Consider the following 228,385-nt stretch of genomic DNA (forward strand, 5'->3'; position numbering starts at 1 on the left):
CGCGACATGGACCGCCTTCGACGGACGCAAGGTCGACGTGGACGAAGGGACCTGGATGACCTCGGTCAGCCCGATCGGGGCAGATCACATCCTCACCGATGTGGCTGAAATCTTCGACGTCGACGGTGAGTGACTTTCCTCGGGATCACTCCCCGTATCAGTCCCGGATGAAACCGTCATACTCGCTGACTCGGGTGACCGCTTCACCGTTACGCAACACGATCTGAAGGCCGTGCTCCGGTTCCCAGTCACACTCGTTCTCGGTGATGATGAACCATTCGTCAGTCTCGTCGTCCAACTCGACGGTCGCCGAGGCCCCGAGGGTCACGAAGTTCCAGACGTCAGCCGGCTCGGTGATCTCCGGAATACCGTAGTCCTCGCGCTCCTCGGCAGAGAACTCTTCCGTTGCCTCCCGGTAGTAGGCGAAGACCTGGGAGGTGGCGGCCTTGAGTGCCGACTCTGGCAGAGACCGGTAGTTCGACAGACACGTCGCGACCTCGTCAATGTCGACGTCCTCGTCGTCGTGGATGACGGTGAACTCCACGTCATCGCCCACCACGTCAACGCTCAGCGTCGCCGTCCACTCGTCGTCACTGTCACTGAACTGGCCGTGTCCCGGAATCTCGATCGTCATGCCGCAACCCTAACGTGCCTCAGCGCCCCGCCTGACACACCGGGCACCAGTAGATCTTGCGTGCGGCCATCTCCCCCAGCTCAACGGGAGTCCCACACACCAGGCAGGGAAGTCCGGCACGTCGGTACACGTACACTTCACCGCCGTGGTCATCCTTACGTGGATCGCGTCCCATCGCTTCGGGAGTGTGCTCGTCACGGACCGTATCAATCCGACCGTGTTCCAGGCCGTAGTCCATGAGCACGACCATGTCGTCCCAGATGTCCCCCAGCTCTCCCTCCGTCAGCGACGTTCCCGGAAGGTTCGGGGTGATACCGGCGCGGAACAGTGCCTCGGTGCGGTAGATGCTGCCGACGCCGGCGTACATCGACTGGTCCATCAACAACGCGCCGATCGGCTTCGATGACCGGCGGGTCCGGGTGAATGCCCGCTCCCGTTTCTCCTCGTTGAGAATCCCGTCCTCCGACGGTCCGCCGACGGGACGCAGGGGGTCGACGCCCAGCTTCCCCAACGCCGTGTCCTCCTCGGACGGGCCGATGACGACACACCGCTGCGGTCCGCGTAGATCGGCTGCGACGTCTCCGTTGTCGATCCGGAGACGCACCTGACCACGGGGTTCCGCGAACGGCTCCAGCGTGAACGTACCGATGAGACCGAGATGGATGTGGATGATCCGTGCGTCCGGCGCGGTTGCGTCACCGAAGTGCAGGAAGAGGTGCTTTCCCCAGGCTTCGGCGCCGGCGAAGTCCCGGCCGTCCAGCGACGCGGCCTCGGTTGCGAAGCGTCCCTGCGGCGACGAAACCTTGACCGGTGCCCCGGCGAACTGTGTGTTCAGCTCACGGGCGAGGCGATGGATCACATGACCTTCAGGCATCAGCGCTCATCCGGGTCAGTACCACGAATCCTGTCGACCTGTCGGTCCACGAGATCCAGGAGAAGCTGCGGTTCTTCGACACCACTGGCGTTGATCCTGAACACCACATCATCGACTCGACCCACGACGACTGACGCCGGGTTGTCGCCGCTCGGGGAATCGGAATCGTTGACCACGGTGATCACATGGACATCCTCCGCCCCGAGAACGTCAGCATCAGAGACTTCGGTCTGGTAGTTCACCGCAGGACTGTCCGGGTCCATCTCGGAACTCTGTGTGAAAGACGCACATTCAGAAAGGTCATCCGGCAGCGCCATACCGGTGTTCTCCGGGTCGGTGGAGATCATCGCATTGATCACGCCGGGATCGTTCTCATCCTGTGGCAAGAACTCGACTGCAGCGGCGGTGTCAGGATTGTCCTGAAGTGTCGCGAGAATACTCACTGCGCGAGGAGCCAGTGAACCACACTGTTCCGGCTCAGTTCTGGTCGACCCTGCAATGTTCCGGAGCTCATCGGCGGTAGCCTCTTCCCCGTCTTCGAGGACATCGGCGACATTGTTCCACTCGTAGCCGGCGGGGGTGTCAGAGTCCGTCAGGATCATGTCGGCCGGATCATCCGACACCGCACTACCGGACGTGTCACCACTGCTTTCACTGCTCGTGGCACCTTCCGAGTCTGCATCGTCCGAGGAGCAGGCTGCCACTCCAAGAAGAAGCCCTGCAGCAGTGAGCGCGGCACATGTACGGCGGAGAGTCTTGTCAGTCATTCATCCAGCCTATCCGGTTCAGCGTCCCGGAATCGCGATGCGCCCCTCGACCGCTGCCAGGCCAATGTCCGTACGGAAGTGGCCACCCGGCAACGAGATCTTGTCCAGCTCGTCGTAGGCGGCGGCGCGGGCGTCGTCCAGCGTCGCACCCTTACCGATCACATTGAGCACGCGTCCGCCGGCAGACACCAGCACCCCGTCCTTCTCCGCGACGCCTGCAGCACGGATTCCGCGGGCTTCATCCCCGGCGGCAACACCGGAGATCTCCACCCCGGTGACCGGAGACGCCGGGTAGTTCTCTGCGGCGAGCACAACCGTGACCGCATACCCGTCCTGCCATTCGAGCGGCGGGAGCTCATCCAACGTCCCGGTGGCCACCGCGTTGAGCACCCCACCCAGCGGGGTGGTCAGGAGATCCAGGACGGCCTGCGTCTCCGGGTCTCCGAAACGACAGTTGAACTCCACGACGGCAGGACCGTCCGCACCCCAGGCCAGCCCCGCGTACAACAGACCGGAGAACGGGCAGCCTTCCTTCACCATCTGGGCAGCAACCGGGGCAACCACGTCATCGACGATGGTCTGCACACCGTTTTCCGGCAACCACGGCAACGGGGTGTAAGCACCCATGCCTCCGGTGTTCGGGCCCTCGTCATTGTCGCCGACACGCTTGTGGTCCTGGGCGGGGAGCAACGGAACCACGGTTTCGCCATCCACCAGGCAGAACAGTGAGACTTCGGGGCCGTCAAGGAAGCTCTCCAGCAGGACCGGATTCCCGGCGGCATGGACGTAGTGGACGTGCTCGAGAGCTGCGTCGCGCTCCGGAGTGACGACAACCCCTTTGCCGCCGGCCAGACCGTCGTCCTTGACGACCCAGGTAGGACCGAACCGGTCGATGGCCGCAGCAATGTCGTCCTCCGTGGCACCAGGAAGAATCGACTCGGCATGGGCGGTCTTCACCCCCGCAGACGCCATGATCTCCTTGGCGAAGGCCTTGGACCCCTCGATCCGCGCCGCGGAGGCCGACGGCCCGAATACGGCCACACCTGCGTCACGGAGCGCATCCGCCACCCCGGCAACCAGGGGGATCTCTGGCCCGATGACGACCAGATCGGCCGACAGATCCCGGGCGAGGGCGACGACAGCGTCTGCGTCGTCCCCCTTGATCCCGGGGTGAAGGGTGGCGACCCCGGCGAGACCGGGGTTACCGGGTGCGACGTGCACCTCACTGACCTCGGGATCAGTGGACAGTGAGTAGGCCAGGGCGTGTTCGCGGGCTCCATTGCCGATGACGAGTGTGCGCATGGCTGACCAGTTTAGCCGCTACCATCGACAGCATGGCTTCCGTATTCAGCAGCATCATCTCCGGCGATCTCCCGGGCCGTTTCGTCTACCGGGACGACACCGTCGCCGCCTTCCTCACCATCGAACCTGTGGCCTACGGCCACACGCTGGTCGTGCCGGTGGAGGAGGTCGACAAATGGACCGACCTGGACCCCTCTCTGTGGGCACACCTCAATGAGATCGCCCAGCATGTCGGCGCAGCGATCGTGGAGGAGTTCGACGTTCCCCGCGCCGGTTATCTGATCGCCGGTTTCGAGGTTCCGCACGCCCACATCCATGTCTTCCCTGCCTCGGACATGTCGGGGTACGACCTGTCGAACGCACTCGGCATGAACGACACCGACCCGGAGAAGATGGACGAGGCCGCCGAAAAGATCCGTTCGGGCCTGCGGTCCCGGGGAGTCGACGTTAGCAGCAGCTGATGGAGCAAGAGATCGAATCCATCGCCAAGGCGATCGCCGAGGCAGAGTCTGAGGCACAGCAGGTGCAGCAGGAACAGTTCCAGGAAGCCCCCGGAAAGATGATCCTCAACCAGCTGTCGCAGTTCACCGACGGTGTGCGCAACACCCTGGAGTTTCCGTCGCGCCTGCTTCCTCGGACGCCGCAGCTGCCGGGTGGAACGACCACGCTGCCGATCGGCGCCCGTCAGTACACCGTCGGCTTCGTCGACGATCTGTGGCACGCACGCCCCACCGAGGAACGGCCGTACCCGGTGGTGCTGTTGCATGGAACGATCTCCTCGAAGAATGCGTGGCAGAACCTCGTCGTCTCCCTCCGGGACAAAGGGTGGGTGGTGTTCGCCCCGGACTACGGCATCCACGGCACGCAGGACGTCCTGACTTCGGCGCGGGACATTGCCGCCTACCTTGACCAGGTGCTCGCTGCCACCGGGGCAGAGAAAATCGACATCGTGGGGCACTCCCAGGGCGGACTGCTCGCGCGGTACTGGATCAATGAGATGGGTGGCGCGGACAAGGTCCATCACCTGGTCTCACTGTCCGCCCCGCACCATGGGACGACGGTCCGGGGGCTGCTCGCGTCAGTGATCACGGCCAGCGAGACGACAGTGCGCGTGGCGGAGGCGGTCGTCAGCAAGATGATGGGTCCGGCCGGCATGCAGCAGGTCGTGGGGTCCCCCCTGATCGAGACGATGACGACCGGGCCTGAGACCCGACCAGGCATCCGGTATTCCTGCCTGGCGACGCGCAATGACACTACCGTCGTCCCGTTCGAGACCACGTTCCTGGAGCCGGATTCGGGGGACGGCCCCGGTGGCCCGGCACGGGTGTGGAACGCCTTTCTGCAGGATCACGGGGTGAGCCGGGTGCGTCACGATGAGATGCCTGCTCATCCGGAAGTGCAGGATCTTGTGGTGAAGATCCTCGAGGAAGGGTTGCGGGATTGAGCGTCACTTCGCGGTAGCGCTCCCGCACCCCCGGCTTATGTTGGTCTGACACCCCTCTGACCGACGCAAGTGTGGGGTCTCAGGACGCGAAGCACTCCTCGGCGGTCCGCAACGTCGCAAAGCTTCCTCACCCACCCTTGCTTACTCGGTAAGTTACCGAGTAACGTTCTAAATACTTACCGAGTAAGCAACACCTTCTCAGCCGAGGAAGACACCATGTCCATCAAGTTCGCCCTGCTCAGCCTTTTAGCCGAGCAACCCAGGAGTGTCGGGAAGTTGAAGTCCGACTTCGAGACCCGCACGCGGGACACCTGGCCCGTCAACGTCGGACAGGTCTATCAGACGATCCAACGCCTCGCGCGGGACGGACTCATCGAAGTGACTGGCTCCGACACCGGCGCATCAGGACGGCACACCGAGATCTACGCCGTCACCGACGCCGGCCGCTCCGAACTCACCACCTGGTGGCATTCCCCCGTCCTGCCACCCCCCAACGACCGGGATGACCTGGTGATCAAGACTGCCATGGCAGCGTCTACGACTGGAGGACTACCGGACGGCATGGACTTCGCGTCGGTGCTGCACAACCAGCGGCTGGCTGTCCTTGACGAACTGCGGGCACTCACCAGGAAGAAATCAGAAGTCCCTCCGTCCACTGCGGCCGACAGGCTGCAGCTCGAGCGCCGGATCTTCGATCTCGAATCCCAGGTCCGCTGGCTCGACCAGATAGAAGCTCTGCCACCTGCCACAGAAACCGAGGAGAACTGAGACCATGACACGCCCCAACAACACCTCGCCCCTGTCTCCCCGGCGCCTGTCCGGCAACGAGTCCGAGGATGCGACAACGTCCGCCGCAGCTCTGCACCTCGACCAAGTCAGCAGGATCCACCAGGACGGCCCGACCACAGTGACCGCACTCGACCGCGTTACGCTGACCATCGAGCCTGGTGAGCTGGTTGCGGTGATGGGCCCGTCGGGGTCCGGAAAATCGACGTTGCTCAACGTTGCCGGCACGCTGGACACCGCCAGCGATGGCCGCGTCCTCGTCGCCGGGGTGGATGTCTCGCACCTCTCCGCGCAGGCCCGCGCGGAGGTACGCCGCATCCATGTGGGCTACGTCTTCCAGGATTACAACCTGATCCCGACGCTTACGGTGGCGGAGAACGTCTCACTGCCGATGGAGCTCAACGGTACGAGGAGGAAAGACGCCCGCACCGCAGCACTCAACGCCCTGGAAGAGATTAGTCTCAGCGACCTTGCCGACCGATTCCCGTCGGAGGTCTCGGGCGGCCAACAGCAGCGCGTCGCCGTGGCACGGGCCCTTATCGGCGACAGGCACCTTTTCCTCGCCGATGAGCCCACCGGCGCCCTGGACTCGGTGACTGCCGAATCCGTGATGTCGCTGCTACGAAACCGGGTTACTGACGGCGCCGCCGGGCTGTTGGTCACCCATGAGCCCCGCTTCGCCGCGTGGGCTGACCGCACCGTGCACCTGCGCGACGGCCGGATCGTGGAGTGATCATCATGTCGAACATCTTTTCCCGACTCCGGGTCGCTCTACGTCTCGCCCGGCGCGACCTGGCCGCCCACAAGATCCGCACCGTCGTCGCCCTGCTGCTCTTCGCTCTGCCGGTGTCGCTGGTGGTAGGTTTCGCGTCAATGGTCGAGGGGTACGACAGAAGCCACGTGAACTCCTTGATCGGGCAAACGGGCCATGTCGTCCTCGAACGTGACCCCGCCACTCCATTGAACGACGAGGCCATCTCCGATCAGTTCAACGAGCTATCCGCCGCGATCGGTGATCTGGCGGACCAACTGTCGCCTGGGGTACGACAGCTCTCGGAATTCCGCCACGGCGACCGCGACGCCCAGATCGTGGTGACCAGTGCTGCAGACCCGGATACCGGGGACAGCACATTGGCCCCGGCTGGAACGGTGACACTCAACGACAGTGCCGCTTTCCTCATGGACGCCACCGAGGGAGACACGGTCAATGTCGACGGCGCCGAGCTTACTGTTCGCCTGGGCGCTGACTACCGAGGCCCGGTAGTGAATGCAGCCGACGTCCCGGTGAACTCCGGGGCTCAGGAGCTGAGCTGGTACTTCCCCGACGACTCCGCACTGGCCCAGGAGATAGTGAGCGCGCTGCACAATTCGCCCGAACGTCTCAGCACGGTGAGCATCTCCGGTCCAACCGGGTCAGGAGACTTTTCCTGGTCCCTGGCGGGTGCGGGAAGCACCGAGGTCAGTGCAGTGCTGACCGCACTCAGCGTGATTGTCCTCGGAGTACTCCTGGTCTCCGCCGTCATATCCCCTGTGTTCGCCGTGGCGGCGCGCCGTCAGCGTCGTGCAATGGGTCTGATGAGTGCCGTCGGCTCCGCACCCCGCGACCTGCGACTGGTGATGCTGGCCGAGGGACTTGCCGTGGGCCTTCTCGGGGCTGTCGCCGGACTTATCCTCTCCACCGGTGTCGCCGCGACGCTGATCTCCCTCACCTATGAGCGAGGATTCCACTGGTCATGGTCCGCCGCGATCATCACTACCTTCGTCGCCCTGGCCTGCGGGGTGACGTCTGCCCTCGTGCCCGCGGTCCGGGCCGGCAGGGAAGATCCGGTCCAGGCACTCACCGACGGTGGAAGCATGCGGATGACCGGATTCCACGCCCGCATGCTGGCCGGCCCCGTAATCCTCAGCGTCGGGGTGTCGCTCATCATCCTCGGTGGCGCCGACTGGCAGATCTTCGGCATCGCGCTGTGCGGCACCGGCCTGATCCTCAGCAGTAGCCTGACAGTCTGGTTGATGTCGCAGGCAGGACGTTACCTCCCGACCTCAGGGCGTCTCGCCGTCCGGGACAGTCTCCGCAACCACCACCGCACGGTTCCGGCCGTCGCGGCGATAGCGGGAGTGACCTTCCTCGCCACTCTCGTGCTGAGCATCCCCAGCCACTTCTCACTCTCCACTCCCTACCGCGATGACGTCGCTGTCATGTCCACCTACGAGGGTGGGAATGAGTCGCTCTACTCGGATGAGATCGACGCCGTTGCTGAGCGGATGAACGCCCGGTCACACCACACCCTTGCTGAGGTGACCGGAAGAACTCAGGACGGGGTGACCTACCAGGCAAGCCCACGGACATTCACGGACACCGCAGGGGAAAACTACTATCAGGAGTGGGTGGACATCCGTGCCACCGACGGTGGAATGTTCGCCGCATTCGACGGTGCCGAACCTGCTGCTGTCCGCGAGGCCACGGAGGCACTCTCAGATGGCAAGGCCGTCGTGTCCGACCCCTCCCTAATAGAGGACGGGAGAACCGACATCGAGCTGCGCTCTTACGACCCCTACTACGGCCCCGTGGGAGACTACGTCGAGGAGGACGACACCGCGGAGCCCCAACCGGCCGACGAGACCTTATCGGTCCCTGCCGTCGTCGTGCCGGCGCTCGCCGGCACAGGGGCGCTGGACACCGTCGCCATCAGTCCGGAGACTGCCGCGTCACTGGACCTCGACGTTCGCTACCAGGGCACCGTGTTTCTCCTCGACGCCCCGGTATCCATGGTCGAGGCGGCCCTGGCGACGACGGGGCTTTGGCCAGTGAACTCACAGTTCGTCACCATCGACACTCCTGCCGTCGACGGTGAGCGGGCCCTGATGATCATCATTCCCGTCGCACTGAGCTGGATCCTCACCCTGGGCACTGTGTTGCTCGTTATCGTGCTGGCCGCCGCTGAGTCCCGACGTGACATCGCCACCATCACAGCTGTCGGCGCCGCTCCGGGACTGTTGCGCCGGTTCTCCGCCGCACAGGCGGTCTTCATCGCCCTGCCCGGTACGGTGATCGGTGTGGTAGTCGGCCTTCTCCCGAAGGTCAGTCAGACAGCACGTGACCTGTTGCAGAACTCACTGTTCTACACCGGCTTCCTCACGCCCTCCCAGTGGCTCGCACTCGGCCTGACCGCTGTGGTCGGTCCGGTTCTGGCCTGGATTGCCGGATCTGTCATCGGTGCGGTCACTTCCCGCGACCGCTCACCGGTCCGTCGGCGCTGACACGTGCACTCCAGGTTGGTCCTGGAGCTCAGAACCAACCAGGAGTGCACGTCCCAGCAGACCAGTGCGAAAATGGGACCATGCGACAGACACGTCCACCACTCGTCGGCCGTCTCCTGGACCGGCTCCCGCAGCCAGCCTCTCCCTGGAGAGACACCGAGGACACCAGTACGACGGACGGGCACACCGGGATGCGGCCGATCGTCCTGGTGCACGGAACCGCCGGAAGCCGGGACAACTTCGAGAAGATCGTGCCCGTGCTCCGTGAAACCGGGCGCCCGGTCCTGTCCGTCTCCTACGGATACCGCGGTACCCGCGGGCTGCGCGGCTCACTCGACGAGGTCGTCGACCACCTTGCCGACATCACCGGACGTGTCGGTGCCGTCGATCTGGTCGGACATTCCCAGGGCGGACTCCTCGCGCTCGCCGCCACCGGGATCCTCGAGGACCGTACCGGTGGCAGCACCAACGACAACAACAACGCCGCCGTGGGCCACGTCATCGGCCTCGCAGCGGATTTCCGCGGGGTGGGACGACCGTGGTTCCGACCACCGGAGTCGCGAATACTTCACCGCGTCGACCAGGTTTTTCTACCCGCGCTCGCAGACCAGCTCGTCGGCTCTCCTGCGCTACGCGACGTCCTCGGGCATACTCTGCGGACGAATGTGCCGGTCACCCAGATCATCACCCGGGGAGACCGTATCGTTCCGGAGGCCCGTGCCCGCGCGCACGTTGCCCCGGACCCGTTGACCGGCCTCCCTGCCCATGCTGGCCCGGTGAAAGTGGTCACGATCCAGGACCGTCACCCGCACGCCCGGATCAGCCACGCGGTGATCCCCCATCACCGTGTCGTCGGCATACTCATCGCCGAAGCCCTGACCGCGAATGTCACCCGCCCCAGGAATCGCGACCAGAGTCACGACCGGACGTCCGTCCGTCGTCCTCAGAATCCGTAGCGTCATCAGGGGTGTCGGCCGCATCCGTCTCTGACTCAGCGGCGTCGGTGGACTCGGATTCCTCGTCCGGTTCCTCATCCTGCTCCTCGTCATCCCGCCACACCGGCAGCAGGATCCGGAAGGTCGTACCCTCGCCCAGTTCGCTCTCCACGGTGATCGTGCCGTTGTGTCGTTCGACCAGTCGCTTGACGATGGACAGGCCCAGGCCCGATCCGCCCGAGGCCCGGGACCGTGACACATCCGCCCGGTAGAACCGTTCAAAAAGGTGCGGGACATCATCGGCGGAGATGCCGTCGCCGTCATCGATGATCTCGACGGCGACCATGTCCTCGTCCGGGCGGCTCAGGCGGATCGTCACCGAGGCCTCCTCCCCGGCGTGCCGCATCGCGTTGGTCACGAGGTTGCCGACGACCTGGTGCAGGTGGGCACTGTCACCGATGGTCACCGGCACTGACCGGGTCTCATTACGCACGCTCACCGAGCGGCCCGGGAAACCGACCCGCGCGTTCTCCGCAGCGGAGAGGCACAGCTCCAACATGTCCACCGGATCCTCGCGCATCGGCCGTCCTTCGTCCATACGCACAAGAGTGAGCAGGTCCTCCACCAGCAGGCTCATTCGTCCTGCCTCGGCGGAGATCCTGTCGATGACCATGTCCGGGTTATCGGTGGCACCGGAACGGTACAGGTCGGCGTATCCGCGCACACTGGTCAGCGGAGTCCGTAGTTCGTGGGAGGCGTCGCCGATGAATCGGCGCATCGATGCCTCCGCCTCCCGTGCCTGGCGCTCCGAATCATTGACTGCGATGAACGCTCCCTGAATCTGCGCGAGCATCCGGTTCAGCGCGACCGACAGTCGTCCGACCTCTGTCTTCGGCGACCAGTTCGGGACACGCTGGTCCAGATGACCACGGGCGATCCGCCCTGCGGTCTGTTCCACCTGGTAGAGCGGCTGCAGTGCGCGCCGGACGAGGAACAGGCTGGCCGCGGTGACAGAGGCGAGGATCAACAGGCTGATGACGATGAGCATCGTCGTCATGCCGCTCATGATCTTCGACTCACCGTCCATCGGCAGGGCGAAGACCGTGACGCCCCCGTCCTCGTTGGACACTGCTGCGGCACGCCAGGGAGCAGGCGACGCCGAGTAAGCCGACGCCGGGACGGTGACCGGGCGCGTCGGCTCGGTGATCGACGAGACGTCCGGCAGGGAATCGTTGACGCTGTTGGGGCCGGTGGTCTGGCATGCGTCGCCCGGCAGGCCCCAGTACATCTTGGACGGCGGACGCTGCAGGCGCAGCTGGTCGTGGGACTGGTAGGTGTCACGGCACGGCGACTCGGTGATGCTCGTCGCCCAGGTCGCACTGTCCTGGAGCTGTTCATCGACCCGCTCGGTGAGGAACCGCTGCATCATGCCGGTCACCACGGTGCCTGACACGGCGAGCCCCAGTGCCGTGAGCACCGCGATGACCAGCACCAGAGACACCCGGAGCGGGTAGTGGGACAGAAAGACCCCCGGGTACTGTCGGCTCGCCCGGCGGGCGCCGGCTGTCATCCTGCCCGGACCTGCCATCAGCTACGCGGCAGCCTCAGGACGTACCCCACACCGCGCACGGTGTGGATCAGCCGCGGTTCCTGGGTGTCGATCTTGCGACGCAGGTATGAGACATATGATTCGACGACATTACCGTCGCCGCCGAAGTCGTACTCCCACACGGCGTCGAGGATCCGGGACTTCGGCACCACGACCTCGGAGTTGACCAGCAGGTAACGCAGCAGCTTGAACTCGGTCGGAGACAGATCCACCACCTTGCCCGCTTTGGTGACCTCGTGCATGTCGTCGTTGAGGGTGATGTCGGCGTAGGTGATCAGTGAGGAGTCGTCATCCTCGGCGGGCTGCACGCGGCGCAGGATCACCCGCAACCGGGTGATGACCTCTTCCAGGGCAAAGGGCTTGGTGACGTAGTCGTCCGCGCCGATCGTCAGACCGTGGATCCGGTCGTCCACCCCGTCCTTGGCGGTGAGGAACAGTACGGGCGCTTCATGCCCGTCCTCCCGCAGCTTGTTGAGCAGGGTGAAGCCGTCCATCCCGGGCATCATCACGTCAAGAATGAACGCGTCGGGACGGAAGGTCTTGGCGATCTCGCGGGCCGTCGCTCCGTCCGCGGCGGTCTTGACCTCGAAGTCCTGGAACTCCAGACGCGCCTTGATCAGGTCGGCGATGTTGGCCTCGTCGTCGACGACGAGGACTTTCACCGGCTGAGCAGCGTGGACACCATGCGCACTGTGTGCACCGTGACCGGAGTTACTGGAATTGTTCGACAGAGGCACGTTCATATCTCCCTAGTCTGCCCCGGGAATCCGGGTTTTTCATGCTGGGCACATCCAGAGTACCTGTGACTTCAGTAGGCTTTCGATGATCACCACCCGACACACGCCCGCATACACGCCCGGGTAAAAGTGGCTCGACATCGTTGCCAGAGGATAGGATAGCTCCCGTGAACATTCGGAGAACACCTGCACACCACAGCGGCCCCACCCGTACCATCCGTCGTCGGGCCGCCGCCCTCGGCATCGCAGCGGTCGCAGCCATCGGCATCGGTGGGGCGGGCATCGCCCCGGCCACCGCTGCGCCGAGCATCCCCTCCCTGCCTGCGGCAGGCGACATCGCCCTGCCTGGGCCGGACGAGATCAACGACATGGTCCGCGACGGTGTCCTTGACGCGCACGACGCAGCACTGCTGCAGGCCGGCAAGGTGCCCGAGCAGTTCCGCGACGCCTACGAACAGGGCGTCCGGGACCTGGCCGACCTCGTCGCCCCCGGCGCCGTCCAGGAACGTCAGGACCAGCGGGACGCCGCCGAGCGTGCTGCCGCTGCCGCCCGCGCCGAGCGCGAGGCACGCACCGCCGCCGAACAGCGTCGCGCCAGCACCAACAACACCCCGTGCCCGGCGTCCGCCCGCGTCTGTGTCGACATCGACGGAAAGCGCACCTGGCTGCAGCAGAACGGCAACACCTCCTACGGTCCGGTGAGCATGTCTCCGGGCAAGCCGGGCCAGGACACCCCGCGCGGCAACTTCACCGTGCAGTACAAGGTGAAGGACGAGATCAGCCGCGAGTTCAACAACGCGCCGATGCCCTACGCCGTCTACTTCACCAACAACGGCCACGCTTTCCACCAGGGCACCCTGGACACCCAGTCCGCCGGTTGCGTCCGGATGAACAACCAGGACGCGATCACCTACTTCAACGCCCTCAACCCGGGCGACCAGGTGTTCATCTACTGATGACCGACTCCGTGTCCCCGGAACTGCGGTACCGGGCCGCGGTCGAGAGCGACCGCGAGTTCCTACGGGCCCTCTACATCCTCACCGACCAGTGGGGCGACGAGGACCAGCCCGTCAGTGACGGTATCGACGAGGAGCTCGAGGCGTATGTGGGACAATGGACACCGGACCAGCCCGCCGTCATCCTCGAAGATCTCAGCAGCGGAACGCCGACACCGGTCGGCGGCGCGTGGCTGCGTACGTTCACCGCAGAGGCACCGGGAGCGGGTTTCGTCTCCGACGATATCCCGGAGGTGGCCATCGCCCTCCGTCCGGAATTCTCCGGCCACGGACGTGGCACGGCGCTGATGTCCGAGTTGTTGACGACCGCGCGCTCCGCCGGGTTCCCTGGCGTCTCCCTCGCTGTGGACCTCGGCAACGACCGCGCCCGCCACGTCTACGCCAAGCTAGGATTCGTCGACAGCACCGTCAACGGCGGTCTCGACCCGAGCGGGCACTGTCACGTGATGGTCCACCACTTCGACTGATCCTGGTCACTGCGTTCTCCGCACTGATCAGGCACATCGGCACCCCTACTCCGGGTGTCGTCGTCGATCCTGCGTAGTAGAGGTTCGACACCGCCCGCGACCGGTTCGTCCCGCGCATGAACGCCGACTGTGTCAGCGTGTGCGCCAGGCCCAGCGCCCACCCGCGCCAGGAGTTGTAGCGTTCGGCGAAGTCCGCGGGGCCCAGCGTCCTGCGGACAACCACGCGGTCCACCAGGTCCGGCACCCCCGCACGCTGCGCGATCATGTCCAGCGTCGCATCGGCGATTGCGTCCACCGCGCTGGTGTCCATGGACGGGTCACAGGTCACAGGCACGAGGACGAAGAGGTTTTCATGCCCGTCCGGCGCGACGTCCGGGTCTGTCGCCGACGTCCGGGAGACGTACACCGACCGCGACGCCTTCTGCCCGGCTCCCCCCGGTAGGGTGTCGAACACCGCAGCGAAGTCGGGCGTCCAGTCCTCACTGAAGATCAGGGTGTGGTGTGCGAGCTCGGGAAGTTCACCCTTCACCCCGAGCATCACCACCACCGCACCGACGCCGGGATCCGCACGCCGCCAGCGACGTTCCGGATACGTCTGCAGCCCTGCCGGGAGCAGTCCGGTCTCGGTGTGATGCAGGTCTGCGGCACTGACGACCACATCCGCAGGAATGAACTCCTCCCCTGTGCCGGACACTGTGCCGTCAGAGGTCCGGACCGTCACGCCCTGAGCCCGGGCGGCGGACAAGTGCGCGGTGGCACGGCCTACCCCCGGTATCTGCCGGAAGGGGTTCGCGCGGGCACGGTCGGTGACGATCGCGGTGACCTCCGTCCCGGTCCGGATGCTCACCCCGTGGCCAACGGCCAACCGGCGCAGTGACTCCACCACCGCAGCAAAACCACCCGAGGGGTACTTGACCCCCTGCACCAGGTCGGTGAAGCTCATCAGCTGGTACAGGGCGGGAGTCTGTGACGGGCGCGACGAGAGGAAGACCGCCGGGTAGCTCAGGATCTGGCGGAGACGCCGGTCCTGGAACCTCCGGTTGACCAGGCTTTCCAATGATCCCGCGAGGAGACGGATCAGCCGGACCGCGCGCCGCGCGACCCCGAGCCCGAGAAACGGAGCCGGTGAGGTGAAGTCGGTGTAGAGAAAACGGTCAACGGCGATCCGGTAGGTGTCGCCGGCTTCCGCGAGATAGCGCCGGACCTCCTCACCTGCCCCGGGTTCCAGTGTCTCGAAGAGTTCGGCGACGGCATCCGCCCCCACCGGAACGTCCACCGGGTCGAGTCCCTCGGGAAGCAGCCGGTAGCCCGGCGACAGTTCCGAGAGATCCAGCTGTTCCTCGGTGGAGGTACCCATCAGTGAGAAGAAGCGGTCGAAGGCCTCGGGCATCAGGTACCAGCTGGGCCCGGTGTCCCACCGGAATCCCGGCGCGTCGGCGATGGTGAGGGAACCCGCACGCCCGCCCACCGCGGTCCCGCGCTCGAGCAGAGTGACCTCATAGCCACGTCTCGCCAGCAGTCCAGCGGTCGACAGTCCCGCGACGCCGGCACCGATGACAACCGCCCGGCGGCCGCCGGTCACCGTCGGCTCCTGGCGATTTCCCGGACAGTCAGCGCGGCTTTGACCGGGCCGGGCACCCGGACGCGGGTGTACTGGAGCTGGTGTGGTGGCGTGCGACGCAACCGTGCGGAGAGTTCCTCGTACAGTCCAGCCGCCGATGCGACGCCGGCCCGGCACCCTGCCGGCAGTGACGGGATACGGAGACGCCCGGTGGCGATGCCGGCGTCCACGTCGTCCAGAATGCGGTCACGGATCTCCACCGTCAGTGGTCCGTCCTGCAGGTCGGGCAGGTAGGACCGGCCCAGCACGTCCCGGTCGTCACCCAGGTCCCTCAGGAAGTTGACCTTCTGGAACGCCGCACCCAACGCCGCTGCCCCTTCCGCCAGCCAGGCATGCTGCGCGGCAGGAACCGGATCCGCGTGCGCGAGAAAGATGTCGAGGCACATCAGGCCGATGACCTCGGCGGAACCGTGGATGTAGCGGGCCAGGCTCTCCTCGTCGTGCACGTCCCGGACGATGTCGCTGCGCATGGAGGCGAAGAAGTCCCTCATGTGCGCGGGGTCGATCCGAGACCGCACCGCCGTCGCGGCCCACGCATGCAGCACCAGGTCGGTGTGGAACCCTGTGTCCGGGGCCGCGAGCACCTGGGCCTCGTACACGTCCAGGACCTCCTGGGGGTCGGCGTGCCCGGCGGCCGCTCCGTCGACGATTTCATCGGCGATGCGCACCACGGCGTAGAGGTTACGGACATCCTCCCGGACCCCGTCCGGCAGCAGACGCGTGGCCAGGGAAAAAGACGTGGAGTAACGGCCGATCACGGTGGCGGAGACGCGTTCGGCGAGGGCTGCGTACATCCCGGCGGCGGTGCTGCGGCGACGAGGACTGCGAGTGTTCATCGACAGACAGCGTACCCGTACCCACCCGTGTGCCCGGTATGTTCAGCCAGGCAATAGTCTGAGGGGTATGGCCACCACGACACGGGACGACACCGCCCGACTCACCGGCATCTACCGCGGCCCGACCCTCGCCTGGGCGTTCTGGGACTGGGGGTCCGCCGCTTTCAACGCGGTGCTGGTCACCTTCATCTTCTCCGTCTACCTCACCGACTCGGTGGGCGGCTCCATTGACGGCGGTTTCGGCGACGGTATCAGTCCCGCCACCTGGTACGGCTGGGCGATGGCCCTCGGCGGGGTGACGATCGCGCTGATCGCACCGGTGATGGGACGCCGCGCCGACGCGCGCGGGACGCGCCGCAGGTCGGTGACCCTGTGGACTCTGGTCACCGTGGGGCTGATGTTCAGCCTGGTCGGCATCGGCGACGACGCCCCCGGATACTTCTGGGCAGGCATCGTCATCATGGGTGTGGCCTCGGTGACCTTCGAGTTTGCCGAGGTCAGCTACTTTGCCATGCTCTCGCAGGTCTCCACCCGGGAGAACGTCGGGCGGGTGTCCGGCTTCGGCTGGTCGATGGGGTACTTCGGCGGCATCGTCCTGTTGCTGGTCTGCTACCTCGGTTTCATCGCAGGGGACGGTGACACCCGCGGACTGCTCGGCGTCCCGGTGGAAGACGGGTGGAACGTGCGCATCGTCGCTGTCATCGCGGCGATCTGGTTCCTGGTTTCGGCGATCCCGGTGATGCGCAAGGTCCCGGAAAACACCCCGGACCCCAGTGCCGCGACATCCTCGGTGAAGGAGTCCTATCTCGGCCTGTTCCGCGACATCGGTTCCCTGTGGCGTACCGACCGCTCGGCGGTGTGGTTCCTCATCGCCTCGGCGGTATTCCGCGACGGGCTGGCCGGGGTGTTCACCTTCGGCGCGGTGCTGGCGGTCTCGGTGTACGGACTGAGCCCGGCAGATGTGCTTCTCTTCGGCGTGGCCGCCAATGTCGTCTCCGCGATCGGTGCGCTGGTCTGTGGTTATCTCGATGACAGGATCGGCCCGAAACCGGTGATCATGGTGTCGCTGATCCTGCTGGTGGTCGATGCTTTCGTCCTGTTCTTCGTGGACGGTCCGGCCATGTTCTGGATCTTCGGCCTGCTGCTGTGCATGTTCGTCGGTCCCGCGCAGAGCGCCTCGCGGTCGTACCTGACGCGCATCTGCCCGGAGGGTCGCGAAGGCCAGATGTTCGGCCTGTACGCAACCACCGGACGCAGCGTGAGCTGGATGGCCCCCGCGGCGTTCGCGGTGTTCACCGGCCTGACCGGCGATGACCGCTTCGGGATTATCGGGATCGCCGTGGTGTTGCTGGCAGGTCTGCTGCTGCTCACCAAAGCTCGGGGTGCCGGTACCCCCACCCGGTAAGGTACGGTAAGCCTCAACTTACTTCTAGGAGGCTTACCGTGAGCAAGGGGTTCCAAGGCGCCGTCCTGCACGGCCTCGGCGCAAAAGACCATGCCCTGACCGTGACGGAGACACAATGGCGCACCAGCAACATGCTGCGCGTCACCTTCCACTCCGACACAATCCTCTCCACCGACGGGGAGGCACCCGCGGCGTGGATGCGGGCCTGGTTCCCCGACCCGGACGGCGGCTCAAAACAGTTCCAGCGCGGATACACCTTCGCCGAGACCGACCCGTCCACCGGGACCCTGGCGGTGGACTTCGTGATCCATCATCCGATGGGGCCTGCATCCTGGTGGGCGCAGAACTGTCAGCCCGGTGACACCATCGAAGCGACCCGCTACGGGGAGACGGACTTCACCCTGCTCGATCCCGCGCCAGCCGGATACCTGTTGCTCGGCGACCTCGCGTCCTACCCGGCGATCACCCAGCTGGCCGCAGCCGTCCCTGCCGAGGTGCCGGTGGTGGTCTACCTCGAGAAGCACGCCGACGCCGACGAGGAGTCACCCCTGCCGGAAGGCCCGAACATCACCGCGGCGTGGGTGGAGTCCTTCCCGGACGGCCAGGGCCTCGCCCAGGCCATCAGCGGCGGAGACTGGGAAGGTTGGTACGCGTGGGTCACCGGCGAGGTGACCGCCACCCGGCACGCCAAGACCGTGCTGCAGCGCGACGCCCACCTGAACCGTGGCACCCTGCACGCCCAGGGGTACTGGGTGGCCGGACGGGCCATGGGCAAGTCCCGTGCACTCCAGGAGGCGGCCGAAACAGCTGCCCCGGCGGCCGCTGACGCTCCGGAGACACCGGTGACCCCGACGCCCGAACCCGCGCCACAGAAGAAGCCCTCCGCCGGTGTCCTCGCCCCGGCGAAAGTGCCGATGATCATCGCCGGGGTGTTCCAGACTCTGCTCTCAGTCCTGGGCATCGTCCCCTTCGTCCTCTTCGCCGAGCTGTGCCGACAGCTTCTCAACGGTGCCGACCGCGATACCGTGCTGGGAACCGGGGTGGCTGCGCTCCTGGTCATGGCGGCCTCCGCGCTCGGCACCACGCTGCTGATGCTGGCAATGCACCTCTACGACGCCAGCTACTCCGCCACGCTCCGCCGACGACTGATGGACAAACTCGCCCGGCTGCCGCTGGGGTGGTTCACCAGCAGACGCAGCTCCGACGTCCGCACACTCGTCGCCGACGACGTCGCCGGGATGCACTACATCGTCACCCACGCCGTCCCCGACCTCGTTGCCGCCGTCGTCACCCCACTGGCGGCGCTGATCTACCTCTTCACGGTCGACTGGCGTCTGGCACTGGTCCTGCTCCTGCCTATCGCCGCCTTCATCGGGGTGATGGTGACGATCCAGAGCCGGGAGCGCGACCGGGTGGTCATCTCCCAGCGCAACATCTCCACAGTCACCGGCCAGTCGCAGTCCTTCCTCGCCAACCGTGAGGTCTCCCAGGTGTTCGGAGAGAAGAGCATCGTCGACCTGCCGGGCACATTGCGGGAGGTCGGTGCCTTCGTCGACACACTGCAGAAGGACACCGGTGCCGCGAAGATCATCGCTGTGATGATCAACCGACCCACCACTGTCCTCGGGCTCCTGGTCGTCGCCACCTGGGTACTGATGCTCCCCGGCTGGGTCAGCGTGTCTGATGCGATCCCTTTCCTGGTGCTCGGCCCGTCCTTCGGCGCCCAGCTGGTGGCGATCAGTGGTGGGATCGGAAATCTCCTGGTGTCCTTGGACGGACGCGCGGGCCTGGACCTGGCCCTGACAACACCCGAACTGCCGGGACCGGCGAACCGGCCCGCCCCGGCCGGTCATGTCGTCTTCGACCGCGTCCGCTTCGGCTACTCCCCTGACCGTGAGGTCCTGGCGTCCTTCTCCCTCACCCTCGCCCGGGGGACGGTCACCGCCGTTGTTGGCCCGTCCGGCGCCGGGAAATCGACGGTCGGCGCACTCCTCGCCAGACTCTGGGACCCCCAGGGCGGGTCCGTCAGCATCGACGGCACCGACATCCGCGACATGACCCAGGACGAGCTCTACGCCACCGTCACCATCCTGCTGCAGGACGTGCAGCTGATCCATACGACGATCCGCGACAACATCGCACTCACCGCGCCCGACGCCACCGACGAGCAGGTGGTCGCCGCGGCACGTGCGGCGAACATCCACGACACGATCATGAACCTGCCCGAGGGCTACGACACCGTCGTCACCGGCGACAGGCTCTCCGGCGGAGAGCGCCAGCGCATCGGCATCGCCCGGGCGCTGCTCGCCGACACCCCTGTCGTCGTCCTTGACGAGGCCACCGCCTCCGCCGACCCCGACAGCGAATGGGCCATCCTGACCGCGCTGGACACCCTGTTGAAGGGACGTACCGTCCTGATGATCGCGCACCGGCTGCACACCGTCGCCGACGCCGACCGCATCATCGTCATGGACCACGGTCGCATCACCGAGAGCGGGCGCCACGACGAACTCATCGCCGCCGAGGGCACCTACGCCTCGCTGTGGGACCGCCACCAGACCAGCACACACTCGACACCGGAGGCCCACTGATGCTCACCAGGATCCGAACCATCAGCGGCGGCGGCCGTGACTTCCGACTGTTCGTCCTGCTCACCGTACTGTCCGCCATCATCCAGGCAGCCGCGGTACTTGTCCTGTTCCCCCTGCTCGACGACCTGTTCGGTGGCACACCGGTCGACGCGTGGCCGTGGGTACTGGCCATGGTCGCACTGATCGGCGCGGCTTGGGCGCTCGACATCCTCGCCGCGCACAAGGGGCTCGCCGTCGGCCTGTCCCTGATGCACGCCATCCAACGCCACACCCCTGCAGCGATCCTGTCCTGGCCCACGCCGGTGATTCCCCGGTCGAAAGCCGCACGTCTACGCACTCTGCTGTCCACCGGCGCCGTCGAGGTGACCTCAGCGCCGGTCCTCATGGTCGGCCCTGTGGTCACCGCTGTGGTGTTCACCGCGGCCCTCGGTATCGGCCTGCTGTTCTTCACCGTTCCCGCTGCCCTGGTGACCCTGGCCGGCGGGGTGCTGATGATGCTCGCCCTGATGCTGTCGAGCAGACTCATCACCCGTGCCGACGAAGAATTCGCCGCCGCCACTGAGAACCTCGACGACCGACTCATCGACTACGTCCGGGCCCAGCCGTCACTACGGACCGCGCGCCGGGTCTCCGCGGGGGCACGCCTGGTTGACGAGGCCCTGGTGTCCGCACGTCGGCGGACGCTACGCCTGCTGTTCTGGCAGGTGCCCGGCGAGATCCTGTTCAGTGTGGTGCTCCAGGCCGTTCTCATCGGCTACGGGCTCACCGTGTGGCTGGCCGTCGACAACGGCACCCTCGGTGCGGTGTCGGCTGCTGTGACCGTGATCGTGATGCTGCGTGTCGTCGAACAGGTCACCGGGCTCTCCCGCCTGTCGGTGGGAATCCAGTCGCTGAACCGGACGCTCACCGAGGCCGCAGAGGTGGTGACCACCCCGGTGACCACCCCGACTGCCGCGTCCCCCACCCCGCCGCAGATCATCGTCACCGACGTGGACGTGGACTTCCCCGACGGTACCCGCAGTTTGGACGGCGTGAGCCTCGATCTGCGACCGGGGACCGTGACCGTCGTTGTCGGACGATCCGGCTCAGGCAAGTCCACACTGCTACGCACCCTCGCGGGGCTGGCGATCCCCACATCCGGCTCCGTGTCACTGGACGGGGTCGCTGCAGAGAGCCCCGACCTGCGCGGCAATGCGACGGTCGTGTTCCAGCAGACCGCGCTCGGGGCGGGGACGGTGAAAGACAACCTGCTGGCCGTCAACCCCGACCTGACTCAGACGGACCTGGAGCGGCTGGCCGACGCATCCGGCCTGCGCGGCGTGCTCGAGGAGATCCCCACCGGCTGGGACACGCCCGTCGGCGAGCTGGGAGACCACCTCTCCGGTGGGGAACGCCAGCGTGTCGGCATCGCCCGCGCCCTGGCCAAACCATCCCACCTGCTGTTGGTGGACGAGGCGACCTCCGCGCTCGACGCCCACAACGAGGCCGCCGTGGTCGAATCCATCCGCACGATCCGGGCGGACTACACCACCGTCATCGTGACGCACCGCCCGTCGACGCTGTCCGTCGCCGACACCGTCGTCGTGCTCGACGACGGTCGGATCATCGAGCAGGGAACACCCGCCGAGCTCGAGGCTGCGGGAGGCAGCTTCGCCCACCTCGTCCAGGAGTGGCGGAACTCTGCGTCCTGGCGGGTTGGACGAGGGAACTAGAGCATCAGCTGCATCAGCGTCATGTCGAGCCAGCGGTCGAACTTGGTTCCGACCTGACGGACTGTCCCGCACTCCTCGAACCCGACCTTCGCGTGCAGGCGGATCGACGCGGTGTTCCCACCCTCGATCGCGGCAACCATCACGTGTTTGCCACCCTCGCGCGCGTGGTCGACGAGCGCGGACATCAACGCCGTCCCCACTCCCCCCGCCCGCTTGCTGCCGTCGACGTAGATCGAGTTCTCCACCGTGTGTCGGAAACCGTCGTAGTGGCGGAACTCGCCGTAGGTCGCGTAGCCCAGCACCTCCCCGTCGGCGCCCTCGGCGACGAGGGCACAAGTCCCAGGAACCTGGTACCCCTGCAACCAGGAACGACGGTTCTCCTCGTCAACGGTCTCGTCATTCCATACCGCGACGGTGTTCTCCACAGCGTCATTGTAGATCGCGGTGATCGCGGGGATATCGGCGTTGGACGCCGCACGGATGTTGATCTCAGTCACACAGGAGAGACTACTTCTTCGACGCCTTCGGCGCGGCAATCAGCGCGGCAGCGATCGCGGCAATGAAGAGGTCCTTCGACAGACCGGTCCCGGCCTCGGACGGGCGGATTCCGTCCTTCCTGGTCATCTGGTCATTGCGGAAGTAGATGGACAGGAATCCCGCGTTGATCGCACCCAGCGCCAGACCCGCCAGTCGGTTGGAGACGACAGGGGCCAGCAGTGATGCGCCGACACCGATCTCCGAGTAGGAGACGACCTTGCCGAAGGTGTCCGGATCCAGCTTGGTCACCTGGGGCACGCCGGTGGCGGCAAACTGCTGCAGGCCGGTGGCCGCCTCGGTGGGCATCTTGAGCTTGCCGATGCCGGACTGCAGGAAGTAGGCGCCGCTGATGCCGCGGAGGAGAGTGGTCGAGAGGCTCATGGTGGTCCTTACGTGGCCGATAGGAATGTAGTTGATATGACAACTTTGCCGTCGTTGACTGTACTCCTCCGTCCGATGTGGTGCACGGCCACACAATCCCCGCCACGCCCCGGCACATCCGCCACGTCGCCGACACCTGTCGTCCACGTTCTGTCTGTGTCTCATCCTCCTCCCGTTCACCTCCCGGCCACCGGAACCCGCGAAACCGCCACCGCGTACCCCCGGTATGGTGGACCGGTCACAAAAATGCGTCCTGAGCAGACCATTACGATGGAAAAGCGGCTATCTTCATAGTGAAGCAGCGGGATCAACCCCTGTACTGACACCACTACGGAGAAAACCATGTCGTTCATTCTTGAAATCCAAGAAATCGTGTGGGGCCCGATCAAGGACCTGTACCTCGAGTTCACCGCCGGCCTGCCTGTCTTCAACATCCCGCCGCTGGGCTCGTCGTTCGGCGACATCAGCGTCGACCTCGGATCCTCCGGACTCGGTTCCTCTTTCGGTGACGCGAACCTGGGTTCTTCCTTCGGTGACGCCAACCTGGGTTCCACCGACTTCGGTTCCACGTTCGGTTCCACCAACGGCGACCAGAACTTCGGTTCCTCCGGCCTGCAGCTGCCGCCCCTCGGTTCCTGAGAGACGGTCTGAGACTGGCCCCGGGGGGGGTCAGTCGCCAGTGGCGACACCGGTGAAATCACTGACCTTGCCTGATCCACCGAAGATCCAGGAGACAAGGATGGCCCCCGGGTCCACCACTCCCTGGGACGCTGCGCCGAGATAGCTGGCGCGGCCTTTCTTCGCAACCATCTCGCGGGTTCCCTCCGCCCCCTCTGCTGCTGCCGAGTAGCAGGCCTGCAGGACGTCGGAGAAGTTGGCAGCAGAGTCCCTGACGTCTGCCGCCGCCTCCGCTGCCGGGATCAGGGCGTCGATCAGCGTATTGTCGCCCTGCCGCGCCCCACCGAGTTCGGTGATGGCGCGGTGTGCCGCTTCCAGCCCGGAGGCGAGTCCGGCGGCCGGCGAGTCGGCCTCGCCCATCGCGGTGCCCAGCTCCCGGAACAACGTACCGAGCACCGCGCCCGAGGTTCCTCCCGCCCTGATCAGCAGGCGGTGTCCGAGGGCCCCCAGCACGTCAGCGTCCGATCCCTGCAGCGGCAGGGAGACTCCACCGAAAGCGGCGTCCATGTTCTGGCCGAAATCGCCATCCCCGGCGAGCCGGTCGAGTTCGGTGAGGTCATCGGTAGCCCCCTGTACACGTCCGACGAAATCACTGAGCCAGCGGTTCTCCTTGCCGGAGGCCGGCAGATCATCATCGAAACTCGTCGCCGCCGGGGCATACACCAGAGGAGCACCGTGTCCGCCGAGAACGCGAGGCCATCCCGGCGCGTCCGTGGGAGCGTCCAGGAGTTCCACCAGCTCGTCCATGGCGTCCCCCACTGACGTCAGCGTGAGAGACACACCCGCCATGTTCACCGAGGTGGTGTACGTCCCGACCATCGCCCGACGGACGCTCACGCCCCTGTCGGCGAGCTGTCGCAGCACGGAGCCGAAGAGCAGAGACAGCTCCAGCGGTGTCGTCCCACCGAGGCCGTTGACGAGGCAGACCACTTCGGATCCGTCGTCAAGGGACAAGGCACTGCTGATCCCCTCCAACAGCCGGGCGACGACCTTGTCGGCGGTCTCCACATCGACACGGTCGACACCACGCTCGCCGTGGATCCCCACCCCGACCTCCATCTTCCCTTCCGGCAGGTCGAAGGTGTCGCGCCCGCTCGTCGGAAGATGCCCGGGCGCCAGGGCCACTGCCATGCTGCGTGAGCTGTCCGCCACCCATTGTCCGATGTCCGCAACCCGGTCAATGCTGTCGCCGCGCTGTGCGGCGGCCCCCGTCACTTTCTCCACGAGGATCGTCGCCCCGGTTCCCCGTCGTCCCGGGCCGTCCGAAGTGTCAGTGCTGTCAGTGCTGTCAGTGCTGTCAGTGCTGTCAGTGCTGTCAGTGCCAGCGAGGTCAGTGGCAACATCGTCGTCAACGAGGACTGCCCGGGTTTCGGTGTCACCGAGGGCCTGCCGCGCAACGGTGAAGTTCATCACATCCCCGGTGTAGTTCTTCACCACGTGCACCACGCCGGCGCCCTGGTCAGCCCACCGGGTCGCCTCGGCGATCTGCACGGCATTCGGGGACGTGAACAACAGGCCAGGGCAGACTGCGGCGAGCATACCGGCACCGATGAATCCGGCGTGCATGGGTTCGTGACCGGAACCTCCACCGGAGATGACGGAGACTGCCGGGTCCCCGCCCTCGGTGCTCACCGCGGAAGCACGGCCGATGAACCCGCTGTCGTGCCATTCTGCGTCCGGGTGAGAGGCGATGAAGCCGCCGAGTGCCTCCGAGAGGAAGTCCGAGGGGTTGTTGCGGAAGGAGCGAAGAGGAATCTGCTGGGAGTCAGAGTCAGACATGTCCGCCGAGTGTAGCCAAACCTCCCGGCTGCCACCGAGCTACCACCGGGCCACCACCGGGCCCGTCACGATCGCCGGAAGACGCCTAGGGTGGAGGCCGCTCGTGGCCGCTCGTGCCCGAACATGTGCAGAATTTCATCAACCCTCACACAAGGAATGACGTATGACTGACAAACTGTTCACCAGCCCGGCACGCTACGTCCAGGGCATCGACCTCATCGACCGGGCTTCCGGGTACCTGCGCCCGCTGGGCACCTCACCGCTGATCATCGCCGATGACGTCGTGTGGGGCATCGCCGGGGAGAAGCTGCAGGAATCGCTCAGCTCGGACGGGCTCGACCCTGCACACGAAATCTTCGGTGGCGAGGCCTCCATGACCGAGATTGACCGGATCACGGAGAAGGCACGATCCGGCGGGAACGACGTCATCATCGGCCTGGGCGGTGGAAAGACCATCGACACTGCACGCGCCGTGGCAGACCATGCGTCCCTGCCCGTCGCTGTCTTCCCGACGGCCGTTTCTGCGGACGCCCCCACCGCCCGGGTCTCGGTGATCTACACCGACGAGGGTGTCTTCGACTCCTACCTGTTCTACGACCGCAACCCGGACCTCATCGCCATCGACACCCGCGTGATCGCGAACGCGCCGGTCCGTACCCTGCGGTCCGGCATCGGCGACGCGCTCGCCACGTCGATCGAGGCCCGCGCGGTCAACCGGGCGAACTCCCGCCGGATGGACGACACCGCGCGTCCTACCCTTGCCGGACTGGCGCTGGCAGAGAAGTGCGAGGAGACCTTGTTCGCCTATGCACATCAGGCGCTCCGGGACAATGAAGCGCACGTGGTCAGCCGAGCGCTGGAGAACATCTGCGAAGCCAACACTCTGCTGTCAGGCCTGGGCTTCGAAAACGGTGGCCTGGCTGCGGTACACGCCATCCACAATGGTTTCACCGCGCTGGACGGCGACATCCACCACATGACCCACGGGGAGAAGGTCGCGTTCGGCATCGGGGTTCAGCTCATGCTGGAAGGGGCGACCGAAGTGGAGGCCGACCGTTACATCGGATTCCTGCAGTCCGTCGGTCTGCCGACCACCTTGGACGAGATCCACCTCGAGAATGCCGATGATGATGACCTGCGCCGAATCGCCGAGCTGGCCTGCTCTGACGGCGAGACCCTGAAGCAGATGCCCGGTGAGTACACCACCACCGATGTGGTCGAGGCGATCAAGGCCGCCGATCTCTACGCACGCGGGCTGAAGGAACGCACGGGACGGTCCTGACGGGCCGACTCCTTCTACTTCCGGATGGGGACGATTTCCCACCGGGTCGCACACCGCCAGGCCCACTCGACGGGCCCGTACCGGAAGTACCGCAGCCACACCGCACTGGCGAGAATCTGCACAATCAGGATCCCGACAGTCGCGACCGGCAGCCACCAGAGGTTGGTCAGCTGTGTGTCTGGGAACACGTGGAGAAGGATCTGCACGACTGCGGAGGCGGCAAGGTAGTTGGTCAGTGCCGTGCGCCCGAGAATGGAGAACGGGGCGCTGGTCACAGTCCCGCGACCGCCGCAGGCCCGCCAGAGCAGTGACAGTCCGGTGACGATGGCCACCGCGGTGAACAACCCGGCGAAGCCACCCACACGGTCAAGGACATCCGGGGCAGGAAGGGCGCCAGCATTCATCATGGAGTTCTGGAGGATGGTGAGCCCGACCCCTGCGGCAGCCGATGCCGCGACAACGACAGCGGCGATGACGGCGTCCCGTCGGCGCGTCGATTCAAGCCACTGCGGGAGCCCGAACTGGGCGGCCCCGAAACCCGCGACCATCAGTGTCGCGGCGATCAGCGGGCTGTTGCCCCACATCCAGTAGGCCACGAGCGTGCCAACAATACCGAGCACCAGCACCGGGCCTCTGGGAAGGAACAGGGCGGGGACGACCAGGACCAGCGCGATAACGGCGTACATCGTGAGAATATCCCCGCTGTACAGCAGAAACAGGTTCAGCAGACCGATGGGAAGCAGGGTCGCGAAACGACGGACCATCAACCAGCGCGCCGAACGGACCGGCATCCTGCGCTGCGTGGAACTGTAGAGAAGCCACGCACTGACCCCGAAGAGGAAGGCGAAGATCGGCACGAAACGTCCCTGGATCACCACGCCGTAGAAGCGCAGGACGGGATGGTGCAGGTCAGCGTTCTCCGTCCAGCGGTAGAGCAGGTCACGCAGGTTGACGAAGAGGATGCCGCATAGCGCAACCCCGCGTAGGACATCGAGGAAGCCGTAGCGTCCGATGGTGGGGGCGGGGCCGACGTTCTGGCCTGTTCGTAGGCCTGACCAGGTTACGGTTGCTGCCGTGGTCACAGGGGGTTCTCCTGAGGGGATGAAGTGGATGAATCATCCAGAAGACTAGTGTTGCCGGGTTCCTCCGACATCGGTCTACGGACTGATCCTCTCCGGGATTCGACCTCCACCCGGGGTATGACATGCGCTCCCCATGACTACCCTGATGTATATGGACACGTTACGCAGACACCACGTTGCCGCAGTCGCAGCTCTCGGTTGTACTGCCGTGCTGTTGACCGGATGCACACAGCAGGACGAGACCCCGACCGCGACCGAGACGGTGATGAACACCGTGACAGACACTGTCGAGCAAACCCAGGCCCCAGACAACGGCGCTCCGTCGGAGACAACCGCCGAGCCCTCCGGCGACGCCACGGCCGATGCCTGTGAGGAGGCGGCAGTGGATAATCCGCTCACCGGGGAGGAACCGATTCCGGTGCGTGTGGCAGAGGAGGAGACCCCCGACATCTTCTTCCACTACACCGCGACTGATGACCAGACCGACCCCTGTGCTCCCCTGTCGTGGGTGGTGTTGAACGGCGGCAACGGTACAGCCGAGAACTCGAACGGTACCGCCGGGAGCAGCCGTCAGACCGTGGCGCTGTTCGCAGAGGGCGAGCTCGTCACCGAGCCTGCCCCGATTCTCGCCCGGCGTATCGAGTCAGTCGACCGTATCGATGACAGCACAGTGCGGGTGAATTACGCCTTCTTCGGTGACGCGCCGGCGGCGGCCGACCAGAACGTCCCCGGTTCGGCGACGTTCCATTGGGACGATAGCCGAATAGAGGTTAGTGACAATACGATCCCCGTTGAACTCAATGAATCTACAGAGACGCTGGACCTCGATTCTGTGACATAGGAGCCTGTAAACGGGGTATCATCGGTCCATCTAGACTGGCGACAAAGATGCGTAAGGTTTGAAGGAAAGTATGCCTAGAATTCTGATTGTCGTCACTGAGCTCGTCATCGCCGTAGCGCTCATTGTGTTGCTGAATATCAGGGAGGCGTCGAGCGCTACTGATGACATAACAAGCTGGCTGAATCGCGGCGCAACCTGGTCCGTCTACGCGTTCCTCTTCTCGCTGGGGCTGATCTTTATACGGAGAAGGCACCTCTGGATCGAGGCGATAATCGTCGTTATCACTGTGCCTGTCACTATGTGGGCACTAACGCCCACACCAGGCCCCGACTTCGGCAGGGGGCTCGTGGTGATGCTCGTCCCCGGGATCCTGATCGGATCGGCAGTCTCGTTCCTCTACGAGATCGGTTCATTGTCACTGTCCTGGGCGAGTAAGCGAACAGCCACTTAACCCACGTTGAAGCGCACAGACCCCGACTGTGTTTCGCCTTGAACTCTGTAGGGTGGGATGGAATCAACCGATTGGATCGGAGACCCCCAATGACCGCTACATCACGTTCACTGACCACGACCACCAAGCCATAGGCTGGCCCCACCCTTCTGGTTGTTTCGCTGGCATGTTTGGTGTGGTCACTGTTTAATCCGTTTGGTCTGGTGCTTTCTGTGATAGTGCTGTACCTGGCTATTCGCACGGCACGGCGGTGACAAAATCAGCATCTACTCTGCGTATGCCGCAGCGGCCATAGCCATGCCCGATAAACAGGGCGACAATGCTGACGATGAGCGGCCACAGAACCACAGCGAATTCCTCGACTGCCATTCCCGGCGTACTGCCTGAACCGCCGGTCATTTCTCAGGCTCACCGCGCCGTACCTCCGCAAGGAGCCTAACCTGGCCGCTGGCCTAAAGGTCAGGCCATCCGTCCCCGCTCTTTCACCTCGTGCGTGACCTGCCTGGCGCCACTAGACCGGAACGGTCTGCTCTATCGTCCGAGTGCCCATACTTACCGCGCCGAACAGCAGCATCCAGCAGATGATCACCTCGATAACATCGAGCATCCTGTATGTCGGCGATGAGGACGTTGTCTGCTTCGACGTCCAGCTCTGTCCGCTAGTCGACGATGGCGATCCCGAGGTGTTTCGCGAACAAACTAGCCAGGTTTATAGCTTGGCTCGTCGAGATGGTCGTGCCCTTCATCGCATCGATACCACCGATCGCTTGGAGATCCACGCCACGAAGGTCCACATCCCACAGCACGGCGTGATCGAGTCGCAACGTCTGCACCGTACAGTCCTCAAAAGCCATGCGTTCAACCTTGGCATCTGTCAGATCGAGTTCATCGATTGCACAACCAGTGAATTTCACGTCACGCATCTGTGCCGAGCGGAGATTGATGAACATGAGCTTGCTGTCCACGATGTGCACGGCACGAAGGTCGGCGTCGAAGAGCTCGACAGCGCCCAGGCGGGAGTTAGCGATGTGGACATCGCTCCAACCACTCCTCGCCGCGGCCAACGTCGGCGCGTTCAGGCGGTCCAACCGGCTCTCGCTGAACCGTGCCGCCTGGAGTTGTGCCTCACCGGCCTGCACGCCGATCAGCTCGCATTCAACGAAGCTGGCCCCGGCCAGGTTGCTGTCACCAAAGTCGACATCGGTGAACCGCCGAGCTTCGTAGTGCTCCCCGCCGTGGACGTCCCCACCCTCGGCCGGGACGAGAGAAGGGAGATTCAACGGACCGATCTTCGGTGACCTGACCTTCGGGCCTCTGGTAGGCAAAATATCCTCCTCCGGGGCTGACCCCCTGTATGGATGCTGATGATGTCTGCGCCACGGAAAACGCGTCATCGGGTGGAGACATTCTCACACCCTGATGCCAGAATCTGCCATATTTGGCTACATGATCGTCTCCCAGGGGACACGGCGTACGCATGTCCCTTGCTAAAGTGCCGAGATGCCACCCACCCCCACGACGACCGACCGGCACGCACGCCGGGCCGTGGCCGCACTCTTCCTGACCAACGGCGCGGTGTTCTCCAACCTCATTCCCCGCTTCCCGGAGATTAAGGCCGACCTCGGGATGAGCAACGCCATCTACGGTCTCGCTGTCATCGCCTTTCCCGTCGGGGCGATTATTGCAGGATTGGCCGCAGCTCCTCTGGTCCGTCGGTTCGGCTCAGCCAACGTCGCGGTCGCGGGCACGATCGGCACGAGCCTTGGCGTGCTCGGTGCCGGAGCGGCACCGACCCTCTGGTTGTTCGTCACCGCCCTCTTCATCGGCGGTGCCATGGATGCCGTCACCGATGTCGCCCAGAACGACCACGGGCTGCGCGTCCAACGTCGATACGGTCGCACGATCATCAACTCCTTCCACGCGGTCTGGTCTCTCGGGGCGGTCCTCGGCGGAGCGATGGCGGCAGCGGCCATCGCCGTTGATCTGCCCCGTCAGGTACACCTCGCTCTGTCCGCCGCGGTGTTCTCCCTGGTAGCGGTCATAGCACTGCGCTACTGCCTTCCGCCCTCCGACGGCGGGTCCGACACGGCACCCGCCGCCGTCGGTGACGTCACGCCGGCTCCCGCGACGTCCGACGTCGGCCGCCGTGCACCGCTCTCCGGCCGCTTGGTTGCGGTGCTGACTGCGCTGGTCCTCATCGCCGTCGCCGGTGCACTCGTTGAGGACGCCGGCATGTCCTGGGCGTCGCTGTACATCACCTCGCTCGGCGCCCCTGGTTCCGTCGCCGCGACTGGATTCGTGGCGCTGGTCGCCGCACAGTTCGTCGGACGCCTCATCGGGGACGGCATGGTCGACCGCCTGGGACAACGCACTGTGGCTCGCCTCGGCGGCACGGTAGCAGCCGTAGGAATGGGCCTTGCGCTGGCATTCCCCACTGTCCCTGGCACCATCGTCGGCTTCGCCGCCGCCGGTTTCGGTGTCGCCACGTTGATCCCGGCCGCGATGCAGGTCGCTAGTGAGCTGCCCGGACTCCGCCCCGGAACCGGGCTCACCGTCGTCTCATGGCTGATGCGGGTGGGCTTCGTCGGCTCCCCGCCGCTCGTCGGTCTGATTGCTGACGCCGCGGGCCTGCGCGTGGGGCTTCTCGTCATTCCCCTCGCCGGGGTCACCGTCATCGTCCTCGCCGGGGTCCTCCGCGGACGACAGACAGAGCGGAGCGGATGAAGCCACACGACATCTGTTAGCCTTCATGAACTACCCGGCCCCCGCTGTACCCTGGCCGGACGACGCCGGCCACCACCGTTGAGGAGCATGACATGGAATATGAACAGGTGATGACCCCCATCCCGGGTACGGTCATCAGGATGACGGATGTCCCGGACCCGGTCTTCGCCAGAGAGGCGATGGGTGGTGGCTTCGGCATCACCGACACGGCGGGCGGCGATGTCTGCGCCCCCGTCAGCGGAAAAGTGATCATGGTGGCCAAGACGGGCCATGCTGTGGGGATCACGACGGACGCCGGTCTCCAGTACCTGGTGCACCTGGGCCTGGACACCGTTGAGCTGGAGGGCCGTCCCTTCACCGTCGACGTCGCCAAGGGCGACCGGGTCGAGGCCGGGCAGAAGATCGCGACGATGGATGTCGACGAGATTGTGTCGGCGGGAAAGTCCACCACGACCGTGGTGGTCGTGACCAACTCGAAGAAGTTGGTCGACCACGTCGACGTTACCGTCGGGGACGCCGCACTCGGCGACACCGTGGCCGAGGTGTACCTGACAGCGTCGCAACCGTCGGAAGTGACGGCGGCGGAGGAAACTGCGGAGCCAGCAGAGGCGGCTGATACAGAGGCAGCACCGTCGCCGCAGCGTCCTGCCGACCTCACCGGTTTCGACGCCACCGCCTGGGACATCATCAACGGTATCGGCGGCGCGGAGAACGTCCGTAGCGTCACGCACTGCATCACCAGGGTGCGTTTTTACCTGAAGGACGGCAACCTCGCCGATGATGAAGCCGTCGCCGATCTGGACGGTGTCATCGACGTGGTCCGCGCCGGTGGGCAGTACCAGGTGGTGATCGGTGCCGACGTCGAGGACGTCTACGAGGCGGTCAGCGACCAGCTCGGCACCGAGGGCGACGACACCGCAGCCAGTGATGCACCAGAGAAGGAACGCCCCACCACCGTGCTGGGCTGGGCGAAGTACGGGTTCTCCGAGCTGATCGGCGTGATCACCGGTTCCATGATTCCGGTGATCGGACTGCTGGCCGCCTCCGGCATCATCAAGGGGATCCTGTCACTGCTGCTGACATTCGACGTCATCGTCGAAGAATCCAACACGTACCAGATCATCAACGCGATGAGCGACGCGGTGTTCTTCTTCCTGCCGATCTTCGTCGGTTTCACCGCGGCCAAACGCCTGGGGGCGGACCCGATCATCGTGTCGATCATCGGCGGCGTGCTGTGCTACCCGAGCCTGGTGGAGATGTCGGAGACCGAGGGCGACAGCGCGCTGCTGGGCATGTCGCTGAACTCCGACTTCTTCGGCATCCCCTTCCATGTCGCCGGCTACTCCTACTCCATCTTCCCGATCATCGTGGCCGCATGGCTGGCCTCGGTGATCGAACCGTGGCTGAAACGGGTTATCCCGAACACGGTGCGCATGATCTTCGTGCCGCTGTTCGAGGTCGTCATCGTGTCGCTGGCCATCCTTCTGATTCTGGGCCCTGTGGTGATGTTCATCTCCACCGGTATCGCCAATGCGATCCAGGGACTGTACGACCTCTCCCCCACGGCTTCCGGCATGGTCATCGGCGCGCTCTACCAGTCGCTGGTGATCTTCGGTCTCCACTGGGCGGTGATCCCGCTGGTCGCGCAGGATATCGCGGCGAACGGCAACTCCTACCTCAACGCCATCATCTCCGCGACGATGGTCGCCCAGGGTGGCGCAGTGCTGGCGGTGTTCATCAAGACGAAGATCGAGAAGATCAAGACACTGTCGGGCCCGGCGGCGATCTCCGCGTTCTGCGGCATCACCGAGCCGGCGATGTACGGCGTGAACCTGAAGTATGGACGCGTGTTCATCATGGCGTCGATCGGTGGTGCGGTCGGCGGTCTGCTCACCGGGATGTTCAACGTGAACATGTGGGGCTTCACCGGCGCGTTGATCGGCTTCACGTCTTTCGTGAATCCGGCGGACGGCGTGGACAGCAGCTTCTGGGGTTATCTCATCGCCTCTGCGGCTGGCCTGTCCGTTGCCTTCGTGCTGACCTGGTTCTTCGGGTTCAAGGACTCCGACGTAGACAAGGGCCGCGAGGTGAAGAAGGTCCGGCTGGGCCGACGCGAACCGAACTGACGGTTCTGCGGGGACGGTGGACTGACGGACCCGCCGCTTGTGGCTGGGTTCTTACTGGCCTGCCTCAACACCGAACTCCGCACCAGACGTCGTCAGGAAGATGATCGCGCAGTCCGCCGTCCGTTTGAGCGATATCTCAGGGAGCACCACAGCGGATTCTTCGTCTATCACTGGTTGACGGGGACGCGACGGCTGTTTCGCCACAGTACCGGATCGTATTTAGCACAGTGGTTGGAGTGAAGTATGAAGGAAAATATCGCCAAAGCCCTGATCCTCGCTATCGAGTTCGTCGTCGCTGTTGTGTTTGTCGTTCTGACCAGCCGCAGAGAAGGCTCAATTACCACCGACGACGTAGCTTACTGGCTGAACATGGGAGCGTTCTGGTCAGTGTGCGCCTTCCTTGTCTCACTGGCTCTTATCCTCATCCCGAGGCAATTCCTGTGGATCGATGCGATCGTCGTTGTCATCATGCTCGCCCTCTCGGTGTGGGGGCAGATCCCTGACTCCGGGCCGAACTTCGGGAAAGGCTTCGCGTGGACGCTGGCCCCTGGGATACTCATCGGGTCGGCAATCACGTTGATCTACAAGGTTGGTTCGCTGGTGTTGTCACGCTCCCCGCGCCGGAACACCGCGTAGCTGATACCCAGCATCGCAGCGACACCCACCGCCGTCACAGCAACGGCCAACAACATAATGGCGAGAACCTGCCCATCGACCAGGCGCGCAACCGCCACGCCGCCGGTCGCCACAATCAGGCCCGCCAAGGATGCATTCACTCGTGCGAACTTTGCGCGGCGGGGGCGGGGGTCGGGGCCGTCGATGCCGGTGGCAAGAAACTTGCGACACGTCGTCCTGTTTTCGACGGAACGGACCGCACCCCTGTCGCCCCTCGAGCGAGGGGTATCAGCGGCGCGATAAATCGCGCTGTACCTCGTCAATACGAATAGGAAGCAGAAAATGCGCAACTCCAATGACCAGGATCGAGATCCGTACGAAGTCAGATGGCCAAACCACAGCGGCGATCGAAACGAAGCCATAGAAAAGGTTCGTTCGTACGACCCCGACAAATGTTGCGGGAGCGTTGATCGCCGTATGCAACGCCATGACCAGACAGACGACGTAGAGAGCACCATAGGCATACGGGTACCAGTTGTGCTGGAGGAAGCTGTCCCAACCACCCTGCGACTGAATCGTGGCAGATGCACCGATCGCCAGTCCTGAAAAGAGCAAATCGACGACCGGCCGGTAGCCCCTCTGGCTACTGCCACCAAACGTGCGAAGCATCATGCTTTCGACGGTACAGAACGCGCCCGAACCAAAACTCGAGTGGAGGAGCGGACTGAAAACCTACAGGTGGACCTGTGACATCAGCGTCACCGAGATCAGTGCACTCCTGGTGTACGTGGCCAAGGAGCGCGCCATTTATCGGGCGGCTAGCGGCAGCTGTGCACAGCAGACGCTGTAATCCCGGAGATTAACTCTCCGGAATCGCAGCATTCCCCCTGCTCACAGAGCTGGAGACGAGACTTGAACTCGCAACCTACGGTTTACAAGACCGTTGCGCTACCGATTGCGCCACTCCAGCGGAAACCGACGGTGCGTCAACACCGCCCACGGTGTCGCCACCGGGTTTCAGCCGACGACTCTATCAGCAGCGCAGCCCCCTGATCGAATCAGGATCATCTACCGTAGAGTGTGGCCGGAAAGAACGGCAGACAGCACCAGGCTGGTGAGAGGACGGGGAGTCGAGTGAGCGGTGAGAACAGCGGTGATGACCGTGGTGAAAGCAAGCGCCTCACATCGCTGAGGAACAAGGTGTCCGCGATGCTGTTCAGCGGCAACAGGTCAACCATTGACACCATCCGTACCGCACCACCACCGTCGCCGTTGGCCCCTGTCGATTTGACCGACACCGCCCAGGTCCACCTGGTGATGGACACCGCCGCACGCATCGGAGATCTCCTTCTGTCCGCCGGAACTGGCAACACGGACGCCAAGGCTCAGGTGAAGGCGGTGACCTCGGCGTACGGCCTCTACGGCTGCCACGTCGACATCACCCTGAACACGATCACCATCTACTCGCCGTCCACGGATTCGACGACCCCGATCAGCACGTTCCGGGTGGTGCACGCCCTCAACAGCGACTTCTCCCGCCTCACCGAAGTCGACCGCCTCATCCGGTCCATCGTCAACGGCGCCACCGAACTCGAACTCACCCGCAAGATTCTCACCGACATCGAGACCAGTCCCCCGCCCTACCGCATCCGGTGGGCGACGCTGGCCTGGGGCGGGTTCGCCGGCGCGGTGGCGCTGATGCTCGGCGGCGAGCCGCTCGTCGCCCTCATCGCCACGATCACGTCGATCATCATCATGGCCACGAACGTGTGGTTGGCGTCGAAGTCTCTGCCACTGTTCTTCCAGAATCTCACCGGCGGCATCATCGCCACGATCCCCGCCGCGCTGACCTTCAGCTTCGCCCGGGCGCTGGATCACTATCTATCGCCGTCACTGGTGATCGCCTCCTGTATCGTCGCCATGCTCGCCGGGCTGACCCTGGTCCAGGCACTTCAGGACGGTGTCACCGGTGCACCGGTCACGTCCTCGGCACGGTTCTTCGAGACGGTGCTGATGACCGGCGGCATCATCTCCGGCATCGCGATGGGACTGATGCTCACCAGCCGGTTGGGGATCACTCTGCCACCGATCGACACGTCCAGTACCCAGGGGACCTTCGGTGGTGCAGCCGTGCAGATCCTCGGTGGCGTCGGTGCCGCGATGTTCTTCGCGATCGCGTCGTTCTGTGAACGTCGGGCATTGGTAGTCGCCACGTTCACCGCGCTGGTGGCCTACTCGTTGTACCGGTTCCTGCAGGTCCAGCTCGGCACCGGCGACGTGACCGCCGCCGGCATCACCGCCACCTTCGTCGGCCTCGCCGGTGGTCTGCTGTCCCGCCGCTACCTCATCCCACCGCAGATCACCGCGATCGTGGGCATCACTCCTCTCCTGCCCGGTCTGGCCCTGTACCGGGGCATGTACTCGATGCTGACCGACCAGTTCGTCGTCGGTATCTCGAATCTCGGTATCGCGTTGGCTACTGCCACTGCCCTGGCGGCCGGGGTGGTCCTCGGTGAGTGGGTCGCACGCCGGCTGCGCCGCCCCCGGATCCTGTACCGGTACAACGACCTGCGACGTCCTCCGGCGCGTCGGTCGCGTGGACGCCGCCCCGGCGGGTCTGTCACACCACCGATGCACTGGAGTGTCCTCCGCCAACGACGTGGTGGCACCCCGTGGCTCCCTGATCCCCGTCGCTCCCACCAGAGGCAGCGGGACCGGGAAAGTGCGCAGGACGGTTCGGGGAGTTAGACTGAAGTCTTACGCCGTATCGTCTTGTAAGGGAGCAATCAGTGCCGCCGAAGGTCAGCGACAACCACACCACCAGCGCAGAATCCCTGCACACCGTGGAGGAGGAGACCGCGAAGGCCGCGCAGCGGATCGTCGCCACCTACGCCGATGATTTCCTCGACGCCGCCACTCTGATGTGCATGCTCGGCGTCGAGCCGGAAGGTCTCATCCACCGCAAGGTCGCTGCGGACGCCGCCGCAGAGGAAGAGGCGAAGAACCCCAAGTCCGCAAAGAAGACCACGAAGAAGGCGACCAAGAAGACCGCCAAGAAGGCACCCGCGAAGAAGACCGCGGCCAAGAAGACCACGGCGAACAGCACGAAGTCTGCAGCCGCGAAGAAGACCACCGGCGAGTAGTCTGGCGACCATACACCCGAGAACACCGACCCTCGAGCACCCTAAGGGGAGACGACGCCGTGACTGCCGGAGATGACCGAACCTACGACGCTGACGGAGAGTCGTCGCCCGGGACCGTTCCCACGAGCGACATGGTCGTGGTCGCCAACCGGTTGCCCGTCGACCGGTCCGTCGCCAAGGACGGCACGGTGACCTGGTCGCCGAGCCCCGGCGGGCTGGTCACCGCGTTGCGTCCTGTACTGGAAAGCAGCCAGGGCAGCTGGGTCGGCTGGCCGGGTGCCACCGCGGACGCTCCGGAGGAGGAGGTGCACGTCTCCGATCTTCCGGAGATGGACGGCGGTGTCACGCTGGTACCGGTCAACATCACGACCTCGGAGTTCCAGACCTACTACGAGGGTTTCTCCAACGACACCCTGTGGCCGCTCTACCATGACCTGATCGTCCACCCGGAGTTCCACCGGTCGTGGTGGCGTGCCTACCGGACCGTCAACGAGCGTTTCGCCCGGGCCGCTGCCGAAGCCGCCGCCCCTGGTGCCACGGTCTGGGTGCAGGACTACCAGCTTCATCTGGTGCCGGGCATGCTGCGCGAGTTGCGGCCCGACCTGAAGATCGGGTTCTTCCTGCACATCCCCTTCCCCGCCCCGGAGCTGTTCCGTCAGCTTCCATGGCGGTGGGATGTTCTGCAGGGCACGTTGGGGGCGGATCTCATCGGGCTGCACACCCCCGACTCGGCGTGGAACTTCCTCTACACTCTGCGTGCGCTCGGCGGGGACGTGACTTTCGCCAAGGTCGGCGAGGGCGATGCCTGCGGGGCGGACGGCGAAGGGACGTTCAACGACGACGGTGCCGCGGGCACCGATGAGTCCGGTGTGTCCTACATCCGTGGTGCCCGGCTGCCGCGTCGGGACGCTGTGGCCGGCACGGTGCGCACCGAGGACGGCCGCGAGGTCAAGGTCGGTGTGTTCCCGATCTCCATCGACACCGAGGGCGTCCAGGCGAAGGCCACGGCCCCGGAGACGGTCTCCGCCGCAAGTGCCCTGCGCCGTCGGGTGGGATCGCCGAAGATCCTCCTCGCCGGTGTGGACCGTCTGGATTACACCAAGGGCATCCACCAGCGTCTCAAGGCTCTGGAGCAGCTGCTCAGCCAGGGACTGTTGAACCCGGACGAAGTCTGTCTCATCCAGGTCGCCACCCCGTCGCGGGAACGTCTCGACTCCTACGCCCGGACACGCGAAGACGTGGAGCGCACGGTGTCACGCATCAACGGCGCCTACGGCAGCCTGGGGCACACGGTGGTGCACTACTCGCACGCGAGTATGCCCTTCGCCCAACTGGTCTCCCTGTACGCCGCGGCGGATGTGATGCTGGTGACGGCACTGAAGGACGGGATGAACCTGGTCGCCAAGGAGTATGTGGCCAGCCATTCCGACGGGTCCGGGGCGCTGGTGCTCAGTGAGTTCACCGGTGCAGCGACACAGCTGCCCAACGCCTACCTGTGCAACCCCTACGACGTGGAGTCGACGGCGGCTGCGATCATGAAGGCCATCGATTCGCCGGACGACGACAAGCAGGCCCGTATGCAGGAGATGTGGGAGGAGGTCCGGTCCCACGACGTCCATGGGTGGGCCCGGCGTTTCCTCGCCGTGCTGGACCCTGAGGTGATCGACAACTCAGGCACGGTGGACGAGTGAACCAGCGCCTGTCACGCGCGGTGCTGCGGACGGCCCTCGGGGGAATCGTCCTGACCGGTAGCGTCCTGCTCGCCTCCTGCGGATCAGACATTCCCGGCGAGTTGGCCGACGTCCGCTGGCAGGTCGGCCGCATCGAGGACGCCGACCTCGCGGACTCCGGCACCGCCGTCGCATCCTCCCTGTCCCAGACCGATCAGGCCCGTACCTGGCTCGCCCTGGGTGGCAGCACGGTCACCGGGGCTGCGGGCTGCATGTCGCTGAGCGGCGATGTCGAGTGGCTCGACAACGACCGGGTCCGCTTCCCTGGGTTCAGCGCCCGCGACATCAGTGGTGAGTCCGGCACGGAATGCCTGCCGAACGACTCTTCACTGGCAGACCGTCTCGTGGCCGTCCTGGGAGAAAGCAGCGACGACACCGAGGATGACGGAGAAGCCCCCACGTTGCGGTGGAGTACTCCCACCGAGGACGAACTCCGGTTGACCCGCACCGATGATGATCCCTCGAACTGGCAGACCGGACGCTTCGTCGAGTTCCTCGCGACGCCGTGACGTGACGCCGCTACGCTGGACGGCATGACCGACGACCGCGTCTCCGCCGCTCCCCTGCCCACCGTCTCCACCGACGACATCCAGTACCTCGCCGAGGTCCCGCACCTGCTCGTCGCCCTCGACTTCGACGGCACCCTCGCCGGGTTCTCCACCGACCCACTGTCGGTACGCATGGTTCCTGGTGCGCGTGACGCCATCGACCGTCTCACCACCTGCTCCGGTACCACGGTGATGCTACTGTCCGGGCGTAACCTCGAGATCCTCGAACCCGTCGCTGAGGCCACCGCCGTCAGTTCCCCCTCTCCCGGCGACATCCTGTTAGTCGGGAGCCACGGCGCCGAGCCAGCCGATGCCACCAGTTCCGGTCTCGACGACGAGCAGCGTGCCTTACTCGCCACGCTGAGCGGGATGGCCGACGAGTTCGCCGGTCGGGATTCCGGTATGTGGGTGGAGCGCAAACCGTTTGCGGTGGGTCTGCATATCCGCGGGGCATCTGACCGACGGACCGGCCTGACCGCCTACGAAGAGTTCCGTCTCGCGGCCCAGAAGCTGGACGGGGTCACCGTGACCCCGGGCAAGGACATCGTTGAGGTGTCCGTGTCGCCGGTGACCAAGGGCAGCTACCTCGAGGCGTTCATCGACCGGACGCAGCCGGACGCTGTCGTCTTCGCCGGCGATGACGTCACAGATGAAACTGCCCTACGTGTCCTCGATCAGCAGGGCCTGACGTCGTCAGAGGATGCGGGGTTCCCGGGCCGTCCCGACGTAGGCATCCGGGTGGGCGATGGCGCCACCGCCGCCCACCGTCGACTGAGCGGCCCCGAGGCGGTGGCCGAGACGCTCGCGCGTCTCGCTGAAGCCAGGTTGCTGCGCCAGGGTGACCGCGACGGCGGAGTCGTCGACGCTGCGTCGGTCGCCGCCCTCAGCGAGTTGCGGGAGGACCGACAGTCCGCCCCGGGAGGAAACGCGTCGGGAGAATAATCCGCGACTCCGGCTCCGCCCATTCGGTCGCAGGCTCCCGTCTGGTGGCTTCAGTGTTCCGACCGATGAGCGCCGCGAGGACATTCCCACTGGTGAAACCCTTCTCACGGTTCGGTTGCTCCACGGTGGCGAGGCCGCGGAAGCGAGCGCGTGCGATCCCGTCGAAGCCGACCACGGACAGGTCCCCGGGCACGTCGACGCCCGTATCGTCGGCGTAGTCGAGGACACCGAGTGCCTGGCTGTCGGTGGTGCAGATCACCGCCGTGAGATCGGGATGAGTCTCCAACAACTCGGCGGCCGCACTGCGGGCGGTGTCCGGATTGTTGATGTGGCGTTCGATGACCGGGACCTCATCCCGGTCGATTCCTGCGTCGTCGAGTACTGCCAGTGCCCCGAGCACGCGGCCTTTCTGGACGTGCATCTGTGCCTTGTCCAGCCGCTCCGCGCTGACCGGCCCGTTGTTGGGACGTCGGTCGAGACGGATGCACAGGATGCCGACGCGGCGGTGACCGGCGTCCACCAGGGCCTGCGCGGCCGGACGGATCGCCTCCCGGTCGTCGATGCCGACGAAGTTGACGCCGTGATCGCCGGCCGGTTGGTCGCAGATCACGGTGGGGACGTTACGGCTGGTCACCGAGGTGAGGAAGGGATCATCCGCGGCCACCGAATAGACGATGAAACCGTCCACGACCGCTTGGTTCACCAGGGATGCCGGGCGGTCCTCCTCCGCGGTCTCCGCCCCCGCCGGGATGAGCAGCATCGAGGTGTCCATACCCACGCAGGCCTCGGAGACCCCCGACATGAACTCCAGTGATGCCTGGTCCTCGAAGGCGTAGGTCATGTCGTCGGTGAGCAGCACACCGATGGCACCTGCACGACGAGTCCGCAGGGAGCGTGCCGTCGGATCAGGCCCGGAGTACCCCATCCGCTCGGCGGTGCGCATGATGCGTTCGCGCAGTTCGACAGAGAGCTGCTCCGGACGGTTGTACGCGTTGGAGACCGTTGTCCTGGAGACACCCAGTTCCGCGGCGATGGAGGCCAGGGTGCCCCTCCGGCCCTGTCTGCCTTGCCGACCCTGGTTACTGGAGCGATTCACGACGACCATGGTAGTCGACAGTTCCGACCGTGACTGACGTAACCCTAATTGGCAAGCGTTACCAACAAGGACTACTGTCGTCTCCATGTCACGACGTCGATCCGCCTCCCGCACCGCTGCTGCCCTGTCCCTGGCAGGAGCCACCGCCCTGACCTTCGGCCTCACCGCCTGCGCAGGCGGTGCAGACAGTGCGTCCGCCGACAACGGCGGCATCCGTATCGTCGCGTCCACCTCCACCTGGGGTGACATCGCCCAGCAGGTCATCGACGATGCTGACGCTGACGACATCACTGTGGACACCATCCTCTCAGGCACCGACGACGACCCCCACGAGTACGAAGCCACGGCACAGGACATCTCCACCATCCGGGACGCCGACATCGTCGTCGGCAACGGGGCCGGCTACGACAACTGGCTCACCGACAACGCCGGGGACGACGCCGAGGTCATCACCGCCGCCCCTGTCACTGAGGGACACGATCACAGTGACCACGGTGCTGACAGCGACCATGCCCAGGACACCGACCATGCTGACCATGCTGACCATGCTGACCATGCTGACCATGCTGACCACGATCACGGCAGCGGTATCCTCGAAGGCGACGACAACCCGCATGTCTGGTTCGACATGGACCGTGTCACCGAGTTCGCCGACAGTCTCGCCGCCCACCTCAACAGCCTCGACGACCACTTCCCCTCCGAAGCCACCGGTGTCCATGAGATGACCGACGGGTTCCGCCAGCGGGTCGCCGACCTTCCCCACTCCCACGTCGTGCTCACCGAACCCGTGGCAGGTCTCCTGCTCCGCGGCTCCGAGGTCCACGACGTCACACCGGAAGGATTCGCCCGGGCCGTCCTGAACGAAGGCGAGCCGTCCGTGGCCGACCTCTCGGCGACCCGCGATCTGATCACCGACGGCGAAGCGGACGCATTGATCACCAACACCCAGTCCGAGAGCCAGGCGTCCCGCCAGCTCACGGACGCCGCCGAGGACAAGGACGTGTCGGTCGTCAACGTCACCGAAACCCCGGACAATGACGAGGACTTCGCCGACTACGTTGACGGCGTGATCACCGATCTCGAGGATGCGCTCGGCTAGATGTCCCTCCTGACCTTCACCGGCGCCAGCGTCGACCCCCTGTGGCACGATCTCACTTTGAGTGTCGAACCCGGGGAGTTCCTCACCGTCCTCGGCCCCAACGGGGTGGGAAAGTCCACCCTGCTCAACGCCGTCCTGGGGACGCGTTCACTTACCTCCGGCAGCGTCAGCGCACCTCACCGCATCGGCTTCATCCCCCAGCAACGCATGTTCGATACTGACCTGCCGATCCGGGTCCGTGACCTTGTGGGACTGTCCATCGAACACGGGACGATGTCACGGCGACGTCCCCGCCGCTCCACCATCGACGCGGCACTCGCCGAGGTCGGCGCGTCAGGTCTGGCGGACCGTCGGGTGGGTACGCTGTCCGGTGGCCAACAACAGCTCGTCAGGCAGGCCCAGGCCATGGCCACCGACCCTGAACTCCTGCTCTGTGACGAGCCGTTGCTCAGTCTCGACCTGTCCGCTCAACGGGCGGCGGTCGAGCTACTCGACCGGCGTCGGCGGGAACAGGACACCGCTGTCATCTTCGTCACCCACAGCATCAACCCTGTCCTTGCGGTGACCGACCGGGTACTCTACCTCGGCCCGGACGACCACGTCACCGGTGCCGTGGACGAGGTCATGACCGGCCCGGTGCTGTCCCGGCTCTACGGCACGGACGTGGACGTCGCCGAAGTCAACGGGCGGATGGTGGTCGTGTGAGCACCTGGGACCTGCTGCAGGTCGACTTCGTCCAGAACGCCCTGATGGCCTCGCTGCTCCTCGGTCTCGTCTCCGGGGCACTCGCGCCGTTGATCGTGATGCGCAAGATGAGTTTCGCCGCCCACGCCACCGGAGAGCTGGCCCTGATGGGTGCAGCAGCCGCACTGTTGTTCGGGATCAGCGTGACCACGGGCGCAGTTCTCGGCGCTGTGCTGGCGGCCGTCGTGCTCGCCCTGCTGGGATTGAAGGAACAGGACGCCACCGTCGGTGTCGTCCTCGCCTTCGGCATGGGTCTGTCTGTTCTGTTCATCTACCTGTACCCGGGCCGGACATCAGAGGCCTACGCTCTGCTCACCGGCCAAATCGTGGGCGTCTCCGGCGCATCACTGGGCATCCTGGCGCTGATGGCGGCCCTGGTCGTCGGAGCCGTCGCCGTGCTGTGGCGTCCTCTGTTGTTCGCCACCGTCGACCCGGTCATGGCGGCAGCGTCGGGCGTGCCGGTGAAACTGCTGGCCGCCGCGTTCGCTGTGCTCATCGGTATCGTCGCTTCCCAGGGTGTCCAGATCGTCGGGGCCCTGCTGTTGCTCGCCCTGTTGATCACCCCGGGCGCCGCCGCCGTGCGAGTGACCTCGAATCCGCTGCTGGCAGTCACGCTGTCCGCACTGTTCGCGATCACCTCCGCCGCCGGCGGACTGATACTCTCCCTGGAACCGGGACTGCCGGTCAGCCCCTTCGTCACCTCGATCAGCTTCGCCATCTACCTGGTGTGCCGCGCCATCGGCTGGGCCCGTGGCCGCCGGGTGCAGCGCGATGAATCACGCCAGCGGCGCAGCCAGCACGAGCTCCCCGCAGACCCGCATCACTCACAGAGCGTGAGTTGATCCCGTAGCGCCGGAGGGACACCATCCTGCTCCAGGCGTCCGGCGTCGTAGCAGGGGTAGCCGGTACCTGGGGTCGTGTCGTCCGGCAGGTACTCCACCCACATGTCACCTGTCCAGACGAGGTTCCGGAGGTGGTCGGTCTGCCACTGCCCGGCGCGCATCCAGGCGCCGTCGCAGTAGATGAGCACGTCGAGTGCCTCCATACCCTCCGTGCGGTGCAGAGACTCGAGGCTGCAGGGCTCTGGCACAGGGTCGGGTTCGGGGTCGGGGACAGCGGAGTGGTCCGGGACCGTCGTCTCGGTGACGGTGGACGTCACGGTGACTGTGGCGGTCGTGGTGCCGTCCACCGCAGAGTACGTCCCCTCTCCCCCGTCCCCCGAGCAGGCCACGATCCCCAGGCAGAGCGTAGCCACGGTTGCTGACGCGGACGCCGACCGGACTATCCGGCGTGTGCGTCCCTGTACCTGTGCGGTCGTATGTCGTGTCGTGGATGTGGTCGACATGGCGCCCCTCCTCCGGGCTCGTACCTGTCCCATCGTCGACCCCACGCCCCACGTCACACATACATATACCCGCATGACAGCCTGAGCCCTCAGGTCACCATCCGCCCCCGATTCCGACCTGAGTCCTCAACCTTCCCCTCCGGGGAGCGTCACCCCACGCGACGCTGGCGAGCGAACTCGCTGAGCACCACACCCGCCGCAACAGAGGCATTGAGGGACTCGACCCGCCCTGCCATCGGGATCGACAGGATGTCGTCGCAGGTCTCGCCCACCAGACGTGAGAGCCCCTTCCCCTCGGACCCCACCACGACGACCACCGGGGTGGTCCCGTCATAGGTGTCGAGAGTGTGCTGGCCACCGGCGTCCAGCCCCACAACCTGGTATCCGGACTGCTGGAACTGCTTCAGAGAGCGCACCAGATTCGTCGCCCGGGCGACCGGCAGCCGTGCTGCCGTGCCAGCGGAGGTCCGCCATGCCACAGCGGTCACCGAGGCCGACCGACGCTCCGGGATGACCACGCCGTGCCCGCCGAATGCCGCGACCGAACGAATCACCGCACCCAGGTTGCGTGGATCGGTGATGTTGTCCAGCACCACGATCATCCCCGGCCGACCCGAGGTCTGCACCGCATCGATCAGGTCCTCGACCTCGGCGTACTTGTACGGCGGCACCTGCAGGCCGATCCCCTGGTGCATGCCGTTACCCGTCATCCGGTCCAGTTCGTCCCGACTGACCTCGAGCACGGCGATACCGCGTTCGGCGCAGGTGTGGACCGCTTCCGAGAGCCGGTCGTCATTGCCGGTGCCGACCGCGACATACAGCGCGGTGGCCGGGGCGTCTGCCCGCAGGCATTCGATCACCGGGTTCCGTCCCACAACGAGTTCTGGCTGGTTGTCGGTGTCCTTCGGATTCTGGCGACCGGAGTCGCGACGCTCCTTGGTCTTCTTCGCCTTGTACTTCGCGTGGTAGACGCGGTCCTCGGCCTTCGGTGTCGGCCCCTTGCCGGCGAGTCCCCTGCGCCGGGTGCCACCGGATCCCTTGTCCGAGCCTTTGCGCGCTGTCTTCCGTACCGCGCCACGGCGCTTGTCGTTTCCTGCCATGCGGACCACCCTACCCTCTACACCCCTGATTCCCCCTGTTCACAACCACCGTGCGGCACGGTATCCTCTGCTGGTTATGACGCCTCAGGAATCGTCCTCTCCCCTGCACGACGGCATGTCTGTCGGCAGTTCCCTGACCCGGACCGAACGGCTCGACCGCCTGCCCGTGACCCGACGGCACGTGAAACTGCTGGGTGGTTCCGGCATCGGTTGGGCGTTGGACGCGATGGACGTCGGCCTCATCGGCTTCATCATGGCCGCACTTACGACCCACTGGGGGCTCACCCACACCGAGACCTCGTGGCTGGCCTCCGCAGGGTTCATCGGCATGGCCCTGGGCGCCACGTTCGGCGGTCTGCTGGCGGACCGTTTCGGACGGAGGAACGTCTTCGCCGCCACCCTTCTGGTGTACGGCTTGGCGACCGGGGCGTCCGCCCTGGCCGGCGGACTCGCCGTGCTGATCGCCCTGCGTTTCCTCGTCGGACTGGGACTCGGGGCGGAGCTTCCGGTGGCGTCCACGCTGATCTCCGAGTTCGCGCCGCGTAAGGTCCGGGGGCGCATGGTGGTGATCCTCGAGGCGTTCTGGGCCGTGGGCTGGCTGGCGGCCGCGGTGATCGGCGCGTTCATCATCCCGCTGAACGACAACGGGTGGCGCTGGGCACTGGCCCTGGGCATGGTGCCCGCCTTCTACACCCTCTACGTCCGGATGAAGCTGCCAGAGTCCGTCCGTTTCCTGGAGGCCAAGGGCCGCCACTCCGAGGCGGAGGGCATCGTCACAAGTTTCGAGGCGTCGGAGCCGACGCGCCTGCGGTTCCAGGGCGAACCACATTCCTCTGACGCCTCCCGAGTCCTCGACGAAACGCAGCAGGACGCAGCGATTGTCGGCGGGAGCTCAGGGTCAACCGGCTCAGCATCGGGTATCTGGTCGCCGACACTGCGACGCCGCACCACCGCACTCTGGACGGTCTGGTTCTGCATCAACCTGAGCTACTACGGCGCCTTCACCTGGATCCCGTCCATCCTTGTCGATCAGGGTTACACGCTGGTGAAGTCCTTCACGTTCACCCTGATCATCACGCTGGCCCAGTTGCCGGGTTATGCGGTGGCCGCGTTCCTCATCGAGAGGTGGGGGCGTCGGAGCACGCTGGCCACCTTCCTCGCCGGGTCGGCGGTGGCCGCCGCGCTCTACGGTTTCGCCGGTGTGGAGTGGCAGATCATTGCCGCCGGATGCCTGCTGTCCTTCTTCAACCTCGGGGCGTGGGGCGCGCTGTACGCCATCGGCCCGGAGCTCTACCCGACGACAATGCGTGCCCGAGGCACGGGAGCGGCGACCGGGTTCGGACGGATCGCGTCGATCCTTGCGCCGCTGATCGTGCCGCCTCTGCTGGTGTTCGGCGGTCTGCCGGTACTGTTCACCCTGTTCGGAACAGCCTTCGCCGTCGCAGCGGTGGCCGCGTTGGCGCTTCCTGAGCTGAAGGGGACCCGCCTGACGGAGCGGTAGGCTGGCAGCCGTCCTGACCGTTCATCAGCCCCCGGAAGTGATACGTATCTTCGGCTACCTGCCTGAACCGTATGATGACCTTGATACGGAGGTCTACGGGAACCGCCAACTCCAGCGGACGAAGTCCCGGACATACAAGATCGCGGTCTGGAGCGCGATCGTCGGCGGACATGATTTCTTCCTCGGCCGCTATGCCAGAGGAACGGGAAAACCTTCTGTCTCTTCGCCGCCTTGTTGTGTTTCTCGCTTCCGTACAACAATGGATTGGCCGTCGTACTGACATCCGGGGCCGTCGCCGGGCACTTCTTATCGGTCCGGTCCATCGCCCACATGAGTGAAGACGCCCCGGTGTTTCAGTCGGTAACACCGGCCTCCGTTCTCAACGTCATCTATTTCCTGTTCGTTAGTCCCTTCTGGGGTGTCGACTACTGGTCCTCTAAAGAGAACCGAAAGAAGCAGCGACGAGGACTTTTCCGCTAGAAGAACCGTGCCTGACGCTCCGGGAGGCACCACGCCCTTTGCTTGCACCGTCGCCAGGGGCCGGTGGCTGAGCTCCGACCGTCCGCAACGTTCCCGACGACGTCCACCTCGCACTTCGCGTGCAATCCAAGGCTCACGGTCGCACCGCAGAATCGACCGAACTTCCGCGATCGTCCTCGATACCAATGACGTCTCCGAGGCGATCCGCCCACGGTTATTCAGTCGCGACGCGGAACATCAGGGACTTCGAGACCACCGGGGTGAACCTCGTCGATACCTGGGCCGCAACGCGGCCCCCTACCCCAGCGACCAGGTCGCTCCGTCAGGGGTGTCGGTAACGACGACCCCGGCTTGCTTCAGCCGGTCACGCACATCATCGGCGGTGGCGAAGTCCTTCTCCGCACGGGCCGCAGCACGACGGTCCAATTCGGCACGCACCAGGACGTCCAACGCCGGCGTCGCGCCGTCTGCCGCTCCCGAACCGACACCCAGCCCGCGCCCCTGCGCAGACGGCCCTGACCATGTCGCAGACATCGGGTCAACACCGAGCACGCCAGCCATCGCCCGCACGGCACCGGCAATCTCCGTCAACCGTTCCCGGTCACCGGACTCCAGGGCCTTGTTGCCCTCCCGCACCGCATCATGGATGACGGCCAGCGACTGCGGGACGGACAGGTCGTCGTCCAACGCCTCCTCGAACGACGGCAGCCAGGAACCTGTCTCCACCTCACCGAGGATCTCCACAGCTCGTGCCAGGAACTTCTCGATCCGGCGGAAGCCTGCGGCCGCCTCCTGCAACGCAGACTCCGAGTACTCCAGCATGGAGCGGTAGTGCGCCGAGCCCAGGTAATAGCGCAGCTCGATCGGACGGACCTGGGTGAGGATATTCGGCACGGAGAGCACATTGCCCAGGGACTTGGACATCTTCTCGCCCGACATCGTCACCCAGCCGTTGTGCAGCCACAGGCGGGCGAAACCGTCTCCGGCGGCATGCGCCTGGGCCGCCTCGTTCTCATGGTGCGGGAACTGCAGGTCCATACCACCGGCATGAATGTCGAACTCCGCACCGAGGTACTTGCGCGACATCGCCGAGCACTCGATGTGCCAACCGGGACGCCCGTAGCCCCACGGTGTGTCCCACCCCGGCTCACCCGGTTTCGCCGACTTCCACATGGCGAAGTCACGCGGATCTTCCTTGCCGGGGGCAGCATCCTCACCCTGGTCCAGTTCGTCGAGCTTCTGGTGCGAGAGGAACCCGTACTCCGGGACCCGCGCAGTGCGGCAGTACACCGAACCGTCCTCCGTGGCGTAGGCGAGGTCGGCGTCGATGATGCGCTGGATGTAGGCGATCATCTCCGGGACGTGGCCGGTGGCACGTGGTTCGACAGATGGGGGCGTCACTCCGAGCAGGTCATAGGCTCGGGAAAACTCCCGCTCGTGGGTGGCAGCCCATTCCCACCAGGGCCGGCCATGCTCGGCGGACTTGGTGAGGATCTTGTCGTCGATGTCTGTAACATTGCGCACGAAAGCAACATCCAGCCCCTTGGCCTCGAGCCAGTTGCGCAGGATGTCGAACGCCACCCCGGAACGCACATGGCCGATGTGCGGAATGGACTGCACGGTCGCACCACACAGGTAGACCGATGCGTGTCCTTCCTGCAACGGAACGAAGTCCTGGAGTTCACGGGTCGCGGTGTCGAAGAATCGCAGAGTCACAATTGACAGTCTAGACGGGAGAGACCCCATGAAACTTGCGACGGTCCGTATCGACGGCTCGCGGTGCACGATCCAGGTCGACAGCGTCGATGACGCACCGGACGGGGGCTCTGTCACCGGGCGCATCGTGGACCGCCGCGAGCTCGGTGCTCTGCTCACCGCCAATCCCACCGGCATCCGGGGCGCGGTGGAATCCGGCCTGCGACGGGACGGCGACGAGGTCACCGTTCCCCTGACGGACCTGCTCCCGGTCATCCCGTCCCCGTCGAAGATCTTCTGCGTCGGTTTGAATTACCGGGAGCACATCGAGGAGATGGGGCACCCGATCCCGGACCACCCGACCCTGTTCGTGAAGTACCCGTCCGCACTGACTGCCCCTTACGCCGAGGTGACGGTACCGGCGGGGATGACCGACAAAGCGGATTACGAGGGTGAACTCGCGGTGGTCATCGGCTCCCGGCTGGCGGGTGCCCGCGGTGGTGCGACTGCCGAGGAGGCACGGGCGGCGATCGGCGGCTACGCGGTGATGAACGACTTCTCCCAGCGCGACTGGCAGTACCGTACCCAACAGTGGCTGCAGGGGAAGAACCTCGACCGGTCGTCCGCCTTTGGCCCGTGGCTGACGGTGGCGGACGACTACGACCCCGTGACTGAGGGTGCCGTTCTCCGCACCTGGGTCAACGGTGACCTCCGGCAGGAACACTCCACGTCCGATCTGGTGTTCCCCCCGGTTGATCTGGTGCGGTACATCTCGAACTTCGCCACCCTGGAGCCCGGCGACGTGATCGTCACGGGAACTCCGGAGGGTGTCGGTGCAGGTTCAGGCCGTTTCCTCACCGACGGAGACGTCGTCCGCATCGAGGTCGACGGGCTGGGTGCGGTGGAATCCACCATCCGGATGTAAACGCTCTGCCCCCTCCCGGGACGGCACTTTGATAGGGTCAGCTCAGTACGCTTATCCTGCCCTACGCACCCCGGAGTTCCTCATGACCCTTCGCACCACCCGCCCGACGCGACGCGCAGCCGCCCTCGCAGCAACCGCTGTCCTCGCCCTGGGCCTCACCGCCTGCTCCAGCGATTCGGATGATTCTGCGGATTCAACAGACTCGGCAGACTCGACGACCACGGCGGCTGACTCCGCTTCCGAGGGCGCAGTGTCCGACGGTTCGCTCTCGGTGGACAAGGCCGACGGTCTCACCGCCGGCGACACCGTCAAGGTCACTCTGGACGGGGTGGACACCGAACAGAACTACTACGTCGCAGTCGCCACCACCGACGGTGAGAGCAGCGACCCGTCGACCTACGCCGGTGAGATGAGCGACTGGGCGCGCATCGTCCCCGAGGGTGAGGAGGGCGGCACCGCCACCTTCGACGCCGACGGTAATGCCGAGTTCGATTTGACGGTCCAGGCCACCAACGAGGACGGCACCGTGGACTGCACCACCGACTCGTGCTCGCTGAAGCTGGTCACCGACCATGCCTCGACTCCCCCGTTCTCGGACGTCGCAGCCATCCCGGTCACCTTCGAAAACTAACCCGGACACGCTCCGGAGTCACTCGCCGGGGACCAACAACCCGCCCTCGTAGGCGAGGATCACCAGCTGAGCACGGTCATGTGCCTGGATCTTGGTCATGATCCTGTTGACGTGGGTTTTCGCCGTGTGCGGTGAGATGAAGAACGTTTCTGCGATCTGTTGGTTCGACAGGCCGCGCCCCACCAGTTGAAGGACCTCGCGCTCCCTGTCGGTGAGCAGCGCCAGGCTCCGTGCGGCCTGGTCCGAGACGGCGGGACGTGGCTCAGGTGACCGCACATAGCGGGCAATCAGGCTACGGGTCGCCGTCGGCGACAAGAGGGCATCGCCGTCCGCGACGGCGTGGACGGCCCGGATGATTTCCTCCGGCTCGGCCCCCTTGCCGATGAATCCACTGGCCCCGGCGCGCAGGGCTGCGACCACGTATTCGTCCTCCTCGAATGTCGTCAGGATCAGTACTCTGCTGTCGGCGTTCGCAGGGTCGGAACAGATGCGTTCGGTCGCCTCGATGCCGTCGAGACGGGGCATGCGGATGTCCATGAGTACGACGTCGGGGTGCGCGGATGCGGTCATCTCGACGGCATCCAATCCATCCGTGGCGGCACCGACGACCTCTGTGTCCGCCGCGCTGGAGAGAATGTCCACCACCGCTTGGCGGATGAGGACCTGGTCGTCGACGACGAGCACGGTGGTCACGGATAGTCCTCCCGGTTCCTGGTGTGACTGGCGAGTGGCAGTTCAGCGGTGAGCGTGAATGTCCCGCCCGATTCTACGGTGGAGATCGTCCCGCCCACGGCGGCCACACGCTCCCGCAGGCCGGTGAGCCCCAGATGTCCCTGCGGCGCGTCGGGTTGGTTGCGCCCGGTGTCCGAGACCGGGTTGCGCACCTGTACTGTCACCGCGGCTCCTGCCCCGCCCCGGACGGCGATGTCCAGACACGCTGACCCTCCCGAGCCGTGCTTGTGCGCGTTGGTGAGCCCCTCCTGAACCACCCGGTACACCACCCGCCCGGTGGTCTCGTCGATCGACGAGAGGTCTCCGTCCGACGTCCGGTCGACGGCAAGACCAGCCTCGACGACGGATCGCACCAGGGAGTCAAGGTCAGCGAGCCCGGGTTGCGGCAACTGCACGGATGCACCGTCGACACCTGTCCCGACGTTGTCGTCGGCGCGCAGGTACCGCAGCAACACCCCTATGTCCCCGAGCACCTCACGCGCCGCACCGCGGATGGTGGCGAGGGATTCCCTGGCCTTGTCGGGTCGCGCGTCCAGTGAGCTGGACGCCACACCGGCATTGAGACTGATCACCGAGATACGGTGGGCGACAGTGTCGTGCAGGTCCTGGGCGATGCGGAGCCTCTCCTCGGCGACACGCCTGCTGGCTTCAGCCTCCCGGGTCTGCTCAGCGCGTTCGGCACGTTCGGTCGCAGCCCGGGTGTACTCACGCCGGGACCGTGCGCTGTCCCCGAGTGCCGTGGCGACGGCAATGCCTGCCGCGACCTGAAACACCTGGGGATCCAATGCCATGCGGTCATCGGTGAACAAGCTCAGCACCGCTACTCCCGCCGCACCGACGGCGCCGAACGTCAGCGCGGTCCGTCTCGACGCCGTATTTGCCGCGGCAAACACGGCCACGACCGCGCCGATACCCGGTGCCAGAACGGGAAATCCGAGGACGGCGGTGGCGAGGTACACCACCAGGCAGACGACGAACACGGCCACGGACCACCGCCGACGTAGCGGCATCAGCGCCGCGGTCATCACCGCCAGCAGGGGGACGAGAAGCATGGCATGTTCGTCGGGGAATCCAGGGCCTGACCCCGGGCCCGGACCCGGGCCGAGTGGCAGCCCCAGGCCAGAACCAGGGGCTCCTCCAGGCGTCGGTACGACAATGGACACGAGAATGAGGGCCATGATCGCCAGGTCGCCCGCCCACACCGGCAGCCACGCCGGCCGTTCGCGTGGATGGTCGGAGGCCGGACGAGCCGAGTGTGTCAGACCTGTCGGGTCCGTCGGGTCTGTGGGGACGGGCTGACTCATTCGACCATTCTCCTTCAACCTTGTCATTCGGTGTCCCTGCTGTTCCTGCTATTCCTACTGGTCCACCGAAGTAGATCACACTGCACGACTCACACCGTGGGTGTGGACGACTCATATGGCTCATGTGGCTCATGTGGCGCAGGGGGATCGACGATTCGTCGGCGGATCGGGTGTCCTGAGGTGCCGCCGACAGTAACCCACCGGTGACGGACCTCCTGGGTAGACACAGGGGCCGCCTCTCCGGATTCTTCTGTCACGGAGGTGTCTTCATCATCGGTGGACGCGTCCGGGGAAGCTGCAGCGCTGTCCGTGGCCAACGCGTCCCGCACGATCCGGCGCGGATCGTAGCGCTGCAACTGCTGGTTCCAGATCGTCGGGTCCATGGCATCAGCGGAGAATCCGAGTTCCTGCTCCGCCCGGGCACGGGTCGATTCGGTAAAACGACGGAAGTTTGTGACGAAGGTCGCCAGCTTCTCCGCATAAAGCGGCAGCCGCTGCGGGCCGAGGATCACTGCGGCAAGGAATCCGATGACGATAAGCTTCTCAATGGTCAGTCCGAACATGTCAGGATACTCCTTCCAGAGTCGCGGACACGGTGACGCCGGCATCGGAGTCGGTGGCATCGGAGTCGGTGGCATCGGAGCCCGTCGTCTTCGTCATATGACGGTCATGAATCCATGCGATGAACAGGGCGAGTCCGAACAGGACCGCCATGGGAACGGCGATGAGAAACATCGACAGCAGGTCTGCGGCCGGGGTGACTAGCGCACTGAACACCACGATGCTGATAGTGATGCCTCGCCAGCTGCGGGCTAGTGTTGCCGCCGGCAGCAGACCCATCACGTTCAACACCACGATGAATGCTGGGAGGGTGAAGGCGATGCCGGCAGCGAGTACCAGCTTCATCACGAAGTCCAGGTAGTACGACGCCTGCAACAGAGTGCTGTCCTCCGTGGACGCGAACCCGGCGAGGAGTTCCACGATCCGGGGGAACACCGCCACTCCGGCGACACAACCAGCGGTGAACAACGGGATGACCGCCGCGAGGAAACCGAACGTATAGCGCTTCTCACTCCGGGACAAAGCGGGGGCAATGTAGGCCAGGAGCTGGTAGAGCCACACCGGACTGGATACGGCGATGCCGCCGAACAGGGCGATCCTGAGTTTGAGGTCGAAGGCCCCGGTGATGCTGTCGTAGTTGATACTGGCCGCACGAGTCTGCGCGATCTCGACGACCGGCGCGCGCAGGACCTCGAGGACCTGGTCGGACATGAGGTAGGCGATGACCATGGCGACCGCGAGGGCCGCTGCGACACGGATGATCCTCCTCCTGCCTTCACGAAGGTGTCCGGCCACGGGCATGGTGGCCGGCCTCGCAGTCGCGGTCGTCATGAGGTGTGCTGTTCTGCCGTGGGGGCCGTTGGCACGGTATGCACGGTGTGCACGGACGGCGTGGCTTCCGTAACCGGTGCGGCCACCGGCACAGCATCGGGCTCTGTCTCGGAGGCTTCCTTCTTCAGGATCCGGACAGACTGGCCGACGCTTGTGGCCAGCGCGGGGAGCTTCGCCGCCCCGAACAGCAGGAGCACGACGGCGAGGATGACCAGGGCGTGCATTCCGGTGAGATTCTGTAACATGATCTACTCCTTAAAGGATCTGTGATTCTCTGGCGTCCGACGCTCCGCCGCTGGGAGGTTCGCCGCCGGGGCCGCCGCCGTCACCGCCGGAACCTCCCGGACCACCGCCTGCGGGGGCGGCACCGGCGGTGGGCTCGGTGGTCGTGTCCACCCGCACCGTCAGCGAAGCGATGTATCCGGAGTCCACGTCACCGGTGATGGTGGCCATCTGCAATGCACCGGCGTCCTCACCGAACACGTTGTCGGTGTCGAGAGTGATCTGAGACAGGTTGTCTGACGATCCGTCGTAGACCGCGGAGGTGTAGACGTCGGTGAGGACGTCCTCCGGGATCGCCATCTGGGAGGTGGAGATCGCATTGGCGGAATCGTCGGTGGAATCCACGTCGGGGTACACCTCGAAGTGGATGTGGGTCCATCGTCCGGTGTAACAACCCGGCATCACGGACGTGAATGTCACTGTTCCGTCGGCATCAGCCACCTGGACTCCACGGAGCCAGGTCTCGTCCTCGACGCCCTCGGAATACATCGAGTACTGTCCCTGGGCGTCACAGTGCCAGGCGTACACGGCGACATCGGCAAAGGGTGCATCGTCATTGGCCATGTCGGTGATGGTGAAGGTGAACTCCAACGGCACGCCGTCGACCGGGGCATCGACACCGATGCTGGAACGGATGTCGCTGCGTACGATCCCCGACTCCGACAACACGTCCGGGCCGTTGGAACCGTCTGCCGGGTAGGGGCCTGCGGTCTCGTCCGGAATCTCGCCGGTCGGCAGCGTCGATGACGCGGCGCTACCGGTGGTCGTTGTCGCACTGGTCGCGCCGGACGTCGAGTTCGAGCAGGCCGCAAGGGCGACAGCTCCTGCCCCGGCAACGCCTGCGCCGAGAAACATCCGGCGACTCACCAGGGTACGCAGATCGAACCTGACGCCCTGGTCAACGACCTCCTCTTCCGGACGGTCAAGCAGTCGGCCCTCGTAGACGGGGCCGTCGGGGGTGTCGGTGGGTTCGGGCACGCGGGTGGCCATGATGGTCCTCCTTGGTCTTCGGGACTTTGCGGGGTCTTCAGTGATGGAGACGGACTGCTGTCCGTCCATCACCGTGACCTTGAGTCTCGTCGACCGTGACACCTGCCGCGTCCCCCCTACGCAGTCATCACGTACCCCCACCGCAGTATTCCGCGGTACACCCCCTGCGCTACCCGGAATATTTTACCGGTCGGACGCGCCGTCCTGCCAGACGACAGCCGTCGCCACTGCGGCCACGCCCTCACCACGTCCGGCGAACCCGAGGTGGTCGGTCGTCGTAGCCGAGACACTCACCGGGGCGCCGATATGACCGGAAAGAACCTGCTCCGCCTCCGTACGCCGCGGCCCCATCTTCGGGCGGTTCCCGATCATCTGGACAGCAGCGTTGCCGATGGTGAAGCCCTGGGACTCCAGAAGCTCCCGGCATTCGGTGAGCAGCTGGGCCCCGGTGACTCCTGCGTACTCGTCGCGTCCGACTCCGACGAACGAGCCGAGATCGCCGAGACCGGCAGCAGACAGCAGGGCATCCACGACAGCATGCGCGACCACGTCGCCATCGGAATGCCCCTCGCACCCGTCGACCCCGTCGAACAACAGGCCGGCCATCCAGCACGGCTTACCGCTCTGTACCTGGTGTGCATCAGTGGCCACACCGACCCGTGGGATGATCACGCCACTCCCCCGTCGCCCGCCATCCGGTGGGCCCGCTCGAGATCTTCAGGCAGCGTGATCTTGAACGCCTGCTCGTCGCCGCAGACCGTCACGACCGTCTCACCCGCCATCTCCATCAGCGAAGAGTCATCCGTGACCACGACGGGAGCCAGGTCCGACGGTGGCTCGCCGGTGGGGTGCGCTGAGTCGAGTTCCTCCCTCGCCTGCTGCATCTGGTTCGCTGCGAGCAACCTGTCGAAGGCGAAGACCTGCGGGGTCTGCGCTGCCCGCAGGTTTCGACGTTGCGGAGTAGAGCGGACGACCTCGGCTCCGTCCAGGGCCCCACCCGTCACCGTCTCCACCACCTTGACCGTGTCTGTCACCGGTACAACCGGCACCGCACCGGCCCACGAGCCGGTGGACACCCCCTCCGCCGCCGCGGCGACGGTGGCGCGGATCATCTCCGGCGGAGCGAGACACCGGGCGGCGTCATGAACGGCGACGAGGAAGCCCTCGGGCAGGTCACCCGGATCATCACGGTCCGCATCGGCGGTATCCGGACTGGAACCGTCTCCACCGATATGTGTCTGGATCGCTTCCAGGCCTGCACGCACGGAGTCTGACCGGTCGGTCCCACCGAGAACCACGGAGACCTCCATCGGTGCCCACAGCCCGATCTGGCTGCTCACCAGTTCGTGGGTGTGTTCAACCATGTCGGTGGAGACTGTCACCACGGCGTGACCGACAGACTCCGATGCCGCGAGCCCGTCCAGGCATCGCTCCAGGATGGTACGGCCACCGACGTGCACGAAAGCTTTCGGCAGGACCTCCCCCAGGCGTGTTCCGCTGCCAGCGGCAGCAACAACGGCGTACACCCGGTCAAGACCGTCCACAGCGTCATCCACCGCGCCTGCCACCGGGGTCAGTCCTCGTCTTCGCCGAGTTCGTCATCAAGATCGACGGACTGCGGCGCATCCTCCTCGGTGACACCAGCGGCGCGACGAGCCGCCGACTCCTCACGGTGCCGCACAATGGTCTCCTCCATCTTGCGTACCGTGGCGTCGGCCTTCTCGTCATCCACACCCTCAGCGAGAGCCAGCTCCCCGACGAGAACCAGCCGTGCCTTAGCGAGCATGCGCTTCTCGCCGGCGGACAGCCCACGATCCTGGTCGCGACGCCACAGGTCGCGAACAACTTCGGCGACACGGTTCACGTCGCCGGACGCCAGACGTTCCTGATTGGCCTTGTAGCGACGGGACCAGTTGCCCGCCTCTTCAACATCCGTCTCCCGGAGGACGGAGAAAACCTTGAGGAGGCCTTCCTCGCCGACGACGTCGCGGACGCCGACCGTCTCCGCGTTCGCCGCGGGTACCCGGACAAGCAGGTCCCCCTGGTTCACCCGGAGCACGAGGTAGTCGACCGGCTCCCCCTTGAAAACGCGCTGCTCAATTCCCTCGATCACTGCTGCACCGTGGTGGGGGTAAACGACGACGTCCCCGATGTTGAACTCCATGACGAGCCAGTTTAGCACCCTCCCCGAACACCCGCGGTCATCACCGGGTCGCTGCCCTCTCTTCACGCGGCCCACCCCGTATGGGCCCATCCAGCCGGGCCGAACTAGGTGTCCAGCACCCCCACAGGTTAATGTGGACTCGACGAAACCCGCCGCCCTGACATGTGACGGGACATATCATCTGCAGTTGACGGCCCCGGACGGGCCTCAGATGGAGGAGAACCACAGTGAAGAACCGGAAGCCCGCCGCTCGTCGGCTGCTCGCCGTCACCGCCGGTTGCGCGGCCCTGGCCCTGTCCGCCTGCGGTGCGGGTCAGATCTCCCAGACCGCCAACCAGGTAGCCGCCGTCAACGGCACGAACGGCGAGCTCGGCGACGCCTTCGTCCGGGATGTCACCCTGATCACCCAGGAGGACAACTCGGTCGCACTGAAGTTCAACGCCTCCAACCAGGGCATCGAGGGCGAGGACATCACCCTGGAGCGGGTGTCCGTGCAGGACGCCTCGGTTAACCTCGGTGAGACCGTCACCCTCTCCCCGGACTGCTCGGTCGTCGCCGATTCCGAGTCGGCGATCAATGAGATGAACCCCTCCAACGCCGACGTGGGCTGCACGCAGTACCTGGAGACCACGGTGGAGGGCGAGAACTTCTACAATGGCGCTGCCCGCGTCGTGACCTTCGAGTTCAGCAACGGCGATATCGAGATCAATGCGCCGATCGTCGCCTGGTACGCCGAGGCCGGCCAGACCAACCGGCACCAGGACGGTGTCACCCGTGAAGGCACCGACACCATTGACGGCGACCACGAGGGCCCGGACATCGGCTAATTCCTCCTGCCCCGTCTGACGCGCATATTCCTGTTCCCGGGAAATGCGCGTTTTTCATGTCCGTCCCCACCACTAGTCTGTGAGCCATGGCCACGAAAACCACGAACCGCAAAACCCGCAGCACCTACAACTGCTCCTCCTGTGGCCACCAGGTGTCGAAGTGGGTGGGACGGTGCCCGTCCTGCCACGAGTGGGGGACGATGGACGCCGCCGGCGCTACACCGACAGGCTCCTCCACCCCGTCCGGTCTGACCCCGACATCGCCGGCACAGCCGGTGACAGACATCGACCCGACCATCGCCAACCACCGCACCAGCGGCATCAGCGAGCTGGACCGGGTGCTCGGTGGTGGCGTGGTCCCCGGCAGTGCTGTCCTGCTCGCCGGCGAACCCGGCGTCGGCAAGTCCACGCTGCTGCTTGAGGTCGCCAACCGGTGGGCCCGTCAGGACCGCAGCGTCCTGTACCTCACCGCAGAAGAATCGGTGGGACAGGTACGTCATCGCGCGGAACGTACCGGTGCGCTGTCCGAGTCACTGTTCCTGGCCGCGGAACATGATCTGGAGACCGCTCTCGGGCAGATCGACGCGGTGCACCCCGAGCTGGTGATCATCGACTCGTTGCAGACGCTCAACGCCTCCGGGGTGGAGGGCGTGGCAGGCGGCGTCGCCCAGACACGCGCCGTCGCCGCCACGTTGACCACCCTGGCGAAGTCCACCGGGGCCCCCGTCCTGCTGGTCGGGCATGTGACCAAGGACGGCAGCGTCGCCGGCCCCCGCACCGTCGAGCACCTGGTGGATGTCGTCCTCAACTTCGAAGGCGACCGACACAGCTCCCTGCGCTTCCTTCGCGGACAGAAGAACCGGTTCGGGGCGACTGACGAAGTCGGGTGTTTCGAACAGACTGCCGACGGGATCCGTGAGGTCGCCGACCCGTCAGGCCTGTTCCTTCACCACCGGGACGACCCCGTCGCCGGCACCGCCGTGACGGTCCTGATGGATGGGCGTCGCCCGATGCTCGGCGAGATCCAGACACTCGCACTGGAGACCCAGATGCACACCCCTCGCCGGGTCGTCACGGGTATCGACGCAAGCCGCGTCGCCGTTGTGCTGGCGGTACTCGCCAAGCGCGCCGGTGTTGACCTGATGGGACACGAGGTCTATGCAGCGACTGTCGGGGGCATGAAGATCAACGAGCCCGGAGCGGACCTCGCCCTTGCACTGGCCCTTGCATCGACCGCCTCCGGTAAGGCACTGCCGACGGGGCTGGTGGCCGTCGGAGAGGTTGGTCTCGGCGGCGAAGTCCGACGAGTGCCGGACCTGCGGCAGCGCCTGGCCGAAGCCGGACGCCTAGGTTTCACCACCGCCGTCGTGCCGGATTCCACCCGTGGCGCCGACCGGACGACACCACCGAAAGGGCTGCGCATCATTGCCGTGAGTACCGTTCAGGAGGCCGTGGTGAAGATCGGAGTCACGCGAGGTTGAACGTCTGTGACTCCGACGTGTTGTCACCGATGTGCCCGTAAACCATGTACGCGCCGTTGCCGACCGGCTCGCGGTTGTCGCAGGAATCCGGAGATGAGGTGGTCCGTGACCACGCGGTCATCTCAAATGTACGGGACTGGTCCGGGTCCAGCCGTAGCCTCCCGGAGGACGTCGGCGAATTGCAGTCGGTGTCACCCCAGACACGGGAGTACCCGGAATCCATGGTGAACACCTCGAACTTCAGCTCGTCCTCGCTGAGGTCGATGTCACACTCGCCGGACGTGGGGTTGGTGACCTCAAGGAAGAAGTTCGGCTGCTGGCCGTCCCGGAATGTCGGTGCACCCGGACGTACGGACAGGCGAAGGTCATCCAGCGCGCAGGTTTCCTTCGACGCGACGTCATCGGGAACCCCCTCGGTCTCCGAGGGCTCCGCCGACCGTGACGGCGCCGCAGACTCCGAAGCCTCGCTGGACGGCCCACTCGACGCCGCAGATTCCGTCGATTCCTGCGTCGTCTCGGGCGAGGTTTCCGAGACTGCGGAGGACTCCGCTGTCCTGGCGACCTGGTCCTGGCCGTCGTCCCCACCGGTCAACGAACTGATGACCCACCACAAGAGCGCGATAACCACGACCAGAACCACCACCGCCGTGATACGACGGCGCTGGTAGATTTCCGGGGGCAACGGCCGGGGATCATTACGCTGACTCACACGCCCAGTGTAACCAGCGCCGACGATGTGGCGACGTCATGACACCCCGGAGGTTGAGTGTCAACCCTGTCTTCAGGGCACCCGGGTGCCGGGTACCCCGTCAATCTCAAGGCCGTAACTGGCGACAGGCTCGGCCAGCCCGTCCGACAGGCGGTACCGCATGCCGACAACACCGCACTTTCCGTCGCGGAGCCGCTCGAGGATCCCCGGCGAGCGGTCTACGATATGGTTCGCGATCTCCACGACATGGTGCTTCTCGAAGTCCTCCCCCGTGTCCGCGCCCTGCGACCGCGCCGCCAGCAACGACGGGGTGACCTTTTCCACGAGGACCCGTTGGAACCCCGGGGGCATGCTGCCGGTGGCCAACGCAGTCTGGGCGGCGGCAACAGCGCCACAACTCTCGTGCCCGAGCACCACGACCAGCGGAACACCCAGGGACACCACCGCGAACTCGAGTGACGCGAGCACCGAGAGGTCGGTGATTTCACCGGCGGTACGAATGACGAAGAGGTCACCGAGCCCCTGGTCGAAAACGATCTCCACCGGCACACGGGAATCCGAACACGCCAGAACGACCGCATTAGGTCGCTGTCCACCGGTGAGGAGCTCGCGACGCCCACGGTCCTGGTTCGGGTGGGCGGAGTCTTCGTCCATGAAGCGACGGTTGCCGACCATCAGCAACTCGACGGCTTCCTGCGGTGTGAGGTGGCCGGCGGAGTCATTGGTGTCACGGGCCGGTGTTGTTTCGTCTGATGTCATGCCGACTATTCTGCCACCGCCTTTTGCCGGGCGCCCGCCCGTGCGGCACAGTAGTTCCCAGTGGACACCGTGACGACGCAAGAAACACCAGCTGGACCTGGCACACCGACCTCACTGGGGGCGGCGTTGAACCAGTGGTACGACAGGCATGCCCGCGACCTTCCGTGGCGGGACCCTGACACCACGCCGTGGGCCGTTCTGCTCAGCGAGATCATGTCACAACAGACCCCCGTTGCCCGGGTGATCCCCCTCTGGACTTCCTGGTTGAAGCGGTGGCCGACTCCGGCGGACCTGGCGGAGGCGCCCACCGACGAGATACTTCGAGCCTGGGCGAATCTGGGGTACCCGCGCCGCGCGCTACGCCTGCGCGAGTGCGCCCGCGCGATTGTCACGGATCATCACGGACGGGTGCCGGACACCGTGCCGGAACTGCTGGCGCTGCCGGGGATCGGCGACTATACGGCCCGCGCCGTCGCCGCTTTCGCATTCGGGCGAGCCGTTCCGGTCGTCGACACCAACGTCCGTCGGGTTCAACGGCGTCTGGCCCGGGGAGAGTTCCTCCAGGGGGCGGCCAAAGCCGGTGACCTCGCCGACGTCGCCGACCTGATGCCCTGGGTCGACGACGATCCGGCCCTCGCCAAGCGCGGTTACCGCAATCCGCGGCACCGGCCGGAAGCCCACCGGGAGGCCGTGGGCATGTGCGCTTCGCTGATGGAGCTCGGTGCCACCGTCTGTACAGCGAAGTCACCGCAGTGCAGGATCTGCCCGGTGTCCGATCGCTGCCGTTGGATCGCCCTGGGACGCCCGGCACCCAGTGCTGCGGACTCCGCGGCCGCGAAGAAGAGGGTTCAGAAGTTCGAAGGTACTGACCGCCAGGTGCGGGGAAGAATCATGGCGATCCTCCGCGCCGAGGGGACCACGGAGGTCACCGTCGAGGCATTCACAGGCACCAGTGACGACGCGGAACAACGCTCCCGGGCGCTGGAATCCCTGGTCGTTGACGGGCTCGTCACACAGACGGACGCCGGCCCCGGGGCCCGTTACCGACTACCTCGGTAAGGGCCGCCAGGACCGGCGTCCCGTGACGTCGTCCAGCGGACGGTTAGTCCCGGTGCTCTCCTGCAGAGACATCCTGAGTCTCGGGGAGATCACTGTCGTCGGTCGCCGCCTCGATGACATCCTTCTGAGCGTCCTCGGCAGGCTCTGCGGCGATCTCCGGCAGCGGCTTCGGACGGGAGCCGAAGACGAACTTCGCGCCTTCGCCCTTGCCGGTGCCGTCCCAGTTCTCCACGTCGACGGTGACGATCTCGCCGGCACCGATCTCGCCGAAGAGGATCTTCTCCGAGAGGTGGTCCTCGATCTCACGCTGGATCGTCCTACGCAACGGACGGGCACCCAGCACCGGATCGAAGCCGCGGACGGCCAGCAGGCTCTTCGCCTCCTCGGACAGTTCCAGACCCATGTCCTTCTCCGCCAGGGCATTGCGCACCCGACCGGTCAGCAGGTCGACCATCTGAACGATCTGCTCCCGGGTGAGCTGGTGGAAGACCACGATGTCGTCGATACGGTTGAGGAACTCCGGGCGGAAGTGCTTCTTCAGCTCGTCGTTGACCTTCGTCTTCATCCGGTCGTACTGAGCGTCCTCGTCGGTTTCACCCGAGCCGGAGAAGCCCATGCCCACGGCCTTGGAGATGTCCCTGGTGCCCAGGTTCGAGGTGAAGATCAGGACGGTGTTCTTGAAGTCCACCATCCGACCCTGACCATCGGTGAGTCGTCCGTCCTCGAGGACCTGCAACAGGGTGTTGTAGATCTCCGAGTGCGCCTTCTCGATCTCATCGAACAGGACAACGGAGAACGGCTTGCGACGCACCTTCTCGGTCAGCTGGCCACCTTCGTCGTAGCCGACGTATCCGGGGGGTGCACCGAACAGGCGCGACGCGGTGAACTTGTCGTGGAACTCACCCATGTCGATCTGGATCAGCGAGTCATCGTCACCGAACAGGAACTCCGCCAGTGCCTTCGACAGCTCGGTCTTACCGACGCCGGACGGGCCGGCGAAGATGAACGAACCGCTCGGACGCTTGGGATCCTTCAGGCCAGCACGGGTACGCCGGATCGCCCGGGAGACCGCCTTGACCGCGTCATCCTGGCCGATGATCCGCTTGTGCAGCTCATCCTCCATGTGCAGCAGTCGGGTGGACTCCTCTTCGGTGAGCCGAACGACCGGGATCCCGGTCCAGGCACCGAGCACCTCGGCGATCTGCTCCTCGCCGACCTCGGCGACATCGTCGAGCTCACCGGCGCGCCACTGCTTCTCCTTCTCGGCGCGTTCCTCGGTGAGCTTGCGCTCATCGTCACGCAGTGAAGCTGCCTTCTCGAAGTCCTGGTCGTCGATGGCGGCTTCCTTGGCCCGACGGACCTCGGCGATCTTGTCGTCAACGTCCTGGATCGCCTTCGGTGCGGTCATCCGCTTGATGCGCATCCGCGCGCCGGCCTCGTCGATGAGGTCAACAGCCTTGTCCGGTAGGAAACGGTCGTTGATGTACCGGTCCGACAGTCGGGCTGCAGCGGCCAGGGCTCCGTCGGTGATGGAGACCCGGTGGTGTGCCTCGTAACGGTCGCGGAGCCCCTTGAGGATCTCGATCGTCATCTCGGCACTCGGCTCCGGGACCTGCACCGACTGGAAACGGCGCTCGAGGGCCGCATCCTTCTCGATGTGCTTCCGGTACTCGTCCAAAGTCGTCGCGCCAATGGTCTGCAGCTCACCACGGGCCAGCTTCGGCTTCAGGATACTGGCCGCGTCGATCGCGCCCTCTGCGGCACCTGCACCGACGAGAGTGTGGATCTCGTCGATGAACAGGATGATGTCACCGCGCTGATTGATCTCCTTGAGCACCTTCTTCAGGCGCTCCTCGAAGTCACCACGGTAGCGGGATCCTGCAACCAGCGAGCCCAGATCCAGCGAGTAGAGCTGCTTGTCCTTCAGAGTCTCCGGGACCTTACCGTTGACGATGTCCAGGGCGAGTCCCTCGACGACGGCGGTCTTACCCACACCGGGCTCACCGATGAGGACCGGGTTGTTCTTCGTACGACGCGAGAGCACCTGCATGATGCGCTCGACTTCCTTCTCACGTCCGACGACCGGATCCAGCTTGCCGTCCTTGGCCGCCTGGGTCAGGTTCTGCCCGAACTGGTCCAGAACGAGGGAGTTGGATTTCTGGCCCGGCTTACCGCCAGAGCTCGAATCGGAGGACTGTCCCACTCCGGCGGTCGCCGGCTCGTCCGGAGCAGCCTCAGGTTCGGTGCCCTCGTAGCCCGACAGCAGCTGGATGACCTGCTGGCGCACACGCGACAGATCGGCGCCGAGCTTGACCAGCACCTGTGCCGCGACACCCTCTCCCTCACGGATGAGCCCCAGGAGGATGTGCTCGGTACCGATGTACTTGTGGCCGAGCTGCAGTGCCTCACGCAGGGCAAGCTCCAGGACCTTCTTGGCCCGGGGGGTAAAGGGGATGTACCCGCTCGGCGGGTGTCCACCGGTACCGATAATGTCCTCGACCTCGGTGCGCACGGCCTCCAGGGAAATCCCCATGGATTCGAGAGCCTTGGCAGCGACGCCCTCACCCTCGTGAATCAGCCCCAGCAGAATGTGCTCGGTGCCGATGTAGTTGTGGTTGAGCGCGCGGGCCTCTTCCTGTGCCAGGACGACGACCCGTCGCGCACGGTCGGTGAACCTCTCGAACATTTGCTCTCCCTCACTTCAAGGTCCGGATGTGGGGACCACCTTAGTGATTCGGCGCCTCCACGTTGAGTCACTTTGTACAACGACGGCCACCCGAGGCTTGTTCCCTGGACCGAACCCCCCTCAGCACCCTACTAAACAGCAGGTCAAAGCGCCTTTTTTTGGAGACGGGAGACGTTGTACGCCGTCAGCGAACAGGCATTTTTCGGGCCTCCGTGAACCACAAACAGCTATTCCGGCGAAACGAACCATTTTTATCTGTAACCTGTCTTACACGACCACGTCCCCTGAACGGTCTGTCACAACAAAGCCGCAGCTTCAGCCCGAGAAAAAGGAGAACCATGAGCGGATCTGAGCCCGCAGTCACGCTGAAACAACTTCCGCAACTCGCCGAAGGAGCCATCCCTCTCGTCAAGTCCGGCGTCTTCGGCGCGATGAGCCCGGTCGCCATGGGCAAAGCCCTGAAGGCCATTGTCCAGTGGTCTTTCACACCCGCGGGCCTTCTGGCCATCGGCGCAGCACAGGACCCTTATCACACCGCCATTCTCGATGACGCCGGGTCGATCACCTACGGTGAGCTTCACGACCAGACGAACAAACTGGCCGAGGCGCTCTACCGGACCGGTGTCCGCGAGCGCGACAAGATCGGCATGCTCAGCCGTAACCACCGCGGCTTCATCATGACCTTGTGCGCCCACGGTCGTCTCGGCACTGACATCGTCCTGTTCAACACAGGTGCATCGGCTGAACAGACCCGCGCCGTCATGAAGGAGCAGAAGATCGACCTGCTTTTCATCGACGAAGAGTTTATCCCGCTGCTCCCCAAGGGCTTCGATGAATGCCCCGTGATCATCAACTGGGAAGAGGACCAGGACACCGCCGCGGCTCCCCTCACCGAAGAGGAGAGGCAGGCCCGGACAGCGGACATCGAGTACGCCAGCAACGTCGCCGACGCGCAGAAGTCCGACAACCACGCCACCAGGAACTCTGACTGGCCGACGTTGACAGAGGTCCTTCGCACGGGCCCCGCGGAATCCAAGATCCCGGCACGCCCGCGGCGCGGACGCACGATCATCCTGACCTCCGGCACCACCGGCACGCCGAAGGGTGCCCGCCGCCCGGAGCCGAAGACGTATCTCCCGGCATCGTCGATCATGTCCCGGATCCCCCTGAAGCATCACCGCGGCTACTACGTGCCTGCGCCGATGTTCCACCTGTGGGGCTTCTGCCAGATTCAGCTGGGCCTGGCGCTGCGTGCGACGTTCATCCTGCAGCGCAAGTTCTCACCGCGCGAAGCCGTGAAACTCATCGAAGCGAATCGACCGGCGAACATCGCGATCGTCCCCACCCAGCTCCGTCGCCTCCTCGAGGCCGTTCCCGAGAACTTCAACCCTGGAGTGAAGTCCATCGTCGCCTGTGGTGAAGCCCTTCCGCCACGGGTCATCCGCGAGACACACGAGAAGTTCGGGAAGATCCTCTACAACCTCTACGGTTCCACCGAGATCAGCTGGGCCTCGATCGCCCAACCCCACGAGCTCGAGGAGCACCCCACCACCGCAGGTAAGCCTCCGATGGCGACGGTGCTGAAGATCGTGGACGACGACGGCAACGAGGTGCCGGAAGGCGTTGTCGGACGGGTCTTCGTGGGAAATGACCTTCTGTTCGAGGGCTACACCCGCCCGGGTGTGGACAAGGAGAATCTCCACGGCCTGGTCTCTACAGGCGACCTCGGATTCTACGAGGACGGGCTCTTCTACCTGGCCGGACGCAGCGACGACATGATCGTCTCCGGTGGTGAGAACGTCTACCCGCAGGAGGCGGAGGACGTCATCTCCGACATGCCCGAAGTGTATGAGGTCGCGGTCCACGGCGTGGCCGACCCGGACTTCGGCCAGGCACTCGCCGCCTATGTCGTCCTCAATGACGAGGACAAGGACAAGGCGGAAGGCTTCGAGGAGCGTGCGAAGGCCGCTGTGAAGGCTAAGCTCGCCCGTCACAACGTGCCCCGCTACTACGTGTTCATGGATGTGCTCCCCCGCAACGCCGTGGGCAAGATCGTCCCCCGCGAACTCCCCGCGGTGGACAACGGGATGGAGGATGACGCAGCCTAGGGATGTGCCGATGCGCTGAACACGTGTCCGGCCATCCTGAGCGACGAAAAGCGGCCCGCAGAAAAGGTTCTGCGGGCCGCTCTTCCATGTCCGAGGCTTCTCCGACTGCGCCGATGTCGGCCGCCTGAGCGGGTAATCTTCAAGGCAACAGCTACAGTCCGCCTGCCCGCCGGAGTACACGATGGCCCCAGATCACCGGAAGCCCCCACCACGCGTGTTGGTCATCATCATCAGCATCGCATTCACCCTCCTCGCCATTCCCGGCGGCGCTGTCGTCGCGCTGTTCATCATCTCCCTGATACTCAGGATCTAGATGTTAGTGCCACGGCGACCCGTGCTTCTGGAACGCAAAGACCCCCGCACCGAGGTGCGGGGGCTATTAATTCGCTAGTGCGAATTAGGCAGCGCCGTTGAAGGAGCCGACGACAGCCTGGAAGACGGAGACGATAGCCTCGGAAACGGTGGAGATGATGGCCTGAATGGTGTCGATCATGATGATCTTCCCTTCGGTAGAAGTGTGGTTTCGCGTCCCAGTGTTCTGAGCCGCACGATGGACCATACCGGTGGGGGAATATGTTTCGTTACACGAGGATATTACCTACCCCCATACGGGTTAGGGTTCTTTATACCAGCTGGTCAGGGTCCTACAAACGCGAATAGGCGCACACCCTCTCCGCCGTTGCGGATCGTGGTGTGCGCCTATCCAGAAAGGCGATACATGATCGATGTGTATCAGATGCGGGGGCCATCCAGACCCCCTGCACCTAGGACGTTATCCCTCGAAAAATGATCCGCCGAATCGGCACACCCCCGGGGGTAGTGAATGCTGGTCGGCCTGCTCATCGACTCTCGGCACCTGCACACGTCGGGGAGAGAGACAGCGTCCAAGGAGCAGGCGCGGGGTGGGCGAACCTGGAAAACGTGGGAACGAGAAAAGCGGTACCCGGTCGATGTGACCGAGCACCGCTTCTTGGCTCTGTGAACTGCTACTTCAGCTGTGCGGAGGTCAGCTCCAGCTCACGGCGGGCGACAACCAGCTGCTGAATCTGCTGGGTGCCCTCGAAGATGTCGAGAATCTTGGAGTCACGGGACCACTTCTCAAGCAGCGAGCGCTCGGAGTAGCCGTAGGTGCCGGCGAGCTCGACGGCACGCAGGGTCAGGTCGGTGGCCATACGGCCTGCCTTCGCCTTGCACTCGGAAGCTTCCTTGTTGTTCGGCTGCTTGTTGTCGGCCATCCATGCGGCACGCAGCGTCATCAGGTACGCGGCCTCCCAGTCGGACTCAAGGCGGATGTACTCGGCGACGGCCGCCGGCTGGTTCCAGCTCGGGGCGTCGTAGTCGATCTCCAGTCCTGCCTTCGTGAGGATCTTGCGCAGCTTCTCCAGGGAAGCGCGGGCGACACCGACGGCCATACCTGCCACCAACGGACGGGTGTTGTCGAACGTCGCCATGACGCCGCCGAAGCCCTTCTTCGTGTCCACCTCGGGGGAACCCAGGAGGTTCTCCTTCGGGACGCGCACGTTGTCCAGGATGAAGTGGGCGGTGTCAGAGGCGCGGATGCCGAGCTTGTGCTCCAGTCGGGCAAGCTCGAAGCCCGGAGTGTCGCGCGGGACGACGAACGACTTGATGGCGGCGCGGCCGGCGGACTTGTCGACCGAGGCCCAGACGACGACGTGGGTGCAACGGTCGCCAGCGGTGACGAAGATCTTCTCGCCGTTGAGAACGTACTCGTCACCGTCCAGCTTTGCCGTGGTGGCGACCGCAGCGGAGTCGGAACCGAACTGCGGCTCGGTGATGGCCATCGATGCCCACACCTTGCCGAAACGCTCGAGTTGCTCATCAGTGGCGACAGCGGCGATAGCGGAGTTGCCGAGGCCCTGGTAGGGGATCGACAGAGTCAGACCCACGTCTCCCCAGCAGGTCTCGATAACGTTGACCAGGGAAGACATGTTTCCGCCGTTACGCACGGAACCGTCGTCCTTCTTCTTGTCACCACGACCGCCGGATGCACCGGCGAGGTTGCCGCCGCCGTCGGTCATACCTTCCACCAGGGAGGCCATGGTGTCGAGCTCGATGGGACGCTCGTGCTCGGCGAGATCGTATTTGCGTGCGATGGGGCGGAAGATCTCCGCGGCGGCCTGGTGGGCCTGGTTGATGGTCCCGCGCAGCTTCTTCGGGAGTTCCAGATTGATCATGACAGTGCTCCTTCGATGTTGTTACTGACGGGGACTTACAGGACCACGACGCCTTCGGCGACACCGATGGCACGCAGGTCGCGGTACCACCGCTCCACCGGGTGCTCCTTGGTGTAGCCGTGGCCACCGAGCAGCTGGACTCCGTCGAGGCCGATCTGCATGCCGCGGTCTGCGGCAAAGCGTCGGGCGAGGCCGGCCTCGCGGTTGTAGGACAGCCCCTGGTCGATCCGGGAGACTCCGCGGAGCAGGATCATGCGCAGGCCGTCGAGCTCGATACGGATGTTGGCGACCATGAAGGCGACAGACTGGCGGTGGGCGATGGGCTCACCGAAGGCCTGACGCTCCTTGACGTACGGCTTGACGTACTCGAGCACGGCCTCGGAGGTGCCCGCGGCGAGTGCAGCCCAGCCCAGGCGGGCACGGCGGATGATCTCGGCGTAGTTCTCGGTGCGGGTTTCGTTGTCGAGCTCTGCACCACCCAGCAGGTTGGAGGCCGGAACCTTGACGTCCTTGAGCAGGACGCGGCCCAGACCTGCGGCGCGGACACCCATGGACGGATCAGCCTCGACCACGACGCCCTCGGTGGAGGACTCGACGATGGCGAAGGTGTTGACACCGTCGAGGTCCACAGCGACGACGAACAACTCCGCCGAGCCGGCACTGGGAACCATGGTCTTCACACCGTTGATGACGATGTTGTCACCCTCGCGCTTGGCGGTGGTCTGCAGGACGAAGGGATCGAACAGAGCACGGGACTCGTTAACGATAACAGCAGCCTGGGGGACGGACTCTCCGGCGAACTCCGGCAGGTAGGTCTTCTGCTGTGCATCATCACCGTAGTTGGTGATGGTGGTGGCCACTCCTGCGGGCGCCAGGATGGCGACGGCCTGGCCCATGTCACCGAAGGCCAGCGCCTCAGCAACGAGAGCAGAGGTCGTGGAGGCGGACTCAGAGGCCAGGCCCTCGAACTCTTCCGGCAGGCTGACCAGGGAGATTCCCAGCTCAGCTGCGGTGTTCAGGATCTCCTGGGGAGTCTCGGCGGCCTCGTCGGCGTCGTGTGCACCGGGGCGGAGCTGCTCCTCGGCGAATTCACGCACGGCGGAAGTCAGCATCTCCTGGTCTTCGGAGGGGGTCAGGTCGAAGAGCACCTTCGCCGGCTTCTTCGGCTCCGTCGTGCCGTCGCCCTCACTACCCTGGTTCTCCAGGCGCACCGGCTTGCCGGAACCCTTGGACTTCTTGAACTGGCGGTTGATCGCACCGAGGGTGCGCATACCGCCCTTGGTGGACTCGTAGGCCACCCGGTCCACCTTCTCGCTGAGACCGTACTTGGTCGCCAGATCGGAGCCGGTGAAGCGGGTCAACACGCGCATCGCGGTACCGATGGCATCACGCTTGATCGTGTTGAGGCCCGGTGTGGAATCGTTCCGCTTGCTTCGGTCACTCATGGTGAGGCAGCTACCTTTCGCTGTACTCGAGTGTCGCCCCGGCGGTTTCCGGGAGGACGGACAGTCTTAGACAGTCATGGAGTTGGGTCGGATAGATAATGATTACATCATAACCACGAACCATGACCCGCGTCACAAATGTCCCGAATCGTAGAGCACCACACATAACAGGAACATCACCCGAGGTCAGCAGGGTGACGAAAGATCGATATCCCCCCGTGAACCACCCCCACGGGTGGAGTGACCGCTCCAGAGATCGGCCAGAGCGGCGCTCAGCTCTCGCGCTCCGGCTTGACCATCGGGAACAGAACGGTCTCCCGGATCCCCAGTCCCGTCAGCGCCATCAACAGGCGGTCGATCCCCATGCCGTTCCCCGACGTCGGCGGCATGCCCTGTTCCATCGCCGCGAGGAAATCCTCATCCAGCACCATGGCCTCATCATCGCCGCCCGCGGCCAGGCGCGCCTGATCCTCGAACCGCTCGCGCTGGATAACCGGATCCACCAGCTCAGAGTAGCCGGTGGCCAGTTCGAACCCCCGGACATAGAGGTCCCACTTCTCCGTCACGCCAGGCTTGCTGCGGTGCTGACGGGTCAACGGGGACGTCTCGACCGGGAAGTCACGGACGAAGACCGGGCCGAAGAGCTGGTCCTCACACAGGAGCTCCCAGATCTCCTCGACGAGCTTGCCGTGTCCCCACCCCCCCTTCGCCGGGACCGGCAGTCCGATCACCGCGGCCAACGCCTTGAGGTCCTCGACGGAGGTGTCAACGGTGACCTCGCCCACCACATCCTGATCGGGGAACTTACGGTTCAGTGCCTCGTTGAGGGACGGGTACATCTCCATGGTCGTCCACTCGCCGCCGAAGTCGTACTCGGTACCGTCCACCAGCGTCACGGTGGTGGACCCGAAGACCTCCTCGGCGATCTCCTGGATGACCTCACGGATCAATGTCGCGCCGGTGTCATAGGTCCCGTAGGCCTGGTAGGTCTCGAGCATCGCGAACTCCGGCGAGTGGGACGAGTCCACTCCCTCATTGCGGAAGTTACGGTTGACCTCGAAGACCTTGTCGATACCGCCGACCACGCAGCGCTTGAGGTAGAGCTCAGGAGCAATGCGGAGGTAAAGATCGATGTCCAGCGCGTTGGAGTGGGTCTCGAACGGTCGCGCCGCGGCTCCACCGTGGAGGGTCTGCAGCATCGGGGTCTCAACTTCGAGGAAGTCCCGACGCTCCAACGCATGGCGGAGGGCACGCATGACCTTGATACGCGTGACCGCGTTGGTGCGGGCCTGCTCCCGCATGATCAGGTCTGTGTAGCGGTGACGGATGCGGGTGTCTTCGCTGAGTTCCTTGTGCGCGACCGGCAGCGGGCGCAAGGACTTCGACGCCATTGACCAGGAATCTGCCATGACGGAAAGCTCGCCCCGCTTCGACGCAACCACGCGACCGTGAATGAAGACGATGTCTCCCAGGTCGACATCGGCTTTCCAGGACGCCAGGGCCTCCTCACCCACCTCGGCGAGCGACAGCATCGCCTGCAGCTGAGTGCCGTCCCCGTCCTGGATGCGGGCGAAGGCCAACTTGCCGGTGTTACGCACGAAGATCACCCGACCGGCGATCCCCACCTCCTCCTGTGTCTCGTCGCCGGGGGAAAGGTAGACGACGCCCTCAGCGCGGTCGACGCGGGTGGCCTCCTCGTCGTCCTTGGGCAGGACGGCGTAGGACGCGACGATGTCCTTGAGCGCATGGGTGCGGGCAACCTCCACGGGATACGGGTCGCGTCCCTCCTCGATGAGGCGGTCACGCTTGCCGCGCCGGACCTTCACCTGCTCGGGGAGATCACCACCGTCGGCCTCCGGAGAGACCTGTGATGCGTTCTGGGGGGAGTTCTTCGCGTCAGTCACGGTGCTCCAGCCTACTGCATGACTGCCGGCACTCCCCGAGTGAGGCGGACCAGCGGACAGCGGGGGCTACAGCATCACACCAATACTGACAGAAACCTGATAGATAGGGTTCTTCCTGCAGTTTCATCGGCGCCGTCCGGGCGGAGTGTCAAGCGTTGCCGACGTCATGCCGAACGGACTTGTCTTGGGCTCATGTCACTTTCTCCGCGCACAACCACGGTGCTGCTCCTCGCGTCGATTCTTCCGTTGGTCGACTCGAGCCTCGTCAATGTGCTTCTCCCCTCGATCAGCTCAGATCTGGGTGTCAGTGAAAGCTCCGTCCAGCTCGGTGTCTCCGGTTACATGCTCGCCGCCACCGCCGGCATCATCCTGTCCACGACCTGCCTGCGCAGGTTCGGACCGCGACACGTCTGGTCAACGTCGGTGATCGTGTTCGCCATCGCATCCACGTTGGTGGGACTGAGCGTGGACCTGGGCATGTTCGTCGGTGCCCGGGTTCTGCAGGGTGCAGCGTGCGGATTCATCATGCCCGCCGTCCAGCACCTCGTCGCCGAGATCGTCGGCCGCGACGGAATGCGCAACGCCCTGGCGACCATCGGCCTTCCCGCCGTCATCGCGCCAGCCGCCGGCCCGCTGCTCGGCGGCATACTGGTGGATGCCGTCGGCTGGCGAACGCTCTTCCTCGTCAACGTGCCGGTCGCCGTCATCGCCCTGATGATGGCACCCGGCGCGCTGCCCACTACCACCGGGCGCCGGACGTCACTGGGATTCGGCCAGGCACTTCCGGCGGTTCTGGGAATGGTGGCGCTGTTGTCTGTGGTCAGTGAGGTGGGCTCACTGTCGTCGGGGTGGATCGTTCTGATTCTGGGCGTCGCCGCCATTCTCGTGCTCGTATTCTGCGTCGCCGACCTGCGGTCCTCCACCCCCCTGCTCGACGTGTCCCTGTACCGGGGCACCCCCTTCGCCACGGTGATGGCTCTGTGCCTGGTTGTCGGGGCGGTGTTCTACGGCACCCTGCTCTCGACCTCGCTGCACCTCCAGGGGGAGCTGGGACAGCCTGCGTGGGTCGCCGGCGTCTTTCTCGGTGTCCAGGGACTGGGCGCATGGGCGGTTCGCAGTCTGATCAAGGGGCCGTGGAAGTCGTCGAACGCTTTCGTCATCATCGGTCTGGGGTTGGCGGTCGCAGCGACCGGCACGCTGGTGATGCAGGCGGTCGAGGTCTGGGGAGTGGTCTCCGCGGTGGTGTTGGCTCTCGGCGCGTTCATCCGCGGTCTCGGCCTGGGGGCGTGCACGTTGGTGGCCTTGTCCGCCGCCTACGAGGTCGTGACCGATGACCAGACCTCGGCGGTGGGGCCCACAGTCGACTGATGCTCCAGCTCGGCGGTGCCCTCGGCACCGCGGCCGTCGGTGTGTGGACAGGCTCCACACTGTCGCTCGGTGTCGCCGTCGCCCTGATCTGCATTGCCGGGTCCGCGGGGGCTGGCACTCTCCTTCTCCACCAGCGGCGTGCCACCGCCTGAGGACGTAGCCTCGGGGTTCATGGGAGACGATGCATCGATGTTCGGACATCGGTTACGCCACGCGCGCCTCGAGCGGGGAATGCCGCAGACAGCACTGGCGTCGGGGATCTGTTCTGCCAGTGCGGTGTCACGGTGGGAGGGCGGGCAGAGCATTCCACCTGAGGAGATCATCATGCGGTTGGCGGACCGTCTCGGGCTCAGCGCGTCACTGCTCACCGCGCAGCAGTTCGATTCGCGCCTTCTTGCCTCCTGGGACGGCTTCGGAGAGTTGGTCTCGGTCGGCTTCGGGACGGGACGAACAGCGGAGCGCGATCTGTCGCCGATGGCGTCCTGGATGTCCCGCGCCCGCTACGTCCTCACCCACTCCGACCCGTGGGCGGGTGGCGATCCGCGGCCGGTGGTGGACGATCTCGCGGTGGACCCGTTGAGCGCCTCGACTCCGGTGGCGTTGGCGACGGTCGAACTGCTGGATGCAGCGGTCGCGGTACGCGAAAACATGACGGCCGAGAAGGTCGACGCCCTGGTGGACACGCTCACCTGGGCGCTCGACGCCCCGGCATATGTCCGGCAGACGGCGCTGGAGACTGCAGTCGCCGTGCTGGTGTCCGTCGACATGCCTGCCGCCGCCCGCGGCGTCATAACCAGGGTGTCTCCGCCCGAAGTGACCTTGACCTGCCGTGCGCTCGTGACCTGGGGAGGCGGGTCCACCGCAGGACTTCCTCCGGTCCGCCCCGCATACAGTGCACGGGATGTGGCGTTCGGCCTGCTGTCCCGGCACCGGGACGCTCCGGACCTCATCCGCTCGCTCGCGGAGACCTGCCCGGAGGACGGCCTGGTTGCGATGTGGATACATCGACTGTTGACATCAAACTGATATCACTTTAACGTTAAGTGATATCAGTTTCCGGAGACACCGGAACCGGAGAGGACACCATGGCACCTGAGTCCCATACACCCGCCCCCGACGCCGTAGCGGGAACCCCTGTCGGACACGACGGCACCAATGTCAGCATCAGTGAACACCGCGCGTGGTCCGGCTCCACCGGATTGGCCGTCTTCGCCCTCCTCGGCGGTATCGTCCTCTTCCTCGCCCCCATCGCCCTGATCGTCTGGGCCGGGGTCGGCATGGGCTCCGGCAGCGTCAGCGAGGCACTCGGGGGCACGCTCATCGGGGTCGGCGTCGTCCTCATTCTCCTGTCGGTGGTCATCCTGACCATGCTGCGTGTCATCAACCCGGGCCACACCCAGGTCGTCCAGTTCTTCGGCCGTTACCTCGGCACCAACCGAACCACCGGCCTCACCCTGGTGCCGCCGCTGGCGACGTCGAAGAAGGTCAGTGTCCGGGTCCGGAACTTCGAGACCAATGAGATCAAGGTCAACGACCTCAACGGCAATCCGGTGAAGATCGGCGCGATCGTCGTCTGGCAGGTCTCCGACACCGCCAAGGCCACGTTCTCGGTCGAGGACGTCGAGGAATTCATCCACTCCCAGTCCGAGTCGGCCCTGCGCCACGTCGCAACCACACACCCCTACGACTCCGTGCCGGGGCGTATCAACGCCGACGGCACGTCGGGCGACGCCGCCACCAGTCTCGCCGGGTCCACCGATGTGGTGTCGCAGGAACTCGCCGACGAAGTCGCCGCCCGCGTCGCCGTCGCCGGTCTCGAGATTGTCGAGGCCCGCATCTCGGCGTTGTCCTACGCCCCGGAGATCGCCGGTGCGATGCTGCAGCGCCAACAGGCACAAGCCGTCGTCGACGCCCGCGAACAGATCGTCGACGGTGCGGTGTCAATGGTCCAGACCGCTCTCGACCAACTCGAGGAGCGCGACATCGTCGACCTTGACCCGGAACGTCGCGCCTCCATGGTCTCCAACCTGCTCGTGGTCCTGTGCTCCGACTCCTCGACCCAACCGGTGATCAACACCGGTGGTCTCCATGGCGCGTAAGAACGTCCCACTACGCATCGACCCGGCGGTCTACGACGCGATCGCCCGCTGGGCGCACGACGATCTGCGCAGCGTCAACGCCCAGATCGAAGTGATGTTGCGCGACCAGCTGCGCAAAGCCGGCAGGTTGCCGAAGTCCACCGGTGCACTGCCGAAACGCGGACGGCCTCCACGGCGCCCCGATACCGACTCAGGCAGCACTTTCAGCGACGACTAGAGATCTTCCGAGGAGAGATACCGCAGCTTCGCCGACAGCACCTGAATCTCGGGATGTGACGCGACAAGACGCTCCGCAGCTTCCAGGAGTTCCACGACATGCTCCCTGTCCGCGCTGACCGCCGATGCGCCGATGCCGGTACGACGGTGGAGATCACGGTGGTCGACTTCCGCCACCGAAATCCCGAACTTCCGGTGCACTTCCGCAATCACCGGCCGAACCACGGAGCGCTTCTGCTTGAGGGAGTGTACATCGCCGAGGAGAACGTCGAGTTCAAGAGTTCCGATCCACATATGGGCTGCAACAGTAGCGTATGCAGGACAGAAGCGACAGGTATCGGGCCTCACCGTCCGGCAACGCAGATGACTTTGCGGTACAGTCCAGCAGTCTGGCGGCAGATGACGACAAGAAGATAACTTCAGGAGAAAGCGTACCGGTGAAAGAACAACTCAAGATATCGATGGCTTTCCTCGGCTTGCTGGTCGGTGCCGGTTTTGCGACCGGACTGGAGGTCATCCAGTACTTCGCGTCCTTCGGCATCAACGGACTGTGGGGCGCGGCACTGGCCGGTGTGGTGATGGCGGTGGCCGGTGCGGTCATCCTGCAACTCGGCAGCTACTTCCTCGCCGACGAGCACAAAGCGGTCTTTCGCAGGATCACGCACCCTGTCATCTCCTGGGCACTCGACATCGTGGTCACCCTGACACTGTTCTGCATCGGGTTCGTGATGCTCGCCGGTGCGGGGTCGAACCTGGAGCAGCAGTTCGGCCTGCCGACATGGATCGGAGCGCTCATCATGACCGTCCTGGTCATGGTCACCGGCCTGCTCAACGTCGACAAGGTCAGCGACATCATCGGCGGCCTGACGCCGCTGCTGATCATCGCCGTCCTCATCGGTTTCGTCTACACACTGTTCAACCTTCCCGACGATTTCAGCGCCGTCAACGACCTCGCCACACAGGAAGAATCCCCGGTCAGCCCCTGGTGGCTGTCGGCGGTGAACTACAACGGACTGGCACTCCTCCTCGGCGTGTCGATGTCGCTGGTCATCGGCGGCAACCACGCCAACATGCGCGCGGCGGGCCGGGGCGGCCTGCTCGGCGGCATCATCTACACCATCTTGCTGGCCCTCGCGGTGTTCACACTGTTGGCGAACATCGAGACGGTCGCCGGCGACGACGTCCCGATGCTGACCTTGTTCGACTCCATGCACCCGGCGATGGCCTACGTGATGGTCTTCATCATCTTCGCGATGATCTACAACACCGCCATCGGCATGTTCTATGCGTTGGGCAAGCGGGTGACGTCTTCCCGTCCTTCCTGGTACACACCGGTGTTCCTGGCGTTGTGCGCGGCCGGATACGCCGTGAGCTTCATCGGCTTCGACACCTTGATGACCTACGTCTACCCGGTTCTCGGCTACCTCGGCATGGCGATGGTGGTTCTGCTGGTCGGCTGGTGGGTCTACGCCCGCACACGCCTCACCGAGGAGAGCGGGCACCGCGACACCGTCCGTGACCTCACCGAACGGCGTGAGAACGACAACGCGGACTTCAGTAGCGACGACGAGTCCGACCTGTCGGATGAGCTTGACCAGTCGGACGCCGACTCCGACGCCCTGGCCAAGCAGGTCACCAGTGAGGTGACCGGCGAGGACCGTGACGAGGACGGTGACTCAGACGATCGTCGAGACGACGCCTGACTCAACTGCAGGAGCGCTGTGGTCAGATCACGGCGTTCACCGGGACGCAGTCCTGTCTCCTCCCCCAGGCCGGGTACAACAGCCGTCGCCGCGAAGCGACGGGGTCGAACTGCCCACGCACGCACACCAGAGCGGAGTACTCGGGGATGAAGAGCACCTCTCCCAGGATGGAGTCGCGGGAGAATGCGGCCACCTCGTCCAGGCTGTGGTTCCAGCCGAGTCGGGTCTCCCCGTCGATATCGGCTTCGAACCATCCTCCACCGAGATCGGTGAGTTCCACCGGAGTGAAGCGTTCGAGGTTTCCTGACGCCGGGTGAAGAACCTCGGCGACTTTCCGTGCCTGGATGTGGTGGACCTGGTGTCCCGGGTGAAACAGTCGGCATTGTGGATGGCGCATGATGCTCCTGGGTATTCGCGTTTCCCCGTCGCGTCATCGGTGCGTGACGGGGCCGATCGTCCTCCGGGGGCACCGGTGTCCGCGACACGGTTGCCAGTCATCCACTCCGGCCGGGGTCCGGGTGGCCACTGCCTCCGAGAAGGAGCGCTGCAACCACGTGATGAACTTCTTGATCGTGGTCCTGAGCCTAACACACCCACAGACCGATCTGTCTACTTATTTTCATGCTTGACCTTCACATGGTGTCAGGGTGTCGACTGAGGTCATGAATCTCAACAGCACAGACTCCTCTTCCCGCCTCCGCGCCGCACTGGACGCAGGCACCACCCCGGATTCTGCGGACACCGCCACCGTCCACGAACTCATCGCCCGGTGCGCAGTCGAGCCGGACTTCTTCGTCCGCGACATGCTGACCTGGGCACTCACCAGGCACCCTGCGTCGCTCACCGTGCCACCGTTGCTCACCGAGCTGCGCTCACCCACTCCGCAGGCACGGTCGCAGGCCCTGCATACACTCTCCAAGCTCGGAGAGCGCTCCGCGTACCCGCACATCACCGATGAGCTGCTCAGCGACGCCGACGACGAGGTCGCCCGCACGGCCTGGCGCACCGCCGTCAGCATCGTGCCCCGTCAGGACGAACAGCACCTCGCAACCCGTCTCAGTCGCCAGCTGGGCCGAGGTCCCCGGGAACTGCGGCGCAGCCTCTCCCGGGCGTACCTCCAGCTCGGGGAGGCCGGCAGACCAGCACTCGACGCCACAGACCGCACCGGCAACACCAACTCCGCCTCCCGGGCTCACGCGGCGGCCACGCTGATCCTCCTCGAGGACCCCGACTACGGCTTCGACGCCGCGGAGTACGCAGTCACGCACCCGGAGTAGCGACACAGATTAGGATCAGAACATGCTCATCGGAGAGGTGTCGCGCAGATCCGGGGTCAGTGTGCGGATGCTACGCCACTACGACTCCCGCGGTCTGGTCTCACCGTCGCACCGCACCAGCGGCGGCTACCGGGACTACTCCCGGGAGGATCTCGAGCGCCTGATGAAGGTGGAGTCGCTGCGGTCCCTGGGCATGGGCATCGACGAGGTCCGCACCACCCTCGACGACCCTGCCCTGGACGTCGCATCAGTCCTCGACCGGTTACGCGAGGAGACCCGGGAACGGATCCGCGACGAGCAGGCACTTCTTCACCAGCTGGAATCCTTCCGGGGCCCCGATGGCGATCCGCCGGACAGCTGGGACGACGTCCTGGCCGTCACAGCACTGCTCAGCGCGCTCCGCTCCCAGCACTCCGCGGACCGGCAGTCCGCCGTCCTGCGCACTGCCCCAGGTCGGGCGACCGCGGCCCTCGTCGCGTCCTACCTGGACGAGACAGATCCGAACGTCGCGGGGACACTGCGCTGGTCACTGGCGCACACCGGGGAGGACACCGTCCCCGCGCTCACTGCCCGGTTGGCGTCGGCGGATTCGGCGGCACGCCTGCGCATCGTCGAAGCCCTCAGCGACATCGCCGGGGAAACCTCGACGGCAGCGCTGACGGTCCTGTCCGATGACACGGAGCGGGCCGTCCGCTCCCGCGCCGTCCTGTCTCTCGCCCACCGGGAGGCCGACAACGATCTCACCGGGCGTCTGGTGACCATGGTCATTGACGGTGACCACGACGTCGACGCCGCTGAGGCTCTGGCCTCCCTGTGCCGCCGACACCCGCACATGGCGGAAGAGGTCGTCTCACAACTCGCTTCGGCCGGCGCCACCGCGCCGCAGGACACCCGCCTGCGCACGGTCCAGGCCCTCGCGGAACTCGCCGACACGGTCGGAAGCCCCGCCACGGCGGCCCTGTCGTCCTTCACCACCGACCCCGACCGCACCGTCGCTCTGACGGCACAGGCACTCACTCGTCGGTAGAGAGTCGGGCGAAGGTGTCCAGGTCATTGAACCGACCACGGAGCATCTCAGCATCCCGCGCCGTGCCTTCGTGAGCGAAACCAGCGTTGACCGCCACCGCGCAGGACGCCGCGTTCTCCGGGTTCGCCTTGATCTGCACCCGGTGTACCCGGTAGTCGAAAAGGAACTCGGTGACCATGCGGGCAACCGCCGTCATCAGACCACGACCACGCAGATGTGGCGCAGTCGTGTACCCCAGCTCCACACACCGGGCCTCCCGGCTGACGAGACGCACCTCGAGTGTGCCGCCGAACTGCCCGGGCGAATCCGGATCATCGACGATCCACAACATTGCCACCGGTGAGCGTGCCATCGTTCGCAGGAATGCTTCGGCATCGCCACGGGAGTAACTCTTCTCCAGGTGCGTGAACCGTTGCGAATCAGCGTGCCGACTGGACGTCACCAAACCCGGCAGATCACTGTTGACGGGCGCACGCAGTCGCAGCGTCCCGTCACCGAACTCCCCCACGATGTCGGCGGACGGCAGGGGCCAGCTCAACGGCGCAGCAGGATCGACCATACCGACAGAGACTACTCCCCCAACAGCCAGTCGTTCGGGCTGAAGAGCTCGACATTCACCGCAGCAGGGCGGAGAACCGCAGCCTCCGTCTCCAGTTGTGCCCGGATACTCTGCAGGAACCCGTTGCCCCCGCACAGATACCAGGCAGCTCCCACCGGGACCACGGATTCTGCGGCGAGCGCGGTGAGGTCGACCGTCTCCCCCTCCTCACGGTAGGACGTCACAGCATGCACCGTCGCGCCTGCGTCGCGAAGTGCCGCGAGATACCCCTCTGTCACATCGCGCTGAGCGTACGACGCCGCAGTCTCGTCGGCATGGATGACAGTCACGGTCGGAGACGTACCCGCGGCAACCAGCGACGACAGCATTCCTGTCATCGGTGTCGACCCGATACCCGAACTGACCAGCACCACTGGAGTCTCGCCGGCGACGACCCCCTCGTCAAGCACCAGGTCACCGGCGGGCAGGGTGGCGTCCACCCGGTCACCGACGTTCAGAGCATCCAACAATGCCGCAGACACCTCCCCGTCGCGCTGGACCGCGATGCTGAACCCCTCAGAGCTCCAGTCAACCAGCGAATACTGACGTAACTGGCGCGCGCCGTCGGCCAACACCACCCCGATCGACACGTACTGGCCTGCACGGGCCAGCGCGAACTCCTCAGGGGCGCTGAACGTGAACTCGGTGACCATGTCGGACAAGTCACGTCGGTCCGTCAGGACAGCGTCGCGAAAGACATCACCCGGTTCCACCCCTGCCGCACGGTACATCTCAGACTCCGCAGCAATGAGCGTCTCCGCCATCAGCCAGTAGACCTCGTCCCACGCTTCGGCGACCTCCGGGGTAACTGCCTCACCGAGAACCTCGACAATTGCGGCGAACAGATGATCATGCACAATCTGGTACTGGTCAGCGGTGATCCCGAGAGAGACGTGCTTGTGTGCGATCCGTGACAACATTGCCACCGGGTCCGGCGCCGACGGATCAACAAGCATCGAAGCGAAGGTGGCCACCGAAGCAGCCAACGCCTTCTGTTGGCCTCCTGATCGTTGGTTCCCACGGTTGAACGTGTCCCGGATCAGCTCAGGATGCTCTGCGAACATACGGTTGTAGAAGATCGGGGTGATCTCGTTGATGTGTGCCCCGATGACCGGCAGCGTCGCTCTCACTGTCGCCTCGTGCTCGGAGGTGAGGTGGCTGGACCGGACGGAATCGGACAGTACTGGGGTGGCGATGGTGGACATCAGGCGGATTTCCTTACTCGTCAGTGTTGTGGTTGTTGTGTGAGCGGCGTGGGCAGTGTCGGCATTCCGACGCTCACCGGCCCTGCCGCCTGCGCGGCGGCGTTACGGTCGATGAGGTCGCCCAATGTGGTGCCGTCGAAGGTCGAGAAGAAGTTCTCCTGCGCCTCGGCGAGCAGGTGGCGGAGTGAGCAGTCGCGACGAGCCAGAGGACAGGGGGTGTCGCCCTCACAGTCCACTACTTCGTGGCGCCCCTCCAGATCACGCAGGAGGGTGCCTACGTCCACGACCCGGGCACCGTCTGCCAGGTACACCCCACCACTGCGTCCCCGGACCGACCCGAGGATCCCCGCGCCGGTCAGTCGGGCGATGACCTTCTTCACGTGTGACGCCGGTGCCGCGGTCTGAACGGCGAGCTCACCGATAGTGCGCCGCTGCGCCGGGTCCGTCGCGCCGGCAGCCCCGGTGTCGCCGAGGATCATCAGCGACCGGAGCCCCAGGTCAGTGAACTTCGTGAGGTGCATATGCCCCACGGTAGGCCTCCCGGGGTGCAAAGGTACATCCGAAATACCCCATAAAAGAACAGGCCGAGACCAGGTCAGGGTATGTTTACCACCTTCGGACCGGCGTATTCGCTTCGCGGGGTCGCAAGGGATTGATCTCCGTCACATTTTCTGTCCGCGGCGGCGTTCAAGGAGTTTTCTCCCGGACTGGTGGCGAGCTGATGCCCGTACAGCAATCCCAGGGTGGTGTCGACGGCGAAAAACACCCCCACGTGTCTGTCCCAGCTGAGCACACCGTCCACGCAAGATACTTCGACTTGCCGTAACCCTCCAGAGAGTTCCGGACTCTCCTCAGAAAAACACCGTGGCGAGATGAACGAGTGAATAGTTCCCCGCGAGAGTCCGGCCCGTCTCGCTGTGACCATTACGTTCACACAAGCGAAGGTCTGCCGCTGAATGCTCCCCTATGAAGAAGTGCGTCTCGCCAACTCCGAGGCATGCTCCTCCCACCTGATGAAGCAGCGCGGTTCCAATCCCGTGCCCGTGACGATCAGGGGGCTCCGGTGAGCCGCCCCAGCTCGACAACGTGCCCCGGTCGACGCAAACGCGCTGCACCGACGATTCGATCTGACTCTCGGAAACGTAGGCGGCCCGTCGGGGCGTCGAAACTTCGCCAGCATCCGCAGCACTCAACGCAGCGCCTGCATGAACTTTCCCATCGGCCCCACTGGGCCCGCACGCTGGACCCGCATCGAGTTCAAACAGCCCACTCCTAATCGCGTCGCAGCTCCTGCAGTCCCCCCGAGAGTGCTTCATCAATCTGTCGCAACAGTCCCACATCGGACCGATCGCCGACGTTGGCGCCAAGCAACTGACCGTGCACCTCAAGTTCCCGGAGAAACGCTTCGTCCACGGCAGCGGCCCCTTCGTCCGTCAGGTTAATGATCGAAGTACGGCTATCTTCCTGGGAAGCCACACGCACGAGCAAACCCCGGCTCTCCAGCCTCGAAAGGTGTTTGGAGACGCCAGCGCGACTCATACCCAACCTCTCAGCCAGACGCGCCGCCGTCAGGCGGGCCGTGGCATGCCGAAGCGGAACCAGCACTTCAAGTTCAGCTGCGCTGATGACCGAGTCTCGACATGCCCACTCGGACGCCCGATCGATGGATTCCGAGATCGACTTAATGAGTGCGACAACCGTCATCGTCCGTTCATCGAGGTCAGGAACTGCACGCTTCCACAATTCCACCGTCTCGGACCGAAGATCCTTCGCGACACTCATTGCCCCACTCCGTTAACTAGTTTACAGTATTGCCTCAGACTCACTCACCACACCAGGAAGGAACACATGACCACAACCGATGTAGATGTCGTGATTGTCGGTGGAGGCGCGGCAGGATTGAGTGCTGCCCTGATGCTCTCACGCGCTCGAAGGAGAGTCACGGTCCTCGACGCCGGAAAGCCGAGGAACCTCCCCTCCGAACACCTCCACGGCTATCTGGGGCATGACGGAACATCCCCGGAAAGCCTGTTGAACACCGGCAGGAAAGAGGCAGCATCCTACGGAGCGTCCATCCGCACCGGAACGGTTCGAGATATTCGCGCCTCACCAGATCTTTTCGGTCAGATCGTCTCCTGGGACGGAGGAACGGTCAGATGCAGAGCTGTTGTAGTTGCGACTGGGCTGAACGATCAGCTTCCCGACGTCCCCGGATTGGCGGAAGGATGGGGCCGTTGGGCTTTCCACTGCCCTTACTGCCACGGATACGAAATCCAGCAGGCGCCTGTGGCGGTGATAGGTGGCGACAACCACGCGTTCTCCCTAAAACAAGCCGGTTTGCTTGCACAGTTGTCTGATGAAGTGGTCTTCTATCTCAACGGTATGCAGCTTACAACGCATGAGGAACAACACCTGGTCGAGCTCGGCGTAGAAATCATCGACGCACGAGTACATCAGGTGTCCAGAGATGCAGAGGGGTGTGTCACGCTGTGTTTGGACGGTTCACGGGAAGCATGCTTCGACACAGTCTTCGTCGGGCCGCGGTTCAGCCCCAATAACCATCTCCTGAGAGCCGCTGGTTGCGACCTGAATGGTGACGGGCGAATCGACGTCGATGACTCGGGTCGCACGAGCAAACCAGGCTTGTGGGCAGCCGGCAACGTTGTTAGCTCTCCGGCCCAGCTCATCAACTCAGCGGCCGCCGGTGCAGCTGCCGCGATCAGCGTCAACGATGCTCTTGTCTTCGAGTCACCCCGCCAGAATTAGCACACTATAAGAGCGAGCCCCCCGGCGCCGCACTACGCGGGGTACCGCGGATTCAGCAGCCCGGACCCCACAGGGACGTCGGCGGGATCGGCACCCAAGGTGACCTGTTCATTGGCGTCGTCGACGAAAACGACCCGTGGGTTGTAGTCCTTGAGTTCCTCGGAGGTGTACTGCCCGTAGGCGATGATGATCACCAGGTCACCGGGGTGGACGAGGTGGGCTGCGGCGCCGTTGATCGAGATCATGCCGGACCCACGCTCACCGGTGATGGCATAGGTGGTCAGGCGGGCGCCGTTGTCGATGTCGACGATATCGATCTGCTCGCCCTCGAGCAGGTCAGCAGACTCCATCAGGTCGGCGTCGATAGTGCAGGAGCCGACGTAGTGCAGGTCGGCCTGGGTGACAGTCGCCCGATGGATCTTGGACTTCATCATGGTGCGGATCACGTAGAAAACCCTACTCTCTGCCTGGCGTCGACGTCAGGCCTTCTGCCGCTTCAGTGCCCTCGGTGTCACCGATGTCCTCACCGATGTTGCGGAACCCGATCCCCAACGGCACACCCACGTTGTCGATGAGCCGTGTAGAACCGACCCTCGCCGCGATGAGCAGGCGAGCATCACCCTTCTCCGGCGCCTCGCCCAGATCGAGCCCCCGCAGTTCAAGATAATCGACCTCCACATCCGTGGACGTGGCCAGAACCTGGCGGGCGGTCGACAGCACAGCCTCGGCGCCATCCTCAGCGACATGGGCACCGGCGAGCAGGGCCGCGGACAACGACAGAGCCGCCCCACGCTCGGCATCAGACAGGTAGATGTTGCGGGACGACTTGGCCAACCCGTCCGACTCACGCACCACAGGTACGCCGTGGACCTGTACCCCGAGGTTGAGATCCGTGACCATCTGCTGGATCAGGACGAGCTGCTGGTAGTCCTTCTCGCCGAAGAAAGCGTGGCTGCAGTTGGTGATCTGGAACAGCTTCGAGACCACGGTCAGCACGCCGGCGAAGTGGGTGGGACGCTGTTCTCCCTCCAGCACGGCCCCCGCCGGCCCGGGCAGGACGGTACTGCGTGGGCCGTTGGGGTACATCTCACGGGGGCTCGGCGCGAACACGGCGTCGACCCCGGCGGCAGCCAGCTTCTCGACATCGGAGTCCAGCGTGCGCGGGTAGGCGTCGAGGTCCTCTCCCTCGGCGAACTGAAGGGGATTGACGAAGATCGACACCACGACCAGGGCTCGCGGCAAATGCTGGGCGGCGCGGACCAGCGCCAGATGCCCTTCGTGCAGTGCGCCCATGGTGGGGACGAGGACGACCGGTCGCCCGGCTTTACGCATGGCACGGGTGAGTTCACCGATGCTGTCGATCTCGGTGTAGACGGTGGCCTGACCCGGGGTGAAACTCACCGGTAATTCTCCTGACAGGTGTGACGACATAAGAACCTGGAACGTTAAGCCACGATAGTCGCCCGCCCCCGCCGAACCCCATTCAGGTCTGGTCAGGCTTCGTCGAGCGCCCGCTCCACGTTGAGCGCCCCCACCGCGCGGGCTGTTCGTTCGGCGGACTGGCGGTAGGCCGCCGCAAGGTCGGTTCCCCCCGCCGGCGTGCTGAGTTCGCGCAGGGCAGCCAGGTGGCGCATCACCGTGGTGGCGTCGTCCCGGGACGTCGGCCCGGTCAACGCACCCATCCTGCCGTTCAACACCCCGTCGACCGCAGCGGGCAGAATCCTGCGCAGCAGCAGGGCCGACCGGGAGTCCTCGCCGGCGAAACTGTCTGCACCGAGCGCGTGGTCAAGCATCCGCAGCGACTCGACCACCTGGGTGACCAGGTGGTTCGCCCCGTGCGCCAGGGCGGCGTGGTAGACGGTGCGCTGGTCTTCGGCGACCGGGACCGCCACCCCGCCCATCGAGGTGACAAGGAGGTCGGCGACGGCCGCACCGGTCTCAGAGTCGCTGGTCACACCCCAGGCGCAGCCGCCCAGGTTGACGGAGTCCTCACGCCGGTCCAGGAACGTCATCGCCGGATGCAGTGCCAAGGGCAACGCCCCGGTGTCTGTGACCGGCTGCAGGACCGCACATCCCAGTGCACCGGCGGTATGCGCGACAATCTGTCCGGACCGCACCACCTGTGCCACGCGGGCGACGACCTCCGGGAGTTCCGGATCAGGGACGGCGAGTACCACCAAGGCCGCCTGGGCCACAGTGGAGATACCCGACCTGTCGTGGACGGGTACGCCGGGCAGACGCATCCGGGCCCTCTCGCGGGACCGCTCTGACCGGGCCACGACCCCGTGCACGTGATGACCCGCCTGCAGCAGGCATTCGGCGACGGCGGTGCCGACGGCACCAGCGGAAATGACACCGACCGACAGGCGGGGTTCCTGTCGGTCGGTGGGGCTCGTGGCATTCACGGCGATGAGTCTACCTGTGTTCTACCGGGCGTTCTTCTTCATCTGTGCCATCAGTTCGGCGACGGTCACACCCTGGTCGCTCTCGTCGGCCCGGCGACGACCGTGCGGCTCAGCCTCTTCGGCCCGCCGACGACGACCAGGGGCTGGCTCGGACGCCGGCTCCGGGCTCTGTTCCGGAGTGCCTTCCTGGGCCTTTTCCTGGGCCGGAGCAGTCGACTTCTGCTGCTCGGACCAACGCGGACGAGCGTCGGGCGTCTGCGTCGTCTCCCGGGGCGCCGGGTCCGTCGATTCTGCACCACCGGCGTTGTCAGCGGTGGACGCCGCCTCCGTCGGCTCAGCAGCATCCATCGAGCGAGTGTCGACGACCATGGGGATCTGTGTGGTGTCCTCACTGTCCGCACCTGACCACCGCACGGCAGCAAAAGTACCCGTGGAGAAGCCGCCACGCCGTCCACCGGAGCGATTCTCGCCGGGCTTCCCGGCCGTACTCGCCGCACCCTCCACGCCCGTAGTCGGCGTTTGCCCGCGTGCGTCAGGCTTATCGGTGGGACGTGACTGCTCGCCGGCACGGGAGACGTTCCGCTCCAACTCGATGATGCGCTCCGCACGCGCCTTCAACGACACCTGTTCACTGTTCCAGTCACTACCGGACAGGTCGGAGAGCTGTTCGCGCATCACCTCCAGTTCCTTACGGATCGCGTCGAGCGTCTTGTCGTGCTCGTTACCGAGGCGGCTGCGGTAGTCGTTCTCCAGCTGGACCTCGCGACGCTGGGACTCCGAGCGTTCCCGTTCCATTTCGGCACGGTGGCGGCGCTCCTGCTCCTGACGGCGGCTACGCTCCTCTCCGATCACCCCGGAATAGCGAGAGACCAGGATCGCTCCGAAGAACGCCGCCCACAACGAGGTGATGACCGCGACGTTCAGCCACACCTCCGAGTCGACGAAGAACATGATGATCGTCGCCGCAAGGGCGAGAACGAACACCAGGTACATCAGCAGCTTCAGGCCGTTTCCGGGCGTGGAGGAACCGCTCCGGCTCGACGGATCAGGAAGCCGGTGCGAATCGTCGGGCGAATACGCGGAACTCATGGCGTCAAGAATACATCTCCGCGTCCCTCCTCACCGTCGGCATCGCCGGGAGGAACGAGACAACTTCGTTCCAGCAGGACACCGGCCACCGCCATAGCCACCGCAGCCAGCAGAGACGTCACCGCTCCCGGGGTGTCCTGCTGGGCAGCGAGTAGCTCTCCGTGTCGCAGCAGGACGTACACCGTCACTCCGCCGTAGAAACCGCCCACCAGGGAGCCTATCCACCCTGCGGCCTTGCCGAACACGGCGCACCGGGAGATGAACACCGGCGACATCTGCGAACGGTCCTGTCCCACCTCCCCCGCGGCGATCCGACGCCGCACCGTCACCGCCAGCGCCCCCGCCACCACGGCGAAAACCCACAATGCGGTGGAACCGCTGACACTCATCGAGGGAAAACTGCCGTAAAAGACCCACACTGCGGCGAAGGACACGACACCCGCGGCCACCGCCGAGGTGACGAGCAGCCCGACACTGGTCTGGTTCATGGGGCCCATCGTACGTCGGGAAGCACACGGATTCCCTCTGCCGTTCCGGCCGCCCCGGCCTCCTGCCCCTCGCAGACGGTCAGCCATTCCCGGACAGGTCGACCGTCCAACACGGCGTGGGGATCAGCATCCAACCAGGGCACCAGGACGAACGGGCGCTGGTGAGCCCACGGGTGCGGCAGAATGAGTTCCTCACCCCACCGACCGTCACTGCGGATACCGGCATAGTCGATGATGTCGATGTCGAGGGTGCGTGGACCCCAGTGCCGCGCCCGCACCCGTCGTGCCGCCTGTTCCAGGTCCTGGCAGTGGTGCAGCAGGGTCAGCGGGTCAAGTGTCGTACGTATGGTGAGGACACAGTTGCGGAACTCGTCCTGGTCGGTCACCCCCCACGGCGGGGTGGCGAACATTGCGCTGGCGCTGACGGGGACGACTCCGTCTACGGCGGCAAGTGCTTCAGCGGCACGACGGATCTGTTCCTCGGGGCCGGACAGTGCCCCCGGCAGGTTCGACCCGAACGCCAGGACGGCAGGGACAGCCGAGACGGCCGAGTCAGCAGTGCCGGCAGGGTTTTCAGGAGCGCGGTCCGTCATGTCCTCGTCCCGGGTGTCTTACGGGAACGGCGGGCGACCACGCGGACATCAGAGAACGGGTGGTGGATCGGCGCATCGGGTTTGTGCACGGTGACCTCGACGGCGAGAACACCGTCGACATCGTTGATGTGGTCGGCGATCGACGCGGAGACGGTCTCGATCAGGTCCATGCTCGGACCGGAGATGATCCCCACCGCGATGTCGGCGAGGTCGACGTAGGAGATCGTCTTGGTGATGTCATCATCCGCGACGGCGGCGGTGAAATCCGTCCAGACCACCAGATCGACGATGAACTTCTGCCCCTGCTCCTTCTCGAAGTCGTAGACCCCGTGGTAGCCGTAGACCTCCAGGCCGGTCAGTTCGATACGGTCAGCCACGGCGGGCCCTCCATCCTTCCGGTAGTGCCGGGCCACGGCCGGTGGCCACGGAATGCGCGACGTCGACGGCGGCACGGTTCGCGGCAACGCTGTGGACGCGGACCGCCCATGCACCGGCTGCTGCAGCGAGGGCACTCACCGCCGCTGTCGCGTCGTCAGCCGACTCAGGCGTGCCCGGTGCACCGTCCGGCCCCGGACGTAGGGCGGTGAGGAATCTCTTTCGGCTCGCACCAATGAGCACACGGTATCCCAGGGTCATATAGGAGCGCATGCCCCCCAGCAACGCCCAGTTGTCGTCGGCGTTCTTAGCGAAACCGAGACCAGGGTCCAGGATGATGCGGTCGGCGTCAACACCCGCCTGCTCGGCCCGGGACGCCAGAGACGGCAACAGATCACAGACGTCGGCGACGATGTCCTGACCGTGGTCGGCGCGTCCGGACGCAGACTCGAAACGCTGTGCCCTCCAGTGCATCAGACAGTAGTCGACCCCGGAGTCCGCGACAGTCCGGTACATCATGTCGTCGGCCAGCCCACCGGACACGTCATTGACGATGTCGACCCCGGCCTCGATCGCGGCGGCCGCTGTCGATGCCCGCATCGTGTCGACGCTCGTGGCGATGCCCTCGGCGTGGAGAGCCCGGACAACGGGGACAACCCGCTGCACCTCGAGCTCCGCCGGAACACGCGTGGCACCGGGCCGGGTCGATTCCCCACCGACGTCGATGATGTCCGCACCATCGGCGACCATGGCCCGAGCGTGAGCGAGAGCCCGGTCGGTGGTCGTCCACTCCCCTCCGTCGGAGAAGGAATCCTCGGTGACGTTGAGGATCCCCATCACTGCCGTCGTGGCTGTCGTATCTGTCATTGCTGCCATCGCGGGAATGCCGTCCTGCCTACCGCTCAGTGACCGCGGATGAGGCTGAGCGCCTCGGCGCGGGAGCGGGCATCCTCACGGAAACCACCGCGGACCGCCGACGTCACGGTGGAGGCACCCGGCTTGCGGATGCCGCGCATCGCCATGCACAGGTGCTCGGCCTCAATGACGACGATGACGGCGTGCGCCTGGAGTCGCTCCGAGACCGCGTCGGCGATCTGGCTGGTCAGACGCTCCTGGACCTGGGGGCGTTTAGCGTAGCCGTCGGCCAGCCGCGCCAGCTTCGACAGGCCGGTGACCGTCCCCGACTCCCCGGGGATGTAGCCGATATGGGCGTGCCCGTAGAACGGCACCAGATGGTGCTCGCAGGTCGAGTAGATCGGGATGTCCTTGACCAGGACGAGTTCGCGGTGGTCCTCGTTGAAGGTCTTGGCGAGTACCTCCGCCGGATCCTCGTAGAGCCCGCCGAAGGACTCGCGGTATGCACGGGCGACGCGGGCCGGGGTCTCCTGCAGTCCTTCCCGGTCCGGGTCCTCCCCCACGGCGAGCAGGAGTTCACGCACCGCAGCCTCGGCGCGCGCCTGGTCGAAGACCCGGCCGCCGTCGCGGCTGTTGTCACTGTCGGTCACAGAGTCGGTCACGGTGTCAGATCAGTCTTTCTCATCGGAGTCGTCGGGGCGGTGGTGGCGTCCACCGTCATTGTGGCCACTGTCCTGGGCCCTCAGATTACGCGTCGGCGCATCGTCACTTGTCCACGGGTTGTCCGGTTGTTCACCGTCCGGAAGTCGGAAACCACGCAACGGCTGCTCCCCGCCGTCTCCGGCGCTCCCAGCATCCCCGGACGTACCGTAGCTGCTTTCACCAGGATGTCGGCCCGGCTCGTCCGGATTCACCCGGTCCTGACCACCCCACAGGTGGTCGGGGTGCGACTGCCCGCTCCAGCGCCCGGGGGTCCGCGGTGCCGACGGGTGGTCCTGCTTCTGCTCCAGCTCATCCGCCTGCTGGCGTCGGCGCCGCTCGATACGGGCCTTGCGCGCCTCAGAGAAGAAGTCGTTACGGGCGGGGAGTTCCTCGCCCCGCTCCCGGGCCAGTTCGGTGGGCGTCTTCACCGGCTCGCGGAAATCCTTCGGGTGGTCGATGTCCTGGTTCGGGAAGATGTCGTTGACCTCGACCGGTTCCATGTCCTCGAAGATCGCCTCGAGGTCCGGGCGACGCAGCGTCTCCTTCTCCAGCAGCTTCTCGGCGAGACGGTCAAGGTAGTCGCGGTTGTCGCGCAGAATCCGGTAGGCCACCCCGTGTGCTTTCTCGATGAGCATGCGGACCTGGTCGTCAATAGTCGCAGCCACGGCAGGCGAGTACTCCAGGGAACCCTGGCCTCCCCGCCCGACGAAGGGGTCCCCCTGCTCCTCGCCGTACTTCACCGCACCGAGTTCCGGGCTCATGCCGTATTCGGTGACCATGGAGCGCGCGATCTTCGTCGCCTGCTCGATGTCGGCGGAGGCGCCGGTGGTCGGCGAACCGAAGACGAGTTCCTCGGCGGAGCGGCCACCCATGGCGAAGACCAGGCGGGCGAAAAGCTCCGACCGGTTGTACATGCCCTTGTCATCCTCAGGGACAGCCATGGCGTGACCGCCGGTACGTCCGCGGGCGAGGATGGTGACCTTGTAGACCCGTTCGATGTCCTTGATTCCCCAGGCGGCGAGGGTGTGGCCACCCTCGTGGTAGGCGGTGACCTTCTTCTCGTGCTCCGAGATGATCTTCGTGCTGCGACGAGGGCCGCCGATGACACGGTCGGTCGCCTCCTCCAGCGCATCTCCGGTGATGACGTTCCCGTCCACGCGGGCCGTCAGCAGCGCCGCCTCGTTTAAGACGTTGGCCAGGTCCGCACCGGACATACCCACGGTGCGCTTCGCCAGGGAGTTCAGGTCCACATCGGGAGCCAGGGGCTTGCCCTCGGAGTGCACGCGCAGAATCTGCTCACGTCCGGCGATGTCGGGGTTGCTGACAGGAATCTGGCGGTCGAACCGTCCCGGGCGCAGCAGCGCCGGGTCGAGGATGTCCGGACGGTTCGTCGCAGCCATCAGGATGACGTTCTCCCGGTCGCTGAAACCGTCCATCTCCACGAGCAGCTGGTTGAGTGTCTGCTCCCGCTCGTCATGGCCGCCGCCCATGCCTGCACCACGCTGACGTCCCACCGCGTCGATCTCGTCGACGAAGATGATGCAGGGACTGTTCTCCTTGGCGGTCTTGAACAGGTCACGCACCCGGGAAGCGCCTACACCGACGAACATCTCGACGAAGTCTGAACCGGAGATGGTGTAGAAAGGCACCCCTGCCTCGCCGGCCACCGCGCGAGCCAACAGTGTCTTACCGGTACCGGGAGGCCCGTAGAGCAGCACGCCGCGGGGGATTTTCGCCCCGAGGTGCTCGTAGCGCTCCGGGTTCTGCAGGAAGTCACGGATCTCGTCGAGCTCCTCGACCGCCTCGTCCGCACCCGCGACATTGTCGAAGGTGGTGTCCGGGTTGTCGACGTTGAGTTCCTTGGCCTTCGACTTTCCGATATTGAACGCACCACCGGGACCCCCCTGCATCCTGGTGAGGAAGAACAGCAGCAGACCACCGATCAGCAGGATCGGCAGCAGCATGACCAGCAGGGACCCGAGGATGCTGTCCTGGGTGACGTTGGTGGTGTAACTGTCGGCGTCCGACGCCTCGACGCGGTCGAAGACGGTGTCGGCGGCACGCGCCGGATACTGCGCGGTGACCTGGTCGATCCCGTCCTTGCCGTCGACACTGATGTCGTTGCGCAGCGTCATCTGCAACTGCTGCTCACGGTCGTTGATCTGCACTTCGGCGACGTTGTTGTCGTCGAACTGCTTCATGGCCACCGACGTGTCGACGTCGTCGTAGCCGCGGGTGGAGTCGGTGAGCACACCGAAGGCGTAGATGACGACGAGAACCGCGGCAACAATGGCGGCGATCCTCAGAACCCTCTTCTTGTTCATAGTCCCACTAGCGTATCGCAGGACCGGACACGCCGTTCCTAGCTGTACACGCTGGGGCGCAGCGTCCCGACCCACGGCAGGTCACGGTAACGCTCGGCGTAGTCCAGGCCGTATCCGACCACAAAGTCACTGGGAATGTCGAAGCCGATGTCGGTCGTCTCCACGTCGCGCTCCACCGCCTCCGGCTTGCGCAGCAACGTGACCACCTCGAGGCTCTTCGGGCCCCTGCCCTTGAGATGGTCGACCAACCAGTGCAGGGTGATGCCCGACTCGATGATGTCCTCGAGAATGATCACGTTCCGCCCCGCGATATCGCGGGTCAGATCCATGCGGATCTCCACCGTGCCGGAGGACTCCGCTGACTGACCGTAGGTGGACAGCGCCATGAACTCCATCTGGGTGGGAATGTCCATCGCCCGGGCGAAGTCCGCGATGAAGTAGGTCGCCCCCTTGAGCACGCAGAGCAGGATCGTGTCCTCGTCCTCGCCCCGGTAGCGGTCGCTGGCGGCCTTCGCCATCTCAGCGATCCTGGCGTGGAGCGTGGCCTCGTCGACGAGAACACCCTCGACGTCATCGTGGTAACAGTTGTCGGGCACGTCGGCACTCTTGGCGATCATCACGGGGTCCTGTCCTCTTGCTCTAGTACTAGCTGACTGCCGGTGGCCGTCCGACGGCGACGCACCACCAGTCGACGGGTGCCCCCCATTGTAGAGGTCTGGGACGGTGCCGACGGTGACCCGGTCGCCGGATACGGTAGCGCGACCGCACCCTGCCCGTGCCAGTCGGCAATCAGGGCATCCAGTGCCTCCAGATGCCGTGAGGTCAACGGCCCCACCCTCGCTCCCAGCCACTGACGCAGGACGCGCCGACGCAGCGGTGCGGGGCGTCCTGCGACTGCACCGACCGGGAGGGTCGCCGGGGCGGCCCCACCGACATCGGACAACACCCGCCGTGCCTGGTCGTCGAGCAGGTCGGCGTCCTCCCGGAGCAGCCGGGCCGAACGCGCCAGCGCATCACCGACATGCTCGCCGAGGATTTCCCGTGCGAGGGGAAGCAGTTCATTGCGGACACGCGACCGCAGGATCGTGGCACTGGAGTTGTGCGGATCATGCCAGACGTCGAGTTCAAGCTCCGCGCAGCTGCCGAGGGTGTCCGCACGGGTCGCGTGCAGGAGCGGGCGTCCGAGCCATCCGGCGCCCGCCGTGACGACCGGGTGGTCATCAGTGACCTCGCGTAGGCCGGCGAGGCTACCCGTCCCCGACCCTCGCGCCAGAGCCAGTAACAGACCCTCGGCGTCATCGTCGGCGGTGTGTGCCACCAGAACGGGCCGACCGTCCGCACACTCCCCCAACGCGCGGTACCGCGCGTCCCGGGCATCTGCCTCCCCTGAACCTGCGACCTGTACCCGCACGGTCCGTGCCGTCGCCCCGAGGACGCGACAGGTCCGGGCCGCGTCCCGGGCCACCTGGGCAGAACCGTCCTGTAGACCGTGGTCAACGGTCACCGTGGTCACGTCGAGTCCGGCATGCACGCAGGCCGCGGCCAGTGCCAATGAGTCCCCGCCCCCGGATACGCCACAGACCACCGCATCCCCGCGGGAAAGGCGCGGAGCATGTGCCGAGAGGAAGCGCCCCAGACTGCGACGGACCTCGAGGGTGTGGGGTGTGTCAATCATGCGGGGCGCCTCCGAGTTCCCCGGACCTGGCTCGGCCACGCTCCGGAAGTGATACCACCCCGGTTCACGTCGCCGAACGCAGAGCTGCCGCGAGCCTGTCCAGCGCCGCCCGGCCCTCATCCGCATCGGAACCGTTCGACAGAAACGCGAAACTCAGGGTCCGTCCCGCCTCAGTCGTGACCGTGCCCGCCAACGTGTTCACCCCGTCCAGGGTTCCGGTCTTCGCACGGACCCAACCGGCTCCGCCCGTGGCTCCCGACCCGTCACCGTAACGGTCGAGCAGCGTTCCGTTACCGGCGGCGACGGGTAGCCCGTCCAGCATCACCCGCAGTTTGTCATCGGTCCCGGCCGCAGTGATAATACCGTCGAGGATGCGGGCATTGAGCCGGTTGCTCTCACTCATCCCGGAATTGTCGCGCAACACCACCTTGCTGACGTCCAGACCTTCGTCCGTCAGTGCCGCAAGTGTCGCAGTCGTAGCCCCGTCGAACGTCGGATCCTCGCCCCGTGCCTGGGCGACTTCCCGCCCAATCGCCTCGGCAAGCAGGTTGTCGCTGTGCAGGAGCATGTCGCGGATACGAGTGCTCAGCGGTGCGGAGTACACCGTCGCCAACGCCGACTCCTCGCCGACGTCGACCGCGCTGTCGGTCACCGAGACCGTGGCCCCGTCAGCTCCCAGCGCCGCAGCAAGGGAATCACCCACATCGGAGGCCGGGGTCGTCGACCGCGGCGAGTAAGAGTCCGTGGGATCCAACCGACCGGCGTCCAGCATCACCGCCGACAGTGGGGCGACATTGCCGGCGCCGATGTCATCACGCGACCACGTCTTGTTGAACAGTGACCCGGCGCGGGCCGAATTGTCCACGACGATCTCATTGACCTCACTGCCTTCACTGCTCCCGTCCAGAGCATCGGTGACCTGTGACGCAAGGTCATCGATATTCGCCGGAGAGGTGAAGAAACCCGATCCCGCAGACCGCTCCAGGGTGATGTCGCCGTCGCCCTTCAGGACGATCTGCCCCGGCTTCGCCCCCGGGTACACCTTCGTCTGGACCCGTTCATCCTCATCGAGCGTGACGAGCGCCGCGGTCGCCGTCGCCAGCTTCGTGGCGGACGCGGGGACAAGCATGGTGTCCGGGTTCTCCGACCAGACCTCCTCGCCCGAGGCGATGTCTGTGACATGCCCGGACAACCTCCCCAATGCCGGATCGGATGCCGGCCCCGCGAGTTCGTCGCTGACGTCCGGGGCCGGGCCGTCCGTCTGTGCCGGGGCGAGGACGGCCGTCGGCTCAGGCAACGGTTGCGCGTCCGCCACGGTGTAGGCGTTGCGCTGGTGCACCACCAGCGCGGCAGCCACCACCACGATGACAACCACGAGGAAAGCCAGGATGCCGTACAGCCAACGGCGCGAGGCGGACTTGCTCATCGGGGCATCGGTGCCTTCCTGCGAGGGAGCTCAGTGCATGTGGGACCCCACCAGAGTATCCGACGACCATCATCACACCGGAGCATGCCACCGTGGGGGCGTGGCCGGACCGGACCGGGCCATCCTCTGTAATCGCCTGCGCTGACAGGGAGCAGGACCGTAGTGTCTAGGCCATGACGACCGAGCTGATCACCACCACACGCACCATCAATGCCACGCCCGAGAACGTCTGGGCAGCAGTCTCCGACCTCACAGCCATGGGCGACCGCAGCCCCCAGTGCAAGAAAATGTTCGTCCTCGGCGGCACGCCCGGAGTCGGCACAACCACGCTGAACCTCAACCGACGGGGCGTGCTGTTCTGGCCCACCTGGTCGAAGATCACCCGGTGGTCCCCGAATGACGGGCTGGAGTGGCGTGTTCCGATCAACGGCTCGAGGTGGCGGTTCGACCTCACCGACAACGGTGACGGCACCACTGAACTCGCCGAATCACGCATCGTCACCGGCGACACCACCATCATCTCGCGGGCCATGGTCGCCGCCGCCCTGGGCGGAAACGAGACCTTCGAATCCGAGTTGAAGAAGGGGATGGACCAGACCCTGGCGGCAATCGCCGACACCGCTGAGCGGTCAGGGTAAACTCACGACCCATGAGCATCGAAGTCACCATCGAAATCCCCAAGGGTTCCCGCAACAAGTACGAGGTCGACCACAAGACCGGCAAGGTCTACCTCGACCGTTACCTCTTCACCCCGATGGCCTACCCGGCGGACTACGGGTTCATCGACGAGACCCTCGGCGAGGACGGCGACCCGTTGGACGCCCTGGTGATCCTGCCGGAGTCCGTGTTCCCGGGTGTCATCGTCGAGGCCCGCCCGGTCGGTGTCTTCAAGATGACCGACGAAGCCGGCGGCGACGACAAGCTGCTCTGCGTCGTCGACGACGTGCGCTACGAGAAGTTCCAGGACATCAACGACATCGCCCAGGACGTCAAGGACGAGATCGAGCACTTCTTCGTCCACTACAAGGACCTAGAGCCCGGCAAGGAAGTCAACGGCTCCGGCTGGGGCGACAAGGCCGAGGCCGAGCGGATCCTCGCCGAAGCTGTCGAGCGGCACAAGTAGGACGCACCGGATGCCCGGGGATGTCCCAGGCGTCCCCCTCCCCCGTCGCCGTGACCTCACGGCGGCGGGGGTTTCGTCATTCCGTGGACTCCTGCTCGCGCCACACCGTGCGGGCCGTCCAGCCGCCGTCCCCGTCGCAGGTGACGCACCGGAGGTCGCCGTCGGCCAGCCACACGGTGTCCCGACCGTCTGCCTGCACCTGCACCTGCCAGGTGCACGGCGCACTGAACTCGGCCTCCATCGTGAGCGGGTCCAGCAGGTACAGCCTGCGGTCCTTTGTCACCTCGCCCGCCTGCGAAGTCGCCACGTGCAGGGACTGCACCGCGAGCCAGGGCCCTGCGGTGGCGAACTCCATGTTCTCGGAGCATATATCGTCCGGCAGGTGACCTTCGCCGGTGACCTGCAGGTTCCGGTCCAGGTACTGGAGGGCATTGTCCTTCCAGGTCATCACCACATCATCGGTGGCGAGCACACCCGGGCAGGCGGACGGTCCGCTGATCTCATGCGGCGTTATCCAGGTAATGTCCCCCTGCGCGCTGACCCGCCCGAGTTCCAGAACGCCGGTGCGGACAGGGCCTGTGTAGGCGGAGACAGGCGTTTCTGGCAGCCGGGCCTGCGTCGGCCCGTACCGTCCGACGCCCCAACCACCCCAGGACTCTGGCGCGACGACAACCTCTTGAGGACGCTTCCCGCCCTCCGGATCCTCCCGCAGTGCCGGAGGATCCGCGACCTCATTAACCTGGACCTCGGAGCCGGGGCCGCCCCCGGTGACCAGTAGTCGGCGACCGCCGGTGAGAGAGACCTGGCAGCCACCGTTGTGCGCTGTCAGGACGCCCGGGAGGCGGGTCTGAATGTCACCGATTTTCACCGGCAACGGCACGCTGTCGGACGTCCCGCCAGCAGGATCCACGCGCCAGAGCACGGGTAGCTCATCATCGAGACGCCAGAGCGCGACGGTGCTCTCCCGCCCGTCCACGCTCGTTGCGGGGCTGACGGCGAACCCGCGTTGCCAGCCAGGTCTACTCTCACGCGGCTGCGGTGCGGTGGCATCGTCGAGATCCAGGATCACATGGGCGCGCCAGACCCTGCGGCGCACGCCCCCGGACCACGAGGCGGGGAACGGTGGTCGGAGACCGGCGACATCAACTTCTTCTCCGTCACCGCAGAGCCTGATGCGCCGGACGGCACCGCGGGTCGGCGGGAAGCGGCCGGTACCGAAGATGTCCGGTTCATACCGCAGTCGTCCGGTGACCCGGACGTGGCCGGCAACCGGACGCGACGCGGACCATTCTGCCGTCCATCCGTCGCCACGAAGGATCGTCGGCCAGCGCGGACCTGCGCCCCGGTCGACGCCACCCGGCAACGACGCGTCCTCGTCGGCCCAGGCGTCCACCGTGACAACATCATCGCAGGCGCACTCGCCGCCGACGGACGTGACCTCACTGAAGAGCAGAGGAAGCTCAATCGTGTCACCGAGGTCCGGGACGGGAAACCAGTCATCCTCGATCATCCAGGTCGCGATCTCCACCGGCAGTGTCCGGTGACTGGCGGGCGCGGGCTCCGGCGGTGGCACCGCGATGCGTTGCATCTCCACGCGGAACTCTGCGGCCACTCTGGTCTCGTCATCATCAGCCATGGCGCTGACCGTACCGGGGTGCGGCGAAGCCCGCACGACGCTGCGTACACTGGGGCACCATGAGTGATTTCGAGACAGTGACACCGACCGAGGTCCCGGACGGGGCCCAGCTCATCGACATCCGCGAGCCGGACGAGTTCAACCAGTGGCACGCTGAGGGCGCCACGAACCTGCCGCTCTCCGAACTGCAGTCACGCTACGGCGAGTTCGACCTCGACCGCGACGTGTACCTGATCTGCCTCTCGGGCGGCCGGTCCGCCAAGGCCGCACAGTGGCTGGAGATGAACGGCATCGACACCATCAACGTGGGGTCCGGAACCATCGGCTGGCGCGACGCTGGACTGCCCATCGTCGGCACCGAGGGGTAGAAACATCACCTCCGCAATAGCGGGGGACCCCCATAGTTCGTTTATCCCATTCGGAAGACGATAGGGTGGGAGCATGCCAGAAACCGCGCATCTACCCAGCGAGCTCCTGAAGTCGCCGTCGTTCCAGCTTGAGCGGCTCCGTCGTCGCACCCGCGTCTTCGTGGAGACCGCGTTGATGCAGGAGGGGTTCAATCTCCGGGAATACTGGGTGTTGACCTACCTGGTGGACGGAGATGCCGCCAGCCAGGCCGAACTGGGCGAGATCATCGGGGTGGACCGCTCTGACATGGTCCGTCTCGTCGATTCGCTGGAGAAGCGCAAGCTGGCCAAGCGGGACAAGGACCCCAACGACCGACGGCGTCAGATCATCTCCGTCACCAAGAAGGGCAGGAAAGCTCAGCTGGTCCTGTCCCCCATCGTGCAGAGCGCGGAGGACGAGGCGCTCGACGAGTCGACCTCCAAGCAGCTGAAGCACCTGAAGAAGCTGGCGAAGTCGATCATCGCGGCAGAGGAAGAAGGCGACGGGGTGGATGGCGACGAGAGCTCCGACACCGCCCCGAAAGACGACACCGACTAATCAGTCCCCGATCTGGTCTCGTCCGCGCTTCACGATCTTCGGGTCCGGCTGGCCGACCACGTCGTAGTCTTTACCCGTGTAGTTGAACTTGCTCAGCACATACCGCATCGCATTGAGCCTGGCACGCTTCTTGTCATTCGACTTGATCGTGATCCACGGCGATTCATTGGTATCGGTGTAGCGGAACTGTTCCTCCTTGGCCCGGGTGTAGTCGTCCCATTTGTCCAGGGACGCCAGATCCATCGGTGAAAGCTTCCACTGCCGTACCGGGTCAACCTGACGGATGGCGAACCGGGTCCGCTGTTCCTTCTGTGTCACCGAGAACCACAGTTTGGTCAGACTGATGTCGGATCCCATGAGCATGTTCTCCAGCATCGGCACCTCGCGCAGGAACTCCGCGTGCTGGTCGTCCGTGCAGAAGCCCATCACGCGCTCCACGCCTGACCGGTTGTACCAGGACCGGTCGAAGAAGACGATCTCACCGGCACACGGGAAATTCTGGATGTAGCGCTGGAAGTACCAGGAGGTCGACTCCCGCGGACTCGGCTTCTCCAGGGCGACGGTCCGCGCACCACGGGGGTTGAGGTGTTCATTGAACCGCTTGATCGTCCCGCCCTTGCCGGCGGCGTCGCGGCCTTCGAAAAGGATGATGTGCTTCTGGCCGGTGTCCTTCGTCCAGTTCTGCCACTTCAGCAACTCGATCTGGAGAGACCTCTTCGTGGTCTCGTACTCCTCGCGGCTGAGACGCTCCTCGTAGGGGTAGTTCTCCCGCCACGTGTCGACGCGGTGCCCGTCCGGCGTGATCAGGACCGGATCGTCCTCATCCGAGTCATCGACGATGTAGCCCTCAGTCGCCGCCAGATCGACGATGTGGAAGTCCTGCTCGTCCGGTGCGCCCTGATCGCTACTGTCCTTGGTCATGCTTCCATGCTAATGGTTCTCCGACGTCACCACACGGCTCCGGAGACGGGTCACCCCCGCTCACGACGAGCTGAGCGGGGGCGGATACAGGTCGACCCCGTCTCTATCCCACACATGTCATCGTGGAACGAGCCGGGGTCAGAGGACCGGACGAATCAGAGACGGATCAGAATCCGCCCATGCCGCCCATGCCTGCCATCTCGTCGGCACCGGCGCCGGCAGCCTCAGGCTCCGGCTTGTCGGCGACGACAGCCTCAGTGGTGAGGAAGAGGCTGGCGATCGAGGCAGCGTTCTGCAGTGCGGAACGGGTGACCTTGACCGGGTCGGAGATGCCCGCGGACAGCAGGTCGACGTACTCGCCGGTGGCGGCGTTCAGGCCGTGGCCTGCATCCAGGCCGGCGACCTTGTCGACCACGACGCCGGGCTCGAGGCCGGCGTTGAAGGCGATCTGCTTCAGCGGTGAGGACAGGGCGGCCTGGACGATCTGCACGCCCGTGGCCTCGTCCCCCTCGAGTCCGAGGTTGCCGTCCAGCACGTGGGCTGCCTGCAGCAGCGAGGCGCCACCACCGGCGACGATACCCTCGTCTGCGGCAGCCTTGGCGTTGCGCACGGCGTCCTCGATGCGGTGCTTGCGCTCCTTGAGCTCGACCTCGGTGGCAGCACCGACCTGGAGGACTGCGACGCCGCCGGCCAGCTTGGCCAGACGCTCCTGCAGCTTCTCCTTGTCGTAGTCGGAGTCCGCGTTGTCGATCTCCTGACGGACCTGACGGACCCGGCCGGAGAGCTGCTCGGAGGAACCGGCACCATCGACGATGGTGGTGTCGTCCTTGGTGACGACGACCTTGCGTGCAGTACCCAGCAGAGGCAGGTCAGCGGTCTCGAGGGACAGGCCGACCTCCTCAGCGATGACCTGGCCACCGGTGAGGATGGCGATGTCCTGCAGCTGGGCCTTGCGGCGGTCACCGAAGCCCGGGGCCTTGACGGCGACGGACTTGAAGGTGCCACGGATCTTGTTCAGCACCAGGGTGGACAGTGCCTCACCCTCGATGTCCTCGGCGATGATCAGCAGCGGCTTACCGGACTGCATGATCTTCTCGAGCAGCGGCAGCAGGTCCTTGACGTTGGAGATCTTCGAGGAGACCAGGAGGATGTAGGGATCCTCCAGGACAGCCTCGCCGCGCTCGACGTCGGTGGCGAAGTACGCCGACAGGTAGCCCTTGTCGAAGCGCATACCCTCCGTGGTCTCCAGGGTGACGCCGAATGCGTTGGACTCCTCGACGGTGATGACACCGTCCTTGTTCAGCTCACCGTCGCCGACGGCGTACATCGCCTCAGCGATCAGCTCACCGATCTTCTCATCCGCGGCGGAGATGCCGGCAGTCGCGGCGATCTGCTCACGGGTCTCGATCTCCTTGGCGCCGGCCAGCAGAGCCTCGGTGACCTTTTCGACACCGGCCTGGATGCCGCGCTTGATGCCCATGGGGTTGGAGCCGGCGGCGACGTTGCGCAGGCCTTCCTTCACCAGGGACTGTGCCAGGACAGTGGCGGTGGTGGTGCCGTCACCCGCGACGTCGTCGGTCTTCTTGGCGACCTCCTTGACGAGCTCCGCACCAATCTTCTCGTAGGGGTCTTCGAGGTCGATCTCCCGGGCGATGGTGACGCCGTCGTTGGTGATCATCGGGGCACCCCACTTGCGCTCGAGCACAACGTTGCGGCCCTTCGGGCCGAGGGTGACCTTCACCGCGTCGGCGAGGGTGTTGAGACCCTTCTCCAGACCGCGGCGAGCTTCCTCGTCGAATGCAATCATCTTTGCCATGTGGCTCTTGATCCTCCGTTGTAGAGATAGGAGCGACACGTTCGGATCAGATCCAGCGCCCGCGACGGCACGGACGGACGCATGCCGCGACGTCCATCCTCACTGCACCTGAGTGAGACTTCATTTCTGTTGTTCGTTCTAGCACTCCGCATGAGCAAGTGCTAACCCCTGTTTCTAGCAGTCTCCCCCGCCGAGTGCAAGGTACCGGACACGGCTACGCTGGAGCACATGACCGAGAACAACACTCTCACCGCAGAATCCGCACGCGCGGCAGTCGCCGAACAGATGCCGTGGCTGCAGCAGGCGCTCACCGACCTCGTCGCCTTCCGCTCCGTGCACTCGACCCCGGGCCTGGAGAAGGACAATGCCGGTGCGGCCCAATGGGTCACCGACGCCTTCCGCGCGGAGGGGATCCCGGTGGAACCGCACACCACCACCGACGGGTCAGTGTCGGTCATCGGTGTCCGCGACGCGGCCGAAGGCTGGCCCACCGTCCTCCTCTACTCCCACTACGACGTGCAACCGGCCAGCGACGTCGACAACTGGACCTCCTCCCCGTGGTCGCTGACCGAGCGCAACGGGCGCTGGTACGGACGCGGTGCCGCCGACTGCAAGGGTCATGTGGTCATGCACCTCGCCGTCCTGCGCGCACTCAATGCCCTCATCGACTCCGGTGACCTGGATGACGAGACGGCGACCGCTCTGTCGAGCATCGGCATCCGCGTCGTCGTCGAAGGTTCCGAGGAGCGCGGCGGGTACGGTCTCGAGGACCTGCTGTCGTCCAACCCGGAGCTCTTCGCCGCCGACACCTTCCTCATCGCCGACTCCGGCAACGACGCCCTCGGCGTCCCGGCCGTCTGCACGGCCCTGCGCGGCACGGCACCGGTCACCGTCCGACTGCGGACTCTCGAGCAGCCGATGCACTCCGGGCAGTTCGGCGGCGCGGCCCCGGACGCCCTGCTCTCCCTGATCCGGCTGTTGGCCACCCTGCACGACGATGACGGACTCGTCGCCGTCGACGGACTGACCTCCGAAGCCCGTTGGGAAGGACGTGGACCCGACGAAACCACCTTCCGCGCGGACGCCGGTGTTCTCGACGGCGTGGACGTCCTCGGTGCGGCGCAGGGCCTCAACCCCAACGACCTGACGATCTCCCGGCCGTCCATCACCGTCACAGGACTGGACTCACTCTCCGTCGCGGACTCCGTCAACGCCGTCGTCGCTGACGCCGGAGCCGTGGTGAGCCTGCGCATCCCGCCGGGAATGGACCCGAAGGACGGGCAGGACGCCCTGATCCGGCACCTGGAATCCCATGTGCCGCACAACGCCCGAATCAGCATCGAGCGCGAATCCCTGGCCTCACCCTTCTCCGCGGACACCTCCGGACCTGCACTCAAACTGCTCTCACAGGCCCTCGCGGACGCCTACGGCGCGGACGAGACCGCCGAGATCGGATCCGGCGGCTCGATCCCCCTGAGCAACGCCCTCCTCGAGAAGTACCCGAACGCTGAACTCGCCCTGTTCGGCATCGAGGAACCGTCCTGCCGAATCCACTCGGCCGACGAATCCGTCGATCCCACGGAAATCGCCGCGATCGGCACCGCCGAACTGCTGTTTCTTGCCCGCTCGGGGGCGCTGGCCACCTAGAGTTCACCCCGAGGTTGCCTGTCGGCAGTGATACAGATAACATCATCGGCATGATCAACACCCTTAAGCGAGTAGCCCACCCGGGTGGAGGCGCGGACTGACCCCTCCACCACGGGGAAGTCACGCTACTCGCAAGCGGTTGCGTCGGTCCACATCCCACCGACGGTAACCAGCACAAGGGAAGACCCACTCATGTTCGAGTCACAGGACAACCGGATGCCCACCACCACAATGATTCGCTTCGCCCGCCCCGACGAGGCCCACGACGAGCGACTCGCCCCCGTCTACACCGACCGTCCCGGTCTGCGCCGTTCCACGGCCGTCACCTACCGCGAGGGCAACCCGACCCGCCTCGAGAAGCGTCGCAACCGCACCAGAGTCTTCGCCGAGGACCCGTTCCGCGCCCGCTTCGGCCACCGCCTGCCCGCCGGGATGCGCCAGGAAGCACGCGGCATGGAGTGGCGGAAGTTCGTCACCACCTATGCCCCTTCGACCTACCGGGTCGAGTCGATGTCCACGACCCGACGCACAGCCGGTCGGCGGGACTTCGAGATGACGATCTCCGGGCTCCGCGAGGACGCCGGCACACAGGTGTCGATCACCTCGATGGGCGCTGCGTCGGCAATGACGCAGATCCTCGCCGACCACGGGCGACGCGTCGAGATCCTCGAGTTCCACCAGTACGACATCTTCGAGGCGACGGTCACCTTCGTCTTCGCTCAGCACCAGACAAAGAAGGTCTGGGCCGTCGGCTTCGGTGCCGACCGTGACCTCTCCATCGCCAGCGCCCTGGCCTCTGCCGCGGGTCGGCTGCACGGGTAGAACCACTGGCGCTGACCCGACCACGTGGGGGCGGTTTGAACATCTGAGACCGCCCCTACATGGTCGTAGCAGAGTGTGGTGCCGGGGCGGCCGCGTCGAGCGAGGCCATCCGGCGAAGCGCCCTGTCCCGTGCCTTCACCACCCGTTCCCGGACCATCGCCGGGGACCGGATCGACTCCTTGTTGAACCGGAGTGCCTCCCAGTCCAGATCCCGCAGCGCATGGAACTGATCGAAGTCCACATCAGTCTGACTGGCCGTGTCATGGTGGCCACCGTCGTAGTAGAGGGCCAGTTTGAGCTCCTCACAACCCAGGTCAGGAAGAGTCCTCGGTGTCCACCCGGTAGCGGCACCCGGCATCAGATCGACCCTGATCTGTGACTGCCACCGAAACGGCTGCGGCAGCAGGTCACGGACGATCAGCCGCAGAACCGTCTCCATCGGTGACTGCGCCCCGTCGTCCGCCAGCGCGAGAAGACGTTCCATGACACGGCGGTCGACCTTTCCCTTCGTCTCCTCCAGGATCTGTGCGCGCGTGACCCACGTGCACTGGCAGAACGCGTCGAGGAACTGCACGGCCCTCACCTCCTCCCTGGTCATTCCCGGAACGTCATGGACCCACCAGGTATGACGCCCGGTCATTATCGTCCACAGGCAGTGCGCTGCCGCCACCTGCGGAGTGACCACTTTCAACTGCGGGAACCTGCGGGACGGACGCATGGTCTTCAGCCCCGCAGGCAGCGGACGGATCACCGGTCGCACCGGATGGCATGCCGCCTTCATGGACCGGGTCGACCCTCGGGAGGTTCCGCCATGGAGGAGCAACACCGGCGCTGAGTCGCACCAGTCCGGCCGTAGCCCGTAAACCCCGGCCGCCGCCCAACCAGCCAGCACTGCGTCCGGACGTACCAGATGGTGCGCCCAGGCCCGGGTGACGCAGTCGACGCCGAATCCTCCGTGAGCAGACGAGTCATACCCCTCCGGTGTAGGGATGACCAGCCCGGGAGCCACCTGGATGTACTCCCGCTTCAGCTTCCAGTCGGTCACGTTCCCTGACGCAGCCAGATCTCTCCGGACAACCGGAACGGTCGTCGGCATGCGCCTCCGCGTATAGTCCGGTCCCCGGCCCGCTGCTCTCGTCCTGTGCCCCACATGTCCCCCGCTTCCCATTCTTCCCCCTCGCCTTTCCTGCGCTTTCCTGCGCTTTCCTGCGCTTTCCTGCGGTGCGAAGTCCAGCAGACCCCGTTGCCCCCTGTCCACCCCTTTCCCCGCGCCTGTGGACGACGCCCTCCCGCAGCACCCCTTTGTCCACAGCCTCCTTCACTGTCGCCCCACGTATGCTATGTCTCATAGTGTGGGACGAACACGTCCGGGTGGTCTGACCCCCTCAAACCGCCCTCACGTCGTCGTGTCAGCCCGGCCGAGCGAGCCCCCGAGCGACCGAGCACCCACCGATCTACCTCACCGACTCCCTCAAGGTGTCCACCGTGAGATCCACCGCGGCAATCCATGACTCGGGCTGGGTGAACCCCTCCTCGGCCCCGACATCGCCCCGGGTACGGGTCCCCGGTTCCAGGGCGGCACCGGCTTCACGCGCTGCGGCGCGTTGCAACGCATAGTCCCCGCCGCGTTCCATGATGCGGCGCACGTCCTGCAGTGCCTCGGCACACCCGAACTCCTCGGCGATCGGAGCGAGCACGTCCAGCCAGTCGGAGATGTCCTGGGTAACCCACCGTTCCGTGGTGTCACGGTCGGTGATGATCAGGGCCTCGAGACCGTACCGTGCCGCCCGCCACTTGTTCTCGGCGACATGCCAGTGCTGCAGGGTCGGCAGTTCCCGGCCAGCCTCCCACTCCCGTTCGTAGTACACGACGAGGCAGTGGATGAAAGCGCTGATCGCGCCGACTTCCCGGATGTCCATCGTGGCGTCGGCGAACCGGACCTCCACCGTTCCGTACTTGGACGGCCGGACGTCGAAGTGCATGGAGCCGGTGTGGTTGATCACCCCGGAACGGTCCATGTCCTCGTTGAACGCCTCCCACTCATCCCAGTCGGCGAACTGGTAGGGCATGCCGGCGGTGGGCAGCTGCTGATACAGCAGCGTCCTGTTCGACGCGTAACCGGTGTCGAGGCCCTCCCAGGCCGGGGAGGACGCCGAGAGCGCCAGGACGTGCGGGTACTGCGTCATGACCGCGTTGATGATGGGCCACACGCGGTCGCGTCCGCCGACACCGACGTGGACGTGGATGCCCCAGATCAGCATCTGGCGTCCCCAGTACTGGGTGCGCTGGATGATCTCCTGGTAGCTGCTCTTCTCGCTGAGGATCTGATCGCCCCAGTGCGCGAAGGGATGCGTCCCGGCGGAGAAGACGTTCACCCCCAGGTCATCGGCGACCGCGAGGATCTGGGTGAGCTGTTCGCGCAGGTCCTCCACCGCGTCCGGGATGGTCTGGTGGACACCCGTGACCATCTCGACGGTGTTCGCGAGGAACTCACGGGTGACCCGGTGTCCCGGGAAGCGCTCGTCGAGGGCGTCGACGAGTTCGGGGGCACGCGGAACGAGGTCCCTCGTCTCCGGGTCGACAAGGGCCACCTCCCACTCGATACCGACCGTCGGGGCGGAGGACGGAAATTCCATGGGGAGGATGTTACTGCATCAGTGTCACAGCGGTCCGGTCAGCACAACGACCACCCCGTCGGCACGGGGGCCGTTGCGGACGTCCGCCTCACCGAAGCGGTCGTAATAGTCCGGATTACCGGCGGCGGCGGCGATCCCCAGGTCACCTGCGACCTGCTCGGCTGCCGCCTGCGACTGTGCGTTGCCCTCGGGGTAGTACACCCGCGACTCCTCGCTGATGCCGTCGATCCGGCCCCTGAGGTTGCCGTAGCCGATGTTCGTCCAACGCTCCCCCCGCAGCCGGTCTGCGGTGGTCTGGGCGACGGGCTCGCCACTGTTGTTGAGGACGGTGACCGCGGTGGCTCCCCGGTCAATGTCGGGTGCCGCGGGCTCACCGCCCCCGGCGTTCCCTGCTCCAGCCTCGGCGTCAGGATTGCCGTCCCCGTCCTCTGTGGGATCGCCGGCGGTCTCATCCCCGTCGCCGGCGGAGGGCGAGGCGCTGTCACCCCGGGCGGCGTCTGTGTCGTCCTCCGGTGCAGCGCTGTCCTGGGGCGCAGTGGCGGCGGCACTGCCCTGCCCGGTGGTGGCGTCTTGGGCGGTGTCCTCGGTATCGTCCCCGTCACCACCGACGAAGGAGTAGACACCCCATGCGATGAGCACGACGGCGACCGCGGTGAGCACCATAGCCAGGCCGCGGAGAGGCGGGCCACCGGTGCCGTTGTCTCCGTCGGGCCCGTCGGCCCCTGCGGCGGCCCCTGCGGCGGATCCTGAGGCGGCTCCGGCGGTGCCTCCTGCGGCGGCCGCGCCCATGGCGGGATCGATGGCGTACTCGTCATCGTAGGCCGTGTCCGGATTCGGGTCGTAGACGGAGTCGTCTCCGTGGCGGGGTCCGTTCTGATCAGTCACGCCCCAATACTAACTACAGTCACACCAGTCACGTCCACATGACACCCCGGGAGAACATGACCAATTATCCTTCCCGACGCCGCAGCAACGCCCCCACCACCACCGGGGCCACGTCCAATGCTTCCGGACGCGAGATCAACGCGTTGAGTTGCTGGTAGTACCGGACCGGGCTCACCCCGAAACGGCGTCGGATCTCCTCCCCCTTCGCCCCTTCATCGCGCCACCACAGAGCCTCGAAGTCAAGCATCTCCCGTTCCCGCTCGGATAACCCCGCGCCAGCCCCATCCCTCAGTTCATCCACGGTGAATCAGTTTAGCCGACCCAAGATGGTAGTTTCGCTCCATCACGGCACCACCGTTGCGTACAGTACTCCTGCCCGGACGAATACCTTTTCCCGGTGAATCGTCCCCTCATCCCGGAGAGACCCAGAGAGACACACATGAGCACCTCCCCGTCCACGACATCGTCGCCGACTTCGGCTGCCCCGTCCCCCTCGAAACAGACCCCTGAACAGAAGCGCGTCCTGGCGGGCACGCTCGTCGGGACGACCATCGAGTGGTACGACTTCTTCATCTACGCGCAGGCCGCCGCGTTCGTCTTCGCGCCCCTGTTCTTCGCCCCGCTGGGCGACTCTCCCCTGGCACAGGTGATCTCCTGGGCCACCATCGGGATCAGCTTCCTCTTCCGCCCGCTCGGCGCAGTGGTCGCCGGACACCTGGGCGACCGCTACGGACGCAAGATGGTCCTGGTGGTCACCTTGTTCGGCATGGGTGTGGCCACCGCACTCATCGGCCTGCTGCCCACCTACGAGACGATCGGCGTGGCCGCACCGCTGCTGCTGATCCTGCTGCGGATCATGCAGGGCCTCTCCGCCGGTGGCGAGTGGGGTGGCGCCGCCCTGATGGCCGTGGAGCATGCTCCCCGCGACAAGCGCGGCATGTTCGGCTCGTACCCCCAGATCGGTGTGCCGCTGGGTCTGATCCTGGCGTCCTCGTTCATGTTCCTGCTCACCAACGGGATGTCCGACGAGGCCTTCCAGAGCTGGGGCTGGCGTATCCCGTTCATCTCTTCGGTGGTGCTCATCGCCGTGGGCTACCTGATCCGCCGCGCCGTCGACGAGTCCCCGGTGTTCCTCGAGATGCAGAAACGGCGCAAGGAGGCCTCGGCCCCGCTGGGCAGCCTGTTCAAGAACCACTGGCGCCGCGTGCTGCTCGCCGCCCTGATCTTCGCCGGCAACAATGCCGCCGGCTACATGATCATCGCCTTCTTCTCGTCCTACAGTTCCAACGAACTGGGTATGGCGAAGTCACAGACCCTCATCGCCACCCTTATCGGTGGAGTCTCCTGGCTGATCCTGACCATCTGGTCCGGACGTATCTCCGACAAGATCGGACGGCGTGAGACGTTCATCATCGGCTACCTGCTCATCGCGGTGTGGGCCGTGCCCATGTGGTTCTTCGTCGACAAGGGTGAGCTGCTCTGGCTGGTCCTGGTGATCGTCGTGCTCACGATCGGGCTGGCCCCCTCCTACGCCCCGCAGTCCGCGCTGTACGCCGAGATGTTCCCGGCGGAGGTCCGGTACTCCGGCACGTCCATCGGTTACGCGCTCGGTTCGATCCTGGGCGGCGCTTTCGCCCCGATGATCGCCCAGCTGCTGTTGGACTCCACCGGAAAGTCCTGGACGATCGGTCTCTACCTCGCCGCCGTCGCGATCATCTCCGCCATCGCCGTGTGGCTGGTGCCGAAGTCCGTGGAAAAGTCCGACCTCCACGTGTAGCCCCGCACCCGGCGGTTATTCTGGAGGGCATGTCAGTTCTCCCCGTCGTCATCTGCGGCGACCCCGTCCTCCATCACCCCACCGAGCCCGTCGCCGAGGCCGAGGTCGGGACCGAACAGTTCGGTACCCTCATCGCCGACATGTACGAGACCCTCGACCTGGCCCACGGTGTGGGCCTGGCGGCGAACCAGGTCGGCGTCTCCAAGCGCCTGTTCGTGTACAACTGTCCCGATATCGACGGGCCGGACGGCACCCGTAAGACCGGTGCCGACATCGATGCCCAGGGCGGCCCCATGCGCCGCGGGTGTCTGATCAACCCCGTTCTGGAGACCTCCGAGATCCCGGAGACCATGCCGGACGAGGAGGACGACGTCGAGGGCTGCCTCTCCGTCCCCGGGTACGACTTCCCCACCGGGCGCGCAGACTGGGCACGCGTCTCCGGCCTCGACGAACACGGCGACCCGGTCACCGTCGAAGGGTACGGCTTCTTCGCCCGCTGCCTGCAGCACGAGGTCGGTCACCTGGACGGGTACCTCTACATCGACACTCTCATCGGCCGGAACAAGCGCGCCGCGAAGAAGACGGTGAAGCGTGAGGGATGGACTGTCGCAGGGAACTCCTGGACCCCCGGCGTGGACCCCGACCCTTTCGGCCACGATGAGTGACCTGCCACCTGACCCGGCTCCCGACACATCGTGGTCGGGCGCCCACGCAGGGGCGGTTTCCCCGGAGTCCACGGGGCTCCCCTTCCCCGTGTCCCGCCACACCGATCCTCTCGGCGTGCGGGTGGGGGTGCGTGCGACGGTCCGTTACCTCGTCATGAACGATGCCGAGGGCGATGCCGCACGTCCGGCGATGAACCCCTCGACAGGGCGGCCCCTGGTCACCGACCTCATCGGTGTCATCGACTCCGTGGATCCGCTGCAGATCCGGACGACGGACGGGGTGGTGCACACTGTGCCCGCCGACGGAGTCGTCGTCCTCAAGACTCTCGCCGACCGTCCGGTACGCACCTCCGACATCCGCGCGGTGGAACAGGCCACCGCCGCCGCCTTCCCCGGCATCACCAACGACAGGATCGCCGGCTGGCTGATGCGCGCGGGGGACGGGATCACCGAACGGTCGAACTCAGCCGTCCCCCTGGGACCGGAGACCGGCACAACTCCGGTACCACTCGAGGCCATTCACGCCTTCTACCGACGCCATGACCTCCCCACCAGGATCCTTCTTCCCGACCGGGTGGCGCGTCCTGCCGAGCATCTTCTCGGACTCCCCGGGACACAGACGGGCCCGGAGATCATCGTGATGACCCGCACGCTCGACGGCGAGCTTCCACCGGTCCCCGAAGGACCTCCGAACGTCACGTTCTCGGTCTCCGAGGAACCGGACGACGAGTGGTTGAGCCTCTACCATTTCCGTGGTGAGCCGCTGCCTGAGCACGCGCTCCGGCTCCTCGCCGGCCGGATTGACGGCACACTGGGTTTTGCCCGCCTCACCGTCGACGGTGAGCTCGTCGCGGTCACGCGTGGCACCGTCACCGTCGGCGGACGGGAACAACACCTCGGGTACTCTGCCGTCGAGGTCGCACCCAGATGGCGGCGCCAGGGGCTCGGCCGACTGATGGGGACCGCCATGCTCCACTGGGGACGCCAGCACGGGGCGACCCGCAGTTATCTGCAGGTCATCACCACAAATGAGGCGGGCCTCGGCCTCTACCGTTCCCTCGGGTTCGCCGAGCACCACCGGCATCGTTGCCTGACGTTGGCCGATGCTACCGGGGCGGGCGACTGAGACGGTGATCTGACTGCGGTGCAATCGCCGCGGAGTGGATATGGTGTAGGACATGAGGATCGCCAGCTGGAACATCAACTCCGTGCGTAACCGGGAACAACGCGTCCGGGACTTCCTGGAGCGCTCAGACGTGGACGTCCTGTGCCTCCAGGAGACCAAGTGCACCGATGACCAGTTCCCCGATTTCTCCGACACCGGTTACCTGCACGCCCATGTCGGCGAAAACTCCTGGAACGGCGTAGCGATCCTGTCCCGGGTCGGTATCGAGGACGTGCGCTCGGATTTCGGTCAGCCCCGCTTCGACAAGGATCCTGCCGCGGAACCGTCCCTGGAGCCCCGGGCAGTCGGGGCCCGGTGTGGCGGGGTCGAGGTGTGGAGCCTCTACGTCCCCAACGGACGGGAGATCTCCGACCGGCACTTCACCTACAAGATCGACTTCCTCGACAGCATGGCGTCCTATCTGGAAAAGGGGAAGGACGCGAGCGACCCCGTGGTTGTCGTCGGCGACTTCAACATCATCCCCACCGACAAGGACCTCTGGGACCGCTCCTGGTTCGACGGCAAGACGCATGTCACCCCACGGGAGCGTGCTGCCCTGGACGACCTCGGGCGCCGCGGCGGCATGACCGAGGCCACCGCACCGCTCGAGGGCACCTACACCTACTGGGACTACCAGGCGATGCGGTTCCAGAAGAACCAGGGCATCCGGATCGACCTGCAGTACTCGCGGGGTCTCGCCCCCTCCTCCCCGGTGGTCGACCGGGAGGAACGCTCCGGTAAGGGCGCCTCCGACCACGCCCCCGTAATCGTGGACTACGCGCTGTGACCAGCATGGTGACGGCTTCTGACTTCTGGTCGTTCATCACTCCGGACAACTTCGGTTTCCCTCTGTTCGGCAACATCGTCGGCGACGGACTCGAATGGTGGCAGTGGGCACTGGTCCTGCTGGACTACACGCTGAAGATCATTGCCCTGGGGTATGTTCCCTCGCAGCGGAAGCCCACCAGTGCCATGGCCTGGCTGCTGGCGATCTTCCTCATCCCCTTCGCCGGGGTGATCCTCTTCCTGTTCATGGGGTCGCCGTACATCAACCGGCGTCGCCACAATATCCAGAACCAGGCCAATGAGCTCATCCGCACCGTCAGTGAGGACGAGCCCGACGTCCCCGACGGTTTCGAGGTCACCGACGAGATCATCAGCATGATGCATCTCAACAGGCATCTGACGTCGATGCCGGCCGCCACCGGCCGCCTGGTGGCGCTGCACTCCGACTACGAACAGTCGATCAGGGCGATGGCCGACGCCGTCGACCACGCCGAGAACTACGTTCACGTGCAGATCTACATCACCGCCTGGGACGACACCACCGGGGTCTTCTTCGACGCGCTGGAACGTGCGGTGCAACGAGGTGTGAAAGTACGCCTGATGTTCGACCACGTCGGCAGTTGGAAGTACCCCGGCTACCTCAAACTGGGGAAGCGACTGACGGAGATCGGGGTCGACTGGATGGTCATGCTGCCACTGAAGCCGTGGCGATGGCGTTTCCGCCGACCGGACCTGCGCAACCACCGCAAGATCCTGGTCGTCGACGGGCACACCGCCTTCATGGGCAGCCAGAACATGATCGACCCCAGCTACCTCCTGCCCAAGAACCAGAAGAAGGGACGCCACTGGATTGACGTCATGGTCGAGGTCACCGGGCCGATCGTGATGAGTCTCGATGCCGTCTTCGCCGTCGACTGGTTCACCGAGTCCAAGGAGGAGCTCGACCTGCTCTCCCCGTCGCAGGCGACGCACTGGCTCAATGCCGACACCGCCCCGCAGGTGCCGGACTCCGGGAACGAGATCCTCCAGGTCGTCCCCTCCGGGCCGGGGTTCACCACGGAACCGAACCTGCGGTTGTTCACGTCGGTGGCCCACCACGCCAAGGAGCATCTGGTCCTGGTCAGCCCTTACTTCGTACCGGATGAGTCACTCCTGGACGCCGTCACCACCGCGGCCTACCGCGGCGTCGAGGTCGAACTTTTCGTCTCAGAGAAGGCGGACCAACCGATCGTCGACTTCGCCCAGTCGTCCTACTACGCAGAGATGCTCGAAGCGGGGGTCCGGATCCACCAGTACCCCTACCCTGCCGTCCTGCATTCGAAGTTCGTCATCGCCGACGCCGAGGTGGCGATCATCGGGTCATCCAACATGGACATGCGCTCCTTCGGGCTGAACTACGAGGTGACCATGCTCGCCGGCCACGGTGACCTGCTGGATTCGATGGTGGAACTCACCGAAACCTACCGTTCCACCTGTACCGAACTGACCGGGGAAGAGTGGGGGAACCGCCCGTTGATGCGACGCTATGTCGAGAATGTTGCCCGGCTTACGTCAGCGCTGCAGTAAATGGCTTACAATGACATAAACAATAGGTCGCAGAAACTACCACGAGTCGGATACCGTGATAGCTGACGGACCGATACACCAGTCAGAAGCTAGTCAATAGCAGACAAGGAGCCCACCATGGCCAAAGACATCCGGGACACCACGGACTCCACAGAGTCTGCCGACGATTTCACCGATTTCATCAATGACCTGGGCTCCGACCCGGTCCAGGACCAGATTCGCGGTCACCGCGCACCGGAGATCCTGCCCGAAATCGACGTCGCCGAGATCGCGACGGCCGTCTACGACTTCCTTTCCGCTCTACGCCGCCTGATGGACCGCCCGAACCACAAGCTGGCGATCTCCCAGTCCGAGATCGAAGTGCTGCATTTCATCGCCCAACACCCCGGGTGCGGCGTGTCGGACATTGCGCGCCTCCGTTTCCTGCGTGCCTCGAACGTCTCAGCCACCGTGCGTCGCCTGATCAACTCCGGGCTGGTGCTACGGCAGGCCAATGACCAGGACCGTCGCGCCCAGGATCTGTACCTGTCCGACGAGGGCATTGAAATGCTGAACTCGATCACTGATGAGTGGGCGATGCTGATCGCCCGCGCCGCACGCCGCATGGACGGCCGTGACCTGGCGAAGCTCCGCCGCGGTGTCCCCGCGCTGCGTAATCTGTCGATCGCTGCCGAAAGCCTCATCGAGGACATTCAGCGCAGCCGCAACTAGCCTGGCCGGTACGGTCAGCTGTCCGACACGTCGGGGGAGCAGGCACGCCGGGCACCCCGACGGCCGTAGAGGCCGCTGAGGACAGCGACAACGGCACAGGAGGCCATCACTGTCGCCATGGTCAGCAGACCGTCCTCGCCCAGCCCGACGATAGGGGCGACAACGCCGGCGGCGAGGAACTGACCGGCTCCCAGTAACGCTGAGGCGGCGCCGGCACGCCCGGGTGCCAGATCCATCGCCAACGCCGTGGTATTGCCCAGGTTCAGTCCCGTTCCGATCGTCGCAACGAAGGTGAACAGGATCACCGGGACCAGGCTGTGCGCCGTCAGGGCAATAACCAGCAGTCCCAGCCCGCCAGCGAGGAGCAGCCCCTGGCCGATCGCCTGCATCCGCGCAGGACCGACTTTCTTGACGACACGTGCATTCACCATGTTCGCCAGCACGAGTGCCACGGCATTACCAGCGAACACGAGGCTGAACTGGGATGCCGTAAGGCCGAACTGTTCCTGCATCACGAATGAGGAGCCGGAGACGAAAGCGAAGAATCCGCCGAACCCGATGGCAAACGCCACGAGATGGCCGACGTAAGGACCGACGCGGAAGAGCCCCGCCATGCGCCGGTACACCACAAGCATCGCACCCTCGGTGCGCTTCTCGGCAGGGTGGGTCTCCGGAAGCAGAAGCGCGACAACCACCTGGGCCACGGCGATGGCGGCCAGCGTCCAGAACACCGCCCGCCACCCCGCAAGACCTGCCACGGCGCCGCCGACCACCGGGGCGAGAATGGGGGCGACGGACGTGAAGATCATCATCGTCGACAGGGCCGCCGCAGCTGCGGCACCGTTGAGTCGGTCGGCGATCATGGAGCGGCCCAGGGTCACCCCGGCACCACCGGCGGCGCCCTGGAAGAAACGCACGACGATGAAGAGCCAGATCGAGGGCGCCAGGGCGCAGATCACGGAGGCCACGAGGCCGACGACTGTGGCGGCGACGAGCAGGCGGTGTCGCCCGGCACGGTCGGACAGTGGGCCTACGACGAGTTGACCGACGGCCATACCGACCATGAAGGCGGTGATCGTGAGCTGGGTGAGCGAGGCCGTGGTGCCGAGATCGTCGGTGATCTCCGGCAGGGACGGCAGGTACATGTCTGTACCGAACGGCCCCCCGGTGGAGAGCAGTGCGATGCCGGCGAGCATCGCAAGGGAAACCGTGGCGGTCGCAGAAGCCTGGGTCGTTCCGTGGGACGTCCCCTGGACCGCCCCCCTGCCCTGGGAGGGTCGGTCAGGCATCACGACGACGCAGTGTGACCGTGCCGATGATGAAGATGACGAGGCAGATGACGGCAAAGTAGATCACTGAGCCGGCCTGACCCCACGGTGCGTTGGCCACATCGTTGAGGTTGACCGCACCTCCGATGTTCTTGAACGGCATGTACTGCGGGACCCATTCCTTGACCCTCGGGAACATCCCCGGGATCTCTTCGAGAACCAGCACCCAGAGCAACAGGACAGCCATCGCACCGGCTGTCTTCCGCAACAGGTACCCGATACCGATCGCCAGAGCGACTGCACCGAGCGAGTAGATCACCATGCGCAGCATCACTGTCCAAGCATCGTCGGCTGACAGTGAGATATTGGAGAGCACTGCCTCATCGTCGATCTGGAGTCCGGCAACCCACTTTGTCACCAACACACTGAGCACCGCGGAGATCAACGTGACGATCGCCGCGATGACACCGTAAACGATGAACTTGGCCACCGGCAGCTGCCAGCGTTTCGGTACCGCCAGGACACTCGACTTCGCGGTGTTGTTACCGTACTCACCGGTGACCAGCAACGCGCTCTGGATCAGGATGATCATCACACCGAAGACCTGCAGCCCCATCAAGGCACCCGCAACATCGAGTGCGCCCGCGTTGATCGCGGCGGTCTCCAGGTCCCCGTCGTCGACAAACATCTGGTAACTGGTGGCATTCGCCCATCCCATGAACGCGCCGAAGGCAACGGAGAACACGACGATGAGAGCCGAGGTCCAGTAGACCGCCTTGGTGGTCCGGATCTTGATCCACTCGGCGTTGATAGCGTGTGCGAGCATTACTTCTCCCCCTCGGTGGTCGGCTGGGCGTCGTTCGGAGCATCGGCCTGCTGGTTCGGCAGACCACCCAGGTCGGACATGTCGCCCAGGTCCCCACCAAGATTCGCGTGGTAGTCCACGGCGTGCCCGGTCATGCGCATGAAGGCGTCCTCCAACGAGGCCCTCCGTTCACTGAGCTCCCGCAGCAGTAGTCCGTAGGTGTAGGCGATACCGCCGACCTCGTCTGGTTCGGTGTCCTCCATGACGAGGATGTCGCGCCCATCATCATCGGTGCTCTGGCTGAAGCTCACGGACTGTTCCGTCAGCGCATTCTTCATCTCCTCGAGATGATCCGTGCGCACCACCGTCGTCGCGGTGGAGGCATTCTTGATGAAGTCATGCGTCGACGTGTTCGCAACGAGACGTCCACGGCCGATGACCACGAGGTGGTCGGCGGTCATCGCCATTTCGCTGAGCAGGTGTGAGCTGATCAACACCGTCCGCCCCTCGGTCGCGAGGTGACGGACGAAGTCACGCACCCAGCGGATACCCTCCGGGTCCAGGCCGTTGACCGGCTCGTCCAGGATCAGGACCTCCGGGTCCCCCAGCAACGCGACCGCCAGGCCGAGGCGCTGCCCCATACCGAGAGAGAAGTTGCCGGCCTTCTTACCAGCGACATCACTGAGCCCGACGAGATCCAGGACCTCATCGACCCGTTTACGGGGGATGCCGTTTGCTGCGGCCAGCCACTTCAGGTGATTCGCCGCGGTGCGGTTGGGGTGGACCCACTTCGCATCGAGCAGAGTACCGACCTTGTGCAGTGGTTTGGTGTACTGGTCGTAGCGTTTACCGTCAATCGTGGCGGTGCCGGCCGACGCGCGGTCGAGTCCGACGATCATGCGCATGGTCGTGGACTTACCTGCACCATTCGGCCCGAGGAATCCTGTGACGATTCCCGGCTGAACCGAAAAGTTCAGGTCGTCCACAACGGTCGCGGAACCGTACCGCTTGGTCAAGGATTCGACTTCAATCATTCCCCTATGGTGCCATACACCCCTCAGCCAGGGCACTGCCACTTCTTGCCTCGACGAATGTAGGATGTCCTACATGCCCGTGCCGACACGAGATCCAAGTGACGGGGCCGCCGATCCGGCCTCGACCGGCACATTCACGACCCTCGATACGGACCCCTCGGCAACCACCGACTCCCCGATCGGCCCCGGGGGGCGCCGCCAGGATACCGACCGGTGGATGGACGACGCCCCCACCGACGGCCCCGGATCGCGGCGACTGAGTGTCTTCACCCCGGCACTCGAAATCCCCCGCAGGTTCCGACGGTTCGTCTCCACCACACCGGGCCTGCTCACCGTCGTATCGGTGATCCTGGTCCTGGCCATCCTCGCTGCCGGTGGCGCCATGGCCGCACAGTCCTCCAAGCAGCAGGGGGACCTCAACACGCTGGTCAACCGGACCGAGCCGGTGTCCTTTGCCGCGCAGGAACTGTACAACTCACTGTCGGTGGCGGACTCCGTGGCCACCACAGGATTTGTCGAAGACGCAGCCGGCGGTGCCGACACGGACTCGTCCTACCGGGAGGCTGTCGACATCGCGTCCCGCGCGATCATCCGGGCCGCCAACGGCATCGACGATCCGTCCACCCGCGAAATGGCACTCATCCTGGAGATTCAGGAGAAGCTGCCGATGTACACCAGTCTGATCACCGAGGCCGGGGTGAACAACCGGCAGGGGCATCCGGTCGGTGCGGCGTATGTGACGCAGGCCAGCACGATGATGCAGGACGAGATCCTCCCCGCGGCTGGGGAGCTGTACTCCAACACCAGTTCCGAGGTCGGTGAGCAGCAACTCGCCCTGACCAAACCCGGCTGGTTCGCCCTGTCCGGACTGGTGGCCGCGGTCGTACTGCTGGTCATCGCGCAGTTCTGGCTGGCCGCCCACACCAACCGCCGTATCAACGGCGGGTACGCCACCGCCACGGTCCTGATGACCGTGGCGCTGCTGTGGGCCAGTGGGTCAGCACTGACCACCTGGACTGACGGCACCCGCGGTCTCGACGGGACCGCCCAGCCGTTGGAGACGCTGACCTCGCTGCGCATCAACGTGCAGCAGACACGCACCACCGAGGCTCTCAGTCTCGTGGAACGCGAGTACTCCGATGACACCCAGAACGACTTCTCCGACCAGGTGACCCGCATCGACAGTGAGCTTGAGACGCTCCGTTCCACCGTGGGCGACCGCGGAGTGCTGGATGACGCCCGGGAGAACCTGCGTGCCTGGGACAACGCCCACGCCGAGATGCTCGCCTACGTCCAGCAGGGTAACTACTCCGCGGCAATTGGTGCCACGATCGGCGAATCGGACCTGCATCCGTACCAGAAGCTGGATGAGAACCTGCGCTCCCTCATCGACGACACCCGCGAACAACTCCGGACCTACCTCGCGGACTCCCGGGTGTCGGCGCAACAGGTCTCAGCTCTGGTGATTCTGCTCGGTGTCATCTCGGCCCTGTGCATCGTCTACGGAACCCGCCCACGGCTCCAGGAGTACCTGTGAATACCCGCACACGCATCGTCACCCCTGTCGCCGCCGCCGTCGTGGCGACCGTCAGCGCCATGGCCCTGGCGTCCTGTGTCTCCAACGAACAGAGTCTGCAGCAGTGGCCGGACGCGCCGAACCCAACCCTCGCGCTGCCGAACGGGTCGAAACTGTCCGACAACGTCGACGACCTCACATCCCAGACCACGAGCGACACCATGGCCGGGGCACGCGAAGCCTACGGATCCCTGCGTCCCGACACCGACCCACGGACCGGTCAGGAAGTCTCCCCGGCGCGGCGTGTCCCGGCCATCGTCGAACGAGGCCGTCTGGTGGTGGGAGTCGCACAATCCCTCAACCAGCTGGGCTTCCGGGACCCGGTCACCGGCGAGCTCGCCGGATTCGAGATCGACCTGGCACGGGAGATCGCCCGCGACATCTTCGGCGACCCCAACCGCATCGAGTACCGCTACGTCGAAGGCAATGATCTCGAGGACGTCCTCTCCGTGGGCACGGTTGACCTGGTCATCCGCACCTTCACCATCACCAGGCCACGGCAGGAACAGGTCGAGTTCTCGGTCCCCTATCTCACGACCTACCCGCGCATCCTGGCCATGCGGGACTCCGGTATCACCGGGGAGGATGACCTCGCTGACAAGACGGTCTGCGTCACCCACGACTCCACCAACCTTCAGGAGCTCCGCGATGAAGTCCCCCACCAGGATATTCTCGCCACCCAGACCTGGTCGGACTGTCTGATGGCGATCCAGCGCCGGCAGGCTGACGCCATCTACTCGGACTCCGCGATCCTCTCGGGGCTCCAGGCACAGGATCCCTACACCGAGATCATCGGTGACAGCACCGACGGGACCGACTACGGTGTCGCCGCCGCTCTCCCCGAAGACCGTGACACAGCCGGACTCGTCCGCCAGGTCAACTCGACCATGGACCGCATCCGCACCGACGGAACCTGGGACGACATCTACGACACCTGGCTGGAAGGCTACCTCGGGGCCGCCAGCCAACCCCCCGCCGAGTACCGGTCCGCCGCGGACAACCGCGAACTCACCGCCCTCCGCGAACGCTCGGGGGACAGCGGGAACACTGAGAGGGAGGAGGAACAGTGACGAACCCCAACGAGCACGGCCGAGAGATCGACTCAGCGGACGCTGACCGTCAGCACGGTACGAGCGATACCGGTCAGGCGACCGAAGCCACCTTCTTCGACCCCTTCGCCGACGACGATGCCGACAGCGGCACAGACAGTTCTGCGAGCCCTGCCAGCTCTGATGTCGACGACGGCGACGATGAGGACACCGGCGGCCAGTCGACACAGGCCACGCCCTTCGATCCCTTCGCCGACGACAGTGACGGGAACGAGACCCACGACGACACCGCGGTCACTGGTCCGGCAACCGATCCCGGCGGCACGCAGGGGGTAGGCGACACAGAACGGCAGCCCACCATCGACTCCGGTGAACGGAGTCGGCGTGAAGCTCTGTCGACCTTCCGTCGGCGACGCGGCACGTCCCGCGCCGGCGCGGAGGTCGCCGGTGGCATGGTTCGACTTCCCTTCATCCCTCCCACCAATCCGCAGGACGCGGTCATCAGCGACGATGCCATCGAGAAGGCCGTCGCCGAGGGCACGGAGCGGCCCGTCCTGCAACCGGGCGACATGGTCGCCGCCCAGTACGAGGTGCTCGGGCCGATCGCCCACGGTGGGCTGGGATGGATCTACCTCGCCGTCGACCACAACGTGTCAGACCGCTGGGTCGTCCTCAAAGGCATGATGGCCACCACCACCGCCCATGAACGGGCTGTCGCCGAATCAGAACGCGCCTTCCTCGCCGACATCACCCACCCCGGGATCGTGAAGATCTTCAACTTCATCGATGACCCACGCAGCCCCGGTGGTTTCATCATCATGGAGTACGTCGGTGGCCCGTCGCTGCGTCACCGGCGACGCCGCCAACCGGGCAACACCCTGCCCATCGACATCGCTATCGGCTACATACTCGAGGTTCTCCCTGCGCTGGACTACCTGCACTCCCGCGGTGTGGTCTACAACGACCTCAAACCAGACAACATCATCATCACCGAAGACCAGGTCAAGCTCATCGACCTGGGTGCGGTCTCCGGCATCGGTGCTTTCGGCCACATCTTCGGTACCCGTGGTTTCCAGGCTCCGGAGATCGCACGCACCGGGCCGACGATCGCCAGCGACATTTACACCGTCGGCCGCACGCTGGCCAGTCTCATCGTGAAGCTACCCGTCACCGACGGAGTCTACGATCGCGGACTGCCGACCCCCAACGACGAACCGCTGTTCCGCAAGTACCTGTCGCTCTACCGGCTCCTGCTGCGCGCCACCGACGAAAACCCCGAACGCCGTTTCAGCTCGGCGGGAGCGATGGCCAACCAGATCATCGGTGTCCTCCGTGAGGTCCTGGCCATCCGCGACGGTCGGCAGTACCCGCACCTCGACACCCGTTTCACTGCCCAACGATCCACCTTCGGGACCAAACACCTGCTCTTCCGCACAGACCAGCTCATCGACGGCATCGAACGGTCCGTGGAGACCACCGCCCCCGAAGTGGTCGCTGCACTGCCCACCCCACTGACGGACCCGAACGATCCCGGAGCGTCCCTGCTGTCCGCGGCAAGTCTCACCGAACCCAGTGAGGTCCTCGACACTCTGAAGGCAGCGCTGAAACAGCCGGACATGTCGTCGTCCACCGAGATCCCGCTGACCATCGTCCGTGCGCAACTCGACCTTGGCATGACCACCGAAGCCGTCCTGACGCTGCGAGGCATGGATGACCGGTTGCAGCGCGACTGGCGCCACCAGTGGCTGTCCGGCGTGTCCAACCTGCTGACCAGTGACTTTGTCGCAGCTCAGGCGTGTTTCAACGAAGTGCTCAACACCCTGCCCGGTGAGCCGGCCCCGAAGCTGGCCCTGGCGGCGACCGACGAACTGATGCTGCAACACCAGGGGATGAACACGACCCGACTGCTGGACTCCACTGTGCAGAAGGCGGCCCTGGCACTGACCTACACCCAGGGCGCACAGCAGTCCCCCGACTACAGCGAGGTCCCCGGGTGGACGCACCTGTCCCAGGACCCTGTCGCGCTGCGTTTCCACACGATCCGCCTCTACGGGCTGGTCTGGGCGACGAACGCCTCAACGGTGTCCGCAGCCTTCGGGCTGGCCCGCCAACTGCATGCCGAAGGGCTGGTGGATGCCGCTGTCGCCGCACTGGACCGTCTGCCGCAGTCCTCCCGGCACCATCGGATGGCGCGCCTGACGACAGTCCTGATGCTCATCACCGAACAGTCCTCGCTCAACGAGGCGCGTCTCCGGCGCGCGGCGCGTCGCCTGGAGATTCTGCCCACCAACGAGCCCAGGATCCCCCAGGTCAGACTGGCGGTGCTCGCAGCAGCGCTGGAATGGTTGCGCGCGGAGCAGGAGAAGACCGACGGTCCCGTCCGTGTGGCCAAGGCACCGTTGTTCGACGTGGAGTTCACCGAGCGAGGCCTGCGTGCCGGCATCGAACAGGGCCTGCGCGATATCGCCCGCCAGTCCCCCTTCGCCCGCCACCGTTTCCGGCTGGTGGACATGGCCAACCGGATCCGGCCCCGGACCTGGTTCTGATCCGGTCGACCGGCTGTCACCGATTACGCCTAGGCTGCGGAACGCAGACAACAAAACACCAGGTCACCGTCCATCGTCTCGCCGAGGAGGCGTAATCGGTGACGCGCACCCCACCTGTGCACGCGACACCGGGGGTCCGTCACCGTAGCCGACGCCGGGCCAGCATGATCCCGTCAGCGAGCGTGCGACGCAACAACTCCGGCTCCTTCAGGTGACCGTAGGTCAGCCGCAGTACATGCCATCCCAGATTCGCCAGTTCAGCACCGATCCGCGAATCGGTGTCCCGCCTGTTCCGCGCAAGATGGTCGGCGCCGTCATACTGCAGAGCCAGCTTCCACTCTGCACATCCCAGGTCGACCCTCGCGGCGACCCGTCCCGTAACCCTCTCCCCCGTATGCACGGGATCCGAGGTCGTCCCGTCAGAGCACACGACCAATTGAGGGATGAACCGGTCAGCCACTTCACTGCCGAACAGCCCGTATATCTGAAGACGCAGGAATGTCTCCATCGGTGACTCTCCACCACGATCGGCGAAGGACACCATCCTCCGCAGGTCACGCCGTGGGTACAGGCCGGCACACGCGTCCACTAGCAGCACCGGATCGATACTGAACAGCTGGCAGGCCGCGTCAATGAACTGCACAGACCGCACCGTCACATCGTCCATCCCAGTGCCTGGCAGAACAGACCAGGAATGCTCGCCGGAGCGGAGGGACCGGAGGCAGTGGATGATCGTCAGCACGGGTGACGTCACCTGCAGCCGGGGAAACTCCGGGTCAACATTGACGACCGACGGCAGGTCCGTCATCCAGCCCGCGCGACGATGCCGGGTGGTCTCTCCGGCATGCGCCGCGATTCTACGGTCGCCTCCGGAGAGAACACACGTGTCCGCGTCATCGCAGAAGTACGGCAGCCCCCAGACTGAGGCTGCGCTCCACGCGGCGCCGGTCCATCCGGGGTGGGCAAGGTGGGTCAGCCGGGCCCTGGTCAGTGCCTCCAGGTCATAGGCTATTCCCCTCGGATGCTCACGGGCACCGAGTTTCACGACGCCAGCGTTTCGAACCGCCGCCGTCGGAATCCAGAAGCCACCGACGTCAGTGAAGGCATCGGCACGAACCCCGCGGGCGCGGCCACAGTGATTCTCCAAGGTATCCGGACGGATTGTGCGGTGTACCCGCGTGGAAGCAGACCACTGACGGATAATGTCGCTGTCGAGCGCGTGCCCCTGATACCCCATGAACTCCCCCGTCGTCCCCCGCGGATAACGGTGACGACTCTACAACCCCCACAGCGCGATGTCGCCGATTACGCCTCCTCGCAACATGGAGGAACGACGACCTGCGGTTTTATCGCGCGCAACCGCAGACGAGGCGTAATCGGTGGCACTCGTCGGCTGTCACCGACTACATCTCGGACAGTTCCTTCGCGGCGCGGGCGATCGCGAGCTCCTCGTTCGTCGGCACCACGAGGACCTTCACGGTGGAATCGTCGGAGGAGATCACCCGCGGCCCTTCGACGCCCTCGTCGTTGTTGTTGCGTGACTCGTCGATGCTGATACCGAAGTTCTCCAGCTCTGCCATGGTGTCGCGACGGATGCCCACATGGTTCTCGCCGACACCGGCAGTGAACACCACCGCGTCGAGGCGGCCCAGCTGCAGCATGAACGCACCGACGTAGCGCCGCACGCGGTGAACGTAGATGTCATAGGCGTCCTGGGCATTCTGATCGCCCTCGTTGATCAGTTCCTGGAGGAGGCGGAAGTCGTTCGCACCCGCCAGCCCCTTGAGGCCGGAGCGCTTGTTGAACAGGGTGTCGATCTCGTCGATGGTCATCTTTCCCTCACGGTAGAGGTGGAAGATGATGCCGGCGTCAATGTCGCCGGTACGCGTGCCCATGACCAGCCCCTCCAGGGGGGTCAGTCCCATTGTCGTGTCGACGGGGCTGCCACCACGGATCGCTGCCATGGAGGCACCGTTGCCCAGGTGCAGGGTGATCTGGTTGATGTCATCGGCGTCCTTCCCCAGAATCCCCGGGACGAGGCCGGAGACGTACTGGTGGCTGGTGCCGTGGAAGCCGTAACGCCGGATGTGGTACTGGTCGGCGACCTCACGGTTGAGGCCGTAGCGGGACGCCGCCTCCGGGAGGCTGTGGAAGAAAGCCGTGTCGAACACAGCGACGTGCTTGACGTCGGGCAGCAGCGTCCGGGCGTTCTCGATACCGTCGATGTTGGCGGGGTTGTGCAGGGGCGCCAACGGGATCAGTGAACGGATGTCGTCGACGATCTCGTCGGTGATCACCACCGGTTCAGAGAACTTCGAGCCACCGTGGACGACACGGTGCCCGACCGCGGAGATGTCGAGGTCCTGGGGTCCGGCTCCGAGCAGCGACATCATGCCGAAAGCACGCTCCAGGCCGACGGAGTGGCTCAGGATCGAGCGACGGTCCTCGATGGTCTGGTCTTCGGTGACCAGCTTGATGTGCCCACGGTTCTCACCGATCTGTTCGACGAGGCCGGACAGGAACGGAGGATCCTGCGGGTCAGCGTTCAGGTCGAGGACCTGGAACTTGATGGACGAGGAGCCGGAGTTGAGGACGAGGACATAGTTGGTCATGTGTGCTGGCCTTTCGGTTAGTTTCCGGCCTGGATGGCGGTGATGGCGACGGTGTTGACGATGTCGGGGACGGTCGCCCCGCGGGACAGGTCGTTGACCGGTTTGTTCAGACCCTGCAGGATGGGCCCGACGGCGAGGGCGTCGGCGGTGCGCTGCACTGCCTTGTAGGTGATGTTGCCGGCGTTGAGGTCGGGGAAGACGAAGACGGTGGCCTTGCCGGCCACCTCAGAGCCCGGCATCTTCTTCTGACCGACAGAATCCACGACGGCCGCGTCGAACTGCAGCGGGCCGTCGATACCCAGGTCGGGGGCCTTTTCCCGGGCGATGGTGACGGCCTCTGCCACGGCTTCGACGCCCTCGCCCGCGCCGGAGCTGCCGGTCGAGTAGGACAGCATCGCGACCTTGGCGTCGATACCGAACTGACCAGCGGTCTTCGCCGAGACCACCGCGATCTCGGCGAGCTGTTCCGGAGTCGGGTCGGGGTTCACCGCACAGTCTCCGAATGCCCAGAGGACCCCGTCCATAACCATGAGGAAGATCGAGGAGACGATGGACGCCTCCGGCGAGGTCTTGATGATCTGGAAGCTGGGCTTGATGGTGTGCGCGGTGGTGTGGGCCGCGCCGGAGACCATGCCGTCGGCCATGCCGAGGTGGATCATCATCGTGGCGTAGTAGGAGATGTCCTTCATGGTCTCGCGCGCATCGTCGATGCTCACGCCCTTGGACTTACGCAGCGTGGCGAACTCCTCGGCGAACCGTTCCAGGTCGCCCCCGCTGGTCGGGTCGGTGAGGGTAGCGGAACTCAGGTCGTAGCCGAGTTCATGTGCCCGGGCGGCGATGGCCTTCGGATCGCCGAGGATCGTCAGGTCGCACACGCGGCGGGCGAGCAGCTGGTGCGCTGCTTCAAGAATGCGGTCGTCACCTCCCTCGGGCAGGACGATGTGCGCCTTGGCGGCCCTGGCCTGGATGATCAGATTGCGTTCGAAGGATTCCGGGCCGATGACGGGTGTGCCGGGTTCCGCGGAAGCGACGGAGTCCAGGGCGACGAACGGTACCGCCGTCCCCTCGGATTCCAGCGCGGAGGACGAGGCCTGGGGGCGGTCGAGCAGGGAGATGCCGCGCGGTTCGCGTCCCGAGCGCACCAGCTGGCCCGAGACCTGCTGGAGCTGAAGGTGGTCCTGCTCCCCTGCCGCGATGAGGAAGTGGGCGACTCCGGCAGCGGCCGCCAACCGGGAGTCGAACATGGGCTCACCGGTCGCGACGAGGACGTCCACGTCGCTGGACAGTGCGGTCTCGAGGGCGGCACCGAAGTCCGGCGCCGCGGGACGGAGAGTCTCGAAGATGTCGGTCACCTGGCCTGACAGGCTGGTGATCAGTTCGTCTCGGCGTCCTGCGGCGGTGGCTATCGGGCTGAGCACTGCTCGAACGGTCACGGGGTCTCCTTACATGGTTGACGGTCCCCGTCACGTCCGGTGCGTGGTGACGATCCCGGAGCGTGGGGATGTTCCTCCCCCATTGTGCCGTGAATCACTGACACCGACCAACGCAGCACTGTCTCTATGGTCTCAATACCCCCATTGCTGTGTCTTATCCCACTCACGCGGGGGTGAAACCGGCGTTCTGTCCCGACCTCATCTCACCGGGGTGCATCTACGGCGATAACTACCGTGTCGGACGAGTCGGACGTGTCGTCCTGCGGGTCGTCGTCCCCCGCCCGGTGTGCCGCAGCCCGGCGCCCACGGAGACCACGGATCACGGCGACCAGACACACCGCCACGACCACCGAGGTCAGCAGGCCGCCGAACCATCCGAGTGAGACACTCACCCGGGTGCCGTTGAGCCCCACCAGCACCGCTCCGACGATGCCGCCGAGGATATCCGGCTTGATGACCGTCACGATCCAGGCGGCGATCGGCGCGCCGATGAGTCCGCCGATGAGCAGGCCGAGGACCGGCTGCCAGGATTCGTGTACGCGGTCGAGCCCGATGATGAATCCGACGGAGGCTGCCACGGCCACGAGGAATTCGGCGGTGTTGACCGTGCCGATGATCTTGCGGGGTTCACTACGCCCCACACTCATCAGTGTCGAGGTGGTGACCGGACCCCACCCACCACCACCGGAGGCGTCGAGGAATCCTCCGCCGAGCCCCAGAGTGACCAGACCGAGGCGGGATCGGCGGGTGGCCGACGCCGGCGCACCGTCCGCCGCGGCCGTCTTCTTCCACGGCACGAGAATGCTGCGGATCAGGACGTATGCCCCCAGCAGGAGCAGCAGCGTCGAGACAACGGGTTCAGCAGATTCCGCGGACAGCCCCGCGAGCACGGTTGCGCCGATGAACGCACCGACTGCACCGGGGATGCCGAGGAAGATGACGGTGGGCCAGTGGACGTTGTTGAGGCGCCAGTGGGCGATCCCGGAGAACAGTGTCGTCCCCACTTCGGCGAAGTGCACCGCGGCGCTCGCCTGTGCGGGAGCGGTCCCCGAGAGAATCAGCATCGTCGTGGCGGTCACGCCGAATGCCATACCGAGGGCCCCGTCGACCAGCTGAGCCATCAGGCCGGCGACGGCGAACAAGAGCAGCTTCATCGGGTCGTCCCTTCGTCCGGCGTCGGGTGGTCAATGAGTCGTGCAGCGATGAGTGGGGCGACGTCGGTCGCGAGAGGTTCCCCGACCGTCACGGAGCGAGCGGCTGAGGAGCTGCGGAGCGGCGCTACGGCCCGGACAGCCCGGACAGCCCGGACAGCTTTGTCCCACAGCGTGCCGGGGCAGATGAACAGCGGTTCCACCACGATTCGGTCGGCACCCTCCCGGGCAGCATCCTCGACGTGGGCCGCCAGCGCCTCCGCCCCGGTGCCGGGCCCCCCGGTGGCGACCAGTGACCGGGCGGTCACGCCGAGTCGACGTCCGACGGCGTCTGCCAGATCGGCGACGCGGTCGTTGGCCCCGGTGACACTGGATCCCACCGAGTAGAGGACGACGTGGTCGACCGCATCACTTTGTTCCCGTGCGACGATCCGGGAGACCAGCACATCCACGAGATCGTCGCCGGTACCGATCCCTTCTGCCTGCCGCAGTTTCACACCGGTCGATGCCGTCGCCTGGGCCAACGCCTCAGGAACATCGGTGGTCATGTGGAATGCCGTGGTGAACAGCAGTGGCACGACGACAGCCTCGGAATACCCCTCCGCCGCCAGCAGCTCTGCGACCGTCGTCGGTGTCAACGGGGAGAAGTCCAGGTAGGCTGCCCTGCTGTCGCGTCCGGTCAGTTCAGCGACGGCACGGGCGATGTCCACCACCGTCCGGTCCGCCTCCGGATGCCGGGAGCCGTGTGCCAGGCACACGACGGGGGGCATCAGGCCGGAACGGACGGTGGTGGGCATCAGTGATCCGTCACTCAGGCCCGGGTGCTCTCGGTGACCAGTCCGGCGGTGAGCGTGTCACCGGTACCGGGGTTGATCAGCAGGAAGGATCCGACGCGTCCGCCACGGCGGTAGGCCTCGAACGGGAGCGGTTCGGCGACGGTCACGCGCACCTCGGCGATGTCGTTGAGTGCGAGTTCGGTACCCAGGTCGCCGTCCTCGCCTGTCTCGTTCTCATCGAGGATGTGGACGCGGCTGACGATCTCGTCGACCCGCGCACGCACGGTGGCGGAACCGTAGCGCAGCAGCACGTTACCCCGCACCTTCACCGGGGTCTCGGCAAGCTGGAAGACCAACGCGCTGACCGAGGTGGACGGGGCGGGAGCCGGGTCGCCCTCCACCTCGGAGGCGATGAGGTCGCCACGGGAGATGTCGATGTCGTCGGCCAGTCGCAGCGTGACGGACTCGCCGCGCTCGGCACGGTCCTGCTCACCGGCCGGACCGTCGATGCCGACGACCGTGGTCGTCCGACCGTCCCGGCCGCCGACGGTGACCTCGTCACCGACGGCGATCGCGCCGGACGTCAAGCGTCCCGCGTAGCCACGGTAGTCGGTGGCGTGGTCGCGGATGACGACCTGCACCGGGAAACGCAGTCCGCGGACCTTGCCGGCGTTCACGCGTGCCGGGCGGGCGTTCTCCAGAATGTCGAGGACGGTGGGGCCGCCGTACCAGGGCGTGTTCTCCGACGGGGAGACGACGTTGTCACCCAGCAGTGCGGAGGTCGGCACCACATCGATCTTGGGAAGCTTCAGGTCCTCTGCGAGTTCACGGACCTCGGAGGTGATGGAACGGAAAACCCCCTCATCGAAGTCGACAGCGTCGATCTTGTTCACGGCGACGACGACGTGCGACGTCTTCATCATCGCGGCGACGGTGAGGTGCCGACGGGTCTGCTCGATGACGCCGTTACGGGCATCGATGAGCACGATGACCAGGTCAGAGGTCGACAGGCCGGTGACGGTGTTCCGGGTGTACTGCACATGGCCCGGGCAGTCGGCGAGAATGAAGGAACGCTTGTCCGTGGCGAAGTAACGGTAAGCCACGTCAATGGTGATGCCCTGTTCACGTTCCGCACGCAGCCCGTCGACCAGCAGGGAAAGGTCCGGGTTCTCCAGACCCTTGGCAGTCGAGACCCGCTCCACCGCCTCATACTGGTCAGCGAGAATGGACTTGGTGTCGTACAGCAGGCGTCCGACGAAGGTGGACTTGCCGTCGTCGACGGAGCCGGCGGTGCACAGTCGCAGCGTCGGCAGAGTGGCCGACGCGTCTGTGTCGTTCACGGGAGCCTCCAGTGTGGCGGTCGGAGCGGTCATCAGAAGTAGCCTTCCTTCTTGCGGTCCTCCATGGAGGACTCGGAGAGTTTGTCGTCAGCACGGGTGGCGCCACGTTCGGTCGTGGTGGACAGGCGGATCTCATCGATGACCTCGTCGATGGTGGCTGCGTCCGAGAGAACTGCACCGGTGCAGGACATGTCGCCGACGGTGCGGTAGCGCACCGTCTTCGTCTCGACGGTCTCGCCCTCGGCCGGCCCACCCCACTCACCGGCGGTCAGCCACATGCCGCCGCGGTTGAAGACCTCGCGGTCGTGGGAGTAGTAGATGCCGGGAATCTCCACGTCGCGTGCCCGCAGGTAGTCCCAGATGTCGGCCTCGGTCCAGTTCGAGATCGGGAAGACACGGATGTTCTCACCGGCCTGGTGACGGCCGTTGTAGAGACCCCAGAGTTCCGGGCGCTGCCGACGAGGGTTCCAGCCTCCGAAGGAGTCGCGCACGGAGAAGACACGCTCCTTGGCGCGGGCCTTCTCCTCGTCGCGGCGGGCACCACCGAGGACGGCGTCGTACCCGCGGTCCTGGATCGTCTCGACGAGCGGGACGGTCTGCAGCGGGTTGCGGGTGCCGTCGGGGCGCTCCTGGATGGCACCGGAGTCGATCCAGTCCTGCACGTGGGCGACATGCAGGCTGATGCGCGGATCCTCGGCGACACGGTCGCGGAACTCGATGACCTCGGGGAAGTTGTGGCCGGTGTCGACATGGACCAGCTCAAAGGGCACCGCCGCCGGGGCGAAGGCTCGCTTGGCCAGTTCCAGGACGACGACCGAGTCCTTGCCGCCGGAGAACAGCAGCGCGGGACGTTCGAACTGGCCGGCGACCTCACGGAGGATCTCGATGGCCTCGGCTTCGAGACTGGCCAGGTGGGGGCTGAGGTCGGCACTGGGGTCGGCGCTGGGTGTGGGGCGTTCTGTCGCAGTAGTCACAGGTGGAGTCCGCATTCTGTCTTGGAGGAGTTGGCCCAACGGCCGGAACGGGGGTCTTCGCCGGGTGCGACCGGCATCGTGCAGGTGGCGCAGCCGATGGAGGGGTAGCCCTGCGTGGTCAGCGGGTGAATGATCAGGTCGTGAGACTCGATGTAGTCCTCGACGTCCTGGTCGGTCCATGCGGCGATGGGGTTGATCTTCAGTCGTCCGGTGCGGTCGACGTCGAGGATCGGGGTGTCCTTGCGCAACGCGCTGTCCACCCGCTTCACACCGGAGATCCATGCCTCGTAGGGGTTGAGCATCCGGGCGAGGGGCTCGACCTTGCGCATCCGGCAGCAGGCTGTGGGGCTGCGCTTGTACAGGTCCCGGCCGTAGACCTCGTCCTGCTTCTTCACGGAATAGACCGGTTCGACGGTGCGCAGCGGCAGCGAGTACCGCGCGTCGACGTCGCGCGCCACGTCGAGGGTCTCGTCAAAGTGGTAGCCGGTGTCGAGGAAGACCATCTCGGCGTCGTGGACACGACCTTCGGTCAGCTCCGCCAGGACGGTGTCCTGCATGGACATCGTCACCGCGACCGTGCCGGTGACGTGCTGGTTGACCCAGTCGAGAATCTCTTCGGCGCTGGCGCCGTCAAGCTTCTCGTTCCATTCGTCGACGAGCGCCTGGTGTGCGGCAGTCTGCTCGTCGCTGAGGTGCGTTGTCGTCGTCGGGGCGTCGGACGGGCTGACCTCCGGGTCCCGGAGATCCCGGTGGCCCTCTGCGTCCTGCCCGTCCTTGGTGCCGGACACTCCGATCAGGCCGGTGAGCGTCGCGAATCCGACGTCTGGTCCTGTGTTCGTCATTCCTGCTCTTCTTCAGTCGGGGATTACGGTGTCAGGCTGTCGTCGTCACGTTCCGACCGGCGCCCAACAGACCGGTCGGTCTGCGGTATGAGTCACCAGACTAGAGCAGAGACCTCCCCTGAGCAACCAGAATTTCGTGTATGGACACAAAGAAGAATTGTCTACACTGGTAAAGACGCACTTATTGCCTAGACCGAGAGGTCTGTAAAGGCCACTGAGACACCCGTGGAACCGTACGTTGCCGGGTTCCATTCGCCGTGAAATCCCCCGCGCGTGCACGCACCAGCCCTTCCCCCTCCCCTGTTACCGCCCCTGCGACCAGACCTCCCACAGCTGCGCGTAGCGCCCCCCTGCCTCGACGAGTTCCTCGTGGGTCCCCTGCTCCACGATCCTGCCGTCCTCCATGACCAGCACCTCATCCGCCAGACGCGCCTGGTCCAGACGATGCGCCACCGTCAGTGCCGTCCTCCCCTCGGTGAGTCGACGGGCCGCAGCCTCCAACGCCTGCGCACCGGCCGAACCCGCCTCCGCGGTCGCCTCATCGAGGACGACGACCCGCGGATCACGGAGAAGGACCCGGGCCAACGCGATCTGCTGCGCCACCACGGGATCCGGCACCAGGCCACGGGCACCGACAACCGTGTCCAGCCCGTCTGGCAGCTGACGGAACCAGTCGACGGCACCGACGGCGGCGAGTGCGTCGACAAGCTGCTCGTCATCGGTCACCTCAGAGGCGTCCCCGTCCACCGCCAGACCCAAGTCGTCCCGCAGCGTCCCGGAGAACGTGTGCACCTCCTGCGACACCAGCGCCAGCCGGGCCGCACGTTCGTCGTCGGACAGGGCCGTCACCGGAACCCCGTCCACCGTCACCGTGCCGGCGGTGGGCTCCCGGAGCCCGGCGAGCAGCGTCGCCACCGTGGTCTTGCCCGCACCGGATGACCCGACGAGAGCGACGGTCCGACCCGGCTCGATGGTGAACGTGACGTCCTCCACGGCCCAGGAGTCGTCCCGGTAGCGGAAGTCCACACCGTGCAGGCGCACCTCACCCCGCGCCTCGGGCGCCCCGGCGTCCGGCACCGGACGGGGCGGATCCACCGTGACACCCACGATGCGGGCCAGGGAGGCGTAACCGGACTGCGCGACGTCGAGCACCCGCATGATCTGCTGCAACGGCCCACGGACCCGGATGAGCATCAGCGTTGCCGCGGTCACCGCGCCGACACGCAGGACACCGTTGTCGACGAGGATGAATCCGAGGACGATCGCCGTCGCCAGCATCACCAGCTCTGCGATGAGCATCTTGTTCATCAACACGACCATGACCCGGTTGGCGTTGACCGCATTGGTCATGACCTGGCGGGAGGAGTCCGCGATGCGTTCATGCATCTCATCCTCCATACGGAAGGCACGTACCGTGGCCCGGCCGTGGATGGCCTCAAGGACGCGCCGCGCCCGCAGCCCCATCGACGCCCGCTCCGCGGCGTACAGTGCCGGTGCACGACGCAGGTAGGACCGGGCCGCCAACCAGTACACCGGCGACACCACCAGGATGATCAGCAGGAAGCGCCAGTCCACCGTCACCAGGCTGACGGCCGTGGCACCGATGACGAACACCGCGCCCGACAGGATCGGCAACGCCTCCATGATCGCCGCCGACACCTGGGCGACGTCATCGGTCGACCGACTGACGACATCGCCGGTGCCGGCGTCCTCGACCGTGTGCATGGGCAGTCCCAGCGCAGTACCGACCATCTCCTCACGCAGGTTCGCGATGAGGCGCTCCGACAGCCGGGCGAGAATGAAGTAACCGGCACCGTTGAATACTCCGGCGCTGACCGCGACGACGACCATCAGTCCGGCGGTGCGCCACAGATCCGCCTCCGCCTGCACCAGCTCCCCCGACGCCGACCCCGCTGCCGAGGACACGATGTCGACAATGCGCCCCAGCAGGCGTGGGACGGTCACGGTGCAGGTGGATCCGACCGCCAGCAGCAGGAACGCGACGAGCGCCTGCCGACGGGCCCGCGGAACCTTCCTCGCCTGGGCGAGAACCTCCCGCCGCGCCTGAGCCCAGGTGGCGAGAGGGAACGTCCGGACAGGGTCGTCCCCGCCGTCGGTCTTCGGGCTGGTCAGGGATGCCGCCCTCATCGCGCCCCCGTCCCGGTTGCGGCGGAGGCAGGTGTGAGATCGGCGCACCCGACAACGGCGGCGAATTCGGCGTGTGTGAGTTCATGCGCCGCGGCGACATGCCAGGCAGGCGCGTCGCTGATGACCAGGACCCGGTGCCCGGGTCGACCGCCACCGGCGTAGAGGGCCGCGACACGCTCGGCGATGTGCTGTTCGGTGACGGAGTCCACCGCGGTGGTCGGGTCGGTCAGCACCAGCAGTTCCGGGTCCGCCGCGATGGCACGCGCAAGGGCGACGCGCTGCCGCTGGCCACCGGAGAGCCGCCGTCCTCCCTCCCCCACAGACCGTTCCGGTCCCCCGGGGATGTCGGAGCAGTCGGCGACCTCGAGGGCGCGGACAGCCACCGCCGGGTCCGGGTGGACGTTGTCGCGCAGGGGACCGTCGAAGAGGTCCGCCCCGTGCGGGGCCACGGTCACGCGGTGACGCGGCAGCCGGAGCAGCGCCGACGTCGCCACCGAAGTCACCGCAGACGGGTGGCGCTCACCGCCGGCCCCCCGCACGACGGTCACCCCGGCAGGCAACGCCGCCAGCACCGCATCCGTCGTTGCATCCGACGCTTCGTCCGGGGTGGCGTAGGGGGCGGTGAGAACCTCCCGCACGCGGCGACCCGACGCCGACGAGATCGCCACACGGGTGGCGAAGTTACGTCCGAGCATCGTCATCGGGACGACGACATACTGTGACAGCCCCACGACGGTGATCAGCTGCCCCACGCTCAGGCCGTCGTGCAGGGCGATCCATCCGGCGGTCACGCCGATGGCGACAACGTAGATCGCCCCGACGGACTCGGTGACCATCGTCAACCGCGCTTCGGCGGCATTGGCCCGCACCGTCGCATCCAGGGCCCTGGATGAATAGCCATGGTACCGACGGCGCATGGTGCGCACCACGCCCAGGCCTTTGACGATCCGCAGCCCCTGGACCGCATCCGCAGCGACGGCCGCCGCCTGTGCCAGAGCCTGCTGGCGGGCCTGGGCCCGGCCACGCAACGGGCGGGCGGCCCGCACCGACAGTGCCACGACCAGCGGGGCCCCGATCAGTACGGCGAGACCGAGCTGCCAGTGGATCGACAGCACCACGACGGCGACATAGAGGATCGAGCCGAGTTCGGCGATCGGGAAGACGGTCATCACCACGATTTCCGCTGCCTTGTTCGCGTCCGTGCTCGCGATCGACAGCAGCCCGCCGGCGGTACGTTCCCGTCCATTGGCGCTGCTGATCCCCCGCGGGTCCTGGATCCGGTCGGTGACCGTGGTGCGAAGGTCATGGCTGAGCTGCTGGAGGGTGATCTCCGTGTACCGCCGCGCCAGCCAGACCGCCACGGCGTTGAGCAGGAACAGTCCTGCCAGCAGAGTGACCCACAGTGCCAACCGGTTCCACCGTCCGGTGGCCACGGCATCGTCGATGGCACGTCCGACCACAATGGATGTGGTGGCGTTGCAGATGAACCCCACCAGCATCCCGAGGGAGGCGATGAGTTGGACCGGCCGTTGGGCGACGGCGAGCTTCAGCAGCCAGCGACGGTCGGCGGGGTCCGGGAGTTTCGAGGGAGAGCTGCGCAGGACACCGGATCTGATCGTGTCGTGCCCGGTACTGTCTGTCTCCGCATCTCCCGCCATGACGGTTGAGCCTACAGTACGGGCAAGGGTGCCCTACACTGCCCGACCCGGCACAACCCCGGCTCAGAGCCCGGCTCAGACACCGCGGTCGATGTGTCCGTGCAGCTTCACCGAGAACACCCGGCAGCAGTCGCGGCACTGCCAGGCGTTGTCTGTCTCCATGTCGGGGAAGAGGTTCTCCGATGTGCAGTACGGGCAGTTCATGACGGTCGCCCTCCTCGGGTTGGGGTGTGCGGTCTTCCCGGGGATCCGGGAGTTCGTGTCATCCATTCATGTCATCCATGGTGTAGCGGGGGTGTAGCGGGCTACTGCAGGACGGCCTCATCGGCACGCAGCACCCAGTCACGGAACTGCTCTCCCTCGTCCCGCTGGTCCTTGTAGTGCTCCACAACGCGCACAATGTAGTCGTCCAGTTCGGCGGAGGTGACCTTGTGTCCGCGCAGTTTCTTGCCGAAGTCGGGGTGCATACCGATCGCGCCGCCGAGGTGAACCTGGAAACCCTCCACGCGGTTGCCGTCGTCGTCCGTGACGATCTGTCCTTTCAACCCGATGTCGGCGACCTGGGTCCGCGCGCACGAGTTCGGGCAGCCGTTGAGACTGATCTTCAACGGGACGTCCAGGTCACCCAGACGCTCCTCCAGCTGATCGGTCAGGGTGATCGCACGCTGCTTGGTGGTCACCAGGGCAAGCTTGCAGAACTCCAGGCCGGTGCAGGAGATGATGTCGCGACGGAAGGACGAGGGCCGGGCGGAGAGCCCCTCGGCGTCGAGCGCCTCAAGCAGACCGTCCACAGCGTCCGCCTCCACGTTGAGGAAGATCAGCTCCTTGTCCGGAGTGGTGCGCAGATCGGTGACACCGTGCGCTTCAGCCAGGTCAGCGAGCCGCTGCAACTGGTCGCCCTCGGTGTGCCCGACGGTGGGCTTCACGCCGACGTAGAACCTGCCGTCCTTCTGTTCGTGCACTCCGACATGATCGCGGTACCCCGGGAAGACCTCCGGCTCGGGGCCGTCGGTGAGCTTGTGTCCGAGGTAGTCGTCCTCCAGGATGCGACGGAACTTCTCGATACCCCAGTCAGCGACGAGGAACTTCAACCGTGCCCGGTTGCGCAGCTTGCGGTAGCCGTAGTCACGGAAGATACGGACCACACCGCACCAGACCTCCGGCACCTCGTCGATCGACACCCAGGCACCGAGGCGCTGGGCCAGCATCGGATTGGTCGACAGGCCACCACCGACCCACACGTCAAAACCCGGGCCCTTCTCCGGATGCTCGGAGCCGATGAAGGAGATGTCCTGGATCTCGTGGGTGATGTCCTGGCGGACCGATCCCGAGATGCCCGACTTGAACTTGCGCGGCAGGTTGGCGAACTCGTCGCGGGTGAGCCAGTTCTCCTTGATCTCTTTGATCGCCGGGGACGCGTCGATGATCTCGTCCTTGGCGATGCCGGCGACCGGCGAGCCGAGGATGACACGGGGAACGTCACCGCAGCCGAAGAAGGTGTCCAGGTTGACCGACGCCAACCGGTCCCAGATCTCGGGGACGTCCTCGATGCGGATCCAGTGGAGCTGAATGTTCTGCCGGTCGGTGAAGTCTGCGGTGCCGCGGGCAAAGTCAGTCGAGATACCGCCGATGACACGCATCTGCTCGCTGCTCATCATGCCGCCGTCCAACCGGATGCGCATCATGAAGTAACGATCCTGCAGTTCAGCGTTGGACAGCAGGCTGGTCTGCTCCCCGTCCATGTCCTGGCGACGCTGGGTGTACATGCCGATCCACTTGAAGCGGGGTGCGAGGTCCTCTGCGGGGATCGAGTCGAAGCCCTGCTTGGCGTAGATCTCCCGGACGCGGTCGGCGACGGCGAGACCGGCATCGTCCTGCTTGATGCGCTCATCGTTGTTCAGCGGCTTCTTGCCGTCAATGAGCCACTGACCCTGGGGTTTCGGGGCGGCGCGGTCCGCCTTCTCCTCGTCGGTGAGTTCCCGCGGGGGCGGTGGCGCGGCAGCCTCGGCGTCCTCGAGTGCCTTCGCTGCCTTCTGAACTGCCTTGCCGGCTTTAAGCTCATTCCAGCGCGCTTTCCTGGCCGCGGAGAACAGGTCCTTGTTATCGGGGTCCGCGTCCGCCGCCGCTTCTGCCGCCTTCGTGGCGGCGGCGAGGTCTGCCTGCTCGGCCTCCGCCCGCGCCAACTCCTCCCGCGCGGCGGTCACGGTGGGGTCCTCCGGGGCTGCGGAGACGTCGGCAGCATCAGAGGCATCAGACGCGGAGGCTTCTGCCGCTTCCGGTGCGTCCGATCCGCCAGCGGGTTCTACTCCGAGAACGGACTCGACCGTACGTACCGCCTGTGCGGCCTGCTGTTCGGCCGACCGGGTGTCCTTCGCCGCCTCGGCGAGCTTCGTGTCACCGGGCTCGGCGGCTGCCGCCGCCTCCGCCGACCCTGCAGCGACCGCGAGCACGGACGCACCTGCCCGGATCAGCGACAGGGCGTCCTGCAGGGACGCAGGAGCTCCAGCGACGGGTGCAGCAACTTCGGCGTTCCCGGAGTTTGCCTTATTTTCAGCGGTCTCCTGAGCCGTCCGAGGCTCCTGAGTTTCCACGGACTCTGCCGCTTCCCTGGCCTTCTTCAGGGCACGGGCGGCCTTCTTCTGCGCGGCACGTGCGCGCCGTGCCGCGGCGGCACGTTTCTTGTCGTCCGGCGCCGCCTCTGCGGCAGCCTCCGCGGCTTCGGTCTCGGCGGTGGTCTCGTCAACCTTGGCCTGGGCGTCAGCCACCGGGTCGCCGGTGACCTCTGCAGTCTCCGTGGTCTCTCTGGCCTTCGCGGACGCGTCGGCGGGCGTTCCTGCAGCTTCAGCAGTGATGGGCAGTTCGTCGGTCGCCGTGGTCATACCTTCTCTTCTCCTGATCTTCCTGGTCGTCGATGGTCCCGCGCCCGCTGCCGCGGGACCGAGGAACGCTGGAGCCGGTCAGGACACCGGCCGTACAGACCGCTTGGTCTGGTCCTAAGGTGTCGCCCCAGACTAGACCGGTCTGTCCGCGGACACAACGTAGGAGATACTCACCCGCGCCGACAAGGGGCTTCCCCGACGACCCTTGCAGTTTCCAGACCGAGTGGTCTATAGTCTGACCCTGACATCCGGTCATACGTGTGCGTGACCGTCCTCACCTGCGCCGTCCTGATACTTTCGGTTCGCCCCAGGGCAGACTAACGTACACAGGAGACCACCCCTGCCCGGCCGCCGAGCTGCCGCACGAAACCGCCAACCACGGATTGGACCAACGCATTCATGTCTGACAACCGCCCGCTGCGCGTCGCCGTCATCGGATCCGGCCCGGCCGGAATCTACGCCTCCGATGCACTGATGAAGTCCGGCAAGGACGTCTCCATCGACCTCTACGAGAAGATGGCCGCCCCCTTCGGTCTCATCCGGTACGGTGTCGCCCCCGACCATCCGCGGATCAAGGGCATCATCAAGGCCCTCCACAAGGTCATGGACAAGCCCCAGATCCGCCTGCTCGGCAACGTCAACGTCGGCGAAGACATCACCCTTGACGACCTGAAGAAGCACTATGACGCGGTCATCTACGCCACCGGCGCCACCGACGACCGGGACCTGAACATCCCCGGCGGCGAGCACACCCTCGGTGCCGGCAAATTCGTGGGCTTCTATGACGCCAACCCGCATTTCGAGGACTCCTGGAACGTCGACGCCGAGGCCATCGCCGTCATCGGTGTCGGCAACGTCGGCCTCGACATCGCCCGCGTGCTCGCGAAGACCGGTGACGAACTGCTCGTCACCGAAATCCCGGACAACGTCTATGAGTCCCTGAAGAACAACAAGGCCAAGGAAGTGCACGTCTTCGGGCGCCGCGGACCGGCCCAGGCGAAGTTCACCCCGCTGGAGCTCAAGGAGCTCAACCACTCCGACACCATCGAGGTCGTCGTCAATCCCGAGGACATCGACTACGACGAGGGGTCCGAGAACGCCCGGCACAACTCCAAGATCACCGACCAGGTGTGCACCATCCTGGAAAACTACGCCGTCGCCGAACCCAAGGGCGCCCCCCACAAGCTCTACCTGCACTTCTTCGAGTCTCCCGTGGAGGTCCGCACCGACGACAACGGCACGGTGACCGCCCTGGTCACCGAGCGCACCGAGCTCGACGGCAATGGCGGCGTCCGCTCCACTGGCACACTGACCGAATGGAACGTCGGTCAGGTGTACCGTGCCGTGGGCTACAAGTCCGACCAGCAGAACGACCTCCCCTGGGACGGCAAGGAGAACGTCCTGCCCAACGTGGGTGGCCGCGTCCTGACTGAGGGCCCCACCGCCGACGGCATCGCCGGCGTCCCCGGCTCCGCCGACCCGGAGGCTGAGCTGCGCGAGACCCTGCCCGGGGTCTACGCCACCGGCTGGATCCGCCGCGGGCCCGTCGGCCTGATCGGAAACACCAAGGGCGACGCGAACGAGGCGGTGGCCAACCTCCTCGCCGACTACGATGCCGGCATCGGTTTCGGCCCCGAGGCGCCGGGCGAGGACGACGTCATCGAGCTTCTGCACTCGCGCGACATCGACTACACCACCTGGGAAGGCTGGTACAACCTCGACGCCCACGAACGCAGCCTGGGCGAAGCCGAAGGCCGCGAGCGCAAGAAGGTGCGTTCCCACGAGGAGATGGTGCACTACTCCAGCGGTGAGGCGCGCGTGAAAGCGTAGTCCCCGAACTCGCGAATAGCGTCGTAATTCACCCGGTGAAATTATAATTCGCGAGATACTTTCTCAAAAGTCCCGGAGAAACCCCAGGTCGCCGGGCCTTTTTGCGTTCTCGGATAAAAGTCAGAATTTTCTTCGCCTTTTGGTGATTCATTGCGCTCATACCGTTATCCTTAAGACTATGAGCGACACCACGAACACCGCAGGCCGCAACCCTGCCGCTGAAGCGCCAGAGGTCCATCTCACGGGCAAGCAGGTACTGAACATGCAGCCCCAGCAGGTCCATGCACTCTACAAGCTGCGGGTGGACGTCTTCGTCAACGAGCAACGCGCCAGCTTCGCCGAGATCGACGACACCGACATCGACCCCGGCACCCACCAGCTCCTGGCGTACGTTCACCCCGGTTCCGGCCCGGACTACCCCTGGGGTCTCCCCGACCCCGGCTCTCCCCTGCGTCTGGTCGGAACCCTCCGGGTCTTCGGCCCGCCGGAGGAGCAGCATATCGGACGGCTCTGCGTCCATCCGGATTTCCGCGGTTTCGGCATCGCCTCGAAGCTCGTGGACGACGCACTCGAGGTCATCCGCGGACGCGCAGCAGCCCTGGACCCCAACGTCCAGAAGACCGTCGTGAAGATCGAAGCACAGACCTACCTGATGCCTTTCTACAAGTCGTACGGCTTCGAGGCCACGGATGAGCCGTTCATGGCCGAAGGCATCGAGCACCAGGAAATGCACCTCACCCTCGACTGAGGTCACCACGAAGGTCGGGGAAACGGGACACAGAAGGGGGTGTCGGGCCCGGGGCCCGATAGAGTGTCCCGGGTGGGAACCAAGAGCACCAAAGGCACGAATTCCGAGACACGCATCCTCCTCTACTACCGCTTCACCCGGATCGCGGACCCGACCGCGGTTATGCTGTGGCAGCGCACCCTGTGCGACTCTCTCGGCCTGCGCGGGCGGATCATCATCAGCCACCACGGGATCAACGGCACCGTCGGCGGATCACTCACCGCGGTGAAGCAGTACATCCGCCGAACCCGCGAGTACCCCGGATTCCATGACATGGAGTTCAAGTGGTCCCCCGGTTCCGCTGAGGACTTCCCGAAACTGTCGGTGAAGGTCCGCGACGAAATCGTCAGCTTCGGCGCTGCCGACGAACTCCGTGTGGATGAACACGGTGTTGTCGGCGGCGGCACCCACCTCTCCCCTGCCGAGGTCAACGACCTGGTGGAGCAGAAGCGTGACACCGGCAACGACGTCGTCTTCTTTGACGGCCGCAATGCCATGGAGGCACAGATCGGCAGGTTCAGGGGCGCGGTGGTCCCCGATGTCGACACCACACATGACTTCCTGCGTGAGCTGGAGTCCGGCAAGTACGACGATCTCAAGAACCGTCCGGTCGTGACCTACTGCACCGGCGGCATCCGTTGCGAAGTGCTGAGTTCGTTGATGCGCAACCGCGGTTTCACCGATGTCTACCAGATCGACGGCGGCATCGTCCGCTACGGCGAACAATTCGGCGACTCCGGACTGTGGGAGGGCTCCCTGTACGTCTTCGACAAGAGGATGCACATGGAGTTCAGCGAGGATGCTGCCTCACTCGGAACCTGCGTGCACTGCGGGACGGCCACACACACCTTCCACAACTGCGCCAACGGCGAATGCCGGGACATGATCCTGCTGTGCGAGACATGCGCGGACACACCGTCCACCGCTCACTGCGGTAAGCAGGCGTGTGCCACCACCGTGTCCTGACGGGGCGTGTGCCCCTTCACCGTGACCGGACCGTAGAGTCAGTGCGAGAATACTTGTGCGCGACACATCGTGATTTTTCAGCAGGAGCATCCCCCATGACCCGCATCCCCGTTTTCGCACGTGCCCGAAGCCGGATGAGCCGCGTCGTGCTGGCCTTCGGTGCCGGCACCACGCTCCTCTTCGGAGCGTCGGCCTGCTCCTTCGAGACCGTGTTCAGCACCACGGAGGACGACAGTACAGCCGACCGGGCCCTGGCACTCTCCGCTCCGGGCAGCGCCGACCTGTGGCGTACCTCCGGTACCGGCCCGGACTCCCTCAATGACGACGCCGAGCCCGGCACTCCCATGGAGTTCGTCGACCCCGCCCTGCTCGAGGACGGTGAACTGCCTCCCCGTATGACGGTGACCGAGGCGCAGTCGCTCCAGGTCCTCCAGAAGCTCGCCGACATGGTGCAGGAGGAGGGCCGCCGCATCTCCGAGGTCGCGACGCTACGGGTCTACCTCACCCCCGAGGACGGCACCGATGACGGGGCCGACTTCGAGGGGTGGAACCGGGCCTACCGTACGTTCTTCGCCAACCTCGATCCCTTGACCGGAGACTCACTCCTGACGGGCACCTCGGCGGTGACGTTGACCGCGGAGACGAGCCCGTCCACCACGTCGGAACCGTCAGGACCCTCAGGCCCCTCCGACAGCGACACACCGTCGGACGACGAGGCCCCCTCGACGTCCCCTGACGCGGAACCGACCGACACGACCGGCGGGGTCGACGATGACACCGACGACACCGACGATGACGATTCGCGGTACTCCGGGGAAACCAACCCCACCAAGCCGACGGTGGTCACCGTGGGCGTGGCCGAGCAGCCCGTCGAAGGATGGTTGGTGCAGGTCGAGGCGGAAGTGATCTTCGACAACGAGTGACGCCCCTCAGGAGCGCCCCCACCTGCCACTGTCTGACGTGGTGCCGGGGGTAGCCGGGTCGATACCGACTGTCACCGTCGACGCCGCCTCAGTGGCCCGCTCCCTGGCGACATCGACGGTCTCTGCCGTGGAAAAGGCCACCCCCATCCTGCGCCGCTCATGGCTGACCGGCTTACCGAAGATCCGGACCTCGGTCTCCGGCACGGTCAGAGCCTCCGCCAGGCCGGAGTAGGTCGGGGCTGCAGCGGACTCGCCGCTGTCCACGCGCCCGTAGATCACCGCTGACGCGCCCGGGGAGATCAGTGTGGTGTCGATCGGCAGCCCGAGAATCGCCCGGGCGTGCAGGTCGAACTCGCTGAAGCGCTGAGACCCCATCGTCACCATGCCGGTGTCGTGCGGCCGGGGACTGACCTCGGAGAAGTACACGTCGTCGCCCTTGACGAAGAGCTCCACACCGAACACGCCACGTCCTCCCAACGCGCCGGTGATACGTGCGGCGACCGAGCGCGCGGATTCCAGCGCCGCTGTCGTCATCTGTGCGGGCTGCCAGGACTCCACGTAGTCTCCCCGGTCCTGCCGGTGGCCGATGGGCTCGCAGAACCAGGTGGCGTCGTCGCCCGAGTCCGGGTCCACTGACCGCACGGTGAGCAGGGTGATCTCATAGTCGAATGGCACGAACTGCTCGATGATCACCCGTCCCGAGGACACCCGCGCCCCACTCATCGCGTACTCCCAGGAACGCCGCAGGTCGTCCTCGGAACGCACGTAGGACTGGCCCTTGCCCGAGGAGCTCATCACCGGCTTGACCACACAAGGCATACCGATCCTGCGGACCCCCTCGAGGAACTCGTCATAGGACGAGGCGAAGACGTGGCGGGAGTTCGGCAACCCCAGATCCCGGTCGGCCAGGGTTCGGATGCCCTCGCGGTTCATCGTCAACCGTGTGGCGCGCGCGGTCGGGATGACTGTGGCCAGGCCCTCGTCCTCCACGTCCTGCAGAGCATCGGTCGCCAGTGCCTCGATCTCCGGGACGACGAACTGCGGACGGACCTCGTCGATCAGGGCACGTACGGCGGAGGGGTCCGTCATGTCGATGGTGTGGTGGACATCGGCGACATGGTGCGCCGGTGCCCCCTCGTAACGGTCCGCGGCATGGACCTCCACCCCGTAGCGCTGCAGGGCGATGGTCACCTCCCTGCCAAGCTCGCCGGATCCCAGCAACAGGACCTTCGTGGCATTGGGTGCAAGGGGTGTACCGATGACGTCAGGCGTGTACATGGGTCAAGACGCTACCAGCCTCCCCATGGTCGACATGCAGTCCAGTCAGGCAACCGCCAGGTTTCCCGGATAGTTCGCCAGGCGACCACTGTCGTCGATCACCGAGTAGGCCGAAGCGTCCCCGGTGATGATGCGCGAACGCTGGCCGGACACGCTGGTGGGGACCGGCCCTGCGAGCGTGACACGGTGGTTCTTACGACGTTGATCACCGAAATCCGCCACACCGTAGTGCTGGGTGGCGAGATTGTCCCAGATGGCGACGTCGCCCTCTTCCCAGTGCCACCGCACGGTGTTGTCCGGGGAGAGGATCCTGGCCTGGAACAGGCGGATCAGATCCCGCGATTCGTCGTCACGGAGCCCGCTGATCCGAGACACAAACTGTCCGAGCAACAACGAACGCTCCCCCGTGGCGGGGTGTACATGGACCAGCGGGTGCTCGGTCTCGAAACGGACCCGGGTGAACTCGGCGTAGGAGAACCCGCTGGAGTCGGTGACGTCCGGGGCTTCCGGCTGTTTCGCCGAGGCGTAGTCGTAGTCGTTGGTGTGGACGGCCCACAGTGCATCCGCCAGGTCCCGTAACGGCTCCGGAAGGCGTTCGTAGGCCGCGACCGTGTTCGCCCATTCGGTGGCACCACCGTAACCGGGAAGCTCCACCGCCCGCAGGACGGAGATCTTCGGGACACGGTCGACGAACGACACGTCGGTGTGCCATGCATTCGCCGCTCCCTCGAGGATCAGGTTGTCCCGGCCGTGGGAAACCACGGTGGGGTGAGCGAGCGTGGGGGTGCCCAGCAGACTGGCGAACGCATACTGGTCCTCATCTGTGAGGTGCTGCTGACCGCGGATAATGAGGACCTTGTGGAGGGCCAGTTCGGTGCGGATCCGGTCGACGGTGTCCGGATCCAGGTCTCCACCCAGACGGAGCCCCTCGATCTTCGCCCCGACATTGTGGGACAGGCGGGTGAGTTCAATAGACTGATCTGTCTGCTTCTGTGTCATGGCGACAGCCTCGCACATCGCCCGACACCCCGCACTCTTTCACTTCACAGTGAACGGAATCCGGCACGGCACCGGGATTCACCACTCAGGGTTTTCCACGTCCACACCGTGACCGGCCGCATTAGCGCGGATCAACTCCACGAGGTAATCCGTGTGATCGTCCCCGTTCACGGTCCAGTTCGTCCGGAACCGGCCATCACCGACGTACATCGCCGACAGAATGACCTGTCGACCGTGTGGACAGTCGTACCAGCGCGAGATCGAACTGCGCTGCCGTTCCGCCAGCGCGTTGCCCTCCTCCGACCCCGGCGCGACGCCACGCTCATGGGCCTCGGCAAGCGCACGGGCGAATGCATCACCCTCCTCGCGGACGGCACGCCAGTCGTCTTCCCCCATCTGCGACATGATCTCCTGGGACTGCGCCCACTCTGTGGTGTCACCCCAGCGCTCCTCAGCCTCACGCTGGTAGTCGGGGTCCCAGTCCGGGCCGAGGATCTCCCGGACCCGGTCGGGTGGCACCGGTCCGGTGTATACACCGGACGTCACCTCGGCGAGCAGGTTCTCCACGGCAGAAAGCATGCGTTCCACCCCGTCCCGGCGCTCCAGCAGCATCTCCCGCTGGCGTAACAGGTGGGCACGCTCATCCCCACCGGCAGCGTCCAGCAGATCAGCGATCTCGGCGAGGGGGACACCCGACTCGCGGTAGACGAGGATGCGCTGGCCCCGGGCCAGGTCATCGGAGGTGTAGATACGGTAGTCCGACCATGTGCGCACCTGAGGAACCAGCAGGCCCTTCGCGTCCCAGTGGTGCAGGGTACGCACGGTGACGCCGAGGTAGTCGGCGGCCTGACTGACGGTGAACTCTTTGTTCTCTGTGTTGTTGTCCATGCCAGTGATCATCGTCCCTGACGCAGCGTGAGGGTCAAGCGGCCGAAATCCGATCCCACCTTCATGTGAGGTTCACATCGGCCCCCTGACACAGCCCTTCCACGCGCTCCCGAAAAAATTCTCCCCAAAGTTGAGTCCTGTGGAATAAACCTTGAAGGCACACAGTTGAGTCAGGTGTACGCAAGTTCAGCAGACAGATGAAGGAGTGAGGTACTCACCATGGCCACCTTCCGTTTCGATCCTTTCGCCCAGCTCGACTCCGTCGCCCGTGAGATCTTCGGAGAATCCGGCGCGCTCGGGACGGTGAACCGGAACCAGACTCCGCGGTTCATGCCGATGGATCTGGTTCGCAAGGACGACGACTACATCCTGACCACCGACCTACCGGGCGTGGATGCTGACAGCATCGACGTCGACATCGACAACGGTGTACTCACCATCTCCGCCGAGCGCACCACCGGGCCACGGCACGCAGTTGACGCCAGTGGAGATTCCGAGAGCAACAGCACCGGGGACACCCACAAGTGGATCGCGAATGAGCGGTTCACCGGAACCTACCGTCGACAGGTCACTGTCAGCGACAGTGTGGACACTGAACGCGTCACCGCCGACTACACCGACGGTGTCCTGACCGTGACCCTACCGGTGGCGGAGCGGTCCAAGAGCCGCAAGATCACCGTCGGACGCTCCGGGGACGACAGCCCGAAGGAGATCGACGCCTGATCAGGCCAGAGAGCCCAGCATCGCCGACCGGTCACTGACCGCGTCGGCGAATGCCGCATTGTGGCAGGACCACAGCACCGCAGGGCGCCCTCCGTTCCACAAGGCCGCAACCCCCGCTGAGGTGAGTTCCGCGTGGTACTCCCCGGCGGCGTAGCCACGCATCACACGCGTCAGCCACGCATATCCCTCGGCGTCCAGCCCGACAGTCGGTTCATCGAGAATCAACAAACCGGGCCCCCGCACCAGGGCGGCCGCGACCGCGAGCATACGTCGCGGAGAACTCGGCACATCCAACGGATGGACATCGCGCCACCGCTCCAACCCCACCCATTCCAACGCCGCCTCCGCATGGGCGGCGTCCGTGCCAACAGCAAGCTCCTTGAGGACGGTCCGCCGGGAGAATGCGGCGTCCATGCCCGTCGGGGCCCATCCCGCAACGGGTGTATCGAGCGTGCCCTCATGTGGCAGCAAGCCGAGGACGGCGAGCATCAACGTGGTCTTCCCCGAACCGTTGGCGCCGCCAAGATGAGTCACCTGGCCACTGAAGACATTCAGGTTCACCGGCCCGAGTGTGAAGGCCCCGCGAGTAACCCCGACATTCTCCATGGTCAGCACAGATTCTCCCGGAGCGGTGTCCGCAAAGGACGAAGGAACAGGATCCGGTGCATCCTCGTCCGTCCCGTCCAACCGCATCTCCTGGTCAGCGTCATCCGCCAGAACGGTGCGCACCCGGTCGTAGACTGTGACCGTCCCGTCGAACTCGGCGAGCGCGGCACGGAGTGTCTCCACCGCCGCGGCATCGAGTCCGTCGGTCGGGCAGTCGAGCACCAGTGAACCGGGGTCGCGGAGGAGGGCCGCGGCGACCGCCAGCCGCCGGGTCTGCCCGGTGGAGAGCCGCGACGGCTCCCGCTCAGCGATGTGCCGCAGACCCCAGGTGTCCATCGCCGCATCGATCCGGGCAGCCATGATCTCCGGCGCGATGCCCTGCTGCTCCATGCCGAAAGCGAGTTCCTCGCGGACAGTGGAGCGCAGCAGCGAGACGTGGGCCGCCGCATCATTGCCCACCCAGGCCGCCCCGGATTCTTCCGCGGCAGCCCATGCATGTTCGGACAGCCCGGCGCCGGAGGCTGCCCAGATGAAACGGTCGATCATGAGGTGACCGTACCAGTGGGCGTATCCGTGATCGGGAAGCACAGTTGGGTGACCCACGCCGTAGGATCGGGATTCTGCGCCGGGCTGACGTGATAGATGTTGAACATCGGGCCGACGGTCAGGTCACGGGCAGCCAAGAAACGCCCTACCTGCTCTGTCACTGCAGGGACTTGCGCATAGTCACCGTGCAGCGTCGCGGTGACGACGTCGCACTCGTCCACATGCCGGCATTCCAGTCCGTCCGGAGGAGTGAAAGACTCCGTGACCTGAACCCACACCTCGATATCGGCGTCACTCTCCTTGAAGTCGGGGTCGTGGAAGGTGGCTCCCGACCACCCTCCCGCCGGGAACGCTGCGTCTGATTCCTGGAGGAGAGCCATGATCTCCTGCCAGAGCTGCGTTTCCTCCGAATAGTCGGAGACAACGCGACGCAATCCGGCGAGAACCATGGATTGCATGTGTTCGATCGTGACGTCCGTCATGTCAGGATGTCCTTTCAGCTGTGTACGTAACCGGTCGAACTGCGCAAGCTGCGTATGCAGTTCGCGTGACCGTTCGGTGAGACGTCCATGATGGTGTTCAAGCTCGGCGTCGAGCTTCACTGGATCCGTACCCGCCGCCAGCATCCTTGCGATTGCATCGATGGAGAATCCTGCATCCCTGAGTAAGACGATGAGATTCGCAGTCCTCAACTGGTCTGCACTGTAGAAACGTCGCCCGCTGTGTGGGTCGACGTGAGCTGGAAAGAGTAACTCGTGCTCCTGATAATGCCGGAGCATCCTTACGCTGATGCTTGTCAGCCGCGAGAATGTCCCGATCGCAAGCAGGCTGTCGTGGTGATCCATAGGTCTAGTGCACATCCTGACACCGTGGTAGATGCAAGCGAATGCACAACTACGCGGTCGCCCCCTGAACCTCGTCGACACCGAGGCCCTTCACCAGGCCGACAACCTCTTCCGACGCTGATGCGGACCGCAACGCCTCCCGGAACTCGTCCTTCATCAACGCACGGGCGAGTTTCGCGAGGACCCTGAGGTGCTGCTTGCCCGCATCATCCGGCACCGCAATAAGGAACACCAGGTCAACCGGGATACCGTCCGGAGCGTCCCACTCCACCGGGGTCTGGAGCCGTCCGAACACCAGCGTCGGGACGCTCACCGCGGCGCTCCGTGCGTGGGGAATAGCCACACCATGACCGACCGCAGTAGTCGACTGCGCCTCGCGAGCCAGTGCTGCATCCACGACCTCAGTCTCGGCAAGACGTCCCTGCTGCTCCGCCTGTCCGGCGAGGGCACGGATCACCGCCGCAGCTCCGGTCGACTCCCCTGTCTGACCGGTCGCGGGAACGAGATCGAGGACGACGGTGCCTGCGTCGATGAGATCCGACGAGGTCAGCTCCGCGTCCGGCTCCGTGTCTGCGTCGGCGTCCTTCCCCGCCCCCGGAGCGCCCGTCGTGACCGCCATGAGCAGCAGGGACACCGCCGACGTCACGGCGATACCGATAACCAGGCACAGGAAGAACCAGGCGATGCCCTCCACCGCACCGAGCACCGCGACGATCGGCCCGCCGTGCATCACATTGTCCTTCACACCGAACATGCCGGCCAGAGCGCCCGCTACTGCCCCGCCGATAACGTTGGCGGGAATGATCTGCAGTGGACGCGCGACAGCGAGCGGAATCGCCCCCTCCGAGATACCGAAGAAGCCCATGAAGAGACCGGCCACCCCGGCGTCCCGCTCCGCCTTGTTGAACCTGCTGCGCGCCAGCAACGTCGTCACGCCCGCGGCGATCGGCGGGACGGCGATGGCGACGGCCGCCATTCCCATCGGCGCAGCATTACCGGTCGCGATCAGGCCGCCGGCGAAGAGGAACGCTGTCTTGTTGAGCGGACCTCCCATGTCGAAAGCGATCATCGCACCGATGATCGCCCCGAGCAGGAGAACCGAAGACCCCTGCATCCCCTCCAGGCTTTCGGTCATCACCTCGAAAAGCGTGGCGATCGGCTTGCCCAACAGATAGATGAAGAGACCCCCGACCACGAGCGTGGTCACCACGGGAATGACGATGATCGGCCAGATGGGCTGAATGTACTTGTGGACCGGGATCTTCCGGATCGCCAGGGCCACGTAGCCGGAGAGCACACCGGTCACGATCCCACCGAGGAATCCGGCGTCGGCTTCGGATCCGTACAGGTCCCCGGTCACAGCCACCAGCCCGGTCACAAAGCCTGGCGCCAGCCCCGGGCGGTCGGCGATGGCCATCGCGATGTATCCGGACAGCACCGGGACCATGAGGGAGAAGGCCAATCCTCCGAGCTGGTTGAGCGTGTCCCAGAACGTTCCCTCCGGAATGACCAGGCCCTCTGCGGTCGGCTCGCCACCGAGGGAGAGAGCCACCGCAAGCATCAGACCGCCGGTGACAACAAAGGGGATCATGTGGGAGACACCGTTCATCAATGCCCGGTAGAGGTCATCGCCGAAGCGACGGGTCCAGGACCGCTGCCCGTCAGTCTCCCCGCGGCTGCTGCCATCGACACCCGCAGCATCGTCACCACTGCTCTTCGGCGCGTCCAGTGCCGACCGGAGCAGTTCCGCCGGCTTCTTGATTCCCTCGTCCACCCCGGTCGACACCAACGGCTTACCGGCGAACCGGGCCGTGTCGATCTTCATGTCCGCTGCGACGACGACAGCCGCGGCATCACGGATCTCCTCGACGGTGAAGGCGTTCTCCACGCCGATGGAGCCGTGGGTCTCCACCCGGACGCGGACGCCGGCAGTGTCTGCAGCCGCCTCAAGGTTCTCGGCTGCCATGTAGGTGTGGGCGATGCCGGTGGGGCACGCGGTGATCGCCAGGACGAGGGGTCGTGTCTCCGGAGACGTCATGCGACCGAGGGTAATAGACTGCGGTAACAGTTAGCTTTGAAAACTGCACACCTGCCACCCGCGACCCGGCCAAGTGCTACGGTCACCGGGTGGCCGTAAGCTGGAATATCTTCACACGTGACGTCGGACGCATCCTGCGCACCCCCAAAGTCTGGGTGATCGTCATCGGCGTGCTGATCACCCCTGCCCTCTACTCCTGGGTCAACGTCGCAGCCTTCTGGGACCCGTACGGCAACACCCAGAACATCGGTGTCGCCGTCGTCAACGAAGACGAGGGCGGAACCTCCGACATCACCGGCCCCATCGACGTGGGCGGCCAGATGATGGACCAACTCGAACAGAACGACCAGCTGGGCTGGCAGTTCATGGACGAAGACGAAGCGGACGACGCACTGAGGAAGGGGGACGTGTCCGCCAGCATCACCGTCCCCACCAGCTTCTCCTCCGATATTCTCAGCATGTTTGAGGGCACGTACTCTCAGCCGACGATTCAGTACCAGGTCAACGAGAAGAAGAGTGCGATCTCGCCGAAGATCACCGACCAGGGTGCGACGACCCTCGATTCGACGATCACGTCAGTGTTCAAGGAGACCGTCGCCGAGTCCGTGACAACCGAGCTCCGCGACGCCGGCGGCTCACTGGGCGACCGCCTCACCAACGCCGGCGACCGCACGGCCAACGCCTTCGACGAGACCGCGGGAACGATGGCCTCGGCGCAGGACGAGCTCACACGGGTCCAGGAGCGGCTCGACGGCGCCCGCCCCACCATCGCCGCCACGCAGGAGGCCCTGCGCTCCGTCGACGCGACCCTGGGCGACGCCGCGACCGCGCTCGACCAGGTGCAGTCAATCATGACCGAGGTCCAGGAGCAGGTGACGTCTTTCTCCGACGCGGCAACCGCGGCGTACGTGGAGGGCACCACCGCGCTGGCGGACGGGACCGCCTCGGCGAATGCGGCTATCGCGTCCGTCACCGGAGAACTCGATCGCGCGGGAGCCGGACTCGGCACCGCAACCCGGGAGGCGTCGGGCATCGTCCGGCAGGCTGACCAGGCGATTGACCAACTCGAGACGCTGCTCGACAATGCCGCCGTGACCCCCGGGGTGTCTGGACCGCTGACGGACACGCTCAACGACCTCCGGGAGCGCAACGCCACGAACCAGGAACTACTCGACGACCTCTCCGGGTTGCAGGGCAATGCGTCCGACACCGTGTCCTCCGTGAATGCGGCAGCGGACGCCCTGGCTGCCGCGACCAGTGACACCCGTGACCGGGCGCAGGGGCTGCGCAGCTCGGTCAGCGATTCCCTGCCGGCACTGAACTCGGCGATCAACCAGGTGAACTCCACCGCTGGCGCGTTCTCCTCCGCGCTGAGTTCGCAACGGACCTTGCTGGGCGAGTCCATCACCCTTCTCGACGGACTCGACAGCCAGCTCGGGACAGCTAAGGACGTCCTCGGCAACTTCCGCAACGATCTGTCCGGCATCGAGGACGGGCTGCAGACCGCACGGGCGGACGTCCTCGCCCTCACCGCCGCGTCCGGCGACGGCGTCCTGGGCACGGTGTCCAACCTGGACTCCGTCGGGATCTCCGAGTTCATGGCAACCCCCGCCGAAGTCGAGAGCCACGCTGTCTACCCGGTCGCCAACTACGGTTCCGGCATGGCAGGCCTGTTCACCAACCTGTCGCTGTGGATCGGCGCTTTCATGCTCATGGTGATTTTCCGGACGGAAGTCGACACCGCCGGGCTCAAGAAAAAGCTCACAGTCGCCCAGGCCTACCGCGGTCGTCTCCTCCTCCTCGCTGTGTTGAGCACATGCCAGGGTGTGGTCGTCTCCGTAGGCAACATGATCATGGGTGTCCAGTCGGTGAACCCCGTCGCATTCGTCGCGACCTGTGTCGCGATCGGGCTGTGTTATCTGAGTATCGTCTACGCGCTGATATCCGCCCTGGGAAATATCGGGCGGGTGATCGCCGTTGTCCTGGCATTCCTGCAGATCCCGGGCGCCTCGGGCATGTATCCGATCGAGATGACACCGGACTTCTTCCAGGCGTTGCACCCGATCCTGCCACTGACCTACGGAATCGACGCCCTGCGGGAGACTATCGGCGGCTTCTACGGCAACCACTACTGGAAGGCCATGGGCACGCTCGTGGTCATGGCCGTGATCGCGTTTATCCTCGGCACATTGCTACGCCGCGGCCTGTCAAACGTGAAGGGGATGGTCAACAGACAACACGCGGCGTCCGGCCTGGTCGTCAACGACCAGGTGGAGGTCGTCGGCAGCAGCTACCGACTGACCGACGTGATCCACGCCATGCGCGACCGCGACGCCTTCCGCAACGAGATCGACAACCGCTGGAAGCCGATCAGGAACAACTACCCGAAGCTGCTGCGCGCCACGATCATCACCGGTGTCGTCGGTGTCCTCATCCTCTGCGTCCTCGCACGCATCTACACCGACGAAAAAGCGCTCCTCTTCGGGCTCCTGTGTCTGTGGGGCCTGCTGATCGTCGGGATCATCGCCGCCCTCGAATACGTCAGACAGAGCTTCGCCCACGTCCAGGAGCTGACCGACCTCTCTGAGGAACAACTCCAGGAAGCCGCCGACACGCAGAGCAAGCGTCCGAAGACGTACTCCCTGGACGGAGACAACGCATGAAGAAGGCCATGAACATCCTGCGCAGCGATCTGCGCGGCATGAAGAACAACGTCATGACCGCTGTGGTGGTCTTCAGTCTCGTCGTCATCCCACTGCTGTTCTCCACGTTCAACGTGCTGGCCAGCTGGAACCCCTTCGGCAACACCGACCAGTTGAAGATCGCCGTCGCCAGCGCCGACGACGGTTACGAGAGCGATCTGGCGTCGCTGCGCATCAACCTCGGCGACCAGGTGCTCTCCCAGTTGAGCAGGAACGACCAGATCGACTGGGTCATCACCGCCGAAGACAAGGCGGTCGAGGGCACCAAAGCCGGCGACTACTACGCGGCCATCGTCCTGCCTCCGTCCTTCAGCACCGACATGCTGACGTTCTACGTCGCAGGAACCGAACCCTCGAAGCTCGACCTGTACACCAACGAAAAGAAGAACGCGCTCTCCACGGTGATCACCGCACAGGGTGCCGACGGCATGATCTCGCAGATCAACGAGACGTTCACCCGGACCCTCAGCAGCGTGGGGCTGGGCCTGGTGTCATCTCTCGACGACTATCTCGAGCAGGACGACACCCAGGCCGCGATCCAGCGCATCGAGTCGCGGGTGGAGAACATCAGCACTCGCCTGCACTCCGGTGCCCAGACCGTACGCTCACTGACCGGGCTGGTGGATTCCTCCATTCCGCTGGTACAGGGCGCGGACAGCATCATCAGTGCCGCAGGCGACCAGTTCGATGACCCGTCCACCAGCATCGGTGGCGGCTCCGGCGCTGCCACCGACCTGGACTCCACCCTCCGCAACGCCACGGACTCCCTCGAGACCGCTCTGCAGGCCACCGGCGACAGCTACGGTGCGGTGAGCGACCGTCTCGGCGAACTCTTCGACAGTGCCAACGCCACCAGCGACAGCACCGCCTCCACGTTCAACACGCTCGCCGACCGCGTCCAACAGCAGGTGGACTTCTTCCAGTCGCTGCGCGACACCCTGGAGAGCAACGTCTCCGGCGCCCTCCCCGACGTCGCCCAGCCCGGCTACGAGCGGGTACTCGCCCGCCTCGACGCGGCGATCGACCGGAGCACGGACCTGCAGAACAGTTTTGCGCAGACCGCGGAAGACATTTCCAGCGGGAACGGGTCGGCACAGTCCTCCCGCCAGGAGAGCCAGGACGCGATTTCGCAGGCCAGGGCCGCGGTGAGCGACGCTGTGACGTCATACCGCGAAGACCTGAAACCCCAGCTGTCGGAGCTGGGGACCACCCTCGACTCCCTCGGCGACAACATCGCCAGCGTCCGGGAGGACCTCGGCGACATCAGGTCGTCGACGTCCGACTCCCCCGGCTCCGTGCAGGACGTGCTCGGACGGACGCGTGACGCCACCGCCGGCCTCGCCGACCGTCTTGACGAGCATGCCGAGCGGTTCTCCGACCTTCAGGATGCGCTGTCGACCGCCGGTGAGACCGGTGACTTCTCCCGACTCGCCGAGGTCGTGGGATCTGACCCGGAGGCACTGGCGTCACAGCTGGCCGCCCCGATCGACGTTGACCGGCAGCCGGTGTTCCCCGTCGCAAGCTTCGGTGTCGGCATGACGCCTCTGTACCTGACCCTCGCGCTGTGGATCGGTGCCGTCCTGACCTCGGTGCTCCTGCGCACCGGAGTGCCGGAGAAGAAGAGGGACGGCAAGAGCTCGGGCGAAGCTGAGGACACCGCCGACGGTGAGGCCGGCGGCGAAGCCGACGTCAAAGCCGATAGCGACGCCGACAGCGACACCGAGGTCAATGCCACGGCTCCCGGTCAGAATGACGCCTCCGACGAGGTCACCGAGTACACGCGGAGTCAGGCTTTCTTCGGACGCTTCGCCATCTTCGCCTGCATCGGACTGGCACAGAGCACCCTCGCGGTGCTCGGTCTGATCTTCTTCGTGCAGATCGACGCCGCCCACCCGATCCTGCTTCTGGTGTGCGGCTGGGTCACGTCGCTCGTCTTCATGCTGATCGTCTACACACTGGTGCTGTCGTTCGGTAGCGCTGGTAAGGCGATCTCGGTGCTGTTGCTGGTGTTCCAGGTATCCGGAGCCGGCGGCGCGTACCCGCTGGCGCTGCTGCCGGGGTGGTTCCAGAGCATCAGCCCATGGCTCCCGGCGACCCACGCGATCGACGCGATGCGCGCCGCCATCGCCGGTGTCTACCAAGGCGACCTGTGGATCGAGCTGGGCCTGCTGCTGCTGTTCGCCGTCCCGATGCTGATACTCGGGCTCGTCTTGCGGGGCCTTCTCGACGGCTACAACCGCAAGACGACGGAAGCCATCGAGTCGACGAAGATCATGCAGTAGCCGGAGCGCGTCGTTAGGAGATGCAATGACGATAGAACCGGAATCTCCTCACCCAGTGCGCCGTCCCGCAGTTCTGTTGGCGCTGGTGGTGGAGCGCCTACCACTCCTCGAACTGGGACTCCTCATCCTCGGTATCACCGGCGCGGCAGTTACTGCATGGGTCGAGGTGTTTGGTCCGATCGGACGCTCCAGCGGCGACTTCACCACTGAGTGGATCAACGACCTGATGACATGGGCGCCTAGTACTGCGGTATTCATCTCAGTCGTCAGCGACAATATGTTTCCTCGACAGAGCTGGCCGCCTTTCGCCTCCCTGGTCGCAGGGATCCTGCTGTGGATTCCACTCTGGATGGCCCCCACCGGCCCCAATATCGGCGGTGGTCTCCTATGGATCGTGGGAATGTGCCTAGCGTTTTCCGGAGTCTGCTCGTTGATCCGGCGGCTGCTGGGACTGTTACTCCGGCTTGCGGTTGTGCCAACGAATAAACCTGCGTGAACGGCAGACCTCAGAGAGGCTGTCCCAACCGGTAACAAAGAGAACTCCGCATCAGCTGGCGGAGCACACCATCGAGCTTCGCGCCCAGCCGTTCGATGGCAGTGCGGGACTCGTGGTTGTGCCAGGAGGTTCTGAACTCCACGGCGGAACATCCCCACTCCTCGAAGGCGTGCGTGAGCATGAGGAGTTTCGACTCCGCGTTCGTCCCTGTCCCCTGGTCCGGATGGCATTCCACGTCGATCCTATCTCCACTCGCGGGACCGATGCGTCGACGTTCATGAACGTCGTCATTCCGATGAGCCTTCCGTCGCGGAGGTCACGCGTCGCGTACGGAATCATGCTCCCGGCGTCCTGCAGCGCAAGACGCCGTCCAATCGCCCTGCACATCTCGTCCGGTGAGGGGACAGCGGTGTACCAGAGGTTCCACAGTTCACCGTCCTGCACCGCCTCAATGAGACCACTCTCATGCTCGAAGGACAGTGGCTCCAAACGAACCCTCTCGCCTGAAAGCTCAACAGGGCGCATAATTGTCATGATGTGAGTCTAGTAAGGAGCCTTTCTCTTATATGGTCGATCCCCGTAAACATTACGATGCACTTCTGGCCGAGCATTACGCCTGGATGCTCGGCGGCGATGTGGAATCCCTCGCCGCGTCCGACACACATTTCCTGCGGTCACTGGGTTTAAACGCAGGACACTTGGCGATTGACCTGGGCTGCGGGCCAGGACCCCAGACCTACGCACTGTCCGACATCGGCTTCACCGAGGTTGTCGGTATCGACACCAGCCGACAGTTGTTGGATGAGCTGAAGAGCAACGTGGGGCACCGGACGGGGATCCGCACGGTGCAGGATGATCTTCTCGCGGCGTTGCCCGAGGCACTTCACGGCGCATCCGCTGATGCAGTGGTCTGCATGCGAGACACGCTCCTGCACCTGCCCGATCGAGAGGCTGTAACGGCACTGTTCACAAAGGTTCGGAGGGTCCTCTCCCCTGACGGCAGTTTCGTGCTGACGTACCGGGACATGAGCACAGCGCTCACTGGACTCGACCGGTTCCTTCCGACGAGAAGCGACTCTGACCGAATCATGATGTGCGTCCTCGACTAGCCGGATGACGACATCGCCATCGTCAACGATCTCATCTACATCTGGGACGGATCCGAGTGGGAACTCCACAAGAGCAGCTATCCAAAGCTCCGGTTGTCCCCTGACTGGGTGACGAATCAGCTGCGGGCCACCGGACTGGATGTTCGCCACCACACCCTCGGACAGGACGGCATGTGGACGACGGTAAGCACCGTGGAGACAGGAGGGGGAACACCATCCGGAGGTCGGTAGCGGGGACTACTTGTGTTGTGCCCGCCATCCCAGGTCCACCGCCAGATCGTAGAGCTCAACCCATTGCTCCGCAGCAAGGTCTTTAGGCAGCACTGATGCGGGTAGCCCTGTATCGCGCAACCAGCGCTTTAGTTCGACCGAGGCCGACCTGCTACGGAGGATCCGCGCGACAATCTCACGGATGCCCCTACCCTTTCCAGTGAATACCGCATGGACGAATGCACGGTAACTACGACCCGCTTCCGTGGGAATCAAAGGTGACGTGCGCCGGACTATGGTCAGCAGGCCAGCGTCCACGCCCGGGCTTGGAGTGAATGCCCTGCCCGGAATGCGGCGGTGCACTGTGAAGGTAAACCATGGCCACCACTGCGCAGTCATCAATGTTGCGCCACCGATGCCAGCACGACGGCGGGCAACCTCCCACTGGACAATTAGGACGGCATGGCTCCAGCTTCCGGAGTGCAGCAGTTTCCGCAGTACGGCGGTGGTGATGTGGAAGGGGAGGTTCCCGACGACCACATGGGGTTGACTCGGAAGGAGGTAGCTCAAGAAGTCACCGGTCACCAGCGTGACCTCGGGTATCTTCTTGGAGAGGCGTTGAACCTGCCTTGAGTCGATCTCGACGCCTGTCACCGGCCGCCCAAGTCGGATCAGAGGTTCGGTGAGAGCTCCTCCTCCGGGACCGATCTCAATTATCGGGCCGTCGGTGTCGTCGATCAGGGCAATCACATCGTTGATTATTGTGCGGTCATTGAGAAAGTTTTGGCCGTACTCGTGTCGGCCGCCGTGATAAGTCGGCATAGTGTTCAGGAACTCCGGATGATCGAGATGATCCGGGCAAGCGAAAATGGCCACCCGGCTGATGCTGCGGAGCGGCGGTAGGCCTATTGGAGTAAGACCGCGCCGCTAATGGGCGCGGATCCTCGTCACTGCTATTCCCAGGGAACACATGGGGCATAGCGTAGCAGGGAGACCGACATACTGGGATCCCCTTTGCCTTGAGCGATTGTTCTACCGGTCAGTGGTGTGCTGCCCCCGTTTTCTTACATGAGCACCCCGACAGCGATCACCACAACCACAGCAACCACCATCGCCCACCGGCACACCTGCTGAACCGCAGAGTCCGGGACCGGCATCAGCAGCGTCCGCACCCCCGGCTCACCGATTCCCGTCCGCTGCAACGGGCGGGCCCGCTGAGATGCGTCGTCGATCAACCCCACCACCAGGGGCAGGACGGTCGCGCCACGCGACCGCCACGTCTCCACATCCACCCCGCGGGACGCCTGGACCTGGCGGATCGTCCGCCAACGCTGCTGCGCCATCGGCAACAGACGCACCACCGTCCCCACCATGTACACCAACGGTGCGGGAACGCTGAGCTGCAGTCTCCGCATCAACGCATCCGCGTCGACGAAGCTGCCGAGCACCAGGCCCGAACACGTCATCGCAGCAAAACGCAGTCCGAGATCCCAGGCAATCCACGCCCCGTCCGAGGTGACCGGGACAAGTACACGGGCGACCTCAACATCCCCGAAAGGCACGTAGATCAGCGCATACGACAGGAACGCCGGCGCCGAGAGCACCAGACCAGCGGTGAGTGCACGGCGCTGGCGGCGTCCTGCGAACGCAAGAAGAGCCGCGCCCAGCAGAAACACAGCCGACACCCACGGGTTGTGCAGCACCATCACCGTGACGATGGCGCTCACCGCCGCGGTCAACGGGGTCAGCGGACTCATACGGCCGCGGAGACCTTTTGCGCCGGGACACCGTCAGGATCGAACGTCCTGCGGGAACGTTCCGGTAGGGACCGGACCACCACCCAGACCACGAGGAACACGATGACCTTGTCCAGTGGGTCAGACGTCCACGACTGCAGGAACACCGCCGTGGTCTGCGAGGCGCCCAGCGACTGGTAGAAGCTCACGAGCAGGCCCGTGCCTGTTCCCGCTGTACCGCCGAAAATGAAAGAGGCGACCGGCGCGGACACCAGAGCCGACAGGAAGCCCAGCACCAGGCCCGCGACCACGACCTTCCACCACGCCGAACGGAACAGCTTCCTGACCAGCCCCGCAGCCAGGCCCATCAGCGCGTAGCCGGCGGCGAAGGGAACGATCGTCGGGTTGAACGTCCCCCACACCAGAGCGGAGAGCCCACCGGTGGCCAGTCCCGCCGCCGGGCCTGCGAGCACGCCGACGAGGACGGTGCCGAAGGAGTCGAGGTACAGCGGAATCGGCAGGCCCATCGTCCCCACGACCTGTCCGACGACGATATTGAGCACCAACGCGACCGGCATCAATGCCAGGGTGCGCACCGGCAACGTGGGGATCACCGCGATGAGGGCGATGACGGTGGGCACGAGGAAGCCGACGAGCGCAATCGTGGTGGACGCGGAGTCCGCCATGGAGGAGAAGTCGGAGTCCTCCGGTTGGTTGAGCACAAGGTAGAGCCACGTCACCGCGTAGATGACGACGGCGATCGAGATCAGGGTGATGCGCAGGGATCGTGACAGAGGACGCACTGGTCGGCTCCTGGATGGGTCGGACGTGCGGCGCGCGGAGATGCGGCGCCGTGGCTGGATCCCCTATGTCACCTCGGGGAGCAGCCTGTAGCTGGTCCTATCTTGCCTAGTCGCGTCGGCGGGGGCAAGTGAGTGCCGGGGTGGGTACACAGGACGTGGCTGGTTCCCACATGCGCACGTGTGCGGGGAGTGCGCATGTCATCTGAGCCACCGCAGGGGTCACGAAACGGCCATTTACTGACCTGGGCGGTGACCCAGATGACATAGGGCAGAACAGACGGTGCGACAGGCGACCGCACGCGGATAACGTGATAGACTTGACAGACTAAGCGGTCTACTGGTTACCTTGGTCGCGAAGCAGTCGACAAGAGTCGAGTTCCCCTCCTGGAGCCCCGGACGAGGTGGAACCTGTGGTGTCCCACGTCCCGGCCGAGCCCGGGTACTTGCAACACACCGCAGCATGTGGCCTGCCGTTCATCATCATCAACGTTCGATGACCGCCATGTCCGGGGCTCACCCCCGGGGCACCGCATGTGACTCACCGTTCGACGGCGAGAACCGTACATCCACATGTGAAGGATCATTTGTGAACGCACAGATCAACGCCACCGTCGCCGGGGTTCCGCGCATCGGCCCGAAGCGCGAGCTGAAGAAGGCCCTCGAGACCTACTGGAAAGACGACTCCACCGGCCGCAACCTGGCCACCGTCGCCACCCAGCTGGTCAACCAGCAGGCCGACAACCTCACCGAGGCAGGCCTCGACTCCGTCCCCACCATCGGCCGTAGCTTCTACGACTCGATGCTGGACACCTCCGCCCTGCTCGGCGCCCTGCCTGCCCGCGTCGCCGACATCGAGGACCACGGCAACGACGGCCTCCCCGCCTTCATCGACCGGCTCTTCGCCGCCGCCCGCGGCACCGCCGAGCTGCCGGCCAGCGCGATGACCAAGTGGTTCGACACGAACTACCACTACATCGTGCCCGAGCTCGCCGCCGACACCGAGTTCCGCCTCGACGACGCCGCCCTGCTCGCCGACCTCGGCGACCAGGTCACCCGCGGCACCGCGGCCCGTCCGGTCCTCATCGGCCCGCTGACCTACCTGGCTCTGGCCCGCACCACCGACGGGTCGGACGCACTGACCCACCTCGAGGAGATCTTCGAGGCCTACGCCCGCCTGCTGCCCCGCCTGGCCGACCGCGGTGCCGCCTGGGTCCAGTTCGACGAGCCCTACCTGGTCACCGACGTCGACAACGACGACGCCCGCAAGGCCGACCTGCTGGCCCGCACCCGCGCCGGCTACGAGAAGCTCGTCTCCGCCGCAGGCGACACCAACCTGCTGGTCCAGACCTACTTCGGCGACGGTGACCTGGCCGTCAAGACCCTCTCCGGTATCGGTATCGCCGCTTTCGGTGTCGACCTGGTCACCGGCCGCACCGACGAGCGTCAGGCCGACGACACCAACGTCGCCGACGCCGACCTGCTCCCGTCCTGGTCCGGCGAAGGGGAGATCCTCGCCGGCGTCGTCGACGGGCGCAACATCTGGCGCACCGACCTGGCCCGTGCCCTGGACACCCTCAAGGCCCTGGCGAAGCGCGGCCCGGTCGGCGTCTCCACCTCGTCCTCCCTGCTGCACGTCCCCTACTCCCTCGCCCAGGAGACCAGCCTCGACAACGACGCCGAGCTGCGCAGCTGGCTCGCCTTCGGTGCCGAGAAGGTCGCCGAGGTCGCCCTGCTGTCCCGCGCCCTGCGTGGCGAGGAGTCCGAGGGTGACGACGCCGCCGTCGCCGAGGCCCACGCGGCCGTGGCCTCCCGCAAGAACTCGGAGCGCACCCGCAACGCCGCGCTGCGCGAGCGCACCGCCGCCATCACCGAGGCCGACCGCCACCGCAACCCCTTCGACCAGCGTCGCGAGGTGCAGGAGAAGGAGCTCGGCCTGCCGCCGCTGCCGACCACCACCATCGGTTCCTTCCCGCAGACCACGGAGATCCGTCAGGCCCGCGCCAAGCTGCGCAAGGGTGACTTCACCCCCGAGCAGTACCGCGAGGCCATGGTCAACGAGATCAAGGACGTCATCGACCGTCAGGAGGCACTCGGCCTCGACGTGCTCGTCCACGGTGAGCCCGAGCGCAACGACATGGTGCAGTACTTCTCCGAGCAGCTCGAGGGCTACCACTCCACCGACCTGGCGTGGGTCCAGTCCTACGGCTCCCGCTGCGTCCGTCCGCCGATCCTGTTCGGTGACGTGACCCGCCCGAAGGCCATGACCGTCGAGTGGTTCACGACCGCGCAGTCCTTCACCGACAAGATCGTCAAGGGCATGCTCACCGGTCCGGTGACCATGCTGGCGTGGGCTTTCGTCCGCGACGACCAGCCGCTCGGCGAGACCGCCGACCAGGTCGCCCTGGCCCTGCGCGACGAGATCGACGACCTGGTGGACGCCGGTGCGAAGATCGTCCAGGTCGACGAGGCCGCACTGCGTGAGCTGCTGCCGCTGCGCCGCGCCCAGCAGCCGTACTACCTGGAGTGGTCCGTCGGATCTTTCCGTCTGGCCACCTCCGGTGCCGAGGATGCGACCCAGATCCACACCCACATGTGCTACTCCGAGTTCAACGAGCTCATCGGCACCATCGCGGACCTGGACGGTGACGTCACCTCCATCGAGGCCTCCCGTAACGGCATGCAGGTACTGCACGCCCTCAAGGACTCCGGCTTCGAGCTGGCCGTCGGTCCGGGCGTGTGGGACATCCACTCCCCGCGCGTGCCGGAGCAGGGCGAGGTCGACAAGCAGCTCGCCGACGCCCTGGAGGCCGTGCCGGCCCGCCAGCTGTGGGTCAACCCGGACTGCGGTCTGAAGACCCGCGGCTGGGAGGAGACCACCGCGGCCCTCAAGGTGCTCGTCGCCGCCGCCGAGAAGGCGCGCGCCAGCGTCAACGCCTAGATTCTCTCTGGCCGCACACAGTAACCCCAGAGGCTGGTCTGTCCAGCCTCTGGGGTTGCTGCTCTATGCTGAAGACCCGCAATCACCCGATGTACCGAAGGATGGAAGCACACCATGACCAACAACTCCAACCCCTATGACGGCGTCCCCTCCTACGGGGCCTACAACAACGACCCGTACGGGCAGGACCCGAACCGTCTGGTCCCGAACAACCGTCCCGGCGCGGGTCGTCGCCTGGCAGGAACATTCATCGACGGTGTGATCATCGCTCTGATCTCGACCGCGATCACCTCACTGATGGGCGTGGACAGCTCCGACCTGAGCACCGGTTCGTTGTTCACCACAAGTCTGGTCATGATCATCGTCTGGCTCGTCGCCCGCGTCGGCAGTGAGGTCGCCTGGGGCGCCAGCCCGGGTAAGCGGATCCTCGGTATGAAGGTCGTCACCGCGGACGGCTCCAACCCGGATGCAGTGGCCTCTCTGAAGCGCAACAGCTGGATCATCAGCCAGATCATCCCGATCATCGGCGGCCTGGTCCAGATCGGCCTGCAGATCTTCATCGGCGTGGGCATCGCCAATGACCCGGAGAAGCGCTCCTGGTTCGACAAGCTGGGCAATCTCTCTGTGGTGCGCACCGGGTAGGTCGCGCCACCGGGTGGGGCCCGATCACACCCCGGCACCCTGAGGCCCCGGCCTGTTGGTGGTTTTCACCTCGTGGACCACCAAGAGCCCGGGGCCTCAGGCCGTCTCACGGTGGGTGGCCTGTCTCGTTCTCGGGGACTCCTGCTCCCCCGCGCCTCCTCGACGCAGTCCCCACCGTCCGAGGCCGTGACCAGCAGTGGTCAGACCACACTGTGTTATCTGCATAAACATGCCCTCCCCCGGCGGATGACGCCATCGCGCACCTCTCATCGACGGGTCTACAGTGGAATTTCAGGATGCTCCGGAGGCGTCACTCAACGTCGGCTGACTACCGCACGTGCCCCGGACGTCCCCGGCAGAAGCAGAGCTGGAGAAGAGCTGCTGTATTCCACGACTTGAGACGAGGGACGATTTTCATGAAGATCGCGTTATTCGCGACATGCATCGTCGACGCCATGTATCCCGAAGTGGCGAAAGCGACCGTCAGCATTCTCGAACGGCTCGGACACCGGGTGGTATTCCCCGAACGTCAGGCCTGCTGCGGTCAGATGCACATCAACTCAGGAAAATTCACCGACGCCTACCCCGTGGTCCGCAACCATGTGCGCGCCTTCGAGGAGTCCGACTGGGACTACGCCATCGCCCCCAGCGGGTCCTGTGTGGCATCCCTGGGGCATCAACACCCGATGATCGCCGACTACAACGGGGACGCCGCACTGGCCTCCCGCGCCACGGACATCGCTGACCGGACCTACGAGTTGTGTCAGTTCCTCACTGACATCCAGGGTATGACCGATGCTGCCGCTGACCTCGGAAGCTGGTTCCCCCATACCGTTGCCTACCACCCGTCCTGTCATGGGATGCGGCTTCTACGGCTCGGCGACCGGCAGCGCGATCTTCTCGCCTCGGTGGCGGGACTGGAACTACGGACCATTCAGAACGAGGACATCTGCTGTGGTTTCGGAGGCACGTTCTCGGTGAAGAACCCGCAGGTCTCCGGCGCCATGCTCGGCGACAAGGTCGAGGCGATCATCTCCAGCGGCGCGTCGGTGTGCACGGGCGGCGACGTGTCCTGCCTGATGCACATCGGCGGCGGATTGTCCCGCACCGAACGGCTGGTCCCCGGCGAAGGTCCCGTCCCTACCTCGGTGCACCTCGCCCGGATTCTGGCGTCCACGAAGGAGGATCCGCTCCTGGTGGCGGACGAGGGTGCGACAGTCACCGGAGGTGCACTGCGATGAGTTCCCGTACCGCCCTCGGCATGCCGACGGTCCCCGGCAGCGGTAACCTGCTCGAAACCCACCCGTTCCCCGAGGTTGCCGAGCATGAGCTCGGTAACGTCCAGATGCGTAGCAACCTGCAGCACGCCACCCAGACGATCCGCGGCAAACGCGCCGCCCGGGTGTCCGAGATGCCCGACTGGGAAGCACTGCGCGACGCCGGGTCCGCCGTCAAACAGGACGTGATGGCCCGCCTACCGGAACTGCTCCAGCAGTTCGAGGAGGCCTTCACCGCCCGTGGTGGCCATGTCCACTGGGCGCGCGACGCCGAGGAAGCGAACCGCATCGTCGAGGAACTCGTCACCGAGAACGCCCCACTCAACGACGAGGGAGTCCGCGAGGTCATCAAGGTCAAGTCGATGGCCACCCAGGAAATCGGGCTCAACGAGTACCTCGGCCCCCGCGGGATCCACGCCTTCGAGACCGACCTCGCCGAACTGATCGTCCAGCTCGGCGGCGACAAACCCAGTCACATCCTCGTGCCGGCGATCCACCGCAACCGCGACGAGATCCGCCGAATCTTCCTCAACGGCATGGAGGACGTCGACCCGGACCTCGACAACAATCCCGAACACCTCGCTGAAGCCAGCCGCCGACACCTGCGCCGCAAGTTCATGGAGACCAAGGTGGCCATCTCCGGGGCCAACTTCGGCGTCGCTGACACCGGCACACTCTCTGTGGTCGAATCCGAGGGCAACGGGCGGATGTGTGTCACCCTGCCCGAAACACTGATCACCGTGATGGGCATTGAAAAACTGCTCCCGACGTTCCAGGACCTGGAAGTCTTCATGCAGCTGCTGCCCCGCTCCTCCACTGGCGAGCGGATGAACCCGTACAGTTCCTTCTGGACGGGCGTGACCCCCGGTGACGGGCCCCAGAACGCCCACGTGATCCTCCTGGACAATGGGCGCACCCGGGCGCTGGCCGATGAGCACGGGCGACAGGCCCTGCACTGCATCCGCTGCTCGGCATGCATGAACGTCTGCCCCGTCTACGAACGCACCGGCGGCCACGCTTACGGGTCGGTCTATCCCGGGCCCATCGGCGCGATCCTCACGCCGTTGATGACCGGTGTGGACGAGTCCGAGAACGGTTCACTGCCCTACGCCTCCTCGCTGTGCGGGTCCTGTTACGACGCCTGCCCGGTGAAGATCAACATCCCGGAGATGCTCACGCGGTTGCGTAATGAGGACCAGGAGGTCAATCACGGCGGCCGCATCCCTGAGACACAGTTGGACGCCGCGCTGGACGGCGCGAAGTGGCTGATGAGCGACGGGCGCCGCATGGGGGCAGCAGAACGCGCCCTCCCCCTGGTCCATAAGCTCAGTCCTACCGCAGGGATGACAGCCCTCCCCGGGCTCGCCGGGAAGTGGACGAGCTCGCGGGATGTGCCCCAGCCACCTGCGGAGTCCTTCCGCAGCTGGTTCCGTAAGCACCAGAAGGGAGAGGGACAGTGACTGATGCACACCCCGACGCACGGACGGAGATCCTTCAGCGGGTGCGCTCGTCACTGGGACTGCCCGACGGACGTGACAGCATCGGGGCGGTCCCGGTGCCGCGTCAGTACCGGTCGACCGGCTCGCTGCACGCCAGTGAACTCGTCGAACTCCTCACCGACCGACTCGAGGACTACGACGCCACCGTGAGGCGCACCGGCGGAACGTCCGACGACATCGCCGCCGCGGTACAGCACTTTCTCGACGACGCAGGGGAGAACTCCGCTGACTCGCGGATCGTGGTTCCTTCAGCGCTGGATCATGCATGGCTCGGTGCCGTGGAGGCGGAGGTTCTCGATGATTCCACGGAATCCCCGGTGGACCTCGATGTGCTGGACGGTGTCGATGCCGTGGTCACCGCATCAGCAGTGTCGGTGGCGGACACCGGGACGATCATGCTCGTCGGCGCGGGATCGGGGCGCCGGGCGACGACGCTGGTGCCGGACCACCACATCGTGGTCGTGAAGGTCGAGGACATCGTCGAGATCGTCCCTGAAGCGATCACGAAGCTGACCGGGGAGGGGCTGCACGAGCTGCCGGTGACGATGGTGTCCGGACCGAGCGCAACCGTGGACATCGAGTTGATCCGCGTACAGGGGGTGCACGGTCCCCGCACGCTGGACGTGATCATCGCCGGATAGCGTCCGGCCCCGCCACGCACCGCGCGATGCAGACCGTCCGACGCAGCAACCCCGGAGGTTAGTGGCACCGGCCTCCGGGGTTGCTGTGTGACAGGTCCCGGCGCCAGGGAACCCCGGCACACCCGTGCTGAGTCCCTCTCCACCATGGACCATTCCCTTCCGATCCACCGTGGCCCCGAGCACACCCGCCGAGCCCTCCCCCGGAACCTGCCGCAGCGGCGCCGGGACCTGCTTGCCTCCGGATCCGTGACCCGGTGGAGGCTCGACCGGTCCTATGTCACCGTCGCCTCCGGGCTGGTCGTCCCGCGTTCGGCACTACCGGAGGACGTCCGGCCTTTCGGGGGTTTCCCGGCGGACGCCGTCACCCGCGCTCGCGCCCACGTGATAAATAACCCGGGTGCCGTCGTGGGTGAGTGGGGTGCCGCGGCGCTCCACGGTCTCTGGACCGACTGGCCGGACTCCGCCCCGACCGTCCTGCTCGCCGACCGCGGGTCCAAGGGCACCTCGAACTCCCGGACCGCGGCCCGTCTCCCCCTCCGCCCGGTGTTCCGCCGACTGCCGCACGGACTCCCGGTCACCCATCCCGACCCGCGTTTCCCAGCTCTGCAGGTCGTGGATCCGGCGACGACGGCCGCGCAGTGTCTCTGGTCGATCCTGCGCGGAAGACACTCCTGGTCTCACCTGCGCCTGGCGGGGATCAACGACCGGCTGCACCGCGCGGTGCAGTTCGTGGACGCCTTCACCCAGTGCACCGGGTTGACCCACGAAGACATCTGCGTGGCCTCCGCCGCCCGTGTGGACGCGAGAACGATCGCAGAGGTGCTCGGTATGTGCGACTACGGTGCACAGTCCCCGATGGAGACCGCACTACGGCTCATCGTCGCCCCACTGTTGCCGGCCGGCCTCAGCTGGGAGTCGCAGGTCAGGGAGGACGCCGAGGGCCGGACACTCCCCGGTGGCACGGTTCCCGACCTGGCCTGCCGTGAGCTGCGGGTGGCTCTCTACTACGACGGCGGCCACCACGACAGCCTCAAGCAGCGTGAGACCGACCTGCAGCTCACCCAGGCGATGATGAACGACGGCTGGGAAGTCTGTCGGTTCACCCGGCACGGGATCCGGTCGACCACGGGTGTCCTCCGTACTGTCGGGGAGGCACTGCACCGGGCGAGACAGCGACTCGCAGTGCACCCGACGCCCACAACCGCCGTGACACCCACGACGCAGCAACCCCGGAGGCCGGTGTGACCGTCCTCCGGGGTTGCTGGGTCGACACTCACCCGCGTTGGACGTCCGGCTCCTCGCTGATGTAGACCTCCATGCTCACCCGCAGGTCTTCGATGACCTTCTCCACTTCCGACAGCAGCTCCGGGGGGTACTGCGACAGCACGGCGCTGATCCTCGTGCCGAGCGGATCGAAGAACCGGTCTGCGGTGGCCTGAATTCCCGGAGTGGACCGGAGAGTGACGACCCGACGGTCCTCCTGGTCCCGTGACCGGACGATATGCCCGGCACTCTCCAACCGTCGGAGCAGCGAGGACGTGGCACCGGTGGTCAATCCGATCCTTTCGCTGAGTCGCGCCGGCGTCAGCGGTGTACCGCCCTCTTCGGCAGCCAGAATCTCTATCACCGCCGAGGCATCCGTGAAGTGAAGGTCCAGACCGGCAGCGAATTGTCGACCGACTTCACCGTAGGTCTTTCCGTAGGCCCGCAGTCCGCTGATCATCCGGTCGCGCTGCCGCTCCAGTGTCCCCTGGTCATCCTGTGTCTCGTCACCCATGCCGTGCTCTCCTCTGCGGTCCGCCGCGGGTCGTCAGTTGACAACGTATCATTCTCCGTTTACCTTCACCATGTAACTATCACACAGTGTAACAATATCGGAGGTCTGCATGACACCGGAAACACAGACGAGCCGCCGATGGCTCGGTCTGATAGCCCTCGCCCTGGGCGTGGCGCTGATCGTGGTGGACACCACGATCGTCAACGTGATCACCCCGTCGGTGATCGATGACCTGGGAATCGACTCATCCCAGGCCCAGTGGGTCCAGGAATCCTACGCGATCGTGTTCGCAGCGCTCCTCCTCGTCGCCGGACGCGTGGCCGATCTCCGCGGGGCACGGTTCATCTTCCTGCTCGGCGTCGTCGTCTTCGGCGCAAGCAGCCTGCTTGCCGGCGTATCCAGCAACGGCGAGATCCTGATCCTCGCCCGTTTCCTCCAGGGCATCGGTGCAGCAATGGTCCTGCCCACCACCCTGTCCCTGCTTAACCACATGTTCACCGGAAAAGCCCGCGGACAGGCCTTCGCCGTCTGGGGAGGCACCATCGGCGCCGCCACAGCCCTCGGCCCCGCCCTCGGCGGATGGCTGTCAGAACACTTCTCCTGGCGCTGGGCCTTCGGCATCAATATCCCACTGACGATCCTCATCATCGTCCTGACCGTCGCATTCATCCTCCCGTCCCCACGGACGACCGGACGCGTGGACGCAATCGGAGCTGTGCTCTCCGCCCTCGGCCTCGGACTCTTGGCTTTCGGGGTCATCGAGGGCCGCATCTACGGGTGGCTGACCAGCGCCCACCCCTTCTCACTGTTCGGCATGACCTGGGATTCCGGCCCTTCCCCCGCCTTCACCGCGCTGGTCGTGGGGGCAGTCATCCTGGTTCTGTTCGTCCGGCGTCAGGTCCGGCTGAGCCGGGACGGTGCAGAGGCACAACCGTTGATGGACACCCGACTGTTCTCCATCGCGTCCTTCCGCAACGGCAATATCGCCACGCTGATCATCGGACTCGGCGAGTACGGCATCATCGCCGTCATGCCACTGTGGCTGCAGTTCACCCTGGACTACACCCCACTTCAGGCCGGCCTGGCCCTCGTACCGATCGCGCTGGGCAGCTTCCTCGCCAGCGGTGTCAGCTTCCCGCTGTCTGAGCGATTCGCAGCGCTCGCGTTCGTCCGCTCCGGACTGGTCCTTGAGATCGTCGGTCTCGTCGGCCTGGGACTCGTCGCCGCCGCCACCGATGCGCCCTGGCTGGCAATCGCGGCCGTCCTGTTCGTCTACGGTGTGGGCGTGGGATTCGCCACCGCCCAGGTCACCAATGTCGTCCTCGAAGAGGTCCCCGAAAAAGAGGGCGGGCAAGGTTCCGCCATCCAGAGCACCTTCCGCCAACTCGGGTCTGCCCTGGGTATCGCAGCACTGACCACCGTCTTCTTCTCGACGATCAGCTCCAACCTGCGCTCGACCCTCACCGACGGCGGGATGGACAGCGACCGCGCGCAGGAGTTCTCCTCCACCGTCACAGACAGCGCCGGAGCCGTCATTGCGCCGCTCAGTGAGAATCCGGACACCGTTGCCGTTGCCGATGCCGCCCGCGATGCAATGACCCACGGGCTGGTCCTGGGATCCTATCTTGCCGCAGGCTTCCTGGTCCTTGGCGTCGTGGCCACGTTCCTCATCCCCCGGTCCCCGACCACGGAAGATTCGGCGGACACGACTGAGACAACCCCCACCCACAGCCAGCACTCCGCATAGACACCACGACGCAGCAACCCCGGAGGTCGGCGTGACCATCCTCCGAGGTTGCTGCGTTGGTACTCATCTGCGGTCACTCAGTGAGCATCAGGCGAAACCCGGCTCCTCACCGAAGCCGCGTCCGAAACCTCGACCCGAGCCTCGACCCGAGCCTCGACCCCGGCCCATCATGCCCATGCGGAACATCGCCATCCGGCCCATGTCCTGCATCTCCCGCATGCCGGGCCACTCGAACCCGTCCTGGTGGCAGCGCTCGTGCCAGTGCGCACGGTCTCCCGCCTCCCGATCAGCGTCGGGCATGCCGTGGCCACTATGGCCACCGTGAGCATCGTGACCGCCACGGCCGCCGCGGTGTCCGTCGAACCCACGTCCGCCGCCGAAGGGGAACGGGCCACCGAAGCCGCGACCGCGGCCGCCGCCTCGGGGATCGTCCGGGAACTTCTCGCGCACCGCGGCGGAGACGCGGTCGAGCATGTCCCCGAACTGTTCCTGTTCCTCAGCGGTGAGGACGTCGAACGGATCGTCCGTCTCCGGAACATCAGAGGCGGCATTCCTGCCCTCCTCGGTGATGTCCACGATGAACGTCCGACGGTCAGTGTCGTCCCGACGGCGTTCGACGAATCCGGCGGATTCGAGTTTGCCGAGAAGCTCGCTGAGCGACTGCGGCCGGACGCCCAGCATGAAGGCGAGTTCCTTCTGCGGCATTGGGCTGCGCAGCGTGAGAATGTGCAGTACCCGGCCCTGCCCGGCGCGCATTCCGCCGAACGGTCGCCCCGGTCGACCCATCATGTCCATACGCCGCAGCATCATGGCGAGGTGGGTGAGCCGGTCAGCGAGATCCGGGGTGACACCGGTGTTGTCGGCGCCTGCGGTGTTGTCGTCATTGCTGTTGCTAGTGATGTCTTCCATGTCCACTCCTTCAAGTAGTGCGGTACCTGTTGTTCAGGTACCTTCTGAAAGACATACTACGCAGGCACCTGACAAAGTCAAGCGGTACCTTCATATCTCGTCTAAGCCAGCTTTCCTTCCTCCCCGGACGCCGCGATGACCAGCGCGCGCAACACATCCCTGTCGATGTTCGCCAGACGGGTGATGTACAGGCAGGCCGTTCCGGCGCGGTACTTCCCTAGGTCACGCATGAGTTCCGGGTACCGGTCCTCGAATCCACCGTCGAGGTAGACAGTGTGCTGACGCGCACCGGTAGCGAAAGCAGCCACCGGCATATCCCCCTCGTGCCCCGACTCATAGCGGTAGTGCCGGTGCCCGAAACCGATGATGCACCCAGCCCAAACCACCGGTTTCTCACCGGTGATGTCCTGCATCATCGCCACCAGCTCGTCTGCCTCTGCACGGCGAGGACCGTCCACACGGTCGAGGACGTCGGTGTACGGAGTCTCGGACGGCGACATCGCCGGAGTACTTTTCTCTGCCATGTCCCCAGTTCTACCGGGCCTCAGGCGGGAGCGCGGCGGGTGTACGTGAGGATGACGACGCCACCGGACGCCACGACGCTGTCACTGAGCTCGAACCTGGCGAGAGCCCCACGATCATCGAACATACGCTTTCCCTCACCGAGGATGATCGGGAAGAGAAGCAGTCGGTACTCGCCAATGAGGTCGCGCTCGGCGAGCCCACGGACCAGGCTTCCGGAACCGAATACGACGAGGTCTCCATCGGTGCTGTCCTTGACGTCGGTGATCACGGAGGTCAGGTCACCTGTGAGCAGGTGGGAATTCTGCCATTCGAGATGGTCCAGTGTCGACGAGACCACATACTTCGGCATACGGTTCATGGCCGCCACAGCGGGCTCGGAGTCATCGGCACCCGACCATGCGGTGGAGAGGATCTCGTAGGAGCGGCGGCCGAGCAGCATGCCGGCAGCACCGAGCGTCGCGTCCTCCATGAATGCGTCGACCGTGCCATCGCTGTATGGCGGAACCCACCCGCCGCTCTCGAATCCGCCGTCGCGGTCCTCTTCGGGCGACAACGGCGACTGGATGACTCCGTCGATGCTGATAAAGTTCACTACGACTACCCGGCCCATGGGTACTCTCCTCAGTGCGATGTCTCGACCCTACCCCTCGATGAACCCCTCGTCGCGGAGCCAGTCCCAGGCGACGTCGGTCGGCTCTTCACCGTCCACGTCGATCCGCGCGTTCAGGTCGATCAAGGTCTCGTCATCAAGCTTCTCCGACACCGGTGCGAACAGGTCCGCGATCTGCGGGTAGTCGTCGATGAGGTGCTGCGCGACGACGGCTGACAGGTTGTACTTCGGGAAGAACTGTTTGTCGTCCTCGAGGATCTGCAGGTCAAGCGCCTTGATCCGTCCGTCGGTGGTGAACACCTCACCGAAGTTGCAGGTGCCTCCCGCCGTAGCTGCATAGACCGCGCCGGTGTCCATCAACGACTGGTCAACGTCCGCAGGAGACAGACCGTACGCCTCGAGCATCGGGATCAGCCCGTCATTACGGTTCGCGAACTCCGACTCCACGCACAGTGTGCGTTCCGGTCGGGAGACATTCGCCATGTCCGAGAGCGTCGATACATCGAGTCTGTCGGCGACCTCCTTGGTGGTGGCGAAGCCGTAGGTGTTGTTCATCGGTGCCGGTGGAAGCCACACCAGCCCATTGGCCTTCTCCTCGTCGCGGACGGCCTCGTACTGCTTCTGTTCGTCCGGAATGGGGTCGTCGTGGTTGAGATAGGTCGTCCAGGCACTGCCGGTGTACTCCCACTGCATGTTGACATCGCCTTCGATCATGGCCTGACGTGCGCTGGAGGAGCCCGGGATATTCGTCAGATCCTGCACGTCCGCGCCTGCGGACTGGAAGAGGATCACCGCCATCTTGCCCAGGAGAATCTGTTCGGTGAAGTTCTTGGACCCCACCGCAACCGACGCCCCGGAAAGATCCACGTCCTCCAGGTCTCCGGAGAGGGTGCCGCTGGGGCTGTAGCCACCGGCAGTGCCGAGGCCACAGGCTGTCACCAACATCGTCGACAGTGCCGTCAACAGAGCGAGGAGCCGGACCCGACCGCCGGCCCGCGGAGTATCAGTTCTTGTCGTTGTCATGAGTCGATCACAGTCCCTTCGGGGTCAGCGCGACTTCCAGCAGTCTGCCCACCCATTCCACGAGCAGCGCAAGCAGTGCGATCAGGATCGCGCCCGACACCAGGACCGGGAACCGGTACAGGGTGATTCCCGTCTGGATCAGGGCGCCGAGCCCACCGGCGTCGATGAATGTCGCGAACGCCCCGGCGCCGACGAGCAACACCAGGGCGGTCCGCGCCCCGGTCATGATCACCGGCAGCGCCAACGGCAGTTCCACACGGAACAGCACCTGCATCGGCGACATGCCCATCCCCCGGGCCGCTTCGACGAGCGTGCGGTCCACCCCGGTGAGCCCGGTGACGGTATTCGCCAGCACCGGCAGGAACGCGTAGATGCTCAACGAGAGGACGGCGGTCGGCGTACCGAATCCCAGCCAGATGGCCAACAGCACGATCACGCCGATCACCGGCGCCGACTGGCCGATGTTGCCGATCAGTGTCGTCAGCATGGACAACACCGGCGTGCGCCGTCGGGTCAGCAGAATTCCGGCAGGCACGGCAGTGATCATGACAAGCACCGCACAGAGAATCACCAGCACGATGTGCTGTCTCGCCATGGTCAGGACGCTGCCCCAGGCAAGGGCGCGCGCCTCGACGTCGCCCAGGTCGGCGGTCTGCCGCCAGGCGAACCAGCCGAGGAAGACCGCAACCACCAGAACGGGAATCCCGATGATGAGGAGCTTGTCCTCCCCGGACATCCGGCGCACCATGCCTGCCATGTCACTGCCCTCCGTCCGAGTTGAGGGCGCGGATGTACTCGGTGACCGTCTCGTAGTAGATCACTCCGGCGTACCGGCCTCTGTCTGTGACGATGGCACCGCCATGGCTGGAGACAAGCATGGAGTCCAGTGCATCGTTGACCGTGGACCGGCGCTCCACCGTAGTCTCGAGATCCAGATCCGGTGCGGGCACCGTGCTGCGAGACTGCAGGGTGCGCAGCCAGACCCAGTCCCGTGGACGGCGGCGCTCATCGAGGATGATCACGCTGTCCTTCCCCTGGCCCGTGACCCGCTGCACGACCTCGGCAGAGTCCTCCCCGACCGTGCAGGTCGGGAAGTCGTCGACGCCCACGTCGTCCACACGCAGCAGGGACAACTGCTTGAGCTTCGACCCGGACCCCACGAAATCGGCCACATAGTCGTCGGAGGGGTTGCCCAGGACCTGGTCCGGGGTGTCGTACTGTGCGATCCGCGCCTGCTCCTTGAGCACCAGGATCCGGTCACCGAGTTTCACCGCTTCATCGATGTCGTGCGTGACGCACACGATCGTCTTGTGCAGCTCGTTCTGCAGGCTGATCAGCTCGTCCTGCAGACGTTGCCGGGTGATCGGATCCACTGCGCCGAAGGGTTCGTCCATGAGGAGCACAGGCGGATCGGCGGCAAGCCCGCGGGCCACGCCGACGCGTTGCTGCTGCCCGCCGGAGAGCTCCCGTGGAAAACGGTCACGGTACGTCGCCGGATCCAACCCCACCAGGTCAAGCAGTTCATCCACCCGGTTGGCGATCCGCTTCTTCTCCCACTTCAACAGGCCCGGGACCAGGCCGATATTCTGCGCGACGGTCATGTGCGGCAGCAGGCCACCGCCCTGGATCACGTACCCGACGTTGCGGCGTAGTTCGGTCGGGTTCTTCGTGGTCACGTCCTCGCCGCCGATCGTGATGGTGCCCTCGGTCGGCTCGATCAACCGGTTGATCATCTTCAACGAGGTGGTCTTTCCGCAGCCGGACGGCCCGACGAACATGACGGTCTCGCCGGCGGGGATCGTGAGGTTGAGGTCCTCGACCGCGGCGGCGTCCTGCCCGGCGTAGCGCTTCGTGATGCCGGAGAGCTCGATCTCCGCACCAGAGTTCTGTCGGTCGTTCGTCATGCGCGGAGCCCCTTCGAGGTTGTCAGTCGACCCAGCAGGACGAGGACGGCGTCCAGGATCAGCGCGACGATGATCACGCCGATCGTTCCCACCAGGGTGTAATAGAGTGCGTTGGCGCTGCCGATCTGGCTGAGCCCGGTGAATATGTAGCCGCCGAGCCCCGGGCCCAGGGCGTAGGCCGCGATCGCGGCGACACCCATCGACATCTGCGTGGAGACCCTGATCCCCGTCATGATCACCGGCCACGCCAAGGGGAGCCGGACACGCAGCAGGATCGACGCGGCGTTCATTCCCTGTCCCCGCGCAGCCTCAATGAGTTCGGCCGGAATCTGCTGTAGACCGACGATCGCATTACGCAGGATCGGCAGCACCGCGAAGAACACGACGATGAACACCGACGGGAGCGTTCCGATACCGACCAGGGGAATCACCAGGCCGAGCAGTGCCAGGGACGGGATCGTCAACCCGACCGCCGACACCGCATTCGCCACCGGGGACAACCCCCGGTAACGCGTGACGATCACGGCAATCACCAGTGCCACAACAGTGGCGAGAATCAGAGCCTGAATCACCAGACTCGCATGTTGATAAGAACGGAAGAGAATGTCCGTCCATCGTGAGGAGATGAATTCATTCACTGGTTCACGTCGATTCGTCGGCTGTATACGTCTGGTGTCGTGGATCACACACTGAACCAACGGTAGGCGGATCCACTCCATACCGCAACTGAATGCATACTTCCGTACGCTGCACAATCATCCTCAGAGGCGTCCTGACAGCGTTCTTCCGGCGCAGGACCGCCTGCCACCCGCGGCGCGTCCCGTCGTAAATCCGTCAACAAACTCCGGCGTTTCCCGCTGGCGGCGGAATTCAATGATCAACGCGGTCGGAGATTTCACGGAGACGAAAATTCGCGACGAATCCCCACCGCCTTCACCCCGTGACGCGACAGCATTGACGGAAACGGTTTACCCCTCATCCTGGCACTGACACCCCGAAAAACGGAGCTCAGGCACAGGGTTCGTCCGCACGCTAGATCAAGGTCAGGTCGCCCCGCGCATCCGGCCGGTCGAGGTGGGCGTATTCGTTGAAGGACAGCAGATCGACCCCGGCGCTGCCGCCACGGTGCCGTCCCGCCTCATCCGCGACACGCAGGACAGTGACCGAGGCGTTGAACACCTTCCCGACCAGCGGTGGGACAGCCTGACGAGGCAGTCCCGACACGGCGGCGGTGCAGGTGGCGATCACCCCGGCGGAGGTGGCGACGACGGCTGCCCCGTCCTGCCGGGCTGCCGTGGTGACTCGCCCGAGCCCGCCGAGCACCGTCTCCCGGAACTCCTGGAACCCGGAACTGTCGACCCATTCGCCGAGCGCCCCGTCGAGCACCTCCCGCACGGTTGCCTCCGCTTCCGCCGGATCCCCGGCGCCCTGCCGAATCTTCTGCATGACCTGCTTGAGTCGGCGACCAGTCTCGGTGTTGCGCCTCATCCACGGGACTACGACCGCGTCCGAGTCGAACTCCTTCCACGCCGCGTCGGTGGTCGGCTCCGCAGCTCCGGCGGCCGAGGCAACGGCCGCCGCCGTGTCATGCTGGCGGTGCAGGGGCCCGCAGAATACCCGCGGTGCCCGTACGTCTGTGCCGCTACTCCCCACACCAAGACGCTCGGCGAGCGAGCGGCCCACAACATCAGCCTGGCGACGTCCGCGCTCCGTCAGGCCGTCATAGCTCTTCTCGACGTTCCCGTCATCGTAGGCGCCCATGCCCGCGCCTGCCTGACCATGTCGAACCAGGTAGATCAAAGCCATCAGTCCATCTCCTGTTCTCCGGCCGCGCGGCCGGAATGTCGTTCCCCCAGCGTATCGTCCGGTGTCAGGAGAAGCGGCGCAGCGGTCTCCTGCCGTCCGCATCGGGCTCGTCGAGATGGGCATGCTCGTTGAAGGACAGCAGCTCCACCCCGTGGTGCCCGTCCTGACGCCCGCTCCTGTCCCGTACCCGGAACAGGCTGACCGAGGCCGTGAACAACCTGCCGGCGACGGTGGGCCAGCGCTGCACCGGCACGCCGGAACTCTCCACCACACACAGGGCGATCACGCCGGCGGAGGTTACCGTCACCGCCGTCCCCTCAGCTCGCGCGATATCGGCGGCCGCGTCAAGACCACCGAGTACCTGTGCCCGAAACTCCGGGAAGTCGGGCTGGTCGACCCACCACGCCATGGCGTCCTCCAACATCGACCCGGTCAACCGTGACAGCGCACGACGGTTCTCGTCGCTGGGCGCGTCCACCAGACGTTGCATTCTCTCGGCGACGTCCGGGTTCGCCGCCAGCCACGGGCCGACGACGGAGTCGGTATCGAACTCCCGCCACGCTTCATCGACCACCGGGGGTTCCGACCCGAGCTCCTCGGCGACGTGGGCGGCGGTGTCCTGCTGCCGGCTCAATGGACCGGAGAGCACCGGTACCGAGGCTCCGGGAGCCTTGCGACGCGCCAGGGACCGTCCTGTCGCGGCAGCCTGCCGGTGCCCACGGTCGCTGAGCACGTCGTAGCTCCGCTCCACACCAAAGGAGTCGCTCCGACCGTCACCGGTCAGTATTCGCTCCCCGGCCTGACCGTGCCTCACCAGATAAAGAAAAGCCATGGACCCTGTCCTCTCGCAGTTCTCGCGCCCAATTTTTGAACCAGGATTCAACGTGCTGCGGACCAGCGTATACGATCCACACATGACGAATGAGCGAGAGTCCCGAACCGACCGCGCGGCGCGTCGCCGCTCCGAGATCCTCACGGCGGCACAGAATGTGTTCGCCCGCGACGGTTACCACGGCGCGAAACTCACCGCGGTCGCCGCCGAGGCCGGCTGCTCAGTGGGCACCCTCTACACCTATTTCGCCGACCGTGCAGCCCTGCTCGGAGCCGTCCTCGACGATGTCGAGGAACAGATGCGGCATCCCGGCGGACGCCTGCCCGCCGACCATCCCGTCGCCGAGCAGATCAGTGCCGCCAACCGCGGCTACCTCACCGCCTACCGGCGCAACCACCGGATGATGGCACTGATGGAACAGGTGGCAATGGCCGATGAATCCGTCGCCGCCCGCCGTGCGCGGCGGGCCGACGGCTTCATCGAGCGCAACGCACGGGCACTCAGCCGCTACCTCGACCAGGGAACGGTCACCGGTATCGAGGACCCCGAGCTCATTGCCACGGCACTGTCCGCCTCCGTGTCGCGCCTGGCCTACCTGACCTGGGTGGAGGGGCGTTTCCCCGACTCCGACGAGACCCTCGACCGTGTCTGCGCCGCCGCCGACACGATCTGGTTCCGGACGCTCGGACTGGAGGACGTCCCCGCCAGTTCGTGAAATGAATCACGATTCAATGTATGGTCATGGCATGACCACCTACGATTTCACCGACCGCACGGCTGTCGTCACCGGCGGCACGCGCGGCATCGGCTACGCCACCGCCGAACTTCTCCTCCGCTCCGGCGCCAATGTCGTCATCACCTCCCGTAGAGCCGAAGCTGCTGAGGCGGCCGCCACCAGTCTCGCCGACACCACCGGTGCCACGGGCCGCGTTGTGGGACTCGCCGGCCACGTCGCCGAGGAAGACGCCGCCACCCGCGTCTGTGCCGAAGCAGTGTCCCGCTTCGGCAGCCTCGACATCCTGATCAACAATGCGGGCACCAACCCTGCCTTCGGCCCCGTCACCGAACAGTCCCGCGCCGTGATGCAGAAAGTCTTCGACATCAACGTCACCGGGCCCGCCGTCTGGGCAGGCGCCGCCGTCCGTGCCGGGCTGGGGGACAAGAACCCGGGAGCCATCGTCAACGTCTCCTCCATCGGCGCCCTCTTCATCGAAGACGGGATCGGCGTCTACAACGCCTCGAAATCAGCCATCATGCACCTCACCCGCCAGATGGCCCATGAGCTCGCCCCGTCAGTCCGGGTGAATTCCGTGGCACCCGGCGTCGTCCGCACCAAGCTGTCCGAAGCCCTCTGGAAGGAGGACGAGGACGCCGCAGCGTCGGTCACCCCGCTCGGACGGATCGGCGAGCCCGCCGACATCGCCGACGCCATCTGCTTTCTCGCCGCACCGTCGACGTCCTGGATCACCGGGTCGAACCTGGTGATCGACGGCGGTCAGATCGTCAACTAAGACCCCGTCTCCCCTTCCCTCCCCCTCACCACCACCGAAAGGCACCACCATGGACTTCAGCTTCAGCGAGCGCTCACTGGACTACCAGAGCCGCCTCAACGACTTCATGACCGAGCACGTCTACCCCGCCGAGCCGATCGCCGCACAGCAGATCGCAGAGTCCGGCGACCCCCACCACTTTCCCGCGGTGCTCGGCGAGCTCAAGGAGGAGGCGAAACGTCGCGGTCTCTGGAACCTCTTCCACCCGCACCCGGCTCGCACCGGCGACGGCTCGGACAACCGCCCCGGTCTCACCAACGCCGAGTACGCCCCGCTGGCCGAGATCATGGGCCGCAGCCCCCACCTGGCGCCCGAAGCCTGCAACTGCAACGCACCGGACACCGGAAACATGGAGACCCTGGAGCTGCACGGCTCCGCCGAACACCGCTCGACGTTCCTCGAACCCCTGCTCGCCGGGGAGATCCGTTCGGCGTTCTGCATGACCGAGCCAGGTAACGCCTCCTCCGACGCGACGAACATCAGCATGTCGATGGAGCGCGTCGACGGGGGGTACCGTCTCAACGGCCGTAAGTGGTTCGCCTCCAACGCCATGCATCCGCACCTCAAGGTCCTGATCGTCATGGGTAAAACCAGCCCGGACGCCGACACCCACCGGCAGCAGTCGATGCTCGTCGTGCCGTCGGACGCCGAGGGAGTGACCATCGTGCGCAACCTCACCGTCTTCGGCTACCACGACCGCGAAGGGCATGCCGAAGTCACCTTCGACAACGTCTTCGTCCCCGACAAGGACATCCTCGCCGGTGAAGGCATGGGCTTCCGGATCTCCCAGGACCGGCTGGGGCCGGGCCGCATCCACCACTGCATGCGTGCGATCGGCATGGCCGAACGCGCCCTGGAGATGATGTGCACCCGCGCCTTGTCCCGGTCCACCTTCGGCAAGCCCCTCGCCGAGCGCGACAACATCCGTGACTGGATCGCCGAGGCCCGGATCAACATCGAGGCCGCCCGCCAGCTCACCCTCAAGGCCGCCTGGATGATGGACACCGTGGGCAACAAGGAGGCCCGCCAGGAGATCGGCGCGATCAAGGTCCTCGTCCCGAACATGGCGCTCACGGTCGTCGACCGGGCGATCCAGCTGCATGGCGGCGAAGGCGTCACGGACGACGTCCCGCTGGCATCGATGTGGGCCGGCCTGCGCACTCTGCGCCTGGCCGACGGTCCCGACGAAGTGCACAAGATGACCATCGCCCGCCAGGAGTTGAAGAAGTACCGGGAGACCAGCCGATGAGCACCACCCCCTTCACCGAGGAAGCACTGGCCGACTGGCTGTCCGACATCGCCGGAACCCGTGGCCCGCTCAGCCTCACCCGTATCGGCGCCGGTCAGTCCAACCTGACCTACCTCGCGACGGACGGTGACGGGACCGAGGTGGTGGTCCGCCGTCCGCCCCTCGGCCACCTTGCGGCCAGCGCCCACGACGTCGCACGGGAGGGGCACATCATGGCCAGCCTCGCCGACACTCCCGTCCCGGTGCCCGAGATCTTCGGGACCACCGACCCCGACGGCTCCGTCGGCCCCCTCCGGGTGTCCGACGCCCCCGTGGTGGCGATGTCGGTGATCCCGGGAACCTCGCTGAACTCGCCCGACGCCGCTGCATCGATTTCACCGGAGGCACGGTCCGCCGCCGCTACAGGCCTGATCGAGGCGATGGTCACCATCCATGAGGTTGATCTTGTCGCCACCGGGCTGGATGACCTGGCGTCCCACGGGCCGTATGCCGAACGCCAGCTGCGCCGGTGGTCGAACCAGTGGGAGAAGACGAAAACCCGGGAACTACCGGCCCTCGACGCCCTGACCGAACGGCTCCGCGCCGCCGTCCCCGAGCAGACGGAGACGGTGTTGGTCCACGGGGACTTGCACCTGGGCAACATCATCGTCGACAAGGAGACCGGCAACGTCAACGCCGTGGTTGACTGGGAGCTCACCACGCTCGGCGACCCGCTGGCCGACATCGGCTCGCTGCTGGCCTACTGGCCTACGCAGGACGGTCCGAACCTGCCCGGGTTCGACGCCGCCCTGGAGCCCGGGTTCCCCGACGCCGAGGAGTTGGCCCAGCACTACCTTTCCCGTACGGGACGGTCCCGGGACGCCCTCGACTTCTGGCATGTCCTGGGGCTGTGGAAAGTGGCGGTCATCGTGGAGGGCGTCGTACGCCGCACCCGTGACGTCCCCGCGAATGCGTCCTCAGGGATGGCGCTTCCCGCGTCCGTCGTGGAGGTGCTGGTCGACCAGGCCACGGTGCTGGCCGACCAGGTCGGGATCTGACCGACGGACGGACACGCCAGAGGGCGGTTTCCGAGCACGGACGGCCTGAGTTGCTGGACTCAGGCCGTCCGCGCTCGGAAACCGCCCGTCGGTGACGACGAAGCGACTAGCTGTCGGCGCCCACCGGCACGCCGCGCAGGTCCTTACGCAGGATCTTGCCGGTGCCGGACTTCGGGATCTCGGCGATGACCTCGACCATGCGGATCTTCTTGTACGGGGCGACGCGCTCGGCGACCCACTCCATCAGCGCCTCCTTGTCGACCTCGACCGGGTTGCCGTCACGGTGCTGCGCCACGACGAAGGCGCGGGGCAGCTCCTCACCGTCCTCGTCCCGAATGAAGCCGACAACGGCGGCATCGGCGATGTCCTCGTGGGTCATCAGCAGTGCCTCGAGCTCCGCCGGGGCGACCTGGTAGCCCTTGTACTTGATCAGCTCCTTGGCACGGTCAACGACGTACACATTGCCCTCGTGGTCGTACTCCACGACATCGCCGGTGCGCAGCCATCCGTCGCCGACCAGTGCGTTCGCCGTCGCCTCCTCATTGTTGAGGTACCCGAGCATGACCTGGGGGCCGCGGATCCACATTTCGCCGGATGCCGACTTCTCACCCTCGTTGCCGGGGGGCAGGATCTCCCCGAGAGCATCATCAGTGAGATCCACGACCTTGCACTCGGTGTTCGCCACCGGCAGACCGATGGACTCCAACGGAGTTGTCCCCCGGATGCCGGTGTGGGTCACCGGTGACGTCTCGGTCATGCCGTACCCCTGGACGACCGTGACACCGAGCCGGTCCTGCACCGCAGCGGCGAGTGCATGATCCAGGGCCGCGGCGCCGGAGAGCAGGGTGTTCAGTTTATCCAGGTTGTACTCGTCGACCAGCGGGTGCTTCGCGAGTACGACCGCGATCGGCGGCGCGACGAAAGCGAAGTCGATCCCGTGCGCCTGGTGGAGTTCCAGGAAGTTCTTCAGGTCGAACGACGGCATGGTGACCAGGTGCGCCCTGTTGGCCAGGGTCGTGTTCAGCACCGTATTCATCCCGTAGATGTGGAAGAACGGCAGCACAGCCATCACCACCGAATCGCGGTGCTGTCCATTCTCCTGCAGCTGAGGCAGAGTCTGGAGGATATTGGCCATCAGGTTGGTGTGGCTGAGTTTCACCCCCTTCGGAATACCGGTGGTCCCCGAGGAGAACGGCAAGACCGCGACATGGGTCGCCGGATCGAACGAGACCTCCGGTGCCTCATGCCCTTCCTGCAGCATCGCCGCCAGACCGGACTCACCGTCGGTGAGGTCGATGATGTGATCGTCGGACAGGCCCGCCTCGCGTGCCCCGTCGGCACCGTTGGGACCCAGCAGACTCACGGTGAACAGCAGGCTCGCGCCGGACAAGGTGATCTGTTTGGCGACGTCCTCGGCAGTGTTCAGGGACCCGACGGTAGTAACGGTGGCCCCGGCACGCATGATGCCGTGGAAGGCGACGACGAACGCGTGGGTGTTCGGACAGTGCAGCGCAACGACATCACCGACGCCGATTCCCCGGGACGACAGGGCTCCGGCGAACAGGTCGACCTGGCCCCGGAGTTCCCCGTAGGTGACGACGGCGCCGGTGGCGGAGTCGGTGACTGCGGTGCGGTCGCTGTCCTCCGGGCCAAGGGTTCCGAAAATCTGGTCGTAGACGCTGATGGCGGGGACGTCGATACGGGGGCGGGGACTCGCGACTGGCACTGTGGCTCTCCTGATCTCTCGGCATGATCGGGGCCATCCGGTGGCCCCGATCACATTATTGCCCTTTGGCATCTAAAATAACCGCCTGTCGGGCGTTTCGCAGGGTTTTCACCAACTGCAGGCACCAGGTATGACATCCGTCAGTCGCAACTCATGACAGGTGGTTCTACCTGCGGAAATTGATGTCAACCACAATCAGAACCATGAACTTCGACGTCATCGCCGACCTGTTCCAACGACTTGCAGAGTTTGCCGCCTCAGTGGAGCCCTGGCAGCAGTTTCTCGTGATCCTGCTCGCTGGTGCGGTGCCCTTCATCGAGTCCTACCTCGGCAGCTTCCTGGGTGTCGCCCTCGGCATCGAACCGGCCGCCGCCGTCGTCGCCACCGCGGTAGTCGGAAACATGATCTCCACCTTCCTCCTCATCGCACTCGCCACCCGCGCCCGCACGGCAGCAACACGTGGACGCAGATCCACGAAGCAACCGGTGTCCGCCCGCCGGCAGAAAGTCGGCCGCTACGCCGAACGCCTCGGCGTACCGGGGGTTTCCCTCCTGGGGCCGATCATCCTGGCCAGTCAGATCACCGGACCGACACTGGTGGCCCTCGGCGCGGACAAGCGCAGCGTGTACCTGTTCCAGGGAATCGCGATCATCGTCTGGGGTGTCGTCTTCGGATTCTTCGGAGACCTTGTCATCTCCTGGTACCTGTGAGACCGGACGCCGCCGCGAAGGCACTGAAAACGGCCTCAGGGTCCAGTGCCGTAAGAATGCGCGCATTCGGCCGACGGCCCCAGTAGGGTCCGACGCCGCCCTCCCCCACCCAGTCGGCAACCGTCGTCCCCCTCAGCAACTCGGACCCCGCCTCCACAGCGACGGTCGCCTGCCGGACGGAGGCCTCGACCGCACCCAGCATCACCATCGCCGCGGCCAGGTCATGGATCTGAGCGACATAGCCCACGCCGACGGACTCATGGAACTCGAAGTAGAACCGTAGGGCGTCCTGCACCAGCTGTGCCAGCTGCGTGCGATTCGGCGCCGTGCCGTCGACCCACGTTGCCAGGCGTTCCGGGGTCAGCACCACCTGTTCGGTGACATTCAGCGGGCAGATCAGCGGCAACTCCGCACCGTCCGGCCAGTTCTCCACGGCAAAAGACAACGCGTGCGGGTCGACCCAGGCATTCCACTCCGCTGTGGGAGTGGTGTTGCCCGGGTAGGTGAAGGCACCGCACATCAGGGTGACACGTGCCTGACGCAGCACTTCCGGTTCGTGTTCGACAGCATAGGCCAGGTTCGTCGCCGGCCCGGCGATGAGCAGATGCTCAGGCCTGGCACGCTTCCACGCGGCCACGGCGTCGGCCGGCGTCGTCACTCGGTCAGCCGTGTCCGGGACCCCTGTCCCAGGAATCCAGTACCCCAGTCCCTCCGGACCGTGCGTCTCCGGGGTCGTCGTCAACGGCAGGACGCGCGGCCCGGCAGCTCCGGCGACGACCGGAACGTCCGACACGCCGCAGAGCCTCAGCACCTCCGCGGAGTTCCGCGCCGCCAATGCCGCGGTCGTGTTGCCCGCCGACGTCGTCACCTGCAGGTCAATGTCCCCGGCGCGATGGCGCGAGGCCAACCACACCAGGGCGAGGGCATCGTCGATGCCGGTGTCGACATCGGCGACGACTCTCGTCCGCGCGGCACCGCTGCCGTCTGTACCATTCACCGCTGCACCGTCTCCGCCGTGGCGTCGACCCATCCGCGGGTGAGAAATGACACGTCACCCTCGGCGAATGCCGCAACATCCTCGACCACTGACGTCAGGTCACCGACATGGCGCCGGAAGTGGGACCGGGTCGTCCGGTATTCCACGACCCAGCCGTTACCGAGCAACGCCGCCTGGACGAACCGGACGTGCCCCAAAGGGGTGTCCTCCATCGGGGACGTCCGGGCCGGCAGGCCCGTCTCCACAACCACGTAGGGGATCCCCTCGTCGGACCGTTGGCGCCGGTCGGCGTCGTCCGTCAGCGCCGTACGGACACTCTCCGCATCAACATGTGTCGTCACGGTCCCCACCGAGGAGCGCATACGCAACCCGCGGTCCACGCCGGTGGGGTTCACCCAGATCTGTTCCATGTCGTCGACCATGCACAGCCCCAGGTCGCAGGCCTTGTCCTGCAGAATCCTGCCGGTCTCCCCCGCTTCCGAGAACGGCAATGCCACATGCAGCGCGTCATTGACCACCTCGACCGGGAACTCCAGGAGGCTGAAGGGGTCCCCAGCCTCCGTCCGCACGCCTCCGCCGACATCACAGTGCTCATTCACCCATGCCGCCAGCGTGGCGACTCCCCGCGGTGCCGGACGTCCCGGATGCGGGTCACCAGGGCCATGGCGGAAGGCTTCCGGGTCGGTGGTGGCACTCATGTCGTCGCCGAGCTCCTCATGGATCCGGTGCGCTTCGACACGGAGATCCTCGTCAGGACGGTACGTGTCACCTGCGCAGGGACGGAAGAAGAGGAAGCCGAGGGTCATGCCCGCCCATTCTATGGTGATGCGTATCATGGCCGAACAGTTGGGGTGGTGAACTACCCCCGGAACAGGGCCACCCGGGGAGAGCCGACTACACTCCCCGCCCATGAGAGCAGCAGTCGCCAACCGTCCGGGCCCGCTCCACGACGTCGTCTCCGTCCGGACAGTGGCAGAGCCCACCCCTCCCGGGCCGAGGGAACTGACGGTCCGGATGGTCGCCACCACCGCGAACCCGTCCGACGCGGTGACCGTCTCCGGCGCCTACCCGTCACGCACCACGTTCCCGCTGATCCCCGGTTTCGAGGGCATTGGCGTCGTCGAGGACGCCGGACGGGACGTTCCCGGCACCGCCCGCGACCTCGTCGGACGCCGGGTGCTGCCGCTGGGCGGGCCGGGATGCTGGCAGCAGCGACGCACCGTCGACTACTCCTGGTGCATCCCGGTGCCCGACGAGCTCGACGACCGCACCGCCTGCTTCTCCTACATCAATCCACTGACCGCCTCGCTGATGGTGTCCCGGTACTGCCACGGCGCCCGGTCCGTGGCGATCACCGCGGCGACCTCGGCAATCGCGGGCCACCTGGCAGAACTGTTGACGGAACAGTTCTCGCTCCGTCCCGTGGGTCTCGTCCGAGGAACTCCCGGAAGTACCGTCGCCGACGCAGACAGGTGGGCGAGGTTGATCAGCATGGCCGACCCCGACTGGCAGTCTCAGCTGAACGCTGTCGTACCCGGCGACCACCAGGGCCCCGACGTGATCCTCGACTGCATCGGCGGTGCAGTCGGGCTCGACCTCGTCGACGCGCTGGCCCCGGGCGGCACCCTGGTGCTCTACGGTCTGTTGGCCGGCAGCCCGCTGCCCGTGGAATGCTTCGACGGCCGACGAGGGACACGCGTCGAGATGTTCCGCCTGCGCGACACCGTGCACTCACATCCGCGCCGGGACCTCCCCGAGTTGTTCACGCCAGTGTTCGACCTGCAGCGCCGTGGCCTGCTGCACACTCCGGTGGCGGTGAGAACCGGATTGGACGGGCTGCCGGGGCTGCTCGGTACAGGTGTGGGATCCGGCCGGGGGAAGATCCTCATCGACCCGTGGAGGTGAGCACAGCGACTGCACCCCTGTCTCGTCTGAGTCGACCTCCAGGGGTGGGCGGCCACATCTCACCACGGGAGGGACGCCTCGGAGCAGGGAGCAACCCCGCAGGTCGGTACGACCATCCTGCGGGGTTGCTCCTTGGCACGATCCTCATCGACCGCTGAGGCCGAGCCGCTCAGCGAGCTCGTCGGCATCCAGGCACTGGCTGGTGGGGATCAGCAGGTTGTCGCCATCCCGTGTGAAGGACACCGCCCGGCGCGCCAACCCTGCCGACCGGGAGTTCTCCCCCTCCCCCATCTCGGGGACAATGAAGTGCCGGGAACGCCCCTGTCCGCCCCGCACCGTCCCCACCGGGATCACCGGTGCCGCCAGATCCCAGCCGAAACCACCGTTGGCCAGTGCCCTCGCCACGGCGCGGGCACCGCGCGGCACCCCGATTGCCCCGGCGATCTCCCCGTATCCGGTGACCTCGCCGTCGTCGATGAGCGCAAGGACCTCCCCGACGCGGTCATGCAGGTCGTCCATCACCGGTCCGACAGCCGCCTCCGGTAGAACACGGACCGCGACACCCTGCCCGGATAGACCCGCGGAGCGTCCTCGATGTGCATGCGTTCGGCACCGTTCTTCTCCATCGACCGGCACGAGCGGAGGTTCTCCACGTCCGCACGGAACCACACTTCACGGACCCCCGCGGCCTGCAGGGCTGTGTACATCGCTTCCTTCATCTCCGTGTTCGCGACGCCGCCACGTCCCCTCGCCGACGGCATCACCCAGGTGTAGCCGAGCATCGCCGTGCCGGCGGACCGGTCGCCGTTGTAGACGGTGGTGCAGGCCAGCGGCCGGTCTCCGTCCGCTGCGTCGTCCCCTGCGCCGTCCCACAGCACATAGGTCCGTCGGGAGTCGTCGGCGACGAACTCCACCAGTGGGAACGGAGAGAACGTGAAGAAGTGGAAGGTCTCCTCCCGGTCCGGTTCGGGAAGTGCTGCCTCGACGCGGGCAGCGTCCTGGGCAGTCACCCGCCGCATCTCCCGGCCGCTGCCGGCCGGGAAGCGGTCAGGTAGCTCGGGCCAGAACATCAGGCCAGCACGTCGTGGATGACGATGGTCTCGTCGCGCCCCGGGCCGACACCCACGTAGGAGATGCGGCAGCCGGACAGTTCCTCCAGACGGTTCAGGTAGTCCTGTGCCTTCGCCGGCAGGTCGTCGAAGGAGCGGCACCCGGAGATGTCTTCGTCCCAGGCGGGCATTGTCTCGTAGATCGGGGTGGCGTGGTGGACGTCGGTCTGGCTCATCGGCATCTCGTCGTGGCGGACGCCGTCGACGTCGTAGGCCACGCAGATCGGGATCTCACCGATGCCGGTGAGCACGTCGAGCTTGGTGACGAACAGGTCGGTGAAGCCGTTGACCCGGGAGGCGTAGCGGGCGATGACCGAGTCGTACCAGCCGCAGCGGCGCTTACGCCCGGTGTTGACGCCGAACTCGCCACCGGTGGTCTGCAGGTACTCGCCCCACTTGTCGAAGAGCTCGGTGGGGAACGGACCCGCCCCGACGCGGGTGGTGTAGGCCTTGATGATGCCCAGGGAGCTGGTGATCCGCGTGGGACCGATACCGGAGCCCACGCAGGCACCGCCCGAGGTCGGGTTGGAGGAGGTGACGAAGGGGTAGGTGCCGTGGTCGACGTCGAGCATGGTGGCCTGGCCACCCTCCATGAGCACGGACTTGCCGGCGTCGAGGGCCTGGTTGAGTTCCAGTTCGGCGTCGATGAGCATCGGCGTGAGGCGCTCGGCGTAGCCCATGAAGTACTCGACGATCTCGTCGACGTCGATGGCCTTGCGGTTGTACAGCTTCACCAGCATCTGGTTCTTCTGGTTCAGCGCCCCCTCGACCTTCTGCCGCAGGATCGACTCGTCCAGCAGGTCCTGGGCGCGGATACCGATCCGGGACACCTTGTCGGCGTAGGACGGACCGATGCCGCGACCGGTGGTGCCGATCGCCCGCTTGCCGAGGAAGCGCTCGGACACCTTGTCGAGCACCTGGTGGTAGGGCGCGACGAGCTGTGCGTTGGCACTGACCCGCAGGCGGGAGGCATTGGCACCGCGAGCCTCGAGCCCGTCGATCTCCTCGAACAGGGCCTCGAGATTCACCACACAACCGTTGCCGATGACCGGCACGGCGTTCTCACTGAGCACACCGGCGGGCAGGAGTTTGAGTTCGTACTTCTCCCCGCCGACGACGACGGTGTGGCCGGCGTTGTTACCACCGTTGGGCTTGACGACGTAGTCGACCCTGCCGCCGAGGATGTCGGTGGCCTTGCCTTTTCCTTCGTCGCCCCACTGCGCTCCGACCACGATGATTGCTGTCATTGGCTCTGCCGTCGCTTTCCGATCCGGTTCCAAGTACGTTGACCAACTGAACAGTGTAGCCGGTCACTCTTCCCGGTCCAGTATCCTCGTCCAGTACCCTGGGGGACCATGACGACCGTTGTGCTCGCGTGTGGACCACGTGCCGCAGATCTGGTCGGCGCCCTCGTCGCCGACGCTGTCACCCTGCCTGACATGCCGGGGCGCCGCGACCTGCGGCTGCTCGACGATCTCGCCGCCGCGCATCTGCCGGTCGACGACACGCCCACCCTCGACGAGATAGCCGCGGCCCCGGACGTCCCCCACCAGGGGGCCCCGCAGTTCGCACCGCAGCACCCCGACCGTCCGGTGCGGGTGGTCGTGGTGGGGTCGGACGCGGCACTGTCCGCCGTGGTGACCCGCCTGATGCGTATCGACGCGATGTGGATCTCCGTCGGCTTCGTGCCGGTGGTGGACGACGGGGAGACCTCGGTCGTCGCACAGAACTGGCAGCTGTCGACGGTGAGTGGCTCGGGGGGAGGGCCGAGTGTGGCGGCGTTGAACTTCGCCATGACCTCGCCCGTCCGCCCCACCGCGGTCGTCCGCGACGACTCAGGGCTCGTCACGCTGGGATCGGCGGAGATCTTCCACACCGGTGCCGAGCTCGTCGGGGAGATCATCGTGGATTCGCAGACCCTGTTCACCAACACCTCGGGACGGACCTGGGACGGTCGGACGGGTGCCTTCGGTGCGCGACTCGTCCCCACCGTCGACGCCCCGGGAATCGCCGCGACCCGGTTGATCACACCGTCGGTGTGGGACGACGACGCCGCGCGGAGCGTCCCCCGGCGCAGGCTGTTCCGTCGTCCGGCGGAGATCGGCGGGGTGGATCCGGAGGCGGTGCTGACCGGGCGGGCATTGCAGGCCGGCGGGGTGGAACTCACCGTCGTCCGCGACGGGGTCGTTCACCCGCGTCCCACGTCGAAAGTGACGTTCTACCGGCACCTGCGCGACGGGCAGTTCGTGCGGCGGTAGCTCGTCTCCGGCTCAGCCGGTGCGCACCATCGACACGTGCGGGATCCCGCCCTCGTCGTATTCGTCCCCGTAGGTCTCGAAACCGTAGGTGGAGTAGAGGTCGGTGATGTAGGTCTGGGCGTGGAGCACGATCGGTTCCCCGGAGTGCAGTTCCACGGCACGCTCGATCAACTGCCCCGCCAAGCCCCGGCCGCGGTACCTCGGGTCGGTGGCGACCCGCCCCAGCACCCGCCGAACCACCGCGGTGCCGGGCACGTTCCAGAGGGCCGGGACGGACAGGGTGCGCAGGTAGGCGACGACCTCCCGGCCGCTGCGGATGAACACGTGCAGGGTGCCGTCGTCCAGGTCGCGCCAGTCGAGTTCCTCATCCTCGACCTTCTGCTCGCGCAGGAAGACCTCGGAGCGCAGCCGGGCGATCGCGTAGACCTCCGTGGTGTCGAGGTCCCCCCAACGCTTGACGATGATGTCGGACAGAGCGGTTGTTGCCATGCCAATACTGTATCTGACTATGCCGGGCCGTCGCCCCGCTCGTCCCGGTCGCCCCGTGTCTCCGTGTCCATATCCCCCCACACCTCCGGCGGGAAGCGCGGGTCCTCCACGGTGGGCTGCAGCACCGACATCGCCGACTCCCGCGACATCCCGCAGATTTGCAGGGTGTCCACGATGATCGACCGGCACTGGGCCAGGACCACCGTGCCCGACAATCCGGCGCCGTGGGCGACCGACAGGTCCGAACGTCCGGCCAGGACCTGGAGTCTGCGGGTGATCTCCGGGATCTCCACGAGCTCCTGGCGGGTACCTCGGGTACCTCCCGAGGCATAGACGGTACCGAGGTGACCGAGGGCGTCGGAAAGGTCGCGGATCAGTTTGGGCAGCTCGGGGTCCGGCGTCACCCCGTCACCCACCATGATCTCGGCACGCCGTGCAAGCACACGGGAGTTGCGCATCACATTGTCCACCGGGGTGAGGATACGGTTCATCGAGCGAGTGTAACGCCGGGCCGACCAGTAGATCGGTGAGATGTTCACGACCTCGTCACCGCCACCGACCGAGGACATCAGTTCATTGACCCCTGCCTGGGTGCCGCGGGCGGTGACCAACGCTTCACCGATGAGCTCCTCGTCACCGTCCTCGATGCCCTGGGCAACATCGTCGAGCACGAGGGCGGCCTTGCTGATCAGGCTGGCGACCTCCCGGCGTGCGGTGCGCAACGGACTGTTCGGGATCACAGCGACGACGACCAGCCCCACCAGGCCACCGATGAGTGCGTCGACCATGCGCTCCCACCCCGCCTGGTCACCCGGTGGGATCAGCGTGGCAACGAGCACGGCGGAGCTGGCGGCCTGGTTCGCCACGAGTACACCCTTGTCGACGAAGACCGCCAGCAGCATCGCGACGAACACCGCGATAGTGATCTGCCAGGCACCCTCCCCGATCTGGGAGATCACCAGATCACCGATACCGATGCCCACGGCGACGCCGATGACGATCTCAAGGCCCCGTCGCGCACGTTTGCCGCCGTAGGCACCGAGGCTGATGACAGCGGCGATGGGCGCGAAGAAGGGTTGTTCATGCCCGACGATGTTGTGGGCGATGAAGAACGCCAGTCCGGCGGAGACCGCACACTGCAGGGCGAAGACGGAGCTGCCGCGCATCCGGTTGACACGCTCGACGACGGCGAAGCGTTGCAGGGACTCGGCCGCCGCCTTGACCCCGGCACGTGCCCGGTCACGCGGGCGCTCGCGGGCCCGCCTCTCACGCTGCTTCCGGCTCTCCGTCATGGAGTCCATTGTGACACGTCCTCTTGCCGACCCTCCGGAGAATGATGTACACATGTACATGTACAGATGTACATCAACAGGAAGACCGTCGACATGACCACACCAGACCACGGTGACACCCCCACGACCCCCGCACCAGGCAAACGCGACCCCGCCGGACGCCGCGCGGCGATCCTCGACGCCGCCACGGAACTGATCTGCGAAAAGGGCGCGTCCTCGCTCACCCACCGCGCGGTAGCCGCCCGGGCCCACGTCGCCGTGGGATCCACCACCCAGTACTTCGACAGCATCGACGACCTCCGCGACGAGGCGCTCCAGGCCCTCGCCGACGAAACCGAGGACGACCTCGCCCAGATCGCTGACCTCCTCGACGGACCAGGCGACCTTCCGGAAGTCATCGACACCTGCGCACAGATCATGCGGGACTTCCTCGTCGACACACGACAGGTCCGGGCGAACCTCGCCATGATCAGCACAGCGATGACCGACCCGTCGCTGCGCGAACTTGCCCTGCAGTGGTCTGACCAGCTCACCGACCTGCTCAGTGAACGGGTCGGCCGGGCCCGGGCCACCGCTGCCGTCGCCTACATCGACGGCCTGACCGTCTACGCCGCCCTCCACGACGACCCCCTGGACTCTTCGACCGACACTCCGACCGACGCCGATTCCATCGCCGCCGTGCTCACCGCTCTGCTCGCCATGCCCGACGCTCCCGCCACCCCGGCGGCCAACGAACAGGAACCGACCCCGTGACCTCCGCGTCCTCCCGCGTGCCCACCCACCCCTCCGACGGCATGTCCCGCACCGCCCGATGGGCAGCCACCACCGTGCTCACCGCCAGCCTGCTGGTGATCACGATGGACATGACCATCCTCAACATCGCGCTCCCCGAGATGGCGGCCGAACTGCAGCCGACCTCGACCCAACAACTGTGGATCGTCGACATCTACTCTCTGGTCCTCGCCGGACTACTGGTCTCCTGGTCTGCGGTGGCCGACCGGTGGGGACGCAAGAAGATGCTGATGCTCGGCTACAGCTTCTTCATCATCGCCTCCCTGCTGGTCCTCGTCGCCGACTCCGCCGCACAGATCATCGCGATCAGAGCTTTCCTCGGCGTCGGCGGCGCGATGATCATGCCCCAGACCCTGTCGATGATCCGCATCATCTTCACCGACCTCAAGGAACGCGCCACCGCGCTGAGCATCTGGGCCGCCGTCTCCGGCCTGGGCGCAGCCTTCGGCCCGCTGGTCGGCGGCATCCTGCTGGAGCATTTCAGCTGGCACGCCGCCTTCCTGGTCAACGTCCCGCTCATGGGACTGGCGATCATCGCCGGGATCTTCCTTCTGCCCGAGTCCACCGTCCCCCACCCCGGGCGGTGGGACGTCTTCGCCGCCGTCCAGTCCATGGTGGGCATGGTGCTGCTGGTGTGGTCGGTCAAGGAGTTCGGCAAGGAAGCGTCTTTCGCCGTGCCCGGCGCACTGATCGCTTTCGCTCTCGCGGTTGCGATTCTGGCCTGGTTCACCGTGCGCTGCCTGCGTAGCGACTCGCCGCTGCTCGAGCTGCGACTGTTCCGCAACCGCCCCTTCACCGCCGGGATCATCGCGGCCCTCGGCTCGACGTTCGCCATGATCGCCGCGCTGTTGCTGCTGGCCCAGTGGCTGCAGCTCGTCGACGGCGCCTCCCCGATCGAGACGGGCGTAAAGCTGATCCCCGTTGCTGTGGCCGCCGCCATCGCATCCATCGCCGCACCACCGCTGAGCCGGCTGGTCGGCTCCCGTGGCGTGCTCGCCGGTGGACTGATCCTCGCCGGAGGTGGACTGCTCTACATCGGGCTGACTCCCGGCGACGTCACCTACACGACGATTCTCGCGGCAATGGTCCTCGTCGGAGCCGGTGTCGGCTCACTGGCCATCGCCTCCGCGATGATCATGGGCGGATCTCCCGAGGACAAGGCCGGCAACGCCGGAGCCTTGGAGGAAGCCTCCTACGAACTCGGTGCCGTCCTGGGCATCACCGTGCTGGGAAGCGTCTCGGCACTGGTATTCCGGGACCACCTGCGTGATCTCGCGTCCGGACTCGGTCTGCCGGGCGAGATCGTTGATCCTGCCGGTGAGTCACTCGGCGCGGCGATGCACATCGCCGAAGAAGCACAGCTGCCGGCACTGGCAACCAGCGCAGCGGAGGCGTTCACCGACTCACTGCAGTTCGCCGGTGTCATCGGCGGAGCGATCATGGTCCTGGTCGGTGCAGCAGTCTTCGTGATCACGCCGAAGGGGACGCAGGCGGCGCATTAGGCGTTGTCCGTAAGCATGCGTGTCTACACTGGCCGCCCTGGCCACGGCCGCAGTGGCGGTCATCATCGCCTTTCTGACGACAGACGCGCCGCCGGCTGAGTGGACGATCCCGCTGTCAGTCACGATCTTCCTGGTCTACTGGCTGTCCTTCGCGGTGTACTACCTCTGGTGGACCCGCCGCACCTGGGTTGGACGCCTCTCCGGGCTCACTGGCCCGACGGAATGGACCACAGCAGCCGCCATGATGGCCGTCGTGGTCACCGTGGCAATCGCACTGTCCCCCGGTGCCAGAGAGAACCCGGTGATCATCCTGCTCGGTCTATCGACGGTCGCCAGCTCGTGGGCGCTCATGGTTTACTCCTTCGCCCTCGACTACATGCAGGTCACCGTCCTTCAGAGTCCCCAGGAGACACCCCACATCACCTTCGGGTTCGCCGAAGAGCCCCGCTTCTCCGACTACCTGACCTTCTCGGTGATGGTCTCCACCATGGCGTTCGCTGCACCAGCGGAGGTCACGTCACGGCAGATGTGGCGGAAACTGCGCAACCACGTCCTGCTGGCGTTCATCTTCAATACCGTGATCGTGGCGATGATGGTGTCGTTGCTCTTCGGCGGACTCACCGGGAACTGACCGCCGTGGCAGAGTAGGACGACATGAGCTTCCCCGTCCCCCGCCACCCACCCTTTGACCCGGCGCTGGCTCCCGCCCTCGAGATGATTCGGGCAATGACACCGCCGCAACTGCTGGTCGAGGATCTTCCTGCCCTGCGCGAGCGTGACCGGACCGCACAGACCCTGAAGCACATCCGTACCCGAGGCCTGGTCACCCGGGATATGACGTTGCCCGGCCACAACGGAGCTGAACTCTCTACCACCGTGATCAGTCGCGGAGACCGGAACCACCGTCCTACAGGGCCCGGCATCTACTTCCTTCACGGCGGCGGCATGGTCAGCGGGCGTCGACTGGACGCCGTGGAGTTCATGATCCAGTGGGTCCTTGACCACGACGCCGTACTGGTCACACCGGACTATCGTTTGGCACCCGAACACCCGGCACCGACTCCGGTCGAGGACTGCTACGCCGGTCTGGTGTGGATGCACGAGCATGCCGCGACACTGAATGTGGATTCCACCCGCATCCTCATCGGTGGAACAAGCGCCGGCGGTGGTCTGGCGGCGGGCACGGCACTGCTCGCCCGCGACAGGAACGGTCCGGAACTGCTGGGCCAGATCCTCATGAGCCCGATGCTCGACGACAGAAACACGACCACGTCCTCCCAGCAGATCGACGGGACCGGCGTCTGGGACCGTGGTGACAACCGCTTCGGTTGGACGTGCCTGCTGGGCGACCGTCGCGGAACGGAGGACGTGTCCGTCTACTCCGCACCGGGCCGAGCCGTCGACACGACGGACGGGCTTGCCGGGCTTCCTCCGACGTTCATCGACTGCGGGTCTGCGGAGGTCTTCCGTGACGAGAACGTCGCCTACGCGTCCGGGCTCTGGGCCGCGGGCATCCAGGCTGAACTGCATGTGTGGGCCGGGGCGTTCCACGGCTCGGCGATGATGGTGCCGGACACGGCGGTGAGCCGTTCCGCGCTGGAGGCGAGGGACTCCTGGGTTGCCAGGCTTCTGAGTCCCCGGCTCTGACCGCATCCAACCGGATCAGACCGCGATATCTGCCCACACCAGGAAAACCTGGTCACACGGCAAGGGCCGCGTCGTCGTCACCTGACGTGCTGACACTGGCAGCCAGAGCCGCAACCCGCTGGTGTGACACACCGAGGAGGACTCCGATATCCCGGAGCGAGTAGCCCTGCTGCTTCAGCTGGGCGACCAGATCCCGGCTGGCGCGCGCTGCCTGTTCATTGACGTCATCGGCCTGCTCGCGCAAAGACTCAGCCCGGGCCTTCAACTCCGCCACATAGGACGGAAGCCTCGGCTCGACGACGATCTCGATATCGGACTCGTCCACCCCGGACAGGTAGGCGATTGCTTCGCGCATCTCGTCGGCGGCATGGTCCAGGCGACGAGTCTGAGAAACAGCACCGACGTCGGGACACTCGAGGACCCAGACCGGTCCGGAGCCTCGTTCTGCCGTCACGGTGAATGTGGTCGTCATCGCCACCACCCTTTCCCTAGCTCATCTGCGTATTGGTCAAAGAACTTCCTGACAGTCACATCATCGATTTCACTGTGTCGCCCGAGCGTCCTGGTGACACTACCGACCCGGAATGCATCGTGACGAGTGAGCTTTATTTCTTCGAACTCAAGGCCACGGCGTCTGGCTTCGGCCTTGAGCTTCTTGATTACCGCGGTACGTTTCAAGACGTTAGTCAACCCCCTATTGAGACTTCAAGTCAACCCCTCGTTGGCATCCATGGCATCAGCAGATTCGTCGGTGCGCCGAGAAAGACCTGTGACCCCAGACCCAGTGTAGGTCAGACTGTAGACATCGCAGGTCTCGACAGCTCTGACCGCATCCAACTGGATCAGACCGCGATATCTGCCCACACCCCACGGTGATCCGTCCCCTCAACCCGCACCGTGCCGCCGTCCTCACAGGTACCGTCCCGGACGAGAATATGGTCGATCCGGACCAGCGGGAACTGGTCAGGCCACGTCGGCATACCGGTCACGCGCTGTACCCCACTGCTCCCCTCACACCTGGTCAGCCCGGTATGGTCAAGGAATTCCCGGAACTCCGGGTGGGCAACGGTGGCATTGAAGTCCCCCGCCAGCACCAGGGGGACGTCCCCGACATCACTGCTGCCGAACGAGTCTTTGAGCGTCCCGAGGTCCTCCTCCCATCCGGTGATCAGGTCGCTGAACGCCGGCGGAAGAGTATGCACGCCGTAGACATCGACCGGAGCGGGTTCGGATAACCGAGCTGACGGGGTCTGGTGGCCGGTGAACCCGTGGTCCGTGGCCGCATCGGACACCGGAGTACCCGGCCGAACCAGGACGGCCGTCCCGGAGGCCCCGCCACTGTCATCGACGGCAGACGTGGACGTCAACCCTGTCCCCCTCTCGACCGCAGCAACCTCAGCGGACGAGGTCTCCGACAGGACGAGAACATCAGGGTCGAGACGGCGGGTCTCCCCGACAATCGACGCATCATCCGCGCCGTTGAAATAGGTGTTGAGCGCCATCACCCGCAGCGTCTCCGCTGACCCGCCTCGCTCTGCCGATGCCCCGTGGTTCGGTGCGCCAGCCTGCGTCGTGACGATTCCGACAGGTAGGACGACAGCCGCGGTGAGCAACACCGCCAGTACCGCCGGCCACGCCGAGCGCCGTCGCCATGCCTGCCAGCACACCACCACCAGACAGATAAGTGCCCCGAGCACACCAACGGCGAAGACCGCCTGCGCGGCGGGAACAAGCCGGGCGAGGCGGTCAGGGAGAGCACTGGTGATACGCCACAACGGGGTGGACGCCCACGCCAGGAAGAGCACGAGGGCGACCGCCGGAATGGGACGCAGCAGGCGTCGCACCGTCGCTTACGACTCCGAGCCGGCCCCGGAGGACATGGCGTCGGCAGCGCTCGGGTCGCAGTCATTGACCAGGTTGAGGCAGCGAATGTACTCGTCCTCTTCCCCGATGGCGCGGGCGGCGGTAGCGAGCATCATGATCGCACGCAGCACGCCGCGATTCGGTTCATGGGACCAGGGCACCGGACCGGTGCCGCGCCACCCGTTGGACCGCAGAGCGTCCAACCCACGGTGGTAGCCGGTGCGCGCGCAGGCGTAGGCGGTGACCTTCTCGGCACCCGCACCTTCCACATTGCCCTGGGACAGGTGGTAGGCAGCCAACGCGGCCCACACTCCGGAGTCCTTGGGGTTCGCCACGGCGAGAGTCTCGAGCTCCTCGAGGGACTCCGAACCGGTCACCGCGGTCGCCAGCTCGACGGGGAGACGGACCTCCGGGTGCTCCGAGCCGAAGAGGTCGCGGCCCTTACGAATCTGTTCCGCCATTACGGTGCCGTCCTTACTTCGACACCGTGGTGCCGACAGAGTGCAGGTCGTTACAGGCTTCGATGATTCGCTCGGTCATCGCGGCCTCGGCCTTCTTCATGAAGGAGCGCGGGTCGTAGACCTTCTTGTTGCCGACCTCGCCGTCGATCTTCAGCACGCCGTCGTAGTTGGCGAACATGTGACCGGCGATGGGACGGGTGAAGGCGTACTGGGTGTCGGTGTCGACGTTCATCTTGATCACGCCGTAGCGCAGAGCCTCTTCGATCTTCTCCTTCTCGGAGCCGGAGCCGCCGTGGAAGACGAAGTCGAAGGGCTGCGCGCCCTCGGACAGGCCGAGCTTCTTCGCCGCGGTCTTCTGACCCATGTCCAGGACCTCGGGACGCAGCTTCACGTTGCCAGGCTTGTAGACACCGTGGACGTTGCCGAACGTAGCGGCCAGCAGGTAGCGCTGCCCCTGGTCGCCGGCACCGATGGCATCGACGGTCTTCTCGAAGTCCTCGGCAGTGGTGTACAGGTTGTCACCGGCCTTGGCCTCGACGCCGTCCTCTTCACCGCCGACGACGCCGATCTCGATCTCGAGGATGATATTCGCCTCGGCGCACTTCGGCAGCAGGTCCTTGGCGATCTCGAGGTTCTCGTCGATCGGGATGGCCGAGCCATCCCACATGTGGGACTGGAACAGCGGGTTCTCGCCCGCTTCGACGCGCTTGCGGGAGATCTCGACCAGCGGACGCACGTACGTGTCGAGCTTCTCCTTCTGGCAGTGGTCGGTGTGCAGGGCGACGTTGATGCCGTAGTGCTTGGCGGCGTGATGCGCGAAGTGGGCCAGTGCCTCAGCACCGGCGACCATGTTCTTCACACCGAGCCCGGAACCGAACTCCGCACCACCGGTCGAGAACTGGATGATGCCGTCCGACTCAGCGTCAGCGAAGCCCTTCAGGGCCGCGTTGATGGTCTCGGACGAGGTGCAGTTGATGGCCGGGTAGGCGAAGCCACCCTCCTTGGCCTTGTCCAGCATGTCGCGGTAGACGGCGGGTGTTGCGATGGGCATGAGTGTTCCTCCGTGTGGGGTCGACGGGCGGGTTCCGCGTTCTCAGTTCAAGTATGCCGTGCTCCGGCCGATCTGTCAGTTGCCGTCGGTCAGCCGTCACTCACTGTCGCGGGTGACGGCCGCCGCTGCCTCCATGAGCATCCAGCCGGAGAGCTGGACCGAGAGGTCACGTTCAGGGATCTCAGCCGCGGCGACCGACCCCGACAGTGCAGCACCCATGAGCCCGCCGGACTGCGGCAACACCGCGTCCCCACCCCAGGATGCGGGGAACACCGGCAGGCCGTCGATCTCCAGACGGTAGCGCCACACGGACTCCGCCGAGCGCAGGACGATTCGGCGGGCGAGACGTCGGGTCGCCGCACTTGCCCGATCGTCGCCGGGCAGCGAGGTGGCGACGAGGGCGAGGTACCGGGCGAGGATCCCCTTGAACAACCCGTTGTCACCGCCCCGGGCCTTCCAGTCCAACGACCAGTTCGGGGTGGTCATGTGGTGGGAGACTGCCTCAACGAGCCGGTGGACGCGGGTGAGTGCCTGGGTTCCGATCGGGTCGACGGCGTCCATGTTGATGCCCGCGGCGCGACGTTGTGCGCAGGCTAGTTCCAGGTTCGCCCCGATCATCACACCCTGGCAGTAGGCGTGGATCTCCGATACCGTCTCCGGCCCTGACAGCTTCATCTTGACCCCGTCCATCACCAGACCGTCCGTGTTGATCAGGTTGGCGTGGACCCAGTCGATGAGCTGCTCGGCGAGTTCGACACGTCCCGTGCGCGCGGCGAGGATCGCGACGGGGCCGTTGGTGGGAACGTTGTAGAACGTCTCACCGACGCGCCACGGCATGACACCGGTGAGGTTGTCGACACCGTCGAAGATGTCGTGCTCCAGGCCGCTGCGGTAACGGACCTTGCCGTAGCGGTCGAGACGCTCGACGCGCTCCAGGGCGAGGGCGAGCCACGCCTTGTCGTCGTAGTAGCTGTTGCGGGTCAGGCGGCCGAAATTCCGGATACGCATACCCCGGATGGTCCGACGGATGAAACTGAGCCGCAGTCGGGTGCTGCGACGCAGGGCGGCGTCCGCCTGACAGTCGATGTAGTGCGCCTGCCACCAGTAGTGCCAGTGGTAGAAGAGTTTGTCGCGGGTGGTCGGTGGCCAGGCGACGACAGCGAGGTTGGTTCGCGGCACGCCCCAGAGCCGTCCGCCGTGGCGTTCGGTGATTGCCTGCTCGGCAAGATCGGCGCGGTGATCCCAACGTTCCTGCATAACTCACATTGTGCCTGCACACCTCCACTCTTCGCACGTATTGGTAGCCTGACCACATGAACAGTGCCGATGGTGCGGACAAGTTACGCCTCAGCGACAACGACCGGATCCACGCGATGAGTGCCCTGGGCACGCATTTCGCCGACGGTCGGCTCGACGAACACGAGTTCAATGAGCGCTCCGGCGCGGTCGCCGAGGCCCGGACTGTCGGTGAGCTGCGCCCCCTGTTCACCGACCTGCCCGGCGGGCTTCCCTTCGACGAGAAGGGGACAGCCGTTGCGGTGCCGGGCCAGGACGCGGCGGCCCTTGACGGTCCTGGCGCAGAATTGTCCCCGCGTGACCCGGAAGCCGACGAGGTCGAAAGCCTCCGCAAGCGTGGCAACCTGGTGCAGACCATCGACGGCGTTGTCCTCGGCGTGACCCTGGTGACGTTCCTGGTCCTCCAGTTCGTCTTCCACATGAGCTACGCATGGATCGTGTGGCCGTCGCTGGCGGTGACCTTGTCCGTACCTCGGATGCTGCTGAAGTACTCCGACGAGGATGAGGAACTCTTCGAGGAGATCAAGGAGGCTGAGCAGGAGACACGTAAGGAGCGGCTGCGCCGGGCCGCCGAGCGGATGCATGAGTTGGAGCCGCGGGACAAGCGCGACGAGGCCTGAGTTCGGGTTTACGCGAAACCTTGAGCGATATAAGTGATTATGTAATGATCGCTACACGAACGGATCCTGAGTATGACGTTCTCAGGCACCGTCGCTCTGTTCTTATCTGACGCCCCATCACAGGAGGATGCATCATGTCTCGTACTGACACGTCCATGGCCACCAGGTCCGCCACGACATCCGGCGTTCGCCGCTGGGTCACCCGCGCTGCGGTCGCCGCCGCCGGTGCCGGTCTGCTCGCCGGTCTCGCGATCCCGGCAGCGAGTGCTGCGCCGATGTCACAGATCACCCGAGGCGATGCCGTCCAGTGCTACATCCACCACGATGTCCATGCTGGCCCCGTGTATGGCGGATACACCCAGGGCAATTGCGGCGCCTACCCCGGAGAATATTTCCGGGGAACCGGCGGATTCCCTGGTGCCTATTCGCTCGGCCAGGTCTTCCTGCCCGGTGGTACCAGCTACTCCGCCTGGATCGACAAGGTCTGGTAGTCCGACAACTCACGACGCTTCCTGAGGCCCCGGCCCATTGTTGGTTTAGATACTCTGAAACCGACAATGCCCCGGGGTCCGGTGGCCAGCCGGGAGAAAGGGGCGTGAGCATGTCTCCGATCAGCGCAAAGAACCCTTCCACCAGGCGCCGCCGATCCTGTATTCTGACCTCGGTGATTCAACCCACCGCACGCACTTCCACGTGAAGACCACGTGAATCATTGCGGAGAGACCTGGCCAGCCCAGGACATGTCCGGATGGGGTGTGGCGCACAGAACCGCCGACTTCATGCCGCCGATGCCTGCCATCGGTTGAGGAAAGGACACGACATGTCATCGAAAGACGAGAAGAATCTCTCCCGGGTGCTCGACAAGATCGCCGCAATGGACGAGCCCCGCCGCTCCGTGATGCAGCAGGTGCACGACATCATCATGGCCGCAGCACCCGACCTGAAGCCCAGGATCTGGTACGGGATGCCGGCCTACGCCGCCTCTGCGAGCGCCCCGGCGCTGGTGACGCTGCGCAATGACGAGCGCCTCAACCTCGCGCTCACCGAGAAGGTCGCCCTCCGACCAGCAGGCGGCACGGACGGGACGCTGATGCCGGCCGCCTGGTACTTCGAGAGCATCGACAAGGACGCCGAACAGCGCATCGCTGCCATCGTGCGCTCCGCCGTCGCCTGATCACCCGTCCCGCCGGTGCATCACCACGGCGGCGATCACTCCGGCAACCAGGATCCAGCCGAGCAGGACCAGCGCTCCTGTGACCGGGCCCAGCACCGCATCGGGTTGCGAACGGTACAGCAGACCACCGGCCTCACCGGGCAGCCACCGTGCATGCTCGGTGACCGCGGCGATCATCGGCGGGAACACGACCACCACCCCCAGCAACCCGACCAGCGCCGGGATCATGTACCTGACGGACACCGTGACGAGGTGGGAGAACACCCCGATCAGGACGAGGTAGACTGCGGCGCCGAGCAGGCGGGACGCGTCGTCACCGGAGGAACTGCTGCCGGCACCTCCCGACACCATCGCCATCAGCACACCGCTACCCACCGTCAGGATCACGGCGACCACCACCACGATGCTCGCAGCGAGTGTCTTGCCGAGCAGCAGCCGACCGCGATGAGGTTCCGCTGCCAGAGTGGTCCGGAACTGACTCCCGGCGTACTCGTGCGCGCTCGGCAGGATCCCCAGCAGAATGACGCCGACCTGCATGAAAGGAATGATCTGCAGCACCGGCATGTCCTCGGACGGCCCTCCCAGAGCCGCGGTGAAGACTACGGTGAAGGCTGCTGTCGCCACGATGGTCAGGGCGACCGCGGGAAGGGTGCGCAGTTTCTGAAGTTCCGCTGCAGTGGTCATCGCTCACCCGTCCCGTCGTTCGAAGACAACGCTGGCAATGACAAGCAGCACCAGCGTCCACACCAGCATGACCACCGCGCCGGGGAGAGGATCCAGGCCTCCGTCTGCGCCGTCGATGCCGAAGAGGTTGCGTCCGGCCATGTCCGGTAACCAGTTCGCCACCTCGGTTACCTGGCTCAGCAGGAAGGTCACCGACACCAGAGAACTGTTGGCGATGAACACGACCAGGGGGATCACCCCGCTGCGGGTCAGGACGGTGACGGCGAAGGCGATCAGTCCCATGCACGCCCAGTAGAGCGTCGCGCCGCCGGAGCGAAGCAGAGCGTCGGACAGAGACACACTTTCCTCGGCGACGGACCCTGTCGCCACCCAGGCTGCCCCCACCGACAACGGGATCGTCACCACGGCAGTCGCGATGACGAGAGCCAGGACGCTGAGAATCTTGGCGACCAACAGCGTCACACGGTGCGGCGACGAGAGCAGGGTCGTCGCGATCTGGCGTCCTCCACCGGACTCGGCACGGTCAGCGGTGTACTCGCTGCCGATCACGACGACACCGATGACCAACGCACCGAGGACACCGGTGATCGGCACCGCTGTGAAGCCGGACTCGAACGGCGAGGTAGGCGACGAACCGGAGATCAGGTCCGACTGTCCGGAGTCCACGGCGCCTCGCACGCTGACAGCGTTGAGGACGGCCAGCGCCACCGAGCCCACCACGGTCACCGCCGCTCCGGCCCAGACCGCGGGCAGTGTGGCGGCCTTGTGCAGTTCTGCGCCGACGGTACCGACGATGTTGTTCACTCCGGTCATCGTCCTGCCCCCGTCCCACCGGTCAGGTCGAAGAAGGCGTCCTCCAGCGTGGGGTATCCGCGGGTGACGTCCTCCACCGAGCCGGCGGCGACGATTCGGCCTCCGGTGATGACGACGAGATCATCGGCGATCTCCGCAACTTCGCCCATCAGGTGGCTGGAGAGAAGGACGGTGCCCCCGGCGTCCGCGTGCTCGCGCAGCAACCGGCGCAGCCACCGGATCCCTTCCGGGTCGAGGCCGTTGACCGGTTCGTCGAGGATCAGCACGTCTGGTTTTCCCAGTAGTGCTGTCGCCAGGCCGAGCCGTTGCCCCATTCCCAGGGAGAACCGGCCTACCCGGGTACGTGCGGCGTCGCTCAGGCCGACGGCCTCGAGGACCTCGTCCACCCTGCTGCGCGGTATTCCGTTGCTGCGGGCGACCCAGGCCAGGTGGTTACGGGCCGTGCGGGAACGGTGGGCGCCGGAGCCGTCCAGAAGGGAGCCGACGTGGGTGACGGGACGGTCCAGTGTCGGGTACCGGTGTCCGCCGATGAGTGCGGTACCGGAGGACGCCCGGTCGATGCCCAGCAGAATGCGCAGTGTGGACGACTTCCCCGCACCGTTCGGGCCCAGAAAGCCGGTCACGGTACCGGGCCTGGCATGGAAGGAGACGTCGTCGAGGATGGTCCGGTTCCCTCGCGTCTTCGTGAGATTCTCAATACTGATCATGACGCTCATCCAATCCGGTTCACCCGCCGGTGGTCATCGGTCCGGGGACCGGACTTCGAGCCGGCGTCGTGGACGGTGGTCCCTCGTACCGTGGTCCGATGTGGACGTCGCCTGCGGCAGATAAACTCCGGAGTTATGCACGATGACCGGCCGACCTGGCATTCACGGACCTGGCTCGCCGCGACGGTCGCCATCACCGTGGTGCTGTGCGCGGTGCTGGCGATCGGCGTCGACAGTCCCGTCGCGGCGTGGGCTGCGGTGCTGACGGCAGTCGGGATCAGTATGGCGCTGGCCGTCGGCGCGGCGCTCAAGGCCCGCTCGGAACGACGCCACTACGAGGCTGACCTGGAGCAGTGGGCGGCGGAGAAGGCCACGCAGAATGAACGGCTCCGCATCGCCGGCGACCTGCATGACCTGGTATCCCACGGTCTCGGCCTGATCACCGTCCGCGCTGCGGCAGCATCCGGGGCCTCGGGCCCGCACGGCGATGCGGAACGTCGGGCTGCGCTGGCTGATATCGAGACCGCGGGACGGGAGACGACGACGGAGCTGCGCCGCATGCTCACCGTCCTGCGCTCTCCTGGCGGGGCCGCGCAGGACGCTCCCCTGCGCCCGGCGGAGACGATCGATGATCTTCCGGCGATTGTGTCGTCGGCGGTGAACGCGGGTGTCCCGGCCGAACTACGGGTCGGCGAGCTCGACCACGTCTCCCCCGGTGTCCAGGTCGCGGTGTGTGCAACGGTGCGGGAGGCGCTGGCAAACGTCCTGCGCCATGCCGGACCGGCCCGCGCGCTGGTTGAGGTGGGACGGGACGGCGAAGACCTACTCGTCACCGTCACAGATTCCGGGGCGGTCGCCGGTCACCGTCCGCAGCCTGGGGCAGGGCACGGGCTGTCCGCGTTGCGTCAGCGTGCCGAAGGACTGGGAGGAAGGCTGGCGACGTTCCGGGACGGTGAGGGATTCCGTGGTGGTTTCCGGCTCTGCGTCCGGTTTCCGGACGGTGACCTCCGATGATCCGGGTCCTGGTGGTGGACGATCAACCGTTGCTACGGCACAGCCTGGGGCTCATCATCGACGGTGCGGAAGGGTTGTCGACCGTGGGCGACGCCGGTACCGGCGAGGACGCGGTACGCCAGGCCCGCGCACTCGTGCCCGATGTGATTCTGATGGACATCCGGATGCCCGGTGGGGACGGCCTGGACGCTACGCGGCAGATCACGGCGGATCCGGCGCTCACCGACACGCGGGTGATCGTGCTGAGCATGTTCGACCTGGACGAGTACGTCCATGAGGCCCTGCGCGCGGGCGCCAGCGGCTTTCTTCTCAAGGACGCCCGGCCAGAGCAGTTGGTCGATGCCGTGCGGCGGACCTATGACGGGGAGTCGCTGTTCGCTCCGGCGATCCTGTCCCGGCTGGTAGAGCACTACGTGCACGCACCCAGGACGGCCCCGAGTGACGGGCAGCCTCCGGCTCTGCACCGGGTGACCGCGCGGGAGACCGAGGTGCTCACTCTGGTGGCACGAGGATTGTCGAACACCGAAATCGCAGCGGCGCTGACGATTTCCATGCGCACCGTGAAGACGCACATCGGTAATCTGCTGGCCAAGCTGGATGCCCGGGATCGCGCGCAGCTGGTGATCGCAGCCTACGAGGCGGGGGTCGCGGGCGGGTAGACCCGGCTCTCAGTGGCTCTGCCGACGCCGAATGCCGCGTGAGATAGTGCTCTTCCTCCGGTTCCCCTGACGACAATCAGTGTCAACAGGTACGGTAAACACCGTAAACCCTCTCCTTTTATAAACAAACCGGCCGCAGGCCCCGGAGGAACACCATGAGCGCAGCTCGTCCCGCCGTCACCCTCAACCAACTGCCCGTCCTCGCAAAGGGAACACTCCCGCTGTTCAAGTCCGGGGTTCTCGGCCCCATGTCACCGGCCGCCATGGGCAAGGCCCTCAAGTACATCTACCAGTGGGAGTTCCTGCCCACCGGCCTCCTCGCCCTCGGCGCAGCACGCGACCCCCACCACACGGCCATCGTCGACGACGCCGGTTCCATCACCTACGCGGAGCTGCACAACCAGACCAACCTGCTGGCGAAGGCCCTTCACCGTACCGGAGTGCGAGAGCGCGACCGGATCGGCATCCTCTCCCGGAACCACCGCGGCTTCATCATGGCCCTGTGCGCGCACGGGCGCCTGGGCACCGATGTCGTCCTGCTCAACACCGGGGCGTCAGCACACCAGACACGCGCGGTCATCAAGGAGCAGAAGCTCGACCTGCTCTTCATCGACGAAGAGTTCATTCCCCTGCTGCCCGCGGAGTTCGACGAGTGCCCGGTGATCGTCAACTGGGAGGAGAACCACACCACCGCAGCGCGTGTCCCTGACGACCACCAGTACGACGACGTCGAGTATGCGAACAACGTCGCCGAGGCGACGAACTCCGACGACCATGCGACCAGGAACCCGGACTGGCCGACCCTGACCGAGGTGCTGCGGTCCGCGTCCCACGAGCACAAGATCCCGGCACGCCCACGCCGCGGGCGCACGATCATCCTCACCTCGGGCACGACCGGAACACCGAAAGGCGCACGACGACCAGAACCCCGGACCTACCTGCCGGCGTCGTCGATCATGTCCCGGATCCCGCTGAGGCACCACCGCGGGTACTACATCGCAGCGCCGATGTTCCATACCTGGGGTTTCGCACAGATCCAGCTCGGCCTCGCGTTGCGCAGCACCCTGATACTCCAGCGCCGGTTCTCCCCGACCGCAGCGGTGAAACTGATCGAGGCGAACCGGCCCCATGCGATCGCGATCGTGCCGACGATGTTGCGCCGCCTGCTGACCGCCGTGCCCGATGATTTCGATCCGGGGACCCAGGTCATCACCGCCTGTGGTGAAGCTCTGCCCCCAGCGGTGATTGAGGAAAGCAACGAGAAGTTCGGCGGAATCCTCTACAACCTCTACGGTTCCACCGAGGTCAGCTGGGCATCCATCGCCAGGCCGGAGGAGCTGGCCGAGCACCCGACCACCGCCGGAAAGCCTCCGATGGCCACCGTCCTGAAGATCTTCGACGACGACGGCCAGGAACTGCCGGAGGGAGAGATCGGGCGCATCTTCGTCGGCAACGACATGTTGTTCGAGGGCTACACCCGCCCCGGCGTAGACAAGGAGACTGTTCAGGGACTTGTTGCTACCGGTGACCTGGGCTACTACAAGGACGGTCTGCTCTACATCGCCGGACGTAGCGACGACATGATCGTGTCGGGCGGCGAGAACGTCTTCCCGCAGGAGACCGAGGACATCCTCTCCAGCATGGACGGTGTCGAGGAAGTTCACGTGCACGGCGTTGATGACGATGACTTCGGCCAGTCCCTCTGCGCGTACGTCGTCCTCAAGAGCGGCACGGACGAAGAGGAATTCACGGGACGCGCCAAGGCGGCCGTCAAGGACAAGCTCGCCCGCCACAACGTTCCCCGCAACTACGTCTTCATGGACGAGCTGCCCCGCAACGCCGTCGGCAAGGTCGTCCCCCGCGAGCTGCCGGATCTCGACGGGGAGAAGTAGCAGACAGGCTGACGCTCACATCATCGACCGCCTCGGTCCGTCACTTTATAGACTTCGCCATCCTGGTCATAGGTGGTCCACTGCCCCACTGCAACCCCCCGACGGAAGTAACCTGACCTTTTCACCGTTCCATCGATTCGATACCACTCCCAGTATCCTTCAGGCTCACCGTCGACGATCCTGCCCTTAGACCACCGGGTAGTGCCATTAGCATGGTACTTAATGGTAAAATCGTCGATGATCTCGGACTTCTTGTTCCCGCTAGCCACGATGTGCCACTCTCCCTCGCTGCCCGGAGTTCCATATTTTCCCCAGGAAAGATGACTTATCTTAACGATCTACAAGGATGATACTGCGCTACTGGCTCACTGTATCGGTACTGGTACCACGCCGTAACGGGCCCCAGCACTCCGAAAAATGTGCCGACCCCAGGAATACACCATGACCTGTCCTTCGCGTCCTGCCCTTTCAGCGCGTACACCACCCCAGAGTTCTGGGATGATTCGCACATCTCCCGGCAGATGCTGGTCCAGCACCTCGACCCCGAAGCGCCGATGGCCTCCCGCGCCCACGCCACGATCGACCAGTCAGTCGCCTGGCTCATCCCCACACTCAACATCACTGAGGGATCACGCGTGCTGGACCTCGGATGTGGCCCCGGACTCTACGCCGAACGCCTGGCATGCCGCGGCATCAATGTGCTCGGCATCGACGTCTCCCACCGGGCCCTAGCTCACGCCCACCGCACTGCCGAGCGGGAGAACCTTCCCGTCACCCTGCGCCAGGGAGACTACCTCCGCGCGGAGCTGGGGACAGATCACGATTCGGCGATCCTGATCTACGAGGTCTACTGCGCTCTGAGCCCGGAACAACGAGCCCTCCTGCTGGACCGCGTATATGCAGCACTGCGTCCAGGCGGGAAGTTCCTGTTCGATGTCGCCAGCTCAGCGCGCTTCGACCATGTCACCGAACAGCACCACACGCGGGCCAATCTGATGGACGGGTTCTGGTCTGCCGAACCCTACACCGGCACACACGACACCTGGACCTACCCCGAGATGCGGCTCGTGCTCGACCACCACACCATCCACACCCGCACGCAGGACCGCGAGTTCTGGAACTGGATGCACTGCCTGACTCCCACGCAGGTCACCACCGAGCTGAGCACGGCAGGGTTCTCCACACCCGAGCTCTACGGCGACGTCACCGGCCGCGACTACCTTCCTACGCTGCCCGGCTTCGCCGCGGTGACAGAATGCTCCTAGGACGGCTGTCACCGAGGTTCTGCCAACGCCCCGTGGTGGCACTGTCACTATCCTCGGGAAAAAGTGTCGCCCATTCCCCACATGGGAGCAGCACCACAGCTAAGGAGGCCACCCCGATGAGGACCACAGACAACACCAACCACGCCGCACAGACCCTTCGGCTGGTGTGGCCACAATGGCAGGGCGCAGGACGCGACAATGTATCAGAGCTACTTTCTGAGTTCCCGATCGGCACGGCGCGCCGCGGATATGAGTTCGGGTCCCGGATACTCGACGCAATCCTTCCCCGCCACAACGGACCAACCGAGATCGTCCCCGTCCCGGACCACGAAAGCGCTTCCACCGGGGGCATCGAATCGCGTCCTGAAATTCTGGCGTCCCTTGCCGCCGCGCGGGACGCCATCGCCCGTCATGATGCCGACCGGATCCTCACTCTGGGCGGGGAATGTTCGGTCAGCGTCGCCCCCTTCGCCGCGCTTTCCCAGCGCTACGGTGACGACCTGGCCGTGATCTGGATCGACTCCCACCCTGACACGGACACACCCATGACCGGCTACGACGGCTACCACGCCATGGCTGTCAGCATGCTTCTGGGACACGGTGACCCCGAGGCAACTGACATGTTGCCAACGACGGTGCCGGCGTCCCGCCTCGCACTCGTCGGCCTGCATGACTGGGTCGACGACGCTTACGCCAACGTCGGAGCCTGGCGTCTGCCAGTTTTCGGCCCCGAGGACCTCCGGGCCTCCAGCGCAGGTTTAGTGGACTGGCTGTCGTCAATCGGGGCGACGAAGGTCGCTATTCACCTCGATGTCGACGTCGTGGACAGCAACGAGGTTGCGCTCGGGTTGGGCCAGGTACCCGGCGGACTGACACGTACTGACGTGCGTCGAATTGTCGAGGATCTTTCGCAGGCAGCGGACGTGGTCGGGCTGACGATCGCGGAGTTCATCCCACGCGATGCACTGGCCCTCCACAACCTCGTTGACGGAATGCCGCTGATGGATCACTGATTCACAGGACCCCGGCCGTCCGGTGACGGTGCTCCGGGACGAGTCTGCGACGCGGACTCGCCTGCCAGCCCCTTGAGGATCGTGAGGGCATCCGCCGAGGCCTGGTCCGTCGGCAGGTACGCCTCAATGTGGTGGTCTGGACTGTCCGCCTGCAACCAGATCTGGACGTCCGCCGCTAGGTCCCCCACCTGGGGATGCTACTCCGCGTAGGCCTTGCGCACTGTCTGATCAAGGAACACCAACCGCGGCAACGAGGGGCGCGTTCGTGGATCACTCGTATCAAACGGCGGGTGCGGCGCCAGGAGCGCGTGACCCGTCGGTGTCCACGCCAGGGCGTCGCCAGGGCGTCGCCGCGGCGGCCCGGGAGCATAGCCGGTTGGTCGCCAGCGCGTCCAACGTCGCCAACGCCCGGGGATGAGACTGCTCCGAGGCTGCCCGGCCCATGCGCGGAACCTGAACGGTTCATGCCCCTGCCAGTGGTATGTTCCGCAGTCTCACGATCAAGGAGTCTCTGGCTAACACCGCATCAGAGGGCCACCCTGGAGCGCATGGACAACTAACCCCTCAACCGCACTGATCGTCTGCGTCAACGCATCGCAACAACTGAAGATACGGTAAGCCGTCACGAGCTCCGTCCCGCATCAAACTTCCGTGCGTTGAGCGCCGCCACCCCACCGACCACGGCGATGGCCACAGCGGCGACGACACCTGTCGTCTTCAGATCAACGATCGTGCTGACCACACCCGCGGCGATCGCCGGAAGGGATATAGACAGGTAGGCCACGACGAAATACGACGTCGTTGCCTGCGTGCGCTGCTGTGCGTCGGTGTTCCCCAGTACCGCTCGCATACCCGTCATGAACAACACACCCTGCCCCGTGCCGGCAAGGAGAGCGGACGCGATAAACGCACCCGGAGACCCTGCCCACAAGGCCAGAACCAGCACACCCATACCGGCAACCAGCGCGACCGCACCCACAACAATCAGCGTCCGGTCCGGCAGTGGTCGCAGAAGGATCTGAGCAACCGCCGAGGCGATGAACACCAGTGACACGGTAATCCCAATTGTCGCCGCCGATCCGATTCCCAACACCGACGTGAGGAATCCCGGCGCGACGGACGAATAGATCCCGCACATCGCGAAGCCTGCCACCGCTCCCACCGAGGCGGCAACAAACAACGAACGTGCACCGTCCGGAACACGTGGAATCTGCAGGATCCGCCGGGACGAATCCCTCTCAACGGTTTCCCGGACCACGAACATCGCCGCCCCTGCCAGCAGAAGAAGGACGGCGTGGACGACGAAAGGCATCCGCAGCGGCCACTGTGACAACTCCGCGACGACACCTGCCATCAGTATCCCCAGGCCGAGACCACCGATGTTCGCTGCTGTCGCCAGTGCTGAGGCGAGGTTCTTTCGTGACGACGGCGCGTTCTCGATCACCGCAGCCGTCCCCGTCGCCGTGAAAATGCCGGCAGACAGGCCCGACAAGACACGGCCGACGTAAAGCATCCACAACTGCCCGGCGCACAGGAAGACGATCGCCGACGCCAGCGCCAGAACCACCCCGACCCCGAGGACGGGACGTCGTCCGAGGCGCGCCGACGCCTGCCCGAATGCCACCAGAGCAACGATCACGCCTGCGGCATAGACGGCGAAGAGCGTCGTCGTCGTGAGACTGGCGAAGCTGTAGGTCTGCTCATACTCGGGGTAGAGCGGGGTCGGCATCGTGGTGCCAGCCATCACGACGGCGAAGACGTAGGATGCGGCGGCGAGAGAGAAACCACTCGGCCTGCGGCGAGAAGACTGCATCAATCCATTATGTGACGCCGTTGCCGGGCCGTCCACCGGCGACAGCGCAGAGGACAGCAAGTAAGGAGTCTGGGTCCCCGTGCACGTCCACAACAGCCCACACCACCACGAGGCGGTGGTTATCGGAGCTGGCCAGGCAGGCCTGGCCACCGCCTTCTACCTGCTCCGGGCCGGTGTCGACACCCTCGTCCTCGACGACCAACCAGCCCCTGGCGGAGCATGGCGGCATGTATGGCCGTCACTGCACCTTTTCTCCACCGCGGGGTTCTCGAACCTCCCCGGGACGCCGATGCCCTCCTATGACGGTTACCCGCCGGCATCGCACGTCGTGGACTACCTCACCGCCTATGAACGCCACTACCGGATCCCGGTCCAACGGCCGGTACGGGTCACCCGCGTCGAACACCAGGACGGAACCTTCCGCATCGACGCCGAGTCACTGTCCAGGCCGGGGGCAGGCACGGGGTCCTGGACGGCGACAACGGTGGTCGCCACGACCGGTACATGGTCGGCCCCGTTCGTCCCCTCCTATCCAGGCAAGTACACCGGCACTCAGTGGCACTCAGCGAACTACCCCGGCCCCGAGCCATTCCGAGGCAGCACGGTCGCGGTGGTGGGTGCGGCCAACTCCGGGGCGCAGATCGCCGCCGAGCTGACCGAGGACCCGGACGTCGGTGAAGTGAACTGGTACACCAGGCATCCGCCCCGGTGGATGCCCGACGACGTCGACGGCCGAACGCTATTTCGCCGCAACCGCGAACGCGCCGCTGCCATCACACGGGGAGAAAGTGACCCTGGTGCAGACTCCGCCTTGGGCGACATCGTCGTCCTGCCGCAGGTGCGTGTTGCCCGGGACACCGGAGACCTGGAGGCCACCCCGATGTTCTCCTCCCTGAATGGGGTAGAGGCCGATCAGCTGATCTGGTGCACCGGGTTCCGCCCGGCATTGGGACCGGTACGACATCTCGTCGCCGATGGCTCACCGCAGGTACCCGGGTTGCTCCTGGTCGGATATGGCGACTGGACCGGACCCGGCTCAGCGACGATCACCGGTGTCGGCCCGTTCGCCAAAGCAGCCGCCCGGCATGCTGCGGAGCGGATAGGGAAAACCGTCAGGTAGTCATCGAGCGCGTAGTGGGGTCGTGCCCGTCTGTGAACGCCTGGGTGAGGCCACATCATCAGGTTCGAGGGGATATTCGTCCATGACCGGCCCTACTGCCGGACCACGCCCGGCCAGCGTGGCCTGACTGCCCGCTCCATCAAGCTCACCCTCGCCACAACCTCCGTGGGCATCGGTTGTATTGCGCTTCTCAGCTCCATCTTCACACTGAACTTTCCCGGAGTGCTGTTTTTCGCTGCCGCAAGGCTAAAGCAGGGCGCCGATAACACGCCGCTACGGTGCTATCAGCACCGTCGCCGTCGTTGGAATCATTGGCGTAGATGTCCTCCTCACCGCGAGTCGACGCCGAAGCGCACCTGCACCCCCGCATCAGGTCCTGCTCCGAGCCGGAGAGCGTGTACTACGCGAACTGCACGGCCGCATGCGCCGCTGGCGCCGCGCCTGTTCTCGGGGGCCAGCAGGGGTACGGGTCCCACCTTGACCGCGACTGCGACGGTATCGGCTGTGAGAACTGACGCGACCAGACCTGAGGTGATGCCCGTTACCTTGATCTTTCCCCTCGTAAACTCGCGGGCAGGTCGCTGGCGTCAATGGGGATGTTTCGGGCTGTTGTTCCATCCGATCGTCCGGGGTTATAGACCAGGGGCTATGGGTTGGCGTATTGACACCAGCCTCTGTCCTGCATGAGCAACCTCAAGACGACGGAGGAACACGCCACTCAGTACTGCAGCGCAGCTGCGACAAGACTCACGCTGACACAGGCGAACGATGCGACGCTGATCACCCGGTAGGTCCAGGTCTTCTCCACAGCCGCCCTGAACGCCAGGGGGAAGAACAGTGCAGGATTCACGATCGTTCCGATAATAAGCACCACGCCCACCCAGGTCGACAGAGCTGGCACCGCAAGCCCCACGGCGATGAGTATCACGCCCATGATGATGTAGTCGATGTGTGCCTGAAGGATCCGGCGAGGATGGCGGATGCCGAGCTCCTTCAACACGTCGGGCATCACGTGCTGTGCACTCACCGCCCAGCCGAGGAGCGCCCCTGCGGCCAACTCAATCAACCCGACAAAGACGAGATCGACCATCGTGATGACATCTCACATTCTGCGGCGGTGGGCCGCTCGACTTCTGTTGCTCTTCCGGACGAAAAGCTACCCGAGAGCATGTACCCCGTGCCGTGGTTCAGGGTTATCCACCGGCGGACGACACAACCACGAGTCTGGTACCTCGATCTCAAGGGCGACTTGACCTTGCCCCCGAGGTCAAGGTTTATCCTCATTATCTGGGGGCTCTCAACGCGCAACGAAGAACTGGCTCGGCGAGCACGTGCGTCGGTCAAGGCCATCCGTTACCACGAACGGCTCGGTTTGATCGTCCCAGTCCGGGAAACCAACGGATACCGGTCGTTCGATGATCTTCACCTCCGAACCGTCGCCGAGATCCGGGAGTTGAGCAGGATCGGCATTGCGCCAAATAGGGCCGGACCGTTCGTGGAATGTCTGGAGCTCGGCCATGATCACAGCGACGACTGTGTGAGCTCGCTGGCGGTATACCGCGACACCCTTCCCGATCTCGATGAGATGATCACAGCTCTCGCGTCTCGTCGGGAAGGACTGCAACAACGCCTCGACCACCGTGCAGGACATACTTTCACCGTGGAGGACACAATGACCGCCTTCACGACACTGCCGGCAGACCCGTCGGTCCCGGAGTGTGATGGCCGCTCTGATCACCTGCCGGGATCGCCATGCCGCACCTGGAGCTACCAACCAGCGACGGCGACATCGTGGACATGGCGACCCTGGGCGCGGGCCGCACGGTGATCTGCTGTTACCCACTGTTCGGACGCCCGGGTCTGGATCTCCCACAAGGTTGGGACGAGATCCCCGGTGCCCGGGGGTGCTCGACCAAGGCCTGCACCTTCCGCAACCATCTCCGGGACTCCAGGACGCCGGTGCAGAGCGAGTCTATGGCCTGTCGAGCCAGTCCCCTGACTATCAGGCAGATCTGGTGGCTCGACTACACCTCCCATTCGCGATGATCTCCGACGAAGCTCTCTCCCTGGCCAATGCACTCACCATGCCGACCTCCAGTGCGCCGGGACACGAACACCTGTACACGAGACTGACCCTGGTTCTCCGCGAATCCACGATCGAGCATGTCTTCTACTCGGCCTTCCCGCCGAACGAGCATGCACAGCAGGTACTCAACTGACTCACCAGAATCCTGCCTGATACTGACACACGTCCCTCCTCCCCTCCTCGGAAAGTGGAGCTGAACCGCGCCCGGTACTCTGCCGGAGGTGGTGTTCAGGTGTCGGCGAAAGCCCCAGCGAAGACTCTCAATACTGCAGAGCCGGAGTGACAGGTTGTAGCAGTGTCGCGATTACTCCGAACAGGTAGCCCAGGTGCCGCGTACTGACTGCGCATCGCGCAGTATGGGATGCTGTGCAGTCGATGTATTCGGGACGCGAGCAGGCCACAACTAGCCGTCAGGTTTGTCGCAGGGACTACGCGCGTCGCATGTCGTCAAGCCCTGAATCGGATCCCTCAAGCAGAACCGAGGCTGAGCGACGTGGTTCGCCAAGCTGGCTGAACTGTTCTACGTATCAGCGTGGGTCGGGTGCATCCGACAATAGTTGAAACGACTTTCATATCAGGGTCTCGCCGGAACCCCTGCCAGTCTCTTGCAAGGAAACGGCGACGGGGGTTCTGGATGAAGTTGCGTGTGCCTACTCGCGCCAGCGGGACCGTTCACCATCGGGGTCTTTCGTGCACGTGACAGTCAGCCCGGTGACGGTCTGGCCGGTCATCCCGGTTTCAGCGCCCTTGCAGAACGCGCCGGGCGTAACGGTGCGGCCAGTGACTGCGCCGGGGCTTTCGGGAACGGGTGCGGGTGTGTATTCCGGCTCGGGGGCCGGTGCGGGCGGCGGAGTGTATTCCGGCTCCGGCTCCGGAGTGTAGGCGGGCGCGGGGGCCGGCACATCGCCTTGAGGTCGGTCTATGTCGACGTCGACGTCCACACCGCCGTCAGGGTCTACACCACTGGCCGGCTCGGGCTCGGCCTCACTGGTGGCGGGGGCGGAGCTGGTACTTGTGGCGGTGGTGCTCGTCGCACTGGTAGTACTCGTGCGCGACGTGGTTGAGCTGGTCGCGCTGGTGGTAGCATCCTCAGCTTCGGTTTCACCGCCGCAGGCAGTGACGAGTCCGAGGGTGAGTGCTGCAGTGGCTACCGCGGCGGCAAGCTTGCGGGTGATCATGGGCTTCTCCTCTTGATGCTTCACGTCCGTCATCGGCGTGACTGAGGAAAATCTAACGGACAACCAATTCATCAGAGAAATTAATATCTGCCCCCGGGGGGTAATTGGCAGCCAAGTGATCCTCGGACTCCTGCACGAGGTCGAGTCCAGGCGCGTTTTCGGTTCTGGCGTCAGAGACGAAGGAGCCAGCCCTTGCTGGCACGAGAAGCACAGTGCTTTGTTCCCCGACAGAGAATCACACCGCCGCCCCCAACTGTGCCGCGATGAACCGCTGCCCTGCCTGCGAGGGATGGATGATCATCTTGTAGTCCGGCGTGGTCGTATCGATGAGGCCTGCGATGTACCGCTCGGCGTCCGGGGCACAGGTGTCATGGCCCTGGCTGGCGGACTTCAGATCGACGAACTGCGCGCCGATTTCCGTAGCCGACTGACGCTGCATCGCCTGAACAGCATTCTCGGCCTTCGCCAGGTACGGCACCGACAGGCCCTGAGGGTGGTCAGGCACCACATTCACGATGCAGTAGGTGTCGCCGTGGCCGATCTGCGGCATCCCGCTGACGACGAGTGACGCCTCCGGCGCGACGGCACGGACGCGCCGCGCCGCCTCGCGCATGTCGGCGGCGTAGGCGTCCTGCACGGCATCGAAATCAGTGACGTCCATGCCGTCCTTCTGACCCCACGGACCGAAGTTGTTCAGGCCCACCGGGAAGATCACCGAGTCGGTGTCTGCGGTCAGGTCCCCGGCGGCGATGCTGGCGTCGATACGGTCCAACATCGTACGAGACGTCTGCGCGGTGCAGGACCAGTCGCGGACGTCCATCCCCTCGTCCTGCAGCAGCCGCGGCCAGTTGTCGGGTGCCTGCAGGCATTCCTTGCCCGACTCCAGCTGCCCGGTGCGCGGGTAGTCGGTGAGAAACGGCTTGAGCTGTTCATACTGATTCGCCATGCCGACGAGCTGACTCGGGTTGGCTGTGTAGGAGTCACCGTAGGTCACCACCTTCGTGGAGGCAGGCAACGCCACGCCCGCAGTGGCGGTGGCGGAACCGACCGTCGCCGACAACAGCAGACAGGTGGCGAGAACGCGGGTGGCACGGGTGAATCGGCGCATCGAGGGGTGTCCTTCCAGATGAAACTCGGTCACGGGCGCGACCGACCACACAGAACTGTAACCTGTGCATCGCCGGACCACAGGCTGACCGGAGTGTTACGCACCCATTTTCATCATGAACCGACGCCACACCAGCTGTTGCGCGGGGCTGAGCGCATCCGCCTGCATCTCCTGGATCAACGCTGCGACCGGCCGTTCGTCCTCGGCGGGATCAACCCCAGCGGCCGCGAGGACGCTGTGCCCAAGCCGGAGCATCTGTCCGGCCAACTGGTCCGCCGCGGCGTCATCTACGTGGGTCCGGTCCGCAAGCTCCTCGAACTCGGTGGCCACGGCGGTGACCTGGGCCGCCACGTCACCGTCCTGCAGAACCTCAAGCATGGCGGCAGCACTGTCGGGATCGATGTCACCGGTCGCGGTCACGAGCATCCACACATCCTGGTCGAACTGTTCAGTGGTTGTGGGGTGGCCTCCCGACACTGTCCGGACGTTCCGAACAGACTGTTGTCGCACCTCTGCGAGCGCCCTTCGCTGCTCCTCAATGCGCGCGGCCTGTGCTGCGAGATCGCGGTCGAGGTCGTCCAGGAGCTCATCCTGGCTCCGGACGTCCTGATCGAGCATCTCTCGGATCCTGCGCAGCGGCATGCCGCTCGCAGCGAGCTGGCGGATCCGCAGGACACGCACAAGATCGCGGGCACTGTAGCGCCGGTAGCCGTTCGGGTCGCGCGGGACGTCCGGCAGCAGTCCGATCGAGTGATAGTGCCGCAGGGCCCGGGGTGTCGTCCCGGCGATGTCAGCAACCTCCCGACTCCGAAGTACCGGGTCGTTCACGCCGTCGCTCCGTCCGTCACCGGTGCGACCGCCTGAAGAAATGCATCGGGATCATCCACATAGAGCTGTACTTCAGTGACGTGGGCATCACCAGGGCGATCTTTCTTCGGCACTGGCGCATCCGTCGGTACCGGGTCTACGAAACGCAGCGCCACGTTTGTGCTCTGGAACTGTGTGAGAATCAATCGGTCACCGTCGACATGGGGCTGGGTATGGGCGTGGTTCGTGCGGCGTGCCACCGAGGATACGTTGGCGAGCGACGTGGTGAGCACCGTCGCGTGTCCCCACCGCAGGTGAAGGCTGTCGGCCGTCACGATATGGGGATGCACCACCCGGGAGGCGAAGAATCCTGCGACAAAGAGGACGCCCCAGATACTGAGGATCAGCAGGACGATCCGCAGCCACGGCCACGGGACAAGGATGTGGACGACGACCAACTCCACCAGGCTCACGACGCCGATCGCGATCGGAATGCCCATCGTCCCCTTGGTATAGCCGAAGGGCGTCGCGCCTGCCGGCACCCGTGGTTTCCCTGCCACTGCCAGGACCAGGCTGTGGTAGTACCGGAGTTCCGACACGGCAGGACGGAGCAGCGGCTCCTCCGCGAGGCCGCGGTCGAGGATGCTGTGGTCGTCGTCGGCAGGAGTGCGGGCGACACGGCGAAGCCGGAGCAGGGTCAACACCACAAACACCACGAGCAGCGGCACCTCAACGGCGAGGAACAGTCGCAGCGCCGTGTACCTGTCAATTGTTCTGGTCAGGTTGAGCACCAACACGGCGACAAGGACCACAACCGTGATCGCCGCGTGCGCCCGATGCGCTGTTCTCGTCCACCGACGTTGCTGAGCCATAGCCTCAGTCTCAACTATGACGCTGCGTCGCAGTCAAGGGGCGGCATCGGCTGGCACATCTCACCTCGGCTACGACATGGTCGTCCCCTGTACACGCGCTCCTCTACGACGTATCATGTAACTCACGTAATACGTATGAGGAGGTGTCACATGCGACTCAACAGCAAAGGCCAGGTAACCATCCCAGCTGCGCTCCGCCACGAGTTCGGTTTTACCGAGGGGGACGACGTAGAAGTGATCGCCGACGGCGACACACTTCGTATCGTTCATGCCGCGCCGACTTCTTCCCGCGGGGAACGAATCGTGAGCCGCATGCGGGGCAAGGCAACCACGTCACACACAACCGACGAACTCATGAAACTCCTCCGTGATGAGCGTGACGACTGAGATCACCCTCGTCGACTCCAACGTTCTGTTGGACATCTTCACGGATGACGACACGTGGGCGGAATGGTCTACAACCAACCTGTCGCGAGCATTTGATACCGGGAAGGTTGTGATCAATCCGATCATCTACTCAGAGGTATCAGTCGGGTTCAAGACCGTCGAAGAGCTGGATCATCTGCTGCCGACTGATCATTTTCACCGCGAGCCTCTCCCCTGGGAAGCAGGATTTCTTGCTGGGAAGGCTTTTCTGGACTACCGGCGACGGGGAGGAAAACGAAGGTCCCCGCTTCCGGACTTCTACATCGGCGCGCATGCGGCCGTGTCCGGATACCGACTCTTGACCCGTGACAAGGGCAGATACACCACCTCATTCCCTTCCCTGACGCTGATTATTCCGTAGGGACCCCCACTTACCTGACATTGATATCCACGGCTGGGCAGCGTCAGTCGCGCTTCCCCGTCTCACTGAGCACCGCATGGGTGTGGCGGATCATCATGTGCGCCAGCTTTCGATTCGCCCGTGCGCCCAGCACCGCACCAATACCCAGTGGCAGCATCTTCGCGAAGGCCGCCCCCGCCATGCGCCGACGCAACTGTCGGAAGGCGATACGCCCCAACCGTGAGTTGATGTTCCTCTTCTCTGCATCGCTTGCGTCGCCCAGCTTCCGGAGGCCACCGATCCCCTTCGCGCCCGAAGCGGCCGAGACCGCCTCGTTACCGGCAGCACCGGCGATGCTGAACAGGATCAGCCGGCGACGTGCCTCCCGGTGGCTGATGTCGATGCCCCGCAGACGCGCACTGGACAACGTGTAGAGAGCGAAGACCTCGACAACACCGAGTGCCTCCCCGCCGGCCGCGCCCATGCTGAGCAGCGTCCCGATTCCGGGGAAGAACGCCAGCGCACCTGTCCCTGCCCCCGTACCGGTCGCCAGAGTGCGGAAATGCCTGTCAATGACCTTCTGCTGCCGTGCGACAGACTTGCGGCCGTGCCTGCGCTGGATGTGGTTGACGTACTTCTCGATCGCCGGTGCCTGAACCTCGGAGGCCTTGTCGACCGCCTTGAAGAACTGGCGGGCGAGCTTTCCGTCCGGCTCATCCAGGTCCGCGATGCCCTTGAGCGCTTCTTTGGACTCGGGGGACAGCTCGTCGTCGCCGACGTCGGCTGATCCTGCAGACTCTGCAGACTCCACGTCCGACGCAGGTATCGAGGTGGACGCGTCAGCGTTGCGACGACGGGAGAAAGGCTTCGGGAGCTTCACGTGTGTCCTCCGGTGTGAGGGGCGATGTGCCTCGTTGATGTCGCGTCGAGTCTAGCCTTTTCCGCCCCCGGGCCGTCTCCGGACCGTTTCCTGACCGACCCGCAACACAGACGTCACAGAAGTGGCACAACCTTGAAACGACCGCTTCGTAGATTGAGTCCTGTCCGGGAAAGAGAGCACGAATCCCGGCTCGCAACTACGAGACCATCAGCGGCTCAGCCGGGTCTGCATCGCACGGCGTCGGGATGACGGAGCGTACGACCGTAGGGGAAACCGCGTGACGTGAAAGGACCATCATGGTTCAGACCACCACGCCCAGCAGCACCGACAACTACAGCAACGCCGAACTCGACCTCGAGTCGAGGATGGGCGGCGTCGGTACAGAGACCACCGACCGGGCCGTCCCGGTCATCGACGTGAACAACTGGGACCTCACCGACCAGGAGTGGGACGCCAAGGCCGAGGAACTCTGGCAGGCCGCCACCACCATCGGGTTCTTCCAGCTGAAGAACTTCGGCATCAGCAAGGCTGAGATCGAAGCGGCCTTCGCAGAGTCCCGGCGCCTGTTCGCCCTGCCGAAGGAGACGTTGGAGACTGTCGCCAAGCCGAAAGGCAAGAACGTCGGCTTCGAGCACAAGTCCCAGATCCGGCCGTCCACCGGGACGCCGGATGAGAAAGAGAGCTACCAGCTCACCCGTCCGCTGATGGACGGCCTGTGGCTCGACGAGGAGACACTGCCGGGCTTCCGTGACAACGCCCTGTCCTTCGAGAGCAGGTGCCATGACGTGGCCATGCGCATCCTGGAGTTCTTCGCCGTGAAGCTCGGTTTCGAGCGGGACTACTTCACCAAGGTGCACAACCCCGCCTCTGACCTGCACCAGTGCACCCTGCGCATGATCCACTACATGGCCGTGGATGCGGCGGACAACGTCCCCAACGAGGACGGCGCACCCATCTGGCGGGCCGGCGCCCACACCGACTTCAATTGTCTGACCCTGCTGTTCCAGACCGACGGCGAGTCCGGCCTGCAGGTCATGCCCGGTGCGGACGCCACGCAGGACGTCCAGAGCTGGACGCCCGTGCCCGCCTTCACCGACATCCTCACCTGCAATATCGGCGACATGCTCATGCGGTGGAGCGACGACCGGCTGAAGTCCAACTTCCACCGGGTCAAGGCCGCCGACATCGGGGTGGACATTCCGGAGCGCTACTCCATGCCCTACTTCGCCCAGGCGGACCGGGACGCCGTGATCGAGGGCCCGGACCGGAAGTACGAGCCGATGACCGCCGGGGAGTACCTCGACATGCGGATCACGGCGAACTTTAGCAAGGCCGAGTCCGCCAGGTAGTCCCTCCCTCCCCCACCGCTCAAGCACCGTCTCGCTCAGGAGCATCCTCACCCATGACCGCCACTCTCGATCGCGCCAGCCAGCACCGGTCCCCCGCCTCCGCCGCCACGGAGCCGAACCCCGACGTTGGGTTCTCCACCGACGGATCCGCGGTGGACACCAACTTCGGTTGGCGCCACAATCTCACCTACGGCATCCAGCACGTCCTGATCATGTACGTGGGGTGCGTGTCCGTCCCGCTTGCGCTCGGGGCGGCACTCGGACTCGACCGGGAGACCGTCGCGATGCTGGTCAACGCTGACCTCCTCGTCGCCGGCGTGATCACCATCATCCAGTCGCTCGGGGCGGGACGGATAGCCGGCGGACGCATGCCGATCATCGGTGGCGCGGCGTTCGTCCAGGTGGCGTCCATGATTTCCATCGGGCAGACGTACGGGCTGCCCGCGATCTGGGGGTGCATGCTCGCCGGTGGCGTGGTGGGACTGCTCCTCGCATGGCCGTTCAGCAAACTGTTGAAGTACTTCCCTCCCCTGGTCACCGGTACCGTGCTGCTGGTACTCGGGGTATCGCTGATCGGTGTATCCGCCGGCCTTGTCGTCGGGCAACCGATGGTCGGTGGCCAGGAGAACCCGGACTATGCCAATCCGCTGTCGATCGGCATCGCCGCGCTCGTGGTTGTCGTGGCTGTCGCCCTGTCCTGCCTTGCGCGCGGTGTGGTGGCGAAGGCGTCACTGATCATCGCGACGATCATCGGCGTGCTGGTCTGCTGGCCCGCCGGCCTGCTGGACTTCTCCGGTGTCGGTGACGAGCCGGTGTTCGCTTTGGTCAAACCCTTCCACTTCGGAGCGCCGGAGTTCCCGCTGGTCGGCGTGCTGTCGATGTCGGTGGTGATGATGTTCCTCTTCGCGGAGACGATCGCCAGCGTGAGTGCGCTGTCGGAGATCACCGGGAAGAAGATGAGCCGGTCGGACGTGGCCCGCTCGTTGGTCGGGGACGCCGCGTCCGGCGTGCTCGGCGGGATCTTCAACGGATTCTTCGACACCGTCTTCAACCAGAACGTCGGCGCGGTGCGTACCACCCGGGTGCACTCCCGCTATGTCACCGCCACGGCCGGGGCGATCCTGCTGCTTCTGGGACTCACGCCGGCCACGGGTGCGGTGATCGCAGCGCTGCCGGACCCGGTGATCGGCGGGATCTCGCTGATCCTGTTCACCTCCATCGCCGCGGTGGGTGTGAACACCCTGCGGAAGGTGGATCTCACCGACACGGTCAACTCGACGATTGTGGCGATAGCGGTCGCACTCGGACTGTTGTCGAAGTTCTCCACCGGCATCTGGTCGAACTTCCCGGGCTGGGCGCAGACGCTCCTGTCGGACGGTGTGGTCCTGGCCGCGTTGGCGGCCTTCGGACTCAACCTGTTGTTCAACCACACCTCCATCGCAGACCGCGCCCGGGCGGCGCGCAATGAACGGCGGCCCGAGCCGGAGTCGGTGTTTGTGTAGGAGGGGCAGCTAACCGAACCTGTCTACATGAAACCGCAAGCACAGCGAGAAACTACAGATGGAACTTCATTAGTATCACCCAGATGATACAATCGCAGTCATGGGCGTGATCGATGTTGCAACTCAAGTGTCGGGACTGGCAGCCCGCCAGTGGGGCCTGCTCACAACTGCCCAGGCCCAGGCTGAAGGCATCACCCGCCTGCAGCTCGCACGCCTCGCCGATGCGGGTTTGATTGAACGGCTCGGTCGTGGAATCTACGCGATCCCTGCCGCAGTAGACGAGCACACTCCACTGCGCGCCGCGTGGCTGTCACTCAAGCCTGCGGAGCTGGCTGAGGTCCGGCTTGCCGATCCCGTCTCGTCGGGGGTAATTTCACACACCTCAGCAGCGAACCTTCACGACCTCGGAGACCTTCTAGACGATGAACCGGAGATCACGGTGTCGGGCAGGAAGCAGAGTCGTCGAGGAATTCGCCTGCACCGCAGCGCACTCAACACTAACGAGGTAACGATCGTGGAGGGCCTGCCGGCAACAAGTCCCACACGCACGGTTGCGGACCTTCTCCGTGATGGACATGATCCCTCCCACGTTGCGGAGATCATCGGCGATGTGCTTCAACGGGATCTCGCTTCTCGGCACGACATGGCGGTGGCGCTGGAACCTCTTGCACGTAGAAACGGGCAACCGAGCGGCGGTGCGCTGCTGGAGTACCTTCTCGATCTGGTCGGTCTGAGTAGTACGGCGCTGGCATCGGATCTCGCCGCAAGTGACCTGGGGAAAGCGCTCATCGACGCGGGGAAGCTCAGCATAATCAGCAACATCACCGAAGCCTTCTCCGAAACCGGCCTCCCGAACCTCGACATGTCCGCAATCATCAAAGCGGCAAACCTCTCGGCCCCCATCGATACCGAAGCGCTGCACAAGGCGCTGAGCGCGAACCCTTCCAACTGGCCGTCCACCGCCATCCGATCCGGGCCAACGGAGATGAGACATCAGCATGACTGACGAACTCCCTTACCAAGATGGCAACGCACTCTGGGCGGCAGTCACGGCACGCCAGTTCACCGGCGCCGAAACCGCGGCGTCAATGGAGCGAACAGGGTGACGGAACACCCTTCCATAGTCAATCGACGTCCCGGGCTTTGACCAGCCCTGTCTCGTAGGCGAAGACGATAGCCTGCGCCCGGTCACGGAGATCAAGCTTCATGAAAATGCGACCGACATGGGTCTTCACGGTCTCCTCGGCGACGAACATCTGCGTCGCGATCTCTGCGTTGGACAATCCGTGTGCAATGAGGGTGAGGACCTCGGTCTCACGTACGGTCAGCGCCTCGATCCG

224 protein-coding genes, 1 tRNA gene and 1 pseudogene (2 of these 226 cut by a window edge) are annotated in these 228,385 nt (G+C 65.4%); 104 read left to right on the top strand and 122 right to left on the bottom strand.

Annotated features, from left to right (window positions below; genetic code table 11):
• Positions 1-133: the 3' portion of an ABC transporter substrate-binding protein gene (locus CGLY_RS13340; RefSeq protein WP_038553072.1), read on the top strand. Its footprint begins 884 nt before the window's first position; only the last 133 of its 1,017 coding nucleotides appear in the window; the start codon falls outside the window, past its left edge; its stop codon occupies positions 131-133.
• A 24-nt stretch (positions 134-157) separates the two neighbouring features.
• On the opposite strand, the gene CGLY_RS13345 is transcribed toward CGLY_RS13340, so the two are convergent.
• From CGLY_RS13345 to purD, 4 genes are read right to left on the bottom strand one after another with little or no spacing between them, the layout of a single operon-like run.
• The gene (locus tag CGLY_RS13345; RefSeq protein WP_038550068.1) at positions 158-634 is read right to left on the bottom strand and encodes a DUF6985 domain-containing protein; all 477 of its coding nucleotides are present in this window, start codon (positions 632-634) and stop codon (positions 158-160) included.
• 19 nt (positions 635-653) lie between these two features.
• Positions 654-1,508, bottom strand: coding sequence for an Fpg/Nei family DNA glycosylase (locus CGLY_RS13350; protein ID WP_038550069.1), 855 nt, complete (start codon positions 1,506-1,508; stop codon positions 654-656).
• Positions 1,508-2,275 (bottom strand): hypothetical protein, encoded by a 768-nt coding sequence (locus CGLY_RS13355; RefSeq protein ID WP_144313692.1) that lies wholly within the window; start codon positions 2,273-2,275, stop codon positions 1,508-1,510. Before CGLY_RS13355 ends, CGLY_RS13350 begins: the two co-directional genes overlap by 1 nt.
• An 18-nt stretch (positions 2,276-2,293) precedes the next feature.
• Positions 2,294-3,577 carry a phosphoribosylamine--glycine ligase gene (gene purD, locus CGLY_RS13360; RefSeq protein ID WP_038550071.1) on the bottom strand — a complete coding sequence of 428 codons (1,284 nt, stop codon included), beginning with the start codon at positions 3,575-3,577 and terminating at the stop codon, positions 2,294-2,296.
• 32 nt (positions 3,578-3,609) lie between these two features.
• Between purD and CGLY_RS13365 the strand changes: the two genes are divergently transcribed.
• The 6 genes from CGLY_RS13365 to CGLY_RS16865 all read left to right on the top strand — a co-directional run bounded on the left by CGLY_RS13365 (position 3,610) and on the right by CGLY_RS16865 (position 10,024).
• Complete coding sequence (locus CGLY_RS13365; RefSeq protein WP_038553075.1) at positions 3,610-4,038, top strand: HIT family protein; 429 nt, start codon at positions 3,610-3,612, stop codon at positions 4,036-4,038.
• Complete coding sequence (locus tag CGLY_RS13370) at positions 4,038-5,021, top strand: esterase/lipase family protein (RefSeq protein WP_144313693.1); 984 nt, start codon at positions 4,038-4,040, stop codon at positions 5,019-5,021. Before CGLY_RS13365 ends, CGLY_RS13370 begins: the two co-directional genes overlap by 1 nt.
• Positions 5,022-5,237: 216 nt before the next feature.
• The gene (locus tag CGLY_RS13375; protein WP_038550072.1) at positions 5,238-5,789 is read left to right on the top strand and encodes a PadR family transcriptional regulator; all 552 of its coding nucleotides are present in this window, start codon (positions 5,238-5,240) and stop codon (positions 5,787-5,789) included.
• 4 nt (positions 5,790-5,793) lie between these two features.
• On the top strand, positions 5,794-6,540 hold the full coding sequence (locus CGLY_RS13380; RefSeq protein ID WP_081803933.1) for an ABC transporter ATP-binding protein: 747 nt from the start codon (positions 5,794-5,796) through the stop codon (positions 6,538-6,540).
• 5 nt (positions 6,541-6,545) lie between these two features.
• On the top strand, positions 6,546-9,068 hold the full coding sequence (locus CGLY_RS13385) for an FtsX-like permease family protein (protein WP_144313694.1): 2,523 nt from the start codon (positions 6,546-6,548) through the stop codon (positions 9,066-9,068).
• A gap of 80 nt (positions 9,069-9,148) precedes the next feature.
• Positions 9,149-10,024: an esterase/lipase family protein gene (locus CGLY_RS16865; RefSeq protein ID WP_081803934.1), complete on the top strand. Its 876-nt coding sequence runs from the start codon at positions 9,149-9,151 to the stop codon at positions 10,022-10,024.
• On the opposite strand, the gene CGLY_RS13395 is transcribed toward CGLY_RS16865, so the two are convergent.
• Positions 9,957-11,573 carry a sensor histidine kinase gene (locus CGLY_RS13395; RefSeq protein ID WP_227590278.1) on the bottom strand — a complete coding sequence of 539 codons (1,617 nt, stop codon included), beginning with the start codon at positions 11,571-11,573 and terminating at the stop codon, positions 9,957-9,959. The two genes, CGLY_RS16865 and CGLY_RS13395, sit on opposite strands and share 68 nt — an antisense overlap.
• 17 nt (positions 11,574-11,590) lie before the next feature.
• Entirely contained in the window at positions 11,591-12,343 is a 753-nt protein-coding gene (locus CGLY_RS13400) for a response regulator transcription factor (RefSeq protein ID WP_407080812.1), read from the bottom strand.
• A 173-nt stretch (positions 12,344-12,516) separates the two neighbouring features.
• Here CGLY_RS13400 and CGLY_RS13405 point away from each other — a divergent pair, with 173 nt between their 5' ends.
• Positions 12,517-13,305 carry a L,D-transpeptidase gene (locus CGLY_RS13405; RefSeq protein ID WP_052540204.1) on the top strand — a complete coding sequence of 263 codons (789 nt, stop codon included), beginning with the start codon at positions 12,517-12,519 and terminating at the stop codon, positions 13,303-13,305.
• The gene (locus tag CGLY_RS13410) at positions 13,305-13,832 is read left to right on the top strand and encodes a GNAT family N-acetyltransferase (protein ID WP_038550077.1); all 528 of its coding nucleotides are present in this window, start codon (positions 13,305-13,307) and stop codon (positions 13,830-13,832) included. Before CGLY_RS13405 ends, CGLY_RS13410 begins: the two co-directional genes overlap by 1 nt.
• Here the strand turns inward: CGLY_RS13410 and crtI are convergent.
• Entirely contained in the window at positions 13,774-15,414 is a 1,641-nt protein-coding gene (crtI, locus tag CGLY_RS13415; RefSeq protein WP_038550080.1) for a phytoene desaturase family protein, read from the bottom strand. The two genes, CGLY_RS13410 and crtI, sit on opposite strands and share 59 nt — an antisense overlap.
• Positions 15,411-16,289, bottom strand: coding sequence for a squalene/phytoene synthase family protein (locus tag CGLY_RS13420; RefSeq protein WP_052540206.1), 879 nt, complete (start codon positions 16,287-16,289; stop codon positions 15,411-15,413). The genes crtI and CGLY_RS13420 overlap by 4 nt, the downstream gene beginning before the upstream one ends.
• A gap of 67 nt (positions 16,290-16,356) precedes the next feature.
• Here CGLY_RS13420 and CGLY_RS13425 point away from each other — a divergent pair, with 67 nt between their 5' ends.
• The 3 genes from CGLY_RS13425 to CGLY_RS13435 are packed head-to-tail and all read left to right on the top strand — an operon-like array spanning position 16,357 to position 21,997.
• Complete coding sequence (locus CGLY_RS13425; RefSeq protein WP_052540208.1) at positions 16,357-17,694, top strand: MFS transporter; 1,338 nt, start codon at positions 16,357-16,359, stop codon at positions 17,692-17,694.
• A gap of 38 nt (positions 17,695-17,732) precedes the next feature.
• On the top strand, positions 17,733-20,285 hold the full coding sequence (locus tag CGLY_RS13430) for an ABC transporter ATP-binding protein/permease (protein ID WP_038550082.1): 2,553 nt from the start codon (positions 17,733-17,735) through the stop codon (positions 20,283-20,285).
• A complete protein-coding gene (locus tag CGLY_RS13435) occupies positions 20,285-21,997 on the top strand; it encodes an ABC transporter ATP-binding protein (protein WP_052540209.1) in 1,713 nt (570 codons plus the stop codon). The genes CGLY_RS13430 and CGLY_RS13435 overlap by 1 nt, the downstream gene beginning before the upstream one ends.
• On the opposite strand, the gene CGLY_RS13440 is transcribed toward CGLY_RS13435, so the two are convergent.
• Positions 21,994-22,494: a GNAT family N-acetyltransferase gene (locus tag CGLY_RS13440; RefSeq protein ID WP_320406889.1), complete on the bottom strand. Its 501-nt coding sequence runs from the start codon at positions 22,492-22,494 to the stop codon at positions 21,994-21,996. The genes CGLY_RS13435 and CGLY_RS13440 overlap by 4 nt on opposite strands.
• 10 nt (positions 22,495-22,504) lie before the next feature.
• Complete coding sequence (locus CGLY_RS13445) at positions 22,505-22,915, bottom strand: hypothetical protein (RefSeq protein WP_038550085.1); 411 nt, start codon at positions 22,913-22,915, stop codon at positions 22,505-22,507.
• A 342-nt stretch (positions 22,916-23,257) separates the two neighbouring features.
• Between CGLY_RS13445 and CGLY_RS13450 the strand changes: the two genes are divergently transcribed.
• On the top strand, positions 23,258-23,554 hold the full coding sequence (locus CGLY_RS13450) for a hypothetical protein (RefSeq protein ID WP_038550088.1): 297 nt from the start codon (positions 23,258-23,260) through the stop codon (positions 23,552-23,554).
• Between the two features lie 30 nt (positions 23,555-23,584).
• Here the strand turns inward: CGLY_RS13450 and CGLY_RS13455 are convergent, their stop codons facing one another.
• Positions 23,585-25,372, bottom strand: a complete 1,788-nt coding sequence (locus CGLY_RS13455; protein ID WP_052540214.1) for a dihydroxyacetone kinase family protein — start codon at positions 25,370-25,372, stop codon at positions 23,585-23,587.
• Positions 25,373-25,535: 163 nt separating this feature from the next.
• On the opposite strand from CGLY_RS13455, the gene CGLY_RS13460 reads away from it, so the two are divergent.
• The gene (locus tag CGLY_RS13460) at positions 25,536-26,654 is read left to right on the top strand and encodes a glycerol dehydrogenase (protein ID WP_038550091.1); all 1,119 of its coding nucleotides are present in this window, start codon (positions 25,536-25,538) and stop codon (positions 26,652-26,654) included.
• A 14-nt stretch (positions 26,655-26,668) separates the two neighbouring features.
• Here CGLY_RS13460 and CGLY_RS13465 read toward each other — a convergent pair whose 3' ends face one another.
• Positions 26,669-27,736 (bottom strand): DUF418 domain-containing protein, encoded by a 1,068-nt coding sequence (locus CGLY_RS13465; protein ID WP_038550095.1) that lies wholly within the window; start codon positions 27,734-27,736, stop codon positions 26,669-26,671.
• Between the two features lie 133 nt (positions 27,737-27,869).
• Between CGLY_RS13465 and CGLY_RS13470 the strand changes: the two genes are divergently transcribed.
• On the top strand, positions 27,870-28,577 hold the full coding sequence (locus CGLY_RS13470) for an LppP/LprE family lipoprotein (RefSeq protein WP_227590279.1): 708 nt from the start codon (positions 27,870-27,872) through the stop codon (positions 28,575-28,577).
• Between the two features lie 70 nt (positions 28,578-28,647).
• Entirely contained in the window at positions 28,648-29,028 is a 381-nt protein-coding gene (locus tag CGLY_RS13475) for a hypothetical protein (RefSeq protein ID WP_038550097.1), read from the top strand.
• Between the two features lie 659 nt (positions 29,029-29,687).
• Here the strand turns inward: CGLY_RS13475 and CGLY_RS13480 are convergent.
• Positions 29,688-30,353, bottom strand: coding sequence for a pentapeptide repeat-containing protein (locus CGLY_RS13480; RefSeq protein WP_052540221.1), 666 nt, complete (start codon positions 30,351-30,353; stop codon positions 29,688-29,690).
• A 175-nt stretch (positions 30,354-30,528) separates the two neighbouring features.
• On the opposite strand from CGLY_RS13480, the gene CGLY_RS13485 reads away from it, so the two are divergent.
• Entirely contained in the window at positions 30,529-31,752 is a 1,224-nt protein-coding gene (locus CGLY_RS13485) for an MFS transporter (protein WP_038550099.1), read from the top strand.
• Positions 31,753-31,844: 92 nt separating this feature from the next.
• A complete protein-coding gene (locus tag CGLY_RS13490) occupies positions 31,845-33,878 on the top strand; it encodes a glucose PTS transporter subunit IIA (RefSeq protein ID WP_038550102.1) in 2,034 nt (677 codons plus the stop codon).
• Positions 33,879-33,929: 51 nt separating this feature from the next.
• Here CGLY_RS13490 and CGLY_RS17605 read toward each other — a convergent pair whose 3' ends face one another.
• On the bottom strand, positions 33,930-34,082 hold the full coding sequence (locus CGLY_RS17605; RefSeq protein WP_158407399.1) for a hypothetical protein: 153 nt from the start codon (positions 34,080-34,082) through the stop codon (positions 33,930-33,932).
• 39 nt (positions 34,083-34,121) lie between these two features.
• Here CGLY_RS17605 and CGLY_RS13495 point away from each other — a divergent pair, with 39 nt between their 5' ends.
• On the top strand, positions 34,122-34,514 hold the full coding sequence (locus tag CGLY_RS13495) for a hypothetical protein (protein ID WP_038550103.1): 393 nt from the start codon (positions 34,122-34,124) through the stop codon (positions 34,512-34,514).
• Between the two features lie 267 nt (positions 34,515-34,781).
• Here CGLY_RS13495 and CGLY_RS13500 read toward each other — a convergent pair whose 3' ends face one another.
• Positions 34,782-35,165 (bottom strand): hypothetical protein, encoded by a 384-nt coding sequence (locus CGLY_RS13500; RefSeq protein ID WP_038550105.1) that lies wholly within the window; start codon positions 35,163-35,165, stop codon positions 34,782-34,784.
• A gap of 225 nt (positions 35,166-35,390) precedes the next feature.
• A tRNA-Thr gene (locus CGLY_RS13510) sits at positions 35,391-35,463 on the bottom strand.
• Between the two features lie 164 nt (positions 35,464-35,627).
• Here CGLY_RS13510 and thrE point away from each other — a divergent pair.
• The 5 genes from thrE (at position 35,628) to otsB (ending at position 40,856) form a co-directional block, all read left to right on the top strand.
• The gene (gene thrE, locus CGLY_RS13515; protein WP_320406890.1) at positions 35,628-37,241 is read left to right on the top strand and encodes a threonine/serine exporter ThrE; all 1,614 of its coding nucleotides are present in this window, start codon (positions 35,628-35,630) and stop codon (positions 37,239-37,241) included.
• Between the two features lie 41 nt (positions 37,242-37,282).
• A complete protein-coding gene (locus tag CGLY_RS13520) occupies positions 37,283-37,636 on the top strand; it encodes a hypothetical protein (RefSeq protein ID WP_038550109.1) in 354 nt (117 codons plus the stop codon).
• 131 nt (positions 37,637-37,767) lie between these two features.
• Complete coding sequence (locus CGLY_RS13525) at positions 37,768-39,327, top strand: alpha,alpha-trehalose-phosphate synthase (UDP-forming) (RefSeq protein ID WP_038553117.1); 1,560 nt, start codon at positions 37,768-37,770, stop codon at positions 39,325-39,327.
• Complete coding sequence (locus tag CGLY_RS13530) at positions 39,324-39,875, top strand: hypothetical protein (RefSeq protein WP_038550111.1); 552 nt, start codon at positions 39,324-39,326, stop codon at positions 39,873-39,875. Before CGLY_RS13525 ends, CGLY_RS13530 begins: the two co-directional genes overlap by 4 nt.
• Positions 39,876-39,899: 24 nt before the next feature.
• Positions 39,900-40,856 carry a trehalose-phosphatase gene (otsB, locus tag CGLY_RS13535; RefSeq protein ID WP_081803938.1) on the top strand — a complete coding sequence of 319 codons (957 nt, stop codon included), beginning with the start codon at positions 39,900-39,902 and terminating at the stop codon, positions 40,854-40,856.
• Here otsB and CGLY_RS13540 read toward each other — a convergent pair.
• Positions 40,798-41,952, bottom strand: a complete 1,155-nt coding sequence (locus tag CGLY_RS13540; protein ID WP_227590280.1) for a LacI family DNA-binding transcriptional regulator — start codon at positions 41,950-41,952, stop codon at positions 40,798-40,800. The genes otsB and CGLY_RS13540 overlap by 59 nt on opposite strands.
• 85 nt (positions 41,953-42,037) lie before the next feature.
• On the opposite strand from CGLY_RS13540, the gene CGLY_RS13545 reads away from it, so the two are divergent.
• From CGLY_RS13545 to CGLY_RS13555, 3 genes are read left to right on the top strand one after another with little or no spacing between them, the layout of a single operon-like run.
• Positions 42,038-43,051, top strand: a complete 1,014-nt coding sequence (locus CGLY_RS13545) for a metal ABC transporter solute-binding protein, Zn/Mn family (RefSeq protein WP_038550113.1) — start codon at positions 42,038-42,040, stop codon at positions 43,049-43,051.
• A complete protein-coding gene (locus tag CGLY_RS13550) occupies positions 43,052-43,756 on the top strand; it encodes a metal ABC transporter ATP-binding protein (protein WP_038550115.1) in 705 nt (234 codons plus the stop codon).
• A gap of 44 nt (positions 43,757-43,800) precedes the next feature.
• Entirely contained in the window at positions 43,801-44,637 is an 837-nt protein-coding gene (locus CGLY_RS13555) for a metal ABC transporter permease (protein ID WP_265101973.1), read from the top strand.
• Here the strand turns inward: CGLY_RS13555 and CGLY_RS13560 are convergent.
• Positions 44,616-45,140 carry a hypothetical protein gene (locus tag CGLY_RS13560; RefSeq protein WP_144313695.1) on the bottom strand — a complete coding sequence of 175 codons (525 nt, stop codon included), beginning with the start codon at positions 45,138-45,140 and terminating at the stop codon, positions 44,616-44,618. The two genes, CGLY_RS13555 and CGLY_RS13560, sit on opposite strands and share 22 nt — an antisense overlap.
• A gap of 149 nt (positions 45,141-45,289) precedes the next feature.
• The gene (gene rlmB / locus CGLY_RS13565; RefSeq protein ID WP_038550120.1) at positions 45,290-46,240 is read right to left on the bottom strand and encodes a 23S rRNA (guanosine(2251)-2'-O)-methyltransferase RlmB; all 951 of its coding nucleotides are present in this window, start codon (positions 46,238-46,240) and stop codon (positions 45,290-45,292) included.
• 76 nt (positions 46,241-46,316) lie between these two features.
• Here rlmB and CGLY_RS13570 point away from each other — a divergent pair, with 76 nt between their 5' ends.
• Both CGLY_RS13570 and CGLY_RS18120 read left to right on the top strand, forming a co-directional pair.
• Complete coding sequence (locus tag CGLY_RS13570; protein ID WP_227590281.1) at positions 46,317-47,741, top strand: MFS transporter; 1,425 nt, start codon at positions 46,317-46,319, stop codon at positions 47,739-47,741.
• 593 nt (positions 47,742-48,334) lie between these two features.
• Positions 48,335-48,559, top strand: a pseudogene (locus CGLY_RS18120) (hypothetical protein); the annotation flags it as partial.
• On the opposite strand, the gene cysS reads toward CGLY_RS18120, so the two are convergent.
• Positions 48,519-49,937, bottom strand: a complete 1,419-nt coding sequence (gene cysS / locus CGLY_RS13580; RefSeq protein ID WP_174411423.1) for a cysteine--tRNA ligase — start codon at positions 49,935-49,937, stop codon at positions 48,519-48,521. The pseudogene CGLY_RS18120 and the gene cysS overlap by 41 nt on opposite strands.
• A 28-nt stretch (positions 49,938-49,965) precedes the next feature.
• On the opposite strand from cysS, the gene CGLY_RS13585 reads away from it, so the two are divergent.
• Both CGLY_RS13585 and CGLY_RS13590 read left to right on the top strand, forming a co-directional pair.
• The gene (locus CGLY_RS13585) at positions 49,966-50,841 is read left to right on the top strand and encodes a fumarylacetoacetate hydrolase family protein (RefSeq protein ID WP_038550127.1); all 876 of its coding nucleotides are present in this window, start codon (positions 49,966-49,968) and stop codon (positions 50,839-50,841) included.
• 82 nt (positions 50,842-50,923) lie between these two features.
• Entirely contained in the window at positions 50,924-51,472 is a 549-nt protein-coding gene (locus tag CGLY_RS13590) for a hypothetical protein (protein ID WP_038550128.1), read from the top strand.
• 18 nt (positions 51,473-51,490) lie between these two features.
• Here CGLY_RS13590 and CGLY_RS13595 read toward each other — a convergent pair whose 3' ends face one another.
• From CGLY_RS13595 to CGLY_RS13635, 9 genes are all read right to left on the bottom strand, one after another.
• On the bottom strand, positions 51,491-52,165 hold the full coding sequence (locus CGLY_RS13595; protein ID WP_038550130.1) for a response regulator: 675 nt from the start codon (positions 52,163-52,165) through the stop codon (positions 51,491-51,493).
• A complete protein-coding gene (locus tag CGLY_RS13600) occupies positions 52,162-53,508 on the bottom strand; it encodes a sensor histidine kinase (RefSeq protein ID WP_052540227.1) in 1,347 nt (448 codons plus the stop codon). The genes CGLY_RS13595 and CGLY_RS13600 overlap by 4 nt, the downstream gene beginning before the upstream one ends.
• Before the next feature lie 89 nt (positions 53,509-53,597).
• Complete coding sequence (locus tag CGLY_RS13605) at positions 53,598-54,071, bottom strand: Sec-independent protein translocase family protein (RefSeq protein WP_038550132.1); 474 nt, start codon at positions 54,069-54,071, stop codon at positions 53,598-53,600.
• Position 54,072: 1 nt separating this feature from the next.
• The gene (tatC, locus tag CGLY_RS13610) at positions 54,073-54,900 is read right to left on the bottom strand and encodes a twin-arginine translocase subunit TatC (RefSeq protein ID WP_052540228.1); all 828 of its coding nucleotides are present in this window, start codon (positions 54,898-54,900) and stop codon (positions 54,073-54,075) included.
• Positions 54,897-55,145, bottom strand: a complete 249-nt coding sequence (locus tag CGLY_RS13615) for a twin-arginine translocase TatA/TatE family subunit (protein WP_038550134.1) — start codon at positions 55,143-55,145, stop codon at positions 54,897-54,899. Before CGLY_RS13615 ends, tatC begins: the two co-directional genes overlap by 4 nt.
• A 10-nt stretch (positions 55,146-55,155) precedes the next feature.
• Complete coding sequence (locus CGLY_RS13620) at positions 55,156-56,172, bottom strand: intradiol ring-cleavage dioxygenase (protein ID WP_038550135.1); 1,017 nt, start codon at positions 56,170-56,172, stop codon at positions 55,156-55,158.
• A 183-nt stretch (positions 56,173-56,355) separates the two neighbouring features.
• Entirely contained in the window at positions 56,356-56,844 is a 489-nt protein-coding gene (ispF, locus tag CGLY_RS13625) for a 2-C-methyl-D-erythritol 2,4-cyclodiphosphate synthase (protein ID WP_038550136.1), read from the bottom strand.
• On the bottom strand, positions 56,841-57,740 hold the full coding sequence (locus CGLY_RS13630) for an IspD/TarI family cytidylyltransferase (RefSeq protein WP_227590282.1): 900 nt from the start codon (positions 57,738-57,740) through the stop codon (positions 56,841-56,843). Before CGLY_RS13630 ends, ispF begins: the two co-directional genes overlap by 4 nt.
• 5 nt (positions 57,741-57,745) lie before the next feature.
• Entirely contained in the window at positions 57,746-58,336 is a 591-nt protein-coding gene (locus tag CGLY_RS13635) for a CarD family transcriptional regulator (protein ID WP_038550138.1), read from the bottom strand.
• Between the two features lie 227 nt (positions 58,337-58,563).
• Here CGLY_RS13635 and CGLY_RS13640 point away from each other — a divergent pair, with 227 nt between their 5' ends.
• Positions 58,564-59,163 carry a hypothetical protein gene (locus CGLY_RS13640; protein ID WP_038550139.1) on the top strand — a complete coding sequence of 200 codons (600 nt, stop codon included), beginning with the start codon at positions 58,564-58,566 and terminating at the stop codon, positions 59,161-59,163.
• Between the two features lie 86 nt (positions 59,164-59,249).
• Positions 59,250-60,644: a DNA repair protein RadA gene (gene radA, locus CGLY_RS13645; RefSeq protein WP_038550141.1), complete on the top strand. Its 1,395-nt coding sequence runs from the start codon at positions 59,250-59,252 to the stop codon at positions 60,642-60,644.
• Here the strand turns inward: radA and CGLY_RS13650 are convergent.
• A complete protein-coding gene (locus CGLY_RS13650; protein ID WP_081803940.1) occupies positions 60,631-61,353 on the bottom strand; it encodes a hypothetical protein in 723 nt (240 codons plus the stop codon). The genes radA and CGLY_RS13650 overlap by 14 nt on opposite strands.
• Before the next feature lie 72 nt (positions 61,354-61,425).
• A complete protein-coding gene (locus CGLY_RS13655; RefSeq protein ID WP_052540230.1) occupies positions 61,426-62,112 on the bottom strand; it encodes a carbonic anhydrase in 687 nt (228 codons plus the stop codon).
• 69 nt (positions 62,113-62,181) lie between these two features.
• On the opposite strand from CGLY_RS13655, the gene CGLY_RS13660 reads away from it, so the two are divergent.
• The gene (locus CGLY_RS13660; RefSeq protein ID WP_038553140.1) at positions 62,182-63,171 is read left to right on the top strand and encodes an HhH-GPD family protein; all 990 of its coding nucleotides are present in this window, start codon (positions 62,182-62,184) and stop codon (positions 63,169-63,171) included.
• A gap of 43 nt (positions 63,172-63,214) precedes the next feature.
• On the opposite strand, the gene CGLY_RS13665 is transcribed toward CGLY_RS13660, so the two are convergent.
• A complete protein-coding gene (locus CGLY_RS13665; RefSeq protein WP_038550144.1) occupies positions 63,215-65,857 on the bottom strand; it encodes an ATP-dependent Clp protease ATP-binding subunit in 2,643 nt (880 codons plus the stop codon).
• A gap of 338 nt (positions 65,858-66,195) precedes the next feature.
• Here CGLY_RS13665 and CGLY_RS13670 point away from each other — a divergent pair, with 338 nt between their 5' ends.
• On the top strand, positions 66,196-67,965 hold the full coding sequence (locus CGLY_RS13670) for an AMP-binding protein (RefSeq protein WP_038550145.1): 1,770 nt from the start codon (positions 66,196-66,198) through the stop codon (positions 67,963-67,965).
• A 181-nt stretch (positions 67,966-68,146) separates the two neighbouring features.
• Positions 68,147-68,278, top strand: a complete 132-nt coding sequence (locus CGLY_RS17975; protein WP_265101950.1) for a hypothetical protein — start codon at positions 68,147-68,149, stop codon at positions 68,276-68,278.
• A gap of 673 nt (positions 68,279-68,951) precedes the next feature.
• Here the strand turns inward: CGLY_RS17975 and CGLY_RS13675 are convergent.
• The 3 genes from CGLY_RS13675 to lysS all read right to left on the bottom strand — a co-directional run bounded on the left by CGLY_RS13675 (position 68,952) and on the right by lysS (position 73,509).
• Positions 68,952-70,160 (bottom strand): acyl-CoA dehydrogenase family protein, encoded by a 1,209-nt coding sequence (locus CGLY_RS13675; protein ID WP_038550146.1) that lies wholly within the window; start codon positions 70,158-70,160, stop codon positions 68,952-68,954.
• A gap of 35 nt (positions 70,161-70,195) precedes the next feature.
• Positions 70,196-71,605 carry an acyl-CoA dehydrogenase family protein gene (locus tag CGLY_RS13680; RefSeq protein WP_038550148.1) on the bottom strand — a complete coding sequence of 470 codons (1,410 nt, stop codon included), beginning with the start codon at positions 71,603-71,605 and terminating at the stop codon, positions 70,196-70,198.
• 272 nt (positions 71,606-71,877) lie between these two features.
• A complete protein-coding gene (gene lysS, locus CGLY_RS13685) occupies positions 71,878-73,509 on the bottom strand; it encodes a lysine--tRNA ligase (RefSeq protein ID WP_038550149.1) in 1,632 nt (543 codons plus the stop codon).
• 192 nt (positions 73,510-73,701) lie between these two features.
• Between lysS and CGLY_RS13690 the strand changes: the two genes are divergently transcribed.
• From CGLY_RS13690 to CGLY_RS13705, 5 genes are read left to right on the top strand one after another with little or no spacing between them, the layout of a single operon-like run.
• Positions 73,702-74,877 carry an MFS transporter gene (locus CGLY_RS13690; RefSeq protein ID WP_227590283.1) on the top strand — a complete coding sequence of 392 codons (1,176 nt, stop codon included), beginning with the start codon at positions 73,702-73,704 and terminating at the stop codon, positions 74,875-74,877.
• A complete protein-coding gene (locus tag CGLY_RS17840) occupies positions 74,877-75,029 on the top strand; it encodes a hypothetical protein (protein ID WP_227590284.1) in 153 nt (50 codons plus the stop codon). The genes CGLY_RS13690 and CGLY_RS17840 overlap by 1 nt, the downstream gene beginning before the upstream one ends.
• Before the next feature lie 19 nt (positions 75,030-75,048).
• On the top strand, positions 75,049-75,903 hold the full coding sequence (locus CGLY_RS13695) for a helix-turn-helix domain-containing protein (protein ID WP_052540232.1): 855 nt from the start codon (positions 75,049-75,051) through the stop codon (positions 75,901-75,903).
• Positions 75,904-75,962: 59 nt separating this feature from the next.
• Complete coding sequence (locus CGLY_RS13700) at positions 75,963-76,976, top strand: SPFH domain-containing protein (RefSeq protein WP_038550151.1); 1,014 nt, start codon at positions 75,963-75,965, stop codon at positions 76,974-76,976.
• Positions 76,966-77,193, top strand: a complete 228-nt coding sequence (locus tag CGLY_RS13705) for a hypothetical protein (protein WP_038550152.1) — start codon at positions 76,966-76,968, stop codon at positions 77,191-77,193. The genes CGLY_RS13700 and CGLY_RS13705 overlap by 11 nt, the downstream gene beginning before the upstream one ends.
• Here the strand turns inward: CGLY_RS13705 and CGLY_RS13710 are convergent.
• Positions 77,190-77,486, bottom strand: a complete 297-nt coding sequence (locus tag CGLY_RS13710; RefSeq protein ID WP_038550154.1) for a DUF503 domain-containing protein — start codon at positions 77,484-77,486, stop codon at positions 77,190-77,192. The genes CGLY_RS13705 and CGLY_RS13710 overlap by 4 nt on opposite strands.
• Before the next feature lie 143 nt (positions 77,487-77,629).
• On the opposite strand from CGLY_RS13710, the gene CGLY_RS13715 reads away from it, so the two are divergent.
• Positions 77,630-78,895 carry a YkvI family membrane protein gene (locus tag CGLY_RS13715; protein WP_227590285.1) on the top strand — a complete coding sequence of 422 codons (1,266 nt, stop codon included), beginning with the start codon at positions 77,630-77,632 and terminating at the stop codon, positions 78,893-78,895.
• A gap of 22 nt (positions 78,896-78,917) precedes the next feature.
• On the opposite strand, the gene CGLY_RS13720 is transcribed toward CGLY_RS13715, so the two are convergent.
• A complete protein-coding gene (locus tag CGLY_RS13720) occupies positions 78,918-79,292 on the bottom strand; it encodes a hypothetical protein (protein ID WP_038550155.1) in 375 nt (124 codons plus the stop codon).
• A 265-nt stretch (positions 79,293-79,557) separates the two neighbouring features.
• Between CGLY_RS13720 and CGLY_RS13725 the strand changes: the two genes are divergently transcribed.
• Together CGLY_RS13725 and CGLY_RS13730 are read left to right on the top strand one after the other, a co-directional pair.
• Positions 79,558-80,172 carry a HEAT repeat domain-containing protein gene (locus CGLY_RS13725; RefSeq protein WP_052540234.1) on the top strand — a complete coding sequence of 205 codons (615 nt, stop codon included), beginning with the start codon at positions 79,558-79,560 and terminating at the stop codon, positions 80,170-80,172.
• Between the two features lie 22 nt (positions 80,173-80,194).
• Positions 80,195-81,199 (top strand): MerR family transcriptional regulator, encoded by a 1,005-nt coding sequence (locus CGLY_RS13730; RefSeq protein WP_038550157.1) that lies wholly within the window; start codon positions 80,195-80,197, stop codon positions 81,197-81,199.
• Here CGLY_RS13730 and CGLY_RS13735 read toward each other — a convergent pair.
• From CGLY_RS13735 to CGLY_RS13750, 4 genes are all read right to left on the bottom strand, one after another.
• On the bottom strand, positions 81,186-81,758 hold the full coding sequence (locus CGLY_RS13735; protein WP_038550158.1) for a GNAT family N-acetyltransferase: 573 nt from the start codon (positions 81,756-81,758) through the stop codon (positions 81,186-81,188). The genes CGLY_RS13730 and CGLY_RS13735 overlap by 14 nt on opposite strands.
• A gap of 11 nt (positions 81,759-81,769) precedes the next feature.
• Positions 81,770-83,002, bottom strand: a complete 1,233-nt coding sequence (locus CGLY_RS13740) for a globin domain-containing protein (protein ID WP_038550160.1) — start codon at positions 83,000-83,002, stop codon at positions 81,770-81,772.
• A gap of 20 nt (positions 83,003-83,022) precedes the next feature.
• Positions 83,023-83,523 (bottom strand): RrF2 family transcriptional regulator, encoded by a 501-nt coding sequence (locus CGLY_RS13745; protein ID WP_038550162.1) that lies wholly within the window; start codon positions 83,521-83,523, stop codon positions 83,023-83,025.
• Between the two features lie 751 nt (positions 83,524-84,274).
• On the bottom strand, positions 84,275-84,784 hold the full coding sequence (locus tag CGLY_RS13750; RefSeq protein ID WP_038550163.1) for a MarR family winged helix-turn-helix transcriptional regulator: 510 nt from the start codon (positions 84,782-84,784) through the stop codon (positions 84,275-84,277).
• Positions 84,785-84,850: 66 nt separating this feature from the next.
• On the opposite strand from CGLY_RS13750, the gene CGLY_RS17235 reads away from it, so the two are divergent.
• On the top strand, positions 84,851-85,768 hold the full coding sequence (locus CGLY_RS17235; protein WP_038550165.1) for an NAD(P)/FAD-dependent oxidoreductase: 918 nt from the start codon (positions 84,851-84,853) through the stop codon (positions 85,766-85,768).
• A gap of 32 nt (positions 85,769-85,800) precedes the next feature.
• On the opposite strand, the gene panD is transcribed toward CGLY_RS17235, so the two are convergent.
• From panD to dacB, 13 genes are all read right to left on the bottom strand, one after another.
• Positions 85,801-86,214 (bottom strand): aspartate 1-decarboxylase, encoded by a 414-nt coding sequence (panD, locus tag CGLY_RS13760; RefSeq protein ID WP_038550166.1) that lies wholly within the window; start codon positions 86,212-86,214, stop codon positions 85,801-85,803.
• Between the two features lie 10 nt (positions 86,215-86,224).
• A complete protein-coding gene (gene panC, locus CGLY_RS13765; RefSeq protein WP_081803941.1) occupies positions 86,225-87,199 on the bottom strand; it encodes a pantoate--beta-alanine ligase in 975 nt (324 codons plus the stop codon).
• 62 nt (positions 87,200-87,261) lie between these two features.
• A complete protein-coding gene (locus CGLY_RS13770; protein WP_038550169.1) occupies positions 87,262-88,173 on the bottom strand; it encodes a DUF2520 domain-containing protein in 912 nt (303 codons plus the stop codon).
• 21 nt (positions 88,174-88,194) lie between these two features.
• Positions 88,195-89,262, bottom strand: coding sequence for a DUF6779 domain-containing protein (locus CGLY_RS13775; protein WP_038550171.1), 1,068 nt, complete (start codon positions 89,260-89,262; stop codon positions 88,195-88,197).
• Positions 89,259-89,750, bottom strand: coding sequence for a DUF3180 domain-containing protein (locus CGLY_RS13780; RefSeq protein WP_038553148.1), 492 nt, complete (start codon positions 89,748-89,750; stop codon positions 89,259-89,261). Before CGLY_RS13780 ends, CGLY_RS13775 begins: the two co-directional genes overlap by 4 nt.
• The gene (gene folK / locus CGLY_RS13785) at positions 89,747-90,343 is read right to left on the bottom strand and encodes a 2-amino-4-hydroxy-6-hydroxymethyldihydropteridine diphosphokinase (protein WP_052540240.1); all 597 of its coding nucleotides are present in this window, start codon (positions 90,341-90,343) and stop codon (positions 89,747-89,749) included. Before folK ends, CGLY_RS13780 begins: the two co-directional genes overlap by 4 nt.
• A complete protein-coding gene (folB, locus tag CGLY_RS13790) occupies positions 90,340-90,720 on the bottom strand; it encodes a dihydroneopterin aldolase (protein ID WP_038550172.1) in 381 nt (126 codons plus the stop codon). The genes folK and folB overlap by 4 nt, the downstream gene beginning before the upstream one ends.
• The gene (folP, locus tag CGLY_RS13795) at positions 90,713-91,594 is read right to left on the bottom strand and encodes a dihydropteroate synthase (protein WP_038550174.1); all 882 of its coding nucleotides are present in this window, start codon (positions 91,592-91,594) and stop codon (positions 90,713-90,715) included. Before folP ends, folB begins: the two co-directional genes overlap by 8 nt.
• Positions 91,595-91,620: 26 nt before the next feature.
• Entirely contained in the window at positions 91,621-92,235 is a 615-nt protein-coding gene (gene folE / locus CGLY_RS13800; protein ID WP_227590286.1) for a GTP cyclohydrolase I FolE, read from the bottom strand.
• 9 nt (positions 92,236-92,244) lie between these two features.
• Positions 92,245-94,599 carry an ATP-dependent zinc metalloprotease FtsH gene (ftsH, locus tag CGLY_RS13805; protein ID WP_052540242.1) on the bottom strand — a complete coding sequence of 785 codons (2,355 nt, stop codon included), beginning with the start codon at positions 94,597-94,599 and terminating at the stop codon, positions 92,245-92,247.
• Between the two features lie 38 nt (positions 94,600-94,637).
• Positions 94,638-95,216 (bottom strand): hypoxanthine phosphoribosyltransferase, encoded by a 579-nt coding sequence (hpt, locus tag CGLY_RS13810; protein WP_038550176.1) that lies wholly within the window; start codon positions 95,214-95,216, stop codon positions 94,638-94,640.
• A complete protein-coding gene (gene tilS / locus CGLY_RS13815; protein WP_038550177.1) occupies positions 95,216-96,274 on the bottom strand; it encodes a tRNA lysidine(34) synthetase TilS in 1,059 nt (352 codons plus the stop codon). The genes hpt and tilS overlap by 1 nt, the downstream gene beginning before the upstream one ends.
• Positions 96,275-96,338: 64 nt before the next feature.
• Complete coding sequence (dacB, locus tag CGLY_RS13820) at positions 96,339-97,700, bottom strand: D-alanyl-D-alanine carboxypeptidase/D-alanyl-D-alanine endopeptidase (protein WP_038550179.1); 1,362 nt, start codon at positions 97,698-97,700, stop codon at positions 96,339-96,341.
• Between the two features lie 173 nt (positions 97,701-97,873).
• Between dacB and CGLY_RS13825 the strand changes: the two genes are divergently transcribed.
• Both CGLY_RS13825 and CGLY_RS13830 read left to right on the top strand, forming a co-directional pair.
• The gene (locus CGLY_RS13825; protein ID WP_038550180.1) at positions 97,874-98,338 is read left to right on the top strand and encodes an SRPBCC family protein; all 465 of its coding nucleotides are present in this window, start codon (positions 97,874-97,876) and stop codon (positions 98,336-98,338) included.
• Between the two features lie 11 nt (positions 98,339-98,349).
• Positions 98,350-98,823 (top strand): inorganic diphosphatase, encoded by a 474-nt coding sequence (locus tag CGLY_RS13830; RefSeq protein ID WP_038550181.1) that lies wholly within the window; start codon positions 98,350-98,352, stop codon positions 98,821-98,823.
• Between the two features lie 76 nt (positions 98,824-98,899).
• On the opposite strand, the gene CGLY_RS13835 is transcribed toward CGLY_RS13830, so the two are convergent.
• A complete protein-coding gene (locus tag CGLY_RS13835; RefSeq protein ID WP_038550182.1) occupies positions 98,900-100,459 on the bottom strand; it encodes a hypothetical protein in 1,560 nt (519 codons plus the stop codon).
• A gap of 59 nt (positions 100,460-100,518) precedes the next feature.
• Here CGLY_RS13835 and CGLY_RS13840 point away from each other — a divergent pair, with 59 nt between their 5' ends.
• Together CGLY_RS13840 and CGLY_RS13845 are read left to right on the top strand one after the other, a co-directional pair.
• Positions 100,519-100,827, top strand: coding sequence for a rhodanese-like domain-containing protein (locus tag CGLY_RS13840; protein WP_038550183.1), 309 nt, complete (start codon positions 100,519-100,521; stop codon positions 100,825-100,827).
• Positions 100,828-100,900: 73 nt separating this feature from the next.
• Complete coding sequence (locus CGLY_RS13845; RefSeq protein WP_052540243.1) at positions 100,901-101,404, top strand: MarR family winged helix-turn-helix transcriptional regulator; 504 nt, start codon at positions 100,901-100,903, stop codon at positions 101,402-101,404.
• Here the strand turns inward: CGLY_RS13845 and ppk2 are convergent, their stop codons facing one another.
• A complete protein-coding gene (gene ppk2, locus CGLY_RS13850) occupies positions 101,405-102,325 on the bottom strand; it encodes a polyphosphate kinase 2 (protein ID WP_052540245.1) in 921 nt (306 codons plus the stop codon). It lies immediately after the preceding gene.
• Between the two features lie 166 nt (positions 102,326-102,491).
• Complete coding sequence (gene groL, locus CGLY_RS13855; RefSeq protein ID WP_038550185.1) at positions 102,492-104,141, bottom strand: chaperonin GroEL; 1,650 nt, start codon at positions 104,139-104,141, stop codon at positions 102,492-102,494.
• Between the two features lie 228 nt (positions 104,142-104,369).
• On the opposite strand from groL, the gene CGLY_RS13860 reads away from it, so the two are divergent.
• Both CGLY_RS13860 and CGLY_RS13865 read left to right on the top strand, forming a co-directional pair.
• On the top strand, positions 104,370-105,788 hold the full coding sequence (locus tag CGLY_RS13860; RefSeq protein WP_038550187.1) for a dipeptidase: 1,419 nt from the start codon (positions 104,370-104,372) through the stop codon (positions 105,786-105,788).
• A 192-nt stretch (positions 105,789-105,980) separates the two neighbouring features.
• Positions 105,981-106,610, top strand: a complete 630-nt coding sequence (locus CGLY_RS13865) for a hypothetical protein (RefSeq protein ID WP_038550188.1) — start codon at positions 105,981-105,983, stop codon at positions 106,608-106,610.
• A gap of 55 nt (positions 106,611-106,665) precedes the next feature.
• Here the strand turns inward: CGLY_RS13865 and CGLY_RS13870 are convergent, their stop codons facing one another.
• The 4 genes from CGLY_RS13870 to CGLY_RS13885 all read right to left on the bottom strand — a co-directional run bounded on the left by CGLY_RS13870 (position 106,666) and on the right by CGLY_RS13885 (position 110,432).
• Positions 106,666-107,706, bottom strand: a complete 1,041-nt coding sequence (locus CGLY_RS13870; protein WP_144313697.1) for a DUF559 domain-containing protein — start codon at positions 107,704-107,706, stop codon at positions 106,666-106,668.
• A gap of 358 nt (positions 107,707-108,064) precedes the next feature.
• Positions 108,065-109,246: a glutamate--cysteine ligase gene (locus tag CGLY_RS13875; protein ID WP_038550191.1), complete on the bottom strand. Its 1,182-nt coding sequence runs from the start codon at positions 109,244-109,246 to the stop codon at positions 108,065-108,067.
• Between the two features lie 24 nt (positions 109,247-109,270).
• Positions 109,271-110,131, bottom strand: coding sequence for a LytR C-terminal domain-containing protein (locus CGLY_RS17610; protein WP_038550193.1), 861 nt, complete (start codon positions 110,129-110,131; stop codon positions 109,271-109,273).
• Positions 110,132-110,195: 64 nt separating this feature from the next.
• Complete coding sequence (locus CGLY_RS13885; RefSeq protein ID WP_227590287.1) at positions 110,196-110,432, bottom strand: DUF3263 domain-containing protein; 237 nt, start codon at positions 110,430-110,432, stop codon at positions 110,196-110,198.
• 138 nt (positions 110,433-110,570) lie between these two features.
• Between CGLY_RS13885 and CGLY_RS13890 the strand changes: the two genes are divergently transcribed.
• The 6 genes from CGLY_RS13890 to CGLY_RS13915 all read left to right on the top strand — a co-directional run bounded on the left by CGLY_RS13890 (position 110,571) and on the right by CGLY_RS13915 (position 116,801).
• Positions 110,571-111,908, top strand: coding sequence for an MFS transporter (locus CGLY_RS13890; RefSeq protein ID WP_038550195.1), 1,338 nt, complete (start codon positions 110,571-110,573; stop codon positions 111,906-111,908).
• 29 nt (positions 111,909-111,937) lie between these two features.
• Positions 111,938-112,573 carry a peptide deformylase gene (locus tag CGLY_RS13895; protein WP_038550196.1) on the top strand — a complete coding sequence of 212 codons (636 nt, stop codon included), beginning with the start codon at positions 111,938-111,940 and terminating at the stop codon, positions 112,571-112,573.
• Entirely contained in the window at positions 112,566-113,699 is a 1,134-nt protein-coding gene (locus CGLY_RS13900) for an N-acetylglutamate synthase, CG3035 family (protein WP_038550198.1), read from the top strand. The genes CGLY_RS13895 and CGLY_RS13900 overlap by 8 nt, the downstream gene beginning before the upstream one ends.
• A 52-nt stretch (positions 113,700-113,751) precedes the next feature.
• Positions 113,752-114,525, top strand: a complete 774-nt coding sequence (locus CGLY_RS13905) for an exodeoxyribonuclease III (RefSeq protein WP_038550199.1) — start codon at positions 113,752-113,754, stop codon at positions 114,523-114,525.
• A gap of 5 nt (positions 114,526-114,530) precedes the next feature.
• Entirely contained in the window at positions 114,531-116,090 is a 1,560-nt protein-coding gene (gene cls / locus CGLY_RS13910) for a cardiolipin synthase (RefSeq protein ID WP_081804075.1), read from the top strand.
• 117 nt (positions 116,091-116,207) lie between these two features.
• Positions 116,208-116,801, top strand: coding sequence for a MarR family winged helix-turn-helix transcriptional regulator (locus tag CGLY_RS13915; protein ID WP_081803942.1), 594 nt, complete (start codon positions 116,208-116,210; stop codon positions 116,799-116,801).
• A 14-nt stretch (positions 116,802-116,815) separates the two neighbouring features.
• On the opposite strand, the gene CGLY_RS13920 is transcribed toward CGLY_RS13915, so the two are convergent.
• Genes CGLY_RS13920 through CGLY_RS13930 form a run of 3 tightly spaced genes read right to left on the bottom strand, consistent with a single transcriptional unit; the run spans position 116,816 to position 119,908 of the window.
• Positions 116,816-118,090 (bottom strand): multidrug effflux MFS transporter, encoded by a 1,275-nt coding sequence (locus CGLY_RS13920; protein WP_227590288.1) that lies wholly within the window; start codon positions 118,088-118,090, stop codon positions 116,816-116,818.
• On the bottom strand, positions 118,083-118,895 hold the full coding sequence (locus CGLY_RS13925; RefSeq protein WP_038550202.1) for an ABC transporter permease: 813 nt from the start codon (positions 118,893-118,895) through the stop codon (positions 118,083-118,085). The genes CGLY_RS13920 and CGLY_RS13925 overlap by 8 nt, the downstream gene beginning before the upstream one ends.
• The gene (locus tag CGLY_RS13930) at positions 118,895-119,908 is read right to left on the bottom strand and encodes an ABC transporter ATP-binding protein (RefSeq protein WP_052540248.1); all 1,014 of its coding nucleotides are present in this window, start codon (positions 119,906-119,908) and stop codon (positions 118,895-118,897) included. The genes CGLY_RS13925 and CGLY_RS13930 overlap by 1 nt, the downstream gene beginning before the upstream one ends.
• 73 nt (positions 119,909-119,981) lie before the next feature.
• Between CGLY_RS13930 and CGLY_RS13935 the strand changes: the two genes are divergently transcribed.
• Genes CGLY_RS13935 through CGLY_RS13945 form a run of 3 tightly spaced genes read left to right on the top strand, consistent with a single transcriptional unit; the run spans position 119,982 to position 125,079 of the window.
• On the top strand, positions 119,982-121,445 hold the full coding sequence (locus CGLY_RS13935; RefSeq protein ID WP_227590289.1) for an MCP four helix bundle domain-containing protein: 1,464 nt from the start codon (positions 119,982-119,984) through the stop codon (positions 121,443-121,445).
• Entirely contained in the window at positions 121,442-122,554 is a 1,113-nt protein-coding gene (locus CGLY_RS13940; RefSeq protein ID WP_052540251.1) for a transporter substrate-binding domain-containing protein, read from the top strand. The genes CGLY_RS13935 and CGLY_RS13940 overlap by 4 nt, the downstream gene beginning before the upstream one ends.
• Positions 122,551-125,079, top strand: coding sequence for a serine/threonine protein kinase (locus tag CGLY_RS13945; protein ID WP_227590290.1), 2,529 nt, complete (start codon positions 122,551-122,553; stop codon positions 125,077-125,079). Before CGLY_RS13940 ends, CGLY_RS13945 begins: the two co-directional genes overlap by 4 nt.
• A gap of 139 nt (positions 125,080-125,218) precedes the next feature.
• Here CGLY_RS13945 and CGLY_RS13950 read toward each other — a convergent pair whose 3' ends face one another.
• From CGLY_RS13950 to CGLY_RS17845, 12 genes are all read right to left on the bottom strand, one after another.
• Entirely contained in the window at positions 125,219-126,316 is a 1,098-nt protein-coding gene (locus tag CGLY_RS13950; RefSeq protein WP_052540253.1) for a PDDEXK family nuclease, read from the bottom strand.
• A gap of 166 nt (positions 126,317-126,482) precedes the next feature.
• Positions 126,483-127,691, bottom strand: coding sequence for an acetate kinase (locus tag CGLY_RS13955; protein ID WP_038550203.1), 1,209 nt, complete (start codon positions 127,689-127,691; stop codon positions 126,483-126,485).
• Between the two features lie 17 nt (positions 127,692-127,708).
• Positions 127,709-129,124 carry a phosphate acetyltransferase gene (gene pta / locus CGLY_RS13960; protein ID WP_038550204.1) on the bottom strand — a complete coding sequence of 472 codons (1,416 nt, stop codon included), beginning with the start codon at positions 129,122-129,124 and terminating at the stop codon, positions 127,709-127,711.
• A 203-nt stretch (positions 129,125-129,327) separates the two neighbouring features.
• The gene (locus CGLY_RS13965) at positions 129,328-130,278 is read right to left on the bottom strand and encodes a sulfite exporter TauE/SafE family protein (RefSeq protein ID WP_038550206.1); all 951 of its coding nucleotides are present in this window, start codon (positions 130,276-130,278) and stop codon (positions 129,328-129,330) included.
• Positions 130,275-131,072, bottom strand: coding sequence for a sirohydrochlorin chelatase (locus tag CGLY_RS16875; protein ID WP_227590291.1), 798 nt, complete (start codon positions 131,070-131,072; stop codon positions 130,275-130,277). Before CGLY_RS16875 ends, CGLY_RS13965 begins: the two co-directional genes overlap by 4 nt.
• Before the next feature lie 14 nt (positions 131,073-131,086).
• A complete protein-coding gene (locus CGLY_RS13975; RefSeq protein ID WP_038550207.1) occupies positions 131,087-132,424 on the bottom strand; it encodes a sulfate adenylyltransferase subunit 1 in 1,338 nt (445 codons plus the stop codon).
• Positions 132,424-133,380, bottom strand: a complete 957-nt coding sequence (gene cysD, locus CGLY_RS13980) for a sulfate adenylyltransferase subunit CysD (protein WP_227590292.1) — start codon at positions 133,378-133,380, stop codon at positions 132,424-132,426. The genes CGLY_RS13975 and cysD overlap by 1 nt, the downstream gene beginning before the upstream one ends.
• On the bottom strand, positions 133,362-134,207 hold the full coding sequence (locus CGLY_RS13985; protein WP_038550209.1) for a phosphoadenylyl-sulfate reductase: 846 nt from the start codon (positions 134,205-134,207) through the stop codon (positions 133,362-133,364). The genes cysD and CGLY_RS13985 overlap by 19 nt, the downstream gene beginning before the upstream one ends.
• 303 nt (positions 134,208-134,510) lie before the next feature.
• Entirely contained in the window at positions 134,511-136,355 is a 1,845-nt protein-coding gene (locus CGLY_RS13990) for an ABC transporter ATP-binding protein (RefSeq protein ID WP_052540255.1), read from the bottom strand.
• Positions 136,352-138,013 (bottom strand): ABC transporter transmembrane domain-containing protein, encoded by a 1,662-nt coding sequence (locus CGLY_RS13995; protein ID WP_081803943.1) that lies wholly within the window; start codon positions 138,011-138,013, stop codon positions 136,352-136,354. The genes CGLY_RS13990 and CGLY_RS13995 overlap by 4 nt, the downstream gene beginning before the upstream one ends.
• Before the next feature lie 75 nt (positions 138,014-138,088).
• Entirely contained in the window at positions 138,089-138,283 is a 195-nt protein-coding gene (locus tag CGLY_RS14000) for a hypothetical protein (protein ID WP_038550210.1), read from the bottom strand.
• Positions 138,284-138,318: 35 nt separating this feature from the next.
• The gene (locus CGLY_RS17845) at positions 138,319-140,106 is read right to left on the bottom strand and encodes a nitrite/sulfite reductase (protein WP_407080813.1); all 1,788 of its coding nucleotides are present in this window, start codon (positions 140,104-140,106) and stop codon (positions 138,319-138,321) included.
• A gap of 1,185 nt (positions 140,107-141,291) precedes the next feature.
• Here CGLY_RS17845 and CGLY_RS14020 point away from each other — a divergent pair.
• From CGLY_RS14020 to CGLY_RS14035, 4 genes are all read left to right on the top strand, one after another.
• Positions 141,292-142,722 carry an FAD-dependent oxidoreductase gene (locus tag CGLY_RS14020; protein WP_038550215.1) on the top strand — a complete coding sequence of 477 codons (1,431 nt, stop codon included), beginning with the start codon at positions 141,292-141,294 and terminating at the stop codon, positions 142,720-142,722.
• Positions 142,723-142,900: 178 nt separating this feature from the next.
• A complete protein-coding gene (locus tag CGLY_RS14025; protein ID WP_038550217.1) occupies positions 142,901-143,470 on the top strand; it encodes a GNAT family N-acetyltransferase in 570 nt (189 codons plus the stop codon).
• Positions 143,471-143,542: 72 nt separating this feature from the next.
• Positions 143,543-144,475: an oxygen-dependent tRNA uridine(34) hydroxylase TrhO gene (gene trhO / locus CGLY_RS14030; RefSeq protein ID WP_038550218.1), complete on the top strand. Its 933-nt coding sequence runs from the start codon at positions 143,543-143,545 to the stop codon at positions 144,473-144,475.
• A gap of 95 nt (positions 144,476-144,570) precedes the next feature.
• Positions 144,571-145,398: a RidA family protein gene (locus CGLY_RS14035; protein WP_052540257.1), complete on the top strand. Its 828-nt coding sequence runs from the start codon at positions 144,571-144,573 to the stop codon at positions 145,396-145,398.
• A gap of 6 nt (positions 145,399-145,404) precedes the next feature.
• On the opposite strand, the gene purT is transcribed toward CGLY_RS14035, so the two are convergent.
• From purT to CGLY_RS14050, 3 genes are all read right to left on the bottom strand, one after another.
• On the bottom strand, positions 145,405-146,676 hold the full coding sequence (gene purT, locus CGLY_RS14040; protein ID WP_038550220.1) for a formate-dependent phosphoribosylglycinamide formyltransferase: 1,272 nt from the start codon (positions 146,674-146,676) through the stop codon (positions 145,405-145,407).
• Between the two features lie 45 nt (positions 146,677-146,721).
• Complete coding sequence (locus tag CGLY_RS14045) at positions 146,722-147,675, bottom strand: TauD/TfdA dioxygenase family protein (protein WP_038553223.1); 954 nt, start codon at positions 147,673-147,675, stop codon at positions 146,722-146,724.
• Positions 147,676-147,753: 78 nt separating this feature from the next.
• Complete coding sequence (locus CGLY_RS14050) at positions 147,754-148,563, bottom strand: MerR family transcriptional regulator (RefSeq protein WP_158407400.1); 810 nt, start codon at positions 148,561-148,563, stop codon at positions 147,754-147,756.
• Positions 148,564-148,782: 219 nt separating this feature from the next.
• Between CGLY_RS14050 and CGLY_RS14055 the strand changes: the two genes are divergently transcribed.
• The gene (locus tag CGLY_RS14055; RefSeq protein WP_038550222.1) at positions 148,783-149,286 is read left to right on the top strand and encodes an Hsp20/alpha crystallin family protein; all 504 of its coding nucleotides are present in this window, start codon (positions 148,783-148,785) and stop codon (positions 149,284-149,286) included.
• Here CGLY_RS14055 and CGLY_RS14060 read toward each other — a convergent pair whose 3' ends face one another.
• The 3 genes from CGLY_RS14060 to CGLY_RS14070 are packed head-to-tail and all read right to left on the bottom strand — an operon-like array spanning position 149,287 to position 153,321.
• Positions 149,287-150,438 (bottom strand): ATP-binding cassette domain-containing protein, encoded by a 1,152-nt coding sequence (locus tag CGLY_RS14060; RefSeq protein ID WP_038550223.1) that lies wholly within the window; start codon positions 150,436-150,438, stop codon positions 149,287-149,289.
• On the bottom strand, positions 150,435-151,298 hold the full coding sequence (locus tag CGLY_RS14065; protein ID WP_320406891.1) for a MerR family transcriptional regulator: 864 nt from the start codon (positions 151,296-151,298) through the stop codon (positions 150,435-150,437). The genes CGLY_RS14060 and CGLY_RS14065 overlap by 4 nt, the downstream gene beginning before the upstream one ends.
• Positions 151,299-151,332: 34 nt before the next feature.
• Complete coding sequence (locus CGLY_RS14070) at positions 151,333-153,321, bottom strand: fructose-specific PTS transporter subunit EIIC (RefSeq protein ID WP_038550226.1); 1,989 nt, start codon at positions 153,319-153,321, stop codon at positions 151,333-151,335.
• 89 nt (positions 153,322-153,410) lie between these two features.
• Between CGLY_RS14070 and CGLY_RS14075 the strand changes: the two genes are divergently transcribed.
• From CGLY_RS14075 to CGLY_RS14085, 3 genes are read left to right on the top strand one after another with little or no spacing between them, the layout of a single operon-like run.
• Positions 153,411-155,984: a YhgE/Pip domain-containing protein gene (locus tag CGLY_RS14075; RefSeq protein WP_081803945.1), complete on the top strand. Its 2,574-nt coding sequence runs from the start codon at positions 153,411-153,413 to the stop codon at positions 155,982-155,984.
• Positions 155,981-158,305 (top strand): YhgE/Pip domain-containing protein, encoded by a 2,325-nt coding sequence (locus CGLY_RS14080; RefSeq protein WP_038550228.1) that lies wholly within the window; start codon positions 155,981-155,983, stop codon positions 158,303-158,305. The genes CGLY_RS14075 and CGLY_RS14080 overlap by 4 nt, the downstream gene beginning before the upstream one ends.
• Positions 158,306-158,330: 25 nt before the next feature.
• Entirely contained in the window at positions 158,331-158,801 is a 471-nt protein-coding gene (locus tag CGLY_RS14085; protein WP_144313698.1) for a hypothetical protein, read from the top strand.
• Positions 158,802-158,811: 10 nt separating this feature from the next.
• On the opposite strand, the gene CGLY_RS18125 is transcribed toward CGLY_RS14085, so the two are convergent.
• On the bottom strand, positions 158,812-158,982 hold the full coding sequence (locus CGLY_RS18125; protein WP_407080814.1) for a GNAT family N-acetyltransferase: 171 nt from the start codon (positions 158,980-158,982) through the stop codon (positions 158,812-158,814).
• A 385-nt stretch (positions 158,983-159,367) separates the two neighbouring features.
• Here CGLY_RS18125 and CGLY_RS14095 point away from each other — a divergent pair, with 385 nt between their 5' ends.
• A complete protein-coding gene (locus tag CGLY_RS14095; protein WP_052540259.1) occupies positions 159,368-159,910 on the top strand; it encodes a class I SAM-dependent methyltransferase in 543 nt (180 codons plus the stop codon).
• Between the two features lie 237 nt (positions 159,911-160,147).
• Here CGLY_RS14095 and erm read toward each other — a convergent pair whose 3' ends face one another.
• The 3 genes from erm to CGLY_RS14110 all read right to left on the bottom strand — a co-directional run bounded on the left by erm (position 160,148) and on the right by CGLY_RS14110 (position 162,659).
• Positions 160,148-160,942: a 23S ribosomal RNA methyltransferase Erm gene (gene erm / locus CGLY_RS14100; RefSeq protein ID WP_038550230.1), complete on the bottom strand. Its 795-nt coding sequence runs from the start codon at positions 160,940-160,942 to the stop codon at positions 160,148-160,150.
• 242 nt (positions 160,943-161,184) lie between these two features.
• Complete coding sequence (locus CGLY_RS14105) at positions 161,185-161,877, bottom strand: energy-coupling factor transporter transmembrane component T family protein (protein WP_038550232.1); 693 nt, start codon at positions 161,875-161,877, stop codon at positions 161,185-161,187.
• Positions 161,874-162,659 (bottom strand): glycosyl transferase family 9, encoded by a 786-nt coding sequence (locus CGLY_RS14110; RefSeq protein WP_038550234.1) that lies wholly within the window; start codon positions 162,657-162,659, stop codon positions 161,874-161,876. The genes CGLY_RS14105 and CGLY_RS14110 overlap by 4 nt, the downstream gene beginning before the upstream one ends.
• Positions 162,660-163,245: 586 nt before the next feature.
• On the opposite strand from CGLY_RS14110, the gene metE reads away from it, so the two are divergent.
• From metE to CGLY_RS14140, 6 genes are all read left to right on the top strand, one after another.
• Positions 163,246-165,597, top strand: coding sequence for a 5-methyltetrahydropteroyltriglutamate--homocysteine S-methyltransferase (metE, locus tag CGLY_RS14115; protein ID WP_038553233.1), 2,352 nt, complete (start codon positions 163,246-163,248; stop codon positions 165,595-165,597).
• Positions 165,598-165,711: 114 nt separating this feature from the next.
• A complete protein-coding gene (locus CGLY_RS14120; RefSeq protein ID WP_038550235.1) occupies positions 165,712-166,239 on the top strand; it encodes an RDD family protein in 528 nt (175 codons plus the stop codon).
• A 416-nt stretch (positions 166,240-166,655) separates the two neighbouring features.
• Entirely contained in the window at positions 166,656-167,480 is an 825-nt protein-coding gene (locus tag CGLY_RS14125; RefSeq protein WP_038550237.1) for a (Fe-S)-binding protein, read from the top strand.
• Complete coding sequence (locus tag CGLY_RS14130; RefSeq protein ID WP_038550239.1) at positions 167,477-168,976, top strand: lactate utilization protein B; 1,500 nt, start codon at positions 167,477-167,479, stop codon at positions 168,974-168,976. Before CGLY_RS14125 ends, CGLY_RS14130 begins: the two co-directional genes overlap by 4 nt.
• The gene (locus tag CGLY_RS14135; protein ID WP_038550241.1) at positions 168,973-169,656 is read left to right on the top strand and encodes a LutC/YkgG family protein; all 684 of its coding nucleotides are present in this window, start codon (positions 168,973-168,975) and stop codon (positions 169,654-169,656) included. Before CGLY_RS14130 ends, CGLY_RS14135 begins: the two co-directional genes overlap by 4 nt.
• 144 nt (positions 169,657-169,800) lie before the next feature.
• Positions 169,801-170,901: a DUF559 domain-containing protein gene (locus CGLY_RS14140; protein WP_052540260.1), complete on the top strand. Its 1,101-nt coding sequence runs from the start codon at positions 169,801-169,803 to the stop codon at positions 170,899-170,901.
• A 28-nt stretch (positions 170,902-170,929) separates the two neighbouring features.
• On the opposite strand, the gene CGLY_RS14145 is transcribed toward CGLY_RS14140, so the two are convergent.
• Positions 170,930-171,433, bottom strand: coding sequence for a MarR family winged helix-turn-helix transcriptional regulator (locus CGLY_RS14145; RefSeq protein ID WP_052540262.1), 504 nt, complete (start codon positions 171,431-171,433; stop codon positions 170,930-170,932).
• Between the two features lie 109 nt (positions 171,434-171,542).
• Here CGLY_RS14145 and CGLY_RS14150 point away from each other — a divergent pair, with 109 nt between their 5' ends.
• On the top strand, positions 171,543-173,180 hold the full coding sequence (locus CGLY_RS14150) for a DHA2 family efflux MFS transporter permease subunit (RefSeq protein WP_052540263.1): 1,638 nt from the start codon (positions 171,543-171,545) through the stop codon (positions 173,178-173,180).
• A gap of 87 nt (positions 173,181-173,267) precedes the next feature.
• Here the strand turns inward: CGLY_RS14150 and CGLY_RS16880 are convergent, their stop codons facing one another.
• From CGLY_RS16880 to CGLY_RS14195, 9 genes are all read right to left on the bottom strand, one after another.
• The gene (locus CGLY_RS16880; protein WP_052540265.1) at positions 173,268-174,089 is read right to left on the bottom strand and encodes a MarR family winged helix-turn-helix transcriptional regulator; all 822 of its coding nucleotides are present in this window, start codon (positions 174,087-174,089) and stop codon (positions 173,268-173,270) included.
• A gap of 101 nt (positions 174,090-174,190) precedes the next feature.
• The gene (locus CGLY_RS14160; protein WP_038550242.1) at positions 174,191-174,613 is read right to left on the bottom strand and encodes a DUF1801 domain-containing protein; all 423 of its coding nucleotides are present in this window, start codon (positions 174,611-174,613) and stop codon (positions 174,191-174,193) included.
• A gap of 20 nt (positions 174,614-174,633) precedes the next feature.
• Positions 174,634-175,224 (bottom strand): dihydrofolate reductase family protein, encoded by a 591-nt coding sequence (locus CGLY_RS14165; protein WP_052540266.1) that lies wholly within the window; start codon positions 175,222-175,224, stop codon positions 174,634-174,636.
• Between the two features lie 30 nt (positions 175,225-175,254).
• Positions 175,255-176,247 (bottom strand): glycine betaine ABC transporter substrate-binding protein, encoded by a 993-nt coding sequence (locus CGLY_RS14170; protein WP_038550245.1) that lies wholly within the window; start codon positions 176,245-176,247, stop codon positions 175,255-175,257.
• A 7-nt stretch (positions 176,248-176,254) separates the two neighbouring features.
• Positions 176,255-177,004 (bottom strand): ABC transporter permease, encoded by a 750-nt coding sequence (locus CGLY_RS14175; protein WP_038550247.1) that lies wholly within the window; start codon positions 177,002-177,004, stop codon positions 176,255-176,257.
• A gap of 1 nt (position 177,005) precedes the next feature.
• Positions 177,006-178,151 (bottom strand): ABC transporter ATP-binding protein, encoded by a 1,146-nt coding sequence (locus CGLY_RS14180; RefSeq protein WP_038550249.1) that lies wholly within the window; start codon positions 178,149-178,151, stop codon positions 177,006-177,008.
• Complete coding sequence (locus tag CGLY_RS14185; protein ID WP_038553267.1) at positions 178,148-178,789, bottom strand: ABC transporter permease; 642 nt, start codon at positions 178,787-178,789, stop codon at positions 178,148-178,150. The genes CGLY_RS14180 and CGLY_RS14185 overlap by 4 nt, the downstream gene beginning before the upstream one ends.
• A gap of 394 nt (positions 178,790-179,183) precedes the next feature.
• The gene (locus CGLY_RS14190) at positions 179,184-179,957 is read right to left on the bottom strand and encodes a histidine phosphatase family protein (protein WP_038550250.1); all 774 of its coding nucleotides are present in this window, start codon (positions 179,955-179,957) and stop codon (positions 179,184-179,186) included.
• A gap of 64 nt (positions 179,958-180,021) precedes the next feature.
• Positions 180,022-180,789 carry a histidine phosphatase family protein gene (locus CGLY_RS14195; RefSeq protein WP_038550252.1) on the bottom strand — a complete coding sequence of 256 codons (768 nt, stop codon included), beginning with the start codon at positions 180,787-180,789 and terminating at the stop codon, positions 180,022-180,024.
• Between the two features lie 82 nt (positions 180,790-180,871).
• On the opposite strand from CGLY_RS14195, the gene CGLY_RS14200 reads away from it, so the two are divergent.
• Genes CGLY_RS14200 through CGLY_RS14215 form a run of 4 tightly spaced genes read left to right on the top strand, consistent with a single transcriptional unit; the run spans position 180,872 to position 184,625 of the window.
• Positions 180,872-181,504: a TetR/AcrR family transcriptional regulator gene (locus CGLY_RS14200; RefSeq protein ID WP_038553271.1), complete on the top strand. Its 633-nt coding sequence runs from the start codon at positions 180,872-180,874 to the stop codon at positions 181,502-181,504.
• A gap of 31 nt (positions 181,505-181,535) precedes the next feature.
• The gene (locus tag CGLY_RS14205; RefSeq protein ID WP_174411424.1) at positions 181,536-182,300 is read left to right on the top strand and encodes an SDR family oxidoreductase; all 765 of its coding nucleotides are present in this window, start codon (positions 181,536-181,538) and stop codon (positions 182,298-182,300) included.
• Positions 182,301-182,349: 49 nt separating this feature from the next.
• Positions 182,350-183,588: an acyl-CoA dehydrogenase family protein gene (locus CGLY_RS14210; RefSeq protein WP_038550255.1), complete on the top strand. Its 1,239-nt coding sequence runs from the start codon at positions 182,350-182,352 to the stop codon at positions 183,586-183,588.
• A complete protein-coding gene (locus tag CGLY_RS14215) occupies positions 183,585-184,625 on the top strand; it encodes a phosphotransferase family protein (RefSeq protein WP_038550257.1) in 1,041 nt (346 codons plus the stop codon). The genes CGLY_RS14210 and CGLY_RS14215 overlap by 4 nt, the downstream gene beginning before the upstream one ends.
• A 106-nt stretch (positions 184,626-184,731) precedes the next feature.
• Here CGLY_RS14215 and CGLY_RS14220 read toward each other — a convergent pair whose 3' ends face one another.
• Entirely contained in the window at positions 184,732-186,351 is a 1,620-nt protein-coding gene (locus CGLY_RS14220) for an AMP-binding protein (protein ID WP_038550258.1), read from the bottom strand.
• A 203-nt stretch (positions 186,352-186,554) separates the two neighbouring features.
• Between CGLY_RS14220 and CGLY_RS14225 the strand changes: the two genes are divergently transcribed.
• Positions 186,555-187,061: a hypothetical protein gene (locus CGLY_RS14225; protein WP_052540269.1), complete on the top strand. Its 507-nt coding sequence runs from the start codon at positions 186,555-186,557 to the stop codon at positions 187,059-187,061.
• Here CGLY_RS14225 and CGLY_RS14230 read toward each other — a convergent pair.
• Together CGLY_RS14230 and CGLY_RS14235 are read right to left on the bottom strand one after the other, a co-directional pair.
• On the bottom strand, positions 187,042-188,058 hold the full coding sequence (locus tag CGLY_RS14230; RefSeq protein WP_052540997.1) for a nucleoside hydrolase: 1,017 nt from the start codon (positions 188,056-188,058) through the stop codon (positions 187,042-187,044). The two genes, CGLY_RS14225 and CGLY_RS14230, sit on opposite strands and share 20 nt — an antisense overlap.
• The gene (locus tag CGLY_RS14235; RefSeq protein WP_052540271.1) at positions 188,055-188,864 is read right to left on the bottom strand and encodes a hypothetical protein; all 810 of its coding nucleotides are present in this window, start codon (positions 188,862-188,864) and stop codon (positions 188,055-188,057) included. Before CGLY_RS14235 ends, CGLY_RS14230 begins: the two co-directional genes overlap by 4 nt.
• 103 nt (positions 188,865-188,967) lie before the next feature.
• On the opposite strand from CGLY_RS14235, the gene CGLY_RS14240 reads away from it, so the two are divergent.
• Positions 188,968-189,963, top strand: coding sequence for an alcohol dehydrogenase catalytic domain-containing protein (locus tag CGLY_RS14240; RefSeq protein WP_038550259.1), 996 nt, complete (start codon positions 188,968-188,970; stop codon positions 189,961-189,963).
• A 144-nt stretch (positions 189,964-190,107) separates the two neighbouring features.
• On the opposite strand, the gene CGLY_RS14245 is transcribed toward CGLY_RS14240, so the two are convergent.
• Genes CGLY_RS14245 through CGLY_RS14255 form a run of 3 tightly spaced genes read right to left on the bottom strand, consistent with a single transcriptional unit; the run spans position 190,108 to position 192,319 of the window.
• Positions 190,108-190,482 (bottom strand): MGMT family protein, encoded by a 375-nt coding sequence (locus tag CGLY_RS14245; RefSeq protein ID WP_038550261.1) that lies wholly within the window; start codon positions 190,480-190,482, stop codon positions 190,108-190,110.
• Positions 190,482-190,973 carry a GNAT family N-acetyltransferase gene (locus tag CGLY_RS14250; protein WP_158407401.1) on the bottom strand — a complete coding sequence of 164 codons (492 nt, stop codon included), beginning with the start codon at positions 190,971-190,973 and terminating at the stop codon, positions 190,482-190,484. Before CGLY_RS14250 ends, CGLY_RS14245 begins: the two co-directional genes overlap by 1 nt.
• Positions 190,974-191,032: 59 nt before the next feature.
• Complete coding sequence (locus CGLY_RS14255) at positions 191,033-192,319, bottom strand: adenylosuccinate synthase (RefSeq protein ID WP_038550264.1); 1,287 nt, start codon at positions 192,317-192,319, stop codon at positions 191,033-191,035.
• Between the two features lie 108 nt (positions 192,320-192,427).
• Between CGLY_RS14255 and CGLY_RS14260 the strand changes: the two genes are divergently transcribed.
• Positions 192,428-193,330: a hypothetical protein gene (locus CGLY_RS14260; protein WP_038550265.1), complete on the top strand. Its 903-nt coding sequence runs from the start codon at positions 192,428-192,430 to the stop codon at positions 193,328-193,330.
• 12 nt (positions 193,331-193,342) lie between these two features.
• On the opposite strand, the gene CGLY_RS14265 is transcribed toward CGLY_RS14260, so the two are convergent.
• A complete protein-coding gene (locus tag CGLY_RS14265; protein WP_227590293.1) occupies positions 193,343-193,819 on the bottom strand; it encodes a GNAT family N-acetyltransferase in 477 nt (158 codons plus the stop codon).
• A gap of 17 nt (positions 193,820-193,836) precedes the next feature.
• Positions 193,837-195,111: an FUSC family protein gene (locus tag CGLY_RS14270; protein WP_081804079.1), complete on the bottom strand. Its 1,275-nt coding sequence runs from the start codon at positions 195,109-195,111 to the stop codon at positions 193,837-193,839.
• 93 nt (positions 195,112-195,204) lie between these two features.
• Here CGLY_RS14270 and CGLY_RS14275 point away from each other — a divergent pair, with 93 nt between their 5' ends.
• The 4 genes from CGLY_RS14275 to CGLY_RS14290 are packed head-to-tail and all read left to right on the top strand — an operon-like array spanning position 195,205 to position 199,052.
• Positions 195,205-195,864 carry a TetR/AcrR family transcriptional regulator gene (locus CGLY_RS14275; RefSeq protein ID WP_038553297.1) on the top strand — a complete coding sequence of 220 codons (660 nt, stop codon included), beginning with the start codon at positions 195,205-195,207 and terminating at the stop codon, positions 195,862-195,864.
• Positions 195,861-197,405 (top strand): MFS transporter, encoded by a 1,545-nt coding sequence (locus CGLY_RS14280; protein ID WP_320406892.1) that lies wholly within the window; start codon positions 195,861-195,863, stop codon positions 197,403-197,405. Before CGLY_RS14275 ends, CGLY_RS14280 begins: the two co-directional genes overlap by 4 nt.
• Positions 197,406-197,424: 19 nt before the next feature.
• A complete protein-coding gene (locus tag CGLY_RS14285) occupies positions 197,425-198,036 on the top strand; it encodes a DUF1345 domain-containing protein (RefSeq protein ID WP_038550273.1) in 612 nt (203 codons plus the stop codon).
• A 23-nt stretch (positions 198,037-198,059) separates the two neighbouring features.
• Positions 198,060-199,052: an alpha/beta hydrolase gene (locus tag CGLY_RS14290; protein WP_038550275.1), complete on the top strand. Its 993-nt coding sequence runs from the start codon at positions 198,060-198,062 to the stop codon at positions 199,050-199,052.
• A 52-nt stretch (positions 199,053-199,104) separates the two neighbouring features.
• Here CGLY_RS14290 and CGLY_RS14295 read toward each other — a convergent pair whose 3' ends face one another.
• The 5 genes from CGLY_RS14295 to CGLY_RS14315 form a co-directional block, all read right to left on the bottom strand.
• Positions 199,105-199,524, bottom strand: a complete 420-nt coding sequence (locus CGLY_RS14295) for a hypothetical protein (protein WP_052540275.1) — start codon at positions 199,522-199,524, stop codon at positions 199,105-199,107.
• A 370-nt stretch (positions 199,525-199,894) separates the two neighbouring features.
• Positions 199,895-200,896 (bottom strand): endonuclease/exonuclease/phosphatase family protein, encoded by a 1,002-nt coding sequence (locus tag CGLY_RS14300; RefSeq protein WP_052540277.1) that lies wholly within the window; start codon positions 200,894-200,896, stop codon positions 199,895-199,897.
• Between the two features lie 6 nt (positions 200,897-200,902).
• Positions 200,903-201,376 (bottom strand): DUF3151 domain-containing protein, encoded by a 474-nt coding sequence (locus CGLY_RS14305; protein ID WP_038550276.1) that lies wholly within the window; start codon positions 201,374-201,376, stop codon positions 200,903-200,905.
• A 13-nt stretch (positions 201,377-201,389) separates the two neighbouring features.
• Positions 201,390-202,427 carry a class II fructose-bisphosphate aldolase gene (fbaA, locus tag CGLY_RS14310; RefSeq protein WP_038550277.1) on the bottom strand — a complete coding sequence of 346 codons (1,038 nt, stop codon included), beginning with the start codon at positions 202,425-202,427 and terminating at the stop codon, positions 201,390-201,392.
• 96 nt (positions 202,428-202,523) lie between these two features.
• On the bottom strand, positions 202,524-203,684 hold the full coding sequence (locus CGLY_RS14315) for a glycoside hydrolase family 76 protein (protein WP_052540278.1): 1,161 nt from the start codon (positions 203,682-203,684) through the stop codon (positions 202,524-202,526).
• A gap of 56 nt (positions 203,685-203,740) precedes the next feature.
• Here CGLY_RS14315 and CGLY_RS14320 point away from each other — a divergent pair, with 56 nt between their 5' ends.
• From CGLY_RS14320 to CGLY_RS14330, 3 genes are all read left to right on the top strand, one after another.
• Positions 203,741-204,343: a DUF1707 SHOCT-like domain-containing protein gene (locus tag CGLY_RS14320; RefSeq protein ID WP_038550279.1), complete on the top strand. Its 603-nt coding sequence runs from the start codon at positions 203,741-203,743 to the stop codon at positions 204,341-204,343.
• Between the two features lie 134 nt (positions 204,344-204,477).
• Positions 204,478-204,834: a hypothetical protein gene (locus tag CGLY_RS14325; RefSeq protein ID WP_227590294.1), complete on the top strand. Its 357-nt coding sequence runs from the start codon at positions 204,478-204,480 to the stop codon at positions 204,832-204,834.
• A 329-nt stretch (positions 204,835-205,163) separates the two neighbouring features.
• On the top strand, positions 205,164-205,517 hold the full coding sequence (locus tag CGLY_RS14330; RefSeq protein ID WP_038550280.1) for a DUF1801 domain-containing protein: 354 nt from the start codon (positions 205,164-205,166) through the stop codon (positions 205,515-205,517).
• Here CGLY_RS14330 and CGLY_RS14335 read toward each other — a convergent pair whose 3' ends face one another.
• The 3 genes from CGLY_RS14335 to CGLY_RS14345 are packed head-to-tail and all read right to left on the bottom strand — an operon-like array spanning position 205,518 to position 207,721.
• Positions 205,518-206,201, bottom strand: coding sequence for an ABC transporter permease (locus tag CGLY_RS14335; RefSeq protein WP_052540280.1), 684 nt, complete (start codon positions 206,199-206,201; stop codon positions 205,518-205,520). It abuts the gene before it with no gap.
• A gap of 3 nt (positions 206,202-206,204) precedes the next feature.
• Entirely contained in the window at positions 206,205-207,014 is an 810-nt protein-coding gene (locus CGLY_RS14340) for an ABC-2 transporter permease (protein WP_038550283.1), read from the bottom strand.
• Entirely contained in the window at positions 207,011-207,721 is a 711-nt protein-coding gene (locus CGLY_RS14345; protein ID WP_038550284.1) for an ABC transporter ATP-binding protein, read from the bottom strand. Before CGLY_RS14345 ends, CGLY_RS14340 begins: the two co-directional genes overlap by 4 nt.
• 135 nt (positions 207,722-207,856) lie before the next feature.
• On the opposite strand from CGLY_RS14345, the gene CGLY_RS14350 reads away from it, so the two are divergent.
• The 5 genes from CGLY_RS14350 (at position 207,857) to CGLY_RS14375 (ending at position 213,564) form a co-directional block, all read left to right on the top strand.
• A complete protein-coding gene (locus CGLY_RS14350) occupies positions 207,857-208,735 on the top strand; it encodes a sensor histidine kinase (protein ID WP_038550286.1) in 879 nt (292 codons plus the stop codon).
• Positions 208,732-209,394: a response regulator gene (locus tag CGLY_RS14355; protein WP_038550288.1), complete on the top strand. Its 663-nt coding sequence runs from the start codon at positions 208,732-208,734 to the stop codon at positions 209,392-209,394. Before CGLY_RS14350 ends, CGLY_RS14355 begins: the two co-directional genes overlap by 4 nt.
• A 155-nt stretch (positions 209,395-209,549) precedes the next feature.
• Positions 209,550-211,286 carry an AMP-binding protein gene (locus CGLY_RS14360; protein ID WP_038550290.1) on the top strand — a complete coding sequence of 579 codons (1,737 nt, stop codon included), beginning with the start codon at positions 209,550-209,552 and terminating at the stop codon, positions 211,284-211,286.
• Between the two features lie 419 nt (positions 211,287-211,705).
• Positions 211,706-212,551 carry an SAM-dependent methyltransferase gene (locus CGLY_RS14370; protein ID WP_227590295.1) on the top strand — a complete coding sequence of 282 codons (846 nt, stop codon included), beginning with the start codon at positions 211,706-211,708 and terminating at the stop codon, positions 212,549-212,551.
• Between the two features lie 116 nt (positions 212,552-212,667).
• Positions 212,668-213,564 (top strand): arginase family protein, encoded by an 897-nt coding sequence (locus tag CGLY_RS14375; protein WP_038550293.1) that lies wholly within the window; start codon positions 212,668-212,670, stop codon positions 213,562-213,564.
• On the opposite strand, the gene CGLY_RS14380 is transcribed toward CGLY_RS14375, so the two are convergent.
• From CGLY_RS14380 to CGLY_RS14385, 3 genes are all read right to left on the bottom strand, one after another.
• Positions 213,558-213,752 carry a hypothetical protein gene (locus tag CGLY_RS14380; RefSeq protein ID WP_038550295.1) on the bottom strand — a complete coding sequence of 65 codons (195 nt, stop codon included), beginning with the start codon at positions 213,750-213,752 and terminating at the stop codon, positions 213,558-213,560. The two genes, CGLY_RS14375 and CGLY_RS14380, sit on opposite strands and share 7 nt — an antisense overlap.
• Before the next feature lie 91 nt (positions 213,753-213,843).
• Complete coding sequence (locus CGLY_RS17615; protein WP_158407402.1) at positions 213,844-214,008, bottom strand: hypothetical protein; 165 nt, start codon at positions 214,006-214,008, stop codon at positions 213,844-213,846.
• 178 nt (positions 214,009-214,186) lie between these two features.
• Complete coding sequence (locus tag CGLY_RS14385) at positions 214,187-215,377, bottom strand: MFS transporter (RefSeq protein ID WP_038550297.1); 1,191 nt, start codon at positions 215,375-215,377, stop codon at positions 214,187-214,189.
• Between the two features lie 79 nt (positions 215,378-215,456).
• Between CGLY_RS14385 and CGLY_RS14390 the strand changes: the two genes are divergently transcribed.
• Both CGLY_RS14390 and CGLY_RS18130 read left to right on the top strand, forming a co-directional pair.
• A complete protein-coding gene (locus CGLY_RS14390; protein WP_038550298.1) occupies positions 215,457-216,497 on the top strand; it encodes an FAD-dependent oxidoreductase in 1,041 nt (346 codons plus the stop codon).
• Positions 216,498-216,817: 320 nt separating this feature from the next.
• The gene (locus CGLY_RS18130; RefSeq protein WP_081803949.1) at positions 216,818-217,012 is read left to right on the top strand and encodes an excalibur calcium-binding domain-containing protein; all 195 of its coding nucleotides are present in this window, start codon (positions 216,818-216,820) and stop codon (positions 217,010-217,012) included.
• Between the two features lie 203 nt (positions 217,013-217,215).
• On the opposite strand, the gene CGLY_RS14395 is transcribed toward CGLY_RS18130, so the two are convergent.
• Positions 217,216-217,587, bottom strand: coding sequence for a hypothetical protein (locus tag CGLY_RS14395; RefSeq protein ID WP_038550300.1), 372 nt, complete (start codon positions 217,585-217,587; stop codon positions 217,216-217,218).
• A 78-nt stretch (positions 217,588-217,665) separates the two neighbouring features.
• On the opposite strand from CGLY_RS14395, the gene CGLY_RS17855 reads away from it, so the two are divergent.
• Both CGLY_RS17855 and CGLY_RS17980 read left to right on the top strand, forming a co-directional pair.
• Positions 217,666-218,325, top strand: a complete 660-nt coding sequence (locus CGLY_RS17855) for a MerR family transcriptional regulator (RefSeq protein ID WP_081803950.1) — start codon at positions 217,666-217,668, stop codon at positions 218,323-218,325.
• A gap of 187 nt (positions 218,326-218,512) precedes the next feature.
• Positions 218,513-218,716 carry a thioredoxin domain-containing protein gene (locus CGLY_RS17980; protein WP_265101951.1) on the top strand — a complete coding sequence of 68 codons (204 nt, stop codon included), beginning with the start codon at positions 218,513-218,515 and terminating at the stop codon, positions 218,714-218,716.
• Positions 218,717-219,233: 517 nt separating this feature from the next.
• Here the strand turns inward: CGLY_RS17980 and CGLY_RS17625 are convergent.
• The 4 genes from CGLY_RS17625 to CGLY_RS14420 form a co-directional block, all read right to left on the bottom strand.
• Positions 219,234-219,761 carry a hypothetical protein gene (locus tag CGLY_RS17625; protein WP_052540282.1) on the bottom strand — a complete coding sequence of 176 codons (528 nt, stop codon included), beginning with the start codon at positions 219,759-219,761 and terminating at the stop codon, positions 219,234-219,236.
• A gap of 235 nt (positions 219,762-219,996) precedes the next feature.
• Complete coding sequence (locus CGLY_RS14410; protein ID WP_052540284.1) at positions 219,997-220,869, bottom strand: GDSL-type esterase/lipase family protein; 873 nt, start codon at positions 220,867-220,869, stop codon at positions 219,997-219,999.
• A 96-nt stretch (positions 220,870-220,965) separates the two neighbouring features.
• The gene (locus tag CGLY_RS16890; RefSeq protein WP_052540286.1) at positions 220,966-221,697 is read right to left on the bottom strand and encodes a MerR family transcriptional regulator; all 732 of its coding nucleotides are present in this window, start codon (positions 221,695-221,697) and stop codon (positions 220,966-220,968) included.
• Positions 221,694-222,548: a hypothetical protein gene (locus CGLY_RS14420; RefSeq protein ID WP_052540288.1), complete on the bottom strand. Its 855-nt coding sequence runs from the start codon at positions 222,546-222,548 to the stop codon at positions 221,694-221,696. The genes CGLY_RS16890 and CGLY_RS14420 overlap by 4 nt, the downstream gene beginning before the upstream one ends.
• A gap of 150 nt (positions 222,549-222,698) precedes the next feature.
• Here CGLY_RS14420 and CGLY_RS14425 point away from each other — a divergent pair, with 150 nt between their 5' ends.
• Positions 222,699-222,935: an AbrB/MazE/SpoVT family DNA-binding domain-containing protein gene (locus tag CGLY_RS14425; RefSeq protein WP_038550301.1), complete on the top strand. Its 237-nt coding sequence runs from the start codon at positions 222,699-222,701 to the stop codon at positions 222,933-222,935.
• Positions 222,919-223,335: a type II toxin-antitoxin system VapC family toxin gene (locus tag CGLY_RS14430; RefSeq protein ID WP_038550303.1), complete on the top strand. Its 417-nt coding sequence runs from the start codon at positions 222,919-222,921 to the stop codon at positions 223,333-223,335. The genes CGLY_RS14425 and CGLY_RS14430 overlap by 17 nt, the downstream gene beginning before the upstream one ends.
• 43 nt (positions 223,336-223,378) lie before the next feature.
• On the opposite strand, the gene CGLY_RS14435 is transcribed toward CGLY_RS14430, so the two are convergent.
• On the bottom strand, positions 223,379-224,194 hold the full coding sequence (locus CGLY_RS14435; RefSeq protein ID WP_052540290.1) for a hypothetical protein: 816 nt from the start codon (positions 224,192-224,194) through the stop codon (positions 223,379-223,381).
• Between the two features lie 296 nt (positions 224,195-224,490).
• Here CGLY_RS14435 and CGLY_RS14440 point away from each other — a divergent pair, with 296 nt between their 5' ends.
• From CGLY_RS14440 to CGLY_RS16895, 3 genes are all read left to right on the top strand, one after another.
• The gene (locus CGLY_RS14440; protein ID WP_038550304.1) at positions 224,491-225,543 is read left to right on the top strand and encodes an isopenicillin N synthase family dioxygenase; all 1,053 of its coding nucleotides are present in this window, start codon (positions 224,491-224,493) and stop codon (positions 225,541-225,543) included.
• A 53-nt stretch (positions 225,544-225,596) separates the two neighbouring features.
• Complete coding sequence (locus CGLY_RS14445) at positions 225,597-227,045, top strand: nucleobase:cation symporter-2 family protein (protein WP_052540292.1); 1,449 nt, start codon at positions 225,597-225,599, stop codon at positions 227,043-227,045.
• Positions 227,046-227,145: 100 nt separating this feature from the next.
• On the top strand, positions 227,146-228,051 hold the full coding sequence (locus CGLY_RS16895) for a type IV toxin-antitoxin system AbiEi family antitoxin domain-containing protein (RefSeq protein ID WP_052540293.1): 906 nt from the start codon (positions 227,146-227,148) through the stop codon (positions 228,049-228,051).
• 118 nt (positions 228,052-228,169) lie between these two features.
• Here CGLY_RS16895 and CGLY_RS14455 read toward each other — a convergent pair whose 3' ends face one another.
• Positions 228,170-228,385: the final stretch of a response regulator gene (locus CGLY_RS14455; RefSeq protein ID WP_038550306.1), read on the bottom strand. The gene runs 465 nt beyond the window's last position; the window shows 216 of its 681 coding nt (coding positions 466-681); the start codon falls outside the window, past its right edge — the gene reads right to left on this strand; it ends in the stop codon at positions 228,170-228,172.

The sequence above is a fragment of the Corynebacterium glyciniphilum AJ 3170 genome, assembly GCF_000626675.1.
Classification (GTDB): domain Bacteria; phylum Actinomycetota; class Actinomycetes; order Mycobacteriales; family Mycobacteriaceae; genus Corynebacterium; species Corynebacterium glyciniphilum.

Bases quoted from the DNA above. Each gene is read 5' to 3' on its own strand.
- CGLY_RS13780 (WP_038553148.1), bottom strand. From the start codon at position 89,750: ATGAACCAGACCAGTGTCGGGCTGCTCGTCACCTCGGCGGTGGCCGCG.
- CGLY_RS13495 (WP_038550103.1), top strand. From the start codon at position 34,122: ATGAAGGAAAATATCGCCAAAGCCCTGATCCTCGCTATCGAGTTCGTC.
- CGLY_RS14375 (WP_038550293.1), top strand. From the start codon at position 212,668: ATGAGGACCACAGACAACACCAACCACGCCGCACAGACCCTTCGGCTG.
- CGLY_RS14440 (WP_038550304.1), top strand. From the start codon at position 224,491: ATGGTTCAGACCACCACGCCCAGCAGCACCGACAACTACAGCAACGCC.
- CGLY_RS13735 (WP_038550158.1), bottom strand. From the start codon at position 81,758: ATGGTCGATCCTGCTGCGCCGTTGAGCTGGCCCCTGCCGTCCGCCGAC.
- CGLY_RS13860 (WP_038550187.1), top strand. From the start codon at position 104,370: ATGACCGAGAACAACACTCTCACCGCAGAATCCGCACGCGCGGCAGTC.
- hpt (WP_038550176.1), bottom strand. From the start codon at position 95,216: ATGATCGCCAAGAGTGCCGACGTGCCCGACAACTGTTACCACGATGAC.
- CGLY_RS13395 (WP_227590278.1), bottom strand. From the start codon at position 11,573: ATGACAGCCGGCGCCCGCCGGGCGAGCCGACAGTACCCGGGGGTCTTT.
- CGLY_RS13555 (WP_265101973.1), top strand. From the start codon at position 43,801: ATGGCCTCGCTGCTCCTCGGTCTCGTCTCCGGGGCACTCGCGCCGTTG.
- CGLY_RS13350 (WP_038550069.1), bottom strand. From the start codon at position 1,508: ATGCCTGAAGGTCATGTGATCCATCGCCTCGCCCGTGAGCTGAACACA.
- CGLY_RS14150 (WP_052540263.1), top strand. From the start codon at position 171,543: ATGACACCGGAAACACAGACGAGCCGCCGATGGCTCGGTCTGATAGCC.
- CGLY_RS14085 (WP_144313698.1), top strand. From the start codon at position 158,331: ATGACGATAGAACCGGAATCTCCTCACCCAGTGCGCCGTCCCGCAGTT.
- CGLY_RS14105 (WP_038550232.1), bottom strand. From the start codon at position 161,877: ATGAGTCCGCTGACCCCGTTGACCGCGGCGGTGAGCGCCATCGTCACG.
- CGLY_RS14315 (WP_052540278.1), bottom strand. From the start codon at position 203,684: ATGCAGGAACGTTGGGATCACCGCGCCGATCTTGCCGAGCAGGCAATC.
- CGLY_RS13925 (WP_038550202.1), bottom strand. From the start codon at position 118,895: ATGCTCGCACACGCTATCAACGCCGAGTGGATCAAGATCCGGACCACC.
- CGLY_RS14175 (WP_038550247.1), bottom strand. From the start codon at position 177,004: ATGGCAGGCATGGTGCGCCGGATGTCCGGGGAGGACAAGCTCCTCATC.
- CGLY_RS14330 (WP_038550280.1), top strand. From the start codon at position 205,164: ATGTCATCGAAAGACGAGAAGAATCTCTCCCGGGTGCTCGACAAGATC.
- CGLY_RS14145 (WP_052540262.1), bottom strand. From the start codon at position 171,433: ATGGGTGACGAGACACAGGATGACCAGGGGACACTGGAGCGGCAGCGC.
- CGLY_RS14395 (WP_038550300.1), bottom strand. From the start codon at position 217,587: ATGGTCGATCTCGTCTTTGTCGGGTTGATTGAGTTGGCCGCAGGGGCG.
- CGLY_RS13675 (WP_038550146.1), bottom strand. From the start codon at position 70,160: ATGATCAATCTGGAACTCCCGAAGAAGCTGCGCGGGACCATCAACCAG.
- CGLY_RS14125 (WP_038550237.1), top strand. From the start codon at position 166,656: ATGAAGATCGCGTTATTCGCGACATGCATCGTCGACGCCATGTATCCC.
- CGLY_RS13745 (WP_038550162.1), bottom strand. From the start codon at position 83,523: ATGCACCTCACGAAGTTCACTGACCTGGGGCTCCGGTCGCTGATGATC.
- CGLY_RS14320 (WP_038550279.1), top strand. From the start codon at position 203,741: ATGAACAGTGCCGATGGTGCGGACAAGTTACGCCTCAGCGACAACGAC.
- CGLY_RS13710 (WP_038550154.1), bottom strand. From the start codon at position 77,486: ATGTGGATCGGAACTCTTGAACTCGACGTTCTCCTCGGCGATGTACAC.
- CGLY_RS13950 (WP_052540253.1), bottom strand. From the start codon at position 126,316: ATGGGGTATCAGGGGCACGCGCTCGACAGCGACATTATCCGTCAGTGG.
- CGLY_RS13890 (WP_038550195.1), top strand. From the start codon at position 110,571: ATGAGCACCTCCCCGTCCACGACATCGTCGCCGACTTCGGCTGCCCCG.
- CGLY_RS14210 (WP_038550255.1), top strand. From the start codon at position 182,350: ATGGACTTCAGCTTCAGCGAGCGCTCACTGGACTACCAGAGCCGCCTC.
- CGLY_RS14445 (WP_052540292.1), top strand. From the start codon at position 225,597: ATGACCGCCACTCTCGATCGCGCCAGCCAGCACCGGTCCCCCGCCTCC.
- CGLY_RS13990 (WP_052540255.1), bottom strand. From the start codon at position 136,355: ATGAGGGCGGCATCCCTGACCAGCCCGAAGACCGACGGCGGGGACGAC.
- CGLY_RS14160 (WP_038550242.1), bottom strand. From the start codon at position 174,613: ATGGCAGAGAAAAGTACTCCGGCGATGTCGCCGTCCGAGACTCCGTAC.
- CGLY_RS13775 (WP_038550171.1), bottom strand. From the start codon at position 89,262: ATGAGTTCCGCGTATTCGCCCGACGATTCGCACCGGCTTCCTGATCCG.
- CGLY_RS13655 (WP_052540230.1), bottom strand. From the start codon at position 62,112: ATGACATCAGACGAAACAACACCGGCCCGTGACACCAATGACTCCGCC.
- CGLY_RS16895 (WP_052540293.1), top strand. From the start codon at position 227,146: ATGGGCGTGATCGATGTTGCAACTCAAGTGTCGGGACTGGCAGCCCGC.
- CGLY_RS14205 (WP_174411424.1), top strand. From the start codon at position 181,536: ATGACCACCTACGATTTCACCGACCGCACGGCTGTCGTCACCGGCGGC.
- purD (WP_038550071.1), bottom strand. From the start codon at position 3,577: ATGCGCACACTCGTCATCGGCAATGGAGCCCGCGAACACGCCCTGGCC.
- CGLY_RS14340 (WP_038550283.1), bottom strand. From the start codon at position 207,014: ATGACCGGAGTGAACAACATCGTCGGTACCGTCGGCGCAGAACTGCAC.
- CGLY_RS14165 (WP_052540266.1), bottom strand. From the start codon at position 175,224: ATGGGCCGGGTAGTCGTAGTGAACTTTATCAGCATCGACGGAGTCATC.
- CGLY_RS17840 (WP_227590284.1), top strand. From the start codon at position 74,877: ATGCTCCAGCTCGGCGGTGCCCTCGGCACCGCGGCCGTCGGTGTGTGG.
- CGLY_RS14130 (WP_038550239.1), top strand. From the start codon at position 167,477: ATGAGTTCCCGTACCGCCCTCGGCATGCCGACGGTCCCCGGCAGCGGT.
- CGLY_RS13670 (WP_038550145.1), top strand. From the start codon at position 66,196: ATGAGCGGATCTGAGCCCGCAGTCACGCTGAAACAACTTCCGCAACTC.
- CGLY_RS13720 (WP_038550155.1), bottom strand. From the start codon at position 79,292: ATGCGCCATCCACAATGCCGACTGTTTCACCCGGGACACCAGGTCCAC.
- CGLY_RS13470 (WP_227590279.1), top strand. From the start codon at position 27,870: ATGACTACCCTGATGTATATGGACACGTTACGCAGACACCACGTTGCC.
- folK (WP_052540240.1), bottom strand. From the start codon at position 90,343: ATGACGGACCGCGCTCCTGAAAACCCTGCCGGCACTGCTGACTCGGCC.
- CGLY_RS13690 (WP_227590283.1), top strand. From the start codon at position 73,702: ATGTCACTTTCTCCGCGCACAACCACGGTGCTGCTCCTCGCGTCGATT.
- CGLY_RS13725 (WP_052540234.1), top strand. From the start codon at position 79,558: ATGAATCTCAACAGCACAGACTCCTCTTCCCGCCTCCGCGCCGCACTG.
- CGLY_RS14025 (WP_038550217.1), top strand. From the start codon at position 142,901: ATGAGCGACACCACGAACACCGCAGGCCGCAACCCTGCCGCTGAAGCG.
- CGLY_RS13895 (WP_038550196.1), top strand. From the start codon at position 111,938: ATGTCAGTTCTCCCCGTCGTCATCTGCGGCGACCCCGTCCTCCATCAC.
- CGLY_RS13920 (WP_227590288.1), bottom strand. From the start codon at position 118,090: ATGCCTGACCGACCCTCCCAGGGCAGGGGGGCGGTCCAGGGGACGTCC.
- CGLY_RS13955 (WP_038550203.1), bottom strand. From the start codon at position 127,691: ATGACCAACTATGTCCTCGTCCTCAACTCCGGCTCCTCGTCCATCAAG.
- CGLY_RS13730 (WP_038550157.1), top strand. From the start codon at position 80,195: ATGCTCATCGGAGAGGTGTCGCGCAGATCCGGGGTCAGTGTGCGGATG.
- CGLY_RS14245 (WP_038550261.1), bottom strand. From the start codon at position 190,482: ATGGACGACCTGCATGACCGCGTCGGGGAGGTCCTTGCGCTCATCGAC.
- dacB (WP_038550179.1), bottom strand. From the start codon at position 97,700: ATGAGCAAGTCCGCCTCGCGCCGTTGGCTGTACGGCATCCTGGCTTTC.
- folP (WP_038550174.1), bottom strand. From the start codon at position 91,594: ATGGCAGCAATGACAGATACGACAGCCACGACGGCAGTGATGGGGATC.
- CGLY_RS13830 (WP_038550181.1), top strand. From the start codon at position 98,350: ATGAGCATCGAAGTCACCATCGAAATCCCCAAGGGTTCCCGCAACAAG.
- CGLY_RS16880 (WP_052540265.1), bottom strand. From the start codon at position 174,089: ATGGAAGACATCACTAGCAACAGCAATGACGACAACACCGCAGGCGCC.
- CGLY_RS13865 (WP_038550188.1), top strand. From the start codon at position 105,981: ATGTTCGAGTCACAGGACAACCGGATGCCCACCACCACAATGATTCGC.
- CGLY_RS14265 (WP_227590293.1), bottom strand. From the start codon at position 193,819: ATGGCAACAACCGCTCTGTCCGACATCATCGTCAAGCGTTGGGGGGAC.
- CGLY_RS13355 (WP_144313692.1), bottom strand. From the start codon at position 2,275: ATGACTGACAAGACTCTCCGCCGTACATGTGCCGCGCTCACTGCTGCA.
- CGLY_RS14060 (WP_038550223.1), bottom strand. From the start codon at position 150,438: ATGATCGACCGTTTCATCTGGGCAGCCTCCGGCGCCGGGCTGTCCGAA.
- radA (WP_038550141.1), top strand. From the start codon at position 59,250: ATGGCCACGAAAACCACGAACCGCAAAACCCGCAGCACCTACAACTGC.
- CGLY_RS14325 (WP_227590294.1), top strand. From the start codon at position 204,478: ATGTCTCGTACTGACACGTCCATGGCCACCAGGTCCGCCACGACATCC.
- CGLY_RS18125 (WP_407080814.1), bottom strand. From the start codon at position 158,982: ATGCTCACGCACGCCTTCGAGGAGTGGGGATGTTCCGCCGTGGAGTTC.
- CGLY_RS14190 (WP_038550250.1), bottom strand. From the start codon at position 179,957: ATGGCTTTGATCTACCTGGTTCGACATGGTCAGGCAGGCGCGGGCATG.
- CGLY_RS13590 (WP_038550128.1), top strand. From the start codon at position 50,924: ATGACCCTTCGCACCACCCGCCCGACGCGACGCGCAGCCGCCCTCGCA.
- CGLY_RS14430 (WP_038550303.1), top strand. From the start codon at position 222,919: ATGAGCGTGACGACTGAGATCACCCTCGTCGACTCCAACGTTCTGTTG.
- CGLY_RS14410 (WP_052540284.1), bottom strand. From the start codon at position 220,869: ATGCGCCGATTCACCCGTGCCACCCGCGTTCTCGCCACCTGTCTGCTG.
- CGLY_RS13665 (WP_038550144.1), bottom strand. From the start codon at position 65,857: ATGTTCGAGAGGTTCACCGACCGTGCGCGACGGGTCGTCGTCCTGGCA.
- CGLY_RS14355 (WP_038550288.1), top strand. From the start codon at position 208,732: ATGATCCGGGTCCTGGTGGTGGACGATCAACCGTTGCTACGGCACAGC.
- CGLY_RS13995 (WP_081803943.1), bottom strand. From the start codon at position 138,013: ATGGCGGGAGATGCGGAGACAGACAGTACCGGGCACGACACGATCAGA.
- CGLY_RS14070 (WP_038550226.1), bottom strand. From the start codon at position 153,321: ATGACGTCTCCGGAGACACGACCCCTCGTCCTGGCGATCACCGCGTGC.
- CGLY_RS14240 (WP_038550259.1), top strand. From the start codon at position 188,968: ATGAGAGCAGCAGTCGCCAACCGTCCGGGCCCGCTCCACGACGTCGTC.
- CGLY_RS14345 (WP_038550284.1), bottom strand. From the start codon at position 207,721: ATGATCAGTATTGAGAATCTCACGAAGACGCGAGGGAACCGGACCATC.
- CGLY_RS13475 (WP_038550097.1), top strand. From the start codon at position 28,648: ATGCCTAGAATTCTGATTGTCGTCACTGAGCTCGTCATCGCCGTAGCG.
- CGLY_RS13420 (WP_052540206.1), bottom strand. From the start codon at position 16,289: ATGAACACTCGCAGTCCTCGTCGCCGCAGCACCGCCGCCGGGATGTAC.
- CGLY_RS14360 (WP_038550290.1), top strand. From the start codon at position 209,550: ATGAGCGCAGCTCGTCCCGCCGTCACCCTCAACCAACTGCCCGTCCTC.
- CGLY_RS13985 (WP_038550209.1), bottom strand. From the start codon at position 134,207: ATGACGAACACAGGACCAGACGTCGGATTCGCGACGCTCACCGGCCTG.
- ftsH (WP_052540242.1), bottom strand. From the start codon at position 94,599: ATGAACAAGAAGAGGGTTCTGAGGATCGCCGCCATTGTTGCCGCGGTT.
- CGLY_RS13875 (WP_038550191.1), bottom strand. From the start codon at position 109,246: ATGGAATTTCCGTCCTCCGCCCCGACGGTCGGTATCGAGTGGGAGGTG.
- erm (WP_038550230.1), bottom strand. From the start codon at position 160,942: ATGCCGACTTATCACGGCGGCCGACACGAGTACGGCCAAAACTTTCTC.
- CGLY_RS16865 (WP_081803934.1), top strand. From the start codon at position 9,149: ATGCGACAGACACGTCCACCACTCGTCGGCCGTCTCCTGGACCGGCTC.
- purT (WP_038550220.1), bottom strand. From the start codon at position 146,676: ATGTACACGCCTGACGTCATCGGTACACCCCTTGCACCCAATGCCACG.
- CGLY_RS14035 (WP_052540257.1), top strand. From the start codon at position 144,571: ATGACCCGCATCCCCGTTTTCGCACGTGCCCGAAGCCGGATGAGCCGC.
- CGLY_RS13380 (WP_081803933.1), top strand. From the start codon at position 5,794: ATGACACGCCCCAACAACACCTCGCCCCTGTCTCCCCGGCGCCTGTCC.
- CGLY_RS13450 (WP_038550088.1), top strand. From the start codon at position 23,258: ATGTCGTTCATTCTTGAAATCCAAGAAATCGTGTGGGGCCCGATCAAG.
- CGLY_RS14235 (WP_052540271.1), bottom strand. From the start codon at position 188,864: ATGACCCTCGGCTTCCTCTTCTTCCGTCCCTGCGCAGGTGACACGTAC.
- tilS (WP_038550177.1), bottom strand. From the start codon at position 96,274: ATGATTGACACACCCCACACCCTCGAGGTCCGTCGCAGTCTGGGGCGC.
- CGLY_RS13975 (WP_038550207.1), bottom strand. From the start codon at position 132,424: ATGACCGCTCCGACCGCCACACTGGAGGCTCCCGTGAACGACACAGAC.
- CGLY_RS13365 (WP_038553075.1), top strand. From the start codon at position 3,610: ATGGCTTCCGTATTCAGCAGCATCATCTCCGGCGATCTCCCGGGCCGT.
- CGLY_RS13605 (WP_038550132.1), bottom strand. From the start codon at position 54,071: ATGTTCGGACTGACCATTGAGAAGCTTATCGTCATCGGATTCCTTGCC.
- CGLY_RS13740 (WP_038550160.1), bottom strand. From the start codon at position 83,002: ATGTCCACCATCGCCACCCCAGTACTGTCCGATTCCGTCCGGTCCAGC.
- CGLY_RS13375 (WP_038550072.1), top strand. From the start codon at position 5,238: ATGTCCATCAAGTTCGCCCTGCTCAGCCTTTTAGCCGAGCAACCCAGG.
- cls (WP_081804075.1), top strand. From the start codon at position 114,531: ATGGTGACGGCTTCTGACTTCTGGTCGTTCATCACTCCGGACAACTTC.
- CGLY_RS14180 (WP_038550249.1), bottom strand. From the start codon at position 178,151: ATGACGAACGACCGACAGAACTCTGGTGCGGAGATCGAGCTCTCCGGC.
- CGLY_RS13490 (WP_038550102.1), top strand. From the start codon at position 31,845: ATGGAATATGAACAGGTGATGACCCCCATCCCGGGTACGGTCATCAGG.
- CGLY_RS13435 (WP_052540209.1), top strand. From the start codon at position 20,285: ATGCTCACCAGGATCCGAACCATCAGCGGCGGCGGCCGTGACTTCCGA.
- otsB (WP_081803938.1), top strand. From the start codon at position 39,900: ATGACCGACGACCGCGTCTCCGCCGCTCCCCTGCCCACCGTCTCCACC.
- CGLY_RS13410 (WP_038550077.1), top strand. From the start codon at position 13,305: ATGACCGACTCCGTGTCCCCGGAACTGCGGTACCGGGCCGCGGTCGAG.
- CGLY_RS13560 (WP_144313695.1), bottom strand. From the start codon at position 45,140: ATGTCGACCACATCCACGACACGACATACGACCGCACAGGTACAGGGA.
- CGLY_RS13570 (WP_227590281.1), top strand. From the start codon at position 46,317: ATGACGCCTCAGGAATCGTCCTCTCCCCTGCACGACGGCATGTCTGTC.
- CGLY_RS14295 (WP_052540275.1), bottom strand. From the start codon at position 199,524: ATGACGACCACATTCACCGTGACGGCAGAACGAGGCTCCGGACCGGTC.
- CGLY_RS14275 (WP_038553297.1), top strand. From the start codon at position 195,205: ATGACCACACCAGACCACGGTGACACCCCCACGACCCCCGCACCAGGC.
- CGLY_RS13965 (WP_038550206.1), bottom strand. From the start codon at position 130,278: ATGAAGCTGCTCTTGTTCGCCGTCGCCGGCCTGATGGCTCAGCTGGTC.
- CGLY_RS13930 (WP_052540248.1), bottom strand. From the start codon at position 119,908: ATGATTGAAGTCGAATCCTTGACCAAGCGGTACGGTTCCGCGACCGTT.
- CGLY_RS13545 (WP_038550113.1), top strand. From the start codon at position 42,038: ATGTCACGACGTCGATCCGCCTCCCGCACCGCTGCTGCCCTGTCCCTG.
- CGLY_RS13840 (WP_038550183.1), top strand. From the start codon at position 100,519: ATGAGTGATTTCGAGACAGTGACACCGACCGAGGTCCCGGACGGGGCC.
- CGLY_RS13695 (WP_052540232.1), top strand. From the start codon at position 75,049: ATGGGAGACGATGCATCGATGTTCGGACATCGGTTACGCCACGCGCGC.
- CGLY_RS13525 (WP_038553117.1), top strand. From the start codon at position 37,768: ATGGTCGTGGTCGCCAACCGGTTGCCCGTCGACCGGTCCGTCGCCAAG.
- CGLY_RS13900 (WP_038550198.1), top strand. From the start codon at position 112,566: ATGAGTGACCTGCCACCTGACCCGGCTCCCGACACATCGTGGTCGGGC.
- CGLY_RS13370 (WP_144313693.1), top strand. From the start codon at position 4,038: ATGGAGCAAGAGATCGAATCCATCGCCAAGGCGATCGCCGAGGCAGAG.
- CGLY_RS14055 (WP_038550222.1), top strand. From the start codon at position 148,783: ATGGCCACCTTCCGTTTCGATCCTTTCGCCCAGCTCGACTCCGTCGCC.
- CGLY_RS13345 (WP_038550068.1), bottom strand. From the start codon at position 634: ATGACGATCGAGATTCCGGGACACGGCCAGTTCAGTGACAGTGACGAC.
- CGLY_RS14065 (WP_320406891.1), bottom strand. From the start codon at position 151,298: ATGTGCACTAGACCTATGGATCACCACGACAGCCTGCTTGCGATCGGG.
- CGLY_RS13680 (WP_038550148.1), bottom strand. From the start codon at position 71,605: ATGAGTGACCGAAGCAAGCGGAACGATTCCACACCGGGCCTCAACACG.
- CGLY_RS14215 (WP_038550257.1), top strand. From the start codon at position 183,585: ATGAGCACCACCCCCTTCACCGAGGAAGCACTGGCCGACTGGCTGTCC.
- CGLY_RS13705 (WP_038550152.1), top strand. From the start codon at position 76,966: ATGGCGCGTAAGAACGTCCCACTACGCATCGACCCGGCGGTCTACGAC.
- CGLY_RS14000 (WP_038550210.1), bottom strand. From the start codon at position 138,283: ATGGATGACACGAACTCCCGGATCCCCGGGAAGACCGCACACCCCAAC.
- rlmB (WP_038550120.1), bottom strand. From the start codon at position 46,240: ATGGCAGGAAACGACAAGCGCCGTGGCGCGGTACGGAAGACAGCGCGC.
- CGLY_RS13445 (WP_038550085.1), bottom strand. From the start codon at position 22,915: ATGAGCCTCTCGACCACTCTCCTCCGCGGCATCAGCGGCGCCTACTTC.
- CGLY_RS17235 (WP_038550165.1), top strand. From the start codon at position 84,851: ATGACCACAACCGATGTAGATGTCGTGATTGTCGGTGGAGGCGCGGCA.
- CGLY_RS14385 (WP_038550297.1), bottom strand. From the start codon at position 215,377: ATGCAGTCTTCTCGCCGCAGGCCGAGTGGTTTCTCTCTCGCCGCCGCA.
- CGLY_RS16875 (WP_227590291.1), bottom strand. From the start codon at position 131,072: ATGCCCACCACCGTCCGTTCCGGCCTGATGCCCCCCGTCGTGTGCCTG.
- CGLY_RS13845 (WP_052540243.1), top strand. From the start codon at position 100,901: ATGCCAGAAACCGCGCATCTACCCAGCGAGCTCCTGAAGTCGCCGTCG.
- CGLY_RS13750 (WP_038550163.1), bottom strand. From the start codon at position 84,784: ATGAGTGTCGCGAAGGATCTTCGGTCCGAGACGGTGGAATTGTGGAAG.
- CGLY_RS14305 (WP_038550276.1), bottom strand. From the start codon at position 201,376: ATGGCGGAACAGATTCGTAAGGGCCGCGACCTCTTCGGCTCGGAGCAC.
- CGLY_RS13455 (WP_052540214.1), bottom strand. From the start codon at position 25,372: ATGTCTGACTCTGACTCCCAGCAGATTCCTCTTCGCTCCTTCCGCAAC.
- CGLY_RS17615 (WP_158407402.1), bottom strand. From the start codon at position 214,008: ATGGGCCGGGCAGCCTCGGAGCAGTCTCATCCCCGGGCGTTGGCGACG.
- CGLY_RS13835 (WP_038550182.1), bottom strand. From the start codon at position 100,459: ATGGCTGATGATGACGAGACCAGAGTGGCCGCAGAGTTCCGCGTGGAG.
- CGLY_RS14260 (WP_038550265.1), top strand. From the start codon at position 192,428: ATGACGACCGTTGTGCTCGCGTGTGGACCACGTGCCGCAGATCTGGTC.
- CGLY_RS13935 (WP_227590289.1), top strand. From the start codon at position 119,982: ATGCCCGTGCCGACACGAGATCCAAGTGACGGGGCCGCCGATCCGGCC.
- CGLY_RS13385 (WP_144313694.1), top strand. From the start codon at position 6,546: ATGTCGAACATCTTTTCCCGACTCCGGGTCGCTCTACGTCTCGCCCGG.
- CGLY_RS13915 (WP_081803942.1), top strand. From the start codon at position 116,208: ATGGCCAAAGACATCCGGGACACCACGGACTCCACAGAGTCTGCCGAC.
- tatC (WP_052540228.1), bottom strand. From the start codon at position 54,900: ATGACGACCGCGACTGCGAGGCCGGCCACCATGCCCGTGGCCGGACAC.
- CGLY_RS13485 (WP_038550099.1), top strand. From the start codon at position 30,529: ATGCCACCCACCCCCACGACGACCGACCGGCACGCACGCCGGGCCGTG.
- CGLY_RS14420 (WP_052540288.1), bottom strand. From the start codon at position 222,548: ATGGCTCAGCAACGTCGGTGGACGAGAACAGCGCATCGGGCGCACGCG.
- CGLY_RS13905 (WP_038550199.1), top strand. From the start codon at position 113,752: ATGAGGATCGCCAGCTGGAACATCAACTCCGTGCGTAACCGGGAACAA.
- ppk2 (WP_052540245.1), bottom strand. From the start codon at position 102,325: ATGACCAAGGACAGTAGCGATCAGGGCGCACCGGACGAGCAGGACTTC.
- CGLY_RS14425 (WP_038550301.1), top strand. From the start codon at position 222,699: ATGCGACTCAACAGCAAAGGCCAGGTAACCATCCCAGCTGCGCTCCGC.
- CGLY_RS14255 (WP_038550264.1), bottom strand. From the start codon at position 192,319: ATGACAGCAATCATCGTGGTCGGAGCGCAGTGGGGCGACGAAGGAAAA.
- panC (WP_081803941.1), bottom strand. From the start codon at position 87,199: ATGTCGTCACACCTGTCAGGAGAATTACCGGTGAGTTTCACCCCGGGT.
- CGLY_RS13620 (WP_038550135.1), bottom strand. From the start codon at position 56,172: ATGGCCACCCGCGTGCCCGAACCCACCGACACCCCCGACGGCCCCGTC.
- CGLY_RS14335 (WP_052540280.1), bottom strand. From the start codon at position 206,201: ATGACCACTGCAGCGGAACTTCAGAAACTGCGCACCCTTCCCGCGGTC.
- cysD (WP_227590292.1), bottom strand. From the start codon at position 133,380: ATGCGGACTCCACCTGTGACTACTGCGACAGAACGCCCCACACCCAGC.
- CGLY_RS14270 (WP_081804079.1), bottom strand. From the start codon at position 195,111: ATGACGGAGAGCCGGAAGCAGCGTGAGAGGCGGGCCCGCGAGCGCCCG.
- CGLY_RS14095 (WP_052540259.1), top strand. From the start codon at position 159,368: ATGGTCGATCCCCGTAAACATTACGATGCACTTCTGGCCGAGCATTAC.
- CGLY_RS14290 (WP_038550275.1), top strand. From the start codon at position 198,060: ATGAGCTTCCCCGTCCCCCGCCACCCACCCTTTGACCCGGCGCTGGCT.
- CGLY_RS13615 (WP_038550134.1), bottom strand. From the start codon at position 55,145: ATGTTACAGAATCTCACCGGAATGCACGCCCTGGTCATCCTCGCCGTC.
- fbaA (WP_038550277.1), bottom strand. From the start codon at position 202,427: ATGCCCATCGCAACACCCGCCGTCTACCGCGACATGCTGGACAAGGCC.
- CGLY_RS14045 (WP_038553223.1), bottom strand. From the start codon at position 147,675: ATGACACAGAAGCAGACAGATCAGTCTATTGAACTCACCCGCCTGTCC.
- CGLY_RS13585 (WP_038550127.1), top strand. From the start codon at position 49,966: ATGAAACTTGCGACGGTCCGTATCGACGGCTCGCGGTGCACGATCCAG.
- CGLY_RS13600 (WP_052540227.1), bottom strand. From the start codon at position 53,508: ATGAGTCAGCCCGTCCCCACAGACCCGACGGACCCGACAGGTCTGACA.
- CGLY_RS13635 (WP_038550138.1), bottom strand. From the start codon at position 58,336: ATGGAGTTCAACATCGGGGACGTCGTCGTTTACCCCCACCACGGTGCA.
- CGLY_RS14350 (WP_038550286.1), top strand. From the start codon at position 207,857: ATGCACGATGACCGGCCGACCTGGCATTCACGGACCTGGCTCGCCGCG.
- CGLY_RS14140 (WP_052540260.1), top strand. From the start codon at position 169,801: ATGGACCATTCCCTTCCGATCCACCGTGGCCCCGAGCACACCCGCCGA.
- CGLY_RS14120 (WP_038550235.1), top strand. From the start codon at position 165,712: ATGACCAACAACTCCAACCCCTATGACGGCGTCCCCTCCTACGGGGCC.
- CGLY_RS13870 (WP_144313697.1), bottom strand. From the start codon at position 107,706: ATGCCGACGACCGTTCCGGTTGTCCGGAGAGATCTGGCTGCGTCAGGG.
- CGLY_RS13550 (WP_038550115.1), top strand. From the start codon at position 43,052: ATGTCCCTCCTGACCTTCACCGGCGCCAGCGTCGACCCCCTGTGGCAC.
- CGLY_RS13500 (WP_038550105.1), bottom strand. From the start codon at position 35,165: ATGATGCTTCGCACGTTTGGTGGCAGTAGCCAGAGGGGCTACCGGCCG.
- CGLY_RS17975 (WP_265101950.1), top strand. From the start codon at position 68,147: ATGGCCCCAGATCACCGGAAGCCCCCACCACGCGTGTTGGTCATCATC.
- CGLY_RS13825 (WP_038550180.1), top strand. From the start codon at position 97,874: ATGACGACCGAGCTGATCACCACCACACGCACCATCAATGCCACGCCC.
- CGLY_RS18130 (WP_081803949.1), top strand. From the start codon at position 216,818: ATGTCCTCCTCACCGCGAGTCGACGCCGAAGCGCACCTGCACCCCCGC.
- CGLY_RS14080 (WP_038550228.1), top strand. From the start codon at position 155,981: ATGAAGAAGGCCATGAACATCCTGCGCAGCGATCTGCGCGGCATGAAG.
- CGLY_RS14225 (WP_052540269.1), top strand. From the start codon at position 186,555: ATGAACTTCGACGTCATCGCCGACCTGTTCCAACGACTTGCAGAGTTT.
- CGLY_RS14195 (WP_038550252.1), bottom strand. From the start codon at position 180,789: ATGGCTTTTCTTTATCTGGTGAGGCACGGTCAGGCCGGGGAGCGAATA.
- CGLY_RS14020 (WP_038550215.1), top strand. From the start codon at position 141,292: ATGTCTGACAACCGCCCGCTGCGCGTCGCCGTCATCGGATCCGGCCCG.
- CGLY_RS17625 (WP_052540282.1), bottom strand. From the start codon at position 219,761: ATGATCACCCGCAAGCTTGCCGCCGCGGTAGCCACTGCAGCACTCACC.
- CGLY_RS13700 (WP_038550151.1), top strand. From the start codon at position 75,963: ATGGCACCTGAGTCCCATACACCCGCCCCCGACGCCGTAGCGGGAACC.
- CGLY_RS13425 (WP_052540208.1), top strand. From the start codon at position 16,357: ATGGCCACCACGACACGGGACGACACCGCCCGACTCACCGGCATCTAC.
- CGLY_RS14170 (WP_038550245.1), bottom strand. From the start codon at position 176,247: ATGACAACGACAAGAACTGATACTCCGCGGGCCGGCGGTCGGGTCCGG.
- CGLY_RS14050 (WP_158407400.1), bottom strand. From the start codon at position 148,563: ATGGACAACAACACAGAGAACAAAGAGTTCACCGTCAGTCAGGCCGCC.
- CGLY_RS13460 (WP_038550091.1), top strand. From the start codon at position 25,536: ATGACTGACAAACTGTTCACCAGCCCGGCACGCTACGTCCAGGGCATC.
- CGLY_RS14200 (WP_038553271.1), top strand. From the start codon at position 180,872: ATGACGAATGAGCGAGAGTCCCGAACCGACCGCGCGGCGCGTCGCCGC.
- CGLY_RS17855 (WP_081803950.1), top strand. From the start codon at position 217,666: ATGTACCCCGTGCCGTGGTTCAGGGTTATCCACCGGCGGACGACACAA.
- groL (WP_038550185.1), bottom strand. From the start codon at position 104,141: ATGGCAAAGATGATTGCATTCGACGAGGAAGCTCGCCGCGGTCTGGAG.